Origin of the sequence: uncultured Roseibium sp., assembly GCF_947499295.1 — a bacterium.
Taxonomy (GTDB): domain Bacteria; phylum Pseudomonadota; class Alphaproteobacteria; order Rhizobiales; family Stappiaceae; genus Roseibium.
The window spans coordinates 1-164,740 of the sequence record NZ_CANMNP010000018.1; the positions used below are offsets into that span (position 1 = coordinate 1).

The 164,740-nt window shown below is 55.3% G+C and carries 156 protein-coding genes, 2 tRNA genes and 3 pseudogenes; 97 read left to right on the forward strand and 64 right to left on the reverse strand.

What is annotated here, in order from left to right:
• Positions 1-84 (forward strand): annotated as a pseudogene (locus Q0835_RS23350) (carbon monoxide dehydrogenase); the annotation flags it as partial.
• A gap of 102 nt (positions 85-186) precedes the next feature.
• Here Q0835_RS23350 and hemA read toward each other — a convergent pair.
• Positions 187-1,410: a 5-aminolevulinate synthase gene (gene hemA / locus Q0835_RS23355; RefSeq protein WP_298964768.1), complete on the reverse strand. Its 1,224-nt coding sequence runs from the start codon at positions 1,408-1,410 to the stop codon at positions 187-189.
• A gap of 194 nt (positions 1,411-1,604) precedes the next feature.
• On the opposite strand from hemA, the gene Q0835_RS23360 reads away from it, so the two are divergent.
• Both Q0835_RS23360 and Q0835_RS23365 read left to right on the forward strand, forming a co-directional pair.
• Complete coding sequence (locus tag Q0835_RS23360) at positions 1,605-2,312, forward strand: Crp/Fnr family transcriptional regulator (protein ID WP_298817657.1); 708 nt, start codon at positions 1,605-1,607, stop codon at positions 2,310-2,312.
• On the forward strand, positions 2,309-2,869 hold the full coding sequence (locus tag Q0835_RS23365) for a DUF4202 domain-containing protein (RefSeq protein ID WP_298817659.1): 561 nt from the start codon (positions 2,309-2,311) through the stop codon (positions 2,867-2,869). Before Q0835_RS23360 ends, Q0835_RS23365 begins: the two co-directional genes overlap by 4 nt.
• Here Q0835_RS23365 and Q0835_RS23370 read toward each other — a convergent pair.
• The 6 genes from Q0835_RS23370 to Q0835_RS23395 are packed head-to-tail and all read right to left on the reverse strand — an operon-like array spanning position 2,859 to position 8,317.
• Positions 2,859-3,131, reverse strand: a complete 273-nt coding sequence (locus Q0835_RS23370) for a hypothetical protein (RefSeq protein WP_298964770.1) — start codon at positions 3,129-3,131, stop codon at positions 2,859-2,861. The two genes, Q0835_RS23365 and Q0835_RS23370, sit on opposite strands and share 11 nt — an antisense overlap.
• Before the next feature lie 7 nt (positions 3,132-3,138).
• A complete protein-coding gene (locus tag Q0835_RS23375) occupies positions 3,139-3,705 on the reverse strand; it encodes a cytochrome c oxidase subunit 3 family protein (RefSeq protein WP_298964773.1) in 567 nt (188 codons plus the stop codon).
• Positions 3,706-3,707: 2 nt separating this feature from the next.
• Positions 3,708-5,645: a VWA domain-containing protein gene (locus Q0835_RS23380; protein ID WP_298964775.1), complete on the reverse strand. Its 1,938-nt coding sequence runs from the start codon at positions 5,643-5,645 to the stop codon at positions 3,708-3,710.
• A gap of 10 nt (positions 5,646-5,655) precedes the next feature.
• Positions 5,656-6,465 (reverse strand): CbbQ/NirQ/NorQ/GpvN family protein, encoded by an 810-nt coding sequence (locus tag Q0835_RS23385; RefSeq protein ID WP_298817666.1) that lies wholly within the window; start codon positions 6,463-6,465, stop codon positions 5,656-5,658.
• A 5-nt stretch (positions 6,466-6,470) separates the two neighbouring features.
• Complete coding sequence (locus tag Q0835_RS23390; protein ID WP_298817668.1) at positions 6,471-7,841, reverse strand: cbb3-type cytochrome c oxidase subunit I; 1,371 nt, start codon at positions 7,839-7,841, stop codon at positions 6,471-6,473.
• A gap of 23 nt (positions 7,842-7,864) precedes the next feature.
• Positions 7,865-8,317, reverse strand: a complete 453-nt coding sequence (locus Q0835_RS23395) for a cytochrome c (protein ID WP_298817670.1) — start codon at positions 8,315-8,317, stop codon at positions 7,865-7,867.
• Between the two features lie 333 nt (positions 8,318-8,650).
• Here Q0835_RS23395 and Q0835_RS23400 point away from each other — a divergent pair, with 333 nt between their 5' ends.
• The 14 genes from Q0835_RS23400 (at position 8,651) to Q0835_RS23470 (ending at position 21,596) form a co-directional block, all read left to right on the forward strand.
• Positions 8,651-10,327 carry a cytochrome D1 domain-containing protein gene (locus Q0835_RS23400; protein WP_298964778.1) on the forward strand — a complete coding sequence of 559 codons (1,677 nt, stop codon included), beginning with the start codon at positions 8,651-8,653 and terminating at the stop codon, positions 10,325-10,327.
• Positions 10,328-10,507: 180 nt separating this feature from the next.
• On the forward strand, positions 10,508-12,319 hold the full coding sequence (locus tag Q0835_RS30400) for a NapC/NirT family cytochrome c (protein WP_366142402.1): 1,812 nt from the start codon (positions 10,508-10,510) through the stop codon (positions 12,317-12,319).
• Between the two features lie 56 nt (positions 12,320-12,375).
• Positions 12,376-12,795: a plastocyanin/azurin family copper-binding protein gene (locus Q0835_RS23415; protein WP_298964780.1), complete on the forward strand. Its 420-nt coding sequence runs from the start codon at positions 12,376-12,378 to the stop codon at positions 12,793-12,795.
• A gap of 212 nt (positions 12,796-13,007) precedes the next feature.
• Entirely contained in the window at positions 13,008-13,802 is a 795-nt protein-coding gene (cobA, locus tag Q0835_RS23420; protein ID WP_298817676.1) for a uroporphyrinogen-III C-methyltransferase, read from the forward strand.
• Entirely contained in the window at positions 13,795-14,100 is a 306-nt protein-coding gene (locus Q0835_RS23425) for a cytochrome c (protein WP_298964782.1), read from the forward strand. Before cobA (Q0835_RS23420) ends, Q0835_RS23425 begins: the two co-directional genes overlap by 8 nt.
• Positions 14,097-15,245 carry a cytochrome D1 domain-containing protein gene (locus Q0835_RS23430; RefSeq protein WP_298964785.1) on the forward strand — a complete coding sequence of 383 codons (1,149 nt, stop codon included), beginning with the start codon at positions 14,097-14,099 and terminating at the stop codon, positions 15,243-15,245. Before Q0835_RS23425 ends, Q0835_RS23430 begins: the two co-directional genes overlap by 4 nt.
• Positions 15,246-15,248: 3 nt before the next feature.
• The gene (locus tag Q0835_RS23435) at positions 15,249-16,238 is read left to right on the forward strand and encodes an Lrp/AsnC family transcriptional regulator (RefSeq protein WP_298964787.1); all 990 of its coding nucleotides are present in this window, start codon (positions 15,249-15,251) and stop codon (positions 16,236-16,238) included.
• Positions 16,235-16,690 carry an AsnC family transcriptional regulator gene (locus tag Q0835_RS23440; protein WP_298964789.1) on the forward strand — a complete coding sequence of 152 codons (456 nt, stop codon included), beginning with the start codon at positions 16,235-16,237 and terminating at the stop codon, positions 16,688-16,690. Before Q0835_RS23435 ends, Q0835_RS23440 begins: the two co-directional genes overlap by 4 nt.
• Positions 16,687-17,175 (forward strand): AsnC family transcriptional regulator, encoded by a 489-nt coding sequence (locus Q0835_RS23445; protein ID WP_298964791.1) that lies wholly within the window; start codon positions 16,687-16,689, stop codon positions 17,173-17,175. Before Q0835_RS23440 ends, Q0835_RS23445 begins: the two co-directional genes overlap by 4 nt.
• A 3-nt stretch (positions 17,176-17,178) precedes the next feature.
• Positions 17,179-18,399, forward strand: coding sequence for a heme d1 biosynthesis radical SAM protein NirJ (nirJ, locus tag Q0835_RS23450; RefSeq protein ID WP_298964794.1), 1,221 nt, complete (start codon positions 17,179-17,181; stop codon positions 18,397-18,399).
• Positions 18,374-19,906 (forward strand): nitrite reductase, encoded by a 1,533-nt coding sequence (locus tag Q0835_RS23455; protein ID WP_298964797.1) that lies wholly within the window; start codon positions 18,374-18,376, stop codon positions 19,904-19,906. The genes nirJ and Q0835_RS23455 overlap by 26 nt, the downstream gene beginning before the upstream one ends.
• The gene (locus tag Q0835_RS23460; RefSeq protein WP_298964800.1) at positions 19,863-20,852 is read left to right on the forward strand and encodes a hypothetical protein; all 990 of its coding nucleotides are present in this window, start codon (positions 19,863-19,865) and stop codon (positions 20,850-20,852) included. Before Q0835_RS23455 ends, Q0835_RS23460 begins: the two co-directional genes overlap by 44 nt.
• A gap of 42 nt (positions 20,853-20,894) precedes the next feature.
• Positions 20,895-21,143: a hypothetical protein gene (locus Q0835_RS23465; protein WP_298964803.1), complete on the forward strand. Its 249-nt coding sequence runs from the start codon at positions 20,895-20,897 to the stop codon at positions 21,141-21,143.
• 54 nt (positions 21,144-21,197) lie between these two features.
• Positions 21,198-21,596, forward strand: coding sequence for a hypothetical protein (locus Q0835_RS23470; RefSeq protein ID WP_298964806.1), 399 nt, complete (start codon positions 21,198-21,200; stop codon positions 21,594-21,596).
• A 29-nt stretch (positions 21,597-21,625) separates the two neighbouring features.
• Here the strand turns inward: Q0835_RS23470 and Q0835_RS23475 are convergent, their stop codons facing one another.
• From Q0835_RS23475 to Q0835_RS23510, 8 genes are all read right to left on the reverse strand, one after another.
• On the reverse strand, positions 21,626-22,636 hold the full coding sequence (locus Q0835_RS23475; RefSeq protein ID WP_298964809.1) for an FAD:protein FMN transferase: 1,011 nt from the start codon (positions 22,634-22,636) through the stop codon (positions 21,626-21,628).
• Positions 22,633-23,181, reverse strand: a complete 549-nt coding sequence (locus Q0835_RS23480; RefSeq protein WP_298817702.1) for a nitrous oxide reductase accessory protein NosL — start codon at positions 23,179-23,181, stop codon at positions 22,633-22,635. Before Q0835_RS23480 ends, Q0835_RS23475 begins: the two co-directional genes overlap by 4 nt.
• Positions 23,178-24,008 carry an ABC transporter permease subunit gene (locus Q0835_RS23485; protein WP_298964812.1) on the reverse strand — a complete coding sequence of 277 codons (831 nt, stop codon included), beginning with the start codon at positions 24,006-24,008 and terminating at the stop codon, positions 23,178-23,180. The genes Q0835_RS23480 and Q0835_RS23485 overlap by 4 nt, the downstream gene beginning before the upstream one ends.
• 3 nt (positions 24,009-24,011) lie before the next feature.
• The gene (locus Q0835_RS23490; RefSeq protein ID WP_298964814.1) at positions 24,012-24,917 is read right to left on the reverse strand and encodes an ABC transporter ATP-binding protein; all 906 of its coding nucleotides are present in this window, start codon (positions 24,915-24,917) and stop codon (positions 24,012-24,014) included.
• Positions 24,914-26,197 (reverse strand): nitrous oxide reductase family maturation protein NosD, encoded by a 1,284-nt coding sequence (locus Q0835_RS23495; RefSeq protein WP_298964817.1) that lies wholly within the window; start codon positions 26,195-26,197, stop codon positions 24,914-24,916. Before Q0835_RS23495 ends, Q0835_RS23490 begins: the two co-directional genes overlap by 4 nt.
• Before the next feature lie 3 nt (positions 26,198-26,200).
• A complete protein-coding gene (nosZ, locus tag Q0835_RS23500) occupies positions 26,201-28,111 on the reverse strand; it encodes a TAT-dependent nitrous-oxide reductase (RefSeq protein ID WP_298964820.1) in 1,911 nt (636 codons plus the stop codon).
• A gap of 29 nt (positions 28,112-28,140) precedes the next feature.
• Positions 28,141-30,354, reverse strand: a complete 2,214-nt coding sequence (locus Q0835_RS23505) for a NosR/NirI family protein (protein ID WP_298964823.1) — start codon at positions 30,352-30,354, stop codon at positions 28,141-28,143.
• Positions 30,355-30,492: 138 nt separating this feature from the next.
• A complete protein-coding gene (locus Q0835_RS23510) occupies positions 30,493-31,722 on the reverse strand; it encodes an NnrS family protein (RefSeq protein ID WP_298964825.1) in 1,230 nt (409 codons plus the stop codon).
• A 214-nt stretch (positions 31,723-31,936) separates the two neighbouring features.
• Between Q0835_RS23510 and Q0835_RS23515 the strand changes: the two genes are divergently transcribed.
• Entirely contained in the window at positions 31,937-32,611 is a 675-nt protein-coding gene (locus Q0835_RS23515) for an NnrU family protein (RefSeq protein WP_298964827.1), read from the forward strand.
• 37 nt (positions 32,612-32,648) lie between these two features.
• Here Q0835_RS23515 and Q0835_RS23520 read toward each other — a convergent pair whose 3' ends face one another.
• The 4 genes from Q0835_RS23520 to Q0835_RS23535 are packed head-to-tail and all read right to left on the reverse strand — an operon-like array spanning position 32,649 to position 35,485.
• On the reverse strand, positions 32,649-33,029 hold the full coding sequence (locus Q0835_RS23520; protein WP_298964830.1) for a hypothetical protein: 381 nt from the start codon (positions 33,027-33,029) through the stop codon (positions 32,649-32,651).
• Complete coding sequence (locus Q0835_RS23525; RefSeq protein ID WP_298964832.1) at positions 33,002-33,913, reverse strand: U32 family peptidase; 912 nt, start codon at positions 33,911-33,913, stop codon at positions 33,002-33,004. Before Q0835_RS23525 ends, Q0835_RS23520 begins: the two co-directional genes overlap by 28 nt.
• 4 nt (positions 33,914-33,917) lie before the next feature.
• The gene (locus Q0835_RS23530; RefSeq protein ID WP_298965094.1) at positions 33,918-34,904 is read right to left on the reverse strand and encodes a peptidase U32 family protein; all 987 of its coding nucleotides are present in this window, start codon (positions 34,902-34,904) and stop codon (positions 33,918-33,920) included.
• A gap of 17 nt (positions 34,905-34,921) precedes the next feature.
• Positions 34,922-35,485 (reverse strand): SCP2 sterol-binding domain-containing protein, encoded by a 564-nt coding sequence (locus Q0835_RS23535; RefSeq protein ID WP_298964835.1) that lies wholly within the window; start codon positions 35,483-35,485, stop codon positions 34,922-34,924.
• Between the two features lie 210 nt (positions 35,486-35,695).
• On the opposite strand from Q0835_RS23535, the gene Q0835_RS23540 reads away from it, so the two are divergent.
• The 3 genes from Q0835_RS23540 (at position 35,696) to Q0835_RS23550 (ending at position 38,297) form a co-directional block, all read left to right on the forward strand.
• Positions 35,696-37,162 (forward strand): UbiD family decarboxylase, encoded by a 1,467-nt coding sequence (locus Q0835_RS23540; RefSeq protein ID WP_298964838.1) that lies wholly within the window; start codon positions 35,696-35,698, stop codon positions 37,160-37,162.
• A complete protein-coding gene (locus Q0835_RS23545; protein ID WP_298964841.1) occupies positions 37,159-37,812 on the forward strand; it encodes a UbiX family flavin prenyltransferase in 654 nt (217 codons plus the stop codon). The genes Q0835_RS23540 and Q0835_RS23545 overlap by 4 nt, the downstream gene beginning before the upstream one ends.
• Before the next feature lie 92 nt (positions 37,813-37,904).
• Complete coding sequence (locus Q0835_RS23550; protein ID WP_298964844.1) at positions 37,905-38,297, forward strand: VOC family protein; 393 nt, start codon at positions 37,905-37,907, stop codon at positions 38,295-38,297.
• 118 nt (positions 38,298-38,415) lie between these two features.
• On the opposite strand, the gene Q0835_RS23555 is transcribed toward Q0835_RS23550, so the two are convergent.
• Positions 38,416-38,829, reverse strand: coding sequence for a VOC family protein (locus Q0835_RS23555; protein WP_298964847.1), 414 nt, complete (start codon positions 38,827-38,829; stop codon positions 38,416-38,418).
• Between the two features lie 101 nt (positions 38,830-38,930).
• Positions 38,931-39,299, reverse strand: coding sequence for a hypothetical protein (locus tag Q0835_RS23560; RefSeq protein ID WP_298964849.1), 369 nt, complete (start codon positions 39,297-39,299; stop codon positions 38,931-38,933).
• Here Q0835_RS23560 and Q0835_RS23565 point away from each other — a divergent pair, their 5' ends adjacent.
• Entirely contained in the window at positions 39,300-39,713 is a 414-nt protein-coding gene (locus Q0835_RS23565; RefSeq protein ID WP_298964852.1) for a GNAT family N-acetyltransferase, read from the forward strand.
• Positions 39,714-39,753: 40 nt separating this feature from the next.
• On the opposite strand, the gene Q0835_RS23570 is transcribed toward Q0835_RS23565, so the two are convergent.
• Both Q0835_RS23570 and Q0835_RS23575 read right to left on the reverse strand, forming a co-directional pair.
• Positions 39,754-41,328, reverse strand: coding sequence for an ABC-F family ATP-binding cassette domain-containing protein (locus tag Q0835_RS23570; RefSeq protein WP_298964854.1), 1,575 nt, complete (start codon positions 41,326-41,328; stop codon positions 39,754-39,756).
• A gap of 714 nt (positions 41,329-42,042) precedes the next feature.
• The gene (locus tag Q0835_RS23575) at positions 42,043-42,969 is read right to left on the reverse strand and encodes an AraC family transcriptional regulator (RefSeq protein ID WP_298965096.1); all 927 of its coding nucleotides are present in this window, start codon (positions 42,967-42,969) and stop codon (positions 42,043-42,045) included.
• A gap of 95 nt (positions 42,970-43,064) precedes the next feature.
• Here Q0835_RS23575 and Q0835_RS23580 point away from each other — a divergent pair, with 95 nt between their 5' ends.
• Positions 43,065-43,814, forward strand: a complete 750-nt coding sequence (locus Q0835_RS23580; protein WP_298964856.1) for an SDR family oxidoreductase — start codon at positions 43,065-43,067, stop codon at positions 43,812-43,814.
• Positions 43,815-44,131: 317 nt separating this feature from the next.
• On the opposite strand, the gene Q0835_RS23585 is transcribed toward Q0835_RS23580, so the two are convergent.
• Positions 44,132-44,221: transfer RNA gene (locus tag Q0835_RS23585), tRNA-Ser, on the reverse strand.
• Between the two features lie 568 nt (positions 44,222-44,789).
• On the opposite strand from Q0835_RS23585, the gene Q0835_RS23590 reads away from it, so the two are divergent.
• The 19 genes from Q0835_RS23590 to fdhF all read left to right on the forward strand — a co-directional run bounded on the left by Q0835_RS23590 (position 44,790) and on the right by fdhF (position 63,709).
• Positions 44,790-45,437: a 50S ribosomal protein L21 gene (locus Q0835_RS23590; protein ID WP_298964858.1), complete on the forward strand. Its 648-nt coding sequence runs from the start codon at positions 44,790-44,792 to the stop codon at positions 45,435-45,437.
• 56 nt (positions 45,438-45,493) lie between these two features.
• Complete coding sequence (rpmA, locus tag Q0835_RS23595) at positions 45,494-45,763, forward strand: 50S ribosomal protein L27 (RefSeq protein ID WP_152503739.1); 270 nt, start codon at positions 45,494-45,496, stop codon at positions 45,761-45,763.
• 141 nt (positions 45,764-45,904) lie between these two features.
• Positions 45,905-46,510: a GNAT family N-acetyltransferase gene (locus tag Q0835_RS23600; RefSeq protein ID WP_298817723.1), complete on the forward strand. Its 606-nt coding sequence runs from the start codon at positions 45,905-45,907 to the stop codon at positions 46,508-46,510.
• Positions 46,507-47,076 carry a GNAT family N-acetyltransferase gene (locus Q0835_RS23605; RefSeq protein ID WP_298964861.1) on the forward strand — a complete coding sequence of 190 codons (570 nt, stop codon included), beginning with the start codon at positions 46,507-46,509 and terminating at the stop codon, positions 47,074-47,076. Before Q0835_RS23600 ends, Q0835_RS23605 begins: the two co-directional genes overlap by 4 nt.
• Positions 47,073-47,627, forward strand: a complete 555-nt coding sequence (locus Q0835_RS23610) for a GNAT family N-acetyltransferase (RefSeq protein WP_298964864.1) — start codon at positions 47,073-47,075, stop codon at positions 47,625-47,627. Before Q0835_RS23605 ends, Q0835_RS23610 begins: the two co-directional genes overlap by 4 nt.
• Positions 47,614-48,159: a GNAT family N-acetyltransferase gene (locus Q0835_RS23615; protein ID WP_298964866.1), complete on the forward strand. Its 546-nt coding sequence runs from the start codon at positions 47,614-47,616 to the stop codon at positions 48,157-48,159. The genes Q0835_RS23610 and Q0835_RS23615 overlap by 14 nt, the downstream gene beginning before the upstream one ends.
• Positions 48,160-48,208: 49 nt before the next feature.
• Positions 48,209-49,255: a GTPase ObgE gene (gene obgE / locus Q0835_RS23620; protein WP_298964869.1), complete on the forward strand. Its 1,047-nt coding sequence runs from the start codon at positions 48,209-48,211 to the stop codon at positions 49,253-49,255.
• Positions 49,255-50,388 (forward strand): glutamate 5-kinase, encoded by a 1,134-nt coding sequence (proB, locus tag Q0835_RS23625; protein WP_298964871.1) that lies wholly within the window; start codon positions 49,255-49,257, stop codon positions 50,386-50,388. The genes obgE and proB overlap by 1 nt, the downstream gene beginning before the upstream one ends.
• 50 nt (positions 50,389-50,438) lie before the next feature.
• Positions 50,439-51,719 carry a glutamate-5-semialdehyde dehydrogenase gene (locus tag Q0835_RS23630; RefSeq protein WP_298964874.1) on the forward strand — a complete coding sequence of 427 codons (1,281 nt, stop codon included), beginning with the start codon at positions 50,439-50,441 and terminating at the stop codon, positions 51,717-51,719.
• Positions 51,720-51,729: 10 nt separating this feature from the next.
• Positions 51,730-52,368 (forward strand): nicotinate-nucleotide adenylyltransferase, encoded by a 639-nt coding sequence (locus tag Q0835_RS23635; protein WP_298817736.1) that lies wholly within the window; start codon positions 51,730-51,732, stop codon positions 52,366-52,368.
• 229 nt (positions 52,369-52,597) lie between these two features.
• The gene (gene rsfS / locus Q0835_RS23640; RefSeq protein ID WP_298817939.1) at positions 52,598-52,981 is read left to right on the forward strand and encodes a ribosome silencing factor; all 384 of its coding nucleotides are present in this window, start codon (positions 52,598-52,600) and stop codon (positions 52,979-52,981) included.
• A 97-nt stretch (positions 52,982-53,078) separates the two neighbouring features.
• Entirely contained in the window at positions 53,079-53,561 is a 483-nt protein-coding gene (rlmH, locus tag Q0835_RS23645; protein WP_298964877.1) for a 23S rRNA (pseudouridine(1915)-N(3))-methyltransferase RlmH, read from the forward strand.
• Between the two features lie 31 nt (positions 53,562-53,592).
• Positions 53,593-54,090 (forward strand): GNAT family N-acetyltransferase, encoded by a 498-nt coding sequence (locus Q0835_RS23650; protein ID WP_298964879.1) that lies wholly within the window; start codon positions 53,593-53,595, stop codon positions 54,088-54,090.
• Positions 54,091-54,387: 297 nt separating this feature from the next.
• Positions 54,388-55,737 carry a peptidoglycan DD-metalloendopeptidase family protein gene (locus tag Q0835_RS23655; protein WP_298964881.1) on the forward strand — a complete coding sequence of 450 codons (1,350 nt, stop codon included), beginning with the start codon at positions 54,388-54,390 and terminating at the stop codon, positions 55,735-55,737.
• Positions 55,734-57,062 (forward strand): S41 family peptidase, encoded by a 1,329-nt coding sequence (locus tag Q0835_RS23660; RefSeq protein WP_298817746.1) that lies wholly within the window; start codon positions 55,734-55,736, stop codon positions 57,060-57,062. The genes Q0835_RS23655 and Q0835_RS23660 overlap by 4 nt, the downstream gene beginning before the upstream one ends.
• 124 nt (positions 57,063-57,186) lie before the next feature.
• Positions 57,187-58,332: a divergent polysaccharide deacetylase family protein gene (locus Q0835_RS23665; protein WP_298964883.1), complete on the forward strand. Its 1,146-nt coding sequence runs from the start codon at positions 57,187-57,189 to the stop codon at positions 58,330-58,332.
• 83 nt (positions 58,333-58,415) lie between these two features.
• On the forward strand, positions 58,416-58,946 hold the full coding sequence (locus Q0835_RS23670; protein WP_298964886.1) for an RNA pyrophosphohydrolase: 531 nt from the start codon (positions 58,416-58,418) through the stop codon (positions 58,944-58,946).
• Between the two features lie 321 nt (positions 58,947-59,267).
• Positions 59,268-60,944, forward strand: coding sequence for an NAD(P)H-dependent oxidoreductase subunit E (locus tag Q0835_RS23675; protein WP_298964889.1), 1,677 nt, complete (start codon positions 59,268-59,270; stop codon positions 60,942-60,944).
• Positions 60,941-63,709: a formate dehydrogenase subunit alpha gene (fdhF, locus tag Q0835_RS23680; protein WP_298964892.1), complete on the forward strand. Its 2,769-nt coding sequence runs from the start codon at positions 60,941-60,943 to the stop codon at positions 63,707-63,709. Before Q0835_RS23675 ends, fdhF begins: the two co-directional genes overlap by 4 nt.
• A 76-nt stretch (positions 63,710-63,785) precedes the next feature.
• On the opposite strand, the gene Q0835_RS23685 is transcribed toward fdhF, so the two are convergent.
• Positions 63,786-64,661 (reverse strand): LysR family transcriptional regulator, encoded by an 876-nt coding sequence (locus Q0835_RS23685; protein ID WP_298964894.1) that lies wholly within the window; start codon positions 64,659-64,661, stop codon positions 63,786-63,788.
• Between the two features lie 94 nt (positions 64,662-64,755).
• On the opposite strand from Q0835_RS23685, the gene Q0835_RS23690 reads away from it, so the two are divergent.
• A complete protein-coding gene (locus Q0835_RS23690; RefSeq protein ID WP_298817756.1) occupies positions 64,756-65,229 on the forward strand; it encodes a cytochrome c in 474 nt (157 codons plus the stop codon).
• Between the two features lie 55 nt (positions 65,230-65,284).
• Complete coding sequence (locus Q0835_RS23695; RefSeq protein ID WP_298964897.1) at positions 65,285-65,914, forward strand: luciferase family protein; 630 nt, start codon at positions 65,285-65,287, stop codon at positions 65,912-65,914.
• Between the two features lie 150 nt (positions 65,915-66,064).
• Here the strand turns inward: Q0835_RS23695 and Q0835_RS23700 are convergent, their stop codons facing one another.
• The 3 genes from Q0835_RS23700 to Q0835_RS23710 all read right to left on the reverse strand — a co-directional run bounded on the left by Q0835_RS23700 (position 66,065) and on the right by Q0835_RS23710 (position 70,185).
• Positions 66,065-68,200, reverse strand: coding sequence for a hypothetical protein (locus tag Q0835_RS23700; protein ID WP_298964900.1), 2,136 nt, complete (start codon positions 68,198-68,200; stop codon positions 66,065-66,067).
• A gap of 140 nt (positions 68,201-68,340) precedes the next feature.
• Entirely contained in the window at positions 68,341-69,474 is a 1,134-nt protein-coding gene (queG, locus tag Q0835_RS23705; protein ID WP_298964904.1) for a tRNA epoxyqueuosine(34) reductase QueG, read from the reverse strand.
• An 18-nt stretch (positions 69,475-69,492) separates the two neighbouring features.
• Positions 69,493-70,185, reverse strand: coding sequence for a glutathione S-transferase family protein (locus Q0835_RS23710; RefSeq protein WP_298817766.1), 693 nt, complete (start codon positions 70,183-70,185; stop codon positions 69,493-69,495).
• 217 nt (positions 70,186-70,402) lie between these two features.
• On the opposite strand from Q0835_RS23710, the gene Q0835_RS23715 reads away from it, so the two are divergent.
• Complete coding sequence (locus Q0835_RS23715; RefSeq protein ID WP_298817768.1) at positions 70,403-71,209, forward strand: undecaprenyl-diphosphate phosphatase; 807 nt, start codon at positions 70,403-70,405, stop codon at positions 71,207-71,209.
• Here the strand turns inward: Q0835_RS23715 and Q0835_RS23720 are convergent.
• Positions 71,201-72,226 carry a WYL domain-containing protein gene (locus Q0835_RS23720; RefSeq protein WP_298964907.1) on the reverse strand — a complete coding sequence of 342 codons (1,026 nt, stop codon included), beginning with the start codon at positions 72,224-72,226 and terminating at the stop codon, positions 71,201-71,203. The genes Q0835_RS23715 and Q0835_RS23720 overlap by 9 nt on opposite strands.
• A gap of 160 nt (positions 72,227-72,386) precedes the next feature.
• Between Q0835_RS23720 and Q0835_RS23725 the strand changes: the two genes are divergently transcribed.
• Positions 72,387-72,623 carry a hypothetical protein gene (locus tag Q0835_RS23725; RefSeq protein WP_298817772.1) on the forward strand — a complete coding sequence of 79 codons (237 nt, stop codon included), beginning with the start codon at positions 72,387-72,389 and terminating at the stop codon, positions 72,621-72,623.
• 25 nt (positions 72,624-72,648) lie between these two features.
• Here Q0835_RS23725 and Q0835_RS23730 read toward each other — a convergent pair whose 3' ends face one another.
• Both Q0835_RS23730 and Q0835_RS23735 read right to left on the reverse strand, forming a co-directional pair.
• Complete coding sequence (locus tag Q0835_RS23730) at positions 72,649-73,911, reverse strand: MFS transporter (RefSeq protein ID WP_298964910.1); 1,263 nt, start codon at positions 73,909-73,911, stop codon at positions 72,649-72,651.
• A gap of 176 nt (positions 73,912-74,087) precedes the next feature.
• Positions 74,088-75,062 (reverse strand): complex I NDUFA9 subunit family protein, encoded by a 975-nt coding sequence (locus Q0835_RS23735; RefSeq protein WP_298964912.1) that lies wholly within the window; start codon positions 75,060-75,062, stop codon positions 74,088-74,090.
• A gap of 178 nt (positions 75,063-75,240) precedes the next feature.
• Here Q0835_RS23735 and Q0835_RS23740 point away from each other — a divergent pair.
• Positions 75,241-75,327 (forward strand) — tRNA-Leu (locus Q0835_RS23740).
• Between the two features lie 134 nt (positions 75,328-75,461).
• On the opposite strand, the gene Q0835_RS23745 is transcribed toward Q0835_RS23740, so the two are convergent.
• The 6 genes from Q0835_RS23745 to Q0835_RS23770 all read right to left on the reverse strand — a co-directional run bounded on the left by Q0835_RS23745 (position 75,462) and on the right by Q0835_RS23770 (position 82,255).
• Positions 75,462-75,866, reverse strand: coding sequence for a hypothetical protein (locus Q0835_RS23745; RefSeq protein WP_298964915.1), 405 nt, complete (start codon positions 75,864-75,866; stop codon positions 75,462-75,464).
• A gap of 25 nt (positions 75,867-75,891) precedes the next feature.
• Complete coding sequence (locus tag Q0835_RS23750; protein WP_298964918.1) at positions 75,892-77,514, reverse strand: hypothetical protein; 1,623 nt, start codon at positions 77,512-77,514, stop codon at positions 75,892-75,894.
• 4 nt (positions 77,515-77,518) lie between these two features.
• Positions 77,519-78,127: a LemA family protein gene (locus Q0835_RS23755; protein WP_298964920.1), complete on the reverse strand. Its 609-nt coding sequence runs from the start codon at positions 78,125-78,127 to the stop codon at positions 77,519-77,521.
• 8 nt (positions 78,128-78,135) lie between these two features.
• Positions 78,136-79,074: a hypothetical protein gene (locus Q0835_RS23760; protein ID WP_298964922.1), complete on the reverse strand. Its 939-nt coding sequence runs from the start codon at positions 79,072-79,074 to the stop codon at positions 78,136-78,138.
• The gene (locus Q0835_RS23765; protein WP_298964924.1) at positions 79,071-80,432 is read right to left on the reverse strand and encodes a VWA domain-containing protein; all 1,362 of its coding nucleotides are present in this window, start codon (positions 80,430-80,432) and stop codon (positions 79,071-79,073) included. The genes Q0835_RS23760 and Q0835_RS23765 overlap by 4 nt, the downstream gene beginning before the upstream one ends.
• 185 nt (positions 80,433-80,617) lie before the next feature.
• Positions 80,618-82,255 (reverse strand): alpha/beta fold hydrolase, encoded by a 1,638-nt coding sequence (locus tag Q0835_RS23770; protein WP_298964927.1) that lies wholly within the window; start codon positions 82,253-82,255, stop codon positions 80,618-80,620.
• A 177-nt stretch (positions 82,256-82,432) separates the two neighbouring features.
• Between Q0835_RS23770 and Q0835_RS23775 the strand changes: the two genes are divergently transcribed.
• Positions 82,433-82,663, forward strand: coding sequence for a LuxR family transcriptional regulator (locus tag Q0835_RS23775; protein WP_298817791.1), 231 nt, complete (start codon positions 82,433-82,435; stop codon positions 82,661-82,663).
• 26 nt (positions 82,664-82,689) lie between these two features.
• Here Q0835_RS23775 and Q0835_RS23780 read toward each other — a convergent pair whose 3' ends face one another.
• Positions 82,690-83,334, reverse strand: a complete 645-nt coding sequence (locus Q0835_RS23780) for a GntR family transcriptional regulator (RefSeq protein ID WP_298964930.1) — start codon at positions 83,332-83,334, stop codon at positions 82,690-82,692.
• Positions 83,335-83,488: 154 nt separating this feature from the next.
• On the opposite strand from Q0835_RS23780, the gene Q0835_RS23785 reads away from it, so the two are divergent.
• From Q0835_RS23785 to Q0835_RS23835, 11 genes are all read left to right on the forward strand, one after another.
• On the forward strand, positions 83,489-83,995 hold the full coding sequence (locus Q0835_RS23785; RefSeq protein ID WP_298964932.1) for a TRAP transporter small permease: 507 nt from the start codon (positions 83,489-83,491) through the stop codon (positions 83,993-83,995).
• A complete protein-coding gene (locus Q0835_RS23790) occupies positions 83,992-85,281 on the forward strand; it encodes a TRAP transporter large permease (RefSeq protein WP_298964935.1) in 1,290 nt (429 codons plus the stop codon). The genes Q0835_RS23785 and Q0835_RS23790 overlap by 4 nt, the downstream gene beginning before the upstream one ends.
• 18 nt (positions 85,282-85,299) lie before the next feature.
• The gene (locus Q0835_RS23795; RefSeq protein ID WP_298964938.1) at positions 85,300-86,313 is read left to right on the forward strand and encodes a DctP family TRAP transporter solute-binding subunit; all 1,014 of its coding nucleotides are present in this window, start codon (positions 85,300-85,302) and stop codon (positions 86,311-86,313) included.
• Between the two features lies 1 nt (position 86,314).
• Positions 86,315-87,307, forward strand: coding sequence for a C-terminal binding protein (locus tag Q0835_RS23800; RefSeq protein WP_298964940.1), 993 nt, complete (start codon positions 86,315-86,317; stop codon positions 87,305-87,307).
• 60 nt (positions 87,308-87,367) lie between these two features.
• Positions 87,368-88,018 (forward strand): RraA family protein, encoded by a 651-nt coding sequence (locus Q0835_RS23805; protein WP_298964943.1) that lies wholly within the window; start codon positions 87,368-87,370, stop codon positions 88,016-88,018.
• Positions 88,019-88,043: 25 nt separating this feature from the next.
• Entirely contained in the window at positions 88,044-89,246 is a 1,203-nt protein-coding gene (locus Q0835_RS23810; RefSeq protein WP_298964946.1) for an L-dopachrome tautomerase-related protein, read from the forward strand.
• A gap of 63 nt (positions 89,247-89,309) precedes the next feature.
• Positions 89,310-90,233, forward strand: coding sequence for a sugar kinase (locus Q0835_RS23815; RefSeq protein WP_298817806.1), 924 nt, complete (start codon positions 89,310-89,312; stop codon positions 90,231-90,233).
• Positions 90,230-90,931, forward strand: coding sequence for an SDR family oxidoreductase (locus tag Q0835_RS23820; protein ID WP_298817808.1), 702 nt, complete (start codon positions 90,230-90,232; stop codon positions 90,929-90,931). The genes Q0835_RS23815 and Q0835_RS23820 overlap by 4 nt, the downstream gene beginning before the upstream one ends.
• Positions 90,932-90,966: 35 nt before the next feature.
• Complete coding sequence (locus Q0835_RS23825) at positions 90,967-91,494, forward strand: 2,4'-dihydroxyacetophenone dioxygenase family protein (protein ID WP_298964948.1); 528 nt, start codon at positions 90,967-90,969, stop codon at positions 91,492-91,494.
• A 190-nt stretch (positions 91,495-91,684) separates the two neighbouring features.
• Positions 91,685-93,811 (forward strand): caspase family protein, encoded by a 2,127-nt coding sequence (locus Q0835_RS23830; RefSeq protein ID WP_298964950.1) that lies wholly within the window; start codon positions 91,685-91,687, stop codon positions 93,809-93,811.
• Between the two features lie 3 nt (positions 93,812-93,814).
• Positions 93,815-95,284: a radical SAM protein gene (locus tag Q0835_RS23835; protein ID WP_298964952.1), complete on the forward strand. Its 1,470-nt coding sequence runs from the start codon at positions 93,815-93,817 to the stop codon at positions 95,282-95,284.
• A 60-nt stretch (positions 95,285-95,344) separates the two neighbouring features.
• Here the strand turns inward: Q0835_RS23835 and Q0835_RS23840 are convergent, their stop codons facing one another.
• From Q0835_RS23840 to Q0835_RS23860, 5 genes are all read right to left on the reverse strand, one after another.
• Entirely contained in the window at positions 95,345-95,851 is a 507-nt protein-coding gene (locus Q0835_RS23840) for a hypothetical protein (RefSeq protein WP_298964955.1), read from the reverse strand.
• Complete coding sequence (locus tag Q0835_RS23845; protein WP_298964958.1) at positions 95,848-98,058, reverse strand: glycosyltransferase; 2,211 nt, start codon at positions 98,056-98,058, stop codon at positions 95,848-95,850. Before Q0835_RS23845 ends, Q0835_RS23840 begins: the two co-directional genes overlap by 4 nt.
• Positions 98,059-98,461: 403 nt before the next feature.
• The gene (locus tag Q0835_RS23850) at positions 98,462-98,809 is read right to left on the reverse strand and encodes an SMR family transporter (RefSeq protein ID WP_298964961.1); all 348 of its coding nucleotides are present in this window, start codon (positions 98,807-98,809) and stop codon (positions 98,462-98,464) included.
• A gap of 85 nt (positions 98,810-98,894) precedes the next feature.
• On the reverse strand, positions 98,895-99,710 hold the full coding sequence (locus tag Q0835_RS23855; protein ID WP_298964963.1) for a hypothetical protein: 816 nt from the start codon (positions 99,708-99,710) through the stop codon (positions 98,895-98,897).
• 233 nt (positions 99,711-99,943) lie between these two features.
• Positions 99,944-100,780 (reverse strand): hypothetical protein, encoded by an 837-nt coding sequence (locus tag Q0835_RS23860; RefSeq protein WP_298964966.1) that lies wholly within the window; start codon positions 100,778-100,780, stop codon positions 99,944-99,946.
• A 303-nt stretch (positions 100,781-101,083) separates the two neighbouring features.
• On the opposite strand from Q0835_RS23860, the gene Q0835_RS23865 reads away from it, so the two are divergent.
• From Q0835_RS23865 to ptsN, 11 genes are all read left to right on the forward strand, one after another.
• A complete protein-coding gene (locus Q0835_RS23865; protein WP_298964969.1) occupies positions 101,084-103,438 on the forward strand; it encodes a heavy metal translocating P-type ATPase in 2,355 nt (784 codons plus the stop codon).
• A gap of 9 nt (positions 103,439-103,447) precedes the next feature.
• Positions 103,448-103,873, forward strand: a complete 426-nt coding sequence (gene cueR / locus Q0835_RS23870; protein ID WP_298964972.1) for a Cu(I)-responsive transcriptional regulator — start codon at positions 103,448-103,450, stop codon at positions 103,871-103,873.
• Positions 103,870-104,298 (forward strand): cytochrome c, encoded by a 429-nt coding sequence (locus Q0835_RS23875; RefSeq protein ID WP_298964974.1) that lies wholly within the window; start codon positions 103,870-103,872, stop codon positions 104,296-104,298. The genes cueR and Q0835_RS23875 overlap by 4 nt, the downstream gene beginning before the upstream one ends.
• A 10-nt stretch (positions 104,299-104,308) precedes the next feature.
• Positions 104,309-104,764 (forward strand): cytochrome c, encoded by a 456-nt coding sequence (locus tag Q0835_RS23880; protein WP_298817836.1) that lies wholly within the window; start codon positions 104,309-104,311, stop codon positions 104,762-104,764.
• A 125-nt stretch (positions 104,765-104,889) separates the two neighbouring features.
• On the forward strand, positions 104,890-105,510 hold the full coding sequence (locus Q0835_RS23885) for a ribonuclease H-like domain-containing protein (protein ID WP_298964977.1): 621 nt from the start codon (positions 104,890-104,892) through the stop codon (positions 105,508-105,510).
• 51 nt (positions 105,511-105,561) lie between these two features.
• Positions 105,562-106,218 carry an LPS export ABC transporter periplasmic protein LptC gene (lptC, locus tag Q0835_RS23890; RefSeq protein WP_298817840.1) on the forward strand — a complete coding sequence of 219 codons (657 nt, stop codon included), beginning with the start codon at positions 105,562-105,564 and terminating at the stop codon, positions 106,216-106,218.
• Positions 106,215-106,790, forward strand: a complete 576-nt coding sequence (locus Q0835_RS23895) for an LptA/OstA family protein (RefSeq protein ID WP_298964980.1) — start codon at positions 106,215-106,217, stop codon at positions 106,788-106,790. Before lptC ends, Q0835_RS23895 begins: the two co-directional genes overlap by 4 nt.
• A gap of 111 nt (positions 106,791-106,901) precedes the next feature.
• The gene (gene lptB, locus Q0835_RS23900; RefSeq protein ID WP_298817941.1) at positions 106,902-107,669 is read left to right on the forward strand and encodes an LPS export ABC transporter ATP-binding protein; all 768 of its coding nucleotides are present in this window, start codon (positions 106,902-106,904) and stop codon (positions 107,667-107,669) included.
• Positions 107,670-107,758: 89 nt separating this feature from the next.
• A complete protein-coding gene (gene rpoN, locus Q0835_RS23905; RefSeq protein ID WP_298964986.1) occupies positions 107,759-109,318 on the forward strand; it encodes an RNA polymerase factor sigma-54 in 1,560 nt (519 codons plus the stop codon).
• A gap of 286 nt (positions 109,319-109,604) precedes the next feature.
• Positions 109,605-110,192, forward strand: a complete 588-nt coding sequence (gene raiA / locus Q0835_RS23910; protein ID WP_298817845.1) for a ribosome-associated translation inhibitor RaiA — start codon at positions 109,605-109,607, stop codon at positions 110,190-110,192.
• Positions 110,193-110,252: 60 nt separating this feature from the next.
• Positions 110,253-110,720: a PTS IIA-like nitrogen regulatory protein PtsN gene (gene ptsN / locus Q0835_RS23915; RefSeq protein ID WP_298964988.1), complete on the forward strand. Its 468-nt coding sequence runs from the start codon at positions 110,253-110,255 to the stop codon at positions 110,718-110,720.
• Between the two features lie 81 nt (positions 110,721-110,801).
• On the opposite strand, the gene mdoH is transcribed toward ptsN, so the two are convergent.
• Positions 110,802-112,610 (reverse strand): glucans biosynthesis glucosyltransferase MdoH, encoded by a 1,809-nt coding sequence (gene mdoH, locus Q0835_RS23920; protein ID WP_298964991.1) that lies wholly within the window; start codon positions 112,608-112,610, stop codon positions 110,802-110,804.
• A gap of 89 nt (positions 112,611-112,699) precedes the next feature.
• Here mdoH and Q0835_RS23925 point away from each other — a divergent pair, with 89 nt between their 5' ends.
• The 9 genes from Q0835_RS23925 to Q0835_RS23965 all read left to right on the forward strand — a co-directional run bounded on the left by Q0835_RS23925 (position 112,700) and on the right by Q0835_RS23965 (position 122,189).
• Positions 112,700-113,740 carry a zinc-binding alcohol dehydrogenase gene (locus Q0835_RS23925; RefSeq protein ID WP_298964994.1) on the forward strand — a complete coding sequence of 347 codons (1,041 nt, stop codon included), beginning with the start codon at positions 112,700-112,702 and terminating at the stop codon, positions 113,738-113,740.
• 44 nt (positions 113,741-113,784) lie between these two features.
• Positions 113,785-114,183 (forward strand): 6-carboxytetrahydropterin synthase, encoded by a 399-nt coding sequence (locus tag Q0835_RS23930; RefSeq protein ID WP_298817853.1) that lies wholly within the window; start codon positions 113,785-113,787, stop codon positions 114,181-114,183.
• A 6-nt stretch (positions 114,184-114,189) separates the two neighbouring features.
• Positions 114,190-115,242 (forward strand): glycosyltransferase family 4 protein, encoded by a 1,053-nt coding sequence (locus Q0835_RS23935; RefSeq protein WP_298964997.1) that lies wholly within the window; start codon positions 114,190-114,192, stop codon positions 115,240-115,242.
• Complete coding sequence (locus tag Q0835_RS23940; RefSeq protein WP_298817857.1) at positions 115,239-116,021, forward strand: class I SAM-dependent methyltransferase; 783 nt, start codon at positions 115,239-115,241, stop codon at positions 116,019-116,021. Before Q0835_RS23935 ends, Q0835_RS23940 begins: the two co-directional genes overlap by 4 nt.
• A 332-nt stretch (positions 116,022-116,353) precedes the next feature.
• Positions 116,354-117,790, forward strand: a complete 1,437-nt coding sequence (locus Q0835_RS23945) for a UbiA family prenyltransferase (protein WP_298817943.1) — start codon at positions 116,354-116,356, stop codon at positions 117,788-117,790.
• 6 nt (positions 117,791-117,796) lie between these two features.
• On the forward strand, positions 117,797-119,113 hold the full coding sequence (locus Q0835_RS23950; protein ID WP_298965000.1) for an FAD-binding oxidoreductase: 1,317 nt from the start codon (positions 117,797-117,799) through the stop codon (positions 119,111-119,113).
• Positions 119,114-119,281: 168 nt separating this feature from the next.
• Complete coding sequence (locus tag Q0835_RS23955) at positions 119,282-119,719, forward strand: EamA family transporter (protein WP_298817862.1); 438 nt, start codon at positions 119,282-119,284, stop codon at positions 119,717-119,719.
• On the forward strand, positions 119,716-120,729 hold the full coding sequence (locus tag Q0835_RS23960) for an NAD(P)-dependent oxidoreductase (protein WP_298817865.1): 1,014 nt from the start codon (positions 119,716-119,718) through the stop codon (positions 120,727-120,729). The genes Q0835_RS23955 and Q0835_RS23960 overlap by 4 nt, the downstream gene beginning before the upstream one ends.
• Positions 120,730-120,785: 56 nt before the next feature.
• On the forward strand, positions 120,786-122,189 hold the full coding sequence (locus Q0835_RS23965) for an aspartate aminotransferase family protein (RefSeq protein ID WP_298965003.1): 1,404 nt from the start codon (positions 120,786-120,788) through the stop codon (positions 122,187-122,189).
• 231 nt (positions 122,190-122,420) lie between these two features.
• On the opposite strand, the gene Q0835_RS23970 is transcribed toward Q0835_RS23965, so the two are convergent.
• From Q0835_RS23970 to Q0835_RS23985, 4 genes are all read right to left on the reverse strand, one after another.
• The gene (locus Q0835_RS23970; RefSeq protein WP_298965006.1) at positions 122,421-123,611 is read right to left on the reverse strand and encodes a hypothetical protein; all 1,191 of its coding nucleotides are present in this window, start codon (positions 123,609-123,611) and stop codon (positions 122,421-122,423) included.
• Between the two features lie 196 nt (positions 123,612-123,807).
• Positions 123,808-125,361, reverse strand: coding sequence for a lipopolysaccharide biosynthesis protein (locus Q0835_RS23975; RefSeq protein WP_298965009.1), 1,554 nt, complete (start codon positions 125,359-125,361; stop codon positions 123,808-123,810).
• A gap of 136 nt (positions 125,362-125,497) precedes the next feature.
• Positions 125,498-126,586 carry a hypothetical protein gene (locus Q0835_RS23980; protein ID WP_298965012.1) on the reverse strand — a complete coding sequence of 363 codons (1,089 nt, stop codon included), beginning with the start codon at positions 126,584-126,586 and terminating at the stop codon, positions 125,498-125,500.
• Positions 126,587-126,625: 39 nt separating this feature from the next.
• Entirely contained in the window at positions 126,626-127,738 is a 1,113-nt protein-coding gene (locus Q0835_RS23985) for a glycoside hydrolase family 5 protein (protein WP_298965014.1), read from the reverse strand.
• Positions 127,739-127,814: 76 nt separating this feature from the next.
• On the opposite strand from Q0835_RS23985, the gene Q0835_RS23990 reads away from it, so the two are divergent.
• Positions 127,815-128,981, forward strand: coding sequence for a glycosyltransferase family 4 protein (locus tag Q0835_RS23990; protein ID WP_298965016.1), 1,167 nt, complete (start codon positions 127,815-127,817; stop codon positions 128,979-128,981).
• Here the strand turns inward: Q0835_RS23990 and Q0835_RS23995 are convergent.
• Entirely contained in the window at positions 128,957-130,297 is a 1,341-nt protein-coding gene (locus tag Q0835_RS23995) for a UDP-phosphate alpha N-acetylglucosaminyltransferase (protein ID WP_298965019.1), read from the reverse strand. The two genes, Q0835_RS23990 and Q0835_RS23995, sit on opposite strands and share 25 nt — an antisense overlap.
• Entirely contained in the window at positions 130,275-132,347 is a 2,073-nt protein-coding gene (locus Q0835_RS24000; RefSeq protein WP_298965022.1) for a GumC family protein, read from the reverse strand. The genes Q0835_RS23995 and Q0835_RS24000 overlap by 23 nt, the downstream gene beginning before the upstream one ends.
• A gap of 355 nt (positions 132,348-132,702) precedes the next feature.
• Here Q0835_RS24000 and Q0835_RS24005 point away from each other — a divergent pair, with 355 nt between their 5' ends.
• On the forward strand, positions 132,703-133,467 hold the full coding sequence (locus tag Q0835_RS24005) for a WecB/TagA/CpsF family glycosyltransferase (protein ID WP_298965025.1): 765 nt from the start codon (positions 132,703-132,705) through the stop codon (positions 133,465-133,467).
• Here the strand turns inward: Q0835_RS24005 and Q0835_RS24010 are convergent.
• Together Q0835_RS24010 and Q0835_RS24015 are read right to left on the reverse strand one after the other, a co-directional pair.
• Entirely contained in the window at positions 133,464-134,225 is a 762-nt protein-coding gene (locus Q0835_RS24010; RefSeq protein ID WP_298965027.1) for a cobalt-precorrin-6A reductase, read from the reverse strand. The two genes, Q0835_RS24005 and Q0835_RS24010, sit on opposite strands and share 4 nt — an antisense overlap.
• Positions 134,209-135,309, reverse strand: coding sequence for a cobalt-precorrin-5B (C(1))-methyltransferase (locus Q0835_RS24015; protein WP_298965030.1), 1,101 nt, complete (start codon positions 135,307-135,309; stop codon positions 134,209-134,211). The genes Q0835_RS24010 and Q0835_RS24015 overlap by 17 nt, the downstream gene beginning before the upstream one ends.
• Before the next feature lie 127 nt (positions 135,310-135,436).
• On the opposite strand from Q0835_RS24015, the gene cobA (Q0835_RS24020) reads away from it, so the two are divergent.
• The 3 genes from cobA (Q0835_RS24020) to bchE all read left to right on the forward strand — a co-directional run bounded on the left by cobA (Q0835_RS24020) (position 135,437) and on the right by bchE (position 139,282).
• Complete coding sequence (cobA, locus tag Q0835_RS24020) at positions 135,437-136,306, forward strand: uroporphyrinogen-III C-methyltransferase (protein ID WP_298965034.1); 870 nt, start codon at positions 135,437-135,439, stop codon at positions 136,304-136,306.
• Positions 136,296-137,615, forward strand: coding sequence for a cobyrinate a,c-diamide synthase (locus Q0835_RS24025; protein ID WP_298965036.1), 1,320 nt, complete (start codon positions 136,296-136,298; stop codon positions 137,613-137,615). The genes cobA (Q0835_RS24020) and Q0835_RS24025 overlap by 11 nt, the downstream gene beginning before the upstream one ends.
• Before the next feature lie 119 nt (positions 137,616-137,734).
• Positions 137,735-139,282, forward strand: coding sequence for a magnesium-protoporphyrin IX monomethyl ester anaerobic oxidative cyclase (gene bchE / locus Q0835_RS24030; protein WP_298965039.1), 1,548 nt, complete (start codon positions 137,735-137,737; stop codon positions 139,280-139,282).
• A 79-nt stretch (positions 139,283-139,361) separates the two neighbouring features.
• Here bchE and Q0835_RS24035 read toward each other — a convergent pair whose 3' ends face one another.
• From Q0835_RS24035 to Q0835_RS24075, 9 genes are all read right to left on the reverse strand, one after another.
• Positions 139,362-139,958, reverse strand: a complete 597-nt coding sequence (locus tag Q0835_RS24035) for a Crp/Fnr family transcriptional regulator (protein ID WP_298965042.1) — start codon at positions 139,956-139,958, stop codon at positions 139,362-139,364.
• Positions 139,959-140,111: 153 nt separating this feature from the next.
• Positions 140,112-140,885, reverse strand: a complete 774-nt coding sequence (gene cobM / locus Q0835_RS24040) for a precorrin-4 C(11)-methyltransferase (RefSeq protein ID WP_298817897.1) — start codon at positions 140,883-140,885, stop codon at positions 140,112-140,114.
• Positions 140,882-142,777, reverse strand: a complete 1,896-nt coding sequence (gene cobJ, locus Q0835_RS24045) for a precorrin-3B C(17)-methyltransferase (protein ID WP_298965045.1) — start codon at positions 142,775-142,777, stop codon at positions 140,882-140,884. The genes cobM and cobJ overlap by 4 nt, the downstream gene beginning before the upstream one ends.
• Complete coding sequence (gene cobI / locus Q0835_RS24050) at positions 142,747-143,472, reverse strand: precorrin-2 C(20)-methyltransferase (RefSeq protein WP_298965048.1); 726 nt, start codon at positions 143,470-143,472, stop codon at positions 142,747-142,749. Before cobI ends, cobJ begins: the two co-directional genes overlap by 31 nt.
• Positions 143,469-144,668, reverse strand: a complete 1,200-nt coding sequence (cbiE, locus tag Q0835_RS24055; protein ID WP_298965050.1) for a precorrin-6y C5,15-methyltransferase (decarboxylating) subunit CbiE — start codon at positions 144,666-144,668, stop codon at positions 143,469-143,471. Before cbiE ends, cobI begins: the two co-directional genes overlap by 4 nt.
• Positions 144,665-144,928 (reverse strand): hypothetical protein, encoded by a 264-nt coding sequence (locus tag Q0835_RS24060; RefSeq protein ID WP_298965053.1) that lies wholly within the window; start codon positions 144,926-144,928, stop codon positions 144,665-144,667. The genes cbiE and Q0835_RS24060 overlap by 4 nt, the downstream gene beginning before the upstream one ends.
• Before the next feature lies 1 nt (position 144,929).
• Positions 144,930-145,586: a precorrin-8X methylmutase gene (locus Q0835_RS24065; protein WP_298965055.1), complete on the reverse strand. Its 657-nt coding sequence runs from the start codon at positions 145,584-145,586 to the stop codon at positions 144,930-144,932.
• Positions 145,587-145,596: 10 nt separating this feature from the next.
• Entirely contained in the window at positions 145,597-146,676 is a 1,080-nt protein-coding gene (locus Q0835_RS24070) for a sirohydrochlorin chelatase (protein ID WP_298965058.1), read from the reverse strand.
• Positions 146,673-146,915: a DUF6732 family protein gene (locus tag Q0835_RS24075; protein ID WP_298965060.1), complete on the reverse strand. Its 243-nt coding sequence runs from the start codon at positions 146,913-146,915 to the stop codon at positions 146,673-146,675. Before Q0835_RS24075 ends, Q0835_RS24070 begins: the two co-directional genes overlap by 4 nt.
• Before the next feature lie 463 nt (positions 146,916-147,378).
• Here Q0835_RS24075 and Q0835_RS24080 point away from each other — a divergent pair, with 463 nt between their 5' ends.
• Positions 147,379-147,897, forward strand: coding sequence for an ACT domain-containing protein (locus Q0835_RS24080; protein WP_298817905.1), 519 nt, complete (start codon positions 147,379-147,381; stop codon positions 147,895-147,897).
• A gap of 70 nt (positions 147,898-147,967) precedes the next feature.
• A complete protein-coding gene (locus Q0835_RS24085) occupies positions 147,968-148,282 on the forward strand; it encodes a DUF1905 domain-containing protein (RefSeq protein ID WP_298965062.1) in 315 nt (104 codons plus the stop codon).
• Positions 148,283-148,299: 17 nt separating this feature from the next.
• On the opposite strand, the gene Q0835_RS24090 is transcribed toward Q0835_RS24085, so the two are convergent.
• Entirely contained in the window at positions 148,300-149,592 is a 1,293-nt protein-coding gene (locus Q0835_RS24090; protein WP_298965064.1) for an Hsp70 family protein, read from the reverse strand.
• Positions 149,593-149,936: 344 nt separating this feature from the next.
• On the opposite strand from Q0835_RS24090, the gene Q0835_RS24095 reads away from it, so the two are divergent.
• From Q0835_RS24095 to Q0835_RS24145, 11 genes are all read left to right on the forward strand, one after another.
• The gene (locus tag Q0835_RS24095; protein WP_298965066.1) at positions 149,937-150,728 is read left to right on the forward strand and encodes an ABC transporter permease; all 792 of its coding nucleotides are present in this window, start codon (positions 149,937-149,939) and stop codon (positions 150,726-150,728) included.
• Entirely contained in the window at positions 150,725-151,384 is a 660-nt protein-coding gene (locus Q0835_RS24100) for an ABC transporter ATP-binding protein (protein ID WP_298965068.1), read from the forward strand. Before Q0835_RS24095 ends, Q0835_RS24100 begins: the two co-directional genes overlap by 4 nt.
• A 32-nt stretch (positions 151,385-151,416) precedes the next feature.
• Positions 151,417-152,745 carry an RkpR, polysaccharide export protein gene (locus tag Q0835_RS24105; RefSeq protein WP_298965071.1) on the forward strand — a complete coding sequence of 443 codons (1,329 nt, stop codon included), beginning with the start codon at positions 151,417-151,419 and terminating at the stop codon, positions 152,743-152,745.
• Positions 152,746-152,793: 48 nt separating this feature from the next.
• Positions 152,794-153,840: a hypothetical protein gene (locus Q0835_RS24110; RefSeq protein ID WP_298965073.1), complete on the forward strand. Its 1,047-nt coding sequence runs from the start codon at positions 152,794-152,796 to the stop codon at positions 153,838-153,840.
• Positions 153,841-154,009: 169 nt separating this feature from the next.
• Positions 154,010-154,939, forward strand: a complete 930-nt coding sequence (locus Q0835_RS24115) for an N-acetylneuraminate synthase family protein (protein ID WP_298965075.1) — start codon at positions 154,010-154,012, stop codon at positions 154,937-154,939.
• Between the two features lie 5 nt (positions 154,940-154,944).
• On the forward strand, positions 154,945-156,120 hold the full coding sequence (locus Q0835_RS24120; RefSeq protein WP_298965078.1) for an acylneuraminate cytidylyltransferase: 1,176 nt from the start codon (positions 154,945-154,947) through the stop codon (positions 156,118-156,120).
• Positions 156,121-156,125: 5 nt separating this feature from the next.
• Positions 156,126-157,349: a DUF6716 putative glycosyltransferase gene (locus Q0835_RS24125; RefSeq protein WP_298965081.1), complete on the forward strand. Its 1,224-nt coding sequence runs from the start codon at positions 156,126-156,128 to the stop codon at positions 157,347-157,349.
• A 246-nt stretch (positions 157,350-157,595) separates the two neighbouring features.
• A complete protein-coding gene (locus Q0835_RS24130; RefSeq protein WP_298965084.1) occupies positions 157,596-158,642 on the forward strand; it encodes a DUF6716 putative glycosyltransferase in 1,047 nt (348 codons plus the stop codon).
• A gap of 234 nt (positions 158,643-158,876) precedes the next feature.
• A complete protein-coding gene (locus tag Q0835_RS24135; protein WP_298965087.1) occupies positions 158,877-159,587 on the forward strand; it encodes a methyltransferase domain-containing protein in 711 nt (236 codons plus the stop codon).
• Between the two features lie 149 nt (positions 159,588-159,736).
• Positions 159,737-161,644, forward strand: a complete 1,908-nt coding sequence (locus Q0835_RS24140; protein WP_298965089.1) for a hypothetical protein — start codon at positions 159,737-159,739, stop codon at positions 161,642-161,644.
• 513 nt (positions 161,645-162,157) lie between these two features.
• Positions 162,158-163,299 (forward strand): IS3 family transposase gene (locus Q0835_RS24145; RefSeq protein WP_298965091.1). Its coding sequence is split into 2 segments (ribosomal slippage): positions 162,158-162,425 and positions 162,425-163,299, totalling 1,143 coding nucleotides; the frame shifts between segments, so codons are not numbered across the junction.
• 60 nt (positions 163,300-163,359) lie between these two features.
• Here Q0835_RS24145 and Q0835_RS24150 read toward each other — a convergent pair.
• Together Q0835_RS24150 and Q0835_RS24155 are read right to left on the reverse strand one after the other, a co-directional pair.
• Positions 163,360-164,381, reverse strand: a pseudogene (locus tag Q0835_RS24150) (IS3 family transposase); the annotation flags it as partial.
• An 85-nt stretch (positions 164,382-164,466) separates the two neighbouring features.
• Positions 164,467-164,670 (reverse strand): annotated as a pseudogene (locus Q0835_RS24155) (transposase); the annotation flags it as partial.
• Between the last annotated feature and the right edge of the window lie 70 nt (positions 164,671-164,740).

Genomic DNA, 164,740 nt, shown 5'->3' on the forward strand with positions numbered 1-164,740 from the left:
CTCTCAGACCTCCACGGATCCGCAAACTACAGAGCAAACCTCGTAACAGTCATGGCAAAACGCGCCGTGAATGCAGCCGGATAAGTGAGAACCAAAAGAAAGACCGGCTGTCCGTGATTGGCAGCCGGTCTTTTTTGTCATTGCATTGTCGAAGTGAGCAAGAAGACACCGGATCCGCGGATATTCCTATTCTGCAGCCATCGGCTGCCGCGCGAGCTGGCACTGGTTCCAGAGCGAATGCAGGGCGACGATCAGCCTGTCGACGTCGCCGCTTGTGTGCACTGGCGAAGGTGTGATCCGAAGGCGTTCGGTACCCTTGGGCACAGTCGGGTAGTTGATAGGCTGAATGTAAATTCCAAAGTCATCCAGCAGCGTGTCTGACAGGAATTTGCATTTTGCCGGATTGCCGACAATCACCGGAATGATGTGGCTCGGGTTGGGCACATGCGGAATGCCGAGCGTGTCGAGCCGATTGCGAACTCTGGCAACGATTGCCTGATGGGCCTCGCGTTCCGAATTGCTCTGCTTCAAATGCCGGATGGAGGCAGTCGCCGCCGCAGCGATTGCCGGTGGCAGGGCCGTCGTGAAAATGAAGCCGCTGGCAAAGCTTCTGACGAAGTCGCAAAGTTCTGTTGATGCGGCTATGTATCCGCCAACCACACCGAATGCCTTGCCGAGCGTTCCTTCGATGACAGTCAGGCGATCCATAAGGCCTTCGCGTTCGGCGATGCCGCCGCCGCGCGGTCCATAGAGACCGACTGCGTGCACTTCATCGAGATAGGTCATGGCGCCATACTTGTCCGCCAAATCGCAGATCTCTGCGATCGGGGCAATGTCGCCGTCCATAGAATAGACACTCTCAAACGCGATCAGTTTGGGCCGCGCCGGATCAGCCGCCGCAAGCTTGTGTTCCAGATCCTCAAGATCATTGTGTTTCCAGATGACCTTGTCCGCTCTTGAGTGACGGATCCCTTCAATCATCGAGGCATGGTTCAGGCTGTCGGAAAAGACGATGCAGCCCGGGATCTTTGACGCAAGCGTTCCAAGGGCTGCCCAGTTCGAGACGTAGCCGGACGTGAAAACCAGAGCAGCTTCCTTGCCATGCAGGTCCGCAAGCTCTTCTTCCAGAAGAACATGGTCGTGGGTCGTACCGGAAATGTTCCGAGTGCCGCCAGCGCCTGCACCGCACCTGTCGATGGCAGCGTGCATGGCGGCAACCACATCGGGATGCTGGCCCATGCCAAGATAATCGTTTGAACACCAGATCGTGACGTCGTCCTGGCCTTTCTTGTGGGTCCGGACGGCAGCAGGAAAATTACCGCGCTTGCGTTGCAGGTCGATAAAGACCCGGTAGTTTCCCTCTTGTTTGAGGTCAGCGAGCTGGTTTCGGAAAAAGGAATTGTAGTCCATGTGATCCCCTCTTTCTCATCATCCTGACAAGACTATGAGCGCAGGGCCTGGCTTGAAATGACAATAGTCAAGACACGGCTGCGCGTTCGTTGCCATATCAGCAATTCAACAGATGTGACCGTGACAATGGATTGTGTAATATCCCTAGGCCAATAGGAGGGGCAGGCCTCTCAGGAGCCTGACTAGGAAATCGAATGCCGAATGAACGCCGCAAGAAGATTGCGCAGAATTCTTTGTTGTTGCAGACCTTCCCGCAAGACACCCAGGACATGATCCTGTCAATGTCCAGCTGGCGCGAATACGACCGCGGCGAGACGCTGTTTCTGCAAGGGGAAACCGCAAAGGCGATCCACATCGTGACCGAGGGCTGGGTCAAGCTCTATCGGATAGCGCCAAATGGCGGCGAAGCTGTTGTGAACGTATTTGCCAAGGGGCAAAGCTTCGGTGAGGCAGTTGCGTTCCGTGGTCAAGCCTATCCGGTCTCTGCAGAAGCGGTCACGTCTTGTGAAGTCATGCGCATACCGAGTGTGGCGCTGCTGGAAGCGATGCGCAAGGATCCGGAGATTGCGGTTGCCGTTTTGGCGTCGACCTTCATGCACCTGCATTCGCTGGTCTCACAGCTTGAGCAACTCAAGGCGCAAACCGGTCCGCAGCGCGTTGCAGAATTTCTGTTGGAGTTGTGTGAACAGGAAACGGGCAGCTGCGTGGTGACCCTTCCCTACGACAAATTTTTGATCGCCGGCCGGTTAGGCATGAAACCGGAGAGCCTGTCGCGGTCTTTTGCCCGTCTGAAAACGGCAGGTGTCCATATCAAGCGCAACCACGCGGCGATCGAAGATATCGAAATGCTGCGTGAATATTCTGAAAGCGACCCGGTCGAAGCCTGGCACAAAGCACAATGACACACCTGGAAAAGGCCATCGCGGCGATCGACGAAGCAAATACAGCCGATCCGAACCTGGAAGAAGGCGCTCCGGCAGCCCGTCTATATGGCGAGCGTATGAGTTCAGAGTTGAGCCGCTTGTTCCCGCAGGCATCCGACCCGTTGAAAATCGCCGCCCGTGGTCAGCATATCGAACGCTGGACAGTTCCACGCGCAACCTTTCCGGAAGGCAAGGCAGGTTATCATGCCTGGCGCAGGCACCTGGCCGGACATCATGCGCAAAGGGTCGGTGAGATCATGGCCGCAGCCGGGTATGCAGCGGAAGATATTGCGGCCGCTGAACGCATGTTGCGCAAGGAAGGCATCAAGCAGCACGCGGATGTCCAGGCGCTGGAGGACACGATCTGTTTCGTGTTTCTCAAATGGTACTTTGCGCCCTTTGCAGCCAAGCATAGCGATGAAAAGGTTCTTGGCATCGTTCAAAAGACAGCGCGCAAGATGTCCGGGGAAGCGCGACGCCGGGTCGGCGAAGAGTTCGATTTGCCTGAACCTCTGTCAAGCGCTTTCAAGAGTTGAAGGCGGGTATGAGATAAAGCGCGAGCAGCAGACTGCAGTAGAGTGCCAGAACCCAATTGAAACCCGCCTGCCATAAAGGTGCCTGCCACAGGCCCAGATAGCGCGAGAGGATGACCCGCGCTTTCATCCACGCAAGTGCCAGAACAAGCACGCCTGTGACGCTTGGGTCCAGAAGTCCTGCAGCACCAGCAGCTAGAACGACGGACAAGCCACTTAGAAGCAGCAGTTGAAGCCAGGCTTTTGTCGTTGGATTGCGCGTCATCTTCGTCTCACGCCAGCAGGTAGATGACCGGAAACAGCAGCACCCAAACCAAGTCCACCATGTGCCAGAAGGCTGTTCCGACTTCCATGTTTCGGGGTGTGTCCTTCCAGGCTATCAGCGCAAGAATGACAATTCCCGCAATGACATGCATCGCGTGAAAACCTGTCAGAAGATAGTAGAATGTGAAAAACGGATGGGTTTCTGTGGAGATGCCCTGCGCGGCCGTATCGGCATATTCAATAGCTTTGATGACAAGGAAAACGACACCAAGTGTCATCGCCGCCCCGAGCGCAATGCGTGCCGGTCTTCGTCGCTCCTGGTGCCGCAGATCTACTGCTCTTGCCGCAAGAAAGCCACTGGTTATCAGGACAACCGTATTGATGCCGGCGAGCGTCGGATGAAGGTAGGTTCTGGCGTCTGCAAAACCTGCTGGATCAGATATCCGCACACCCAGAAAGGCTGCCAGACCCGCACCAAAGACAAGAAGCTCGCTGATGATGAGAACCCACATCATCAAGTCGCCGGGCAATTCATCCAGACCTCCGGACTGCGGTTTTGCAGCAGCTCTTTCCATGGTCAGCCGCCAATCAGCTGCCGGTAGATTTCCGGCAACGCCTGGGTCAGCTTGTCCGGGTGGGGAATGACCGCAAAGCCGCCCTGACCGAACAGTCTTGGAAACCACGACTTGCCCGTCTTGTCGATCGTTACGCCAAACACGGATTGACCGGCTCTTCGGGCTTCGCGCACGGCCATGCGCGTATCCTCGATGCCGTGCCGGCCTTCATAGTGATCGAGATCGTTCGGTTTGCCGTCGGTGATGACAAGCAGGAGCTTGCGCTTGCGTGACTGTTCGGCCAGTTCGCTCGATGTGTGTCGGAGCGCAGCACCAAGCCGGGTATAAAACCCTGGCCTCAATCCGCTGATACGGTGCTCAACCTTGGCGGACATCGGCTCATCGAACCGTTTGCAGGACTGCAGATAGACACGATGCCGTTTGAGCGAGGAAAACGCGTTGATTGCAAAGTCGTCACCACAGGCATTCAGGCCCCAGGCGAGCGCTGTCAGTGCTTCCCGCTCAATATCGATGACGGCTCGGCCTGTGACCGCGCTTTCAGTAGACCGGGAAACGTCGAGAAGGATGGAAACGGCAAGATCGCGCGCTTCCGGCCGGGTCTGGAGCCAGATCCGGTCATTGCCAGCGCCGCTTGCAATCCGTTCGACTTCGGATCTGACAGCAGTATCCATGTCCAAACGGTCGCCTTCCATATGTCCGCGCGTCGTCACACGGCCGGGGCGAAGCGCTTCGAATTGTTTCTTGACCGACCTGATACGCCGTGCGGCCCGGGGATCTTTTGCGGCAACATCGTTGTCCGGGTCGGCATCGGCTACACTTGTGAGGACACATACATGGTCCGGCAAGTAACGGCCGCTTCTTGTATCCCACTCGGGATAAAGAGTTTTGCCTGAAAGGCGTTCCCGGTCGACGTCTTCAGGGGCAAGGTCCAGATGCAGTTTCAGGCGTGTTGCCGGAGATTTGGAAATCTGCCCGAGGCCGATTTCATCCTGATCGTCGGCAGCTTTCTTGGCATCGTCATTATCGTCGTCGTCGACCCGCCGATTGAGGTTTAAAAACTCGGCCCAGCTCAAGATCGCTTCGAACTTGTGCAGAATCAGACTGTCATTGCGTTCGGCCTGGTCCGACTTGCGCCGGCGTGCCCGCAAGGTTTTGTCGCCCGCCTCCTCCGGCGTGCCGTCGGTTTCCCGGTTTTCAACTTCGTCACCGCAAGAAAAGACAACCTCGCGCAGATCCGGCCAAACCGGAACCGGTCGAAAGGGACGATACCCGCGAGGGGCCTGGAATTCAGCATAGTCACCGCTTTCCAGTGTGTTCTGCAACGCCTGAACATCTTTGGAAAGTTCGGCAGGGTCTCCAAGCATGTTTCGGACAAGCGCTTCCAGATTTGCTTCCCAGCGAGGCAGAGACGCAGCCGGCCGTTGCAGCAAACTGCCGTGGCTCAAGACCGAGTAGAGCTCCCTCAAGCCTGGAGCATGGAGAAGAGTTTCCCGAACCATCTGTCCGATTGTGCGCAAAACCTGCAGGTCGGCGCGCAGTGGATCGGTCTCCACTTTGTAGACCGGCGCGTTTGCCGCCAGAGCGGTCAGCCAGATATAGAGCGCTGCATTTGCTTCCCGGGTCGGGAAGACTGCCAGGGATGCCGGCAAACGCAGAATCTCTCCGTCGAAACTGGCTCGAGGTACGGTTTCAACCTCTGTCCCGAGCCGCCTCAGAAAACTGAGGCGGTGACGAGACACTTCTTCCGAAACCGGGCGGAGTTCCACATTATGATTACCACCCAGGCCCCGAAAAAGAACTGCAAGCCGCCCGCCGACCTCAGAAAGGCCGACCGCGGCTCCGTGATGCACCTCAGGTGCATCGAGGCGGCTTGCAAAAGCGTGCCACAGTTTCCCGACCGTTTCCTCGGGTTCCCATGGCTCGAAGTCGATCTTGCCCATCGGTCTGGCCTCACCCAAACACGGCCGTGACAAGATCTAGGAGCCCGCGTTTCACGTCTTCATCATCTGTCAAAGGTTCAATCATTGCTGCCAGTACGGCCCTGTTTACGGGCATGCCCTGGGCAATCAGCGTTGCGGCGTAAACAACCAGGCGGGTTGAAACGCCCTCTTCCAGATCCTGGCCTTTCAGTGCACGCAGTTTTCCTGCAAGCCGGACCAGTGCGGCAACACGCGACCTGTCCAGCCCGCTTTCTTCTGCAACAACGTCACATTCAAGGTCAGCTGGCGGAAAGTCGAATTCCAATGAAATGAAACGTTGCCGCGTGGACGGTTTCAACGTCTTCAGGATGTTCTGGTAGCCGGGGTTATAAGAAGCCACCAGCATGAAGCCCGGGGCGGCCTGAAGTTCTTCACCCGTCCGGTCGATCGGCAGCGTCCGACGATCATCGGTCAGCGGGTGCAGGACGACGGTCACATCCTTGCGGGCTTCCACGACTTCATCGAGGTAACAGATTGCACCTTCCCGGACTGCACGGGTCAAAGGACCGTCGACCCAGACGGTCTCTCCACCTTTGAGAAGATAGCGTCCGATCAGGTCGGCAGCTGCCAGGTCGTCGTGACAGGCGACTGTGTAAAGCTTGCGGTTGAGCTTTGCCGCCATATGAGCAACGAAGCGGGTCTTTCCGCAGCCGGTCGGTCCTTTCAGCAAGACGGGAAGTCCGTTCTTGTGCGCAGCCTCAAAAACCGTGCATTCGTCCGACTGAGCCAGGTAAAAAGGGGCGTCAGCCGCCCCCTTTGCCAATGATACGCTACCTTCCATGGGTCTCACTCCGCAGGAACGTTGGCTGCGTCACCGGACTCGATGACTTCGCTTTTCGGCATCGCCACCGCATAGATGAAGAGCAATGCGCCGATCACGAAGGCTGCACCTGCGCCGAAGCGCATCCAGTAGAACAGCGCCAGCTGGTCCTGAACATCCATGAAGTAGTCACCGTTGACCCGTTGCAGGTGCGTTTGGATGGTTCCTGCGAATGTCAGGACGAATGTCATGAATGCCATGCCGCCCGACATCAGCCAGAAGGAGGCCATGTTGAGCACCTGGTTATAGGGGTCACGACCCCGCAGGATCGGCATTGCGTAGGTGATGATCGCCAGGTTCAGGGAAACATAAGCGCCGAAGAAGGCCAGGTGACCATGGGCAGCCGTGATCTGAGTGCCGTGGGTGTAATAGTTCACACCGTGCAGCGTGTGGAGGAAGCCCCAGACGCCGGCACCGAAGAAGGCAAGCGTCGCACACCCGAGTGACCACAGAAGCGCGGCCTTGTTCGGATGATCGCGGCGGCCTTTCCAGACCATGACGAACGCGAAAGCCATCATTGCGAAGAACGGGATCACCTCTAGTGAAGAGAAGATCGAGCCGATCCACTGCCAATAGCTTGGTGTGCCGATCCAGTAGTAGTGGTGACCTGTTCCAAGGATGCCAGAAAACAGTGCTGCAGCGACGATGACATAAAGCCATTTTTCGACAACCTCACGGTCCACACCGGTGAGTTTCAGCATCAGGTAAGCCAGGATCGAGGCCATGATCAGTTCCCAGACACCTTCAACCCAAAGGTGGACGATGTACCACCAATACTGTTTGTCCAGTGAGAGGTTGCTGGGATTGTAGAAGCTGAACAGGAACAGAAGCGCCAGGCCCCAGAGGCCGAGCAGAAGGATGTTTGTGATGGCGGTTTTCTTGCCCTTCAGCACCGTCATGGTGACGTTGTAAAGGAACATGAGGGCTGCAACCACAATGCCGACCTTCACCCATTTCGGCTGTTCGATGAACTCGCGTCCTTCCTTGCCGAGCAGGAAATTTCCTTCAAACAGGTTGAAGGTGTAGGTGACGACCACGCCAAGCGTGCCAACCACCAGAATGATCAGCTGCAGGTAGGCCAGCTTTGGCGAATGGATTTCGCGTTCGGCCTCTTCCGGTATCAGGAAATAGGCCGCACCGAAGAAGCCGAGCAGCAGCCAGACAATCAGGCTGTTTGTGTGCAGCATCCGGATAATGTTGAAAGGCAGGACCTCGGACAGGAAATTCGGCTGGACGTAAACCCATCCTGCCAGCAATCCGCCGAGAACCTGGACGGCAAAGAGGGCCAGGGCGACACCGAAATACGCCAGGGCTATCTTTTGAGACTGGTACTTCATCTTAGTTTCCTTTTGCGTTCGGATCAGCCGGCTTCGTTCGGCGGCCAGTCTTGGGCGTCGATGTTGTCGGTCCAAATCAGGAAGTTCGCCAGATCGCGAATTTCTTCGTCGGTCAGATCGAAATTCGGCATTTGGCGGCGGCCTTCGATGCCGGTCGGCATGGATTCCATCCAGCCTTTCAGCGTGTCGAAAGCGGCGTCCGGATCGTCGAGAACGCCCCAGCGCGTCATCACGTTTGCAAGTTCAGGCGCGAAGTAGGCACCTTCACCCAAAATGGTGTGGCAGTTGATGCAGGCCTTGTCTTCCCAGACACGTTTGCCCGCGGCCACACTTTCGGTGATGCCGGCATGATCGGTCGAAGTTCCTGTGATGTAGAGATGGCTGTGAATGGACAGCCCTACAAAGATGATGATGAAGAATAATGACCCGCCATAAAATATATTTCGGGCCATGCTTTTGGTCATGACTTCGCGCATCGCGCGCTCCTTTACCCCGAGTTGATCGTAGTCTCGAGGGTGGCAGCGCGGGCAGTCATTTCCTTAACCAAAGTCAAGCAGGCATTTGCGACCTGTCCAGACAGCAAAAGATGCCGGAATTTCAAGCTCTCATATTCAAACTGTTTCCAACGAAAGTTATAAACTTAGTCGGCTAAGTGAAAACGGAGGCGATTGCCGGGAATTTGCGACGTGAAAAAGGTTCTGCTCGGTGAACTCACAAAAAACGGGTCGATCATCTTAACGAAAGTCAAGGAAGGGAACTCGAGATTGCTCAAGTCTCGCGAATGCCTCACCAGCATTTGGAGTTTGAGAATGTCACATCCAAGACTGAAGAAAAGGACGGGCCCCGCGTTAGCGGCAAGTCTTGCGCTGTTATTGGGCAGCGCGGCGGTGCCTGCCCTTGCAGAGGGCCCGACGCTAAGCGAAGAGGCCTTCGAAAGTTCCAAGCAGCTCTACTTTGAAAGATGCGCGGGTTGCCATGGCGTGCTGCGTAAAGGCGCGACAGGCAAGAACCTTGAGCCAAGCTGGAAAAAGACCGCTGCTGACGGGACGGTAACCGAAGGCGGTACCTTGAAGCTTGGCCAGGAGCGGCTTGAAAAAATCATCTCCTGGGGCACCGAAGGCGGCATGAACAACTTCTCGGACATCATGACCGAGCAGGAAATCAAGGACATGGCCACCTACATCATGATGGATGCGCCAAAGCCGCCTGAAATGTCGCTGGCCCAGATGGAGGCGACCCGCAAGGTCTATGTGGAACCCAAGGATTATCCGACGGAGCCTCTGCATGGCCGGAACTGGGAAAACTTCTTCGTCGTTATCGAGCGTGACGTAGGTAAGGTTGCCGTCATTGATGGTGATACCAAGGAAGTTCTGGCGCATATTCCAACCGGATATGCCGTGCATGTTCTGAAAGCTTCAGAGCACCACGCGGTATCCGAGCCTGAGCATCCCGGCCGCTTCTGGTACACAATGGGCCGCGACGGCAAAATGACCAAGATCGATCTCTGGCAGAACCCGGAGAATATGTTGGTCGCCGAAGTGAAAATCGCTTACGACGCCCGCGATGTTGCGGTGTCTGGTGATGGCAAATACGTCATCGGTGGCGGTTACTGGCCTCCGCATTTCGCAATCGTCGACGCAGAGACGATGGAGCCGAAGAAAGTCGTTTCGACTCGCGGCGTCAATGTTGATGGTGACTATGTCGAAGAAAGCCGCGTTGCTGCCATCTACACCACTCCGAACGAGCCGACATGGATTGTCGCGGTCAAGGAACTTGGTCAGCTTTGGCAGGTTGATTACACCGACCTCGACAACTTGCGTATCGACAAGATCGATTCCGCAAAATTCCTGCATGACGGGTTCTTCGACCCGACAGGCCGCTACTTCCAGATTGCCGCAAACGCGTCGAACAAGATGGTTGTGGTCGACACGCAAACGCACAAGCTTGAAGCGATGATCGACACTGCGGCCCTGCCGCACCCGGGTCCGGGAGCCAACTGGGTAGATCCGAATTGTGGACCTGTTGGAGGCACCACACACCTTGGTGAGGGTACAGTCACGGTCTGGGGTAACGATCCGGAGAACCGTCCGGACGACGCCTGGAAGGTTTGCTACGAAGTAGAGACAGACGGTGCTGGCCTGTTCATCAGGACCCATCCGGACTCGAAATACATTTGGGCTGACCAGACCAAGCATCCCGAACCCGAAATTCAACAGTCGGTTCAGGTCATTTCCAAGGAGACTGGTGAAATCGTGAAAACGATCCAGATCACCGACGAGGAAGGCAGCGCCGCAGTTCACTTCGAGTTCAACCAGGATGGTTCCGAAGTCTGGGTGTCCAAGTGGAACCGCTCAACGTCGCTCGAACCGAATGGTGAAATTGTCATCTTCGATGCGGAAACGCTTGAAGAAAAAACCCGGATCAAAGGCCTCTTTGCTCCGACCGGCAAGTTCAACGTCTACAACCGTTCGAACCACGTCACTTAACGATAACAAGCAAGCGTCTGAAGGGCGGGCATATCGCCCGCCCTTCTTTTTTGCCAGCGGTGTCGGGACTGCATCGACGGATGGTCGCCCGGAAACTCGGAAACGATCCCTGCATCCTGCAATCAGATCGCTGCCAGCGCTGAGCCGGCTGGCGGAGGAACATGAAAACGGAGCCTGGACATGACTGAGAGCAGCCAAGGTGACAAGAAAAAGCCGATCTGGCGCAGATACCTTCTATGGGGCATGCCGATCGGGGGTGTTGCGGCAGTGTTTGTCGGCGGCATCATTTTCTGGGGTGGCTTCAACACCGCGATGGAAGCCACGAACACCAAACAATTCTGTATTTCCTGCCACGAGATGCGGGACTACGTCTACGAAGAATACAAGGGTACCATTCACGATGTGAACCGGTCCGGTGTCGGCGCCATGTGCTCTGATTGCCATGTGCCGAAGGACTGGACCCACAAGATCATTCGCAAGGTACAGGCGACCAAGGAGCTCTGGGGCAAGATGGTCGGTACGATCAACACGCCGGAAAAATTCGAAGCCAAGCGCCTAGAACTTGCGATGAACGAGTGGGAGCGCATGAAGGCCAATGACTCGCGCGAATGCCGCAACTGCCACGATTTTGAATCCATGATGCCTGAGTTCCAAAGACCAAGGGCGAGACAGCAGCACCTGAACGCGATGGAAGCCGGTCAGACATGCATCGACTGTCACAAGGGCATCGCACACTCCGATCTTCGGGATCGTGCTGAAGAGGACTATCTGGAAAGTCTCGAAGCGCCGAACCCTGCTTTTAAACGCGATGTCCCGCACGAGTATATCGTCAGCCTGGAGCGCATTGTCGCCAAGGAATCTGATGAGGCGGCTGCCGCGAAAGCTGCACAAAAGGCTCAACAGGAAGTTGTTCAGGCCCAGATCGCTGCAGCTGTTGAGGCCGCTGTCGCAGAGGAAAAAGCCAAAGCTGCAAATTCCGGCGCCGACGCAGATGGTGACAGGGCTGCAAATACAGGTGGCGCCACGGGAACCGTTGCAGCCAATATTGACTGGAACGCTGTTCCGGCAACGGATTTGACGCTGTTCTATCCGGGACAGGCCTCGTTCGAGTGGGTCCAGAATGGCAAGACCCATGGTGGCGCGCGGCCCCTGACGAAGGGCGGCGATACCTGCATGACCTGCCATGCGGCGGAACTGGAAGCGATCGGCAACAAGATTGTTGCTGGTGGTGAAACGGAACCGACGCCAATTCCCGGCAAACGTGGGATCATCAACACCACCATTCAGGCTGCGCACGATGATGAAAATCTTTATGTGCGCGTTCAGTGGCCCGATGCCCCTCACAATCCCGCACCGTTTGTAGACGGTGGAAAGATGGATCCGGACAATCAGGTCAAGGTCGCCATGATGATCGCCGGCACGGGGATCGAAATGGGTGAGACCACAGGTTGCTGGGCCTCTTGTCACGCGGACAACACCTATATGCCATTTGACCCGGGCGCTGAGGCTATTGCCGGAAACGCCGACGTGGCAGGCCGTCTGGAAGCAACGGACACCATTACGAAGTATCTGACCGAAAGCCGCACGAAGGTTGAAGTCAAAGGCCGGCGTGGCAAGGCGCAGGGCGGTTGGGATCAACTGAAAAGCGCTGAAGAAATCAGCCAGCTTTTTGAAGACGGTACCTATCTGGACCTGTTGCGCGTTTATGCGGACGGCACGTCGAGCAATGGCTATCTTCTGGAGCGCCGGATCGTGAACGATGGCGAAATGTCTGCGGAAGCAAACCTTTCAGCGGGAATCTGGACGGTTGTTTTCTCAAGACCTCTGAATTCAGGAGCTCCCGGAGACATTCCGCTGGAACCTGGCAAGACCTATACGGTTGGCTTTGCCATTCACGACGACTACGCCGCAGCACGTTTCCACCATGTGACGTTGAACACCAGCCTCGCTCTGGATGACGACACGGCGCAAATCAACGTGGCCAAGCAGTAACGGTTTGGGGCGGCGAGAAATTGCCGCCCCTGCCATTTCAGCCAGGGAGAGTGCATATGTTTGTTCAAGCCTGCGGTATTCCAGCATTATTGGTGTCACTCGTTCTCACCCTTCCAGCTTGCGCGGAGGACGCTGACCTGAAAGCGCTCTGTGACGAGGCGGAAAGCCGATACACAGAACTGTTCGGGCACCCTTCATCTGAAGAAGAAGGGGTGACGGTTGTCACGATGTACAAGTATCGGTTCTGCCCGCAGAAACTGACGGTTCCCGTTGGGACAACGGTCCGCTGGGTAAATGTAGACAAGCGCACCAGCCACAGCCTTGTCCTCAAGGACGAAGGCGAGCCTGAATCGGATCGTCTTTTTCCCGAGGAAGCATTCGAATTCACGTTCCTGACCCCGGGCGATCAGACCTATTTGTGCGGCCCGCACTGGGAAACTCAGGAAATGATCGGCATGATTACTGTAAGTCCTTGAATAAAATAATGAAAAAATGCGTCATTAGAACTGGTTGACCTTGACTATTGTCAATCAGTTCAAGGCCAAAACGAGCAATCATACTTCTGCGAAGCGCCGATCATTACTGTCCTTGCCGAGCCAACGCGTCCCTTTCTGCAAACGACAGGTGCCCCCGGCGCTTCGCACAGAACTGAAGCGTCCGGCAGTATTCAGCAGAAGCGAGGTCTCTCATGACGGGAAAAGTCTTTCTTATTGGAGCCGGCCCCGGAGATCCGGACCTGCTTACAATGCGCGCCGTGCGCATGCTTCAGGAAGCTGATGCTGTCGTCTATGACCGTCTCGTTTCACCGGAAGTGCTGGCGCTTGCACCTGAAACGGCCGAGCGGGTATCGGTCGGAAAATCTCCCGACAACCATCCCGTACCCCAGGAAAAAATCAACGAAATCCTTGCTGAGCTGGCGTCGCGCGGGTTGACCGTTGCACGTCTCAAGGGCGGGGATCCTCTGATATTCGGACGCGGCTCTGAAGAAGCGGCCCACCTGCAGGCAAACGGCATTATGGTCGAATACGCTCCGGGTATCACCGCCGCACAAGGGGCAGCTTCTGCATCCGGGGTGCCATTGACACATCGTGGGCTTGCGACAGGTGTGCGCTATGTGACCGGCCATAGGCAGGCCAATGGAACGCTGGACCTTGATTGGAAAAGCTTAGCCAGCGAAGAAACAACACTTGTCGTATACATGGGTGTCGCGAATATAGGTCAGATAGCGCTCAGACTTGTCGCAGAGGGCCTGAGTGAATCGACGCCGGTCATGGCGATTGCCAACGCGACAACACCGCGCGAAACGCGGCTGTTCTCCCGCCTTGGTCAGGTTGCGCTCGATGTTCGCGACGCGGAGCTGAAAGCGCCAGTGCTCTTTGTCATCGGCAAGGTCGTCACATTGTGTGCCGAATGGCCCGTTGTGGCCTCGGAGCTTATTGATGCGGTAGAGCCGGCTGCCGCAGGGCAGCGCGCTCATGCATAGAATGCTTGCCATCAGTCTTCTTTTTTGCGGCACGGCGTTTGCCGATGACCACAGTTCTCCCGATGCGTTGATCAGACTGGTGCATCAGGATTGCGGGTCCTGCCATGGCCTCACATTGAAGGGTGGCCTTGGGCCGGACATCCGTCCCGATGCGCTTTCCCACTATGACGTCGAGACCCTTTCCGAAGTCGTCCTGGACGGTATCCAGGGCACCGCCATGCCGCCCTGGCGGCCACTGATGAGCGAGGCGGAGGCGAAAAAGATCGCCGAATACCTCCTGCAAGGAGAATTGAAATGAAATGGCTCGCCACCGCGCTCGTAGCGCTCGCGATGACAGGCAGCGTTCACGCCCAAACCATCCTTGCGACAGGCGACCTTGGGCTGGTTGTCGAACGCGCTTCGGGTTCTTTGTTGCTTGTTGATCAGTCTGAAAGAAAGATGCTGACGCGGATCACCGGCCTCGGCGACCTCTCGCATGCCAGCCTGGTCTATTCACCGGATCAACGCTACGCCTATGTCTTCGGCCGCGATGGCGGACTGACGAAAGTCGATATCGTAGAGCGCAAGATCGCCAACCGTGTCGTCCAGTCCGGCAATGCAATAGGCGGAGCGATCTCCGATGACGGTTCGCTTGTTGCCGTTTCCAACTATGAACCGGGGGGCGTGCGGATCTTCAATGCCGATACGCTGGATCTGGTTGCCGATATTCCAACCGGTTCAAAGACGATCGGCCTGGTGGATGCACCCGGGAAACGGTTTGTGTTCACGTTGTGGGATGATGGCGAGACCTGGATCGCCGATCTCTCGGCTGGCGCGCCGAAAATTACCAAGGTAAAGGGTGTGGGCACCAACCCCTACGATGCGTTGGTAACGGATGATGGCCGTCTCTACATCACCGGTCTTTTCGGCGAGGATGGACTGACGGCAATCGACCTTTGGGATGAAAATCCCGAACCCATTCGGGTTCTGCCTGAATACGGGCGCGGTCAGCAGGAAATGCCTGTCTATAAAATGCCGCACCTGGAAGGGTGGGCACGCGCCGGACGAGAGTTTGTCTTGCCCGCGGTTGGCCATCACCAGGTGCTATGGATCAATGCCGATGACCTGACCGAAACGGGGCGAACCGAGACCTATGGACAACCGGTCTTTGCCATGTCCCGACCTGACGGTCGTCAGGTGTGGGTGAATTTCGCCCACCCTCTCAATGACACCATTCAGGTGATTGACACGCCCAGCAAAGAGATCATTCACGAGTTCAAACCCGGCCCTGCCGTCCTTCATATGGAATTCACTCCTCGTGGACACGAGGTTTGGGTCTCGGTGCGCGATGCCGGAAAGGTGATGATCTACGACACGCACACATTCGAGAAACTTGCGGAAATCGACGCAGAAAGTCCGTCCGGGATTTTCTTCACCTCCCGGGCCCACAAGACGGGACTTTGAACCATGGAACGAATTGGCGATGCGACCGACATCACGCTGCTGGATGACTGGCAACGCGATTTCCCGATAGACCCGCGCCCCTTCGCGGTAATCGGCTCAGCCATCGGCTGCCCGGAAGAAGAAGTACTGAACCGTCTGGACGTATTGCATGCAAGCGGACGGATCACGCGGGTCGGCGCCACCTGCGCCCCGAACACCGTCTCGGCCAGCACGCTGGCGGCACTTTCAGCTCCAGATGAAGTTCTTGAGCAGGTTGCCGAATTCGTTGGCAGCCGAGCAGGTGTCAACCATTCCTATTTGCGCGAGAACCGCTGGAACCTCTGGTTCGTCGCAACCGGACCGAACCGGGATCATGTCGATGCGGTCCTGAACGAGATCCGGGACGAGACCGGTCTGGTTGTCCTCGATTTGCCCCTGGTTCGACCCTTTAATGTGGATCTCGGATTCAAGCTCAGGGGCAATTCGCGGGAAACTCCGGTCGCGCGCCCGGTTGATCTTGATCGCCTGAAAGAGGGTGACTGCGAGATCCTTCAAGCGTTGACGACCGGAATGCCGCTCAGTTCACGCCCTTTCGGCGACATCGCCTCAAAGCTGGACCGTAGCGAACAAGGCGTTCTGGACCGGGTGAAAGACCTTCAGGAGGCGGGCATTATTTCCCGCTTGGGCGTCATTGTCCGGCATCGGGCCCTTGGCTGGCGGTCGAATGCGATGGTGGTTTGGGACATTTCCTCTGAGCGGATCGATGCAGCCGGTCCTGCGCTCGCTGCGCTTCCCGGCGTGACGCTTTGTTATGAGCGCCGCCCGGTCGAAAATGTCTGGCCTTATCGCCTTTACTGCATGATCCACGCGCAAAGCCGGCCCCGTGCGCTCGATACTTTGACGGAGGCAAGCAACCTTCCCGAACTGCAAGGCGTGAAGTTCAAGACACTCTTTTCCAGCCGGTGTTTTAAGCAGACCGGAGCGATGATTGCACGCACGGGAGCAGCCGCATGACCGGTGAGCTCACGGATTTGGACAGACGGCTCATCAATCGCCTGCAGGATGATCTGCCGCTCACTTCGCGTCCCTTTGCGACATTGGCAAATGAGCTCGGAATTGCCGAGGATGATGTTGTCGACCGGATCAGACACTTGAGGGACGAGGGACTGCTGACCCGTTTCGGCCCGTTTTTCGATGCTGAAGCGCTTGGCGGTGCATTTTGCCTGTGTGCCATGGCAGTGCCGCAAGAGTCTTTCGAAGAGGTTTTAACCAAAGTCAATGCTCATCCCGAGGTGGCGCATAATTATGAACGCGACCACAAACTGAACATGTGGTTCGTGCTGGCGACAGAAAGCCGTTCGGCAATTCGCGAGACTGCCAGGGCAATAGAGCAGGAGACCGGTCTGAAGGTCCTGCAGTTTCCGAAAGAGCGCGAGTTCTTCATAGGCTTCCGGGTAAACGCATGACCTTAAATCCGACCGACAGGGCAATTATAGAAGCGACGCAGGCAGGTTTGCCATTGGTTCCTGCACCCTTTGCCGTGCTCGCACAGACGCTTGGTCTGAGCGAAGACGATGTCCTGGAACGTCTGAAACGTCTCAAGAAACTCGGGGTCATTCGACGTATCGGTGCCGCTCCCAATCACTACCGGCTTGGGATGACCGCCAACGGCATGACCGTCTGGGATGTTGACGATGCGATTGTCGACGACATCGGACAAAAGGTCGGTGCACTTGATTTCGTCACCCACAGCTATCAGCGCCCGCGGGCGTTGCCGGATTGGCCCTACAATCTGTTTGCAATGGTGCACGGCGCAAATCGCGACGAGGTGCTTGCAAAGCGCGACCAGGTCGCTGAACTGCTGGGCGACACATGCCGGGCAAGCGACATCCTGTTTTCCACCCGCATCCTGAAAAAGACCGGAATGCGTCTCCGCAGGAAGGAAGGCTGAGCCATGTTTCGTCTGTCTGAATACATGCATCAGATCAACGCCCCAACTCCGGTCAAAGGTCCACGTGGGGCAGGGCCGGTCAAACCTGTCGTGATCTGGAACCTCACGCGCCGCTGCAATCTGAAATGCCGTCACTGCTATACGGTTTCCGCCGATGTCGACTTTCCAGGGGAATTGACGGCCGCACAGGCCATGGAGACCCTGGAAGATCTCGGTCGGTTCCGTATTCCGGCGCTCATTCTGTCAGGTGGCGAACCGCTTGACCGGCGCGACTTGTTCGACATCGCGACCCGCGCCCGCAAGTTGGTGCGCATGCTTGCCCTGTCGACCAACGGAACAAAACTGCACGGTGAGGCCGCCGACAAGGTTGCCGAAATCGGCTTTGATTACGTGGGAATTTCAATCGACGGGATTGGCAAGACAAACGACTGGTTCCGGGGTGTCAATGGAGCATTTCAAGACGCCCTGCGCGGTGTGCGCGAATGCAAGGCACGTGGGATCAAGGTGGGATTGCGCTTCACACTGACGGAGGGCAACTTCACCAGCCTTCCGGACCTGTTGCGCCTTTGCGATGACGAGGGTGTCGACAAGTTCTATCTGTCCCATCTGGTCTATGCGGGCCGGGGTGACAAGCACCGCGGCGAAGATGCCGAGCACAAACGGTCGCGCTGGGCAATGGACCTGCTGCTGGAGCGAGCCTGGGAAGGCGTCAACGGAGGACTGCCACTCGACATCGTCACAGGGAACAATGATGCGGATGCGGTTTATTTCCTGAACTGGGCAAGAGAACGGTTCGGCGCCGAGACGGCCGCGCATATCAAGAAACATCTGATAGCCTGGGGCGGCAATTCCTCAGGTCTGGGGGTCGCGAATATCGATACGCTCGGCAATGTGCACCCGGATACATATTGGTCCGACTACACGATTGGAAGCGTGAAAACGGACCTCTTTTCAAAACTTTGGACAGGCAGCGATGCCATGCTGGCGCAGCTCAGGACACGGCCCCGGCCGCTCAAGGGCAGGTGCGGTGCCTGCGCGTTCAAGAACGTCTGCGGTGGCAACACGCGCATTCGCGCGTTGCAGGTAACGGGCGACCCTTGGGCTGAAGATCCAGCCTGTTATCTCAGCGACGCAGAAATCGGCACGGATGGAGATGGTTTCGAACGTCTCACCGTGACCCCATTCCGAGGAAAACGCCATGATCCGGCTCATCGTTTCGCTTAGCGTTCTGGCCCTGACATTGACTGCGCCGATGGCGGACCCGGTGCAGAACTATGTCGAAAACTGTCAGGAGTGCCACGGCGCTGAACGGCTGGGCGGGTTGGGGCCTGCCTTGATCCCGCAAACGCTGGGTCGCATGCGTGGTCCCAATCTCGTCTCAGTCATTCGTGACGGACGGGAAGCAACTCAGATGCCTGCGTTCAGCGAAACACTGTCCAGCGAGCAAATCGAGGAACTTGCTGTTTTTCTGAAACAGCCCCTGGCAGATGTGCCGCCCTGGGGTGAAGTTGAAATCATGTCCAGCCGCGTGATGAACGAGGATTACAAGTCGGCTGATACGCCGGTCTGGTCATCCGATCCGATGAACATCACCCTCGCGGTCGAAACTGGCGATCATCATGTCAGTGTTCTGGATGGTGATACCTTTGAAACGCTTGATCGTTTCGAGACGCCGTTCGCGGTTCACGGCGGACCGAAGTTCACACCCAACGGCCGCTTTGTTTTCATCATGTCGCGCGACGGCTGGGTGCAGAAATACGACCTTTATGCGCTTCAGGAAGTCGGTCGGATCCGCGCAGGCCTGAACAGCCGCAATATCGCGATCTCGCACGATGGAAAATGGCTCGCGGTCGCCAACTATCTGCCAAACTCGCTTACAATCCTTTCAACGGATGATCTGAGCGTGGCGAAAGTGAAAAGTGTCAAGGGAAAGGACGGCACACCCAGTCGAATTTCCGCTGTTTATCAGGCTCCTCCACGTGAAAGCTTTGTGCTTGCTCTGAAAGATGTTCCGGAAATCTGGGAAGTCTTCTACGGCCCGAACCCGCCGCAGATGGGGTTTGCACACGACTGGCGGGATGAGGGACCTGTCAAGAGTGAAGACCCGTTCCCGATCCGCAAGATCACGACGCCGGACTATCTGGACGATTTCTTTTTTGACCAGAGCTATGAATACGTCATGGGAGCATCGCGCAGCGGTGAAGGAGGGCAGGTCATCGATCTTGTCATTGGACAGAAGACCGCTGACCTCGATTTGCCCGGCATGCCGCATCTCGGATCCGGAATCACATGGAAATATGGTGACACCACAGTCATGGCAACGCCGCATCTGAAAGACGGCGCAGTCACCGTAATCGACATGTCGACATGGAAAACCATAAAGCGGATCGAAACGCTTGGACCCGGCTTCTTCATGCGCAGCCACGAGAACTCCCGCTATGTCTGGGTGGATGTGTTTTTCGGTCCGAACAAGGACGTCATGCATGTCATCGACAAGGAAAGTCTTGAAATCGTGAAGACACTCCGCCCCGTCGAGGGAGCCACCGTTGCCCATGTCGAATTCACGCGTGACGGCGGCCATGCGCTTGTCTCCGTCTGGGAGGACGATGGCGCAGTGATCATCTACGACGCCGAAACTTTAGAGGAAGTCCGGCGCTTGCCGATGCGAAAACCTTCTGGGAAATACAATGTCTGGAACAAGATCACCTTCTCCGAGGGGACCAGTCACTGAGGCGATAATCGTCGCGCATGGGCAACCTCTGGACCCGCAAGCAGGTGAGGATCAGCTCAAGGCACTGGCTGAAAGAATAGCGCACGCCCTTCCGGGTTGGACGATACGCTCGGCGACCCTTGCTGCTCCTGGTGTTCTGGAGCAAGAGCTGGAGAATTTTACCGGTGTGCCTTATGTCGTGCCGGTATTCATGGCCGATGGCTGGTTTACGAAAAAAGCGCTGCCCGACCGCCTTGGCGACCGTAAAGTGCATCAGCTTTCACCTCTCGGGACTTTCCCCGGTCTGCCGCATCAATCGTTCAAATTGTTGAAACAGGAAGCCGAACAACGCGGATGGTGCTTCAACTCATGTGACATCATGATAGCTGCACACGGGTCGGAAACCGGACCGGCTGCGGCCGAGTGCGCACTTTATTTCGCGCGCAGATTGCAGCGCCTCACTCCCTTCAAAAAGAAGATCCGCACGGGCTTTCTTTCGCAGGACCCGTTTCTGGCAAGGGTCGCAAGGTTCAGCACGCCCAGAACTCTGTTGCTGCCGTTTCTTGCCGGGACGGGACCACATTTGACTGTCGATATCCCGCAGGAGCTGGAAGAAGGCCGTTTTCAAGGCGTGCTTCTGCCTTCCATCGGCGAGGCGGCGTTCGTACCGGGTTTGATTGCGCAAAGCCTCAAGAATGCCTGGCGCAGAACCTATGGTTTTGATCCGATGGACCGGTCTCGGCTCGCTGTCAGTTTCGCGCCGCCACCGATATCTTCAACTGAAGGGCAAACAGGAGACCGGATCGGGTCGGATCTGCTTGATAGTGCCACGCAGTACTCGGGTGCATCGGCAAAACCGACATTCGCAGCAACAATCCGCAAGCTCAAAAACGCTGTTCGGGACTTTTTCTGCAAGCCCTGGGCAACCAGACGCAAGGACGGTTTGAACACGCCGCAGCGTTTTTGAGCTGGGCACCGGTTGCCAATCATCTTGAAAGGGAAAAGCCCAATGACACAGACAGACGGAACCTGGTCGGTAAAGAAGCTGGCTGTTGTTCTCTACCCTTTCTCCGCAGCTGCGGTTGCGATCAATCTTTTTTTGCTGAGCCTCATGGGCAAGGCCTTTGGCTTGCCTGTTTTGTCTCCAATGACATCGATCTGGATCAGTATACCCCTTGGAATTCCGGCAACCTGGGCGGCCGCAAAATGGGTGCGCGGGTTGATGGATGAAGCAGACGGCAATCAACGTTCGGACTGACGCTCGAAAGTTCCAAAGGATCGCAGATTATTTCGCACTGACAGGGAGCTGACCATGACCGATACACAGTCGAAACGTCCGGTGCCTACCTTCGTTGCACTCTTTGCGATTGTTTTCGGCCTCATGACTGTTCTGTCAGGCGGAATCGTTCTTTTCGGCGGTGAAGCAGCTATGGAGGCAGCCGGAAACGTTGTTCATATTGTGCTGTGGTTCAATTTCCTTGCCGGCTTCTCATATGTGGTCGCAGGCTATGGACTGTTGCGACAACAACGGTGGGCGTATTGGTTGTCGATTGCCATCTTTACAGGCACAGCAATAGTGCTCACCGGTTTTGTATTGCACGTGATGCTGGGTGGCGCTTACGAGTTCAGAACCGTCGTGGCTATGATGTTCAGAACGATTGTCTGGGCCATGATTGCGCGGGTCGCAAGAGGCAGCGCGATGGGTGGATAGCAGTCCTTCAAGCTGGTATTCACTAGGTGCTATGTTGCCAGCCAGATCGTGGACCCGTCTTCACGCACGATGAATGCACGCGCCTGTCGGAAGCCCGTCAACGCTTGCAGCAGTTGGGTTTCACCGCAGACGAGGGCGGCCGTCGACAGTCCGTCCGCCAGGGCTGCGCTTGGTGCGACGACGCTTGTCGCAGCAAGACCGGTATCGACTGGATGGCCGTTTCTTGGATCCAGAATGTGGGAACGCGATCCACCCTGGTCGAATGTCGTCCCCAGCCGCGCCGAACTCGCAACCGCAGCGTTGGCAAGATGAATTTCTGCCTGCGCGTCGATCAAAGACGGGTCGGGACGAAGGGTGACCGGCCATCCGGGTTCTTCCCCTTGCTTCCTTTTGAAAGGGGTCCCACGAGCTGCTATTTCGCCGATTTCAACCACTATGTCCCCGCAGCTTTCTCGTTCCAGGAATGCGGTGATGCGGTCGGTCACGAAACCCTGCGCAATGCCGTTGAGTGTCATTGCCATGCCGGACTTTCTGAATTTGATTTCGTCCGGCTGGATCTGGACATGATTGAAGCCGACGCGAGCAAATGCTGCCGCGAAATCACTTGTCTGATTTCCAGCAACCTGCCGCGCATAGTGGCCCCACAGAGGCTGAACAGTTGGATCGAAAGCACCTTCCGTCGCGCGGTGCAGCCTTTGCGACAGGCTGAGGATTTCCAGCATTTCCAAAGACGGGGCGAACAACAGCCCCGTGCTGTTCAGACGGCTCAACTCGCTGTCTGGCTGGTAGAGACTGAAAATGCCTTCCAGGCGTCGGATCTCTCCTTCGATCGAAGAAAACAGATGTCGGGCTCTGTCAGCGTCGGTGTGCAACAGATTGATTTCCGCTTTCGCACCAAGCGCGATCCCGCGCCATGTGTGAAGATCGGGTTCAGCACCGACCGCTCCCAGGGGAATGGCCAAGCCGGCAGCAGCGGCAGCACTGATGGTGATGAAACGGCGGCGGCTCAGCGGCCTGGCTGCAGCATTAGACCGACTCATCGCTGCACACCTTCAATTTCGTCTCTCTTCAGTTGTGAGGCTGACGAGAGCTCGACCGGTGCAAGAACGTATTCAGCCGGGATATCAGCAAGGCGAAGGACGTGGCCTCCGTTTGTCTCCGCGAATGTTTTTGCACCCTCTTCAGTACCGAACGGGATCGTTTCGGGCGCCCCCATTCCGCCGGTCTGCTTGCTTTCGACAACAAACCAGGCCTTCTCAGCTTCGATCCAATTGTCAAATCCTGGCTCCTCCCAGCTCTTAGCCTTATCCATATCATTCACATAGATCGCAGCTATGTTTTTAGGTTCTTCCGGCGACAGTTTGAACGCTACTGCATCTCGTACCTGCGTAAACCAGAACGGGAAGGGCATATCCGTCAAATGGATTTGTGCCTTGGGGCCGGTATGCTCCAGAACGGTCATCTGGCAATAGTGGCCGGCAGCTTCAGGTGTCAGCGTGATCGCATCTGGTTTGGCGATCTGGACCTCTTCCTGGCAGGCTGCGAGAAGACAGGCCGCTGCAAGCGCGAGTATCTGTATTCTCATGGTGTTATTCTCCGAATAAGCAAGGCGGAAAGGCTGAGCGCCAGAGCGGCGAAAACCGTCAGTGAAACAAGCGCGAAAGCCGGATCGAAGGGTAGGGAATCAGATACCCCGGCCATGCCGCCAACCAGTTCGCTTGCACCAAGCGCGGCAAGGTTGAACAGCCGGAAAGCGTCCGCCGGGTTCAAAAGCACCGCATAGGGAAAGAGATCTGAGGCAAAGGTTCCGCTGGGGTTGGCAACGAGAGCGCCAAGCAGTGCCAGATCGTAAAGAACAACCATGATCAGCCAAACGGCTATGGCCGCGGCAGCTGCCGTTCCCGGTTGCCGGGTCAGCGCGCTCAGGACATAGCCAATGGCAAGAAAGGACACACCCAGCAACACTGAGGTCGCGATCAGACGGACAAAATCGGGAAGACCTGCAACGGACCCGGCACCCAGGGTGACGAGAAGCGCGGCTGTCAGTCCGTAACCTATGACGAGCGCAAAGGTCAGCACAAGCGTATGACCAAGCGCTTTCCCGGCCAGAAACTCGGTCCGGGAAATTGGGCAGGACAACGTCATCAGCAACGTGCCGCGGTCGATCTCCCCGCAAATCGCGTCAAAAGCGAGAAGGAGCGCGATCAGAGGCACGAGGTAAACCGAGAGACTGGCCAGGGACGCAACGGTGATGGTCAATCGATCCACGCCAAGTGTGCCTGCCGGTGCTGATCCAAGAAGTGCCAATGCGAGCGAAAACACCGCAAGGATAAGCGTCGCGAGCAGAATCCATCTGTTGCGGATCCCGATCCGGATTTCCTGGGCGGCTATAGTCCAGATTCTGGAGAGCATCGTTTAGGCCTCCTTCTGCACGGTTTTGGAGAAATGCCGGTAGACGTCGTCAAGGCTGGGCGCATGCACGTCGACATCCTCAACCAGACTTCCAAGGGCGCTTATGGCGGTGAGAGCTTTGATCTTGTCGTCAAGTCCACAGTCGAATTCAACCGAGCGCCCATTCATGCGACCGCCGCCAAGTTGTGCTGCAACTTCCTGAACCGCTCCAGGTCTTGTCCTGATTTTCATCCGGATGGGCAGACCCGCCTGCTCACGTAAACTGCTGAGCGCATCATCGGCGACGAGACGGCCTTTGGACATGATCAGGATCCGATCGGTCCGGGCCTCAAGTTCGGTCAGAGCGTGGGAGGACAACAGAACAGTTGCTCCCTGGTCTGCAATCTCGCCAATGAGTTCATAGACAGTCTGTCGGGAAATGGGATCAAGCCCGGTCGTTGGTTCGTCAAGCAGCACCAGCCGGGGTCTGCCGACCAGAGCCTGTGCTAGTCCGAGCCGCTGACGCATGCCCTTGGAATAGGTTCCAACCCGGCGCCCGGCAGCTTCAGACAGCCCGACCTTGTCGAGCAGCGGTAGGGCCTTGGCGGGTTTTTGTCCCTTGAGGCGGGCATAAAATGACAGCACTTCCTTGCCCGTCAGCGATGGTGGAAAGGCGACAGCTTCCGGCAGATAGGCGGTGGCATTGCGTGCAGGCGAACTGCCGGGAGCAGCACCCAGGACGGAAATTGCGCCGCCGTCGCGCTTCAGGAAGCCCAGGATGATCTTGAACAGCGTGGTTTTGCCCGCGCCGTTGTGACCCAGAAGCGCAACGCGCTCACCTGGTTCCAGTGAGAAAGAAACGTCGTCCACGGCCTTCTGCGCAGAAAAGCGCTTGCTGACACTTTGGACTGACAGGTTTGAGTTGGTCATCCCTGTACTCCCGAATTTGGCATGGGCCGAACCGGCGGATGCATAAGAGGGGCGTTGTCGACAATGCCGCCCGGCAAAAGGGCCGGAAACTGGGACTGGGTCCAGCGCAGCAATTGAACTGCGGGACTGCCGACAAGCAATTTTGCCGAAGGTTGGGTCCAAAGGACCTGGTCAACCAGATCATTCGGCCGGTAGGCCGTGTCGGCCAGGCCGTCGCCATTCATGTCGAAGGCAGCGTGGTCGCTCCAGTAGTTGCCTTTACCGCCAGTGCTCCAGTCGAGCATGCGGCTGCCGACATATTTAACCTGGGTCTTGTTGCCGATGAATGCGTTTCCCTGGAAGGCGTTCTTGGCCGAACCAGCTGTGAAATGAACACCGATCGGGCAGCCTTCGAAACTGTTGTCGGTGACGGTGTTCTTGTTGGCATTATACATGAACAGGCATTTCTCACCGCCGTCGGAGACCTGATTGCCGGTGATTTTGGCCCGGTTTGCGTAGTTCAGCATGAGGCCATGATTGCGGTCGCCAACCGAGACATTGTTTCGGACTGTCAGTCGGTCAGAAAACATCAGCGCGTAGCCGATGTCATTGCCCTTCGAAGTGTTGCCCTCAATCGTTCCGCTGTTGCCGTGCATATAGTGAATGGCGAAGCGGAGGCCCTCAAAATGATTGTAGCGGAAAGTGTCTCTGTGACTTGTGTTGACGAAAACGCCATCTCTGCCGAAACGGATAGTATTGTGTTCTGCCAGCAGGTCAGGAGCGTTCCAGACATAGATACCGTTCCCGCGCTCGTTCATGCGGAGGTCACGGCGGCCTTCAATCAAATTGTTGGAAACGATCGCATTCCTGGCACCATGCACGTCGACGCCTGTCAGATTGTCCAGGATCGTGTTGTTACGCACGACCGCTCCATGGGCTTTCTTGGTCAGTTTGACGCCGGCATCGAGTGTTTCCTGTGACAGGCCCGAACCTGTAAGTGTCAGGCCCAGGATCTGAACATATGGAACAAGCACCGTAATGACACTGCCGGTTCCATTTCCGATGATCCGCGCCTTTTGGCCTCCGTCCAGCGTGATCGCCTTGTCAATCTCGATCGGGCCGGAATGATCGCCTGGCGCAAGCCGGAGAATGTCCCCGGCTTGCGCATCTTTCAGGATCTCCTGCAAGGCGCCCTGTTTGGCCGGGACAAGCCACTCCTTTGCAGCAAGCGGTCCGCAGACCAGCAATGCAGCACAGAGAAGGGCCATTGAACCGACCGGTTTGAACAGGACGCGATGCATGGATCAGGCTCCTCGGGGCTCGACAAACATCCGGCCGCGCATTTCCATGTGAAGTGCGTGGCAGAACCACTGACAATAGAACCAGTGAACGCCGGGACGCTCGGCGATGAAAGTGACCGAAGCCGTCGCCTGAGGTCCGACTTCCATGGCGACACCGTAGTTTGCCAGGCAGAAGCCATGAGTTAGATCATCGATGTCATCGATATTGGTGACATAGACCGTCACTTCGTCGCCCTGCTTTACCGTGAATTTCACAAGGCTGAAGGTTGGCGCGACCGAATGCATGTAGACGCGAACCTTATTGCCGTCACGGATTACGTCAGCGCCATATTCCAGATCGACGCCATCGGCTTCGGCCTGTCTCTTCGCATCCTCAAAGCTCGGGTCATTGCGGTCCCAGACAATCGCGGGGTTCACCTTCGACCGGTGCACGATGATGCTGTCATGAGGTTCGGCGAATGTCGGCCCGTCATGAACGACTTTCATCTCGTCGCCGGATATGTCGATAAGCTGCTCGTTCTCCGGTTTCAGCGGGCCAACGTTCAAGAACCTGTCCTTGGAGAACTTGTTCATCGAAATCAGCCATTTGCCGTCCGCTTCCGCGGTCTCACCCATGGATGTGGAGTTGTGTCCCGGCTGATAATGAACATCGACTTTGGAGATGATCGGGTCGACATCTTCGCCCGCATAAGCGCGAACGGCTTTGTCGATGTCCCATTTGACGACCTGACTGTCCAGGAACAGCGTGGTGAAGGCACCACCCTTGCCGTCAAATGCCGTGTGCAGTGGGCCAAGACCCAGTTGCGGCTCGCCGACAATCGCGGAACGTGGATCGGCATTGTCATTGAACAGCGCATCCAGCTTCGTGACATCGATGATGGACACCGTCGGGGACAGCTTCCCGTTGATGACAATGTGCTGCTTGTCCGGTGCCGCGTTACAGCCGTGCGGGCTGTTGGGGATCGGAATGTAGCGGGTGAACTGGGAATTGGCTTCCTTACGGCCGTCCACAACAGGAACGCCCTTCATTTCCTTGTAGTTTCCGGCTGCAACGGCTTCCTCGATCGCCTTGATGTTGAAGACGACGCAGTGATCCAGCTCGCTTTCGGTCATCTCGGCGAGGTTTGTTCCCATTTCCGAGTTGTAGCTGGTGGAGAAGGCGTATTTGCCCTGATAGTCAGCGTCGGTGTTGTCAAGATTGCCTGAGACGATCACCTGCCATGCGACTTTCATTTCATCGCCGTCGATTGCGGTGAAAATGCAGGCATATTGTGACGGGTCATCCAGGACGGAGCCATCATTGACCAGCGGTGCTTCGTGCTCACCATTGGCAAAGATGTACCCTGTGCGGGGATACTTTTGCGGCCGCATGCCATGGATATCGTGTGCGTTCGGGATCTCGATGATCTTGTCGCACTTCATCGTCGTGCAGTTGATGCGGGCAACGCGGGTGTTTGCCTTGTCGTTCGCGAAGATGTAACGACCGTCATAGGTGCCGTCGGTGAAGGACATGTGCGGGTGGTGCAGATCGCCATTGTCGTAGGTGACCTTGCCCTGCGCAGCCAAATATTCCTTGGTTTCCGGAAGAAGTCCTTCGGTCAGAACCTTCAGCGACTCATTGGTCTGCCCCCAACCAGTTGCAGAGCAGCGGTTGAAAACCGGAATGCGCATCAATTCACGCATTGACGGAACACCCAGAATGCGCACTTCGCCGGTCTGGCCCGAGGACCAGAAGCCGTAATATTCATCGAGTTCGCCCGGTGCGAGTGCGAATTTGTGATCACCATCAGCCGCAAGGGCCGGAGTTGCGCCGCTCGCAGCGACAGCTCCCATGCCCGCGACGACCGCAGTCTTGGCCGTACCGCCTAACAAGTCTCGGCGGGACATGCCCCAATGTTGTTCTTTCTCCTTCATGGCTGCTCTCCTTATTTGCCGTTTGAAGGTTATTCAGCCGGAAGTGGCTTCGCGCTTTTGGCGCTCTCCTCCGGTTTGCGCAGCCCGGTCTGCACCTCAAATCGCCGCCTTTTCGCAAGCTTTTTGATGCAAACGGGACATTTCTGATCGTGCTGATACAGCACCTGGCAATGCAGGCAGTTCAGGCACTCGTTGGGATTGATGTTGCCTTCGGGATGAATGGCCTGGACCATGCATTCCTTGGCGCAGCGGTGGCATGGGTTGCCGCATTCGCGGTAGCGCTTCAGCCAGTCGAACATTCTAAGCCGGGCCGGAATGGCGAGGGCTGCCCCGAGTGGGCAAAGGTAGCGGCAATAGAACCGTTCGATGAACAACCCTGCGACCAGCAGCGCCACTGCAAAAAGGACAAACGGCCAGGCCCGTTGGAACTTGAGGATAATGGCGGTCTTGAAAGGCTCTATCTCGGCATAGTGCTCTGCTGCGTCCAGCGAATAGAGCGACAGTCCGAAGAGGCCGAGAAAGATCATGTATTTGAGCGGCCAGATGCGCTCGTGGAGACCCCAGGGAACCTCGATCTGAGGGATGCGGCAGAGCTTTGCCAACCGGTTGGTCAACTCCTGCAAAGCGCCGAAGGGGCAGAGCCAGCCGCAATAGGCCCCCCGTCCCCAGAACAGCAATGCTGCTGCCACCGAGAACCACAGCAGGAACACCAGGGGATCCAGAAGGAATGCGTTCCAGCTGAATTCGGTCGTGAGGGAGGAAAAGAAGGCCATCACATTCACGACAGACAGCTGCGCACTCTGCATCCATCCCAGCCAGACCAGCGTGAAGGTCAGGAAACCGATGCGGAACCAGAAAGTGAATTTCTCGTTCCGGGTGACCTGCATTTGAAAAAAGAAGACAAGCGTGAGAATGCCGATGGCTGTTGCAAGCACGATGATGTCGGACTTGCGGTCTTGCCAGATCCGTTTCCAAAGGGCCTGAACAGCTGCCTGATCGTCCGACAGGCCGGTTTGCTGGAGTGCCGATGCATCGCTCGCACTCGTGCTTGTCGCGATCGTTTTCAAATATTGGTCCGGCAACTGGTAACCGAGATCAAACGTCAGGAACACTTTGTCGATCGGTCCGACTGCACGTTGAACCAACAACTGCAGGCGAAAATCCTTGGCCGGATCGAATTCTGTGTCGGCCGGAATGATGAATACGTCCATTTCGGTGAAAGCCGGTGCGCCATCGGCGGCGATTTCGCCGATACGCGCCTGCTGCTTGTCGAAAAACCTGACGGATATATCGTCTTGAATGAGTTGGATCCTGTCGAAGATCCCACCACGGACATAGCCCGAGCCTTTGAAGGAATAGCGGCCACGCCCCATGACGATGAGGGCGTGTTCGCCGTCCTTCAGGCGTTTCTTCAGGTTGTCGTATTCCGCTTTGCCGAGGAGCGAGAGGCCAATAGAGGGCACATCGGCCAGGGCCAGATACATGTCGATGAACGTATCTGTTTCCGGTCCGCCTTCAGGCCGGGCTATTGCGCGCGGATCGCCCTGAAGCTCGAACGAATTGTTGATCTGCGCGATGTCGAGCGACATGCGCCGCACCGATCCATCACCTGTCAGGGTCAACCAGTCGGCAACCTCTTGAAGGCCGGGGTCGATTTCCTTCTGCGGTCCTTCATCTGCAAGTTCGGGAACGAGACCGCCAAGGCTCAGTGCGCGCGCTACCTTCAGTCCGGAGCGGACAATGGAATCGTCAATCACCATGATGGTGACAGTCGCACCGGAGATGATGTCCAGATCGTGAGCCGAGCCGCCGCTGGCCGCTTCCGCCTTCAGATCAAGACCTGCATAGCCTTCCGTCACGGCGCGGATTTTGGAATCTGGAATGCCGATCAGGACGATGGGTTCGGAGTGTTTGACCAGACGAACGCCCGTCACGATCGCGTTCAGATCGACACCGACCATCGTGTGAATTGGCTTGCCTGAATATCCTGTCGTCGACACGAAGTCGGAGGTAAGAAACACCCAGCCAATCGTTTCTCCTGCTTTCAAAGCAGGGACGATAGGAAAGTCGTCTCGCAAAACACCATAGCTGTCGGCGTCCGGAACAAGTTCACTCACCTGAACCTTTTCCAGGAAGCCTGTCACAAGGGGGCCGGCAGACTGTGCGGCAGACACCTGGACCAGAACCAGGAGCAAGGCTGCGCACAGCGTCTGAAAGCTGAAATGATAAAACAGTGGACGCACGTGAAGCGCTCCGACACACAACTTGTTTTTGGTGTGCCGATCTTCGGTGATGTCGCACGAAAGCTACTTGACGATAGTCAAGCTAGCTTGGGTGTTTTTGCGCTTGCGGTTATGTGGTTGGAATTGTTGGGAGTTTCCCTAGCTGCTCTGGCGCACAGGCCTTGGTCTGGTCAGAATGGGATAGAAGACCCAGGCAAACACGGCAAACGCCAGCAGCCAAAGGGTTCCCGATATTAACATCACCGGGAAATAGTCGAAGAACATCGTGCCGAAGGTCCGAAAAACCGCAGCCCCTATAACCATGAGATACGCGAGAACAATCGGCCCCGACACCACGAGCGGCCTGCCGCTATGACCCAGGGAAGCGCGTGTCATCATAGCGAGCGTCATGCATCCGATCGCACCTGCGGCAAGAAGGTGTAGCGATGCGGTTTCGCTTAATATCCCGAACACCAGGGTGCTTCCGTAAACAAGATAGCCTGCTGAAAGCAGCAGATACGCCACATGTAAAATCCAGAGGATGGGATTTTTTCGTGTCGCCATTCCTTGCCAGCCGGTCAGCCGGGCAAGGTTGACCGCTCCGGCAACGAGACACAGTGCGCCAAGCCCCCAGGGCGGCACAAAGGGAAGCGTTGCCAGAGCCGTCAACACAGCGGAAAGTATGCCGATCCGATCAAGCCAGCCGTAGGATTGAGGCAGGGCACCTAAGTAACCTTCTCTGTTCAGGGCATTGCGGGTGAAGGCCGGAATGACGCGGCCACCAATAATGGCAATCATGGCTGCGCTTGTGAAAATGCCAAGGCGAACGCCTGTTTCGGCAAGATCGGTGCTCCAACCGACCCAGTCGAGATGCATCAAGAGATTGCCAGCAAATAACGTGCACAGCAAAAGAAGAAAAATTGCGTTGCGAAGCTGTGATTTCTGCGTGAGCCGGCCAAGTATGGCCGTGGAAAGGACCGGAATAAACGCAAGGTCGACCGCGGCCACAAGAAACGGATCAAGCCAAGCGGAAAACCAGATTGCCATCCTGCCCGAAAGCCAGATCACGCTGCATATCGTGACAAAGCGGGGTCCAGCTTCCTCGGTTGCGGTCCAGTTCGGAACCGCGGTAACAAAAAAACCCGCGATCACTGCCGCCGTATAGCCGAACATCATCTCATGGGCGTGCCAAAGGTAGGGCATCATCCGAACAGGCAGGACATCCAGCGTATCACCACCAGCAAGAGCGGCAAGCCAAAGGGTCCAGACGGCCATTGCTGCGACGGAAAACAGACCGGCAGCAAGAAAGAAGAACCGGAACCCGGCAGTCAGAACGGTCGGAAAACGGTTCTTGAATTTGGGGCGTCTGGATTGGACGGTAGCGGCCATGAAGCGGTCTCTTGAATGCAAAACCGACTGCAGTCGGTTCAGGAGCCTGAAAGCGGCTCGTTTCAACAAAGCCACATGGTCACAGGCCTGAGCCGTGAAGTTCTTGATCATCGTCAAGCTGATCTGAAACCGACGACTTTAAATTGGTGAAAGTGGTCAAGCCTGCGGGTATGCCGGAGACGACCGCAGTCAGAATCAAGGTATGGAAACTTCAATGACCGAAATCGGTTGGATCAACTATATCGTTGCCTTTGCGGTTTTTTTCGCATCTCACATGGTTCTTGTTCGCCCGCCTGTGCGCCCCATTCTCGTTAGGGCACTGACACTTGCTGGTTTCACAATCTGCTATTCCGTTCTGTCTCTGGCGATCCTCTGGTGGCTGATTGTTGCAGCCCGCGATGCACCTTTTGTTGAGATCTGGGCATGGGCTCCATGGCAGAATTGGGTGCCGCGCATTGCGATGATACCGTTTTGCGTGATCCTGGCATTCGGCGTCGGTGTGCCAAATCCGTTTTCGTTCGGCGGAATGCGGAACGATCGGTTCGACCCGGCCAAACCCGGCTTGGTCAAATGGATCCGTCATCCGGTTCTTGCGGCACTGCTGGTCTGGTCAGCAGCCCATCTGGTTCCCAATGGCAATCTGGCGCATGTGATCCTGTTTGGCGCATTTGCAGTGTTCTCGCTGCTTGGCATGAAGATGATCGACAAGCGCCGCCAGCGCGAAATGGGCCCTGACTGGTTGAGACTGGTGCAAGCGATGAAACAGGTTCAAAATGTGCATGATGTTGATTGGCAAAACCTTGTGACAAGAGCGCTGCTTGCCGCTGTAGCCTACTTCGTTCTCGCAGGCCTCCATCCCTATCTTATCGGTATCGATCCGTTTGCTTGATGCAAAGGCTTGCGTTGGTCCCCGAAGAAAGGCGTTGCTATTTCATGATTTTTGAAATGGTCGACAGACCGACCAGCCGGTCCGCGCACCGGTCTGCAAGGTCCGCCAGAAACTTCAGGCTTTCGGCGTGATCGTAAAGTTCTTCCGGTGTGAGTTCGAGCCGGTCGATATTTTCCAACTCGGTCAGAAACGAGATGCCGGAAACCAGGTTGTGATAATCCTCGCGAATGCTGTCGACCAGTTCCTTGCGCGCCTTGTGTTGCCGCCAGGCCTCAATCGCTACAATCGTGCGATCAAGTTCGGTTTTGCAGCTGCAAGGCATGTCCAGTCCCGACAGCTCGCGGTGGATCTGCTCGATCAGATTGTGCTCTTTTTCATAAGTTTCGGAATTCAAGCCGGAAGAGATGTTTTTTTCCATCCCGCTTCCCCTTTCAGATATGCGTTGCACAAGGGACCGGGCAGCTCCAGTCCTTCCAGCTGCGCCTCGAGTTCTGCTGCATCCAGCGCCCCATCCAGAAATTCACGAAACGCATTGCTGACGGCAACCATGTCCGACATGTGCGGCGACAGGCGCAGTCTTTGGATCCCTGATGTGTTGAGATGGTCTCTGGTCAGGGCTGCAACGTGACAGGCATGAGAAAGCGTCTGGACGCCGTTCGCGGCCAGAAACCGCTCACCGTCGAGTGTTGCCACATTCATTCCATCAGGGTCCCGCTCGCAAATGAATTGGCAGGAATCTTTGCTGAGACCGTGAGCTCTTGCATGATAGCAGCGCGACGAAAGCGCCAGCGGCAGGCGGCCGAACGCGAAAAGTTCAATCGCAACCTCGGGCACAAGCGCTGCAATCTGCTGAATGGATTCCAGGGGAAGTTCGACAGGCGGACACCAGGAGACCGCTCCCTGTTTTGCAAGAAACGCCAGGCTGGCCTCATTGTAGATATTCAGGAAAGGACCAGCCGTGAACGGACGGGCTTCTCTGGACGGCAAAAGGGACATGTCGTTGATTTCAATCGGCATGTCGTAACTTGCTTGCTGTTTCAGAATATTGCGTTCGCGCTTGCTGACCGGCTGCGCAAGGGTAGACAACACCACTGTCTTGCCGGACCTTTCCAGTCGTTCGATAGCTTGCGGCCACACAGTATCTGTAAACGGCATGCGCTTGCCGCAGACGACTTCGCCCAAATAGACGCAGTCAAACTCGGCTTCATCGGCGATGCGAGCATAAAAATCGAGAAGCTTGTCCGCCGACCAGTTGAAGAAGCAGGGGCCAAGGGCAAGTTCTATCCGTTTTGTCGCCGTCATAATATCACCGCCAGGTCTTCTTGTAGGAACCGGAGGTCTGCCGTCCGCCTTCGGAAAACGTTTTCAGCGCAGCAATGGCCGGACCAGCGTCTGTGCCGGTCGCAAGTCCGTCTACGGCGCGCCTGAAACCGCTGACAACACCCGCGATATAGGCCTTGCCGCGTTGCCGGCCTTCGATTTTCAGAGCTGTGACACCGGCCTTTGCGAGGTCTTCCAGCAGCTCGAATGCGTTGAGGCTAACCGGGTCTTCAAAAAGATATCCCGTTCGGCCTTCGGCTGAAAATTGTCCCTTGCAGAGTGTCGGATAACCTGCCGGCGTATTTTTTTCGAAGCTGTCGATGGTGAAACCGCCGAGCTGGGCCAAGAGCCGGCCTGCGTTGTCTTCCCGATAGTCAACATGATCGGGTGGCGAGCAGACCCCGGTCAGATTGGGCGACTTTCCAGTTGCATAGGAGGAAAGCGAACAGCGCCCCTCGGTCATGACGCAAAGCCCACCAAAGACGAACACCTCGGTTTCGACGTCGATTTCCCGATTGAGGGCCGCGATTTCCGGAACTGAGAAAACACGTGGCAGCACCACGCGCTTTACCCCGAACGTATCGGAGTAAAATCGGATTGCTTCCGGTGAATTTGCTGCTGCCTGAACCGAGAGATGAAGCCGTCGATCCGGGTGTTTTTCCGCCGCATGTTCAAGCACCGCGAGATCGGCGGCTATAATTGCATCGGCGTTACATGCTGCAGCGTCATCCACCGCCTGACGCCAGAGACCGATACTTCCTGCTCTGGCAAAGGTATTGATTGCGACAAGCACCTTGGCACCTTTTGCGTGCGCATAGGCAACACCGTCGGCAAGCTCTGTTGGTGAGAAGTTCAGGCCTGGAAAATTTCGGGCATTCGTCTCATTGGCAAATCCGCAATAGATGGCATCGGCGCCTGCGTCCGCCGCCGCTCGCAGGGCGGCTGGTGTTCCGGCCGGACAGACGAGCTCCATCTGCTTTTCTTCCTTGCTCACCGCTGGCCGTCCTGTTCCATTGAGTTGGCGTTCCGGCTTCCGTTACCGGCCAGTCTTTTGGCCTTGTCGAGTAGCGTTCCGCTGAACCCGTTCATCCACTGCGCCGGTCGTCCGCTGAGACCGAAGAATTCTCCAGGTGTCAGATCGGCCTCTTCCAGCGTGTTGCGCAGCGCCAGCACATGCTCGGTTCTGCCTTCTATTTTAAGGTCCCGCGTGAAAAACAGGGCGTCGGCGTCATATGTGCCGTCAAGCAGTCCCAAAAGAACCAGAAAGGGAGCCCTGACGACAGCCTTGGCGCGCGTGATTTGGTCCTTGTCGCAGATTTCGACGCTGGATTTGTCATTGTCCAAAGACAGAAGAAATGCGTGTGGCATATCATCTGGAACAATTGCGATCGGTACTTTGACAACCGCACCCAGCCGCTGCAGCAGCTCCGGTCGACGTGCCACGAGGCGCCTCGTGAACCGCGTCAGAAGAACCTCCATCGGCGTTTTCGGCAAGGGAGCGATCAATGTTGAAATCAGGGGTGGCAAGCTGAGGGCAGGTGCGGTGGTCGGCATATGAGGTCTCACTTTCAGCGCCGAATGTAGTTCGCGCAATTGCCTGAATGACTTGACAAAGATCAAGGTTCAATCCGGCCCGGTCAGGACAATCGGGCGTCTTGAATGAGGGCATGAGCGTCGGTGCTGAATGCTTGAAATCACCATTGATAGCAAAGCGATACAATGTCCGGCCGTGACTTGCCGAAATTTCATAACCTATCGGAATTTATGACGTTTTTGGCTTCTGAAGAGGAGTTGAAACATCTTTCCGAGCCAGTTGATATCCATCTTGAGGCGACAGCTATACACCAGCGGGTCATCCGTGACAGTGGACCGGCATTGCTGCTGAAGGCCCCCAGAAACGGGTCGCAGGTGCAATTTGCCGCATCCCTGCTCGTGAACATCTTCGGGACGCGGAAAAGGGTCGCCAACGGTCTTGGCATCCATCCCGATCAATTGCCAGAGCTTGGACAGTTTCTGGCCGCATTGCGCGCGCCCGAAACTCCCGCGTCCCTGCGTGATCTTCCAAAACTGTTTCCTGTGGCCAAAGCCGGCTGGAACACCCGTCCGAAAAAAATTGCTGCATCCAGGGATCTGCATGACGTTGCACCGGATCTTAAGTGCCTTCCCGTTCAGACCTGCTGGCCAGAAGACGCCGGACCTTTGATCACCTGGGGACTGGTTATCACAAGGCCACCCGGAGTGGACGATCCAAGGCTCTACAATCTCGGCATATACCGAATGCAGATTCTGGATGGACAACGCGCCATAGTACGCTGGTTACCGTTTCGCGGCGGGGCGCAGCATTACCGGCAATGGCAGGGCAAGGGCCAGTCGATGCCCGTTGCAGTCGTCATCGGTTGCGATCCGGCGACACTTCTGGCGGCCGTGATACCTGCTCCGGGCAATATCAGCGAACTGGCGCTTGCTGGTATTTTCAACGGCAGGCCCGCGCGTCTCTCGCCCTGCAACCGCATTCAAATGCATGTTCCCGAAGGTGCGGAAATCATACTGGAAGGTGAGATCCGCCCCGAGGAGACCGCGCTTGAAGGGCCATTCGGTGATCACACCGGTTACTACAACGACCCTGCCGAATATCCAGTCTTTCATCTGAAGGTGCTCCGCATGCGGGACAACGCGGTTTATCTGTCGACCTTCACGGGACGCGCACCCGACGAACCTTCGGTCATCGGCGACGCCATGACAGATCTCTTTCGGCCAATCCTGCAGCAGGCCTTGCCGGAAATACAGGATGTTTTTCTGCCGCCAGCGACCTGCTCCTACAGGTTTGCCATTCTCAAGATCGACAAGTCATATCCGGGACAGGCACGCCGCGCGATGATGGGCTTCTGGTCGTTGCTGCCGCAATTTTCCATGACCAAATATGTCATTGTGGTCGACGATGATATCGATATTCGAAACTGGGACGAGGTCATGTGGGCTGTCGCAACCCGGTCCGACCCGGAACGCGACCTTCTTGTCCTCAGTTCCACGCCGGTTGACCAGCTTGATTTTGCAAGTCCGCGTGAGGGCCTGGGCGGTAAACTCGGCATGGATGCAACCATCAAGATCGGTTCGGAAACCGCACGGCCCTTTTCGAAGAAACTGGTGATGCCCCGGGATGTCGCAGCGCGTGCAGAAGGCCTTTTCGGCAAACTGAAACCGGCTGAAAAAGTGGAAGCTTCAAGGCTATGACCTCATCCAGACGCGTCATTGTCGGCATATCCGGGGCGTCGGGCGCTGCAATTGCGCTCGAAATGCTGCGCATGTTGGCCGACCTCCAAGTTGAGCGGCATGTCATTGTGACGCGCGGGGCAGAACACACCATCGAGCACGAACTGGGCCCTGATGGCCGCGAGCAGATCGGCGCATTGGCAACGGTGGAGTATCCGCAGACAGACCTTTTCGCACCTCTCGCCAGTGGTTCGTTCTCAGTGAACGCCATGCTGGTGGCGCCATGTTCCATGCGAAGTCTCGCCTCGGTCGCCTATGGAACTGGCGAGGGGCTTTTGTGCCGCGCTGCGGATGTCACACTGAAGGAGCGACGGCCTCTTGTCCTTTTGGCTCGTGAAGCGCCACTTCATGAAGGTCACCTGGAAGCCATGCTGAAGGTGACGCGCATGGGAGCGATCGTCTCGCCAACGGTACCACCCTTCTATGCCGGATTGACGGATCTGGACGATCTTGTCCGCCAGATCGCCGCCCGTGCCCTGGCAACGGCCGGTATCGATCCAAACGCGAACCTGCGCAGATGGCAGGGTCCGGCGGAGCGGGCTGTCTGCCGCTCGGTGGCGGAAACCGATCCAGGTGACGGTACCGGGAAACAGGACGGCGAACGTTCTTGAACCCGTAGCGCCTTTTGTTTTCCGGTAGAAAGCAGAGCCATTGTGCTGAGTTTGTTCTTGTTTTATTCTCTTATCAATCAGGAGAAATAGCAATGTCAGTGATCAGCCATATTACGCTCGGCACCAACGATATTGAACGTGCTGGTCGTTTCTACGACAAGGTTCTTGGTGCCCTTGGTTTCGAACGCTTGCCCAAGCCACCTGGGAAACCACCGGCCTATGAAAAAGGCGGCATGCCAACCATTTATCTTTATCCGCCCGAAGATGGTCAACCAGCCACCTGGGGAAATGGCACTCATGTTGCGTTCGTCGCTGACACTAGGGACGCAGTCAGAACCTTCCACCAAACCGCGCTAAGCGAGGGTGGAAGCAGTGCCGGCGAACCCGGCAGGCGTCCACACTATGGAGAAAACTACTACGCTGCTTATGTTCGAGATCCTGACGGCAACAAACTCCAGGCCGTCTGCTACGCAAAAGAAGATTGAGCACCTAGGGGCCTGGCGAATTTAAGGCGTTTCAATTGGGTTGGACCTTTCGGAACAAAGTCTGGACCAACTTGAATGGCATCTCTACGAAATTCGAGCCCAAGAGGCCATGCTGCGATCAGTCCCGTCCGGGCTCGTCCGGATTGCTGGAGAACAGTGCAATCTTGTTGCCTTGCGGATCGCGCAGGTAGCCGACATAAAAACGGGGTCCGTAAGAGGCACGGAAGCCCGGTTGGCCTTCGTCAACACCGCCTGCGGCAAGTGCTGCGGAGTGAAGCTCACGAACCTGCTTTTGACTATGAGCTTCAAAGGCTATCATGGCGCCGTTCCCTGCGGATGCCAGTTTTCCATCAAAGGGAGGTTTGACGTAAAATTCCGGTTGAGCGGCAGCCTGCCCCGGTTTGACAGGCAGCGCAAAGCTCAGGCCTTCGGGACTTTCCTCCAGTTCGTAATCAAGGGCGGGCAGGAACGCGCAGTAGAACTGTTTTGCCCGGGCAATGTCGTCAGCACCGACAGTGACGTATGCAATCATGCTGTGTTTGCCTTTCCGGAAGTTCTCGTGCAACGAGCTGGCTGCCTAATCAGTAGAGCAACACACACTCAGGCTCAATTGCGATCTGGGCCCCGCGGTGGTCACTTGCGCTGGCACACGCCCGCCAAAAATGACTGTTGGTTGGATGTCGTTCCAATGTAGACATTGATGCGATGAGACTGAGAGCGCCTTGTTGGCCACGCGACAATTCCAGCTACGGGCAGATGGAAAAAAAATAGCGTTTCACTTTCGCTGCTATTTTTTGACAGACGTTCGACGGGCTGGCTCTGCAAATTGTGCCCGTCCACCACATATGAGTGAATGAAATTGGTCACCTTGAGACTGCGCTGTTCGTCGCTCGGGCAGAACACCGGTAATCCATCAAATGACTGCCAAAGGAACTTACCTTGAAACACAAAATCGTTTTTACGCGGCTGCCGGAAATTGAGTCTACCGAAATTGAAGCTCACATGTCTGACCCAAGGGTCGCGGAACACATGCCGCTTTTGACATTTGAATGGGACACGGCAGCCGTGGCGAAGTTTGTCGCGCAAAAGGAAGAGTGCTGGGCTCGCGACGGGCTCGGCCACTGGGCGATTTTGTCAGACGGTCGCTATGTCGGGTGGGGAGGTTTTCAGAAAGAGGGTGATGAGTGGGACTTCGGATTGGTTCTGAAGCCCGACGCCTTTGGTCTGGGGACTCGTATTTCGAAAAAGGCACTGGAGTTTGCCATAGCCGACAAACGCATCCCGTTTGTGACATTTCTTTTGCCACCAACCCGCAAGAACCTGGGGGCACTTAAAAGAATTGGAGCGCGGTGTGTCGGCGAGGTTGAGTATGATGGCGCAAAATTCCTCAAGTTCCGGCTTGAGACCGATCAATAAAAACCAGACTTGATCGCCAGGTAAACGCGGAATTTTGGCGTCAAAGGGAAAGCGTTCGTTCCACCCCAATGTTCTGCAGAAAGGCCTCATCATGGCTGACAACCAGGATTGCGCCATCGTAGTCGGTCAATGCCGCTTCAAGTACTTCGATCGCCTCGATGTCGAGATGGTTGCTCGGCTCATCCAGCAACAGGAGCTGGCGCGGCCTGCAATGTCCGAGCGTGCAGGCCAGGCCAGCGCGCAAGCGCTGTCCGCCGCTGAGAGCACCGACCTTCTGCTTTGCGTCATCTCCTCGAAACAGAAATCGCGCCAGGACCGCCCTTCGATCATTCTCGCCGGCCTCCGGGTCGAGCCGCGCAAAGGCGTCCCGTACGGTCTCTTCCGGTTTCAGCGAGCTAAGGTCCTGATCCAAAAGCGCCATTGGAACATGAACCGAGACAGATCCGCTTTGTGGCTGAAGGTTGCCGTGGACGCACGCAAGCAACGTCGATTTGCCCGACCCATTCCTGCCTTCGATCGCGACACGTTCCGGTCCGCGAATCGCAAAGGATACATCCTGAAGCAGAGGGGCCTTGCCCGAATAGCGGAAGCATAGGTCATCAACGCGCAGCACATCACGACCGGCAACAAGTCCGGAAGGAGGAATGTCCATCTTGAGCGGCTGCAAGATCTCGACGGACTTCTGCGCCGCTTCCAAAGCATCACCGGCTGCCTGGGTCTGGCGGCGTCTAAGACGTGCTGCAGCATTGCCTGAAGACTGGCTTCGTTCTTTCGCTGCATTCAAAATAAGCTTGGATTGGCTGCCGGACGCGCGGAGTTGCTTGCCTTGCCGGTCGGTACGGGCCTTGCGCTCCAAAGCCAGCTGCGCGCGCGCTTGCGTTTGGGAGATGGCCTTTTCTGCCCGCGCAAGTTCGGCTTCGGTACGTGCAAATTCGGCGGCTTTCATCTGGCGATACGTGTCGTAGTTTCCGCCGTAGCTGCGTGCTCCTAGACGAGAGAGCTCGACGATTGCGTCCATCGCCCCCAGCAATTCCCGATCATGGCTGGCGACAACCACGCATCCGTTCCACGCCCGCAGTGCGTCGATCACGCTGCGGCGTCCGGCTCGGTCGAGATGGTTGGTTGGCTCGTCCAGCAAGAGCACATCCGGCTCAGCAAACATAAGCGCGGCCAAACCCGCGCTCGTGCGCTGACCTCCGGAGAGGGAGCGGATCGGCAGGTCGATAGGCTGTTCGAGCCCCAAGTTTAAGAGGGCTGCTTCCAGCCGGGCTTCCAGTGTCCAGTCAATGTCTGCCAAATCTTCTGCCGTTGCCTCACCCCGTTCCGCACGGTCCAGAAGGGTGAGTTGATCGCGAACGCCGAATAGATCGGCCAGCGTCTCGTCGGGGTGCTGTACAGGATCCTGACGCAGGAAACCGACCGACGGCGGTGTTGTGATCTTCCCAGTCAAGGCAGCGATTTCGCCGGCGATCAGACGCAAGAGGGTCGTCTTGCCTGTACCGTTTCGACCAACAAGTCCCGTTCGGACCGGTTCGAACGTCAGATTCAAATTGTCGAAAAGGGATGTGTTGTCAGGAGTGTGCCAACTCAGGTTGGCGATAACGATAGCAGACATGGATGATGCTCACGGTTGCAAACCTCTGGTTTCAAGTGGTGAGCGTGCGGTCCATCGTCTTTTTCCAGTTGCTCGTATCTCTACCGGATCTTGTGTCTCTGCCGAATATAGGAACGGCCTCAGGGAACCTCAAGACACCGAATGTGCTGTTGAGAGCCGGAGTATTAGGCGGAAGATGAACGCGGATGTCCATGTGCCTAGAACAACCGGCCATTTTATCCGCAACGAAGTCACGGGTGTCTGATGATGAAAGTCTCCCAGCATGCGCCTGATGGTTACATTGAACGCCAGAAAATGGGCTTTGAAAAACGAGAAATCTTTGATCTGGTGCTGCTATGTGTACCGGAAACGCCAGAGCATTCTGGAAAATGGCGGAGAGCGGAGAGAGGTGGAAAGTCCGAACCTTTTCGGTGATCTTTTCAAAGAGCTAGAAACTTAGGAAACGATGTTGAATTCCCTGCCTGATTTTGGTGTGGGCCAAACCCGTGCCAAGATGGAATCGCCTGAGTGGACTATTGAGTAGCCCCCGAAAATTAAATGACTGTCTCGAGCCCAAATTTCAAAATGCTGCAACTTCTTCGAACGGCAGCTTTGGAGGCATCGTCATCTAAATGAGTTCGTTCCTCAATTGCATGAGGGTGGGGTCGCATGTTTGCCGCGACCAACGAGACCAAGGCGCGCCAATTCTCTGCCATAGTCGATCATCCGAATAGGCTAGAAGATCGGAAATGTGCCTTTATCGCCCGCAATCGACTTTGCAAAACGCGCAGGCGGAGATCCTACGCAACGGGTAAACGCGGTGCTGAACGCACTTGATGATCCATAGCCCGTCTTCGCTGAAATCTCCGCGATGCTATGCCCTCCCGAGCGCAGCATGTTCTTTGCCATGGTCATACGCCAATTCTGCAGGTATGCCATCGGAGAAACCCCCATGATCCGCTCGAAACGGCTAAAGAACGCTGAGCGCGACAGACCTGCTTCCTTGGCAAGTTCTGGGACCGTCCAATTATGGGCAGGGTTTGAGTGCATCGCTCTTAATGGAGGCGCGATGCGCAAATCGGCCAAACCTCGTAACAGGCCAGTGGACGCACCAGAGTCCGAGCCAGATCGAATAGCTTCAATCAAAAGCACTTGTAACAAATACTCTACAATGACATCTCGCGCAGGTCTGTTCGCACGCGCTTCATCCCGCACGAGCTCGGTCAGGGTGGCCAAACGTCCTTCACCCCGCACCACGATCAAGCCCGGCAAAAGAGAAACCAATAAGTCTGCATCCGGGCTGTCGAACGTACAATGTCCGATCAGCAGTTGAACTTCTGGCTCGCCCTTCAATTGTCCCACTCTGAATACCCCGTCTTCACCCTCAACAGGCTGGCTCACCAGACCATATGGCGGTTTAGGGTCGAGGCTGGACATGGTGAAAGATTTGGCTGCAGGGATCAGGATGAAGTCCCCTGCGTTTAACTCGACCGTGTCTTCTTCGGCGACCTCCAAAGAGGCACTGCCGTAAAGAACCGCAGAATAAAATGCTTCGCTCACATCATCGCGGCGCACACGAAACGGCCCCGAAGCATGAGACAGTTTCGAATGCGATGCCTGCGGCCGCAAAAGCGAGATAATTTCTGAGAACGGGTCGATCAGTTCGGACTCTTAATAACAAAAATTGGATAACAAGCTATATATAATCCAATTTATCCAAACTACCTAAAAGCAGTCAATAAAGAGGAGAGACTGCTATGAGTACAGTTTTGATCACAGGATGTTCCTCGGGTTTCGGGCTGGATACCGCGCGCTATTTTCTGGAAAACGGATGGTCGGTCATCGCGACCATGAGAAAGCCCGACACGGCACTGCTGCCGAGTTCAGACCAATTGCGGATTTTGCCGCTGGATGTTTCTGACAAGGCCAGCATCGACAGCGCCATCGAAGCCACCGGCGAGATCGACGCGTTGGTCAACAACGCTGGCGTGGGTTGGCTTTCCCCCTTCGAGGGCACATCGGACGAAAATCTGCGACGTATCTTTGAAACCAACACATTCGGTTTAATGGAAATGGTCCGCGGTGTGCTGCCTCAAATGCGAGCCAGAGGTGCAGGTGTCATCGTCAATGTGTCATCAAGTGTGACGCTCAAGCCTTTGCCAATTGCGTCAGTTTACACTGCCAGCAAAGCCGCTGTGAACGCCTTTACCGAATGCCTTGCTCTCGAACTCGCTCCACTCGGAATTCGCTCTCACATCGTGTTGCCTGGGCAAGCACCGACTACGAGTTTCGGGAAGAACGCGATTTCATTGATGGCGCAATCCAGCGATACGCCCGAAGACTATAAGGATTTCGTCGCTCAAATCATGCAAGCATTCGGAGAACCGAGCGGCAAAGAGCTTACGAAGCCGAAAAGTGTTGTCGAAGCAATCTGGAACGCTGTTACAGATTCAAACAGCCCACTCCGTATTCCGGCTGGCAAGGATGCTGTCGCTCTCGCGGGCTGACAACGTAAGGTGTTCCGAGATCAGCATGATCTTTAAGTCATGCAAGATCAATAAATTAGCGATGCCAGAACTTCCCGGCACAATTGGCGAAGTTCTGGCAGATTTTTGACAGGCAGACGATATCGGAAAACGAATAGCGGAACCTCGTATCCGAACTAGGAATGACGGCTTTGTCTGCATTGCAGCCATTCAATGAGCGGCAGAAGAAAGCCCGGCATACGCCTATGGCCAAACCAGAATTTTATACTTTTAACTTAAAGAATCGGTCCTCTGATCACCCAAACTCGGGGTCTGAAACACTATCTTTTTCTGGAAAATGGCGGAGAGAGGGGGATTCGAACCCCCGGAACGCTTGCGCGCTCAACGGTTTTCGAGACCGCCCCGTTCAACCACTCCGGCACCTCTCCGCGGCACTTTGAGATAAACGGGTCTCAAGTGGCGCGGAACATAGACAAGCTACGGGCGACCCGCAAGTCCGGAATTCAGTTCTTCAACCCGATTGTCGATATCATCGGAAACTGATCGGAACCGGCGCGCGGATGTGGAGGGTTTGGCCCATTTTCAGCCCGTTCTTGACATGGGTGGATCCGGCTCAAGACACTCAAGCACCATGAGCGAGCTTTGTGCGGGATCGGATGAATTGAAGCCTATCAATTGACTTGCCAGAAGAAAGTCGCCTCACTTGCGCCAAGCGATTCATTCCGCTGCGCTTTTTAGCAGCTCTCGACCGTATTTCCGTTTGACATCCTCGGCGCGCCGATTATATTGCGCGGGCTCGAAAAGGTTCGCTTTTTCGGGTTTTCTTTGTCGTTCTAGGCCTGCCGGGCAATCAAGCTTTAAGCGAAACCCGTCACAAAGACCTGTCAACCGCTTGCGGGGAGACTGGCGCCTGAGGTCGACCTGAATGCAGCCGGATCAACGGTCCAACAGGATCTTGGACGGCATGTCAAAAACGAAAAGAAGGACGTGCGAGACATGTTCGCAGTGATCAAAACCGGTGGCAAACAGTATACTGTTGCCGCAGATGACCTCCTGAAGGTCGAAAAACTTGAAGCCGAAGCCGGCAGCACCGTCACCTTTGATGAAGTGCTCATGGTTGGCAACGACACCGACACAACCGTTGGCGCGCCGACCGTTGAAGGTGCCAGCGTAGTTGCAGAAGTGGTCGAGCAGGGCCGCGGCCGCAAGATTATTATTTTCAAGAAGCGCCGGCGTCAGAATTCCCGCCGCCGCAACGGCCACCGTCAGTCCTTCACCCTTGTAAAGGTGACCGACATCCTGACAGGTGGTGCAAAACCGGCCAAAAAGGCTGCGCCGAAAAAGGCAGCGCCGAATAAAACCGAAGAGCCGAAAGCTGAAGAAGCCAAGGCTGCCGAGAAAAAAGAAGACGCAGCTGTTGAGCCGCTCTTCACCGCACCGGAAGGCAAGGACGATCTGAAGAAGATCTCTGGCGTCGGCCCGGTCCTTGAGAAGAAACTGAACGCTCTGGGCATCACCACCTATGAGCAGATCGTCAACTTCTCAGCGGAAGACATCGCCCGCGTCGATGAGGTCTTGAACTTCAAAGGCCGTATCGAACGCGACAACTGGGTTGATCAGGCCAAGGAACTGGATGGCAACTGAGCCGCCGCTTCCTTAGAGACTGACTAGAAGTATTCGAAGAACGAGGAGTTCTAACGATGGCACATAAAAAGGCAGGCGGTTCATCCCGCAACGGCCGCGACTCAGCTGGCCGCCGTCTTGGCATCAAAAAATACGGCGGGGAAGCTGTGATTCCCGGCAACATTATCGCTCGTCAGCGTGGCACTCAGTGGCACCCGGGCAACGGCGTGGGCATGGGCAAGGACCATACCATTTTCGCGACCGTGGAAGGCAAGGTTGAGTTTCAGGCGAAAGCCAACAAACGAACCTACATCAATGTGGTCCCGGTGGCGGAAGCTGCGGAGTAAAGCCGACGTGAATTTTCGAAGCGCCGGCGTCCCACAAGACCCCGGCAATTCGAGACAGGTCAGCAACCAAAGACCAGTCGAAGATCCAAGGGGGAGATGGGGCGCCATCTCCCCCTTGATTTGTTCTGACTGGAGGAAAAGATGGTTGTTGAAAGTGATGGACTGTTAGACGAAAGCTGTTTGGTTGCGGCCCCGTTGCCGCAGGAAGCGGTTCATGTGCGGCTCGACAAACCGCGAATGGACGATCTGGCCGACCTTGTGTTTTTGGCCAACAACAAGACCGTCGCGGCGAACCTGGCCGCGATGCCTCATCCATATACGATTGAAAACGCCCGTGCGCTTGTGAAGCAGGCGGACCGGGTGCGTGACAAGTCCGCTCTGTTTGCGATCCGGCTGAAAAGCACAGGCCGGTTGGTCGGTGTTGCCAAATATGCACCCGTGGACTCGGAAGGCCCGGTCCACATCGGCTATTGGCTGGGTGAGCCCTTCTGGGGTCGGGGACTGGCGACCGAGGCCGTGCATGCTCTGGTCGATCATGCCTTTACCTATCACGACATCAATGAACTGCAGGGCTCCTGCAGGGTCACCAATCCGGCATCCCGCCGGGTCCTGATCAAATCCGGGTTCCAGTTCAGGGATCAGGCGATGATCCGGTCGATTGGCGCCGGTGGTTCCGTGCCGATTGAGCGCTACACGCTGGAACGCACCGTTTGGAAGTCTTTGAAAGGATGGGGGCAGGGACGATGACTGGACTGCAGGAACTGAAGACGCGACGACTGGTTCTGAGACCGATTGCCATGTCGGACGCAGATGCAATTGTGGAGCTGGGCGGCAAGGATTTTGCTGTTGCCCGCTGGATCAGCTCCTTTGCCTGGCCCTACGAGGAAGGCTCGGCAGAAGCCTTCCTGAAAACGGTCGTCGGCAAGGATCCGCTGAAGACGGAAGCCGTTTTCGCGATCACGCTGGGTGGCGTCTTTATTGGTGTTGCCGCCGTTGAGGCTCCGGGAGATCTGGAAGACCTGCCCGACCTGCCGACCATCGGTTATTGGATCGGTCGCGCGTTCCAGGGACATGGGTATGCCAGTGAAGCGGTGGAAGCGGTGATTGACTGGGCGTTCACCAGCTACCGGACGGAGGCCATCGCTGCGCGCGCGTTTGAGGACAATTTCCGGTCTCGCGGACTTCTGCGCAAGATGGGTTTCAAGCCCTACAGTATGACAGAGCGGTTCTCCAGAGCACTCGACAGGCGGGTCTCCAATGTCGTTGTTCGTCTGGCGCGAGCCGATTTCGAGGCACGGAAGGAAGCGGCGTGAAACTGCCGGAAATTAGAACCGGACGTCTTTCGTTGCGCCCGGTTCTGGAGCAGGACCTGACGGATATTGTCCGTCTGATTGACGACTATGATGTCGCCAAGATGCTCACGACTGTGCCGCATCCCTATGCGCTTTCCGATGCGCGCGACTGGTATGGGCAAACCGCGGCAGAGGGACGGGATGGGGAGCGGGCATTCGCCATCGACAAGGGCGAGGGTCTGATCGGCGTCGTGTCTTGCGGAAAACCAGACGGAACGCCTGAGTTCGGCTACTGGCTTGCCAGAAGATATTGGGGCCAGGGCCTCATGACTGAGGCGGGCAAGGCGGTATTGGTCTGGCATTTTGACTGCTCGTCAGGTGAACCGGTTTTGAGCGGAGCACTCGATGAAAACAGGGCGTCGCTCAACGTTCTCACCAAGCTCGGTTTCGCTGAGATCGGGCCTTATCGTCTTTCAATCAAGTCGCGGGGAGAAACGCTCCCGGCCACACGCATGAAACTGGAACCGGAAACCTACAAGCGGATAAGCGGGAGAAGTCATGAGCGCGATTAGTCTTAAGACAAGTCGGCTTGAGTTGCGGTCGCCTGAGCCGGACGATCTGGAACGCTGTGCCGAACTGCTTGGCGACTATGAAGTCGTCAAAATGCTTTCGCGTGTTCCCTATCCCTACGACCTGGAGGCCGGAAAGACCTATCTTGCCCGGTCCGTAGAGCGCTGGCGAGACGCGGCAACCGCCGACGAATTGGGGTTTCATATTGACCATGACGGCCAAATGATCGGGGCGATCGGCTTCAAGACGTTGCAGGAGACCCCGAAGATCGGCTATTGGCTTGGGCGCTCCTATTGGGGCAACGGGTTTATGAGTGAAGCGGTCAAGGCCGCCGTGACCTGGCTGTTCCAAAATACGGCGCACGATCTTTTGGCCGGTGAAGCCATGATTGAGAATTCCGGTTCGCTGAAAGTGCTGGAAAAACTCGGCTTTCGCAGAGTTGCGCAAATTGATTGTGAAAGCGTTTCGCGCGGCAGCTTCGTGCCGGCACTTCGAACGGAAGTCACTCGAACCGAATTTCTGAACGGCCACTGACCGCCACAGGACCAGGGCCTGACAGCAGGACAAGAACAAAGAGAAGAAAATGAAATTCCTCGATCAGGCCAAGATTTATGTGCGTTCCGGAAACGGCGGAGCCGGCTGCGTGTCGTTTCGCCGTGAGAAATATATCGAATATGGAGGTCCTGACGGCGGAGACGGCGGAAAGGGCGGCGACGTGATCGTTGAGTGTGTTGATGGTCTCAATACCCTGATCGACTATCGCTACAAACAGCATTTCAAAGCCGGGACGGGCATTCATGGCATGGGCCGTAACCGGACAGGTGCCCATGGTGATGACGTTGTCCTGAAAGTGCCGGTCGGCACCCAGATCCTTGAAGAGGACAACGAAACGCTGATCGCCGACCTGACTGAGCTGGGCCAGCGTGTTCTTCTGATGAAGGGTGGCAATGGCGGCTTCGGCAATGCGCATTTCAAATCGTCCGTAAACCAGGCACCGCGCCGCGCAAATCCCGGTCTGGAAGGCGAGGAGAAATGGATCTGGCTGCGTCTCAAGCTGATTGCAGATGCAGGGCTGGTCGGTCTGCCGAATGCCGGAAAATCCACTTTCCTGGCTACAGTCTCGGCCGCCAAGCCGAAAATCGCCGACTATCCGTTCACCACCCTTCATCCCAATCTCGGCATCGTCCAGATAGATGGGCACAGTTTTGCAATGGCAGATATTCCGGGCCTGATCGAAGGTGCGCATGAAGGCACGGGCCTTGGGGACCGGTTTCTTGGCCATGTCGAACGCACGCGGGTTCTGTTGCACCTCGTTGACGGGTCGGGTGAAGATGACCCCGGTGAGGCTTACCGTGTCGTGCGCGGTGAACTTGAGGCATATGGCGCAGGGCTCATGGACAAGCCGGAGATCGTCGCCTTGTCGAAATGCGACGCGCTTACGGAAGACCTGATTACAGAAAGGTCGGCGAGCCTGGAGGCTGCCTGTGGCCAAAAGCCATTGGTGCTGTCATCAGCAAGCGGCCAGAATGTCGATCGGGCCTTGCGCATGATCGTGCGTGCAATCGACAAGGACAAGGAAGATGCCGCCAATCAGGTGCCTTCGCCTGAACAGGAGGGCTGGCACCCCTGATGTCCAGAAGCCTGAAATCCTTCAATCGGATCGTCGTCAAGATCGGGTCCGCCCTGCTGGTTGATCAGGGCGAGTTGAAACGGGCGTGGCTCGACGCGCTTGTGTCAGACATTGTGTCATTGTCCGATGCAGGCGCAGACGTCCTGATCGTCTCTTCAGGCTCGATTGCGCTTGGCCGTGGTGTCCTAGGGTTGCCGACGGGGCCATTGAAGCTTGAAGAAAGCCAGGCAGCTGCGGCTGCTGGACAAATTGCGCTTGCGCAGGCCTATGCAGATGCACTCGGCATGCATGGTAAAAAAGCTGGACAGATCCTGTTGACGCTCGGCGACACGGAGGAGCGCAGGCGGTACCTGAACGCGCGCGCCACCATCGGCATGCTGCTGAAGATGGGAGCTGTACCGATCGTCAACGAGAATGATTCTGTCGCGACCTCGGAAATTCGATATGGCGACAATGACAGGTTGGCCGCACGCGTTGCCACCATGGCCAGCGCCGATTGTCTCGTGCTCTTGTCAGATATCGACGGGCTCTATACCGCGCCACCAAATGAAGATCCTGACGCTGTCTTCCTGCCGGAAGTGCCGCGTATTACCCGCGAGATCGAGGCCATGGCGGGCAGTGCCGGATCAGAACTCTCCCGAGGGGGAATGAAGACCAAAATCGATGCGGGCAAGATCGCGACGGCGGCCGGAACCACAATGATCATTACGTCCGGCAAGGAACTCAATCCATTGAAGCGCTTGGCTGACGGCGGGCGGGGAACATGGTTCCCGGCTCTTGGTTCACCCGCAAGCGCCCGCAAGGCCTGGATCGGGGGGCACCTGGAGCCACGTGGACGGATTACGTTGGATGAAGGTGCGGTTCAGGCGATGAAATCCGGCAAAAGCCTGCTGCCCGCGGGTGTTTCATCCGTGTCGGGTGCTTTTACGCGCGGGGATGCCGTAATCGTTGAGACACTGCAGGGGCGCATCATTGGCCGTGGGCTGATCGCATATGACGCGGATGAAGCAAGACTGATTGCTGGACGAAACAGCCGCGAGATCGAAGCTATTGTCGGATACCCGGGCCGTGCGGAAATGATCCACCGAGATGATCTTGTGCTGGATGATGTCTTTTTGCACGGAACAGGCTAAAAAGTCACAAAACGGGCGGTCTGGAAACCGCAATTTGGGAGTTTGGAAGAATGTTGGAAGCGGTCGAAGCAATGACGACTGAGGATCTGATGGCGGAGATCGGGCAGCGTGCCCGCACCGCCGGGCATGTCCTGGCGACCGCACCAGCTGATCAGAAAAACGATGCGCTGCGCAAAATGGCAGTGGCAGTTCGGCAGGCTGCGCCAGACATTCTCGTCGGCAACAAGCTGGATGTCGACGCCATGACAGCAAATGGTCAAACGGCGGCGTTTCTCGATCGCGGTACACTGACACTCGAGCGCATCGAGGCCATTGCCGCCGCGCTGGAAGACATCGTTGCACTCGACGATCCGGTGGGCAGCGTCATGGCGGCATGGGAGCGGCCCAACGGGCTGAAGATCGAACGGGTTCGCACGCCTCTTGGTGTGATTGGCGTCATTTATGAAAGCCGTCCCAATGTGACGGCCGACGCCGGCGCACTTTGTCTGAAAGCCGGAAATGCTGTGGTTCTTCGTGGTGGTTCGGACACGATTCACTCCAACAGGGCCATCCACGCAGCACTGCAAAAGGGTCTTTCCGCCGCAGGACTGCCGGAAGATTCGATCCAGATCGTGCCGGTCACTGATCGGGCCGCTGTCGGTGAGATGTTGCGCGGTCTTGGTGGCAACCTTGATGTGATTGTTCCGCGCGGCGGCCGAAGCCTGGTTGAGCGTGTGCAGACCGAAGCGCGGGTACCGGTCTTCGCTCATCTGGAAGGCCTTGTTCACATCTTTCTCGACAAATCGGCGGATCTTGAGAAATCGCTGGACATAGTCGTCAATTCAAAGCTGCGCCGCACCGGCATCTGCGGTTCGCTAGAGACGCTTCTGGTGCATGAAGGTGTCGCAAACAGCCAAATGCCTCAGATCGTCAAGGCACTTCAGGAAAAAGGGTGCGAAATTCGAGGCGACGACCGGGTGCGTGACATTTGCGAAGGTGTCGTGCCGGTCAGTGAAGAAGACTGGTCGACTGAATATCTGGACAAAATCCTGTCGGTAAGGGTTGTGCCGGATCTGGATGCGGCGATGTCTCATATCAACCGGTATGGGTCCAGCCACACCGATTGTATCCTGTCTGAAGATCAGGCCGCCGCGGACCGTTTCCAGAGCGAAGTTGATTCCGCGATTGTTCTGCACAACGCCTCGACGCAATTTGCTGACGGTGGCGAGTTCGGCATGGGCGCTGAAATTGGCATTGCGACAGGCCGCATGCACGCGCGGGGCCCGGTTGGCGTCGAGCAACTCACCAGCTTCAAATACAAGGTTCGTGGTACGGGTCAGACCCGCCCATGAGACTTTGCGCATGAGTGAAGGAAATCCGGTCTCAGAACTCGACTGGACGTGGTTGAAGTTGCCTCACGTCGAAGCCGGCAATCGCATCGGCATATTCGGTGGATCCTTCAACCCTCCCCATTCAGGGCACCGTTTGGTTGCGATCACCGCATTGAAAAGGCTCGGTCTTGATCAGATCTGGTGGCTGGTGACGCCAGGAAACCCTCTAAAGAGCCATTCAGATCTGGCACCGCTTGATTTGCGGCTTCGTGAGACAAGGGCGCTTGCGGATCATCCGCGCATGAAAGTGACTGCTTTTGAAAAGGTGCTTGGATCTCCCTACACGGCCAAAACCGTCATGTCGCTAAGGGTGATGAGGCCGTCAGTACGATTCGTTTGGGTCATGGGTGCTGACAATCTTGCAAGCTTTCATCACTGGCAGGACTGGCGTGCAATCGTTGGTTCTGTTCCAATCGCGGTGGTTGACCGGCCCGGTGCTTCGTTATCCATGATGTCCGCACCGATGGCAAAAGCCTTTGAAAAATATAGACTTCCGGAGGAGCAAGCCGCAATGCTTCCGGACTTGCAGCCACCGGTCTGGACCTTCTTGCATTCGCCTCTCGACCGGACTTCATCCACGGATCTGAGGTTGACGAAAATCGGAGTGTGACTGGCAATTCTGCCAAGAAAACCAGCTTGTCTTGAAAATGCCAAAAGGGAAGCGGTATTATAGGGTCGGTCGCGATGAACGCGGCCGAGGTACGGTCAACCGGCCCTGTCTCCAAAACGGGTGACGTACGAAGCCGACACTATCGGTTCGTGACGACGTTGGGAACAAGGCGGACAAACGGCGAAAGGCACTACATCTGACCATGACCTTTGACAGTGAGCGGGCAACCATGTCCACTCCTCTGAAGGCTTCCGTAAGCAAAGATCTTGCGGCAGACCTCCTCGATACGGTCCTCACCAGTCTTGACGATTCCAAAGCTGAGGACGTCGTTACTCTAGACATCGCAGGAAAAAGCTCCCTGGCAGATCACATGGTGATCGTGTCCGGACGCTCTCATCGACATGTGGGTGCGATCGCGGATCATCTGCTCAAGGACCTGAAATCGGCTGGCGCACGCACCTCAACGGTTGAAGGCCAGACGACATGCGATTGGGTGCTGATTGATGCGGGCGATGTGATAGTTCACATTTTCCGTCCGGAAGTGCGCAGCTTCTACAATTTGGAGAAGATGTGGGCGCCGGAGTCGGACGACGCGCCGCAATATATCGGCTGACATACGGATATGAAGTCCTGACTTGACCCGCTGTTGAGCCTGGACTTCCCAATGCCGATGAGGTTTTAACCGGAAACTTGGTTCCGGCGAGGAATTTATGCGCTTTACGCTTTCCTGCATTGGCCGGATGAAGGCCGGTGCGGACAAAGACCTTTTGGACCGATATCTGGACCGTGCTCGCAAATCCGGACGAAGTCTGGGTATTACCGGGCTCTCTCTCTCAGAATTTCCCGAAAGCCGCGCGCAGCGGCCCGAAGACCGCAAGGCAGAAGAGGCAAAGGTCATCCAGCAATCGCTGCCGCCGCGTGCCCGTCTGATTGTTCTCGATGAGCATGGCAAGAACCTGTCCAGTCCGGCTTTCAGTCAAAAGCTTGAAGACTGGAAGAACGAGGGCATTTCAGAAGTTGTCTTTGCAGTTGGTGGAGCTGACGGGCATGGTCAGGAGCTTCTGAACCGGGCAGACCTGAAACTGGCACTGGGTGCCATGACTTGGCCGCACCAGATCGCACGGATCCTGCTTGCAGAGCAGATTTACCGGGCCATAACCATACAGGCCGGACATCCCTATCATCGGATTTGAGCCGCACATGTCTTTCAGGAGTTTGGGCAATATGCCACCAATTCTGACCACCGAGCGTTTGACGTTGCGCGCGATGAAAATGGACGATTGGCCGAACTACGAGCAATTGATGCTGTCTGATCGATCCCGGTTCATGGGTGGACCGTTCGACCGCTTTAATGCCTGGGGGCTGTTCTGTCAGGATGTCGCCCAGTGGCAGCTGATGGATCACGGTGCACTAATGATCGACGACAGTCATACGGGTGAGTGTCTGGGCCAGGTTGGTATCAATAACGGACCACTCTTTCCCGAACATGAGCTTGGCTGGTTCGTTTATGCGCACGCGGAAGGCCGGGGAATTGCGTTTGAAGCCGCATGTGCTTTTCGCGACTGGGCGAAAAATCAGCGCTGTCTGCCGGGTTTGGTGAGTTATATGGACCCTGAAAACAAACGCTCCGCCAGTCTTGCAATGCGCATGGGTGCCACACTGGACATTCAAGCACCGCGACCTGATCCACAGGATATCGTTTATCGCCATTTTGGCGGTTAGGACCTAAATTGGGGAGTACGGATTCCATGCCGCCGGGTTCGGCGGGCATTGCCGAGCGTTCGAAATGGCGGAAATCTTGGCTTCTGCCCGTATCTCGCCGCATTCGGCGATTATCGCTCAACGATTACCGGACAAACAAGGTTACGCGATATACCGGTGGAAGGTGCCGTTAGTGAACTCTTTATTAGGGTAAACGGTTCGTTAACGCAGACTGTGTATCGCTGAATAAGATAACCTTTTGGGAGCTTAGGCAGGTTGTTACCGGATCGCATCAGTATTGCGAGACCTGGACTTGAGATGCGGATAGTCAAGCGACCGCTCTTGAGCTGCCTGCTTGCGGCTACACTGGCGCTGCCCGCAAACGGGCTGGCGACGGAAAGCGTGGACGAAAGTTCGCAGGAGCAGACCGAACTCGCCCCGGAAGTGAACGCAGCTCTGGAGCGAAAGAAACAGCGCGAGCAGGAACTGGCTGCACTCTCTCGTGACATTGGCGTCTCAACTGATAGGCAGGCCGCCATTGCGCGCGAAATCAGGGCGCTTGATCGGGATCGTGAAACGCTGAATGCAAAAATCATCAGCACCTCCGATACGATCAAAGGGCTCGAAACCGAGTTGACGGCGACGGAACGCCGGTTGCGTGCGCTCGGCGAGAACGAAGACGCGGTCCGGCTGTCGTTGATTGCGCGGCGGGATATCCTGGCTGAGGTTCTTGCGGCCTTGCAGCGAATTGGCAAACGGCCTCCGCCTGCGCTTGCCGTGCGGCCGAGCGATGCTCTTTCTGCTGTGCGTAGCGCGATATTGTTGAACGCCGTTATGCCCGAACTGAAGGTCGAAACCGAGGCACTTGCCGCCGACCTTGAAGAATTGCATCGGCTGAAGACGGTTATTGCGGATGAAAAGAACCGCCTGCGCGGTGACGCCATGCGACTGGCTGAAGAAAGATCGCGTCTGGAATTGTTGCTGAGCGCAAAGCGGCAGGAGCATCAAAAATCGGTGCGCGTTCTGGAAGAAGAACAAAGGCGTGCGGAAGAACTGGCAAACAAAGCCGGGTCCTTGCAGGAACTGATCGCAAGCCTGGAAGCCGAAATCGAGAGCGCGCGCGAGGCAGCGGAAAAGTCGCGTCAGGCCGCTTTGGAAGCAAAACAACAGGATTCGCGGAAATTTGATCCGTTCTCTGACCCTGGCCGACTTGCGCCGGCAATCGCATTTGATGATGCTGTCGGTCAGTTGCCGCAACCGGTCGTCGGCACGATGTTGAAGGATTTCGGTGAAGAAGATGATTTTGGTGGGGAGACCGAAGGTCAATCTATCGCCACAAGGCCGGGCTCTAATGTAACCTCACCTGCAGACGGTTGGGTTGTTTATTCAGGTCCGTTCCGATCTTTCGGACAGCTCTTGATCCTGAATACAGGTGATGGCTACCATGTGCTCCTGGCCGGGATGGACCGGATAGATGCGGAATTGGGGCAGTTTGTTTTGACCGGGGAACCGGTTGGTGTGATGGGCGCAACCCAATGGGCGAGCGCTTCGACTTTCGGCTTGGGTTCGACCCAACCGATCCTATATGTTGAATTTCGAAAAGACGGCCGTGCGATAGACCCCAAACCCTGGTGGGCGCGCACAGAAGAGGAAAAGGCTCGCGGATGATACGGAAAGCTTCCTTGCTGGTTGTCGGCGCTCTGATGGGTGCTGTGGCAGTCACGACCATGTCCCAGATGCCGCTGAACGTTTCAGTGGCGGCCAATGCGGCCGCGACGGACACATATCGGCAGCTCAATCTGTTCGGTGACGTTTTCGAAAGAGTGCGCTCGGACTATGTGGAAGTGCCTGACGATGCGCAGCTGATCGAAAGCGCCATCAATGGGATGCTCACTTCACTCGACCCGCACTCCAGCTACATGTCTCCGAAAAGCTTCCGGGACATGCAGGTGCAGACCCGCGGTGAATTCGGTGGCCTTGGCATCGAAGTCACGATGGAAGAAGGTCTCGTGAAAGTGGTGTCGCCGATCGATGAGACGCCGGCCGCCAAAGCAGGTGTTCTTGCCGGTGACCTGATCACCTATATCGACGGCGAGCAGGTTCAGGGACTGACCTTGAACGAGGCAGTCGAAAAAATGCGCGGGCCGGTCAACACCGATATCGTTGTGACGATCCGCCGGAAAGGTGCCGCTGAACCGTTCGACATCACAATCACACGTGATGTCATCCGCATTCGCTCCGTTCGCTGGCGCGAAGAAGACGATGTCGGTTATGTGCGCGTCACGCAATTCAACGAGCAAACATTCGACGGTTTGAAGAAGGGCATCGAGCAGATGTCTGAAAGCATTGGTGAGGACAAGCTGAAAGGCTTCGTCATCGATTTGCGCAACAATCCGGGCGGATTGCTGGACCAGGCGATCGCTGTTTCCGACGCGTTCCTTGACCGTGGTGAAATTGTCTCTACACGTGGCCGTGAAGCAGATGAAACACAGCGCTACAATGCGCGTGCCGGCGATCTGACCACCGGCAAGCCTGTGATCATTCTGGTGAACGGTGGCTCCGCATCTGCATCCGAGATCGTGGCAGGTGCGCTTCAGGATCACCGTCGCGCCACTATTCTTGGCACCCGCTCCTTCGGCAAAGGGTCAGTGCAGACCATCATCCCGCTTGGTGCCAATGGCGCAATCCGCCTGACGACGGCCCGTTACTACACGCCGTCCGGCAACTCGATCCAGGCAAAGGGCATCGTCCCGGACATTGAAGCTCTACAGGAACTGCCGGAAGAGCTGGTAGGCCGCGTCGACACCAAGGGTGAGGCCGGTTTGCGTGGTCACCTGGAAGCCGACGGCGAAGAAGAAAGCGGCAGTCAGGCTTATGTGCCGGCAGATCCGGAAGACGACACACAGCTGAAACTTGCGCTGGATCTCCTGCGCGGCGTTCAGGTAGACAGCGCTTTCCCGCCTGTCTCAGACAGCGCCGCCGTCAAAAACTAATAAGTAACACGCGCTGGCAAGCCAGCGCGTGCCCTCCGTTTCGTTCTGCGTATCAAAACAACAATGATGACGCCGGTAGCTGGTGCGAGTCTCAGCCAGACCCGGTCAACGGGCTCAGGACGGTATGTCGAGCGAAGATCTCACAGCTCCCTTAGGCATGGGCAAACGGCGGCTCGTGAAGCTGCCGTTTGGCCTTATCGGTGTGGGTATCCTCAGTGTTGCGGTAACGACCATTGTGGTTTGGGTCGCTGTGGTGGACGATCCCATTGGGGGGGAGCCTGTCGCACTCCTGCCGCTTGACGCGGTCGTCGAGGGTGTCACGTCTCACGATATCGAAGTTGTCGAAATCCGACCGGGACTTACCGGCGATCTCGGCCCCAATCTGAGGCCTGAAACGAGCGAGGATCTCCTCGGTCCGCGTTATCAGATGATCGAACGCCCGGATGGACTGAGCCATGATGCTCCGGTTGCGAACCTCAATATCAATCCGGACAACCGGGTTTTTGAACGAACCGATTACGGTTTCCTTCCCAAGATCAGCGATGCCGGAGTGCGGCCGCTAGATGCTTATTCACGTCCCGTGGTGAGCGAATTCACGTCGATCCCGAAAATCGCAATTGTGTTGAACGGCATGGGTCTTAGCGAAACAGGAACGCAAAACGCGATCGACAGCCTTCCGGCGGACATAACTTTTGCCATGGCCCCTTACGGCGATGACCTTGACCTGTGGATGCAGCAGTCGCGCAGCAGAGGGCATGAGCTCTTGCTTCAATTGCCGCTGGAGCCGTTTGATTTCCCGGACAACGATCCTGGCCCCCACACGCTGCTGGTCAGTCTGAAACCTGCGGAAATGATGGACCGGTTGGCCTACCTCTTGACCCGCGCAACCAACTACGTCGGCATTATTCCGGAAATGGGTGCGCGTTTCACATCCACAAAGCCCTCCATGGACTATCTCATGGAGAAGCTTAAGTCCCGTGGTCTGATGTTTGTCGACAACGGATCGTCTTCGCGCAGCCTGGCACCTCAGGTGGCGGGTGATCAGCGCATACCCTATAGCGGTGTCGACGTTGTTCTGGACGAAGTCCCGCGGGACGATCACATCGATGCCAAGCTGCTTCAGCTTGAAAGTATTGCGCGCGCGCGGGGCGTCGCCGTGGCATCCGGATCCGCACTTCCTGTCACTGTCCGCCAGCTCAAAGAGTGGGTGCGGGACCTGGAACAACGCGGTTTGCAGTTGGTGCCGATCAGCGCGACCATTGATCGATAGAGCGTTTTGCAGGCATGGAACCTGATTACCAGGGTCCGATCTGATTGCTGCGCGAGTAATGTGTGTTTCCAATAGGTGATTTCGTGACAAAGATTGAACTTGGCCCCGGTTTTCCAGAACCCTCCGGAGGCTTTCCCTACCGCCCTTGCGTTGGTATCATGCTGATCAACAAGGACGGCATGGTCTGGATAGGCAGCCGCGACGATGGCGGAAGTTCCGCAAACTATGAATTCTCGTGGCAAATGCCTCAGGGCGGGATCGACAAGGGCGAAACCCCGGAACAGGCCGCCCGGCGTGAGCTCTTTGAGGAAACCTCCGTCACGACGATCAGCCTGCTTGAAGAAGCACCGGAATGGTTTTCCTATGACTATCCTCCGGAAGTGGTTCAACGGAGCCGGAAGGGCAAGTACAGAGGTCAGGCGCAGCGTTGGGTGGCTTATCGTTTCGAAGGGGGCGACGAGGAAATCAACATTCTGACACCTCCGGACGGACATTCAGCGGAATTCAGCAGTTGGCGCTGGGAACATGCAGCGCGGCTTCCCGGTCTGATTGTTCCGTTCAAGCGCCCGGTCTATGAACGCGTCGTTGCGGCATTCTCACATTTGACCAACTGAATAGTCTCCGGTCGATCCGGCCGTTCACTTGAAAGGACAGAGACCTTCGTGAACCGCGTCCTGCAGGGGCGAGGCGAAATCAGCTGTGACTAAAATTGTGCTGAGCATGCGATGAAGTCATCGTCAAAGCGTCAGCAATTGAAGTTCGTTTGACGTTTTTGAAACAGACAGGCCATAGACGCCTCGCTAACATCCCGCCGAATTGAGACGTTTTGAAGCAAAACCGCCTCGCGGATTTGAAATTTCAGGACGTAACCGACATATCCTGAAGCACACACCCGGTTGAGCCGGTATGCTGCGGAACACTTGGGAGGAACGCCAATGTCTTTCGGCAAGGGGCTTTCACGGAAGCCGTCCCAGCCAAAAGGGCGTCAGTTGGAAGATGCGGCCTTGAGCGAAGTCCAGACACTGCTGGGCGACGAACCGCGCCGCCCCGATCTGCTCATCGAGCACCTTCACAAAATCCAGGATGCTTTTGGCTGCCTGGAGGCCCGTCATTTGCGTGCATTGGCTGAAGAAATGCGGCTCTCCCAGGCCGAGATCTATGAAGTCGCCAGCTTCTATCATCATTTCGATATCGTCCGGGAAGGCGAAACCAAACCTGCTGCCTTGACCATTCGCGTCTGCGACAGCGTTGCATGCTCTCTCAAAGGGGCGGAGGCACTTGCCGGCGTCCTTGAAAGCGGGTTGGATCCGTCAAAGGTCCGAGTACAAAAAGTTCCGTGTATCGGCCGATGTGCGGGCGCACCCGCCGTGCAGGTCGGCAAGCGCGCCGTTGACAACGCCACCGAGATTTCCGTCCGCTCGGCCCTCTTCGAAGGTGAAACGTCACCTGAAATTTCCGACTATGTCGGTCTCGAGGAATACCGTGCACAAGGTGGTTACAAATTGCTGGACCGCGTTCGGGCCGGTGACCTTGATGCCGCCGCTATTGCCGACAAGGCTCTCGAAGCGGGCCTCCGAGGGCTCGGCGGTGCTGGATTTCCGACGGGCACGAAGTGGAAAATCGTCAACGATCTGCCCGGACCGAAATATCTGACGATCAATGGTGACGAAGGCGAACCGGGTACGTTCAAGGATCGTCATCATCTTGAACGCGATCCCCATCGACTTCTGGAAGGTGCCCTGATCGCAGCACACGCGATATCAGCGGATCGCGTCTATCTCTATATGCGCGATGAGTATCCGGCAGTTCTTGAAATTCTGAAGACGGAAATTGCTGCACTGAACGACGCTGGCATCATCACCACAATCGGGATCGAGTTGAGACGCGGTGCCGGTGCATATATTTGCGGTGAAGAAAGTGCGATGATCGAGTCCATCGAAGGCAAGCGTGGCCTTCCGCGCCACCGTCCACCTTTCATCGCGCAGGTTGGCCTCTTCGGTCGACCGACACTGAATCACAATGTCGAGACGCTCTATTGGATTCGGGACATTATCGAAAAGGGGCCCGACTGGTTTGCGTCGCAGGGACGGCGGGACAAAAAGGGCTTCCGGTCCTTCTCAGTCTCAGGCCGAGTTCGCGACCCGGGTGTCAAGCTCGCGCCCGCCGGTATTACAATGAACGAGCTGCTGGAAGAATTTTCCGGCGGCATGGAAGAGGGGCACATCTTCAAAGGATATCTGCCGGGCGGCGCTTCAGGTGGTATTCTACCGGCGTCGCTTGCCGATGAACCTCTGGATTTCGGCACGCTCGACAAGCACGGTTGCTTTATCGGAAGTCATGCAATCGTGGTCTTCTCCGATCAGGACGATATGCGCGATGTCGCGCTGAACCTGATGCGTTTCTTCAAGCACGAAAGTTGCGGCCAATGTACGCCGTGCCGCTCCGGAACCGAAAAGATGGAGCAGCTGCTTTCGGATGAAGATTGGGACAAAGGCAAGATTGCGGACCTTGATGAAGTCATGCGCACTGCATCGATCTGCGGTCTCGGCCAGGCGGCCAGCAATCCGGTCGCGTCGGTGCTTAAATTCTTCCCTGAGGAGTTTGACAAATGAACCAGGTCACATTCTCTCTCGACGGCAAGACCGTAACGGCGGAAGACGGTGAAACCATCTGGCAGGTTGCCAAGCGCGAAGGTGTCGCCATCCCGCATCTGTGCCACAAGGATGCGCCGGGCTACCGCTCCGACGGCAATTGCCGTGCATGCATGGTGGATATCGAAGGCGAACGAGTGCTCGCGGCTTCTTGCATCCGCACACCCGCAGAAGGAATGGTTGTCAACACTGAGACCGAGCGTGCCTCAAAGGCGCGCGAAATGGTGTTTGAGCTTCTTGCCTCCGATCAGCCGGGTCGCGACAATCATCCCGACCCGCAAAGTGATTTCTGGAAGTGGTCGGATGCCATTGGTGTTTCCACCAGCAGGTTCGCAGCCGGCGCCAAGCCGGATCAGGACGTTTCGCACCCCGCAATCGCAGTCAATCTCGACGCCTGCATCGCATGCAATCTGTGTGAAAGGGCCTGCCGCGAAGTGCAGGTCAATGACGTGATCGGGATGGCTGACCGCGGATCTCACACAATGCCGGTGTTCGATCTCGCCGATCCGATGGGCATCTCCACCTGTGTCGCCTGCGGTGAATGCGTTTCCGCGTGCCCAACCGGGGCCTTGATGGAAAAAAGCCTCCTGGACGAAACGGCGACCAAACGCGAGATTTTCGCGGAAGAAACGGTCGACAGTGTTTGTCCGTTCTGCGGTGTGGGTTGCCTGACGTCGGTCTCGGTCGCCGATGGCCGGATTGTCAGTGTTGAAGGTCGCAACGGACCAGCCAACGAGAACAGGCTCTGCGTCAAGGGTCGTTTCGGCTTTGACTATGTCTCCAGCCCGGAGCGTCTTACCAAGCCGCTTATCCGCCGGGACGATGCGCCCAAGCGCGGCGACATCTCCATGACGCTCGAGAACCATCTCGATTTCTTCCGTGAAGCAACCTGGGAAGAAGCCCTTGAAAAGGCTGCCGGTGGCCTCAAGGCAAGCTTCGAGGCAAAGGGCGGTGCAGGTGTTGCCGGTTTCGGGTCCGCCAAGGGCTCGAATGAAGAAGCTTACCTGTTCCAGAAACTGATCCGGCAGGGCTTTCAGACCAACAACGTTGACCATTGCACGCGACTTTGCCACGCATCATCGGTGGCAGCGCTCATGGAAGGGATCGGTTCCGGTGCCGTCACAGCGCCTTTCAACGCCGCGGAAGATGCCGATTGCATGATCGTCATCGGTGCAAGGCCGGAACAAAACCATCCTGTCGCGGCAACCTATATCAAGCAGGCCGCCAAGAACGGTACAAAACTTATCGTCATGGACCCACGCGGCCAGGGCCTCATGCGGCACGCTGACTACGGTTTGAAGTTCAAACCGGGTACGGATGTCGCGATGCTGAATGCGATCCTCAACGTGATCATCACAGAGGAACTATACGACAGTCAGTACATCGCAGCTCACGTTGACGGCTTCGAAACGCTGAAGGAAAAAATCCGAGACTTCACGCCCGAGGCTATGGAGCCTGTCTGTGGTATCGAGGCCGATACTCTTCGTGACGTTGCGCGCCTCTATGCAACCAGCGCCAAATCGATCATCTACTGGGGAATGGGCGTTTCGCAACATGTTCACGGAACAGACAACGTCCGTTGCCTGATTGCCATGGCGCTGACCACAGGACAGATCGGCCGGAAAGGTACCGGCTTGCATCCCTTGCGAGGACAGAACAACGTTCAAGGGGCCTCGGATGCTGGCCTGATCCCGATGGTTTTCCCGGACTACCGGTCCGTGGAGAGTGCGGATATCCGGTCGGAATTCGAAGATGCCTGGGGACGCACGTTGGATCCCGTCAGGGGTTTGACAGTCGTTGAGATCATGAATGACATTCTCTCTGGTGGCATCGAGGCGATGTATATCCAGGGCGAAAATCCTGCAATGTCGGATCCCGATCAAAGTCATGCCCGCAAAGCGCTTGCAAGCCTGAAGCATCTTGTGGTTCAGGACATTTTCCTGACCGAAACCGCCTGGCACGCTGATGTCATTTTGCCCGCATCCGCACATGCGGAAAAGCTCGGTACCTACACCAACACCAACCGCCAGGTGCAGATCGGTCGACCTTGTGTTCCAATGCCGGGTGAAGCGCGTGAAGACTGGACAATCCTGATCGACATAGCCAATCGGCTCGGACTTGACTGGTCCTACGACGGGGTTCCGGCCATCTACGAGGAAATGCGCTCGCACATGGCCTCGCTCAAGAACATTTCCTGGGAGCGGCTTGAGCGCGAAGGCACGGTGACCTATCCCGCAGATGCGCCTGATGTGCCTGGCAACGAAATCCTGTTCGGACAGTCTTTCCCAACGGCTGACGGACGCGGAAAAATCGTTCCAACCGATCTGGTGCCGCCGGACGAATTGCCCGATGACGATTTCCCGCTGGTGCTGACGACGGGCCGAATGCTGGAGCATTGGCACACGGGCGCCATGACCCGGCGGGCGGCGGTTCTCGACGCGATCGAGCCTGAGCCCGTGGTTTCCATGAACCCCCGCGACATCAAACTGGCAGGATTGGACATTGGGCAGCAGGTGACCGTCGAGACGCGCCGTGGGGCAATCACGCTGACTTTGCGTGCTGATCGGGACGTATCAGCAGGGATGCTGTTCGTACCATTTTGTTTCTTTGAAGCGCCGGCCAACTTCCTGACCAACCCGCAGCTTGACCCGTTTGGAAAGATTCCCGAATTCAAATTCTGTGCGGCGCGTATCGGTCCGGCACAACATCAAGAAGCTGCCGAATAGCGGTGCGCGCACTCTAGCCAATCGTTGGCTGGAGGTGCAGGCTACACGCCCGGAACTGTTGATGCGATGCTGAATTTCAATTCAGTTCCGCATCGGTTCGGATGGCTTTTGCAAAGAACTCCAGCAGCGCTTCAATATGCGTTTGTTGTCGAAACTCCTTGTGAGTTGCGACCCAGATATCGGCGACGGGGCCGCGTGAAAACTCAGACACTCTGACGAGCTGAGGCGTTTTGTTGCCTACAAAAACAGGTAGCATGGCAAGCCCCAGACCCTCGGCGGCAAGGCTTGCGAGTGCGAGGAAGCTGTCAGCTGAAAAGTCGAACCGTGTTTGATTATTGGCAGCTTGCCATTCCCCGGCAGTAGACTGGGCGAATGTCGGTGAAACGCCGAGCCATTTGTACTCGCCCGCTTCACGCCCCGCATTTTTTTCCAGATAGCCGGCAGTTCCGAAAATTCCAAAACCCACCGTTCCGGCGTGTAGTCCACTGAGTTCAGCTGGAAGTTCTGAGCCTGGCCTGATGAGCAACTCCGCACCGGACAACGACATATCAATCGGGTCGTTTGAGACATCGATTTCTATATGCGTATTGGGATGCGTTGCACGCAGCGCGGTCAGGTATCGCGGCAATCGAAGACAGGCGATCGCGTCAGTTGTTGAAAGCCGGAAGGTACCTTCAATACCCTTGGATGTCAGAACAAGACTCCGCTGAATGCGTGCTGAGGCGTGCTCCATCAGCTTGAGAGAAGCAAGAAGCGCTCTTCCTTCAGGACGAAGCCGGTATCCATCGCTGCTGCGATCAAATAGCTGAACCCCATTTGCAGCTTCCAACAACGCGATCCTGCGCAGGACTGTTGCGTGGTTCACGCCCAGGGCGCGCGAAGCAGCTGAAAGAGAACCGTGTTCCGCTACAGCATGAAGGAACTGCAGATCATCCCAGCGAAGTCTGTGCATTTTCGCACACCTTTGTGTTTGATTTTTCCGAATTTACCTCAGTTTGCGAAAATGGAAAATTGAAAGTGTTCAAAATCGCACAGAGAAGGGTAGCATGATGACCTATGGTTTGAAGTTGATTTGTTCGCTGGGTGTTGCTGTTGCCCTGGGAGGCAGCGTGGCAAGCGCTGCGGGAGAATTCGACAATGCCATCAAGGCGCGCAAAGCGGTCATGTCCCTTTACGCCTGGAACCTGGGGCAATTGGCAGCAATGGCGAAAGGCGAAGCGGACTACAACGCTGATGCTGCAACGACTGCGGCTGAAAACATCAGGATCCTCGCCTCAATGAACAACGGGTCCGCTTGGCCGCAAGGGTCTGACAGCACGGCACTTCCCGGACAAACACGGGCCAAGGTAGAGGCCTGGACGACTTACCCCGAAAGCGCTGAAATCGGCAAACAGTTGATTGTGGCTGCAACGGCGATGAGTGAAGCGGCCGGCAGCGGCGTCGAAGGTGTCCGAAGCAACATCGGAGCGATTGGCGGCTCATGCAAGGCATGCCATGAGAAATTCCGTGAGAGTGACTAGACGACGGCGGCACAGTGCCTTTGCTGCGAACCTAAGAGATTTCCGGCTGTTTTCAGTGAGCGCTTGGCCGGAGCTGATGCAAACCCAGCAGATCGATCCCGAGATCGAAATGGACTGCAATCGAATGAAAAACGGATTTGGCAGAACAAGTTGCGCAGTCGCGATCCTGCTTCTTGCGGGGCTGTTTTTTGAAACTGCGCGTGCTGGCGAGGACCGCCTTCCACAACGTAAAGGCGAGGTGCCGCGGACAACAAGTTCTGTTCCGCATATCCAGATCGGAGCTCAAGCAGTTCCCGAATTGTCGGATCGTCTGCTTGAAAGGGTCGCGAAAATCCCCGGCGTGGAACTGCGCGCCACCGTCATTTCGTTGCCTGGCGCCAAAGGGTTTTGGCTGAATGAGGATGTAAAATTGGCTCGCCCTCAGGCAATCGTTGGAGGACGGGAGTTTGCCCATCTGCACCCGGACGGCAGTCTTCATGCCTCTTTGCCCCCGGATAGGGCACAAGAGGCTGTCCGTGCCGGCTGGGCAACCATGCACCCATGGGCAAATCAGCGTCCCGGCTGGCAGGGATTCGTCCTGATTTTCACGCCGCAATCGTCAGAAGAGGTGAACACTGTCTTCGGGCTTGTGCTCGACGGCTATAACTATGTGACCGGAGCCGACTACCTGCCGCAGAATTTTTGAAATTTCTGTCTCACGGTTCGCAAACAGGTGCTGTTGGAAAACGTCGATCTTCGACGTGCAGGCCGATTGAACAGGTTAGACAAGTGGAATTCAGAATGGAAAAGGGCGGCCGCTTGGCCGCCCTTTGTTTGTCAGTTGAAAGTCTTCCGGTCAATTCGCGGTAACGTTGACATTCAACAGGTCAGGGATCGTTTGAGGTGCGGCCATGCTGCCGAGAATTTGCGCAAGCGGCACCGGGTTGGCCGGTGCGAGCGTGACCTTCAATTCGCCTGGGTTCTCAAGGAACTTCGAAACCGCTTCACTGACCATGTTTGTGAAGGTCTCGTTCTGGATCGGTCTGGTCGCTTCAGCGGCCTGAGCAACCAGGGCCTCACGGAAGACGTCTTCCGGAATTCCTTCAGCATCCGCGATATGCTTCAGACCCTTGGCCGTAATGCCGGCATCGTTGAATACGAGCGATGCATCGACGAACTGCGCCGTGATGGCTGCCATCTGGCCCTGACCTTCCGGATCTTCAAACAAGGCTTTCGGGACGTTTGCAAATCGGGCCGATGCTTCGGCACTCCCGACACCTTCAACGTTCACCATCAAGCGCTCAAGGCGAAGCTCAAGAGTGGATTCGTCCCAGTAGAGCCGGGTTTCATCGGACCAGACAATCTCTTCGAGCCCGAGTGCTCGAAGCATCTCCTCAACGTCCTTGTCATCGACGGCGCTGATTGGGGCGCGGATACCGTCGCTCTTAAAGAACAGGCTCGTCGGGATCGGCGGTACGGTGGTGGACGCTTTGAATTCGGTTTTACCGATCTGTATGCGCCCTTCATCAGGAACGTTGACATCCAGTCCCTGCACTTCATAGCCGAAGGAACGCGGGATGAAGGCGCGGGCAACTTCCAGCGGATTGTTTTCGCCGTAGTCCGGGTCGGCCATCAGTGTGCTGATCATGGCCTTCATCGGCGTATATTCGGCGAACTCGATGTCGCCGATCGCAGCCCAGTCGAGTTTGACTGAAGCGCCTTCCGGCAGTTCCGGAGCATCCACTCCGACAATCATCATCTCGCCAATGCCATCGGAATTGACGTTGGTCATCGCCATTTCCTTGATGTTGACGTCAAAGCCGCCATCCGTGTCCGGAGAAGGCACATTCAAGGACACACCGCTGACCCGGGCGTCGGAGATGCCGAACGAGCGATAAAGCTGAAAGACGCTGGTGATGATCTTTTCAGGAGACGGTTCCTTGGTATCCAGCAGTTCGTCAAAAACAGCGAGGAAATCATGATCACGTTTGGTGACCGTCATTTCTCCCATTGTTGCGCTCTCGATATTCATCTTGAGCGTCATCCCCGGCAGAATTTCCTGGGTATTTTCGTAGTCGACGGCAGACCCTGAACCGATCATGACAATTTCGTCGCCGGTCACCGGAACATCCGGATCAAAAAGATCAACGAACGAAGCCGCGTCGATGTTCTCGTAAATGGTCTTACCCTGGCTGGTGGTCTGGTTGACCATGTTGCCCGAGCCGGGGTCGAGCGTCTGCAGGTTCTGTGTGACCTTGTCGATGGAGTAGGACCCGATGAAGCCGTCTTTGGCATCGGCCATCACATACCCGTCCATCTGCATGGTTCCGGTGACCACAGGCGTTTCCTGACCGTCCTCGACAGCATAGGCTTCGAATGTCATGGCGGTGCTGTCGACCTTGACTTCCTCATAGGAGGTCAGGACGGTTGCCTTGAGGAACGGCAGCCAGCGGCTTGCCTGGCGCTTGGGATCCTCTGCCGGAATTTCGGGCATGGTGAAGCTGTAGCCGGTCGCTGAGATTCCGGCCATACGGCCTTCGGCACGCAAGCGGCCTTCCCCTTCCACCGAACCGGTGACGATCAGAACGCTGTCGTCGGAATAGATCCAGGTATCGGCTGCGAACGCGCCGGCATCATGTGTCAGACCGGTAATGGTGACGGTGCCGGATTCCATGGACAGAGAATATTCAAGGTCCTGGGTTGTGGTGTCGTCGCCGTCGTCCGAGGGCAAATCGGAAATTGTACCCGCAAAGACAAGTTTGCTGTCGGTCAGGGTCAGCGTGTCACTGCCCTCGTCGTAGTTGACGGATCCGTTTTCAACGTCAAGCCCAAGCGCTGCCAGACCCGCGACATAGGCGTTGAAGGCGGCTATTCCGTTGTCCTGCGCCAAGGCAGGTCCCGTCACCAGAGCCAAAGCCGTGGTGAGGCTGAGGATCTGAACACGGGCTCGGAGAGATGGGCGGGAAGACGGAAGCGTAGTTTGCGAAATCAATGTTTTGGCTCCAAATCGGATGATCGGAAATGACCGGGAAAGAGATGGTCAGACCCGATATAGGGAGACGTCCATGGCCATTCCATGACTATGAACCATTCTCTTGGCGAGGTCGAATCACGTCCGGCCTTTTCAGCGGGTCAACTCAGCCATTCCTGGCGAACGGTTTCATCGATTTCCGACGACAAGGCCTTCGATTTCCGGTTATCAACAATGTGATCTGGGCCGAGCCGGCGAAATGCCCATACCGCGGCACCCCGGACAATCGGATTAGGATCGTCCAGAAGAATCATAATGATTTGAACGAGGTCCGGTGTCTTTGAATTTCCCGCCGCGATCAGGACATTCCGCATGAACCGGTTCCGCCCGATCCTCTTTATGGGCGACCCCGAAAACAGTTTGCGAAACGCGCCGTCGTCCAGTTTGAGGAGGTCGGCCAGTTGCGGGTTCTTGAGATCGTCTCGCGCAACGAGCTTGGCTTCCCTGGCCGCGCCGGCGAACTTGTTCCAGGGACAGGCGGCCAGACAGTCATCACAGCCATAGATACGATTGCCCATGGCTTCGCGAAATTCATGCGGAACGGGACCTGCGTGCTCGATCGTCAGATAGGAGATGCAGCGCCGGGCGTCGAGCTGGTAGGGCGCGGGGAAGGCATCGGTCGGACAACTGTCGAGACATGCCCGGCACGAGCCGCAGTGATCGATCTCTGCACCATCCGGCGGCAAAACGAGCGTGGTGAAGATCGAGCCGAGAAAAAACCAGGAGCCGAGTTCACGCGAGACCAGATTGGTGTGTTTGCCTTGCCAGCCAAGACCGGCGGCCTGACCAAGCGGCTTTTCCATCACCGGGGCCGTGTCGACGAAAACCTTGACATCCCCGCCGGCTCTGGACACGAGAAAACTTGCAAGCTCCTTCAGCCGTCCCTTGATGACGTCATGATAGTCGCGATGCCTGGCATAAACCGAGATACCACCTTTGGTCGGATCGTCCAGATGAGCTAGTGGATGGTTCTCTTGCGCGTCGTCCGGGCCGTAGTTCATGGCAAGCATGATGACCGAATTCACATCAGACCAAAGGGCAGGCGGTGCCGCGCGGCGATCCGCCGTGTCGGCCATCCATGCCATTGTTCCGTGATAGTCGTTTTTCAGAAAACGGCGCAGCCTTTCACCGGCTTCGGGAATGCTGTCGGCAGCGGTTATGTTCACGGCATCGAAACCGAGCTGGTCTGCCTTTTCCCTGAAGGCAGACAGAGTTTTTTGAGTTTTCGTGTCCAAACCAAACGAACTGCCGGTCTAAAAATCCAGGTCCGCGTAAGTGGGAGCAGGCGGCATGCCGAGCACCTTTTCGCCGAGGAGTGGCCGCATGCTGGGGCGGGACTTCACCCGCGCATACCAGGACTTGATGTCCTCCTCGTCGCCCCACGGGACTTCCCCGAGATAATCGGCGCAGGACAGCCCCGCAGCAAGCGCAAAATCGGCAAAGGACAGACGGTCACCTGCGATCCAGCGGCGGGAGGCGACCAGATAGCCGAAATACCTCAAATGATGGTTGATGTTTGCGCGCGCCACGCGAAGTGCTGCTGAATCGGGTTCACCGCCGCCAGCTGACTTTGGCATGATCTGCTTGTAGATACGTTCGCGCACAAAATGGCCGACAACCTCAACATCGAGTTTGGTAAGGCTCCATTCCACCAGCCGCCTGGTTTCAGCTCTTGCTTCGGGGTGGTCTGGCATCAGGCGCTTGTCGGCAACCGCATATCCCCGGGTCTCGTCGAGATATTCCATGATCGGTCCCGGGCCACAGATAGCGGGGCCTTCATTCTCCACCAGCACCGGAACAGTACCGGCGGCATTCAGCATCAGGAGTTGCTGTGGCCTGTCCCATGGCTCGACGTGATGCTCCTCGAAGGCTGCTCCGTATTCGGCCAGGATGAGCCGCACAAATCGGGACGACGGCGAGAAAGGGTGGTGGTAGAGCGTAAGCATTGAAGCGTTTAGAGCCTGAACTGTGGCAAGACTAGGGTGCGAGCCCTAAGCCCAATGGGAAAATCGCGTTAACGTCCAGTTTGCCCGGATATGGTTATCAAGGGTTTGACGGCACGAAATTGCTCCGGCAAACAGGCGGCAATGAATAGCAATCTGAGTCGCGAGACATACCCGTTCGGGCCGGAATGTAGCAAGCCATTTGGAGACCTGTGACAAAATGGATGGCCAAACGATTGTCAGCGCTCTCATTTTGGGGATTGTTGAGGGGTTGACGGAGTTCATTCCTGTCTCGTCCACCGGTCATATCCTGCTGCTTGGGCACTTTCTTGGGTTTGAAAGCACGGGCAAGACTTTTGAAGTCTTGATCCAGCTGGGCGCGATCCTGGCCATATTGTCGGTCTATTTCGCCCGCTTGTGGAACCTGGTTATTACATTGCCGAGCGATCCGACAAGCCGCCGCTTCGTATTTGGTATTCTGGTCGCATTTCTTCCGGCTGCCGTTATCGGCGTCATGCTGCACAGCTTCATCAAGGAAGTGTTGTTCGAAACGCCTGCCCTGATTTGTTCCACTTTGCTGATTGGCGGGGTTATCCTTCTATGGATCGACAGATTGCCGTTATCCCCGCGTTACACCAATGTCATGGACTATCCATTGTCGCTTTGCCTCAAGATCGGTTTTTGCCAATGTCTTGCGATGGTTCCGGGCGTTTCCCGCTCCGGTGCGACAATCGCAGGCGCTCTGCTGATGGGGACTGACAAGAGATCGGCTGCAGAGTTTTCTTTCTTCCTTGCCATGCCAACCATGGCCGGTGCGTTCACCTATGATCTTTACAAGAACCGGAATGTGCTCTCGATGGATGATGCGGTGATCATAACGATCGGGTTTGTTGCGTCGTTCATTGCCGGGGTTTTTGTGGTGAAGGGCCTTCTCGACTTTGTATCCCGGCACGGGTTTGCGCCGTTCGCCTGGTGGCGTATCGGTGTCGGTCTCGCCGGATTTGCAGGGCTTTATTTCCTAGGCTGATTTATCGAACGTGGATCGTTCATAAAGCGACTTCAGCACGCCGAGTTCCTCAGACAGCTCCTGCCGCAGATTTTCCGGACCGAGAAGCTCCGCACCAGGTCCCAGCCAACGGACCAGCGGCAGGATCCTTGCTCTTTCGGTGGACGGAATGCTGATCAGCACTCTGCCGTCCTCCGCAGGCGTAAAGATCGCATGCCGGTAATACCAGTCGGCACTGAGCTTGCGGGCCTGATGCGGGGTGATCAGGATCTCGGCGATGTCTTCCTCCTTTTCCCAACGGCGCATGGCCTGCGATAGCCACGCACCGCCTGTGAGGCTCTTGATGGAAAAGTCCTTGTCGGGTCGAAAAAAGAGCCCGCTGACCTCTAGCGAGCGCACTCTGTCCGCCCGGTAGACTTTCAACAGATCCGTATCGACACAGCGACCGGCCAGATACCAAAGATCTCGGTCGAACATGACGCCAAAGGGTTCGACATCATGCGACTTGACGGTTCGCCGGGACGGATTGACGTGTTCAAAGCGTACGCGTTTGCTGTCCAAAATACCGGCCATGAAGCCGTCCAGTGCCGTTTGCCAGTCCTCGGTCGGTTCCGCCTTGGTCCCGGAATGAAAAATGTCCGGTGGTATGGGTTCGATGCCGACGATCCTGTCGGCGTCCTTGAGGAGACCGTGTACGGATTTGGGCAGTGACGCGAGCAGTTTCTTTTCCGCGGAACCAAGTTCGGCTGCCAGCGGCACAGTGCGGCTCGAGCGCACAAGGGCCATGGCTGCCAGCAAGGCCGCTGTTTCATTGCGTGTCAACGCCACTGGCGGCTGAAGGTAGCCGCTTGCAAGGCGGTAACCGCCTTCCGCTCCACGTTCTGCGTCAACCGGGACACCGAGGGCAATCAGCCTGTCGATGTCACGATAGATCGTGCGAAGCGAAACTTGAAAGCGCTCGGCAAGCGCCGTGGCAGGGACAAGTTTGCCGCCGGTCAGCAACAGCAATATGCCGAGCGCACGTTCGATTGGGTTCATGGATTGAGGTCCTGATCCAGGCTGGAGAGATGCATCTCAAAAAAAATGATAACCTGAGAACAGAACGGGATCAAACCTGACTCGCTGTTGTCAGGATTGCTTTGGCATTCTCGTCTCGTCCCCAAAAAGCGGGGCTTCCAAATCCCCTAGGAGAAGTGAGATGAGTCTTGAGATCGATACCGTTTTTCGCAGCCGTGCGCATAGCCGCGGTCTTCTGCTTTCCGCCCTTCGTGTATTTGCTGCTGAGTTCAACAGCTATTTCCGCCGCAGAGCAACTCACAAAGCTTTGTCACATCTGAACCATGATGAATTGCGGGATATTGGCCTTGTGCGCACAACAACAGGCTATCGCGAATTGCACCATGACCGCCTGGGCGAAGAATTTTGGAACCACTGAGGAATTCGGCGGCTGACCTTGAGTTTCAGCCGCCGGACCTTCTGGTAAGCGCCTTGATTTCAGGTTTGTTCCAGGCAAGGAACATGACGGCCAGGGCAAGGATGGCGGCAATGATGACGCCGTAGAAAGGCAAGTTCAGGTCGAGTCCGATGAGTTCCCCCCCGATCAGGGAGATAACGCCGGCGACCAATGTGAACACAGCGATTGTAACGCCCATCACCCAGCCTTGCTCCTCGTCACCGACCGCAGCCGAATAAAGTCCGAGAAATGTCGGGTAGGCGATGCCGAACACAAAATAGAAACAGAACACCGGAATGAAGGTGAGTATGGCCACTGGAGACGCAACGAACGCCGCCGCTGAAAGGGCCCAGACAGTGAAGGTGATCCCCAAAATCGCTTCTTTGCTAAGCCGCTTTTGTGCCGGCACAACAAGAAACGTGCTGGAAAAGGCAAGAGCGGCACCGATTGTCAGCATCACCATGGAACCGCCGAAGGTGCCGTATCCAAAGCGGCTGGTCAGGTAGTTGTCGACAAAAATATAGAAGGAGAGGTTGGCAATGTGAAAGAAGAAGAAAACAAACGTCAGCCGCATAACCTTCGGGTATTTGGTGATTTGCCACAACAGCTCGAATATCTCGGCTGGGCGGAACACGAATGGCTGTTTTTTCGCAATGGCGTCTTCCTTGTCTTCAAAGCCGAAGACCACCAGAAATATCGCGATCGCCACCAGAACGAAGCAGGCATAAAATGGCAGTTTGATGCTGGCGATGCTGCCAATCAGGATCGGATCGGATAGAAAACCGCCGATCAAAGGGCCACCAACCAGACCGAAACTGACGCCTGTGATGATGTAGCCCATGTTGCGGTTTCGGTCTTCGTCGTCGACGCTGCCGTCGATCATCGCCGCCTGGGCGATCGGCTGATTGCCGGCCGTCAGGCCGGTGATGGCACGGCCGAGAATGAGCAGCAGGAAACTGTTGAGGTAGAGGGCCACGATCGTCAAAGCGTAGCCTCCAAGCGCGCCGAACAGGCAGATGATAATGGCGTTCTTCCGTCCGATCACATCTGAGAGTTTGGAAATGTAAGGCGCGCCAAAAAACCAGCATAGAAAAAAGACTCCGATGATCAGACCGTAGTTGAAATGACGAACCGCATCCGAGGTGTCCTTCGGCAACATCGAGGTCGAAGGTTCCATGATGAGGCTGTTGATGATCGGAAACACGAGGCCCTGGCCGAGAAGGTCCACGAAAACAACAAAAAGCAAAGTGACTTTGGTAAGAATTGACACGATGGGCGCCTCCCAGCTGGTTACAAGCCTAGGACATGCGCAAAAAGGCGGCAATCGAAAGCTTTGGCGAACCAATCACCCTTTGCAGCTATCCCGGAACATCCACTCATGCGCGGTGGGTCCAAATGAAAAATGGCGGACCGAAGCCCGCCATTTGAATTTCAGGATGGCGACCGTCAGGCCGGCCGGTGCGCGTCGTATTGGCCGCGTTCGCGAAACCGGTCGAGGTAAGTCGGCAGAACAGAGGCAAGCGTTGCCGGTGTGATGCCGAGACCTTCCAGTGTCCGTCCGTCGGATTTTGCGGTGTCGGAAACGACATTGTCGGTCTTTAAAAGTTCTACCTGGTCTGCCGTCAGCGGGGCATAGGGGAAGAGTTGAAAAATCTTGCCCATCGCAGAAGCGACCGGGAACGGGATCGGCAACAACAGGCGGGAGCGGCGCGTGACGCTCAGCATGTCTTCAAGACAAGCTTTGAAGCTTTTGATTTCCGGGCCACCAAGCTCATAGACGGTGCCAGGATTGAGCTGACCATCGACGGCGCGCGCCACAGCTTCGGCGACATCGCAGACATATACCGGCTGGAAATTGGTTTCACCGCCACCAATAAGCGGCAGGCTGGGTGAGAAGCGGGCCATGTCCGCAAACTTGTTGAAGAAGTCGTCTTCCGGTCCGAAAACAATCGAAGGGCGCAAAATGACACTATCCGGCAGTGTTTCCAGAACACCGGCTTCACCGGCAGCCTTAGAGCGGGCATAAGCTGACGTGCTTTTCGGGTCCGCACCGATTGCCGAAATATGCGTGACGCTTGAAAGACCGGCAGCGCGAGCAGCTTCAGCGATCGCCCTTGGGCCGAAGGCCTGAACCGCATCGAATGACTGTTTTCCGGACGGAGCCAGGATACCGACCGCGTTCAGCACGGCGTCCGCACCAACAACAGCGCGTTCAACGGACCAGCGGTAACGAAGGTTTGCCTGGATGGGCATGATCTGGCCGGGAGCACCGAGCGGCTGCAGATGGGTTGCCAGATCCGGACGCCGCACGGCGGCGCGGACACGATAGCCCCGCTTGGCAAGGGCCTGGACAATGTGGCGGCCTAGAAAACCGGAGCCACCGAAAATCGTGACGAGTTTGCCGTTAAGTGGTGTGGACATCGTGAAAATGCCTTCTGTCGCGTCCAAAAGGTGTGACCGAACTGCTATTTCGCAGGTCTGTCTGCCAGTGTCTTAGCCCTTTGCAGAGCGTGTGTGAAGGGCTGGCTTCGAATGAGGAAAAAAAGTCGCGCATAATGATTGACAAGCCCAGGTCCGGCCCTTACAAGCCCCCCTCACAGCCCAGGTGGCGGAACTGGTAGACGCGCTAGCTTCAGGTGCTAGTGCCCTAACGGGCGTGGAGGTTCGAGTCCTCTCCTGGGCACCAAATTCCCGAATTCAGATTATCCTGGATCACCGGAAAATGACGAAAAAGGCCCCGATATTTCGAGGCCTTTTTCGTTTTTCATTGTGCTTTCGAAAACCAGTTCCACGAATTAGCTGAAAGACTGCAGCCTTAGGTTATCGGTTCAGGATGGGGTCGAGATATATTCCCGGCACAAACCCGGTCATTCCATAGTGGTCGATCTGGCACCAGACGCCGCCGAGCAGTTCGCGTTTCCCATCCGGTGATGCATCCTCGAAAGTCAGTGGCACGATCTCGGGCGCGCAGTTGAGAACAAGCACTTCGCTGGCTGACCGCGCAAGACTTCCGACAGTTTCTGCAGAGCGGGTTCCTTGCGCACGAACGACAAGGCGCATCCCGTTCGGCACATTTCGAAGTTTGTATGCGGGTCCCCAGATGCCAAATCCGGGCAAGTCTGCGGTTTCGGCGGGATCGGGTTCATTTGCGGAAACCAACTGCAGACCCGCCAGGAAGACTGCAGCTATGGCAAGGACACTGAAAATGGCGCTTCTCGTGTTCATGTGTTGCTATCCTTCCAGCCAACTGTCATCGAGCCAAACCGGCTTGGCGCGCAGTGTTCAAGGCAGCCAGGCATTGCGGTGCTGAGCCTGGAGCGAGCGTTTCAACTCCATGGGTCTTCAAGAGATCCGCGAGCGCGGAAAGATCGCCAGGAAAGCCGACACGAACAGCAATCACCAATGCGTTGCCCAGCAAAATGCAGGGGTCGTCGGCGCTTGAAGGGCTGGTTGTTTGAGGAGCCGGTGACGCCGCGTTGGCTGCCTGTCCGTCCGGATTGAACTCAGGTATGAAATCAGAAGGGTCTATGCCGATTTCACGTCCGCCTGCGATCATTGTCGAGGGGTCCTCGCCGCCAAAGCCGGTCGCACCAGACTGGGCAATGGCGGCCCAGGGGCGATTGTCATTGGCAACAAGCCCGCTGGACATCAGACCAGCCAATATAAGTGCGCATTGAACGGGTTGTGCACCGGTAACGCTGACCAAACCTTGCGCTGTTAAAAGCGCGAGAACCTGTTCTCGTTCGGTCCGCGAACCACCACGCAGCAATGGGCTGATCAGGGGTTGCAATATGCTGCAGGCCTGAGCCAGCAAGCCGTGCGGATCGGATTGGTGCTGGGAAGACTGGCTTGCTGTTGTTCCGGGCTGTGGTGTCGGACGTGGTTCGGGAACCGTGCTGGGACGAACTTGTTGACTGGCCCCTGATGCAGGAGCAGTTGGTGGTGCGGCTGGACCCAGTCTGGCCTGTTCTTCGACCAGAACCCAAAGCCCGGCATCCTGGGCAATCAGGTCGAGCGCTTTTTGACAGGCGGCTTGATCAGCGGTCGGTTCCGTGCTCTTGACCCCCGAAATTACGTAAATGCTGCGCAAATCCTGGACTTGCTTGGTTCCGGCGCGGCTGTTGATCTCCTTGGTCAGTCGGTCCAGCTCGGTGCACGCATTGAAACCGGCCCCGGCAGGCGAAGGTGTTGCCGGTGCCGGGCGGCCAGATTGTTGAATTTCTGGCAAGGACCGTGCTTCAAGGTCGAGACGTATTGTCATCGCTGCGAGCTGGTTGTTGCCCTTGAGCTCGAGTGTGGCTGTCTGAGCGCCGAGACCGTTGAAGGTAACGGTGACGGCCATCGGCATCCCGCCCCAACTGCCAAAGCCGCCGGTCCAGGGACCTGCGCCATTGCCGCTTAAGGGAATTGGGCCGGGTGTGACTTCCTGCGGCAGCGTCAACGTTGCTGCCGATGGACCGGTCTTTTGCACCCTGACCTCACCATTGGCATCAACCGGCGTGGGTTGTGTGCGGCCTGCTGCCGTGACAGAGCCAGAGCCGCCGGTGACACCGTAGACATAGCTGCCGGTTCCCGCTCCGCTATTCATGAGCCTGGGCGCGACGACAGGGCTGTTTGAAATGTGCTGCATATCCACCCAGCCGTTCAGCCCGGCAAGCACAATCACGCACATCGTGCCTTCACACTGGTTTGTGACCTGAATTCCGCAGGTTCCAACACCGATGCCTCCAAGAACCGGGCTGTTGGTGGAGGCACTGTCATACACCCGCAGCGATTGCCCGTTCGGGGCCGACGTTACGCAGGTGTCGTCAGATGCCTTGGCAGGCAGGAGTGCGAAGGACAGCACGACTAGGCTGATGAGAAGACGCGACATGGGCTTAGGTCCTGTCTTGCTGAGGAGGAACGGCAAGTTCAAGGGCATCAAGCGAAGGGTCCTTTGAGACTTCCTTCATTTCGGCAGCATCGAGTTCGAACATTTGAGACGGTTTCAGTTTGTTGAGCCCGGCAACAAAGTTCCAAGGAATGGACGCGAAACGGGTGTTATAGGCCTGGACATTGCCGTTGTAGATCCGCCTTGCGGCGGCCACCTGGTCTTCTGTCTCTTCAAGCTGTTTCTGCAATACGAGCAAGTTTTCGTTGGCGGTTATTTCAGGGTTGTCTTCCGTGTAGGCAATGAATTGCCCAAGCGCTTGACTTAACCCGGCTTCAGCCTTGGCAATATCCGCCTGTTTGTCGCTTGCCAGCGCTTCAAGGGCAGCCGACCGTGCCATCACGATCTTGTCGATGATTGCCTGCTCGTGGCCGATCGCTGTTTTGGCAGCCTGCACCAGATTGGGCACAAGTGCGTGCCGCCGCTTGAGTTGGACCGTTATGCCGGACCAGGCTTCATCGACACGGAACTTGGCCGACATAAGCGTGTTGTAGCAAAGGACATAAGTTCCAATGACTATACCAACCAATAAGATCAACATCATGAAGAACGACATTTTCTGAGTCACTCCGCGTAGCGTTTGAAAGAGGTCGCTGCTGCTGCAAATGCGGCGACGATCTCCTTGACGAAGGATTGAAGGACTGAATCGTCCAGACTTTGCAGGTTATGAAAGCCGCCGAAATAAACGGTGTCGCGATCCACGATGACCCGTGCAGCGAAACGGTCTGCGAGCTCCAGCAGCGTGGTCTGGAATGCCGGCGTCAGCACTTGCAGGACATTGACGGAAATCTGGTCCAGATCCCCCTGATCCGCCCTTGAGGTCACTCTGATATTGAACGTGTCGTTGAACGCCACGCTTTCCGTCTTCAGGTCTCGGTCGAACGGTCCGATAGCCCCGAGCGACTCCGGCATCAGTGCGATCCGGATGCCCGTATCCCGGTCCAGCTTATACGCCGCGATCATCATCACGACGTTGCCCTGTGCACCCGCATTCGCCAATTTGGTGGTCTGTTTGGGTCCGCCAAAAAAGGCAGCTGACGAGAACGCGCCGAGACCGAGCCATATTGGCGTACCGGTTTCCGACCGGCCCCACATCTCGCATTCGATGTTCAGCGGGATCGATCCTCCAACGCGCAGTTTGAAAAGTTCGGGGATCTTTTGCCGGATGTCGTGCAGCCGGGCGGCCGGTATTTCCGGGCGGAACCGAAACCCGAGATGCTCACCTGTCTGCCAAAGCCGCGCGAGGCGGTCTTCTGTAGCTCCGGTGAAGTGGTTGATCGCAAATCCGCCAGCCATCCCGAATGTGACGAGTGCTATGCCGTAAGGCATCAGACTGTCGCTGAAGAAAGCGAGAATGAAACCGGGAAAGGCCAGAAGGAAAAACGGAAGTTCCAGCTTTTTGAAGGACGCCGGAAGCTTCGCCGGTTCACGCTCCGGCCTTCGCTTGTATTCCGGTGTTACCTTGCCTTCGATTGGATCCCAGAATGCTTCCTGCCCACTCATGGGAAGGTCACATTGATGGTCTGTTCCGATGCAGGGCTAACCGTTATTGACTGGGAGATCGGTTCTCGTTTGCTACCGTCCCATGCTTCGGCTCGAACGGAATATTGTCCGGGCAGGAGAAAAAGTGCACCGCCGCCAAGCACCATCTTGACGAACGCGCCATTGTCGGTCGTTGAGCTTCCCTGGTAGATGTTCAGTCTGGAATCGTGTGCCTTCAGCTCGGTACCGTCGGCGTTGAAGGCGCGTAACGTGACTTTCGACGTCTGTGCGATCACTTCGGCCTGCGCCGTTTCTCCGGTGACCACATTCAGTTCGACACTGCCGGGCGACATCTTTTCAAGACGCGTGATCACGAGCTTCGCCTCGTACTGGCCACTTGGAACAACCGCTTCCAGCGCCTGGGTATAGGCCGAGAACTTTTCGCCCGTGATTTTGTTTTCGACCTGCCAGAAGAAATCCGTATCTGATAGGCCAAGATCCTGGTTGGCCATCACGGCATAGAGATCGATCTTGCCGGCTCCAAGCGATAGGTTAACTTCCGTAAGCTCGCTGTCGGTTACCGTGACATCGGCAACTGCCGAGCTGCCTTTGTCCGTTCGGGCGGCGAGGCGGTAGGCGCCAGGTTCCAGCCTTTCGGTTATGTCAGGACGTGTGGTCAGGCGAATTTCCTCACCACCACCGGCGGGTGTTGCCGTCCAGAAAACACGAATGCCATCTGTGTCGGTTATCGGCGCGGAGCCTTCCTCAAGGCTTACCGTCGCCTTGATATTCTTCGCAAGAGAAGGCGCGGGTTCAGGCGCTGGCGTTGGCGAAAGAGAAACTGTCTGCTGCAGGGCGGCGGCAAGATCACCCTCATTGTCCGCCTGCAGATAAAGGCCACCTGTGTTTTCCGCAAGACACGCGACCTGGCGGCCTTCTTCCTCGTTCAGCCCAAAGCCGATTACGTGTGTCGTGAAGTTGATCCCGAGCGCTTCCAACTCGTTTGCCACAGCACACGGATCTGCTTCACAGGTTTCAATCCCGTCTGTCACAAGAATGACGGTGGCTTTGTCTTCCTGAAACTGAAGTTCCCGAGCGGCGCGTCGCACGGCTTCGGTTAGAGGCGTTTTGCCCTTTGGCTTGAGGGCAGCAACAGATGCAACAAGTTTGCTCGACTGTGTCGAGGCAGGCCCCACCGGGACCAGAGTTTCTATGTCGCTACAGTCGCCCTTACGGTTGTGGCCATAGGCAATCAATCCAACCTCAAGAGCTGGCGGCAGCTGGCCGACGACGCGCGCCAGTGTGTCACGGGCCGTCACGATCTTGGGGGTGCCACTGATCTGCCCCCACATGGACCCCGACCCGTCAAAGACGATCATTGCCCTGCCGGGATCAGCCTCCTGAGCCTGCGGCGTTTGTAATGTAAAAAGGGGGCAACATAAGAAAAAAGCTAACCTTGAAATAACGCGCATCGCAATCTGTCCTGAAGTCTCAAAGGAACTCAGGAGAGCACGTGTCCTTGAGTGGAAACAGCTATGGATTTTGATAGGGTGGGATGCTCATTTCAGTCGAGAAATCGTGTCCAGCCGCGCCAATGGCTGAACGGTAGACTATGGCCGGCATTTTCAACGAGCGAGACTTGCGCCTCGATACGTTCGGCGAAGGCCAATATACGTTCCGGCCGGATCGACCTATTTTGCGTTCCATGAACAAAATGAACAGGGACATCCGTTGGTTTGATCAGTTTCTCCCAATCAGAGGCAACAAACCGGCAATCATTTATGAAGCTGTCCGAGCCGCGTTCGACGTGAAACAGGTGCCCTTGCCAAAACAGGTCCAGCAAATGCGGATCATTGCAGGCTTCCAGATCCGCCTGCGCACCGCCAAAAACGGTTTGTGCAAAGCCGTCCGGTCCATCGCGCTTCAGCCGTTTGTCACCCAGTTTTGCCATGTAGCTCAGTAGCGGCACTGAGACACGCGGCAACAAGGCGAACAGTTTTTGCTGCGGTGGGGCTCCGGAAAAATCCTGAAAGCTGCGCATGGGAGGTTGAGCGGACACGCAAAGCAGTCGCGTCACACGGTCTTGGAGATGTGGAAGACAGATCAGTGCGAAGATGGCACCAACGTCAAATGCAACAAGTTGGACCTGTTCCAGATCCAGCTGATCGAGCCAGTCGGCAACGTCATGCGCGTAACGAGCCGGATCATGAAGCAGTATCCCATGACCGTCGCTCTGACCATGCCAGGGGCGGGCGGGAGAAAGCAGGCGGATACCGTTTTCGGAAAAAAATCGGCTCGCGGTGTTCGGCAGCCTGTTGCCGCAAAGACAGCCGTGAAGGAACACAACAGGTCTGCCGTTTGGATCTCCCTGCTCCAGATAGTCAATTTTGCGCCCGTCCCGGAGTTTCAGCTGTGTTCGTATGTGATCTGCCGGTGTGGTTAGAAGCTTGCGCCGCTGTGCAGAGTTTGCGATGGCCCGGGCAACGGCGACAAGCTCACCGCTGCCCCGCGAGCGGGTTTTTGTGATCATCGACTTGATCTGCTGGCGAACCGTTTCGACTGATCGATCACGTGCCTCTGCGATCTCTGTCGGTGTATGTCCGCTGACCAGCATGGACAGGACATCGGTTTCTGACTGCGTGAGACCGTAAAGGCTCTGCATGGCCAGGCTCGCGCCTTGTTGCCAGACACGCTCAACACCTGTCAGCAGCCAGATTTTTCCAATGCGCTGTTCTTCTTCGGCTGACAGGATCAACAGAACTTGTTTGCCCGTCACCGCATGAGGGACACGAATGATCGGCCAGTCTTCGGCTCGGCCTGAAACGGCCTCTTTGAGATGACCCAAAGCGTCGCCATCGATATCCAAGTCGTCAAGTGATTGGCCGGCGGTAATTTGCAGAATTCGCTCGGCGGTTTCATTGGCCTGCAGGATTGTAAGGTCCCGTCCCAACCGGATTACGGGCCGGTCCTTGTCTTCTTCAGGTTTCTGTAGGCTCGACAGCAGCTTCTCCGCGGTTTCGAAATGCGCTTCGATATCGCGCTTTCTACGCAAAAGTTCCCGGTGCGCGGTCCTGTTCGTGATGCTGCTTTCCGCGAGCGTGATCAGTTCATCAAAGCGGTCTTGGTCAAGTACGGCTTCATAGACATTGGCAATCATGTCATCCAATTGGGAAGGCATCTCGCCATTCTTTTTATCTTTCAAGGCTTTGCAATGCTCCGAACTGGACAAACGCTTGTTGAAACCCGTGAGCGAAACGAAAACGGTGCGGTTGCCCGTTCCATGTTTCGGCCGTGCATACCCAATATTGGTCATGCCGCAGGGGAAGCAAGTTGTTACGTAGATTCGACAAGGTCAATGTCAGGAGGGTCGAGCAAGACCATGGGAGCATTTGCAAGGATCGAAAGCGCCTTTGAGCCTCTCACGCAGCGGGAATGCGAGTGTCTGATTGAATTGGCCTCTGGTGAACGTCCGCAACGCATCGCATCCACTCTTGGAATCGCACCAATTACTGTGGAATTTCATATCCGAAACGCACGGCGCAAGCTCGGTGCGAAAACCCGCGAACACGCCATCGCGATTGCGTTGACAAACAATCTTCTAGCGCCCTAGCCGTGTGATTTCCTGCGAACGGGTCCTCACTTGTTCCAGTAAGAGCCTTCCTTGCGGCCAATATGTCTGATCATCACATCAATGGCTTCATTTGTTTTTTCATTTTCTAGAAGCGATGCGATTTCAATGTGTTCCGCGAAAGACTTTTCCATGTGTTCAGGATGATTGCCCAGCATGTTCCTTAGGCAAGCCATCTTCGCTGCGATTGTCTGATAGGCGTCGTTCAGGAATTGGTTTTTTGCGTGATCGAACAGTTTTTGATGGAACTCCGTATCCAAGCCTAGATAGTCGCGCTCGTCGCCTTTCTTTCGGGCCTTGGTCATCTTCTTGGTGAGGTCCTTTAGACTTCTTGCAAGCCCTTTCGGATCCCGTTCCATTGCCTTTTTCAAGGCTGCTGTTTCCAGGCTGACACGCACGTCGCAAATATCAAGCAGTGAACACCGGTCAAGCGTGAAAACGAATGTTCCCCGTTGCGGTTCCGTATGGACAAGTCCTTCCAGTTCCAGTCTGGCAAAGGCTTCTCTGACCGGTGTTCTGCTTACTCCGAGTTCCTTTGCAATCTTCGTTTCCGACAGGGCTTCGCCCATCTCCCGCTCGCCGCTGATGATTTGAGCACGCAGCACGTCAGAGACCTGTTCGGCAAACGATTTAGGGCGCTCGATTTTCAACATGACACCATGAAACCTCCGGTTGGAAACGGCTTATAGACCGGTTTCGCAACCGGTGCACAGTATTTTTGTCATTGACATACTGTATGCCAGTATGCCAGTTCTCGGAAACTTGGAGACCGCCTCAGATTGGCACTCCACACTCGGGAGGAACCTGATGGCGCAATTCGAACGCGTCCTGATAGCCGTGAACCGTTTCCTGGTCGCAAGCTCGTTGGCGATCGTATTCTTGATCGTGATCGCCAATGTCATCGGACGCTATGTGTTCGGGTCTTCACTCGCGTGGGGTGAGGAAGTTGCGCGCTTCCTGATGATTTTCGGTGTGTTTGCCGGTGCCGGACTGGCTCTGAGAAGCGGCCGGCTTGTCGAGATCGATCTTTTTGTGGCGCTGCTGCCAAAAGCGGCGCGGTTGATGGTCCGCTGGTGTGCCGTCGCTGTGATGGCAGCCTTTATGGGGCTCGTCCTTTGGTTTGGAATTCTGTTTGTCGAGTTCGGCTGGAACAAGGAAACCATGGCGACCGGTATCTCGCGCGGTATTCCCTATCTTGCCATTCCGTTCGGATCATTTCTGTTCCTCTGCCACCTGCTGCTGACATGCCGAAAATTCGTCGCCGGTGAGTTCGAGACCGACACCCATCTGAATGAGGTCGACGTTCAATCATGATGGCAAAAACCCTCATCATATTGTTCTTTGCCACTCTAGCGCTCGGGATGCCGGTCGTTTTCACCATGGGTGTCGCCTCAACCGTTGCGATCCTGGTCGACGGAGCGCTGAATCCGCTGCTCATTCCGCAGCGATTGTTTGGTGGGATCAATTCCTTTCCCTTGATGGCCGTGCCCTTTTTCATTCTCGCGTCGGAACTCATGACGGCCTGCGGACTGACGGCGGCCTTGCTCCGGTTCGCCAACGATCTCGTCGGCCACATTCGAGGCGGACTGGGCCACGTGAACGTGTTGGTCTCCATGCTTTTCGCGGGGATCTCCGGTTCTGCATTGGCCGATGCTGCCGGTCCATCGGCAATTGTCATGCGCATGATGCGCAATGCAGGCTACGAGCCCAACTATTCCGGTGCTCTGTCTGCGGCCACAGCAACCATCGGGCCGATCATTCCACCTTCGATCCTGATGGTCATTTACGCGATCTCAGACAATCGCGTCACGGTCGCTGGGCTGTTCATGGCAGGCATCGTTCCCGGTCTTCTCATGGGCTTGGCGCTGGCCGCCGCCAATCACTACGTGTCGGTGAAGAAAGGCTACCGCGGACGTGAGAAGAGAGCGTCCGGTTCCGAAATCACCAGAAGTGCCCTGTCTGCCGGTCCGGCAATGCTGATGCCGTTGATCATTCTCGGCGGCATTTTGGGCGGTGTCTTCACACCGACGGAAGCAGGAGCGGTCGCGACCGCCTATGCCTTGCTGCTTGGTCTGGCAATGCGCACTTTGAATGGGTCCAAACTCTACACCGTGCTTGTGAGGGCCAGTGTAACCACGTCGTCCGTGCTTTTGATCGTCGCCATGGCGTCCGTCTTTGGATGGCTGCTGACATATTTGCAGATCCCGCAAAGCCTGGCCGCCCTCATATCCGGAGCAACAACGGACCGTTTGACGGTTCTGTTCCTGCTCGCCGGTTTTGCCCTTGTCTGCGGCCTCTTTATCGACACTCTGCCTGCTCTCATCATTTTGACACCGGTCCTGGGGCCCATCGCCCTGCAGTTCGGCATCGATCCTTTGCAATTCGCGATGATGCTCGTGCTCAACCTGACCATAGGCATGATCACGCCTCCGGTCGGGCCGGTTCTCTTCGTCATCGCGACTGTTGGCCAACTCAGAATTGAAGGCCTGTCGCGCGCTGTTCTGCCGCTCCTTGCTGCGGAAATCGCGGTTCTGTTGCTCGTCATTCTCGTGCCGGACATCAGCACCGCTTTACCTCGCTTTTTCGGATTTTCGAGTTAGCAACCTGGGAGGAAAACTATGAAACAGACTTCAAGACTATTGGGTGCCACAGCGGCACTCGCCATTCTTGCCGCGGCAGGTGCTGCGCAGGCAAAAGAGCTGAAATACGCTCACTTTCAGGCGGCAGACATGTCGTCGCCCAAACATGCTGCTGCGCTCGCATTTGAAACTTGCGTTGAAGGCAAGACGTCCGGAGACATCGATGTTCAGGTGTTTCCAGCCTCGCAGCTCGGCGACGGGGGGCAGGTCATCGAGGGTCTTCAGCTCGGAGCAATCCAGATGGGCGTCGTCCACGATGGCCCGATTTCTGCGGTTTACAAACCTTTTGCCGTATTCGCAATGCCTTACCTCTTTGACGATCAGGCCATGGCCTGGTCGATCGTGGATGGGCCATTCGGCGAGGAGCTCTTCGATGACATGCGCAGCCAGACCGGCATTCGCGTTCTTGGCCTTGCGGACAACGGCGTTCGCAATTTTACCAACTCAAAGGTCCCGGTAGCTGAGCCCGATGACATGAAAGGTTTGAAGATGCGTGTCATGACAGCGCCCGTCTGGACCAAGCTCGTGGAATCGCTCGGTGCATCAGCAACACCTGTTCCTTGGCCGGAGTTGCCCGGCGCCCTGCAGCAAGGGGTTGTTGATGGCCAAGAAAACGGCGTCACCAATATCGTCAATGCGTCGCTCTATCAGCACCAGAAGTATGTCTCCCTCGATGGTCACGTCTTTTCCTGGCACGCTTACATGATCAACGATGCGTTCTATGAGGGGCTTACCGATGCCGAAAGGCAGGCCGTCAACGAATGCGTTGAAATCTCCAAAGTCATACATCGAGGCATGACGGCCGCACAGGATGCCAATGCGGCAACAATCCTGGGTGAGAAAGGCCTCGAGGTCGTGCCGGTCAGTCCGGACCAGAAGGCAAAGTTCCGTGCGCTCGCACAGCCCGCAGTACGCGAATACATCGTTGGCGAGATCGGCGAAGACTGGCCGAACAAGCTCGACGCTGCAGTAGCTGACTACAGGGGTCAGTGATATGCGGGCGGAGGCTGTTTCCCTAGAAGCGACACCCTTTGCGGCAGTGCTTGAGCCCGGGTATGCGGACTATGAGCTGGAACAAGAGGCCATCCAGCCATTCGGCGCAAAGGTACTTCCGGTTTCGCCCAGTCAGGACGCGGTCTCCGCCTTGTCCAACAAGAACGTCTTTGCGGTGCTCATAAGAGAGCGCCGCATTGACCCCGCGCTTTATGACGACTTTCCGAGCCTGAAGCTGATCCTGCGCTACGGTGTCGGGGTTGACAATGTGGACCTCAAGAAAGCCACTGAACGTGGCATTTACATAGCCAACATACCCGATTACGGCGCTGAGAACGAAGTCAGCGACCACGCGCTCGCTCTTTATCTTGCCGTCGCAAGACGCATCGTCTCGAGAGACGCTGAAGTCAGGAAAGGTCTCTGGGGCATTGGCCAACAACATCCTGTGCCGGGACATCGCGGTGCAACGCTGGGGCTGATCGGTTTCGGGCGCATCGCCCGCGCTGCATGCCAACGCTTCAGGGCACTCGGCTTTTCACGGGTCATCGTAAGTGACCCGAACCTCGATGAAGCAACGCGACAAGAGTGGAACGTCGAACGTCACGACCCTGACAGCCTCTGCCGTGAGGCCGATGTTGTCAGTCTCCACGCGCCTTTGACGCCTGACACGCGAAACATCATCGATGCGAGACGCATTGCCATGATGAAACCCCAGACAATCCTTCTGAATGTATCGCGTGGGGGCCTGATTGATGAAACCGCTCTCGCAGAAGCCTTGCATGCAGGACGCATTTTCGGCGCCGGCATAGACGTTTTTCAGGTCGAACCGCCTTCTGCGGATAACCCGTTGCTTGGCGCACCGAACGCTGTGCTCAGCGATCATTGCGGCTGGTACTCAGAGGCGTCCGTCAGCGAGCTTCAAAGGCGTGCAGGTGCAGAGCTGGCACGTGTGCTGCAAGGACTTCCCCCCAACAACTGGGTCAACCCGTGGTGAGCAAAAGGACTGCCATCCAGGAACTTACCGTTTCAGGACGGTTCAACAGGAGTGTCTGTAATGGAACTAAAAGATTTGATTGAAGGTTTCCGCGAAACCGCGACCGCCTCGGTTGCCGATGCGGTGGACAAGGTGACCGGGCGCAAGGGATATCTGGACGAGACCATCAAGCCCCGCATCAATGACAAGAAGATCGTTGGCCCGGCGGTCACTGTACTGGAAGGACCGACGGACGAATTTATCCCGCCTCAACACGCACTCGACGCAATTGATGAGTCTTCACCGGGGTCGGTCATTGTCATTTCGATTGCAGGCGATGCGAATGTCGCCGTTTGGGGCGGGTTGATGACCGCAGGCGCGGTGGCCAACAAGCACGAAGGCGCCGTGCTTGATGGTGCCGTCCGGGACATCACGGAAATTCGCCGTGACTACGATTTTCCGGTCTATGCGCGCGCAACCTCACCAGGAACGACACTCGGACGCCACAAAACCCTGGCTGCCAATGAGCCGGTTCCAGTGGGTGATGTGATCGTCCATCCCGGAGACATCGTGGTCGGCGACATTGATGGTGTTGTTGTCGTTCCAATTGGGAAGGCTAAAGAAGTGCTTGAAATGGCGCGCGAAATCGACGTCCGCGAAGCCGAGCAGGCCAAATTGATCATGCAGGCGGGCTCCTTGCGCGAAGGCTTGGCGAAATACGGCCGGATTTGACGCTCAATCGAAGAGGAGGATCGAAATGAAACGGTTGAAATGGGCTGCCGTGGCCTTTACGGCGACTGTGCTGGGAGCAGGGGTAGCATTTGCTGATGCTGGCCCTGAAGCGGAAGTAATCGCAGAATGGAACAGCCTGCCATATAAGGTGCTGTCTGAGGACGTTCGGTCCACATGGGAAAAAAGCGGTGTTTTCGGCAAGGCTCTGATCCAGGGGGCCAAGCTCGACAGCGATGGCAACATCTATGTTTCGACCGCACGCTGGGGTGGTCCAGAAATCCCAGCGACTTTGTCCAAACTGGTCAAGGAAGGCGATCAATGGGTTCTGGAGCCCTATCCGTCGGAGGATATGAACGCCGCCGGCCACCCGACCGGGCTTAAAGCCGTACTTGGTTTTGAGATCGATCGAAACGATGTGATGTGGATCCTCGATCAGGGCCATGTGGCTGGCAAGATGGCCGAGGGTGACGCGAAGCTGGTTCTTTGGGACATCAAGGCTGGCAAGGAAATCGTCAGGTACGTCTTTTCTGCCGATGAAGCCGATCCAAAGTGCTCGTTTCTGAACGACATCGCGGTCGATAACGACACCGGTTTTGCCTATATCACGGATAGTGGGATTTTCTGTAATCCCTTGCACGGCGGACTGATTGCCTACGATAGCAAATCAAATACCGCCAGGCGGCTGCTGGACCAGCACAGATTTACCAACGATGAGCCGCATTTCTTTTTCAACATCGACGACCGCCAGGTCTTGAAAAACGGCGGTATGAAAACCGGTGCCGACGGTATTGCTTTGTCCGGGGACAAGGGAACGCTTTACTGGACCAATCTCACGGGCAACACTCTTTACAGCCTTGATACGGACCTCTTGCGTGACTTCAACACCAGCGAGACGGTTCTTGAAAACGCGGTCCGCGTAGAGACCAGCTTGCCGTCGAACACGGACGGCATGACAGCGGATCGGGACGGAAACGTTTATATGACGGCGCTCTCGCTCGATGGATTGATGAAACTCGATGGCAAGACCGGTCAATTATCCAGGTTTGCCCACCATCCCGAAATGAACTGGCCGGACACACTCGCTTGGGGCCCCGATGGCGCTCTTTACGTTGTTTCCAACCATCTTCACGTCTGGGTGGATGGCGACATGAATTTCGAGGACCCACAGATCCCGAACTTCAGGATCTGGCGTATTCCCGGCGTTGGCCAAAGCTACACGGCTGAATAATTGTTCTCAAACGGCCGCGAGTGTGTACTCGCGGTCGATATTTCCCGACAAAGAGTACCAATCATGCAACCTGACATCATTTGCCTGGGGGAACCCATGCTCGAATTCAACGAGCAAACTGACGGTCGATATCTGAAGGGGCACGGTGGGGACACGTCTAACGCTGCTATCGCAGCCGCGCGGCAAAATGCGTCCGTCGGCTACCTGACTCAGCTGGGTCAGGATGCCTTTGGCACTGAATTTCTGGAGCTTTGGCAAAGTGAAGGCGTCGACACTTGTCACGTGAGGCGGCGCGGGGATGCGCGCACCGGGATCTATTTTGTCAGCCATGATGAGCGCGGACACTCCTTCACCTATATGCGAAAGGGATCAGCTGCCAGCTTGATGTCGCCTGCGGACCTTCCTCAGGAATACATTTCCGGAGCGCGCATTTTGCATGTTTCGGGGATCAGCCAGGCGATTTCCGCAACAGCGGCGGATACTGTTTTTGCAGCAATGGACATTTGCCGCCAGGCCGGTGGCTGGGTCTCATATGATACCAATCTGAGGGTCAACCTGTGGCCTTTGGAAAGGGCGCGCGCGGTTACGCACGCCGCCATGGCAAAAGCACATATTGCGCTTCCCGGATTGGAAGATGCAGTGCAACTGACAGGCCTTACAGATCCTGACGCGATTGCCGATTTCTATTTGAACCTTGGATGTGAAATCGTTGCCTTGACGCTCGGCAAGGAGGGAACACTTATCGCGCTGCCCAACGAACGGCGTCGCGTGCCCGGTTTGCCGGTCAAGCCGGTTGACGCGACCGCAGCCGGCGATACGTTCGACGGAGCCTTTCTTGCCGAGATGGCGGCGGGACGGGACCCATATGAGGCCGCAAGATATGCGAATGCCGCGGCGGCCTTGTCAACGCAGGGCTTTGGTGCAGTGGCTCCAATGCCCAAGAGACAGGACGTTGAAAAGTTCATGAACGAAGGTAGAGCTGCATGAAACGAGCCTTGGTCACCGGTGGCACCAGCGGAATTGGCTTTGGCGTCGCGCAGGAACTGATCAACTGCGGATGGCAAGTGACGGCAACCGGCGTGTCAGACCACGAGGTTGCTCAATGTCCTCAAAGCGAACATCTCACTGCCGTCAGGTTGGATGTGACAGACGACCTGTCGGTATCCAACTGCATCGCAGAGCTGGATGGCCTCGACGGTCTCGTCAATTGCGCCGGTGTTTTGATGCGCGGCAAAGAATACGAACTGTCGAATTTCAAGACCGTCTTGGAAGTCAATTTGACAGGCACGATGCGCATGTGTCTTGCGGCAAAGCCGATCTTGGAAAAGTCGGGTGGAGCGATCGTCAACACCGCATCGATGCTCAGCTATTTCGGCGGTGCCCTGGTTCCGGCCTATTCTGCTTCCAAGGGCGGAGTTGCGCAGCTCACCAAGGCACTTGCTGCCAATTGGGCCGCCGATGGCGTTCGCGTCAACGCTGTTGCCCCGGGCTGGATCGAGACTGGCATGACCGAAGGTCTCCGGGAGGATATCAGCCGAGAAGAGGCCATTTTCGCCCGCACACCAATGGATAGATGGGGGCAACCGCGAGAAGTCGGAGCGCTTGTCGCCTGGTTGTTGAGCGAAAAAGCAAGTTTTGTCACTGGATCAGTCTATCCGGTCGATGGCGGCTATTCAGCCGTCTGAAGTCATTGAAACCCGATACTATTGGGAGAGAAGCCATGCCTGTCACCGAAAAGGACGAAAATCCTCGAATTCCCTATCAGCTTCCATTCCCGAAGGATGCTCAGGTCGAAATCGTCGTCCCGAGTGCCATTCCCGATGACGAGCGTGTTTGGGTCCCACAAGCTGAAAACGTCTGGTTTCGGCCCTTGTGTCTGAACCGGAGCCAGGGTTACTGGGTCAATTTGCTAAGGGTTCGAAAATCCGGAGTTCTTTCAAGGCACCGCCATCCAAATCCCGTACATGGGTATGTGCTTAAGGGTCGTTGGCACTATCTTGAACATGACTGGGTCGCCCAGGAGGGAGGTTATGTCTACGAACCGCCGGGCGAAACACATACTCTGGTCGTTCCTGATGATGTCGAAGAGATGATCACATTGTTCCAGGTGAACGGCATCATGTACTACGTCGATCCTTACGGAAAACATCTCGGCTATGAGGACGTGTTCACCAAGATCGACATGTGCCGGGAGCACTACCAGTCTGTGGGGCTTGGTGCGGATTATGTGGATCAGTTCTTGCGATAAACTACGCAACGACAGGTAGTGATGCGGGATGAAAGACTGTGGAGTGGCGGGATTGCGGCTCTCCGGGCCGAACATCGGCAGTCTTCAGGTTGTCCGACAAAGGAAAATGAGTTTTGATGATGCTTTTAGGCATACAGGCGTCTTGATCGCCCAGTTTTCGGCGTGAACGCAGTTTTGTGAAGGTGAGCAGATGAAACTCAGAATCCCGGCGGGCTTGGTATTGTTGTTTGCGCTCGCAATTGGCCAGGTCTGGGTTCAACAGGCGCAGGCGGCTGCAGACAGGATCGCAGTCGTTGTCGGAAACACCAAGTACGACACGTCGCCTCTTGCGAATGCATCAAACGATGCCGCGCTTGTTGCCGAAGTCCTGGCGCAGGCGGGTTTTGAGGTCAATCTGTTTTTTGACCTCAAGAAAGATGAGTTCACCACCCTCATTGAGGAAATGGACAGGACCTTTGATGGCGCCCAGATTGGTGTTTTCTATTTTGCCGGTCATGGGTTTCAGGTGGACGGGCAGAACAAGCTGCTTTCTGTCGATGTGGACACGTCTTCAGCGGAATCGGTGAACCTGAAAGCGGTTCAACTGCGTGATGTCATTGACGCTGCCTCGACCGGGAAGGGCGGCGGACTGCGATTGATCATTATCGATGCTTGCCGTGACGATCCGTTTTCCGGTTTGGACCCGCGTTTTCAGGCGGGATTGTCCTATTCAGAAGCAGGCGGCGAAGAAACGTTGCTGGCTTTTTCCACCAGTGCTGGAAAACTCGCCTTTGATGGCCCGGCCGGTGGTAACGGACCTTATGCGATTGCATTGAGCCGGGCGTTCGAGTCACCGGGGATCTCGCTCTTTTCCGCATTTCGCCGCGTTCGCCAGCAGGTGAGGGTCTCAACCGAAGGATTGCAGATCCCTTGGGTGATAGGGTCTGTCGAGCGAGAGCATGTGCTGAGGGGGAATTTGGGATCTGCGACACCTGAACCCCAGGTCGAGGCCGGAGACTATGATCTCGACACTGTTCTTTGGTACTTTCTGAGTAAATACGGAACAGAAGACGAGCTTGAGCGCTTCGTCCGATCCTTCCCGTCCAGTCGGCATATTTCGGCGGTGCGCACCCTCATGCGCAATTTGGACACAGGCGAAAGACAGGTTGCAGAGGCATCGCGCAGCGTGAGCGTGCGTACGGCTGCGATCAACCAGCAGGATGTCATTGAACGGGCCAGGCAAAAGCGTCAGGAACGTCTGGCATTTCAACCCCAGACAAATATTCCCGCAGAATTGTTTAGGCTGTGGCCCGAAGAACTGCCGAATGCCGCAGGCGGGCTGAGAGACATCGTGACGGCCTGTGATCTCCTGGCAGCCCATCCCGCAGACCCTCAACGTGTTGCCCCCTCGATCCGCGACGGTCTGATCAACATTCGAGATGCCGTCATTCTGTGCGGTTTCGCACTCGTGGAAGACCCAGGGAACCCTAGGCTGCAGTTCCAGCTGGGGCGTGTTCTTGATGTGGCCAAGAGGTTTGAATGGGCCAAGGCCTTTTACAAACTCGCAGCGGATCAGAACTACTCCGCTGCCCTGACCAATCTGGGCTACATGTACTATTCAGGTCGCGGTTCCGATGTGAATTATGAGGAGGCCCGCCGGTACTATCTGAAGGCGGCAAGTCTCGGCAATCTGCGCGCGCGGACCAATGTCGGTACGCTTTACATAAAGGGTCGCGGTGTCGCCCAGCAGCCGTCTGAAGGCATACTTTGGTACCGCCTCGCTTCCGCGATGGGATGGGTCAATGCGCAAAACGCCTTGGCGGATCTCTATCGGAAGGGGATTGGTGTCGAACAGAACTATGACGCCTCCGCTGCGCTTTACAGGCTTGCAGCTGAAAACGGGCAGCGAGAGGCGATGAACAGCCTGGGCCGAAGCTATCTTTCCGGGTGGGGTGTCGAAAAAGATCGCAAGACCGCGCATCTCTGGCTGGCACGGGCAATTGATGCCGGGGACCGTTTCTCACCGTATTTTCTTGCCAGGGATCTGATGGGTCAAAAACCTGACGCAGCGGGAAAAGAGAAGATCCTCGAGCTTCTCACATTGTCTGCCGATCGGGGGTTCGGTCAGGCTTATTTCGAGTTGGGCCGGGTCCACGAGGAAGGCAGCCTGGTTTCTCAGGACACGCTGGAAGCCTTCTTTTTCTATCGGATTGCCGATTTGAAGAAATACAAGAATGCCGCTGAAGAAGTCGAGCGACTGAAAGCATTGCTCAGTACAGACGACATTGCCAAGGTCGAAGAACGCATTGAGCAGCGACTTCAGCTGAACGGCCTCTGACCCATGGAAGCTGAACGTATCGAAGAGCCAACGGCAAGGTTCCAAAAAACGGCCGACTTTCTGAATGCCGGTAACACTGCCTATCTGGATGCCCGCAGGAATCCGGTTTCGGGGAAGAAGACGGCGCGTGATCTGATAGCGGCTGCTGCGGATGAAATTGGTTCAACCCTCAGCGCGCGATTGCTGCAAGGCTTCGGTGAATGGCTTTTGAACGATGCCGGTAAGGTCAGCATCTCAACTCTGAATGCGGCTTCTTTGGCCTGTATCCAGGTAGAGAACTGGGATCTGGCCAAGCGGCTCGCGAACGCGGTGAACAGTGTTGACCACCACGACTTGCTGGCTCAACGGCTGCATGATGCAGCCGCAATTGAAAGCAGCGACCTGTCGCTTCCGGTTGATGATTGGCTTAAGGACAAATTCTGCAAAGCACCCTTCGAGCAGATTGAAACACGAGCGAACGAGACAGTTCACTTTTGCTGCTCGGCGTGGCAGCCGGCTCCGATTGGGAAACTTGACCAGAAACCGGACCGTGTCTGGAACTCGGACGTGGCGAAAGAAATCAGGCGGTCGATCCTCGACGGAGACTATACCTATTGCAGCCGTTGGCATTGCCCGATGATCAGTGGGCGCAGGCTGCGGAAGCTCGAGCAAATGGGCGCCTCTTCCGAGGTCATGACAATTGCCAAAGCACGAAACGCATCCGAAAAATCGGATACGCTTTCTCTGAAACAAACACCAAACCGCGCGATCTTGTCTCACGACCGGAGTTGCAACCTATCCTGCCCCAGCTGCCGAACAAAGGTCATCCAGATCAATCGCGAGCAATCGGCAGAGCTCGATAACCTGATCAACAAAGACTACGCTGATTTTTTGTCAGCAGCCTCAAGGATCAAGGTGACAGGGTCTGGCGATCCATTTGCCAGCCGGCATTTTCTCAGCTTCCTGAAGCACTTCACGGCAACAAACACCCGCGCTCAAAGGCTTCAGTTGCACACCAATGGCCTCCTGCTTGATGAAGCCACGTGGAACAGACTGGACCTTTGGGGACATGTCGACAGTATCTGGATTTCGGTAGATGCCGCAGAGGCCGAAACATATTCTGTTGTCAGGCGTGGAGGAACCTTTAAGCGCCTTATGAGCAATCTGCGCTTTCTCGGCAACATGCGTCGGGCAGGTGCCTTCTCGAAACTTCGGCTGGACTTTGTCGTCCAGAAACGGAATTTTCGAGAAGTTCCTTCATTTGCGAGCCTGGCCCAACATGTCGGTGCCAATGGCGTCTATTTCCTGCGTTTGCGCAATTGGGGCACATTCACACAGCAGGAGTTCGAAGAACACAATGTCTGCGATCCCGGTCACCCAGACCATCCAGAGCTCCTTTCAATTCTTGCAGATCAAAGACTGAGAAGCCCTTCGGTTGAACTGGGGTCCTTGCGGCCTTTTGTTCGCGAAGCTCTGGACAGGCAACAAAAGTAAATGTGTTGACCATCTAAGACATTCTTTGGACCTCGTTTGATGTGTCAGCGCGGGAACTGGTCAGGAAGCGTAGTCCTCGAGATATTCGAGGTCTTCAGTCATTGTAATGTTGTTGGATGTTGTCAGCTGTCTGCTTTTGCAGGATTCGACAAACTCGTCAGGATCTTTAGCGAGCGTAAATTCAAAGTCCGGCGCCCAGTTATTCCGAATACGGCTGATGCGACGCGAGAGGTAAGTCGACCACGGCAGGTCGCAAAAGTGGCTTTGCTGCTCTTCGTGACTTGGTACGGCTTCGACGCGAAAACCCATCTGCAGCAAATTTGAAAATGCGTTGCTGTCACAAACGACAACGACGGTATGAAAGGCGTCAAGGTGATCCTTCATGTCCTGCAGTTTGGCGTCACGCTCAAGTTCGGATATGCCAAACGCCCAAACCAGAGCCACGGGCTTGGATTTCGCTGTTCCTGACAGAAGAACGGCCGTCTCTTTTCGGGAACCGGCGAAACGGCTGTAGAGAGAAATAACTGGTTTTAGCAGTCTACTGCGGATCTTGTCTGACAACTTCATATCAAACTCCGATCCTTTTGACTGCCGGGAAAGGGGCCGGTCGGCAAACCCGCAGTCATTGCGAAGTACTCTGCGATTTGGTTTGCGCCCTTCCAGCCTTTGGAAAGGATGCGGCACTTGTTCTGCATGTCTAGTCGTGTCTGCGTTTGCAATATCTCGTCCAGGCAGCCTTCCAGGTTGAAGGGATCGTCTGCGTCGCATGTCAGACACCAACCTGCCTTGGCGGCATATTCCGCCCTCGTTTCCTGGAGGTCCATCTCTGGAGCTTTGTTGGGAACAAAGACAGTGGGGAGGGCCGATGCAAGAAACTCATGAAAGGAGTTGTATCCCGCTGCTGAAACCGGGAAGTCAAACCCGTTCAGATAAAGCCCGAGCGGATATGCGGTACGCCGATGGTATCGCTCGTTTGGTTCCCTGTCGTAATCCGGGCTGATTGGCGATTTGATTTCAACAAAATGAACGTTTTGGTTGCGTTCAAGTACAGCGTCGATCGCGTGTCGTGCAAAGGACATGTCGCTGTTGCGCTCCGAACCTAGCTGCACCAGGCCAAGGGTTGCATCCAGTGGCAGGTCCAATAGGCGTCGGGCGGTTGCGCGCGTCATCATTTCTGACTGGTTTACCAGCAGAACAGGGTCGGTGTGAACCAGATGGTCGCTGCCGATCCTTGCATATCCAGGGTCCATTGGCGCAGCGACTTCGCCGGGTTCGATGACAAGGTCAAAGTGCGATGCGCGCCGGGAAATCTCAGGCGCTTCCGTGCGCCACATTCCGCGCCGGATCCAGGCGGATTGTGCGTCACCATGGTCTGAAATTGCTTCCAGCAATCCGGAATAGGGAGTGTTTCCATCGAAACTGACGAGTTCTGGACGATAGAACGAGAGAGCATCTCGCAACTCCCGGTAAAAAAAATCGTTCCAGTCATCCACACGGCAGCCCAATCGTCGATGGAACGGTCGAAATTCAACCAGGTGTCCCATCTGTTGAGCAACTTTGACTGCTTCCGAAAGGGAGAAGAAGACTGTTTTTACGTTCGGCCCAAGCGCTTTTGCCACTGCGAGCTGTCTTGTCAGGTGGCCAAGACCGATCCCGTTTGATGTAACGGCAAGAACCACATGTTGCCTTGGCGGCCGTGCCTTCAGCGATGATCCAGCAGCATGCAGATGTTGGACCTTGCCGGCCAGCTTTTCAAAACGCTCTCCAAACTGCTCCAGACCGAAACGGTCAGAGGCAAACTTCCTGGCTCTTGTTGACACTTCCAGTCGATAGGTTTTGTCATCCAGGATCCGGTCATAGTGCTCCGGCGCCTGTGAAGGTGTGCCGTAGAGCGCAGCGTCCTCGAACCAATCGCAGAAATAGTTCGGAAGCACGGTCGGCAATCCTGCAGATAGTGCTTCCAGAACACAATAACCGAAGGCTTCGATCCAGGCCGGGCTGTGGAAATAGCTGTAGGCGTCAAGCCCCTTCAGGAAACCGGAAACTGGTTGTGTCGTAAACGGAAGACAGTGCCAATTGGATGGAGTTTTATCCAGTTCACCCAGATAGTCCGGCCCCACACCGAGCATGCGGAACTGATATCTGCTGTTCTCCGGATAGGCGAGGATAGCGTCTTCCGGGTCCGGCCACTTTTCACGACCTGGGCGGGAGTGACGTCCAATGACAAGAGGTCCCTCAATCTCCCGGTTGTCGCAAATCGGAAAGTCATTCACATCTACCAGGTTGAGCCAGTCGTCGGCACTAAGCTGCGCGGATAATCCTTGTGCTTCAAACCCTTGTCTGACAGTCGGCCCGACCGGAAGTATCGTCAGCTCGTGGCCAAAAAGGTCCTCGGCGATCCGCGAGAGCTGACCTGCGTCAAAGGCTTTCTCGCCAAACCTGTTCAAAGGTGGCTGGTGCGCTACAAGCGCGAACGTATCCGCCTTGACGCGGGGCACGTTCTTGAGCTGGCCGTCGAGCAGTGTTGGATGATACGCAAGGCATAGGCGACACTGCGGCGTCACGCCTCTTGGAACAATGGTGGTTCGGGTTCTGCGGATTTCGTTGAGCAGCTTCGGATTGGGGGCACGCGATTTGGTCAGGATCGGTGAAGCGACAGGGATCAGCCCAACCTTTAATCCAGCCCTTGCTGCTGCCCTTAACTCGTAAAAAAGCGCAGTCGAAGTGCCTCCGGGAAATCGAATATCCGCAAGATAAACCAGGTCAAATAACACGAATGAAAGCCTGTAAACCGGGCCGAAAAAATTGCTTTCTCAATACGTTCAATAGGCCGGGTTTCCGACACGACCCTGGCTCAAAGTCGTGGAGCGGCCTATGGAATCATTGTCGGAACCGCCATTGCCCACAGTTGTATTTGTGTTGCAGGCGCTCGCGAGCGCCACTGTCAAACCATACGCGACGAGTTGCTTTAAATACGACATTCATGTTCCGCCCGACAGACAACGATATTGGTGAAATTTACATGGATAAGCCTGATCTGTTCAACCTAAAATTCCGTGACGTCACTCATCCCGTTCAAAGAGCGTGGCATTGCTGGTTGAAATAGAAGTGAAGCCCGCATTCTATTTGCAAGTTCGGGAGGAGGAGAGCGCCTGCTGAAAGGCGTAATGTTCCTCTTTAATGTCCCACGACGTCTGAATACACATTGATGACAACAACTCCGGCGACGATGAGCCCAAGGCCCAGGACCGCAGGCAGGTCGAGTTTCTGATTGAAGACCAGCCAGGCAACAAGTGTGATCAGAACAATGCCGGCGCCGGACCAGATGGCATAGACAATGCCGGTCGGCAGGACACGAATGGGGAATGACAAAAGCCAGAAGGAAACGGCGTATCCGCCAATTGTGATGATCGATGGAACCAGACGCGTGAAGTTTTCGGTTTTTGCCAGTGCCGAGGTCGCGATGACCTCGGCCACGATGGCCGCGATGAGAAACAGGTAAGTGGCAACAGGCGTGGCAGGCATTGGCGATCTCAGACAGTCTCTGGCGTTCGGACTTTGTTGTTCCTGCCAGAAGGTCTGGACGGCGGTGAACCGTATTGCAAGCAGTTTAAAAGGCGTACTTGGTCTCCAAGAGCAACCCGTAGCGATGGTAGTTCTGATCAAAGACGACTTTTTCGTTGGTATAGATGTTGCGTCGGTCGAAGTTGGAATGAAGCCACCAATAACGGCCGCCGACGCCAAGCTTCCAGTTTTGGGTGAGATCTACGTTGAGCATTGCGTCCGCTTCCAGACCGTAGGTCCAGTCGCTTTCCCAGGTTTCAATCTGGTTGTAGCTCCAAGGGACGCCGGCCACATCGACTGACCATCCGACCCGTTCGCCAATGTCACCTTCCGCCGTCATTCCCAAACGGATTGCGTGCCAGTCTCGTGACTGCTCAACCGTGACAGAACGATAGGACGCCTTCAGGTCGTCGGAAAGATATTGGTAGCCGAGAAATCCTTTCAGCCGCACCTGGTTGTTCGCGAATTGAGCGAACTGCCAACCAACGTCCAGTACAAGATAGCTGAGCGTCGTCTGGCTGGTGTTGTCCATGTCCAAACCGACGAAATCGGTACTGCCGTCAACATTGCGACCAAGGCCGACATATCCGCGAAAAAAGGTTCCTTCGGTCACGTCTTCCAGCGTTCCGACAATTTCGGCGGTATGGGACGTGACATCGGCGGTGCTGGAAATATCATATCGGGCGTTGTCCAGATCCGATTTCGATCGGCTGTACCAGTAGCGCAGCCCGATGCTGCCGCGCAGACTTGAGGTCTGATAAATGCCGTCTGGACCTTGATAGGCATCGGCTGCAACCGAAGGGGTTGCAATACCCGCTGACAGGCAGATAACCGCAGACAGCGACCAGAAAAGTTTTTGCATCACCGAAACACCGTTGGTTCTATCAAGAAGAGATTCGCGTTATTGGTGTGTCAGAATAGTGCTACTTATGGTTAATGGAGCGTGAAGATGCACCCAAATATGGCGAGGCGCCAATCCATTAAGGTGGCCCGCGTTGTGCTCCGGCTGACCACATATTGCGATGCGTGCAATCAGAATGTGGACGATGCTCGTGCGATCAAAAATTCTGATAGGCGTTGCGGTCTGGAACCCGACTAGAATCGAGCGACTATGCCGACCAGTGGGCCATGTGTGATCGTGTCATATTCAAAACTGGATCTACCGGACTTGTCATTGTCATAGTCGACACTGAGAGCCTTGTATTGCAGATGCGCGGACCAGGTCTTGTTGAAGTGATAGCCAGCGCCGGCCTGCACATTCCAGGTAAAGTCGGAACCGGCACCGAAGCCGCCGATGTCGCCACGGCCGTTCACCGACCATTTGTCATTCAGCATGTGAAAGGCGCGAATACCGACCACCGGGTCGATCCAGTTGTCTCCTCTGGTGATGTCGAAGTTGCCCGCAATTGTGCCGGTGGCATCAAGGTCAAGGTCGATATCCCAATAACGTCCACCCGCATACACATCAATTGACGTCTGCGAGGTGCTGTAGGCTCTGTAAAAAAGCATGCCTTCAACAATCAGTTGGCCAACCCCGACACGAATACGTCCGCCTGATCTGGGGGTATCTGTCGCTCCACCGAGGTTCATATAGGCGACATCAAGCATGCCGCCGAATTTCTGATTGTATAGCGCTTCAGCGTGGATCATCCCGCCAAAGCGGAGGTTCTCCAGAATGTCACCCGTGCCGATGTCAATGTCGGTGCTCGGAAGTCGCCCAACCTGTGATGTCCCCGAAATATTGGCCGCTATGAAATAGGGAGCGATCATAAATTCCCAGGTTCGATTGATCCTCTCATTGACGAGTGTCTCCGTGACATTTGGCTTGTTGGATAGATCGGCAGCTGACGCGCTGGCAATACATGCGCTTAACAAAAATGAAGCGAAACCAAGCAAATTCAGAGAAGTAGTGAGCTTTCTGCCGATTTTCATAAAACTGATCCGTATTTATATCAATTGTTTTCTTGCTCAGGGCTTTATTTTTATTTGAAGTCATCATGATTTTAACTTCGAAGGATGGCAAGGAAATTGTCATTCGTTATTTTTGATGGGCATCAGCCCTTGTTTTGAAGGCCTGCGCTCAGTTGACATTTGGAAGTCACATGGGCGTACGCAAGGGAATGCGAGGCGTTCGCCTATTGAGCATCTGCTGTCTACGCGTTTCCCCGTCTTGACCTTCCAGTGACTGGAAGCCCTAACTGACGGCTTCATGACAAGATTGGAGTCATCAGGATAATGCAGGAAGTCTTGGATCAAGCCGCACAGGAAAATGTCAGTCAGGCGACCGACCCGGTATGCGGCATGTCCGTAACGCTCGGCAAAGGCAAACCTTCCCTCAAATACAAAGACAAGGACTACCATTTCTGCAATCCGAAGTGTCATGACAGGTTTGACGCCGATCCTTATTTCTTTTTGTCGGGCAACAACGACCGGAAAAAAGCCCAAGAGGCGGAACGCAGCTCAGGCGAAGCGCTCTTCACTTGTCCGATGGACCCGGAAATCGTCCAGGAAGGGCCGGGAACATGTCCGATCTGCGGGATGGCTCTTGAACCGATGAGCGGTGTCTCCGATGAGCCCAATCACGAACTGATCGATTTTACCAAACGACTCTGGGTGAGCGCACTGGCCACCATTCCCCTGCTTGTTCTGACTATGGGGCCGATGGTCGGTGTTCCAATTCGTGACTGGATTGGTGAAAGCGTCGCAATTTACCTGGAGGTTCTTCTGGCGACACCGGTGGTCCTTTGGGCAGCGTTGCCATTCTTTCAGCGCGGCTGGACATCGTTGACCACGCGCCACTTCAATATGTGGACGCTGATCATGATAGGCGTGGGAACCGCCTATGCCTATTCCATGGTGGCAGCATTCCTTCCATTTCTCTTTCCCGACAACTTGAAGAGCGCAAGCGGGCACCTCCCGGTTTATTTCGAAGCGTCGGTTGTCATTGTGGCCCTGGTGTTTGTCGGGCAGGTGTTGGAACTGAGAGCACGTGAACGCACCGGCGATGCTATTCGCGCTCTTCTCGATCTGGCGCCAAAGACCGCACGGCGGGTTACGCCGGAAGGTGATGAATATGACGCGCCGCTGGAAAATATTCTGGCCGGTGACAGATTGCGTGTCAGGCCGGGTGAGGCCGTGCCCGTCGACGGAAGGGTTTTGGAAGGCAACTCATCGGTCGATGAAAGCCTCGTCACTGGTGAGCCTGTGCCGGTCGCCAAAACGGACGGTGACAAGGTAACCGGTGGCACTTTGAACAAGTCGGGTTCCTTCGTAATGCAGGCCGAGCTGGTCGGAGCCGATACCATGCTGGCCAAGATCGTTGACATGGTTGCGTCCGCACAGCGCTCACGAGCCCCAATTCAAGGCCTTGCCGACCGTGTTGCCGGTATCTTTGTTCCCGCTGTTGTGGCGGTCGCCATTCTGGCCTTTGTCATCTGGTTGGTGGTCGGGCCAAGCCCGTCCTTCGTGCATGCCGTAATCGCCGCTGTATCTGTGCTTATTATCGCCTGCCCATGCGCGCTCGGCCTGGCAACACCAATGTCGATCATGACGGCGACCGGCCGCGGTGCCCAGGCCGGCGTCCTGGTAAAAACAGCGGAGGCTTTGGAGCGTCTTGCCTCCGTCGACACGATCGTTGTCGACAAGACCGGAACGCTTACGGAAGGTCGACCCATTGTGAGCGATGTTCTGACGGCAGATGGTGTTGACGAGAACACGGTTTTGCATCTGGCCGGAGCATTGGAAAAAGGCTCTGAACACCCGCTGGCCGAGGCCATTCTTGATACCATCGCGCTTCGGGGAATTGATTTGCCGGACGCCCGGGAATTCCAAGCGGTGACGGGCAAGGGCGTGACGGCGAATGTCATGGACGAGAGTATTGTCTTCGGAAATGCGGCTTTTGCACAGGAGGCCGGGGCCGATTTGTCCGAATTGCAGGAACGGGCGGAGGAACTGGCGCATCTTGGCAAGACAGCGATGTATCTCGTGCGCGGAAAAGGTGACAAGGCTGCCCTTCTGGGCGTCATTGCCGTTGCCGACCCGATCAAAACCAATGCGAAGGCTGCAATTGGCGCGCTGCACAAGGACAATATCAGGATTGTCATGGCAACGGGCGACGCTCCGCGAACCGCAGAAGCGGTCGCAAAAACGCTTGGGATCGATGATGTGCGCGCCGGCGTCCTGCCGGAGGGAAAGCAAAAGCTGATCGAAGAATTGAAAGCTGCGGGACATATTGTGGCAATGGCCGGAGACGGCGTGAATGACGCACCTGCGCTTGCGGCAGCCGATGTTGGCCTGGCTATGGGTACGGGAGCCGATGTTGCTGTCGAAAGTGCCGGTCTCACACTTTTAAAAGGCGACCTGGAGGGTATCCTGCGGGCGCGCAAACTGGCTCGCGAGACGGTGCGCAATATCCGTCAAAACCTCTTTTTCGCTTTCATCTACAATTCTGTTGGTGTTCCGATTGCCGCCGGGGTTCTTTACCCCATCTTTGGTATCCTGCTTTCACCAATGCTGGCGGCAGCGGCCATGAGCTTGTCATCGGTCTCCGTGATCAGCAATGCGTTGCGTTTGCGCACCCTGAAACTGTGAGGCGATCAGATGAATATCGGATCAGCAGCTGAACAAAGCGGGTTACCGGTCAAGACCATCCGGTATTATGAAGACATCGGACTGGTGCTCCCGCAGCGGAGCGAAAACGGCTACCGGGAATTCTCAAATTCTGATCTGGAGAGGCTGAAATTTCTTCAAAGGGCGCGAAGCCTCGGATTTTCAATAGAAGAATGCCGCGAATTGCTCTCGCTTTATGGCGACAGGAACCGTGCCAGTGCGGACGTCAAGAAACTGACTCAGGCCAAGATCCGTGAGGTGGACCGCAAGATTTCGGAGCTGAAATCGCTGAGACGGGTTCTCTCCGATCTTGCAGAGGCCTGTCACGGTGACAATCGGCCCGACTGCCCGATAATTGATGATCTCGCGGGGCAGAGTACTGCAGCGATGGGCACTTTCAAGGAGAAGGGGAAGTGAAAGCGCGGACGACGGCAGTTGTCGCGGCCGGTTTTGCGCTCATACTGGCGTATACCCTCGCCACTCTGTTCAAAGACAAAGGTGATCATGCAACTCCGGCGCAAGGTATGCCGATGGTCACGATCACCGTTCCAGAGCTGTCGGAAAACGCCGTAGAAGGACAAAAACTGTTTCAGGAGAACTGTTCGGTGTGCCATGGCGACAATGCTGTCGGCAGAGAAGGGTTCGGCCCGCCTCTCGTTCACAAGATTTACGAGCCAGGTCACCACAGCGACGGGTCATTCTTTGTTGCGGCCAAGCAAGGGGTCAGAGCGCACCACTGGTCGTTTGGTGACATGCCTCCGGTGCAAAACACCAGTATGCGGGACGTTGAGAGAATTGTGGTCTTTGTTCGGGAGCTTCAACGCGCGAATGGAATCCACTAGGAGGGAATGGATGAAATTGGGACGAACAGGAATTGCCCTTCTGGGCACTTTGGTTGTCGCGGGCACGGCACTTGCGCATACCGGCGCAACGGGAATCGTCAAGGACCGCATGGATGCAATGTCTGAAATCGGGGATCAGGTGAAAGCCGTCGGCACCATGTTAAAGACCGGAGCACTGGACCTGCCACGGGTTTCGGAAGCCGGAGAAGTGATTGCAAACCACGGTGGCGCGGCCATGGTGAAGCTCTTCCCGGAAGACAGCCTGCATCCGCCAACAGAGGCCAGTCCTGCGATCTGGACGGAATGGACGAAGTTTCAGGCACTCGCCGACGATCTTCGGAGCGCTGCGTTGGCTTTGAAAAGCACTGCGGATGAAGGCGGTGACAAGTCACAAATCGCCGAAGTCTTCGGCGCGCTCGGCGAAACCTGCAAAAGCTGTCATCAGGCGTTTCGCATCAAGAAGTGAGAGCAGCGTTTCCCCGGCGGAATTCGATCGAGCAACCAATCCGCTTGCCACACGTCTCGCCATGTTTTACCTGACGGTCAACACCTTGATGCTTTGGCCGTTTGGGCGACAGGAGACAATTCGAAATGACTATCCGTTACCACAGAGGGGATCTCCCTGATCTGAGCGCTTATGAAAAGGCAAGTGCAGTAGCGGTCGATTCCGAAACGCTTGGCCTCAATCCTCATCGTGACAGGCTGTGCGTTGTTCAGCTTTCACCCGGCGACGGATCTGCAGATGTGGTTCAGATTGCGCGCGGTCAGGCCGATGCGCCCAACCTTGCCGCGTTGATGACGAACCCGTCTAAACCGAAGATTTTTCATTTCGCCAGGTTTGATGTTGCTGTGTTGAAGCACTATCTGGATATCCGTGTGTCGCCTGTCTGGTGCACCAAAATTGCGTCGAAGCTGGTGCGTACATACACAGATCGTCATGGATTGAAGGACATTACCCGCGAGTTGCTTGGAGTGGAGCTCTCCAAACAGCAGCAAAGTTCCGATTGGGCAGCAGAGACGTTGTCGGATGCACAATTGACCTATGCGGCTTCCGATGTGCTCTATCTGCATGACCTGAGAGATCGGCTCCTGGCGATGCTCAAGCGGGAAGAACGTGAACACATCGCCAAAGCGTGCTTTGACTTTTTGCCGACGCGTGCCGAACTTGACCTAAAGGGATGGGAAGACAACGACATCTTTGCGCATTCCTGATCTTTCCGGCTCCGCCTGACAGGCAGAGCTCGCGACAAACCGGAGACTTTTTTGACCGCAGTCACAGAATTCCCTGCAGTAGCCGCTCCCAGGCGAAAGCCCAGCAAGGCACAGCGCGTTGCGAGACGGCACAGTCTGATGGTGCGCATCTTGCGCTGGCTGCTTCCGGGAATGGGTCTTCTTATCCTCGGGGGGATGGTCGCGCTTGTGGTCCTGTTCAATTTTCTGAACAGTTTTGGCGCAGCCAACATGATGCTGACAAGCGAAGGTCTGGTGATGGATCACCCGGAGCTCTCAGGTCACGATGGTGAGCGCTCCTACAAGGTGACTGCGAGCAGAGCCATTCAAAGATTGAGTGACCCCCGGATCATTGATCTTGAAACCATACGCGCTGACATTGTGCTAAGCGCTGATGAAAGTGCGGAAATTATTGCCTTGAAAGGCACATACAACAACGCGGCGGAAACGCTGCGCCTCTACGAAGGTATCCAGCTGGAGTGGAGCGAAGGCTATACGGTGGATCTTTCTGAAGTTCAGGTGGACCTGAACAACGGTGCCCTGTCCACGTCGGAGCCCATCTCGATCCGTTCCGACCAGGGTCACGTTGTTGCCGGTAAGCTTTCTTATGATCAAAACAAGGGTCTCGTCCGGTTTTCGGACGGCATCAAAATGACGCTCAATCCGGCTGCTGAGGACGGGAACCAATGAAATCTCTCAAACTATTCGCGATCGCTGCTATGTCCGTGCTCTTCGCCAGCGCTGCCGGAGCGCAGACCTTCTCTGACGCATTTGCAGGGTTCGGATCGAATGATGGGCAGCCGATTGAGATCGAAGCAAGCGAACTCCGGGTGGAAGACAACAACAGCACCGCGACATTTGTCGGCGATGTGGTTGTCACCCAGGGCGAAACCAGCCTCAAAACGGAACGGCTAAAGGTCTTCTACGCGGGCTCTGCCAGCGACAAGGCAGATGAATCGGCCGTCCAGCAGAAGATCTCGCGCCTGGAGGCCGCCGGTGGTGTCTTTATCGCCTCCAAGGATCAAACGGCAAAGGGTGACGCGGCGAGTTTCGATATGAACCGCGAAATCATGGTTATGACCGGCCGGGAAGTTGTGCTCAGTCAGGGTCCTAACGTTGTGGTTGGCAACAAGTTGACAGTCAATCTGAAAACGGGGCAGGCAAATCTGACTGCTGGTCAGGGCAACGTATCGGCGGAAAGCGGCGGCGGGAGTGGCCGGGTGAAGGTCCGAATTCTACCTAACAGCGTAGAAGGCAATTGAGTTGCTCGCTTATCTGACTCGACAGCTCCCTTCTCAGCACTTATGTGAAGCTGCGGTAAGGATCGGACGGACGGCGCATCGGTGAAAAAAACCTCCACGGAATTTGACGACTTGACGGTTGGTGCGCCGGGGCAGCGTGGCGAGGACGAGGATCTCTCCCGTTCTCTGGTCGTAGACGGTATAGGCAAGACGTATGGCCGGCGGCAAGTTGTCAAATATGTGAGTTTGACGGTTAAGCCGGGTGAAGCGGTTGGTCTTCTTGGTCCTAACGGCGCCGGCAAGACCACGACCTTTTACATGATCACAGGGCTGATCCGGCCTGATCAAGGCCAGATTTCCCTTGAAGGGTTCAACATAACCCGGATGCCGATGTATCGGCGCGCACGTCTCGGTATCGGGTATCTGCCGCAGGAAGCTTCCATTTTCCGAGGTCTGACTGTTGAGGAAAACATTCGGGCCGTTCTTGAAGTGATTGAGCCCAATCGGCAGAAACGGCGTGAAGAGCTGGATTCTCTGCTTGCGGAATTCGGCCTCACGCACTTGCGCAAGTCACCAAGTATCGCTTTGTCCGGCGGTGAACGCCGGCGTGTCGAAATTGCACGTGCACTGGCCAGCCGCCCGTCCTTCATGCTGCTTGATGAGCCTTTTGCCGGCATCGACCCGATCGCCGTTGGCGACATTCAGCAACTTGTGCGGCATCTGACACAGCGCGGGATCGGTGTTTTGATCACCGACCACAATGTGCGTGAAACACTTGGGCTTATTGATCGGGCCTATATTATTGCCGCAGGCGAGGTGCTCACAGAAGGCCTGCCGCAGGAAATTGTCACCAATCCTGACGTGCGCAGGCTCTATTTGGGTGAACAATTTACGCTTTGATGACTCGTGACCCGCTAGGTTATACACTCGGTCTGAAACGAATAAGCAAAAAGCAGACCACTTCGGTAACGCGGGCACCCTAGAAGCAGATGGCCATTTCAACAAAGCTGGAGATGCGACAAAGTCAGTCGCTGATCATGACGCCGCAACTGATGCAGGCGATCAAGCTTTTGCAGATGTCCAATCTCGATCTTGTTGCCTATGTCGAAGCTGAGCTGGAACGAAACCCGCTTCTGGAAAAAGGTGAAGGCGAGGCAGGCGAACAGGGAGCTTCCTCCGAGCCTGTCCTGGAAAACGCGCAGGACGCCAGCGCCAACGCTTCCGAGGGGTTTGACGGCGCAGGTGACGAGCCAAATAGTGGCGACTGGATGCAAAGCGACCTTGAAACGGGGTCGGAAGCGATCGCCTCTCGCATGGACACCGATCTCGGCAACGTTTTTCCAGATGAGCCCGGGGTTCCGGCCTCTCCGGATCCGGCCCTTCTCAAGACTGGCGACAGTTACAAGAACGTCAGCAGCGGCGGTGCCTCGGAAGACTACAACCTGGAGGCATTCGTTGCCGATGAAGTGTCTCTCGGCACGACTCTCGAAGAGCAGATGAACCTTGCTCTTAGTGACGACGCGGACAAGTTGATTGCCGGACACCTGATCAATTCTCTGGATGAAAACGGTTATCTTTACATCGACCTTGGCGAAGCCGCGGAGCAACTCGGAGTTGATGTCGCCAGGATCGAGAGCGTGCTTGCGGTGCTCCAGACCTTTGAGCCGGCAGGCGTTTTTGCACGGGGTCTCGCCGAGTGCCTGAAACTGCAGTTGATCGACAAGAACAGGTTCGATCCAGCTATGGAAGCGCTCATTGAGAACATTGAACTGCTTGCCAAGCGGGACCTGCCGGGCCTGAAAAGAATCTGTGGTGTTGATGACGAGGATCTCGTCGAAATGATTGCCGAGATCCGTGCTCTGGATCCCAAGCCTGGCAGTGTATTTGGCTCTTCTTTGGTTCAACCGGTCGTGCCGGATGTCTTTGTCAAAAAGGCAAATGACGGGACCTGGACGGTGGAACTGAACTCCGACACCTTACCGAAGGTCCTCGTCAACCAGACCTACTACGCACGGATCGTAAAGACGGCTCGGGACGAGACGGAAAAGGAATACCTGACGGAATCGCTGCAGACCGCCAACTGGCTGGCCAAAAGCCTCGACCAGCGGGCCAAGACGATTTTGAAGGTATCGACGGAAATCGTGCGCCAGCAGGACGGATTTCTGACTTATGGCATTGAACATCTGCGTCCACTCAACCTGAAGACCATCGCTGAAGCAATCAGCATGCATGAATCGACTGTCAGCCGGGTGACGTCCAACAAGTACATGGCGACATCGAGGGGCATTTTCGAGCTGAAGTATTTCTTCTCCTCTGCAATCTCCGCAACGGTTGGCGGTGATGCCCATTCCGCCGAATCTGTCCGTCACAGAATCAGGCAGATGATCGACGCGGAAGACCCGAAATCGATCCTTTCCGACGATACGATTGTCAAAATTCTGAAGGGTGATGGCGTCGACATTGCCCGCAGGACAGTGGCCAAGTATCGCGAGGCGATGAAAATCGGATCGTCGGTACAAAGGCGGCGTGAGAAAAATGTCCGTCTATGATGCTGGTGACGATATGTTGAAGCCTTCGATTGTTGCAATTTTCAAAATGAACCTGACGGTTTCACTGAAACAATACACTGATTACACACAGTAGTTCGGCAATGATTGCTGGCCGTATTGTTATTAATTGACTCTTTGAGCTGCCGCAATTATAGGACCGCCCTCATGAGTTAAACAGGGGATGGCGCTTCGGCACTGACTGGTCCATTCTGTACGCTTGAAACGTTACGCGTTTCAGCATCGGCAGAGGGCCGGTGTATCAGACAATACAAAAGAAGAGGTCCCCATGGCTTTGCGGATTTCGGGTAAGAATGTTGATGTGGGCGATGCACTGCGCGAGCACATCACTGACCGAATAGAGGACGCCTTATCAAAGTATTTCACAGGCGGCTTCACAGGCCACGTCACACTCAGCAGGGAAGGTAACGGCTTCAAGTCAGAATGCAGCCTGCATCTGGACACCGGCATTGTGCTTCAGGTGTCCGCACAGGATCAGGATCCGCGAAACAGTTTTGACGCTGCTGCTGACAAGATTGAAAAACGTTTGCGGCGCTACAAGCGCAAACTGAAGGACCATCACGGCCACACTGGCAATGGCCGGGAAGCTTTTGAGGCGGCATCCTACGTTCTGGCGTCCCCGGACGAGGACGAGGAAGTGCCGGTAGACTTCAATCCACTTGTGATTGCAGAAACCTCGGCAAAGGTGAAGACAATGACTGTCGGAATGGCGGTCATGGAGCTTGATTTGACCGAAGCACCGGTTGTCCTGTTCAAAAATGCGGCAAATGGCGGTGTCAATGTTGTTTATCGCCGGTCCGATGGCAATATTGGGTGGATAGACCCGGCACTGGTGGCCAATGAGGCTGCCGAATAAAGATGCGGACGGGACCGGCTTCCAGCTGGGAGCCGGTTTCCGAAAACTGTAGGCGATAGTATGGATCTTAGTGATCTTCTGGGTAAAGACGCAGTCATTGCCGGACTGAAAGCGAAGAGCAAGAAACAGGCAATTCAAGAGTTGTCCGCAAAGGCAGCGGCACTGACTGGTCTTTCCGAACGTGAGATTTTCGATACGCTGCTTCAACGCGAGCGTTTGGGCTCGACAGGTGTTGGTCACGGCATCGCGATCCCGCACGGCAAGCTGACGCGTCTCGACCGACTGGTTGGCCTGTTCGCCAAACTGACGAAACCGGTCGATTTTGATTCCTTGGATGACCAACCTGTCGATCTTGTTTTTTTGCTGCTCGCGCCAGAGAGCGCCGGTGCTGACCATCTAAAGGCACTGGCACGCATAGCGCGCCAGCTTCGGGATGTTGACGTCACCCAAGGCCTGCGCGCATCCGGTGATGCGGAAGAGATTTACGGACTGCTGACCCAGACGATCGCTTCGTCCAACGCGGCTTGATCCATCTGAAATAGGCTGAAACGAAAAGGACCGGCTATCCAGCCGGTCCTTTTCGTGTTCGATTGCGGTGGTGTCTCGACCTCAAGCTTCTGCTGGTTTGGCGTCTGCCTGGACAAGTCCCTGCTGCTGGTCACCAGGAGGGACCTGGCCTTTGGTGAGTGCCGGCAGATGCAGGTCGGCGAGTTCCGGTGGCGGAGAGGTTTCCTCGGGAATGCGCCACAAGGTGGACTGAATTGCAAGCTTGCCCAATGTCCGGGTTGAAGTGCCAACCGCAATGACTGATGCCAGCAATGGACCGACGGCGACCGGAATCACCGGCCAGACGAGCCCGATCGGTTGACCGGTCAGCCAGAGAAGTCCAGCACTACCGAAAACCGTTTGCGGCCAGAGTTTCTGAAGTGCGAGGGCAACCGGCAACCGGCGGACACCGCGGGCCTGGGCACCCCATCCGATGGTTTTTCCGAACAGCAGGCCACCCATGAAGAGCGTATGGGCAACGGCCATCACCGGAGCGATCATCGCCGAATAGAGGATTTCGGCTCCAACGCTGAGCAGCACACGCACGGGGCCGCCAAAGGCCTTGCGCAGGTCTGCACGGGCAAGCACATCGGCAACCGTTGCAAGCTTGGGTGCAAAGACCATGGTCAGCACCGAGAAGAAGAGCAGTGCACCTGTATCCGGGCGATAGGGCATATAGTCAGTGACTATGCCAAGGACCGCCGCCGCCGTCATGAAGCCGATCCAGGCCGGAGACCCAAGGAACATCAATATGGCGAGAGCCAATTGCGCGCGGCTGACAGGCTTGAGATCCGGCATGCTCAAAAGCCTGCGATATTGCAGGTTGCCCTGACACCAGCGCAGATCCCGGCGGATGAACTCCAGAAGATGAGGCGGATTGACCTCATAGCTGCCGGTTTCGAGCGGCAGCACCCGGACTTCGTAGCCAGCACGCCGCATCAGGACAGCTTCCACCTGGTCATGCGACAGGATAGCTCCGGAAAGAGGACCGTTGCCGGGCAGTTCGGGCAACCGGCAGTGTTCCTTGAACGGCTTCAGGCGCAATACCGCGTTGTGACCCCAGTACGGTCCGCAATCGCCTTGCCACCAGGCGCTTCCAATTGTGTAGGAGCGCATACCGAGCCGCATGCCGAACTGGAAAATGCGTGCAAATGCGCTGTCGGTCGGCAGGCCGACCACGAGACTTTGCAGGATGCCTACATTCGGGTTGGCTTCCATGCGTCTGACAAGTCCGGTTATAGCTTCAACGGACATGAAGCTATCGGCATCCAGCACCAGCGCGAAATCATGCTGGTCGCCCCAGCGATCACAGAAGTCTTCGATGTTGCCTGCCTTGAAGCCCTTGTTGTCGGTGCGACGCCGGTAAACAACCTCCATCTGGCCTTCAAAACGTTCGGACAGGCGGGCCGTCAATTGCTGCTCCTGCAGCGCGATGTCGTCCATCGAGGTGTCGCTGAGAACGTAAAGCGTGAAGTTCTCGGCCTGACCCGCGCGGATCAACTGGGAGACCATGGCACTCAAATTGACTTCAAGGCTTTCCGCGTCTTCATCACGCACACAGGACAGCAGTGCGGTGGAGCTTTTCAGGCGTGCGCTCGGGTCACCGTGATCGATCGGACAGACGGCCTCAACTGGGTTTTTCGAAAGCCGCATGATCGAAAGGCCGATAACTGCATTCCAGAAACCGATGATCGTCCAGGGAAGCGTGATCATGAAACAGGCGAGAATGAACAGATCAAGCGCCGAATAACCGCCAGGTGACAGGGTCACTGTCATAAGCGCCGCGAGGCCCACAAAGCTCACGAGAAGAAGGAAAGAGAACACAATCCGTCGCGTTGTCATATTCGCGGCTGTTTTTTCGGAAATAGACATGTCAGAGACCTGAAACACTTATTTGAATTCCATTCACGGCAATCATCGCAATAGTGCGCATGTCAAAATGTCCTAATGTTGACAGAAGCATGGCGAATGAGAGAGGACTTTATTTCATGAAGGGCGATCCGCTGGTGACCGCGGTCACACGTACGCCAAGAGCGCTTTGGTATGCTGGTCGGGAGCGGTGTACGCTCGAAGGTGTGACGATTGAGGCGTTGCGATCGGACGACGTGCGTATTCAAACTCTCTTTAGCAGTGTGAGCCGCGGCACAGAAGGACTGGTCTTCCGAGGCGAGGTTCCCGAAAGTGAATGGCAGCGCATGCGCGCGCCTTTCCAGGAAGGGGATTTTTCTTTCCCCGTCAAATACGGATATGCCAATGTCGGCAAGGTTCTGGAAGGCGATCCCGCGCTTGAGGGGCGTATCGTTTTTTCGCTCTTTCCACATCAAAGCGATTTCACTCTTCCATCCGGTTACTGTGCTCCCATTCCTGACGCTGTTAGCGCGGAGCGGGCGGTTCTCGCCGCCAATATGGAAACGGCACTTAACGCTATATGGGACGGAAAACCATCACCTGGGGATCACATCTGCGTGGTCGGCGCGGGAGTTGTCGGGCTTTTGACTGCATACGTTGCGTCTCGTCTGCCCGGATCAGTGGTGACGGTTATTGACACCAACGGCGAGCGGGCTGCCATTGCGGAAGTCCTTGGATTTGGGTTTGCTTTGCCGGACGACGCACCAGCCAACCAGGATCTTGTATTCCACACAAGTGCGTCTTCTGCAGGCCTTGAAACGGCCTTGAAGGTCTGTGGCGATGGTGCCTCCGTAGTCGAGATGAGCTGGTATGGAACCAAGGGCGTTCAGGCACCATTGGGCGCCGATTTTCATTGTCGCCGGTTGAAACTCATCTCAAGCCAGGTCGGAACCATTCCAGTCGACCGGCAAGCGCGCTGGTCTTATCGCCGCCGCCTGGAGACGGCGCTCAACTTGCTTCAAGATCCAGTGCTGGACGTGCTGATAAGCCATCGTATAAGGTTCGATGACTTGCCTGAACAGCTTCCCGATTTGTTGAACAAAGCGTCAGATGTGCTGGCCGCGCTCGTCGTTTATGACGGTGCGACCGGCTAAATTCCTTTCGTCTCACTTACCTCCACAATTTCAGGACTATCGAAATGTTTGCAGTTGAAGTTCGCGACCATGTGATGATCGCCCATTCGTTCAAGGGAGAGCTGTTCGGCCCGGCTCAGGCGTTGCATGGCGCAACATTCGTTATCGATGCGGCGTTTCTGGCCGACAGTCTCGATGAAAACGGTGTGGTCATCGATATTGGCCGTGCGCACGAAGCCTTGAAGGAAGTGCTGGAACCTTTGAACTACAAGAACCTCGACGAAGTTCCAGAGTTTGAAGGCATCAACACAACGACAGAGTTTTTGACAAAGCACATTCACGATCACCTTGCCAAAGCAGCACGCAACGACAGACTTGGCCGACCAGGTGCTGAACTTGGTGCGATCCGTGTAACCATTTCAGAATCGCACGTGGCACGTGCCTGGTACGAAGCCAAGATCTGAGTACCGATGAAAAGTCTATGTTTCGCCTATCCGGGTGATCTGGAAACACCAACCGGTGGTTACGGTTACGACCGGCAAATCATCGCAGGTCTGAAGCGTGACGGTTGGGATGTTGATCTTGTGCCGCTTGGAGACGGCTTTCCGTTTCCCGACAATCAGACATTGGCGACTGCCAAGAAGCGCTTGAATACGCTTCCTGACGGTTGTTTGGTGGTCGTTGACGGCTTGGCCTTTGGTGCTATGCCCAATGCCGCCAAGGAGCTGAAGAACCATTTGGAGCTGGTGGCACTTGTTCATCATCCCCTTTGCCGTGAAAACGGTTTAAGCAATTCTGAGGCGCAAGCGCTGGAAAGCAGCGAGCGGGAGGCGCTATCCAACGCACACCATGTGATTGTCACCAGTCCGGCCACCGGCGATCAGGTATCCGATCTCTTCGACATTGAGAAGAAGAACATCAGCATCGTTTTGCCTGGTACGGAGTTGCCCGAACTGCGACAGAAAAATGCGCAGACACCAGTCCGCTTGCTCGCGGTTGGTACACTGGTCTACCGCAAGGGGTATGATCTGTTGCTGAAGGCGCTGTCCGACCTGAAGCAATTTGACTGGCAGTTGGATATTGTCGGTGGCCTCACGGCGGATCCTGCCTGCGTGGATGACATTCAACGTCTCGCGCGGGACTTGGATCTCGACGAACGGCTGGTTTTTCACGGTGCCTTACCTTCCGAACGGCTGAAGGAATTCTACCAGTCTGCTGAAGTCTTTGTTCTTGCCAGCCGCTATGAGGGGTATGGGATGGCCTATACCGAGGCGATGGCACACGGACTTGCTGTCATTGGAAGTGGCGGTGGTGCCGTTCGGGACACGCTGCCACAAGGTGCTGCACTCTATTGCCCTCCGGAAGATGTTGCGTCCTTGCAATCGGCCTTGGAAAGCCTGATCACCGATCGGGATCTGCGCCAAGCGCTATCCATTGGAGCGCGACAAGCTGCAGAAAAGCTCCCGAGTTGGCGCGATGCGTCTGAAAGGTTCTCGCAGATACTTCAAAGGATTTCAAAATGAGTGGATTTTCATCGCATTGGCTGGCGTTGCGGGAGCCGCTCGATTTGGCCGCCAGAAACACCGTTGTGGAGCAGGCCTTTTTTGCCGCTCTGCCCACTTCTCAAGTTCATGTTCTCGACCTTGCCAGTGGAGCAGGTTCAACCGTTGCCGCTTTGAACGACAAGTTTTCAGCGCCTGTTTGCTGGAAGCTGACCGATTTTGATGAGGCGTTGCTGGACGTGGCATCGAGCCGATTTCAGGGCGAACTCAATGTGCAGCAGATCGATTTGCAAGCCGATCTGGAGAAGTTGCCTTTTGATCAATTCGACGCAATCACCACCTCGGCGTTTCTGGATTTGACCTCCAAAGCGTTCCTGGAACGCCTGGTTGATAAGGTTGTCGAGGCCAGGAAGCCGTTTCTGGCAAGCCTGACTTATGACGGTCGGACTGAATTCTCTCCCGGCCATGGCTTGGACGAGGATCTTCGTCAGGCGCTCAACCGGCATCAGCAAACCGACAAGGGGTTTGGTCCTGCGCTTGGACCGGAGGCTGCCAAGGTGGCGATCGAGTTGTTCAAGGCACGTGATTGCCGTGTCGTACAAGGCACCTCAGACTGGCTGACAGGAGCTGATTCAGAAGACTTTCTGCTCGAATTCCTGAGCGGATGGCGGCGGGTTGGCCTCCAGGTTGGACTTGACGCTGAGCGCTTGGAAAGCTGGTGGCAGGACAGGCAGCGCAGGATTGGCGAGGCTCAGCTGCGCGTCATGGTGGGGCATTTGGATTTTGTGGTTCTGCCTTAAAACCACCATTCCCAGATTGCCTTTCAGCGTATGACCCTCGTGAGGCGGCAGTTGGTGAATGCCATCGTGAAGTGAGGCCGGTTCAGTTAATCTGCCGGTAAGTATAAAACCAACGAATTCGCAGATATGCGTGTTTTTCGCCGCTTTTGGGCGGACTTTGCGCCGTCAGCGCTTCCCGTATAAATGGCATGATAAGGAATTTGCGTTAGCCAGAACTGTAATACAGGAAGCGTTTGCACTATTCTTGAATTACATTTGGTTCGCAGAAATCTTCGTCTAACAGAAGAGTGCCAGATGTTTGGGGTAGTGCTCAAACTGAAGGTTCCCGCGTGATGGATCAGCGCTGTGAAACGACAAACCGGGCTATTTACGTAGACTTGGATGGCACGCTCATTGGGGGTGATCTGCTTTGGGAAAGCCTGTTTCAGGCGCTTCGCAGAAAACCGTTCGTTGTTTTCCTGATTTTTGGTTGGTTGCGGCACGGCATTGCCTTCACCAAGGCAAGGCTTGCCGAGGCTGCAGAAATCGATGTTAAAACACTGCCTTATAGAACTGGTGTCGTTGAACGCCTGAAGGCGGAAAAAGCGGCGGGCCGGCGGCTCGTGCTGGCGACTGGATCGAATGAAGCTCTTGCTCAAGCGGTAGCCGAGCATCTGGGGATCTTCGATGACGTGCTTGCGTCCGATGAAAAAACCAACCTGACAGCGCATCGTAAGCTTGACCGGATAAGGGACCGGGTCGGCGAGGAAGGCTTTGACTACTACGGCAACTCTCATCACGACGTCTGTCTGTTTGAAGAGGCGGCCGAAGCGACGGTCGTCGCTCCGGACAGGGCTGCACACAACTGGCAACGCCAGACAGGCGCTGAACGGATTGACGCGACTGAGAGCGAGATCAAAGCTGCAATACAGGCCATGCGCCCGCATCAATGGCTCAAAAACGCACTGATTTTCGTACCCGCAGTCCTGGCGCACGAGATTTTTGTCGCATCCGTTTTTGTCAGTAGTTTGTTGGCATTCGTAGCATTTTCACTCACGGCTTCGGCCATCTATGTGGTTAATGACCTTTTGGACCTTGAGGCGGATCGCCGTCACCGCACGAAGTGCAATCGCCCGTTTGCAAGCGGCCGGTTGAGTGTGCCAAACGGCTTACTTCTGGCAGCTGGCTCGATTGTGGTTGCTTTCGTTATCTCCGCATTCCTGCCCTTGGCCTTCACTGGGATACTGGTGCTTTATCTGTTTATTACAACCGCATATTCGGTCGCGATAAAGCGGATGCTCTTGCTCGATGTTTTCGTCCTGGCCGGTCTCTACACTGTGCGTGTCCTTGCCGGGGGGGCTGCCGCTGATATCGAGTATTCGTTCTGGCTGCTCGCGTTCTCGGTCTTCTTCTTCCTGTCGCTTGCTTTGGTGAAACGCTTTACCGAGTTGCAGCAAGTTGGCGAAGTAGCCTCGCGTGAAGTCACTGGCCGCGGCTATCGGCATGTTGACCTGGAACCTATCTCGCAGGCAGGCATGACATCCGGTTTCGCGGCTGTATTGGTTCTCGCGCTCTATATTCAAAGTCCGGTAATCGAGGAAGCTTATGCAATTCCGCAACTTATCTGGCTTTTGTGCCCGCTGGTTCTCTACATCATCATGCGTATCTGGATCCTCGCGCGCAGAGGCGAGATGCATGAAGACCCGATTGTTTTCATCCTGAAGGACTGGCGCAGCCAATTTATGATCGGTTGCGGTGCCGTCCTTTTCCTGATTGCTGCTGCCTGGTAAGCCGACATGGTCAAGGAAATGCGGCAGATTGCCAGCTGGGGTGGATTGTCGGTCAAAAACCCGCGTCTTCTCGCGCCTGACCGGTATCTGACCAGCGAGATCAGATCGGAAGGTGCGTTGCCTTTTGGCAATGGCAGAAGTTATGGCGACAGTTGCTTGAATGCAGCCGGGAGCGCGATTACGTCACAATCCGCAAATCGCATTCTGTCTTTCGACAAGTCTTCCGGTCTTCTGGAAGCGGAAGCAGGCATCCTCTTAAGCGACATCATCGCAGCTGTGGCGCCGCATGGTTGGTTTCCTGTGGTGGTTCCCGGCACTCAGTTTGTGACGCTTGGCGGTGCCATTGCCAATGACATTCACGGAAAAAACCACCACAGGCGGGGGACATTCGGCTGTCACGTGGTGGACCTGCTGCTCGAGAGATCGGACCAGGGTCCTGTCCTTTTGAACCCAACTGAGGAGAGTGGCCTTTTCGATGCAACGATTGGGGGCATGGGCCTGACCGGTCTGATCCGCAAGGCGACCATTCAGCTGATGAAAGTCGGTTCCTCTTCGATCAACCAGGTGACGACACGCTTTGAAAGTCTGGAAGCGTATTTCGAGTTGGTTGATGATGCAGATGCGCAGCATGAATATGCGGTCGCCTGGATCGACTCTCTGGTCAAGGGGCGGCATTTCGGGCGGGGGCACCTGATTGCCGGCGACCATGCTGCTGAAGGTGAGCATCCGCAACGCAAACCGGTGCCACGTTTGAGCATCCCGCTCACGCCGCCGATCTCACCCCTTCAAGGGCCCTTCCTGAAGCTCTTCAACGAAAGCTACTTCAGAAGCGCGCCTGTGGGCAGATCCGAGCAGTTGGTTGCCTTTGACAAATTCTTCTTTCCGCTGGACCGCGTTGGGCGATGGAACCGTCTCTATGGGCCAAGGGGCCTCCATCAGCACCAGAGCGCTATCCCGCCGGACAATGCGTTTGAGGTCATTAAGTCTCTGCTGGAATGCACCCAAAGAAATCATCATGGGTCCTTTCTGACCGTCTTGAAACGCTTTGGGTCACTGCCAAGCCCTGGGATCTTGAGCTTTCCGCGTCCAGGCTTCACGTTGACGCTTGATTTCCCGGACAAAGGCAGTGTGACCCACAGGTTGCTTGAGCAACTCGACGCCATCACCATTCAGTCCGGGGGTGCGGTGAACCCTTACAAGGACCGGCGAATGTCGAGTGTGACTTTCAGAGCCTCTTTTCCGAGCTGGCAAGAGATCGAGAAACTGCGGGATCCTGCACTTATGTCTGACTTTTGGCGCAGGACTGTCTTGGACGGCAGCTGACATGGTGAATCAAATAATAATAACATGAAGAAAATTTAAGTAATAAAGTCACGTATTATTATTCATACAGTGATATCAAAGTTAAATCGCGCCGGAATTAAGATAATTTAATCAAATTAGATCGATAGTTGCGTTGGTAAAATTTACAGTGAGTGGAGACGATGGGGTATGGCTAAGTTCCTCCCTTTTATTTTATTTACCGTACTAACAAACGCAGCTGCACAAATAATGTTAAAGTACGGAATGACCAAGCTGGGTGATTTCAGCGGGTTGTCCAGCAATCTGGTCATCAAACTACTTCAGGTCGTGTTCTCGCCATTCGTGTTTTTGGGTCTTTGCACCTTTGTGATCTCAATGGCGTCGCATCTTTATGTCTTGTCGAAAGTAGAGCTGTCATACGCCTATCCGTTTTTGTCACTTGCCTATGTGGTTGTGGCTGTCTACGCCTATTTCATTTTTCAGGAAGACTTGAACGCGATGCGTGTCATCGGGATCGCCTTCATCTGCGTCGGCACGATCTTCATCGCGCAAGGCGGATCCAACCCTGATCAGAACCACGCAAAATCCCCGGTTGAAACTGCGGCTCTGAAGGAGACCTCCAAGTGAAACACATTCTTTTCGGTGGAGACGGTTTCGTCGGTCGCCAACTTGCCAAAAAGCTCCTGGAAGACGGTGAAGAGGTCATTGTTGCCGATATCGTCAATGACAATCAGTCAGTATATCCGAAGGCAACTTTTCTTACCTGCGATGTGACCGATCCGGCCTCTATCGCCGCCGTTTCGATAGCTGCGGAAGACATGGTTTACAATCTGTCGGCCAAGATGCTGTCACCGATCCAGGTGCGCGCAAAACGTCACGACTTTTTCTATCCGGTCAACTACGACGGGACCAAGAACATCATCGAAGCGATGGACCGTGCGGGCGCCAAGAAACTGGTGCACTATACCACCGACATGGTCTATGGCCACACCGTTACCTACCCGATGACCGAAGATCATCCTGTCGCGCCACTCGGCGAATATGGTCAATCCAAGCTGGACACGGAGTTCCTGGCAGGCGACTGGCGTGAGCGCGGAATGGACATCACCCTGTTTCGGCCACGGTTGATTATCGGTCCGGGCCGTCTTGGCATCCTGACCAAGCTCTTCAAACTTATCGATATGAACCTTCCGGTCCCCATGATCGGGTCTGGTAAGAACCCTTACCAGTTCATTTCGGTGTTCGATTGTGCCGATGCCGCCTATCGCGCCTGGAAAGCGGGTGTTCCGAATGAAGCTTATAATCTGGGCTCCATCAATCCTCCTCCAGTCAAGAAGCTGCTTGGCGATCTTGTGAAGCACGCAGGATCCAAGTCGTTGCTGCTGCCAACCTGGGGATTTGCGGTCAAGCGCACCCTTGATTTCCTCGACGCCATCAACATGCCGCTGATGGATCCGGAACAGTATCTGATTGCTGACGAGATGTGCGTTCTCGATGTCTCAAAGGGCGAGCGTGACCTTGGCTGGGTGCCGGCCTACCGCGACGAAGATATGCTGATCGCCGCATATGACGAATACCGATCACAGAAAACGGCCGGGAACGGTGCCAATCACGGCAGCGTTCAGCCTGCAGAATAGGATTATCCATGTTAGCTAATGTTGCGACTAAGCAGGACATGCCTGAGGCAGAAGCAATGCGAAGTACCAAACCGGACCTGATGACGGTCGAAGACGCAAAAGCTCTCGACACCAAGTCGATGGCTGAGCTCTTCAAGGACCATATTAATCCCGGACAGTTTCATTTCATGAAGTTGCTGGGGTTCCACAAGGTCAAGATCGAGACTGCGGAAGGGATGTATTACACCGACCAGAACGGTCGAAAGATCCTGGACTTTTTCGGTGGTTTCGGTTCGCTTGCCCATGGGCACAATCATCCGCGTGTGATCGCCGCGCGCCAGCGATTTCAGGATGAAGACCGTCACGAGATTGCCATTGCATTCCTCTCTCAGTATGCAACCGCGCTTGCCAAGAACCTGGCGGCATGCTCGCCAGGCGACCTTGACATGGTGTTTCTCGGTTCGACCGGTTCAGAAGCCATGGAGGCAGCCGTCAAGGTGGCCGAGCGGGCCTCGGGCAGGAAAAACTGCAAGGTCGTATACGCTGAGAACTCATTTCACGGCAAGACGAAGGGCGTTCTGTCGCTCACGGATTCAGAACTCTATCAAGGCGATTTCCAGTTGGTCGGTAACCGGGTCAAGGTTCCGTTCGGCGATCTGCAGGCCTTGAGTAATGCCATCAAATCTGATCCGGACATCGGCGTCGTTGTCTTGGAAACCGTCCAGGGCGGTGGTGGCATCATCTCGGCACCGGAATCCTATTGGAAAGGCGTCAGAGAATTGTGCGACCAGCAGAATGTGCTTTGGGTTGCCGACGAAGTTCAATGCGGTTACGGCCGGACGGGCAAATTCTACGCTTTCGAACACTATGGTGTTGTTCCGGACGTCACGGCGTTGGCGAAATCGCTCGGCGCTGGCAAAGCTGCCGTTGGTGCGATGATTGCCAAACGCGATGTCTATATGAAAGCCTACGGCTCTCCCAAAACGGCAATGATACACGCACAGGCAACATTCGGCGGGATTGGCGAGGCCAGTGTCACGGCTATTGAAGGTTTGAATGTTCTTTATGATGAGGACCTGATTGAAAATTCTGCACGCGTCGGTGCCCATCTGATCGCGCGCCTGAAACAGATCCAGGAGAAATACCCGAAGATCATCAAGGATGTCCGTGGACAAGGCCTGATGGTCGGACTGGAGTTTCAGGATTTCTCGCAGACAATGCCGATGGTTTTGCGGCCCGTGCTCGCCATGCTTGATGAGAAGCTGAAAGGGTCGCTCTCTGGCTTTATCGGCGCTCAGCTTTTGCGCGACTACGACATTCTAGTGGCCTTCACTGAGTATAACCGCAATGTCATTCGCCTCGAGCCACCTCTCGTCTGTACCAAGGAGAACGTCGATACGTTCTGTGATGCGCTGGATGACCTCTTGTCGAAAGGCATTGTCAGCATCGTGAACGGCTTCATCAAATCGCAGGCCGGTTAGCGTTGAGCAAATGAGTGCGGTCTGGCGATCAATGCCAGGTCGCTTCAAACACGGAAACCCGCTTCATTCGAAGCGGGTTTTTTGTTCTTCAGGACCGGTCACCGGTTGCCACGATTGGCGCAGTTCGAAGAGACACAGGTGAACCAGTTCACGGTCTGCGAGGCAGCCAAGAGACGATAGGTGTGGTGTTCAAGCACTCCGCCCGGGTCAATGTCTGGAAGCTGTGCGGGTCTATGATACCCGCTCGGTTTCAGACCGTGCGACTGAAAACTCAGGCTTCCAGATTTCCATCAGGACCAGCAAAAGGGGCAGCATGTAAGGTAAATAAACACGATCATCGGGAAGCGGGAAAGTGACGAATTTTCCGCCGATGCACAGCGTCAAAGCGATGACCGCCATCCATTGACCGGGCGAGACCTCGAAGCCGTTGCGAACGAATAGCGCAAACCCGAGAAGAAATACCGCAAGCAGCATGAGCCAGTCGAAAGCCTGAAGTGTGCGGGCAAGATTGATGAGCAGGGCCTTAACAAACAGCACGGCGTCAAAGGCCGGATCGAACCCGCGCATGTCATCCTGATATTCGATATTGGAGAAATAGAAATGGGGCCACCAGCCTGGGTGCTCGGCGGCCCCGGTCACTGGGAAATAGAGGCACACGCAGGCAATGAAGAGAGCCAGATAGGCCAGTCGGTATTTACTCACCACGAGGGCAGCCAGGAGCAATGCGAAGAACAGAAGAATACCATCCGGCCGGACCAGAAAGGCAAGGATGAGAAACGGTGCTGCAAGGAATGGTTTTTCCCTGCAGACAAAATAGATCGCAGGCAGGGTAAATACCGCCATCATCAGGTCAGGTGTCGCTTCTCTGGCAGAAAAAACATAGCCGATCAGTATGGAGACGGGACCGATGATCAAAAGGCCTTGAACGAAACTTTGGCGGAAGCTCCAGGCGATGACAAACACGCCAACCAACGCCGCGGACATGGTTGAAATCAGGGTTGTTGCATGCACGCGGCCGGTGACTTCTCCAAGATGCTTGATTGCTTCGACATAGGCCAGTTTCACCCGGTACATGGGGAACAGCGACACAAAGTGGTCCGGGTTCTCATACTGGCCGACCCTGTAGGGAATAGACGCAGTAACTTTATAGAATTGAAGCTCTGAAGCGGCTTCCTGAACTTCACCGTAAGCGGTCGCGTGAATTTCTTCCGCCGTATCAAGCCTGTCTTCCACCGCGATCCCGACATAGGCCAGGATGTCCCAGTTGTAGACTGGATTGAAATAGGCAAGCGCCAGGGTTCCAAGAATGATGACCGAGTAGAAGCCGACGGAGAGTGTATTCAAAACACGCTTTGAAAGCAGGGTTCCGATCGATTGCAAAATGGGTCCAAAGCGTTCGCCGAATACGGTTCCGATAGACATTGCTTCAATAGTTCCGATTTGCATTGTTTTCAGATCGTCGCAAAGACTTGTGCTCGATGTTCTTAAGCAAAACGCAAACGCGTCGATCAGTTGATCTCACACTGATGCGAAAACCAATAGAGTTGGCTTCAATTTAGAAATCTCAGGCTAATAACGCCTTAATAGAAGTTGCAAAGAGCGAGAACCACGAGCCAGGTCAGTCAGCTTTTGAGGATCTCATGCGAGTTTTCAACCCATCGAACAGCGGTCGCATTTCCTTCCAGGTGACCGCCCTTAGAAGAAACAGTGCCAGGAAATAAACTGGTGCGGCAGCGCTGACGGCGATTAGAAGACCGATCAGTCCGGAGACGATGGTGAGCATGTAGGCTGCTGTTGCCCCACAAATAGCCGCCGCCAAGGTCGATTTAATAAGGGCAAGCACGGGCAGACGGAGCTGAAGGACGCGATAGCAATAGATACTCAGCATCAGTAGCAGAAGAATACTGGCACCGCCGCGAACCCAGGCGGCTCCCAATTGACCGTAAGACGGTACGGTGATCAGCAGCGACACAGTGGTTGCGCCACACCAAACCAGCATCATGCGAAGCTCGTCAGTGCTCCGGTTTTTGGCGAGGATCGCGCGTGAAATGACAGATGCAAGTGCTTGCGCGATTGCAAATGCAAGCAATATGACCGCCGGCCAGACCGCGGGGGCAAAGTCTTCCCCGAAGACGGCCGGAATGAGCTCGCTCGCGATGGAGGCACCACCAATGGCGATGGGAGCGATGACAATCCCAAGCCATCGAATCGTTTCTTCAAAGGCACTGGCAAAGGCAGTGTCGTCGGCGTTGTCGTGCATTGCTCCGAATTGGGGAACCACGAAGGCGAGAATGAACACGGCCAATTGCGCAATCATGCCAGACATTGTCAGGCCGATGGAATAGTAACCCACCTGGGCGATAGTGAAAAAGAAACCAATAAGTGCAAGCTCGATCCGGGCCCCGAAAAGGGCAAAGACGCTGCCAGATATCCAATTGTTGCGCGCGTAGATTTTTACATCAGCCGGGATCTCGCGGACCCGTTCGGCTGTCTGGCCAAGGTATCGCCTGAGATCGAGAGCTTGCGGCAGGTGCCGGGTGGTATGTCCGAGAATTGCGCCAACGGGACCCAAAAGCAAAGCGCCCCCCAGCACCGAGAAAAACTGCAAGACACAGCCTGTCAGCGTCATCTTCGCAGCGCGATCGAACTGGCCAAGACCCTGTGCTGCGCTGATGGAGATCGTTGAATAGGCGTAACTTAAAAAGAGAACGATTGTGGCGAACCAGACGGATGATCCACGTGCGTCATTCCCTCTGGCAAGCCAAAGTGCATAGGTTCCTATCCCGACTGCCATGATCGCCGTTGTGACAACAAAACGGGATAGCAATGTCTGCAAAAGAGCGCTGTATGGCTGATCGCTGGAAACATCACGCGCAATGAAGCGCAATGTGGCCTGTGGCATACCATAGTCCGACACAATGGTGGCAACAGTCATGAACCACAGAGCGTAAGCCACGATGCCCGTGCCCTCGACGCCAAGCGTGCGGGCCACAATGATGCTGCAAATAAAACCCATGAACATGGAAAGAATGCCGGCAGTGGTGTTCACCACCGAATTTCGAAGCATGGACGCCATCAGGCTACACTCTTCGCAGTCGAAATAGCAGTCATCTGAATCCGCGCCAGACTTGATCTTGGGCCCAAGGCCCTGTTCGTCAAAGATCGGAGACAAATACCCTCCGACTTGAACCTTTGTGTGCTTATTCGGGTCTTACTTATGCCTATTCGCTTAAGATTTCGTGTGGCTAGTCTTCTCGAATGTATCTGATGAATGCGGGAAACGGTTGCACAACACGGGACGGGACAGGTCACAGATCCTTGTATCTGTTCGCCACATCTGTCCAATCGAGAACCTTGGAATCGCCTTCCGCATAGGGCCTGCCAAGCGCGTGTTCGATTGCAAGGGCGACTGACGCGGGATCGCCCGGCCTGTAGCCATAGCGATTTGGTTTTGCACCAGCAGCAAAATCCGGGCAGATGGCATTGAGTTTCAGATAGTCGTACTGCATGAGCTTCATGCTGCTGTCGACCAGGTAGTCCGCATGCTCCATGTCGTGATAGGGCGCGACACCAGCGTCGGCGTATTTCAAGTATGGAAGCGTATCCGTGAACTCCATCCGACCATATTCGGTTATGTTTTCAGCACTTTTCTCAAGTTTAGGCGTACCGACCAGATGAAAGTGGATGTCCGGATAGGTTTCAGATGCGATTTCGAAAAATGTCGGGTCGAAGAGCATTGATCCGACTGTGACGATGTTCTTACCCCCTGAATAGGGGCTCGGGCCAATTGTATCGAAATCTGCTTTTGAAATACCATGTGTCACGAAGTGAACAGGACAGCCAAAATCCTGGAAGTGCTTGGCCATGGCCCGGGCGACGACAACTATGTGGCTGATGGCGGATCGGTCGCGGTAAAGTTGCTCTTCGATAAAGGGATGAGCGTTCACGGTTTCCAGAAGGTCGGATGCGACGTAAATGAGTTTGGCATTTGGCGCGCAGCGCCTGATCCGCCCGACCAACGCCGCCGCGATTCCCGATTCCACGATGATCAGGTCGGCTGTCTCACACGCCCGGTCCATTTCGGAGCAAGACGAGTTGATCCACCATTTGAAAAGACTGTTGGTCAGGAAAGCGAGGCTGCCGAGCCCTCGATTGAACGGATGTATCGGAGAGCGCCACAAAAAGCACTCTATGCCGTTCCTGGTTTGCCATTTGTTGGCATCGCTCGAGAGGGCTTTGCGGTGATCATGAGACAACAAGGAGAGTGGGCTGAAGCCAACGGATACGAATTTTACCGAGTTGCCCAAAGCGTGATAGGCGTCCGCCAGAAAGTGCAGGCTGGCTCGCCACTCGGTTCGATAATCGTGCCGGGAAACGATGAGGACCTTATCTGTCATACACCTCATCCGTTTGCAGTCTCATTTGCTGCTCAGGTTTCATCCGCATTGCCGGTCCAAGTCCTGAAAATATGGCTTGAGTACATTGATTTGGGGTTTGTCGACCCCTGCATCCGGTTGCAGGGACAAGGGATAGTCCCCCCACCAGTCGCCAGCTGCCCAGGCCGTCCAACCAATCCAGATGTCTCTCTGGCTGGCCAGATAGTCGCCAAATTCGTCAAGCCCTGCCAGACAATCGGGTGCACTGGTTCCACCGAATTCACCCAGGAAACCTTTGTACCCATATTGCCGCATCCAGCCCGTTACGCCCTCGAGTGCCAGAATGGCGTCTTTGACCCGCGGACAGGTCGGATTGGTTCCTGAAAAATTATCATCCATATATTGGTGAAACTCGAACGCAAAATTGTCAGCGCTGTCTGAGATGTTCTGAAACAGTTCGGCATTTGACCCTCCTTCCTGATCATCGAACCAGTGCGAGGCTCCGCTCCAGATATTTCCAGGGACAAGCACTAGATTGTTCGCGCCCGTGGCCCGGATGGCATCCAGGCCTGCCTGCGCCGCTTCGAACCACACGGCAGATCCAATGTCCGTTGGTTCGTTCATCAACCCGTAAACGACCAGCGGGTTTCCGGAAAAAACAGGTGCCAGTTGAGACCAGAAGTTCGCGAAATCGGCAGCTGTCACATTGCCTTTGCCCAGGCGATCGTTCTGATACTCAGCATAGTTGTGAGGATCGAGAATGACTGTAAGCCCGCGTCCGTTGGCTTGCCGAACAATTTCGACCAGACGCGTAAGCTCCGCGCTGTCAAACGGACCGTTTAACTCAGGTTGAAGCCTTTCCCATTTGAAGGGAAGCCGAATGGCAGTCATCTGCCGGGACGCAGCCCAGTCCAGAGTTTCGTTAGAGGGATAAATGTAGCTTTGCCCATACTCGCCCTGTGATCCGCCAAACTCACCTCCTGCAAGGTTGACACCACGAAGGCATCTTTGTGCGGAAGCCGGATGCGAAACAGCCGCGACGAGCAGGGTCGCTACAAGCGCGCCGGCAACAAAGCGTCCCGGAAGCGGGATACGTTTTGATGAGGTCAGTGTTGGGCGATGATATTTCATATAGGCTATGGACGGGTCAGCGCTGGTTGGCGATATGATCATAAAGATCTTGTTGAAGGACGGATGTTACCTTGCGCGGAAAGTGCTTGAGCACAAATGTTTTCGCCGGAAAAGATATATGAAACATGAACCCGACACAGACGAGATACTTAACGGCCTTACTGATTTCTCCGATGTGCATGTTGTTCACGTGGTTCGGCAATATGCTCCCAATATAGGTGGTCTTGAAGACGTTGTCCGAAACCTGGCAGCCAGGCAGAACGGGCGGTTCGCCAGCCTCAAGGTTGTCACGCTGGACAGGCTGTTCACGGACTTAGGCTCCAGACTTCCGAAACGGGAGATTATTGACGGTATCGAAGTTTGCCGTATTCCGTTTCGTGGAAGCACCAGATACCCCATTGCACCGTCCGTCCTGGGTGAAATCAAGGACGCTGACCTGGTGCACGTCCATGCCGTGGATTTCTTCTACGATGCCCTTGCACTGAGCAGGCCCTGGCATGGAAAGACCCTGGTTGCGACAACGCATGGCGGCTTCTTTCACACATCCCGGTTTGCACAGCTGAAGCAGGTCTGGTTCAACACGTTGACCCGATTGTCCTCGTCTCAATATGCAGGCATTGCCTGTTGCAGCGAAAGCGACTTTGATCTGTTTCGAAAGATTGCGCCGAGGCGCACTGAACTGATCGAAAACGGGGTTGATCTTGATAAGTTCGGCGAGGCGGCCTCGTTTGAACCCAGGAAAACACTTTTGACGCTCGGTCGGTTTTCGACGAACAAGCGGTTGAACTTGTTGCTGGATCTCATGAAGTCCTTGCCGGCTTCCGACAACAGCTGGCAACTGCATGTAGCAGGTGTTGAATCCGAACTCACCAAAAATGACATTCTGTCACAAGCACAATCTATCGGGGTGGGTGGCCAGGTCAATGTCCATGTTGGTCTCAGCAATCAACAGCTTCGTGACCTTATCGGTCAATGCAGCCTGTTCGTAAGCGCTTCAGATTATGAGGGATTTGGCCTGGTGCTGATTGAAGCCCTGAGTGCGGGTCTCATTCCGGTTGTTCATGCAAATCAGGCTTTTCAATCGCTTTCCGGCAGCAATACGCTCATCCGGCTTTGTGACTTTGAAGACGCGGCGAAGACGGCAAGTGCGGTAAACTCGGCCCTTCAGGACCTCGTTGCCGATCGGAGTGTGCGTAAGCGCGCAGTTCAATCCGTTCAACGTTATGGTTGGTCGCATACGGCAAAAAAATATGACGACCTTTACACCCGTGCCCTGAGGCTCTGACGATTTTGGTCCCGGGTGCTCCAAAAGCTTCGGTTAGCGCGGTGCGGAGGTGGAGGCTTTGCACTGACACTTTGCTGTTGCGCGCTGCCTGCTGACGACTTCATGATGTCTGCCGCTCCTGCAGCGACCCAGAAAAGGGCTGCCAGCTTGATCGAATAAAACGAGTTGGAAACGGTCATGAGCAAGGAGATGTAAACAACGGCCAGGGCCTTGAAATGAAGCGCTTGGGGGGCGTTGGAGGGCGCATAGACAAAGAGCGTCCAAAGGGCCAGCAAGCCGATAATCCCGCACTTGACGATAGAATAGGCAAACCCGTTGTCGGCCAGGAAGGGAACATCCGGCCGCAATCCGAACAATGCGTCCAGAGTAATCAGTTGCTGCAGGTGACTGGCATGGATGAGCCGCCCAATGAAGTTGTCGGCCCAGGGCAAGTCTGGAAAGAGCCCGCCAAAAACGGCCAGCGCAAATACGATCAACGGCGGCAGGCACCACCACAGAAATCTTGGAACGAGATAGGCAGCCCCGGCGGCAACAAACAGGAAGAAGCACACGAACATGCCGAAACGGGCGTCCGCCAGGACAATGACGACAAAGGCCAGTACCAGGAGCAGCAGCCGGTGTTTCATACCCTTTCGAAAGAGCGCCCAAAGGCACAGAAAAGCCCCGAAATTGCCCATCGTTACGGGTTCCAGGAACACGGAAGAAGCTCTGATCTGTCCGAGAAAGTCAAAGAAGTTCCGACCTCCGACACGGGTGCTCGAGACGAACAAGTTCGAACCCTCGATAAAGTTGTCATCGATTTCCAGAGTGCCGCGCGCAACGTAATATCCAAAGATATCGACGATCTGCGTATAAAGGTCGAGGAACAGGAACTCCAAAAACCCGATTGCCAGAACAATGAGGGTGCAGGTCCAGATCAGCCTGTCGGCGTCTTCTATCCGCTGAAATTTGCGTCCGATGAAATAAAAGATAATCGGGATGAGAAAGTCGCGAATGGCTTTCAGGTCAAGTTCCGGACGCAAGGCAAGAATGAAGGCCATGTAACTCAGATAAAGTGCCAGAATGACATAGAGCGCAGGATTACGGCTTACGGCGAGTAGAAGCGCGCAGCCGATCAATGCAAGCTCGGTTAAGATGACGTGGCTTTCGGAAATTCCGAACAAATTGGTATTGAAAACCGCCAGCAGGAAGTTGAACGTCAGGGCCGCGATTACAACTGCGCTGACAGCATTCAGCCAGAGGCGGTAGCGACGCTCTTCAATGTCCTGCAATGTCCCGGCAAAGGCTGGCCGGTCAGACAGCTGAGAGTACAACATTCCCGATGATCCGGTCTTGCCAGGGCTCAAGATAGGCCGTTGTGCGCTCAAAGTCGCTGGATCTGGTTTCGCCAAGCGCTGTAATCAGAATGATACCATCGCAATGGCGCAAAAGGACAGGCAACAGCGGACTGGCGTCAATATTGCCGGCGTCGATGAGCAGAAAGTCGTCATAGCTGGATGCGAGATCTGCGTTGGCTGCGTATTTTCGTTTAGTATCGATTTGCTCGACACGCAGGTAACTCGACAGGCCTTTCCTTTGAGAGGCAGAGCCGAGGTCGCTGTCTTCTGCCGCGATTTCAAGGCTCTGATCGGAGAGGTTCATGGCCAATCTGTTCAGCGTGTTTACTCTCGGGTTGGCCGATGAAACAACGCTGTCGGACGATTGATCTGCACGTCGTTGGCCAACGGTATGAGCAAAGAGCACTTCTTCGCCCATATCATGCAATTCAACAGCTACATTGCGGATAAAGCGGGACGTATTTCCCGTGTTCCCAATAGATAGAACAAGAATGTTGGCGGGCTTTTCATCGGCAAATGCCTGCCTGAGAGCGTAAGCCACGCGGGTGCGTGCAATTCCGTTCTGTTTTTGAATTGACGATGAGGGTTTTCCCAACCACCCGGTCAGTACGGACCCGCTTCCGCGGTCATTGGCCGGAGCGGAAATATTGGCCAGGATCGGAGCGCCCGTCCCCGTCGCGACGGCTCGCTCGCTGGTCAAGTTACCTCGTAGAAGGGAAAGACCGATCACTCCAGCTGCCGCAAATACAAACCCGAACAGGCTACCGGCGCCGAGGGCAACGATCTTGTTGGGTCCGGTCGGTGAGCTGGGCACCGGCGCTTCTGAAAGTATTCTGGAACTGTTGGCGCCCAGATCCGGAAGTTCTTCCAGTTCTCTTGAGCGTTTCAAGAATGCCTCATAGATACTGCGGCTGGCATCGGCCTCGCTTTGCAGCTGGCGCAGTTCGATAAGCGCTTTGCCCTGCAGCGTGTTCTGCGACTGCAAATTCTTGGATTGCTGCTCCAGCCCGCTCAAGGTGAGGCGTGCCTGTTCGAACTGGCCTTTGACCGTTTGTTTGATACGTTGGAGTTCGGACTGGATTTGACGCCCGGTGTTGTTCATTTGCGATCGTAATTCGCGCAAAGTCGGGTGATTTGCACCGAGCGTTGTAGCAGCCTCAGCTTCCTGCTGTGCGATGCGCGAATACTGAACCCGCAGCGAGTTCAAAACCGAGCTGATCGCGTCCTGGGGAACAATCCCGGCCTCGACGTCCGCCAGGGTCAGAGATGCCATCTGGTCATTGATGACCTTGGCCCTTTCCATCGTCACCCGGGCTTCTGTGATCTGGTTGTTGAGCGCGTCGAGCTGCTGATCGATAACCGACCCGCCGGCAGTGCTAATCAGACCTTGCCGCGCCTTGTAGGCTTCCACGGCGGCTTCTGCGGTTTCGACACGGCCTTGTAACTGCTCTGCTTGTGCACTCAGACTTTCGCTTGCCCGTGCGAGCGACTGCGTGCGGTTTGTTCTGGATTGCTCGATATATGCGTTTGCGGTCTCGTTCGCGATTGCCGCCGCGAGCTCTGCATCCGTATGCTTGACCACGATAACGAACACCAGAGACCTTTCGATCCTGTACACGTTGAGCGCCTCACGCAAGGCTTCAAGCGTGGCCTCTCTTGATTCCGCAGAGGATCGGTTGGAGCTGAAACCGCCGAATATTTTTTGCCTCAGTCCCAGTTGCTGAAATTGTGGTGAGTCGTCCAGTCCAAGATTGTTGGCAACCTGGTTCAGAACGGCTGCGGACAGAATGATGTGCGTTTGGCTGTCCAGATCCATACTCTGGAGGGATTGGTTGCTGGCGGTCCCCACCGGATTGCTTGATATGGTCTGCGCTCCCTCCGGCTGCACAAGAAGCTCGGCCCTCGTCTCGTAGACAGGGGTCTTCAAGGCAACAAAAACAAACGCTATTCCGGCAAAAATGACTGGAAACAGAAGCAGCCAGAAGATATTGCGTTTCAGAAGTGCAGGTATGTCCGTGATATCGATCATGATGTTGTCTGCACTGTTGCCTTAGGAGCAATTTCGGGTCTTGTCGTGTTTCCGGCCAGTCAAAGATGCGTGAGCATGCTTCCACCATCTTTGGTCAGGAAATTCGTAAACAAACATGATTAACGCATCGCAAATATCCGGCAGGTGTCAGCCGGTATGCGTTGCTGGAACATGGTATACGGTCGGTTACTTCTGCCAAATAAAATAGGGTAGAGCTAAGAATAGGCCATTAATGCTAAAAGCAAATAGCGATCGGAATTAAATAAATTTAATAATGTTCGACATAAGACTCTCGTAACTTACATAACAATAATCGTTAGCTCGGCAACAGGCCGTGAATGGAATTTTATTGGCAATGAACAAGGTTGAGTTGGGTCTGCAGCCGTGGATCAACACAATGGAAATTGGACCGCTTGAAATTTCGCGCCTGAATCGTCAGGAAGCGATTGGTCTTATCCGGTCGGCTGTCCTTCAGGGCGAGCGACTGGACGTTGCCATTTGCAATGCTCACACGGTTCTGACCGCGGTTGACGACCCGGATTTCGCGGCAACACTCAATCGCATGACCTTGCTGAACGACGGGATCGGGATCGATCTCGCCAGCCGGTTCCTCTGCGGAAGCTCTTTTCCTGACAATCTCAATGGCACGGACTTGGTGCCGGATGTCCTGAAGGGCATCGGTCTTTCTTTGCGCATCTACCTGCTTGGTGCTGAAGAAACGCAATTGCAGGAGGCAAGGAAGCATATTGAGGAAACCTATCCTCCACACGAAGTAGTCGGCTGCAGAAACGGCTATTTCGATATGGATGATTGTCGTGACATATGCACAGACATCAGTGCGCTGAAGCCTGATCTTCTTCTGGTTGCCATGGGCAACCCGAGACAGGAAAAGTTCATCGTTCAAAACCGACAGAACCTCGATGTGAAAGTGGCGATCGGTGTCGGAGCCCTTTTCGATTTCATGTCGGGTTCCGTTGCCCGCGCGCCGAAGCTGGTACGCGCTGCCGGACTGGAATGGCTCTTCAGGTTGCTACAGGAGCCGAGGCGTCTGTTTCGCCGCTATGTCATTGGAATTCCAAGATTTGCGTCTGCTGTGTTTAAATTCAGATTTGGCGGCTAACCAGGACGATCCACGAACCGTTCGATCAGTTTCAGAACCTCAATTGCAGAGCTGGCTGTGTCTGCATCCGGTAGAATCGGTCTCTTGATCATGAGAACAGGGATCTGGCGTTGCCGCGCCGCTTCGATCTTGGCGTAGGACGATGCTCCGCCGCTGTTTTTCGTTACCAGATGCGTGATCTTGTGGTGCTTGAGCAGGTGGTGTTCCGCATCGACGCTTTTGGAAGGGCGCTCGAGGATCAAGTGCCAGTGATCCGGCAGTGGCCGCACGGGGGGCTCAATCATCCGCACCAGCGCAAAACAGTCGTCCCGGTAAGTAAACTTGTCGATCTCCTTGCGCCCGACTGAGAGAAACGCACGAGAATTCTTGGGTAGTGCCTCGGCTGCATCGGCTGTCGTGGCAACATGGTGCCACCAGTCGCCGTCAGCTTCATGCCACTCCGGTCGCTCCAGGCGGATGAGACCAGTATTAGTCCGCCTTGCAGCATCAACCGCATGCCGGCTCATATGGGCGGCAAAGGGGTGCGTTGCATCAATGATCAGGCTGACATCTTCCTCTTTAAGATAGCTGACAAGACCATCGACGCCCCCAAAACCACCTATTCGGGTCGGAACACCGAGATCAGGCAGATCCTTGACAACGCCCGCAAAGGATATCGTCAATCTGATCCCTGCAAAGCGTCGGGCAATCGACGTTGCAAGTTGGCGGGCCTCGGTCGTCCCGGCAAGCAGCAAGATGTGGTCATTCGTCCGAGTCAAATCCACATTCTCCGAGAACAATTCCCTGCCGATCCGTGATCAGGACTTCGATCGCAACAGGAGCTTCCCTCAGGATCCGGCGTATCGCTGTTTTTGACTTGTGCGCTAACGGCGAACTCAAGTCGATACCTTCTGCCAGAGACGCATCAAGCACTTCCTTGGCGGTATTGGCCGAGGTGGCGGCCTCGATCAGGGAAGCGGGAGCTGCCGCTTCGTGGAGCAGGTCCTGCAGAAACGAGAAATCGATGGAGCTTCGCGCCGAATGAAGGTCGAGCGCTCCCTGAGCCAGTTTTGACATCTTGGCAAACCCGCCGGCTACCGTCAGCTTGTCCACTGGATGGGCGCGAAGGTATTTCAGGAGCCCACCTGCAAAATCTCCCATATCGAGGTAGGCAGCCTCATCCAGCTGGTAGCGATCGCGAACGGCATCTTCCGATGATGATCCGGTGGCGCCGACCACATGTGTCAGTCCGATCGCCCGGGCGACATCGATGCCCCGATGAATAGAAGCGATCCAGGCGGCGCAGGAAAACGGGCGCACAATGCCGGTCGTGCCAAGAACCGACAGGCCCCCCATGATACCCAAACGGGGGTTCATGGTTTTTTGCGCGAGCTCAGCTCCGCCATCGATGGAAATCGTGATTTCAACGTCTCCAGGAGCCTGGTGTCTGGTAGCGACATCCTCAATCGCGGCCTGCATCATCTGGCGCGGCACGGGATTGATCGCCGGTTCGCCCGGTGGTACCGGCAAGCCAGGCCGTGTCACTGTACCGACCCCTTCTCCGGCCTTGAACTTCACACCTGCGGTCGGCGGCAATCGCGTCACGGTCGATGTAATCAGTGCGCCATGCGTCACATCGGGGTCATCGCCGGCGTCCTTGGTTATGGAAGCGCTTGCTGTGCCGCCTGATAGGACATGGTGCGTCAGCGCGAATTGCGTCGTGCCACCCTTTGGCAGCGTTATTTCAACAGGATCCGGAAAGGTGCCCGTAAGAAGTGCTTCATAGGCCGCTTTTGCTGCGGCCGTTGCACAGGCACCGGTCGTCCAACCGCGCCGCAACTCTTTGGGCTCATTTCTCGACATCGTTCCTCTATAGCGGAAGATGCCGTGCATTGCGCGCTCGTCAATATGTACGCGATGAAATGTCGTATTCGGGCCGATTTTGATCGTGGAATCGCTTGGCGCATTCGTGCAAGACAGATAAACAGGGATGATGAACGCAGAGAGCGACAACAACAGGTTGCCCAAAGGCTTACCGGAGTTCGAGCCGGGATGGGTCTGGTTGGCTGGTGCCGGTCCGGGGGATCCCGGTTTGCTGACGTTGCATGCCTTGAACGGCCTGCGGCAGGCGGACGTGGTTGTCTATGATGCGCTTGTCGATAGCAGCATTCTTGCCTGGGTCAAACCGGATGCGGTCACGGATTTTGCGGGAAAGCGTGGTGGCAAGCCCAGTCCAAAACAGCGGGATATCACCCTGAAGCTGATCGATTATGCGCGCCAGGGCAAACGGGTCCTGAGGCTGAAGGGGGGCGACCCGTTCGTTTTCGGCCGTGGGGGTGAAGAAGCGCTCGGACTGGTGGAGGCGGGGGTTCCGTTCCGGATCATACCAGGCATAACGGCAGGTATCGGCGGTCTTGCCTATGCTGGAATTCCGGCAACACACCGTGACTGCAATCAGGCAGTCACGTTCCTCACAGGACATGACCAGTCCGGACTGACCCCGGATGCAATCAACTGGGAGGGCATCGCCAGGGGCTCTCCGGTTATTGTCATGTATATGGCGATGAAGCATCTGGAAACGATTGCCGGAAAACTCATGGCGGGCGGCAGATCTGCAGCCGAGCCGGTGGGCATTGTCTGTAACGCCTCACTTGACGGTCAGGAAATCCTCGAAACCAACCTGGGTCGATGTGCCGAAGACGCCAAGGCCTCGGGGATGGCACCGCCGGCAATTGTAGTTGTCGGTGAGGTCGTGCGGCTGCGCAACGGCCTTGACTGGCTTGGAGCATTGTCCGGCAAGGTGCTGGATAGCGACCCGCTGGGGCTGCGGTCCGACCGTCGTTCGGCCGATGCCGGTTGAAGCTGGATCCGTCACGACAAAAGGACTGATGATTGCTGCGCCGTCATCGGGTGCCGGCAAGACAACTCTGACGCTGGCGTTGTTGCGCGCCTTGAAGGACGCTGGCAGGGCGGTTGTCTCTGCCAAGTCGGGCCCCGACTATATCGACCCGCGCTTTCACCAGGCAGCCAGTGGAAAGCCTTGCGTTAATCTGGACGCGTGGGCCATGACACCTGAAACGCTCAGTTACCTGGCGCTTTCTCAGGCAGGTAGCGCCGATCTGATGATCGTGGAGGCGGCCATGGGCCTTTTCGACGGTGCTGCGAGCGGGAAAGGTTCTGCGGCAGATCTTGCCGTTGAACTCGGCATTCCAGTCGTGCTTGTCATCGACTGTGCAAAACAGGCTCAGTCGGTTGCCGCTCTTGTTCACGGCTTTCGCACTTTCAGGTCAGACATCGATTTGGCAGGTGTCATCTTGAACCGCGTGGGCAGTACCCGGCACGAAAAGATGCTGCGCGATGCGCTTGCTCCTCATGAGGTCGAGGTGCTGGGGGCCGTCGAAAAATCGGGCGCTCTCAGTCTTCCCGAACGCCATCTTGGACTTGTGCAGGCAAACGAGCACCCGGACCTGGAGGCTTTTTTAAAAGGGGCCGCAGATATCTGTCGTGACAGGATGGACCTGGAACTGTTTTTGAAAAAAGCAGCCCAACTGAGGGGCGTGGAGCGGCGGTTAGGCGATCTTCCGGAGCCGCTTGGTCAGCGAATTGCCGTGGCGCAGGACGTTGCCTTTGCTTTTGCCTATCCGCATCTCTTGAACCACTGGCTGGCAAGCGGAGCAGAGCTTTCCTTCTTTTCACCGCTCGCCGACGAAGCGCCGGACAAAGATGCGGATGCGATTTTTCTTCCTGGCGGTTATCCGGAATTGCATGCGGGGAAACTTGCCGGCGCGGCGTGGTTTTTCAGCGGCATGTCTGAAGCGGCAAAGGCCGGGCGTCTCATCTACGGTGAATGCGGTGGCTACATGACGCTCGGCGACGGGATGATCGATGCTGAGGGCACCCGTCACCGGATGCTCGGACTTCTCCCGCTGGAAACGTCGTTCAAGGCGCGCAAGAGGCACCTCGGATACCGCAAGCTTCGACCGCTGAACGGTTCTCCCTGGACCCGGCTCCTCACGGCGCACGAATTTCACTATGCAAGCATCTTGTCGGAAGGAAAGACCACACGGTTGTTTGCCGCCGAAGATGCCGCCGGAAATCCACTTGGCGATCTTGGACAGAACGTGGGGTCGGTCAGCGGTTCCTTTGCACATGTAATCGCCAGCAGTTGAGTGCTGCCGACAGCTGCACAAAATCTCGCTGTTTCTCCTGAAAACTTCGACAGCTGACGCAAAGCGTCTGCAAGACCGGATGCGCCTGATGGTGCGGGGCGCAATGGAGAACCGGTTAAATGAAAGTGCTCATCGTCAATCCGCCGCATACTGCCATCGGCAGCCGTATACCTGATGACCATCTGCCACCGCTTGGACTTCTTTCCATCGCGGGACCCCTGATCGACGATGATCATGAAGTGGACTTTCTCGACGCGGAATTCGGCCCATTGCCGATTTCTGACATCGTGTCGGCCATAGAAAGATCGGGCTGCGAAGCCCTGTTGCTCGGCCATTCCGGGTCAACGTCCGCTCACCCGACAACTGCGGAAATTGCAAGGCGTGCCAAGGAGTGCCGCCCCGGACTGATTGTCATCTATGGCGGCGTTTTCCCGACCTATCACTGGCGGGACATCCTGCGCGAAGCACCGGAATTCGACATTCTTGTCAGAGGCGAAGGCGAGGAAACCTGCCGGCAGCTTGTCAATGCTCTTGGCCGAGACCAGCCGATTGCCGGCATCAGAGGCTTAGCGTTCCGAGCCGATGGGGAGATTGTCTCAACACCGCCCCAACCGATGATCCGTGACCTCGACGCCTACCGGATCGCCTGGGAACTGATTGATTTTGAACGTTACTCCTACTGGGGTGGAAAGCGCGCAGTGGTCGTTCAGTTTTCAAGGGGATGCCCGCATCCTTGTACCTACTGTGGCCAACGAGGGTTCTGGACCCAGTGGCGACATCGCAACCCGGAAGTCTTTGCAGCGGAATTGGCCTGGCTTCATCGCAAATACGGCATAGAGGTTTTCAATTTTGCCGACGAAAACCCAACGTCTTCAAAGAAAATGTGGAAACGGTTTCTGGAAGCGATCATCGCGGAGAATGTCGAGATCACTTTGGTTGGGTCAACGAGAGCCGACGATATTGTTCGCGATCGCGACCATCTACATCTTTATAAGAAAGCTGGCGTCGAACGGTTCCTGATGGGTATGGAGCACACGGATGAGAAGGTTCTTGCCAAGATCCGTAAAGGCGCGACACCCAGTACGGATCGTGAAGCAATCCGGCTCATGCGGCAGCACGGGATGCTGTCCCTGGCAACCTGGGTGGTGGGTTTTGAAGAGGAACGGGATAGGGACTACTGGCGGGTTCTGCGTCTGCTGCTCAGTTACGATCCGGATCAGATCCAATCGCTTTATGTGACACCGCATCGCTGGACCCCTCTGTTCGGCGATATCCGGCACCGCCGGGTCATTCAGCTGGATCAGCGCAAGTGGGACTATAAGCATCAAGTTCTTGCCACACGGCATGTTCCTCCGTGGCGGGTGTTCCTCTGGGTGAAAACGATCGAATTCATCGTGCAATCCCGTCCGCGTGCGCTCTGGCGGCTTTGGACGATGCGCGACCCGAAGCTCAGGCATGCCCACAAATGGTACTATGCAATGGGTCGCAGGGTGTGGATACACGAAGTCCTTGGATTCGTGTTTCGCGACAAGCGGATCAAGGATGGGCCGAGTGTTGCCGAATACTGGGGTGAAAATCATGAGAACGAAGAGGCGTTGTCACGAGGCCGGTCAGAGATTTCTTCGCCTCCCGCGCTAGAACCAGAGCGCTTGGTCGAGGCAAGTTAGGTCAAGCGAATGACCTGACAATAGTCTTCGTATTAGTGGCCTCCGAAACCGAAAAACGCGGGGGGTCAATGAGGTTGGTTCAGGGCAGACGGCACCGGGTTTCGTCCCGTTCGATCCTCTTGCTCTTGTCGAGCAGCGCGAGTGCGCGATAACAAGCCTCATGCGAAAGGCCGAGTGTCCGGGAAACATCTTTCCAGGAAAGATGCGGGTCGCGCCAGCCTTCCGCATCCGGCGGCAAGGACTGAATATAGGAATAGACCCTGTCGTCGGCGCGTTTGATGTTGCGCAACTCGATCTGGTTGCGCAGGCTGCGGATCTGGTGAGAGTAGGCTTTGAGCACCAGCATGGCCATGGCCGGGTCATTGAGTGCTTCCAGCACCGCTGGCTTGTCGTAAGCCGTGCAGCGAACGTCCGTTTCACCAACCGCATCGCAATGGTAACGGTCTGAAAAAAGGGAAGCCTCCGCGAAGAGGTCTCCTGGATCGGCGCGCTGTACGACAAGTTCCTGGCCGTTTTCAAGGATACGAACCATGACCAGACGGCCTGTCCGTACAAAAAACACACGCTTGACCTGATCGCCCGACCTGAAAAGGAAGTTGTGTTTTTTCAGTGCTACATCAGTGGCTTGCAAGCCGGCGGCATCAAAAGCCGTGCGTATGTCTTCGTGGCCACTCATGAACAGCATACCTCGCGTGCATATGATTAGGATCATATACCTTTTGCGACAAGTTTGCGAGACTACACGAGAAAGGCCCCATCGGTCGGCGTGAAGCAACTGGTGCCGTAAAACTCAAAAACGGCTAGAGCCAAACCTGTCACCAGAACAGCTTCACGCCTTGGCCTTCTTTTTGGGTCTCAAAACGTGAACATGATCGGCGTCGTAGAGCGCGCTGTCGCGGAAGTCTTCGCCGGGCTTCAAGGCGTGACCGACAAATATCAGGGCGGTTCGGGTGATTTTAGACGCTCGAACCTTTGCTGCAATCGTCGACAAGGTGCCATGGATGAAGCTTTCATCCGGCCATCCGACGCGAAAGGCAACAATCACAGGGCAGTCCGGACCATAGTGCGGTGTCAATTGCCGCTCGATTTCGCGCAGGTTTCTGACAGAAAGGTGGATGGCAAGTGTGGCGCCACTTCGGCCGAGCGTGTCCAGGTCTTCATTGTTCGGCATGGCGGATGACTGCATGGCCGTTCTGGTGACAATGACTGTCTGCGCCACCTCGGGTATGGTCAGTTCGGTCTTGAGGGCTGCTGCAGCCGCTGCAAAGGCCGGTACGCCCGGCGTCACATCGTAGTCGATGCCAAGGGCATCAAGGCGCCGCATTTGTTCAGCGGTCGCGCCATAAATGGACGGGTCTCCGGAATGTACACGGGCGACATCTTGGCCCTTGTCATGGGCAACCTTGATTTCCTCAATGATCTCGTCAAGCGTCAACGGCGCGGTATCAATGACCCGGGCACCCTCAGGAGCTGCTTCAACAATCTGTTCCGGGACCAGAGACCCGGCATAGAGGCAGACCGGGCAAGACTGAATGATCCTCAGTCCTCGAACGGTGATGAGGTCCGGATCGCCCGGACCAGCGCCGACAAAATGAACAGTCATGCCTGGTCTTCCGCTTCAGTGTTGTGTGAGCTGTCGTCTGCCGGTGATGGCGTATCTTGAGAGACCTCAGCCGGCTTGGGAGCATCGATGCGTTTTGAGTAGCCGCGCGGCGTATAGACGAAGGGATGACCGTCGCCGCGCAACACTGAGCGGGTGGTTGAAGAACCGACAAGCACCGTCGTAAGCATATCAACATCGTCAACGGAAAGTGCTTCCAGCGAAAGCACTCTGATCGTCTCATCCGGGCGGCCGAGATTGACACCGAGAATGACCGGTGTTGCACCCGAGCGATGCTCCAGCAGAATCTCCTTGGCTGCGGCGAGCTGCGTGCGCCTGCGCTGCGACACGGGGTTGTAGAACGCGATCACGAAGTCGCCTTCGGCGGCGGCCTTGAGGCGTTTTTCAATGACTTCCCACGGTGTCAGCAGATCGGACAGGGAAATTGCGCAAAAGTCGTGACCGAGCGGGGCGCCGATCAAAGCCGAACAGGCCTGCAGTGCCGATATACCCGGCGCGTTGGTGATCGTAACGCGTTTTGCCGCGTCGGAGACACCGCCAAACTCTTGGTCCCGGTGCAGCAATTCGTAGACAAGCGTTCCCATCGCGTAGATGCCGGCATCACCGGATGAGATCAGTGCGACGTTCTTGCCCTTGCCGGCTTCCTCAAGGGCGAACCGAACCCGGTCTTCTTCTGCGCCAAGTGGAAAATTATGATGGGTCTTGCCGGTGATGTGCTTTTCGACAATATCGAGATAAAGCGAATATCCAACCACATCCGATGCCTCGGCAAGCAGTTTGGTTGCCTGCGGTGTGCGCCAGTCGTCCTTGCCGGGCCCGATGCCGATCACCGACAGGTGCCCTCTTGCCTGACCCACAGCCGAAGTGTCGATTGCCTTCGGAGATCTGGCGATGGCGCAGGTCGCATTTTCGGTTTTTTGCTTTTCAACCGTCAGCGCTGCGAAGGGACCGGCTGCTGCAAGCGCGCCACCTTCCGCCACTCCATAGCAACCCACCTCATCGAAGACCACATTGGAGGGGTTTTTCAGCCGGGGCGTTTCACGCTGAAGTTCCACTGCGGAAAACAGTCGCACCGGTACGCCCAGATGCTCAGCCAGGTCGTTGACGGCAGTCTCATCGGCCTTCAGGTCAATTGTTGCGACACACGCAACGGCTCCACTGGCGATTTTAGCTTCGGCGAGCTGTGTGTGAACAAGGTCGATAAGCTCCTGGCTCGCACATCCTCTTGCGCAACCGACGCCGACGGCGAATTTCTGAGGATGGTAGACCAATCGGGTCGGTCCGCTGTCCTCCGGTTGCTCGCTGGCAACGAGGGATATTGCCGCGTCGTCAGAGTGTACAAGTTCAGCTTCCGACAACCAGTCCGCATTGCCTTCCAGGCGAACCGAGGCGCCTGAGATAAGCTCGGCCATGACCGGTTTGGCATCTTCAGGGTTGATCAGCCGCCAGCCGGAAGGGGGGGCATCAAGCGCAACGCCAAGCTTAAGATCGCCAGCGGTGGTGATCGCAGCATGGCCGCGAAGCCCGCGGGCCAACACACGGGCGAGCTCGTTGGCACCCCTGTGGCCGCCGAGCAACGGCACAATGCTCGAACCATCTTCTGAAATGGCGATGACTGGAGGTTCTGATGTCTTGTCCGAGAGAACCGGAGCCAGCGCGCGGATCAGGATCCCGCTTGCGCAGAAGCCGACGATAGGATGGCCAGCCTTGAACAGGAGCTGGATGTGCTCGATCGTTTCGTTGAACTGGGTATCGGCCATCGGCACACGGCCGGCCAGACCGTGAATGCGTGCGGTCGAAAACCGCTTGGCAACGTCTTGTGCCGTTTCAAAGCCGGTCTCGTTCAGGACGAGAAGGATGGGGGAAGCGTCCACGCTTCGTCTCCCTTGTAGATAAGGATCATGGAAAAGTAGGGTGCGGTTTCCGCCTCTAGGTCAACAAGACGGTGAACCTTTTGTTCGGGAAGGCTCGCACGTTCCACATAGCCGGCGCGATCGAGCAATCCCATTTCGGACAAAAGCGCCTTCAATCTTGCCAGGTGCCGGCCGACTTTCATGATGGCGACAGCCTGAGCTTCTTCGACCTTGCGCCGGATCTCACTGTCGGGAAGGGGCCCTGGAATGATGGTCAGTACGTCGTTTCGCGATGTCAGCGGGCGGCCGAGCTGCGCCGCACAGGTTGTCAGCGATGTGACCCCTGGCACGATTTCGATCTCGAACCGATCGGCCAGACGCTCAAAAAGATACATGAACGAGCCGAAGAAAAACGGGTCGCCTTCACAAAGTGTGACGACGTCAAGGCCACTTTCAAGAACTTCGGCAATGTCTTCAGCGGCTTTGTCATATATCTCCTTGGCTGGAAACCGGTCCACGCGCATGGGTACGATGATAGGAATTTCCCGCGTGTCTTTACCGATCACGCTGTCGGCTATCGACCGCGCGAAACTTGTTCCAGAATCAGGGGCTGGATACGCCACCACCTTTGCCGACGAAATCAATCGGTGTGCCTTGAGGGTCATCAGCTCCGGATCCCCGGGGCCAAGGCCGACGCCATACAGCTTGCCGCTCATGACTTGGTGACACTCCACTGGGTAACGGTCATCTGCGGACGCCACCCTGTCAGGCCACCGACGGCGCTTGCCTTCTGTACGGAAAGCCTTTTCAAGTTTCCTCCAAGGGTCTGATATGCCTCCAGCAGCACAGCTTCGCTTTCCAGGGTGACTGCGTTGGCCACAAGTTGTCCGCCTGCTTTCAGCGCGTCCATGGCCGCTGCAACGATGCCCGGGGCTGTGAGACCTCCGCCGATGAAAACAGCATCAGGCTCAGGCAAATTGGCCAAACCTTCCGGCGCAGACGCGTCCTTGAGCTCAAGTTGCGGTACGCCGAGTGCGAGCGCATTGTCTGCTGCCATTTGCCGTCGTTCGGCATTTGGTTCCAGCCCTATGGCTTGCGTTCGATCTGCTGCGCGCAGCCACTCGATGGCAACTGATCCGCAACCCGCACCAATGTCCCAGAGGAGAGCACCCGGATAGGGTTTCAATTCGGCAAGTGTCGCCGCGCGGATATCCTGTTTGGTCATCTTTCCGTCGTGACGAAAGGCGTCGTCGGCAAGGCCGGCTGTCCGGCCACGGAACCTTACGTTCGGGTCGGCAATAACATTGAGCGCAAGCGTGTGGAGGTCAGCAACCGCGTGGGACCAGCCCTCCGCCGGGCCACACACAATGCGTTCGCTAGCACCACCAAGGTGCTCCAGAACGGTCAACTCTGTTCGCCCGTAACCTTCGTCAGCCAGTATGTCGGCGACCTGGCGCGGCGTATCGCTGTTGCTGGTCAAAAGCAAGATACGTGCACCCGGATAAAGAGCTGCCCGTACCATGTCGACAGGCCGGCCGTGTACCGACAGGCACTCGCTCTCTTGAAGAGACCAGCCCATGCGCGCGGCGGCCAGCTGGAAAGCGGAAAGAGAAGGCAAGACCCTCATTTCGCCCGCTGGAAAGTGTCTCAGAAGCGACGCGCCAATTCCGAACCACATCGGATCTCCGCTTGCGAGAACGGCAACGTTCTTGCCGGAAAGCTGCTTCAAGTCCTCATAGACATCAGCGAATGGGCTGGGCCAGGACCTCGCCTCGGTACCAGCCGGGACGTTTGCCAGCGCCAGATGACGTTTGCCGCCGTAAACAAGGTCAGCCTTGTCGAGTGCATCTCGCCCGCCCGGAGCCATAGCTCCATCTTCACCTATTCCGATCAAGGTCAGCCAGGAAGTCACTCTTCTTCCTCCAGGCCGTAGGGTCTTATGTAAGGCCTTAAGGAAAGGTCCTTTGGTTTCCCGTCTTGCGGCAGCACAACCTGACGCCCACCTCTGGATCGATGATGCTGTTGTTCAGTTGAGATTGCCGCGCCGATGCCAGAGCCTTTGTCCGGTAATGGCGCTGCGGCACTGCCGGGCCGTGACAGAAACCCGCGAGAGCGCATAGGCCCTTGTGTTCCGACCGATCTGAATTTGGGTTTCCCGGTTTCGCCGCTCAAGTTACGCTTCCTCCGGGAGACCGGCGGCAAGTGCGTTCACCGCTGCAGCAGCCATCGCCGATCCGCCACGCCGACCGGCAACAGCAAGAAAGGGGATTTCAAAAGGATTGTTGACCAATGCGTCTTTGGATTCTGCCGCACCGACAAAACCAACCGGAAATCCCAAGATTGCAGCCGGGCGAGGCCCGCCATCAGCGATCAGTTCGAGCAGATGGAAAAGCGCCGTCGGTGCATTGCCTATGGCCACGATCGCCCCGTCCAGTCGGTCACGCCACAATTCCACGGCAGCTGCCGATCTGGTTGTTCCGAGCTGTTTGGCAAGGTTTGGCACCTGTTGATCGTTCAGGGTGCAAATCACCTCTGACCGACCCTGAAGCCGGGACTTAATGACGCCGTGAGAGACCATTTCAACATCACAGAACACAGGTGCTTTGGCAGCAAAGGCAGCACGTGCAGCGTCAAGAATACCGCTCGACCAGCGCAGGTCCTTTGGCAGATCCGTCATGCCGCAGGCATGGATCAGGCGGATGGCCACCGGATGCAAGGGCTCCGGAAGGCCGGCGAAATCGGTCTCTGCACGCACTGTCGAAAAGGACTGGCGATAAATCGCCGCAGGATCCTTTTCATAGTCGTAGGACGGTTTCGTATCCTTGCTCACAGCCCTGCGCTTACCCTTCCCGGTTCAAAGACTTTGGCCCGTGCGGATGATCCGCGTGAGGATAGGGATGGTGATGATGATCGTGGTCATGGCTGTGATCATGCCCATGCCCATGCCCATGCCCATGATCATGGTGATGATGATGGCTTGCAGCACGGACCTGCTTCTCGCAGGCACCGGTGCAGATTTCATCGCAAAGCTGACATTCTGCTTCCGCACCAAGGCCTTCCACGTGATGGTGATGGCTTTCTTGCGCCAGCCCGACCTCTGCTTCAAAGCCAAGTACCTGTTCGCGGTATTTGCACATTTGACAGTTCATCAGGTTGGCGCCTTGCAGAATTTCCTGCACACGGTCCGCCATTGTATCGATGACTTGCGGATGGTCGTTCAGATATCCGGCCTTGATGAATTCGATGTCCGGATGGTTGGCGGCAACCTCATCGGTGTTTGAATAGATCCTTTGAACAAGGACCCCGGTGAAAAGGAAATACGGGAAGACGATGATGCGCTTGTATCCAAGCTTGGCAGCGTGTTCGAGACCAGCGCCGACAAGAGGAAATGTCACACCGGAATAGCAGGTTTCCGCCCAGCCGAAACCGAACCCCTCCCAAAGGAGGCGTGTGATCTTGGTGACGTTCGAATTTGCGTCAGGATCCGATGCCCCGCGGCCAACCACCATAAGCAGCGTTTCATGCAGCGGGACGTCGCCTTCCGCCGCATCGATGGCTTCTTGGATGCGCGCACCAGCAGCCTTGACCATACGCGTATCGACCGCAAGTTCCCGGCCATAGGAGATCTTCATTTCCGGGTGCATTGCCTGATAGGTGTTCAGCACCGAGGGAATGTCGTTTTTGGCGTGGCCTGCCGCAAAAAGCATTCCGGGAACGGCCAGAACGTGCGTGCACCCTTGTTCGCGCAGTTTGGTCAAACCGTCGTGGATGACTGGATTGGCAAATTCCAGGTAGCCATATTCCACCGGCCAGTCTGGAAAGCGCGCCCTCAGCCCTTCAGCCAATTGGGCAAACTGTTTGACCGCGCCTTTGTTGCGGCTGCCATGGCCGCAGATCATCAAACCGAGTTTTTCACTCATTGAGCAGCTTCCCCGGCATTTTCCGTGTCTTCAACGTCCGTATCAGCCGGATCTTCGGATGCCTTCTGTTTGCGGTCCTTCAATGCGACAAGACCGGCAACCAGAGCAGCGCCGGCAATTGCTGCGACCCCAATCCAGTGGGAATGTCCGGCGAGTTCGCCAAGGTGACCACCGTGCGCTAGCGCAGACGTCGGTAACATGGCTGCGGTAAGTCCGGTTAAAGCGGTCCGGTGAAACATCTCTCTCCCCCTCAAAAGGCAGGTTATCGTCGACGATTGTGGTGGGGATGAAAGCAAACACACGCTGGGCTCCGGCGCATCACCGGATCATCGCTTGTGCCTTGGACAGCTCCGACATTGGTCCCCTGTTTGGGTCAACCGCATTCGGAATCGCTCTCAGTCCCCTTAAAAGGACGCCGTCAGGTCGCGGCACATTAGGGGAGGGGCACAGGAGGATCAAGCGCGAATGCGACATCTTGAGACGCATACGGACAACTTGTGAAAAATGGCCGGAAATAGCTTATGTGAATATCAGACGTTCCATCTGAGGGCGTGAGCCTGAAGGGACCAAAACGAACTTAGGAGAGTTGACGGCTCCATGCCGTGAGCGCCATATGACACTAGGGCACTCTGGCAGCATGTGTTCAGCTCGCCGGAGTTGTCAGGATGCCGGAATGCGGCTTTGAACTGGAGCACTTGGAAAATGCAGACCCATCTCGTTTTTACGGTGATTGCCAAAGATCGGCCAGGGCTCGTGGAACGCATGGCTGAGGTTATTGCCGGACTGGGCGGCAATTGGATCGAAAGCTCCATGGCACGGCTTGGAGGTGAGTTTGCCGGTATTGTTCGTGTTTCCATCGCCGGCGACAGTGCAGGTGAACTGGTAAATCAGCTCAAAGCGCTTTCCGAAGATGGTATCGACATCACGCTGCGCTCTGATAAGGCCGGCGATGACGCGCCGGCGGGCACCTCTGCGCATCTTGATCTGGTGTCACAAGACCATCCCGGCATTTTGCGCGATATCAGCAGTGTCTTGAGCGACAAGGGCGTTAGCATCGAAAACCTGGAGACGGAAGTTGTCTCAGGTTCCATGCAGGGCGAAGCTTTGTTCAAGGCTTCCGCCGATCTTCGGTTGCCCGCGGGGCTCGATCCTTCCGACTTGAGCGATGCCTTGCAGGAAACGGCAGGCGATCTGATGGCCGATATCAACTTGGTGGACTGAGCCTCCGGCAGCTTGAAACCACTCCCGGACTGCAAGTCAAAACACACCAGGAATTTTTTCGGAGCGTTTCATGCTTGATCGCTTGTCCTTCTCTGCATGCCTTTGGGTCTATCCGGGCAAGGGTGGCTGGACGTTTGTAACACTGCCAAATGACTGTGCCGACCAGATCCGTTTTGTGAACGGGCACGGCAAGGGCAAGGCCTTCGGCATGGTCAAGATCAAGGCACAACTGGGGTCAAGTGTCTGGAATACGACTATCTGGCCAGACAAAACCTCCGGGTCGTTTCTTCTGCCCGTCAAATCAGCCGTGCGTAAGAAAGAGAAGGTTGGTGCCGGCGATAAAGTGGAGATTGATCTGACGCTGCATTCACTGCCGGACCTTTGAAGGGGCGCCAGCCAGGATCAGGCGGCGAGTGCCCAATCACTGGCATCTTCGCGCGCTCCGATAAGTGCAAGACCGTTTGCGACAGAGGTGAGTTCATTGCCGCCGGAGATCCTGTCAGGGCCAAAGCGCTCGCTGAACTGCTGTCGTACGGCCGGAACAAAGGACGTTCCGCCGGTCATGAAAACCCGATCGATGTCACTATCCTGAAGTCCGGCTCTTTCAAGCGTTCGGTTCAGCACCAGATCCATTCTCTTCAGATCCGGAGCAATCCAGCTTTCAAAATCCGAACGCGTTATCCGCGCTCTGAAATTGCTTCCAAGCGGGGTGAAGGACAGTTCGGCCTCGTCTTGTTCTGAAAGCTGCGCTTTGGTTTCTGAAACGGACTTGTAAAGCGGATAGCCCTGGTCCTCCTCAACGAGATCAATGAACAACTCGATCTTGTCTGATTCCAGGCACCAGCGGAGCAATTTCTTCATTTCCTTGAAATCGTCGGAAGTCTTGAAGATCGACAACATGTGCCAGCGTGCAAAATTTGAAAAGAGGTTGGGGGGGATCTCGAGGACCTTGCCCATGCTTTTATAGGCTGACCCCTTGCCGAGTTTTGGCAACACCACATTGTCGATTATGCGATAGTCGAAGGTATCGCCCGCAATGCCGACACCGCCGCGCCCGAGTGGCGTCGCTTTCATCTGTCCTGACTGCATTTCGAACCGCATCAAAGAATAGTCCGTCGTGCCACCGCCGAGATCGGCCACGAGAATGGTCGTGTCCTCACGCAGCGATTGTGCATAGGCAAAAGCAGCACCGACCGGCTCCATCACGAAAAGAATGTCTTCAAATCCGAGCCGCTGAAATGCTCTCCGGTATCTGGCCATGGCGAGCTGATCATCAGGTTTATAGCCCGCAAACTCCACCGGACGCCCGACGACAAGCCGGGTCGAGGAAGGGTCAATGACAGTTCCTGTTCGCTCAAAAGCGCATTTCAGAAACGTTGCCATCAGCGCTTCGAAATCAAACGGTATCCCGTAAATCCCCGTCCCCTTGAACGCCGCGCTGGCCGCAAAGGTTTTGAGCGACTGGATAAACCGCACATCCCCAAAACTCTCCAGGAATTGCCTGATCGCCCAAGGCCCAACCTCCGGATGCGGCGCCTTCGCCGCCCCCTTGTCGAGAAAACTGAGAACTGTTGGCAGGGAGGTAAAGGTGTCGTTGCCATCCCGGAAATGGACGGGTGTTGAGGCAGATCGACCACTTGCGAGAACAGCAACGGTGTTGGATGTGCCGAAATCAAGGCCGATGGTTTGGGGCATGTCGGAGGGTCCAGTCCAGGAATGGTGAAGATACTCGATGCCGGAGGTGGCGATGTTTTACAGATTAGTATTACATTGCAGGGTCAATCAAATCTGATGAATACTTTAATTGTAACAAATTTACAAAAACTTGCTTCGTATTTGGAAAGTAGATTTCAATTTTGGATGATGTTGCAATTGGAATTAATGTATGAGGCCGCAAACATTGTCACGAAACGGGCGGCTATGTTAACAGGTCAACCAGACTAACAAACAGCGTGAAATCAGTAGTAATCTTTTTAAATGTGGGAGACTTACGTTTGATGTGATAGCACGTTAACAACCTATTTATGATCTCGAGACAGATGTATTCTGAAACATTCCAGAAGAGTTTGAAGCGGCAGTTTGCGATAGTTTTCGCGCTGATTGTGCGCGAAATGACTACGCGTTACGGAAACAAATTTGGCGGCTACATGTGGGCGGTGATGGACCCCGTTCTCACGATAGCAATTCTGACAACGGTCTTCTCGGCTATAGCGAGAACCCCTCCGCTCGGTCGCAGTTTCACTTTATTCTTTGCCACTGGGTACGCTGCATTCTACATGTATCGTTCAACTTCAGAACAAGTTGCATCAGCTGTTGAAGCCAACAGGGCTTTGTTGAACTATCCGGTTGTAGGTCCTTATGATGCCATTATTGGCCGTATAATTTTGCAGGTTGTGACTTTGTTCGTAGTCAACCTGATTCTCTTCGGCGGTTTATGGTTCGTCGTGCCATTCGAGAAGATTAACCTTGGCCCTATTATGTTAGCCTCGCTGATTGCGATCTTGCTTGGTGCCGGAGTTGGGGCAGCCAACATCGTCTGGTTTCATCTTAACAGCACCTATCAGCAAGTCTGGGGCATCATTAACCGTCCAGCTTTCATTGTATCGGGCGTTTTTTTCTTACCTGAAACGATACCACATCCCTTTCAGGAAATCTTGTTGTGGAACCCTCTGGTCCATATAGTTGGGTTGTTCCGGATGGGTTTTTATCCAACCTATCGGGCATCCTATGTGGATATGCCCTATATTGTTGGTCTTGCTTCTTTTTCGATCGTTTTTGGCCTCTTCTTAGTTTGGCTATTCGATGCGAAGCTGCGGGAGCCAAAAAAATGATCCGGTTGGACAGGTTGACAAAGAGCTTTCGTCTCAAAGGTGAAACACGCTACATCGCGAAGGATGTTTCATTTACGGTGCCGCGCGGGGACAGTATCGGCTTGCTCGGTCGAAACGGTGCTGGCAAATCGACATTGTTGAAACTGATTGCGGGTACTATCAAGCCGACATCAGGCCGGGTCATAAGGTTGGCTAATGTGTCGTTCCCTTTGGGTTTTCAAGGCAGTTTCAACGGATCACTTACTGGCGAACAAAATGTGCGTTTCGTCGCGCGGATTTACGGTCACGATACTGAGGAGCTTGTTAAGTACGTTCAGGACTTTGCAGAGCTCGGAAACTCTTACTTCATGCCAGTCAACAGTTATTCTTCAGGTATGAAAGCTCGATTAGCTTTTGGTGTGAGCATGGGGATTGATTTTGACTATTATTTGGTCGACGAGATTACGGCGGTCGGCGACTCTAACTTTAAGAAAAAGTGCAAGCGTGTTTTTGAAGATAAGCTTCAGAATTCAGATATCATTATGGTGTCGCACTCCGTCGCGGCATTGAAGGACTATTGCACTACGGGAATTGTGCTAGAAGATGGTTCGTTAACGTATTTCGCCAACATTGATGATGCCATCAAACTGCACAATAAAAACATGGATCGCCGCTAGGCTGGGTCGCACCATTTCAAGGTTTGAACAAAATGTCTTCTGCCAATAAGTTCCCTGAAACCGAGTCTAAGCCGACTCCTGAGGGAACCGTCTTCACTCTCCCGGCAAAGAAGGGTGGCCCGGTTGTCAAATCCGGAGAAAGAGACGGAAAACTTGTTACGCGGCTGCGCAAGTCTGGTCTCGACCCGCAGAAACTGCTTGATCTCGCGCTGCCCGGAACGGCAGCCAAGTCGGTCACCAAACTGCGGCATCGGTTTGTTCTCATTGGCTTCTTTTTGTTTGTTGCGCTGCCATCGGCGGCCTTTTCCGTTTACATGTTTTTTTGGGCGAGCGATCAGTACCATAGCACTACTGCCTTTGCTGTACGCAGTTCTAATCCTGTTGCGGCGACAGAAATCCTTGGAATGGTGATGGGCGGCAGCGGTGGGTCGGAATCGCCTACATCCAACAGCTATATCGTAACTGACTACATACAGAGCCAGGCGATCTTGGAGGATTTGCCCGAGGACATCGGTCTTGAGGCAATATTCAATCGGGAAAGCTCCGACTTTCTGTTTTCTATGGGCGCCGACCTACCAATTGAGGATCGCTTAAGCTTCTGGAACAAAATGGTCGACGTCAGCTTCGATGCCACTTCAGGGGTCATATATGTCGAGGCTCGATCTTTTCAGCCTGAAGACTCAGTGACCATCGCCGAGGCGGTGCTAGAGCGAAGTGAGATTCTAGTCAACAAGTTGTCGGAAGCCAACCGCAGACAGACTGTACGCTACGCAGAAGAAGCTGTTGCGCGCGCAGAGGCCAGGCTAAAAGCCATCCGCAAACAGATGCTTGCCTACCGCCAAGAAACCCAGGAAGTTGATCCGGAAGCGAACGCCGAACTTGCGGCGGAGATGATCGCCGGACTGGATCAAGAGCGTGCTAGCCGAGTGGCTGAAAAGGCCACGCTAATGAGCTACTTGGATGAGGACTCGCCACGTATACGAATGCTTGATCAACAGATTGCTGCTTTGGAGGGTGAGATAGCTTCGGTACGTCAACGCCTTGGGACTGGCGGAACTTCTACGGTAGAGCCCGGTGAGTATGGTAAGAACCTTTCTCTTCGACTTGCTGACTATCAAGAACTAGCGGTAGAGGAAGAGTTTGCGCAAAAGCTTTACGTGACCTCTCTAGCGAGCCTTGAAACGGCCCGACAGGAAGCCGATAATAAGAGCTTGTATCTTGCGACATTCATTCACCCTACGTTGTCAGAGGAGGCTCAGTATCCCAGTAGATTTCTTTATAGTCTTGCGGCGTTTCTCATGCTTCTTGGGTTGTGGGCGGTAGTTGTGTTGCTTTACTATAACGTCCGAGACAGAACCTAATTAAACTTGTCTTTTGTCGTGTTGGTGCTGGGCTCAGGTTGAACGTGCATGAAGATCGGAATAGCCACTTCCGGCTTATGGCGGCTTCGAGATGCTGTAGAGTTGTTGTCTGGTGGAGCAGCATTCAAGCTGTCGATCTTGAAGGGGGAAGCGGACCTATATGCTGGCTGGGGACATAAACCGACCGCAGCTAAAACTCGTCAGGTTGCCCGCATTTCTGGTAAGCCTTACATCGCGTTTGAAGATGCTTTCTTGCGCTCTGTATTCCCGGGTGATGCGGAACTGCCGCTTGGCATGATCATAGACAGGACAGGCATATATTACGACGCCTCCCAACCTAGTGACCTAGAAGCCTATATCAACCGCCGCAGGTGCATCGGTGCCAAAGCAAGTGACTATCGGATGATCGAGGTTTTGCGCGAGCGTCGCCTGTCGAAATACAATTATAATATGATCGATAGTCTGGTAAGTCTTGGGCTTCAGTCTGCAGATAGGATGGACAGGGTGTTGGTTGTCGATCAGACCGCCGGAGATGCCTCCATTTCGGGTGCAGGCGCGGGACGAGACTCCTTTGATAAGATGCTCAGGGCTGCCGTCGCGGAAAATCCTGATGCGGAAATCTTACTGCGTGTTCATCCAGAGACCATGCTCGGGCGAAAAGCAGGGCATTTTAGCGTGGAATATTTAGAAAATCTTGCGATGCAAAACGTAGCTTTTCGGCATTGTTATTCTGAAGACCGGTTGCGATTGACGCCAGAAGCACTAAACCCTTGGGCGTTGCTGGAAGGGTGCGCTAAAGTGTATTGCGTTTCGAGCCAACTGGGTTTCGAGGCCCTTCTGGCCGGGTGCGAAGTGCATTGCTTCGGCATGCCCTTTTACGGCGGGTGGGGCATCACTCGAGATCGCATGGTGCCTGCGCCGTCCCGGCGCGGACCGGCGACACTCGAAGCAGTATTCGCAGGCACCTATATAGATTACAGTCACTACGTAGATCATTCCAGCAAGTCGCTTATGCATATCGATGAGGCGATCGAGTTCTTGTCACAAAAACGAAATAGTCTGCGCGTATTCGCCGGCCAGTGCGACAACGGGTGACCGGGGCAAGTCCGGCCGGTTAATAGTGAGAAGAAAAATACGGCTGCACACTTGTTCTCACAAGAGGGATATGGGAATAGAGCAGCAACAGGTTTAGGGCCTGAAACAGGGAATAATCCTTAGTACTGGATGCTGACAAAGCTTCAGATTTTGCCGAGAAGGTAGAAAAATGGTTGATGTAAAGGTTATTGCTGAGATCGGCTGCAACCACAAAGGCGACATGGATATCGCCAAGGAGCTTATTCAGGTTGCGAGCAAAATCTGCGGTGCAGATGTTGCAAAATTTCAGAAAAGGCACAATCGCGAGCTTTTGACCCCTGAAGAGTATGAAACGCCGCACCCGGTGCCGGAGAACGCATACGGCCCCACTTATGGTGCGCACCGCGAATATCTCGAGTTTTCTGTAGGCCAGCACAAGGAAATTCAGCAAGAATGCCGTCTTGTCGGCATTGACTATTCGACCTCAGTCTGGGACCTAACTTCTGCCCAGGAAATAGCCTCACTGAAGCCGAACCTAATCAAGTTGCCGTCGGCAACCAACCAGCATTTTGTCTTGCAGGAGTATCTCTGCAAGAACTATGACGGAGAAATCCACGTCTCGACCGGGATGACCACGCGCGACGAAATCGAGAAGGTCATTGCCTTCTACGAGAAGCACGGCCGCGCCAAGGACCTCGTGGTCTATGCCTGCACGTCCGGTTACCCGGTTGCCTTCAAGGACCTCTGCCTGATGGAAATCAACACCCTTCAGGAAAAATACGGCGACCGCGTCAAGTCGATCGGTTTCTCAGGTCACCACCTGGGGATTGCGGCCGACGTCGCAGCCATGGCTCTCGGCGCTGCCGGCTACGAGCGTTATGGCAAGGGCAAGTTCGAATATATCGAGCGCCACTTCACGCTTGACCGGACTTGGAAGGGAACTGACCATGCAGCCAGCCTTGAGCCGGATGGGCTTCGCCGAATGTGTCGCGACTTAAGCAATGTGGCCAAAGCACTAGAATTCAAAAAATCCGATCTTCTGGATGTCGAGAAGATTCAGCGCGACAAGTTGAAATGGCGTGAGGAAAAGCACGGCGCGAATATCCGCCAAGTGTCTTAAGTCCAATGGACGTCATTGCTGTAATTCCGGCGCGGGGAGGCTCTGTCGGTCTCCCCCGCAAAAATATTCTTCCTCTTCTTGGTGTTCCCCTTGTGGTACGCACAATCCAGACGGCATTGCAGGCAAAGTCGCTGAAAGAGGTCTTCGTCACCAGCAATGATGAAGACATCTTACGGATCTCAGCGGCGGCAGGTGCGACCGTCATTCGGCGTCCGGAGACGCTGAGCAACAGTACCGCGAGTTCGGAAGCCGCACTTCTGCACGCGCTCCAGTGGATCCAGGAGCAGGGGCATGCTCTGCCGGACTATCTTGTGTTTCTGCAATGCACGTCAGCATTTACTCGTTCCGAAGACATTGATCTCGTCCTAGAGACCATGGTCGGCAAAGGCGCGCGTGCAGCTCTCTCCGTCGTCGAAGATCACGGTTTTATCTGGCAGGAAGACGACGACGGCTTCGCTGAAGGCATCACACACGACCATAATGAGCCGCGACAGCGCCGTCAGGACATGAAGCCGCGATACCGCGAAAACGGCGCGATTTACTCGATGCATGTGCCGTCCTTTCTTGAAAAGAAGGAACGGTTCTGCGGACCGGTTGTCATGGTGCCTGTCGAGGGTCCGACCGTGGAGATCGACAACAAGGAAGACTGGGACGTGGTCGAAGCTTTCCTGAACGCGCGCGAACGACCCCCCAAATCGGCAGCAGGGGAACACAAGGTCAAGGCCGTCATCACGGATTTCGACGGTGTACATACCGATGACCGGGTGATCGTGGACCAGGACGGCCGGGAGTCGGTCACTTGCAGCCGGAGGGATGGCCTTGGCCTTGAACTCCTGCGCAAGCGGAACGTGAAGTTGATGATCCTTTCCAAGGAGGCCAATCCGGTCGTCCGGGCAAGGGCTGCGAAGTTGCAGGTGCCGGTGATGAACCAGATCGAGGACAAGCTTTCCGTTCTGGACACCTGGCGTCAAGGACAAGGGCTTGAGTGGACTGAAATTGTTTATATCGGCAATGACGTGAACGATATTGACTGCATGCGGACTTGTGGTCTGTCCTTTGCACCCGCGGACGCACATCCTGCCGCGCTGGATGCGGCCGACCGTATCTTGAAGGCTGATGGTGGAAAAGGGGCCGTCCGGGAAATGTGCGACTACCTCATCGCAGCTGGCCTCGTGGAGTAAAGTCAATGCGTGTACTCGCTCTTGCGGGATATGATTCCTTCCTCAACACGGCGCGGCTCATTGCACCGTATTTCGAGCGACAGAGAGCTACTGTCGACTTCGCGCTTGTCAGTGCACGCAAGAAAAAACAGATTAGTGATGGGCAGGTTGCGGAATTGGGTTTTAGCAATCCCATTCCGGTCGTTACGATCAAAGGCCTCTGTCAGAGCCGTGAAATCAAATCGTACGACATTGTTTTGTCGTGTCTTGAAGGGATGTCCACACGACATCTCTTTCACTATTTGCAGGATTTGGGAAGTACAAGGCCACTGGTGATTTGTGTCTATCCCGGTCTTGTGCTGCGGTATGCATTTGACGGCTTTTCCATGCGCGCTCCGGCAGATTTTTTGTGGCTGAACTGCGAGAGGGACGTAGAGGCTTACACGGCAATGTGCGAGTCCTTTGATCAGGATGCGTCGAATGCCAGGCTGTTCGGCAACGCGTCTCTGTTGGAGAAGATAGAAAGAAAATCTGATGTCGCAGCGGAAGGGCCTGTCGTATTCTTCGAGCAGGCCGTTATTCCGCGCTATTATCACGAGCGAAGGTTTCTGGCCGAACAGCTCTGCGCCTTGGCGAGGCGCTATCCGGGAAAGGAATTCCTGATCAAGGCGCGGGCGGCCGGCAAGAAGGCAACCTTGCACAGAACCTGGCACGCGATTGATCACTTGTTTGGCGAAGTCGCCAGTTTGGATGAAGGCGTACCCGCGAATATCCACCTTACGGAGGAGCGCACTCCCGCGCTGCTCGCTAGAGCATCACACTGCCTGACAATTTCCTCAACAGTTGCCATTGAAGCGTTGCATGCCGGAATTGACACGACACTGATCGCAGATTTCGGAGCGCATGACGATTACGGTTTGCAGTATTTTTATGGGTCCGGGTTACTGAGGAGCTTCGAACACATCGACCTTGACGTGCCGCCGCGGATGAACAAGCACTGGGGCGAGCAATTTGTTCTCGATCCGCTTTTGTCGATCAAGCAACTCGTTTCGGAGGCCATGCAGATCGGGCGGGATAAGAGGTCAATAGAGAACGTGTCGTCGCGACAATGTGAGAATTCGGATGCTCTGAGAGAAGCGTTTTTGCAAGAAAGTCCAGATTTTTACTTGTCCAGGTCTTTCAAAAGAAAGCGAAAGATTTTAGATATTTTGAAATCACATTCAAAGCTGCGGAGTATATTCGCAGGCTGACCATTCCACTATACGTGAATTGAACAGACGGGTATCGAAAGGCTCGCAAATGAATTACGTTTTCCGGAGCTTGCTAGATTTTTGTCAAGCAATAGTGGACGGTTTGCACTGCGGTTACCTCTCAAGGATTGATCGACGAGGAAGGCGGTTGGAGGCCGCGGTCGACCAGTTGATAGAACGGGCCGACAAGGCACATGACGCTCGCCAACAACAGGTTCTTCTCGACTTCCTGAGAGATCTCAAATCGTGAAAATCTTGCTTCCGTTTTTTGACGATTCCTCGTTGCTGTTTGCGGCCAGGATGAGTGAAGAGCTGACCCGTCGCGGCCACGATTGCGTTAGCTATTACATGAAGTACAGCCGGGATGCCGCTCAGATTTCTGACCGTCAGATGAATGCAAATACCGAAAACGGTCCTGATCTAGTGGCCGAAGAAGAAGCCCTTTCGACGGAGTTCCTTAGGAGCTTCGATGCCGTCATCGTGTGCCGCGTGACAAGGGAGATACGGGATCTGGTCAACAATAAGGCGTATATGGCCGAGGGAAAGCGGCCGTGTTTCATCGCATTTCAGCCAGGTCTAGAATTTACGCCGGAGCGTGGGGTGAGAAACCGGCGCAACTTTGATGTGGTGTTCCTGAACAGCCAGACTGATGCGGACGCCTACGGCCCCGAAATTACGGGCCGAGGTTGGAAACATGTGTCCTGGGGGCATCCTTACTTTCTAAAACCAGCTGAGCTGCGAGATGATCGTGGCGGCGACATTTTCTTCTTCGCTCAGGCCATAAGCCCTGTGACCTATAATAGCCGAATTCATATCGCCGAAGTGCTGCGGGCGATTGCACTTGCTAATCCCCATCGGCAGCTCTTCGTCAAACTGCGGCACCTGCCGAACGAGAACACCGATCATGTTCACAGGGAGGAATTCAACTATCCAGATCTGTTCAAGGATCTTTGGGAGGTTCCCGAAAACATAGTCTTTTCGGCCTGCACAATGAAGGAAGCTCTGGCGAGAGCATCCTTGGCGCTCACTTGCACGTCAACTGCTGCGATGGATGCGCTTAGCGCGGGTGTGCCGACAATCGTCTACACTGACTACGTCGAAAACTATAGAGACCGCATGGCTGGTGCGATGCAAAGAATTTTCAGAGACAGTGGGATTATCATGCCGTTAAAGAGCGTTCTCTATCTCGACTATAGAAAACCTCGAATGTCTTGGCTTGAAAGGCATTTCAGAGACGAAACCATTTTTTTGGAATTGTTGAGAGTGGTTTCAAAGTTTACTATGAAAGCTTGAGAAGAAACTGTCGAATGCATGGCCACATTGATATCATGAAATAGTACAGCAAATAACGAATGCTTCAGTGCGCAAAATAGGAGGACTAATATGTTCAAAAGCAGGCAATATCACTTACTTGCGAACTGTAATCAAATCAAATAGCAAATGTCACAAGTCAACTACTGAATCAAATCCCAGGTTAGCTATACCCTAACGATTGCTAAAACTGCTGGACACTATGGAGCGCATCGAATGGTCAATTACAAGCATGTGCTTGAATCTCATCAAAAAGATATGGAGAGACGTTTATATAATGCTAATAAAATCTTGAGTATCGTGAAAAGATTTCACAACTTCAATAGTATGTTAGATATAGGTTGCGGCATAGGTGCTTGGTTGAATGCTGCATCGAAATTAGGTGTACAGAATATTAAGGGGGTGGAAGGTCCTTGGCTCAAAGAGACCGAGACGCTGGTTGACAGAAAAAAAATTGAAGTTGTGGACTTGTCAAAAAAGACTTTTGAAACTCAACAGAGATATGATTTGGCGATAAGCATCGAGGTGGCGGAGCATCTTCCTGAAAAAATGGCTTCGAATTTCTGTGCGTCGCTCACGAACGCTTCAGACTTTGTGTTATTTTCGGCTGCAATTCCTGGACAAGGCGGTGCTGGCCATATCAATGAACAATACATAGAGCATTGGATTGGAAATTTTTGGAACTTAGGTTATGTGCCTCTTGATGCCGTACGTCCTTTTATCCAAGCTGATAAAAACATGTATTGGTGGCTACAGCAAAACGTAGTTGTTTTCGTCAGCTACGACAGATTTATCGCCGACGAAAATTTACATAAATTTGCGGCTCCGCTTTCTTCATTCACCCGAATCTCACCGATTGTCTTCGAAAGTAAACGCAAAGAAATTCGGAAAATGAAAGACAAAAAAGAGAAAATAATATCAAGTTAAACTGGGATCGGATAAAATATTGACATGTATTTAATATTTTGAAGATGTAATGGTCAATTTTAGGGGTGCCGGTAGTCTTGAGAAGCGTGTGGATGCCTCGAATGCGTTGGCATTGCTAGAAATAGAAGCGGGGACGAAAAGCTACAAACATGAAGATACTTAAGCCTTCGATTTCGCCCACATACATTACGGAAGAAATCAATTACTTGTCGCCTGCGTTTAGAGATCCATGTCGACATGGTGCACAGCAAGGGCCAAACTACAAACAAAAATACGATTACTTAACCGTTCTTTTCGACATATTTTATGATGACAGCGGGGGTATACTTGCGATAGCTCCCCCTTTAGGGCGCCATGTTCGGAAATATGGAATGAAGTTCCTATACACCAGTGGCGAAGAATGTAAATTTATTCATAATAGGAAAACGAACCTAGATTTTTTTAAACTATCAGGTGACGCCAAGGATAAATCTGTTCGCTTAAAGTCTAAACTGTTCGATCATACGGTCTCAATCTCGCAGAACGAAAGTAAATTTTTTGAAAATTGCCGAGTGTTATTGTTCATAAACAAAAATAATAGTATTCAATGGGTACATGATTTTGTTAAATTTTATGTGAAAATTCATGGAGCAGACGCTGTTTGTTTGTATGATAATGGATCAACCGAATACGTCATTGACGATTTGCTCGACGCATTGAAAGATATACAAGGATTAAAGAAAGTAGCAATCGTTGGTTGGCCCTTTCCCTGGGGAGTTACCGATGGCAATTCAGATAGTTCGTATACGCAACGAGCTTTTTTGGAGCATGCAAGATGGCGTATGTTGACTAAAGCCCGAAGTGTACTTCAGTGCGACGTAGATGAGTTAATTTTCAGCGAAAGACATCGATTGTTCGAAACAGTAGAAAACTCTGAAACGGGCTATATCGCGATCAAGGGGCGGTGGATGACTAACCAACGCCGTGAAGCTTTGCAAATTATTGGGCCACCTAGACATCATCATTTTGAACTTACAGATCTTTCGGAATACGGTTGGTGTGGAAAAAAATGGGCATGCGTTCCTCGCAAGATCACCAAACACCAACAGTGGATGGTTCACGACATTTTCGGAGGAAAAAAAGTCGACCAAATCTCTTCAGAATTCATACTTCGTCACTTTGCCGGTCTCAACACAGGTTGGAAGCAGGCTAATCGTAGTGAAAACGTGGTTTCGGAAGTAGTTTTCAAGGAAGAAAAAAAAATAACTAGTGTAATGCAAGCGCTTTTTGGAAACTCGGTGCCGAAATATTTAGTGGAATATTTGCCTAATGCGGCACAACTCGCATTCGCTGCAGGTCGCATTAGCGCTTCTCTGAGAAGTGAATTGGTAGAAGAGCTATATCAACGTTCTTTTTCTCACATTTGGCTCGCAATGTTGACGGCAAGATTTTATGAAAAGCAAAAGAATGATACAAGAGCAAAAGAATTATACGAGCATGTGATTTCAATAGATGATACTATCTATGAGGCAAAACATTACCTTGGATTTATTTATGAGCGTCAGCAAAACTATGAAAAAGCTTTTAACCTTGCGATTGATGCGGCATCAGAAATGCCAAGTGAAAAAAAATATACTCAACGGTTATTGAATCTTGGACATAAATTGAGAGAGTATGACGAAATTCGTGCGATACTCGAGAGTATTAGGGTTGAGTTTCCAGACGATAAATGGATATTACTAGAGTTAGCTAAAATTTATGCAAGGAAGGAAGGGGCAGAATGTGCGCTCGAGCTGATTAGAAATAATGTAGACGATGTAGCTGATTTGGAAACTCTCGATCATAGGCTCTATCTAGCTGATTTGTATCTGAAGTGTGATTGCTTCGTTGAGGCGCTGACTATTGTAGAGCGTGCTCTCTATGAAGATGAAAAAAAACCGTGGACGCATTATCTGAGATCAAGATGCCATGAAAACTTAGGTAACAAAGAAGAAGCGATAGAGGCAATTAAAACAGCTTTGAGTTTTAGCCCAGGGAATAAAGTATTTTTGCAATTTTATTCTACAATTTCTAATTAGAGCGGTTCCAAAAGAGTCTGAGTCGATTTTGGCTTCCCTAATCGCTGGGAAAGCGCAAGAATGGCGGCGTGGATGTGTAAGATGCTAAACGGTTGCATGAGCTTGAGGCAGAGAATGCCAATCTCAAGCAGATCGGATGTGACCTGCAACCTGAAAACTCCTTCAGTTTGATGTAGAGTCCCTCGCGGCATTGGAGTGCTACCCAACGCGCGCCCGGGAAGGGCTAGAGTTTTCCCTACCAATGGAGTGCTACCCAACACGCCCCCGGGACGGGCTAGAGTTTTCCGGACTGATGGAGTGCTACCCAACACGCCCCCGGGACGGGCTAGAGTTTTCCGGACTGAATCAGGAACACGGGCTGGCTGCGTGTTCTGATTTTATCAGGTCCATCGGCACCTTATTACCGATGGCGCCATGAGGTCTGTATTCAGAGCTGGCTCGGGAAATTTGCACAGCTGGGATAAGTGGAATTTCTGCCTGACTTTGGCTTAGATGCCGGAAACAGGAGAGACGATGACGAGACGACCGCGCCGGAACCACAGCCCGGCTTTCAAGGCGAAAGTTGCGCTTGCCGCGATCAAAGGCGAGCAGACACTGGTGGAACTGTCCCAGCAGTTCGACGTGCACGCGAACCAGATCAAGCAGTGGAAAGACCAGCTTCTTGAGGGAGCGACAGGCGTTTTCGGCGATGAATCGAAGGCGGTACCGGCAGGGCCGACCGTCGATGTCAAAACGCTGCATGCCAAGATCGGGGAGCTGACGCTGGAGAATGATTTTTTAGCCGGAGCGCTCGGCAAGGCGGGATTGCTGAGCGGAAAGAAATGATCGACCGCGAGCATAAGCTATCCGTTGTGCGCCAGGCAAAGCTTCTCGGCTTCAGCCGTGGCAGTGTCTATTATCTGCCTCGTCCGGTGTCTGAGAGCGATCTGGCTCTGATGCGCCGGATCGACGAACTGCATCTCAACTACCCGTTCGCGGGAAGCCGGATGTTGCAAGGGCTCTTGAATGGAGAAGGGCTGCGTGTCGGCCGGCTTCACGTCGCCACGCTGATGAAGAAGATGGACATCGAGGCGATCTATCGCCGCCCGAACACCTCGAAACCAGCGCCAGGTCACAAAATCTATCCCTATCTCCTGCGAAAGCTGGCGGTCACCCGGCCCAACCAGGTGTGGGCAATGGACATAACCTACGTTCCGATGGCTCGCGGTTTTGTCTACCTCTGTGCCGTCGTGGACTGGTTCAGCCGGAGGGTTCTGTCGTGGCGGCTGTCGATCACTATGGAGGCAGCCTTCTGCATCGAGGCAGTCGAGGAGGCGCTGGCTCGCTATGGCAAGCCAGAAATACTCAACACTGACCAAGGTTCGCAGTTCACTTCCATCGACTTTACGGCGGTGCTGAAGAAAGCTGAGATCGCCATCTCGATGGACGGCAAGGGCGCTTGGCGGGACAATGTCTTCGTCGAGCGGCTTTTTTGGCGGTCTATCAAATACGAGGAAGTCTACCTCCACGCTTACAAGACCGTGTCCGAGGCCCGCGCTGGCATCGGCCGCTATCTGACCTTTTACAACACACGACGCCCACATTCATCCCTTGACCGGCAGACGCCGGATCAGGCCTACTTCAACGCGCTGACGCCGATGATGGCGGCGGCATAATCCAGGCGGAAATCCACTTAGCAAACGCCCTGAACTGTTCAGACAAACCGAGCCACCTCTTTCATTGTAGTCCTTTCGCCAATCCTCCAACTTTTCGGCCGCATCTGCAAGACTCAGGAACCAGTGGGCATTTAGACACTCCGCCCTGAACCGCCCATTGAATGCCTCGATGAACGCGTTGTCCGTCGGTTTTCCAGGCCTTGAGAAGTCCAACGTGACGCCCCTTCTATAGGCCCAAAGATCAAGATCCCGGGAGATGAACTCGGAGCCCTGGTCGACTCGGATCGTCTTTGGGTAGCCAATCCAGGCGCAGACAGTTTCCAGCGTTCTCACCACATCCTCGCCCCGATAGCTGAAACGCGGTTCAAGCGCCGGCACATAGCGGGAATACGTGTCGATCACCGTCAGAACGCGGATCTTCCGACCGGTCGCGAGCTGGTCATGCACGAAGTCCATCGCCCAGACATCGTTCGGCCCGACTGCTTCCTGCCTGTCTTCGCGCAGCTTTGCCTTCACCCGGCGCTTGGGATGCTTGTTTCTCAGTTGCAGACCCAATTCGTTGTAGATCCGTCGCGTTTTCTTCTGATTGATCATCCAGCCTTCCCGGCGCAGCAAAACATGCACGCGCCGATATCCGAACCGGACGCGCGTCTGGCAGATCTCTCTTATCCGCTGTTCCAAAGCGGCCTGACCGGGTCGACGGGACCTGTAACGATAGGTCGTCGGATCAAACCGGATCACCGCGCAGGCACGGCGAATGGATACCGACCAGTCCGACCGCATCTCGTCGACCAGCGTTCTTTTCCGGGCAGGCCTCAGAGCTTTCGTTTGACGATGTCCTGGAGCATTTCCTTGTCGAGGGACAAATCCGCGACGATCTTCTTGAGCCGGGCATTCTCCTGCTCCAGCTCACGGAGCCGCTTCATCTCTGACGGCATCAGGCCCGCGTACTTCTTCCGCCAGTTGAAATAGGTCGCCTGACTGATCCCCGCCTCACGGCAGATCTCCGCAACAGGAACACCTTCTTCGCCACGCTTGACGATGAATGCCTTCTGCGCATCCGAAAACTTTGATGCCTTCATCAATTCCGCTCCTTCCCAGCCAGGAAAATCGTCGCGGAAAACTCTAACCCAAATCGGGGGCATTTAGCGGGAGCACATCACCAAATCAGGAACACGGGCTGGTTGCATGTTCTGATTTCATCAGGTCCATCGGAACGTTGTTGCCGATAGCGCCATGTGGTCTGTGTTCGTTGTAGTCCTTTCGCCAATCCTCCAACTTTTCGGCAGCGTCCGCAAGGCTCAGGAACCAGTGTGCATTCAGGCATTCGGCCCTGAACCGTCCGTTGAAGGCCTCGATGAAGGTTGGTCTTGACCCGTGAAACTGGTCCGATTTGATTGCGAATTTTTGGGCACATTTCTAGTGAGAGAGGAGTGTCCCG

What these genes read in the sequence shown, in the direction of transcription:
- hemA (WP_298964768.1), bottom strand. Translation starts at nt 1,410, where the DNA reads ATGGACTACAATTCCTTTTTCCGAAACCAGCTCGCTGACCTCAAACAA.
- Q0835_RS23360 (WP_298817657.1), top strand. Translation starts at nt 1,605, where the DNA reads ATGCCGAATGAACGCCGCAAGAAGATTGCGCAGAATTCTTTGTTGTTG.
- Q0835_RS23365 (WP_298817659.1), top strand. Translation starts at nt 2,309, where the DNA reads ATGACACACCTGGAAAAGGCCATCGCGGCGATCGACGAAGCAAATACA.
- Q0835_RS23370 (WP_298964770.1), bottom strand. Translation starts at nt 3,131, where the DNA reads ATGACGCGCAATCCAACGACAAAAGCCTGGCTTCAACTGCTGCTTCTA.
- Q0835_RS23375 (WP_298964773.1), bottom strand. Translation starts at nt 3,705, where the DNA reads ATGGAAAGAGCTGCTGCAAAACCGCAGTCCGGAGGTCTGGATGAATTG.
- Q0835_RS23380 (WP_298964775.1), bottom strand. Translation starts at nt 5,645, where the DNA reads ATGGGCAAGATCGACTTCGAGCCATGGGAACCCGAGGAAACGGTCGGG.
- Q0835_RS23385 (WP_298817666.1), bottom strand. Translation starts at nt 6,465, where the DNA reads ATGGAAGGTAGCGTATCATTGGCAAAGGGGGCGGCTGACGCCCCTTTT.
- Q0835_RS23390 (WP_298817668.1), bottom strand. Translation starts at nt 7,841, where the DNA reads ATGAAGTACCAGTCTCAAAAGATAGCCCTGGCGTATTTCGGTGTCGCC.
- Q0835_RS23395 (WP_298817670.1), bottom strand. Translation starts at nt 8,317, where the DNA reads ATGCGCGAAGTCATGACCAAAAGCATGGCCCGAAATATATTTTATGGC.
- Q0835_RS23400 (WP_298964778.1), top strand. Translation starts at nt 8,651, where the DNA reads ATGTCACATCCAAGACTGAAGAAAAGGACGGGCCCCGCGTTAGCGGCA.
- Q0835_RS30400 (WP_366142402.1), top strand. Translation starts at nt 10,508, where the DNA reads ATGACTGAGAGCAGCCAAGGTGACAAGAAAAAGCCGATCTGGCGCAGA.
- Q0835_RS23415 (WP_298964780.1), top strand. Translation starts at nt 12,376, where the DNA reads ATGTTTGTTCAAGCCTGCGGTATTCCAGCATTATTGGTGTCACTCGTT.
- cobA (WP_298817676.1), top strand. Translation starts at nt 13,008, where the DNA reads ATGACGGGAAAAGTCTTTCTTATTGGAGCCGGCCCCGGAGATCCGGAC.
- Q0835_RS23425 (WP_298964782.1), top strand. Translation starts at nt 13,795, where the DNA reads ATGCATAGAATGCTTGCCATCAGTCTTCTTTTTTGCGGCACGGCGTTT.
- Q0835_RS23430 (WP_298964785.1), top strand. Translation starts at nt 14,097, where the DNA reads ATGAAATGGCTCGCCACCGCGCTCGTAGCGCTCGCGATGACAGGCAGC.
- Q0835_RS23435 (WP_298964787.1), top strand. Translation starts at nt 15,249, where the DNA reads ATGGAACGAATTGGCGATGCGACCGACATCACGCTGCTGGATGACTGG.
- Q0835_RS23440 (WP_298964789.1), top strand. Translation starts at nt 16,235, where the DNA reads ATGACCGGTGAGCTCACGGATTTGGACAGACGGCTCATCAATCGCCTG.
- Q0835_RS23445 (WP_298964791.1), top strand. Translation starts at nt 16,687, where the DNA reads ATGACCTTAAATCCGACCGACAGGGCAATTATAGAAGCGACGCAGGCA.
- nirJ (WP_298964794.1), top strand. Translation starts at nt 17,179, where the DNA reads ATGTTTCGTCTGTCTGAATACATGCATCAGATCAACGCCCCAACTCCG.
- Q0835_RS23455 (WP_298964797.1), top strand. Translation starts at nt 18,374, where the DNA reads ATGATCCGGCTCATCGTTTCGCTTAGCGTTCTGGCCCTGACATTGACT.
- Q0835_RS23460 (WP_298964800.1), top strand. Translation starts at nt 19,863, where the DNA reads ATGTCTGGAACAAGATCACCTTCTCCGAGGGGACCAGTCACTGAGGCG.
- Q0835_RS23465 (WP_298964803.1), top strand. Translation starts at nt 20,895, where the DNA reads ATGACACAGACAGACGGAACCTGGTCGGTAAAGAAGCTGGCTGTTGTT.
- Q0835_RS23470 (WP_298964806.1), top strand. Translation starts at nt 21,198, where the DNA reads ATGACCGATACACAGTCGAAACGTCCGGTGCCTACCTTCGTTGCACTC.
- Q0835_RS23475 (WP_298964809.1), bottom strand. Translation starts at nt 22,636, where the DNA reads ATGAGTCGGTCTAATGCTGCAGCCAGGCCGCTGAGCCGCCGCCGTTTC.
- Q0835_RS23480 (WP_298817702.1), bottom strand. Translation starts at nt 23,181, where the DNA reads ATGAGAATACAGATACTCGCGCTTGCAGCGGCCTGTCTTCTCGCAGCC.
- Q0835_RS23485 (WP_298964812.1), bottom strand. Translation starts at nt 24,008, where the DNA reads ATGCTCTCCAGAATCTGGACTATAGCCGCCCAGGAAATCCGGATCGGG.
- Q0835_RS23490 (WP_298964814.1), bottom strand. Translation starts at nt 24,917, where the DNA reads ATGACCAACTCAAACCTGTCAGTCCAAAGTGTCAGCAAGCGCTTTTCT.
- Q0835_RS23495 (WP_298964817.1), bottom strand. Translation starts at nt 26,197, where the DNA reads ATGCATCGCGTCCTGTTCAAACCGGTCGGTTCAATGGCCCTTCTCTGT.
- nosZ (WP_298964820.1), bottom strand. Translation starts at nt 28,111, where the DNA reads ATGAAGGAGAAAGAACAACATTGGGGCATGTCCCGCCGAGACTTGTTA.
- Q0835_RS23510 (WP_298964825.1), bottom strand. Translation starts at nt 31,722, where the DNA reads ATGGCCGCTACCGTCCAATCCAGACGCCCCAAATTCAAGAACCGTTTT.
- Q0835_RS23515 (WP_298964827.1), top strand. Translation starts at nt 31,937, where the DNA reads ATGACCGAAATCGGTTGGATCAACTATATCGTTGCCTTTGCGGTTTTT.
- Q0835_RS23520 (WP_298964830.1), bottom strand. Translation starts at nt 33,029, where the DNA reads ATGGAAAAAAACATCTCTTCCGGCTTGAATTCCGAAACTTATGAAAAA.
- Q0835_RS23525 (WP_298964832.1), bottom strand. Translation starts at nt 33,913, where the DNA reads ATGACGGCGACAAAACGGATAGAACTTGCCCTTGGCCCCTGCTTCTTC.
- Q0835_RS23530 (WP_298965094.1), bottom strand. Translation starts at nt 34,904, where the DNA reads ATGGAGCTCGTCTGTCCGGCCGGAACACCAGCCGCCCTGCGAGCGGCG.
- Q0835_RS23535 (WP_298964835.1), bottom strand. Translation starts at nt 35,485, where the DNA reads ATGCCGACCACCGCACCTGCCCTCAGCTTGCCACCCCTGATTTCAACA.
- Q0835_RS23540 (WP_298964838.1), top strand. Translation starts at nt 35,696, where the DNA reads ATGACGTTTTTGGCTTCTGAAGAGGAGTTGAAACATCTTTCCGAGCCA.
- Q0835_RS23545 (WP_298964841.1), top strand. Translation starts at nt 37,159, where the DNA reads ATGACCTCATCCAGACGCGTCATTGTCGGCATATCCGGGGCGTCGGGC.
- Q0835_RS23550 (WP_298964844.1), top strand. Translation starts at nt 37,905, where the DNA reads ATGTCAGTGATCAGCCATATTACGCTCGGCACCAACGATATTGAACGT.
- Q0835_RS23555 (WP_298964847.1), bottom strand. Translation starts at nt 38,829, where the DNA reads ATGATTGCATACGTCACTGTCGGTGCTGACGACATTGCCCGGGCAAAA.
- Q0835_RS23565 (WP_298964852.1), top strand. Translation starts at nt 39,300, where the DNA reads ATGTCTGACCCAAGGGTCGCGGAACACATGCCGCTTTTGACATTTGAA.
- Q0835_RS23570 (WP_298964854.1), bottom strand. Translation starts at nt 41,328, where the DNA reads ATGTCTGCTATCGTTATCGCCAACCTGAGTTGGCACACTCCTGACAAC.
- Q0835_RS23580 (WP_298964856.1), top strand. Translation starts at nt 43,065, where the DNA reads ATGAGTACAGTTTTGATCACAGGATGTTCCTCGGGTTTCGGGCTGGAT.
- Q0835_RS23590 (WP_298964858.1), top strand. Translation starts at nt 44,790, where the DNA reads ATGTTCGCAGTGATCAAAACCGGTGGCAAACAGTATACTGTTGCCGCA.
- rpmA (WP_152503739.1), top strand. Translation starts at nt 45,494, where the DNA reads ATGGCACATAAAAAGGCAGGCGGTTCATCCCGCAACGGCCGCGACTCA.
- Q0835_RS23600 (WP_298817723.1), top strand. Translation starts at nt 45,905, where the DNA reads ATGGTTGTTGAAAGTGATGGACTGTTAGACGAAAGCTGTTTGGTTGCG.
- Q0835_RS23605 (WP_298964861.1), top strand. Translation starts at nt 46,507, where the DNA reads ATGACTGGACTGCAGGAACTGAAGACGCGACGACTGGTTCTGAGACCG.
- Q0835_RS23615 (WP_298964866.1), top strand. Translation starts at nt 47,614, where the DNA reads ATGAGCGCGATTAGTCTTAAGACAAGTCGGCTTGAGTTGCGGTCGCCT.
- obgE (WP_298964869.1), top strand. Translation starts at nt 48,209, where the DNA reads ATGAAATTCCTCGATCAGGCCAAGATTTATGTGCGTTCCGGAAACGGC.
- proB (WP_298964871.1), top strand. Translation starts at nt 49,255, where the DNA reads ATGTCCAGAAGCCTGAAATCCTTCAATCGGATCGTCGTCAAGATCGGG.
- Q0835_RS23630 (WP_298964874.1), top strand. Translation starts at nt 50,439, where the DNA reads ATGTTGGAAGCGGTCGAAGCAATGACGACTGAGGATCTGATGGCGGAG.
- Q0835_RS23635 (WP_298817736.1), top strand. Translation starts at nt 51,730, where the DNA reads ATGAGTGAAGGAAATCCGGTCTCAGAACTCGACTGGACGTGGTTGAAG.
- rsfS (WP_298817939.1), top strand. Translation starts at nt 52,598, where the DNA reads ATGTCCACTCCTCTGAAGGCTTCCGTAAGCAAAGATCTTGCGGCAGAC.
- rlmH (WP_298964877.1), top strand. Translation starts at nt 53,079, where the DNA reads ATGCGCTTTACGCTTTCCTGCATTGGCCGGATGAAGGCCGGTGCGGAC.
- Q0835_RS23650 (WP_298964879.1), top strand. Translation starts at nt 53,593, where the DNA reads ATGCCACCAATTCTGACCACCGAGCGTTTGACGTTGCGCGCGATGAAA.
- Q0835_RS23655 (WP_298964881.1), top strand. Translation starts at nt 54,388, where the DNA reads ATGCGGATAGTCAAGCGACCGCTCTTGAGCTGCCTGCTTGCGGCTACA.
- Q0835_RS23660 (WP_298817746.1), top strand. Translation starts at nt 55,734, where the DNA reads ATGATACGGAAAGCTTCCTTGCTGGTTGTCGGCGCTCTGATGGGTGCT.
- Q0835_RS23665 (WP_298964883.1), top strand. Translation starts at nt 57,187, where the DNA reads ATGTCGAGCGAAGATCTCACAGCTCCCTTAGGCATGGGCAAACGGCGG.
- Q0835_RS23675 (WP_298964889.1), top strand. Translation starts at nt 59,268, where the DNA reads ATGTCTTTCGGCAAGGGGCTTTCACGGAAGCCGTCCCAGCCAAAAGGG.
- fdhF (WP_298964892.1), top strand. Translation starts at nt 60,941, where the DNA reads ATGAACCAGGTCACATTCTCTCTCGACGGCAAGACCGTAACGGCGGAA.
- Q0835_RS23685 (WP_298964894.1), bottom strand. Translation starts at nt 64,661, where the DNA reads ATGCACAGACTTCGCTGGGATGATCTGCAGTTCCTTCATGCTGTAGCG.
- Q0835_RS23690 (WP_298817756.1), top strand. Translation starts at nt 64,756, where the DNA reads ATGATGACCTATGGTTTGAAGTTGATTTGTTCGCTGGGTGTTGCTGTT.
- Q0835_RS23710 (WP_298817766.1), bottom strand. Translation starts at nt 70,185, where the DNA reads ATGCTTACGCTCTACCACCACCCTTTCTCGCCGTCGTCCCGATTTGTG.
- Q0835_RS23715 (WP_298817768.1), top strand. Translation starts at nt 70,403, where the DNA reads ATGGATGGCCAAACGATTGTCAGCGCTCTCATTTTGGGGATTGTTGAG.
- Q0835_RS23720 (WP_298964907.1), bottom strand. Translation starts at nt 72,226, where the DNA reads ATGAACCCAATCGAACGTGCGCTCGGCATATTGCTGTTGCTGACCGGC.
- Q0835_RS23725 (WP_298817772.1), top strand. Translation starts at nt 72,387, where the DNA reads ATGAGTCTTGAGATCGATACCGTTTTTCGCAGCCGTGCGCATAGCCGC.
- Q0835_RS23735 (WP_298964912.1), bottom strand. Translation starts at nt 75,062, where the DNA reads ATGTCCACACCACTTAACGGCAAACTCGTCACGATTTTCGGTGGCTCC.
- Q0835_RS23745 (WP_298964915.1), bottom strand. Translation starts at nt 75,866, where the DNA reads ATGAACACGAGAAGCGCCATTTTCAGTGTCCTTGCCATAGCTGCAGTC.
- Q0835_RS23750 (WP_298964918.1), bottom strand. Translation starts at nt 77,514, where the DNA reads ATGTCGCGTCTTCTCATCAGCCTAGTCGTGCTGTCCTTCGCACTCCTG.
- Q0835_RS23755 (WP_298964920.1), bottom strand. Translation starts at nt 78,127, where the DNA reads ATGTCGTTCTTCATGATGTTGATCTTATTGGTTGGTATAGTCATTGGA.
- Q0835_RS23760 (WP_298964922.1), bottom strand. Translation starts at nt 79,074, where the DNA reads ATGAGTGGGCAGGAAGCATTCTGGGATCCAATCGAAGGCAAGGTAACA.
- Q0835_RS23765 (WP_298964924.1), bottom strand. Translation starts at nt 80,432, where the DNA reads ATGATCGTCTTTGACGGGTCGGGGTCCATGTGGGGGCAGATCAGTGGC.
- Q0835_RS23775 (WP_298817791.1), top strand. Translation starts at nt 82,433, where the DNA reads ATGGGAGCATTTGCAAGGATCGAAAGCGCCTTTGAGCCTCTCACGCAG.
- Q0835_RS23780 (WP_298964930.1), bottom strand. Translation starts at nt 83,334, where the DNA reads ATGTTGAAAATCGAGCGCCCTAAATCGTTTGCCGAACAGGTCTCTGAC.
- Q0835_RS23785 (WP_298964932.1), top strand. Translation starts at nt 83,489, where the DNA reads ATGGCGCAATTCGAACGCGTCCTGATAGCCGTGAACCGTTTCCTGGTC.
- Q0835_RS23790 (WP_298964935.1), top strand. Translation starts at nt 83,992, where the DNA reads ATGATGGCAAAAACCCTCATCATATTGTTCTTTGCCACTCTAGCGCTC.
- Q0835_RS23795 (WP_298964938.1), top strand. Translation starts at nt 85,300, where the DNA reads ATGAAACAGACTTCAAGACTATTGGGTGCCACAGCGGCACTCGCCATT.
- Q0835_RS23800 (WP_298964940.1), top strand. Translation starts at nt 86,315, where the DNA reads ATGCGGGCGGAGGCTGTTTCCCTAGAAGCGACACCCTTTGCGGCAGTG.
- Q0835_RS23805 (WP_298964943.1), top strand. Translation starts at nt 87,368, where the DNA reads ATGGAACTAAAAGATTTGATTGAAGGTTTCCGCGAAACCGCGACCGCC.
- Q0835_RS23810 (WP_298964946.1), top strand. Translation starts at nt 88,044, where the DNA reads ATGAAACGGTTGAAATGGGCTGCCGTGGCCTTTACGGCGACTGTGCTG.
- Q0835_RS23815 (WP_298817806.1), top strand. Translation starts at nt 89,310, where the DNA reads ATGCAACCTGACATCATTTGCCTGGGGGAACCCATGCTCGAATTCAAC.
- Q0835_RS23820 (WP_298817808.1), top strand. Translation starts at nt 90,230, where the DNA reads ATGAAACGAGCCTTGGTCACCGGTGGCACCAGCGGAATTGGCTTTGGC.
- Q0835_RS23825 (WP_298964948.1), top strand. Translation starts at nt 90,967, where the DNA reads ATGCCTGTCACCGAAAAGGACGAAAATCCTCGAATTCCCTATCAGCTT.
- Q0835_RS23830 (WP_298964950.1), top strand. Translation starts at nt 91,685, where the DNA reads ATGAAACTCAGAATCCCGGCGGGCTTGGTATTGTTGTTTGCGCTCGCA.
- Q0835_RS23835 (WP_298964952.1), top strand. Translation starts at nt 93,815, where the DNA reads ATGGAAGCTGAACGTATCGAAGAGCCAACGGCAAGGTTCCAAAAAACG.
- Q0835_RS23840 (WP_298964955.1), bottom strand. Translation starts at nt 95,851, where the DNA reads ATGAAGTTGTCAGACAAGATCCGCAGTAGACTGCTAAAACCAGTTATT.
- Q0835_RS23850 (WP_298964961.1), bottom strand. Translation starts at nt 98,809, where the DNA reads ATGCCTGCCACGCCTGTTGCCACTTACCTGTTTCTCATCGCGGCCATC.
- Q0835_RS23855 (WP_298964963.1), bottom strand. Translation starts at nt 99,710, where the DNA reads ATGCAAAAACTTTTCTGGTCGCTGTCTGCGGTTATCTGCCTGTCAGCG.
- Q0835_RS23860 (WP_298964966.1), bottom strand. Translation starts at nt 100,780, where the DNA reads ATGAAAATCGGCAGAAAGCTCACTACTTCTCTGAATTTGCTTGGTTTC.
- Q0835_RS23865 (WP_298964969.1), top strand. Translation starts at nt 101,084, where the DNA reads ATGCAGGAAGTCTTGGATCAAGCCGCACAGGAAAATGTCAGTCAGGCG.
- cueR (WP_298964972.1), top strand. Translation starts at nt 103,448, where the DNA reads ATGAATATCGGATCAGCAGCTGAACAAAGCGGGTTACCGGTCAAGACC.
- Q0835_RS23880 (WP_298817836.1), top strand. Translation starts at nt 104,309, where the DNA reads ATGAAATTGGGACGAACAGGAATTGCCCTTCTGGGCACTTTGGTTGTC.
- Q0835_RS23885 (WP_298964977.1), top strand. Translation starts at nt 104,890, where the DNA reads ATGACTATCCGTTACCACAGAGGGGATCTCCCTGATCTGAGCGCTTAT.
- Q0835_RS23895 (WP_298964980.1), top strand. Translation starts at nt 106,215, where the DNA reads ATGAAATCTCTCAAACTATTCGCGATCGCTGCTATGTCCGTGCTCTTC.
- rpoN (WP_298964986.1), top strand. Translation starts at nt 107,759, where the DNA reads ATGGCCATTTCAACAAAGCTGGAGATGCGACAAAGTCAGTCGCTGATC.
- raiA (WP_298817845.1), top strand. Translation starts at nt 109,605, where the DNA reads ATGGCTTTGCGGATTTCGGGTAAGAATGTTGATGTGGGCGATGCACTG.
- ptsN (WP_298964988.1), top strand. Translation starts at nt 110,253, where the DNA reads ATGGATCTTAGTGATCTTCTGGGTAAAGACGCAGTCATTGCCGGACTG.
- mdoH (WP_298964991.1), bottom strand. Translation starts at nt 112,610, where the DNA reads ATGTCTATTTCCGAAAAAACAGCCGCGAATATGACAACGCGACGGATT.
- Q0835_RS23925 (WP_298964994.1), top strand. Translation starts at nt 112,700, where the DNA reads ATGGCGAATGAGAGAGGACTTTATTTCATGAAGGGCGATCCGCTGGTG.
- Q0835_RS23930 (WP_298817853.1), top strand. Translation starts at nt 113,785, where the DNA reads ATGTTTGCAGTTGAAGTTCGCGACCATGTGATGATCGCCCATTCGTTC.
- Q0835_RS23935 (WP_298964997.1), top strand. Translation starts at nt 114,190, where the DNA reads ATGAAAAGTCTATGTTTCGCCTATCCGGGTGATCTGGAAACACCAACC.
- Q0835_RS23940 (WP_298817857.1), top strand. Translation starts at nt 115,239, where the DNA reads ATGAGTGGATTTTCATCGCATTGGCTGGCGTTGCGGGAGCCGCTCGAT.
- Q0835_RS23945 (WP_298817943.1), top strand. Translation starts at nt 116,354, where the DNA reads ATGGATCAGCGCTGTGAAACGACAAACCGGGCTATTTACGTAGACTTG.
- Q0835_RS23950 (WP_298965000.1), top strand. Translation starts at nt 117,797, where the DNA reads ATGGTCAAGGAAATGCGGCAGATTGCCAGCTGGGGTGGATTGTCGGTC.
- Q0835_RS23955 (WP_298817862.1), top strand. Translation starts at nt 119,282, where the DNA reads ATGGCTAAGTTCCTCCCTTTTATTTTATTTACCGTACTAACAAACGCA.
- Q0835_RS23965 (WP_298965003.1), top strand. Translation starts at nt 120,786, where the DNA reads ATGCGAAGTACCAAACCGGACCTGATGACGGTCGAAGACGCAAAAGCT.
- Q0835_RS23970 (WP_298965006.1), bottom strand. Translation starts at nt 123,611, where the DNA reads ATGTCTATCGGAACCGTATTCGGCGAACGCTTTGGACCCATTTTGCAA.
- Q0835_RS23980 (WP_298965012.1), bottom strand. Translation starts at nt 126,586, where the DNA reads ATGACAGATAAGGTCCTCATCGTTTCCCGGCACGATTATCGAACCGAG.
- Q0835_RS23985 (WP_298965014.1), bottom strand. Translation starts at nt 127,738, where the DNA reads ATGATCATATCGCCAACCAGCGCTGACCCGTCCATAGCCTATATGAAA.
- Q0835_RS23990 (WP_298965016.1), top strand. Translation starts at nt 127,815, where the DNA reads ATGAAACATGAACCCGACACAGACGAGATACTTAACGGCCTTACTGAT.
- Q0835_RS23995 (WP_298965019.1), bottom strand. Translation starts at nt 130,297, where the DNA reads ATGTTGTACTCTCAGCTGTCTGACCGGCCAGCCTTTGCCGGGACATTG.
- Q0835_RS24000 (WP_298965022.1), bottom strand. Translation starts at nt 132,347, where the DNA reads ATGATCGATATCACGGACATACCTGCACTTCTGAAACGCAATATCTTC.
- Q0835_RS24005 (WP_298965025.1), top strand. Translation starts at nt 132,703, where the DNA reads ATGAACAAGGTTGAGTTGGGTCTGCAGCCGTGGATCAACACAATGGAA.
- Q0835_RS24015 (WP_298965030.1), bottom strand. Translation starts at nt 135,309, where the DNA reads ATGTCGAGAAATGAGCCCAAAGAGTTGCGGCGCGGTTGGACGACCGGT.
- cobA (WP_298965034.1), top strand. Translation starts at nt 135,437, where the DNA reads ATGATGAACGCAGAGAGCGACAACAACAGGTTGCCCAAAGGCTTACCG.
- Q0835_RS24025 (WP_298965036.1), top strand. Translation starts at nt 136,296, where the DNA reads ATGCCGGTTGAAGCTGGATCCGTCACGACAAAAGGACTGATGATTGCT.
- bchE (WP_298965039.1), top strand. Translation starts at nt 137,735, where the DNA reads ATGAAAGTGCTCATCGTCAATCCGCCGCATACTGCCATCGGCAGCCGT.
- Q0835_RS24035 (WP_298965042.1), bottom strand. Translation starts at nt 139,958, where the DNA reads ATGAGTGGCCACGAAGACATACGCACGGCTTTTGATGCCGCCGGCTTG.
- cobM (WP_298817897.1), bottom strand. Translation starts at nt 140,885, where the DNA reads ATGACTGTTCATTTTGTCGGCGCTGGTCCGGGCGATCCGGACCTCATC.
- cobI (WP_298965048.1), bottom strand. Translation starts at nt 143,472, where the DNA reads ATGAGCGGCAAGCTGTATGGCGTCGGCCTTGGCCCCGGGGATCCGGAG.
- Q0835_RS24070 (WP_298965058.1), bottom strand. Translation starts at nt 146,676, where the DNA reads ATGAGTGAAAAACTCGGTTTGATGATCTGCGGCCATGGCAGCCGCAAC.
- Q0835_RS24075 (WP_298965060.1), bottom strand. Translation starts at nt 146,915, where the DNA reads ATGTTTCACCGGACCGCTTTAACCGGACTTACCGCAGCCATGTTACCG.
- Q0835_RS24080 (WP_298817905.1), top strand. Translation starts at nt 147,379, where the DNA reads ATGCAGACCCATCTCGTTTTTACGGTGATTGCCAAAGATCGGCCAGGG.
- Q0835_RS24085 (WP_298965062.1), top strand. Translation starts at nt 147,968, where the DNA reads ATGCTTGATCGCTTGTCCTTCTCTGCATGCCTTTGGGTCTATCCGGGC.
- Q0835_RS24090 (WP_298965064.1), bottom strand. Translation starts at nt 149,592, where the DNA reads ATGCCCCAAACCATCGGCCTTGATTTCGGCACATCCAACACCGTTGCT.
- Q0835_RS24095 (WP_298965066.1), top strand. Translation starts at nt 149,937, where the DNA reads ATGTATTCTGAAACATTCCAGAAGAGTTTGAAGCGGCAGTTTGCGATA.
- Q0835_RS24100 (WP_298965068.1), top strand. Translation starts at nt 150,725, where the DNA reads ATGATCCGGTTGGACAGGTTGACAAAGAGCTTTCGTCTCAAAGGTGAA.
- Q0835_RS24105 (WP_298965071.1), top strand. Translation starts at nt 151,417, where the DNA reads ATGTCTTCTGCCAATAAGTTCCCTGAAACCGAGTCTAAGCCGACTCCT.
- Q0835_RS24110 (WP_298965073.1), top strand. Translation starts at nt 152,794, where the DNA reads ATGAAGATCGGAATAGCCACTTCCGGCTTATGGCGGCTTCGAGATGCT.
- Q0835_RS24115 (WP_298965075.1), top strand. Translation starts at nt 154,010, where the DNA reads ATGGTTGATGTAAAGGTTATTGCTGAGATCGGCTGCAACCACAAAGGC.
- Q0835_RS24120 (WP_298965078.1), top strand. Translation starts at nt 154,945, where the DNA reads ATGGACGTCATTGCTGTAATTCCGGCGCGGGGAGGCTCTGTCGGTCTC.
- Q0835_RS24125 (WP_298965081.1), top strand. Translation starts at nt 156,126, where the DNA reads ATGCGTGTACTCGCTCTTGCGGGATATGATTCCTTCCTCAACACGGCG.
- Q0835_RS24135 (WP_298965087.1), top strand. Translation starts at nt 158,877, where the DNA reads ATGGTCAATTACAAGCATGTGCTTGAATCTCATCAAAAAGATATGGAG.
- Q0835_RS24140 (WP_298965089.1), top strand. Translation starts at nt 159,737, where the DNA reads ATGAAGATACTTAAGCCTTCGATTTCGCCCACATACATTACGGAAGAA.